Origin of the sequence: Streptomyces sp. LUP47B (assembly GCF_001746295.1) — a bacterium.
GTDB lineage: Bacteria > Actinomycetota > Actinomycetes > Streptomycetales > Streptomycetaceae > Streptomyces.
In genome coordinates, this window is record NZ_MJAH01000010.1 from 1 (window position 1) to 227,850 (window position 227,850).

Annotated in this window: 213 protein-coding genes, 2 pseudogenes and 1 riboswitch (1 of these 216 only partly in view); of the genes and pseudogenes, 79 read left to right on the plus strand and 136 right to left on the minus strand. The window is 70.4% G+C overall.

Annotation, left to right across the window (positions count from 1 at the left end):
• From BFN33_RS53695 to BFN33_RS28030, 3 genes and pseudogenes are all read right to left on the minus strand, one after another.
• A pseudogene (locus BFN33_RS53695) lies at positions 1-209 on the minus strand (hypothetical protein); the annotation flags it as partial.
• 157 nt (positions 210-366) lie between these two features.
• Positions 367-1,542: an alpha/beta hydrolase gene (locus BFN33_RS28025; RefSeq protein WP_069762929.1), complete on the minus strand. Its 1,176-nt coding sequence runs from the start codon at positions 1,540-1,542 to the stop codon at positions 367-369.
• Positions 1,543-2,194: 652 nt separating this feature from the next.
• Positions 2,195-2,893, minus strand: a complete 699-nt coding sequence (locus BFN33_RS28030; protein WP_069762930.1) for a class II aldolase/adducin family protein — start codon at positions 2,891-2,893, stop codon at positions 2,195-2,197.
• Positions 2,894-3,085: 192 nt separating this feature from the next.
• Between BFN33_RS28030 and BFN33_RS28035 the strand changes: the two genes are divergently transcribed.
• The 10 genes from BFN33_RS28035 to cobI all read left to right on the plus strand — a co-directional run bounded on the left by BFN33_RS28035 (position 3,086) and on the right by cobI (position 16,785).
• Positions 3,086-3,841 (plus strand): lysozyme, encoded by a 756-nt coding sequence (locus tag BFN33_RS28035; RefSeq protein ID WP_069762931.1) that lies wholly within the window; start codon positions 3,086-3,088, stop codon positions 3,839-3,841.
• 110 nt (positions 3,842-3,951) lie between these two features.
• Positions 3,952-5,190: an inorganic phosphate transporter gene (locus BFN33_RS28040; RefSeq protein WP_069762932.1), complete on the plus strand. Its 1,239-nt coding sequence runs from the start codon at positions 3,952-3,954 to the stop codon at positions 5,188-5,190.
• A gap of 26 nt (positions 5,191-5,216) precedes the next feature.
• Positions 5,217-5,438 (plus strand): hypothetical protein, encoded by a 222-nt coding sequence (locus tag BFN33_RS28045; RefSeq protein ID WP_069762933.1) that lies wholly within the window; start codon positions 5,217-5,219, stop codon positions 5,436-5,438.
• Between the two features lie 129 nt (positions 5,439-5,567).
• A riboswitch (cobalamin riboswitch) is annotated at positions 5,568-5,711 on the plus strand.
• A gap of 97 nt (positions 5,712-5,808) precedes the next feature.
• Positions 5,809-6,750, plus strand: coding sequence for a cobalamin biosynthesis protein (locus tag BFN33_RS28050; RefSeq protein WP_069762934.1), 942 nt, complete (start codon positions 5,809-5,811; stop codon positions 6,748-6,750).
• Positions 6,747-8,282 carry a cobyric acid synthase gene (locus BFN33_RS28055; RefSeq protein ID WP_069762935.1) on the plus strand — a complete coding sequence of 512 codons (1,536 nt, stop codon included), beginning with the start codon at positions 6,747-6,749 and terminating at the stop codon, positions 8,280-8,282. Before BFN33_RS28050 ends, BFN33_RS28055 begins: the two co-directional genes overlap by 4 nt.
• On the plus strand, positions 8,279-11,935 hold the full coding sequence (gene cobN, locus BFN33_RS28060; protein ID WP_069762936.1) for a cobaltochelatase subunit CobN: 3,657 nt from the start codon (positions 8,279-8,281) through the stop codon (positions 11,933-11,935). Before BFN33_RS28055 ends, cobN begins: the two co-directional genes overlap by 4 nt.
• Positions 11,932-13,932 carry a putative cobaltochelatase gene (locus tag BFN33_RS28065; RefSeq protein WP_069762937.1) on the plus strand — a complete coding sequence of 667 codons (2,001 nt, stop codon included), beginning with the start codon at positions 11,932-11,934 and terminating at the stop codon, positions 13,930-13,932. The genes cobN and BFN33_RS28065 overlap by 4 nt, the downstream gene beginning before the upstream one ends.
• Positions 13,932-14,531 (plus strand): cob(I)yrinic acid a,c-diamide adenosyltransferase, encoded by a 600-nt coding sequence (gene cobO / locus BFN33_RS28070; protein ID WP_069762938.1) that lies wholly within the window; start codon positions 13,932-13,934, stop codon positions 14,529-14,531. Before BFN33_RS28065 ends, cobO begins: the two co-directional genes overlap by 1 nt.
• Positions 14,525-16,054, plus strand: coding sequence for a cobyrinate a,c-diamide synthase (locus BFN33_RS28075; RefSeq protein WP_088245410.1), 1,530 nt, complete (start codon positions 14,525-14,527; stop codon positions 16,052-16,054). The genes cobO and BFN33_RS28075 overlap by 7 nt, the downstream gene beginning before the upstream one ends.
• A complete protein-coding gene (cobI, locus tag BFN33_RS28080) occupies positions 16,039-16,785 on the plus strand; it encodes a precorrin-2 C(20)-methyltransferase (protein ID WP_069762939.1) in 747 nt (248 codons plus the stop codon). The genes BFN33_RS28075 and cobI overlap by 16 nt, the downstream gene beginning before the upstream one ends.
• Before the next feature lie 32 nt (positions 16,786-16,817).
• Here cobI and BFN33_RS28085 read toward each other — a convergent pair whose 3' ends face one another.
• Positions 16,818-17,546, minus strand: coding sequence for a ZIP family metal transporter (locus tag BFN33_RS28085; protein WP_069762940.1), 729 nt, complete (start codon positions 17,544-17,546; stop codon positions 16,818-16,820).
• A 95-nt stretch (positions 17,547-17,641) separates the two neighbouring features.
• Here BFN33_RS28085 and cobM point away from each other — a divergent pair, with 95 nt between their 5' ends.
• From cobM to cobC, 6 genes are read left to right on the plus strand one after another with little or no spacing between them, the layout of a single operon-like run.
• Positions 17,642-18,463, plus strand: a complete 822-nt coding sequence (gene cobM, locus BFN33_RS28090; RefSeq protein WP_069762941.1) for a precorrin-4 C(11)-methyltransferase — start codon at positions 17,642-17,644, stop codon at positions 18,461-18,463.
• Positions 18,460-19,803 (plus strand): bifunctional cobalt-precorrin-7 (C(5))-methyltransferase/cobalt-precorrin-6B (C(15))-methyltransferase, encoded by a 1,344-nt coding sequence (locus BFN33_RS28095; protein ID WP_069762942.1) that lies wholly within the window; start codon positions 18,460-18,462, stop codon positions 19,801-19,803. Before cobM ends, BFN33_RS28095 begins: the two co-directional genes overlap by 4 nt.
• Positions 19,800-21,482, plus strand: a complete 1,683-nt coding sequence (cobJ, locus tag BFN33_RS28100; RefSeq protein ID WP_069762943.1) for a precorrin-3B C(17)-methyltransferase — start codon at positions 19,800-19,802, stop codon at positions 21,480-21,482. Before BFN33_RS28095 ends, cobJ begins: the two co-directional genes overlap by 4 nt.
• Entirely contained in the window at positions 21,479-22,069 is a 591-nt protein-coding gene (locus BFN33_RS28105) for a precorrin-8X methylmutase (protein WP_069762944.1), read from the plus strand. Before cobJ ends, BFN33_RS28105 begins: the two co-directional genes overlap by 4 nt.
• A complete protein-coding gene (locus BFN33_RS28110) occupies positions 22,066-22,992 on the plus strand; it encodes a sirohydrochlorin chelatase (RefSeq protein ID WP_069762945.1) in 927 nt (308 codons plus the stop codon). Before BFN33_RS28105 ends, BFN33_RS28110 begins: the two co-directional genes overlap by 4 nt.
• Positions 22,982-24,052, plus strand: a complete 1,071-nt coding sequence (cobC, locus tag BFN33_RS28115) for an Rv2231c family pyridoxal phosphate-dependent protein CobC (RefSeq protein ID WP_069762946.1) — start codon at positions 22,982-22,984, stop codon at positions 24,050-24,052. The genes BFN33_RS28110 and cobC overlap by 11 nt, the downstream gene beginning before the upstream one ends.
• On the opposite strand, the gene BFN33_RS28120 is transcribed toward cobC, so the two are convergent.
• The 9 genes from BFN33_RS28120 to BFN33_RS28160 form a co-directional block, all read right to left on the minus strand.
• Positions 24,000-25,904, minus strand: coding sequence for a DUF2264 domain-containing protein (locus tag BFN33_RS28120; RefSeq protein ID WP_079141047.1), 1,905 nt, complete (start codon positions 25,902-25,904; stop codon positions 24,000-24,002). The two genes, cobC and BFN33_RS28120, sit on opposite strands and share 53 nt — an antisense overlap.
• A complete protein-coding gene (locus BFN33_RS28125) occupies positions 25,901-26,974 on the minus strand; it encodes a LacI family DNA-binding transcriptional regulator (protein ID WP_088245417.1) in 1,074 nt (357 codons plus the stop codon). The genes BFN33_RS28120 and BFN33_RS28125 overlap by 4 nt, the downstream gene beginning before the upstream one ends.
• Before the next feature lie 43 nt (positions 26,975-27,017).
• Positions 27,018-28,655: an extracellular solute-binding protein gene (locus BFN33_RS28130; protein WP_069762948.1), complete on the minus strand. Its 1,638-nt coding sequence runs from the start codon at positions 28,653-28,655 to the stop codon at positions 27,018-27,020.
• 31 nt (positions 28,656-28,686) lie between these two features.
• Positions 28,687-29,574 carry a carbohydrate ABC transporter permease gene (locus BFN33_RS28135; protein WP_069762949.1) on the minus strand — a complete coding sequence of 296 codons (888 nt, stop codon included), beginning with the start codon at positions 29,572-29,574 and terminating at the stop codon, positions 28,687-28,689.
• Positions 29,571-30,425 carry a sugar ABC transporter permease gene (locus BFN33_RS28140; protein ID WP_069762950.1) on the minus strand — a complete coding sequence of 285 codons (855 nt, stop codon included), beginning with the start codon at positions 30,423-30,425 and terminating at the stop codon, positions 29,571-29,573. Before BFN33_RS28140 ends, BFN33_RS28135 begins: the two co-directional genes overlap by 4 nt.
• 399 nt (positions 30,426-30,824) lie before the next feature.
• Positions 30,825-31,916, minus strand: coding sequence for an amidohydrolase family protein (locus BFN33_RS28145; RefSeq protein ID WP_069762951.1), 1,092 nt, complete (start codon positions 31,914-31,916; stop codon positions 30,825-30,827).
• 253 nt (positions 31,917-32,169) lie between these two features.
• Positions 32,170-32,952: an amino acid ABC transporter ATP-binding protein gene (locus BFN33_RS28150; RefSeq protein ID WP_069762952.1), complete on the minus strand. Its 783-nt coding sequence runs from the start codon at positions 32,950-32,952 to the stop codon at positions 32,170-32,172.
• Positions 32,949-33,782 carry an amino acid ABC transporter permease gene (locus BFN33_RS28155; protein ID WP_057618250.1) on the minus strand — a complete coding sequence of 278 codons (834 nt, stop codon included), beginning with the start codon at positions 33,780-33,782 and terminating at the stop codon, positions 32,949-32,951. The genes BFN33_RS28150 and BFN33_RS28155 overlap by 4 nt, the downstream gene beginning before the upstream one ends.
• The gene (locus BFN33_RS28160) at positions 33,779-34,630 is read right to left on the minus strand and encodes a transporter substrate-binding domain-containing protein (RefSeq protein WP_057618251.1); all 852 of its coding nucleotides are present in this window, start codon (positions 34,628-34,630) and stop codon (positions 33,779-33,781) included. Before BFN33_RS28160 ends, BFN33_RS28155 begins: the two co-directional genes overlap by 4 nt.
• A 175-nt stretch (positions 34,631-34,805) precedes the next feature.
• On the opposite strand from BFN33_RS28160, the gene BFN33_RS28165 reads away from it, so the two are divergent.
• The 5 genes from BFN33_RS28165 to thpD all read left to right on the plus strand — a co-directional run bounded on the left by BFN33_RS28165 (position 34,806) and on the right by thpD (position 39,432).
• Positions 34,806-35,906 carry an alanine--glyoxylate aminotransferase family protein gene (locus BFN33_RS28165; RefSeq protein ID WP_069763272.1) on the plus strand — a complete coding sequence of 367 codons (1,101 nt, stop codon included), beginning with the start codon at positions 34,806-34,808 and terminating at the stop codon, positions 35,904-35,906.
• Positions 35,907-36,246: 340 nt separating this feature from the next.
• Positions 36,247-36,774, plus strand: coding sequence for a diaminobutyrate acetyltransferase (gene ectA, locus BFN33_RS28170; RefSeq protein ID WP_069762953.1), 528 nt, complete (start codon positions 36,247-36,249; stop codon positions 36,772-36,774).
• A 29-nt stretch (positions 36,775-36,803) separates the two neighbouring features.
• Positions 36,804-38,075, plus strand: a complete 1,272-nt coding sequence (gene ectB / locus BFN33_RS28175) for a diaminobutyrate--2-oxoglutarate transaminase (RefSeq protein WP_069762954.1) — start codon at positions 36,804-36,806, stop codon at positions 38,073-38,075.
• Between the two features lie 44 nt (positions 38,076-38,119).
• Positions 38,120-38,530, plus strand: a complete 411-nt coding sequence (locus BFN33_RS28180; RefSeq protein WP_069762955.1) for an ectoine synthase — start codon at positions 38,120-38,122, stop codon at positions 38,528-38,530.
• Between the two features lie 8 nt (positions 38,531-38,538).
• Positions 38,539-39,432 carry an ectoine hydroxylase gene (gene thpD / locus BFN33_RS28185; RefSeq protein WP_069762956.1) on the plus strand — a complete coding sequence of 298 codons (894 nt, stop codon included), beginning with the start codon at positions 38,539-38,541 and terminating at the stop codon, positions 39,430-39,432.
• Positions 39,433-39,449: 17 nt separating this feature from the next.
• Here thpD and BFN33_RS28190 read toward each other — a convergent pair whose 3' ends face one another.
• From BFN33_RS28190 to BFN33_RS28215, 6 genes are all read right to left on the minus strand, one after another.
• Positions 39,450-40,448 (minus strand): maleylpyruvate isomerase family mycothiol-dependent enzyme, encoded by a 999-nt coding sequence (locus BFN33_RS28190; protein ID WP_069762957.1) that lies wholly within the window; start codon positions 40,446-40,448, stop codon positions 39,450-39,452.
• A 34-nt stretch (positions 40,449-40,482) separates the two neighbouring features.
• On the minus strand, positions 40,483-41,091 hold the full coding sequence (locus BFN33_RS28195; protein ID WP_069762958.1) for an RNA polymerase sigma factor: 609 nt from the start codon (positions 41,089-41,091) through the stop codon (positions 40,483-40,485).
• A gap of 58 nt (positions 41,092-41,149) precedes the next feature.
• Positions 41,150-42,202, minus strand: a complete 1,053-nt coding sequence (locus tag BFN33_RS28200; protein ID WP_069762959.1) for an aminotransferase class V-fold PLP-dependent enzyme — start codon at positions 42,200-42,202, stop codon at positions 41,150-41,152.
• Positions 42,203-42,300: 98 nt separating this feature from the next.
• On the minus strand, positions 42,301-43,026 hold the full coding sequence (locus tag BFN33_RS28205) for a DsbA family oxidoreductase (protein WP_069762960.1): 726 nt from the start codon (positions 43,024-43,026) through the stop codon (positions 42,301-42,303).
• A gap of 97 nt (positions 43,027-43,123) precedes the next feature.
• On the minus strand, positions 43,124-43,732 hold the full coding sequence (locus tag BFN33_RS28210) for a DUF1349 domain-containing protein (protein WP_069762961.1): 609 nt from the start codon (positions 43,730-43,732) through the stop codon (positions 43,124-43,126).
• A 168-nt stretch (positions 43,733-43,900) separates the two neighbouring features.
• The gene (locus BFN33_RS28215) at positions 43,901-45,430 is read right to left on the minus strand and encodes an aldehyde dehydrogenase (NADP(+)) (RefSeq protein ID WP_079141048.1); all 1,530 of its coding nucleotides are present in this window, start codon (positions 45,428-45,430) and stop codon (positions 43,901-43,903) included.
• Between the two features lie 129 nt (positions 45,431-45,559).
• On the opposite strand from BFN33_RS28215, the gene BFN33_RS28220 reads away from it, so the two are divergent.
• From BFN33_RS28220 to BFN33_RS28230, 3 genes are all read left to right on the plus strand, one after another.
• Positions 45,560-46,333 (plus strand): IclR family transcriptional regulator, encoded by a 774-nt coding sequence (locus BFN33_RS28220; protein WP_007381154.1) that lies wholly within the window; start codon positions 45,560-45,562, stop codon positions 46,331-46,333.
• A 3-nt stretch (positions 46,334-46,336) separates the two neighbouring features.
• Positions 46,337-46,807: a GNAT family N-acetyltransferase gene (locus BFN33_RS28225; protein ID WP_069762963.1), complete on the plus strand. Its 471-nt coding sequence runs from the start codon at positions 46,337-46,339 to the stop codon at positions 46,805-46,807.
• Positions 46,808-46,887: 80 nt separating this feature from the next.
• Positions 46,888-48,339 (plus strand): penicillin-binding protein 2, encoded by a 1,452-nt coding sequence (locus BFN33_RS28230; protein WP_069762964.1) that lies wholly within the window; start codon positions 46,888-46,890, stop codon positions 48,337-48,339.
• 12 nt (positions 48,340-48,351) lie between these two features.
• Here the strand turns inward: BFN33_RS28230 and BFN33_RS28235 are convergent, their stop codons facing one another.
• Positions 48,352-49,755: an NCS2 family permease gene (locus BFN33_RS28235; RefSeq protein ID WP_069762965.1), complete on the minus strand. Its 1,404-nt coding sequence runs from the start codon at positions 49,753-49,755 to the stop codon at positions 48,352-48,354.
• A gap of 235 nt (positions 49,756-49,990) precedes the next feature.
• On the opposite strand from BFN33_RS28235, the gene BFN33_RS28240 reads away from it, so the two are divergent.
• Both BFN33_RS28240 and BFN33_RS28245 read left to right on the plus strand, forming a co-directional pair.
• Positions 49,991-50,557, plus strand: coding sequence for a SigE family RNA polymerase sigma factor (locus BFN33_RS28240; protein WP_069762966.1), 567 nt, complete (start codon positions 49,991-49,993; stop codon positions 50,555-50,557).
• Positions 50,554-51,408: a hypothetical protein gene (locus BFN33_RS28245; protein WP_069762967.1), complete on the plus strand. Its 855-nt coding sequence runs from the start codon at positions 50,554-50,556 to the stop codon at positions 51,406-51,408. The genes BFN33_RS28240 and BFN33_RS28245 overlap by 4 nt, the downstream gene beginning before the upstream one ends.
• A 246-nt stretch (positions 51,409-51,654) precedes the next feature.
• Here the strand turns inward: BFN33_RS28245 and BFN33_RS28250 are convergent, their stop codons facing one another.
• Complete coding sequence (locus tag BFN33_RS28250; protein ID WP_069762968.1) at positions 51,655-52,809, minus strand: right-handed parallel beta-helix repeat-containing protein; 1,155 nt, start codon at positions 52,807-52,809, stop codon at positions 51,655-51,657.
• 208 nt (positions 52,810-53,017) lie between these two features.
• On the opposite strand from BFN33_RS28250, the gene BFN33_RS28255 reads away from it, so the two are divergent.
• Positions 53,018-55,216 (plus strand): family 43 glycosylhydrolase, encoded by a 2,199-nt coding sequence (locus tag BFN33_RS28255; RefSeq protein WP_069762969.1) that lies wholly within the window; start codon positions 53,018-53,020, stop codon positions 55,214-55,216.
• Here the strand turns inward: BFN33_RS28255 and BFN33_RS28260 are convergent.
• From BFN33_RS28260 to BFN33_RS28355, 21 genes are all read right to left on the minus strand, one after another.
• The gene (locus tag BFN33_RS28260) at positions 55,213-56,010 is read right to left on the minus strand and encodes an HAD family acid phosphatase (protein ID WP_069762970.1); all 798 of its coding nucleotides are present in this window, start codon (positions 56,008-56,010) and stop codon (positions 55,213-55,215) included. The two genes, BFN33_RS28255 and BFN33_RS28260, sit on opposite strands and share 4 nt — an antisense overlap.
• A 95-nt stretch (positions 56,011-56,105) precedes the next feature.
• Complete coding sequence (locus tag BFN33_RS28265; RefSeq protein ID WP_069762971.1) at positions 56,106-57,218, minus strand: chondroitinase-B domain-containing protein; 1,113 nt, start codon at positions 57,216-57,218, stop codon at positions 56,106-56,108.
• A 37-nt stretch (positions 57,219-57,255) separates the two neighbouring features.
• Positions 57,256-58,410, minus strand: a complete 1,155-nt coding sequence (locus BFN33_RS28270) for a dienelactone hydrolase family protein (protein WP_069762972.1) — start codon at positions 58,408-58,410, stop codon at positions 57,256-57,258.
• On the minus strand, positions 58,397-59,428 hold the full coding sequence (locus BFN33_RS28275) for a pectinesterase family protein (protein ID WP_069762973.1): 1,032 nt from the start codon (positions 59,426-59,428) through the stop codon (positions 58,397-58,399). The genes BFN33_RS28270 and BFN33_RS28275 overlap by 14 nt, the downstream gene beginning before the upstream one ends.
• A complete protein-coding gene (locus BFN33_RS28280) occupies positions 59,428-60,555 on the minus strand; it encodes a pectinesterase family protein (protein ID WP_069762974.1) in 1,128 nt (375 codons plus the stop codon). Before BFN33_RS28280 ends, BFN33_RS28275 begins: the two co-directional genes overlap by 1 nt.
• Before the next feature lie 87 nt (positions 60,556-60,642).
• A complete protein-coding gene (locus BFN33_RS28285; protein ID WP_069762975.1) occupies positions 60,643-61,962 on the minus strand; it encodes a polysaccharide lyase family 1 protein in 1,320 nt (439 codons plus the stop codon).
• Between the two features lie 35 nt (positions 61,963-61,997).
• Entirely contained in the window at positions 61,998-62,792 is a 795-nt protein-coding gene (locus BFN33_RS28290) for a rhamnogalacturonan acetylesterase (RefSeq protein ID WP_069762976.1), read from the minus strand.
• 116 nt (positions 62,793-62,908) lie between these two features.
• Positions 62,909-64,252 (minus strand): sugar ABC transporter substrate-binding protein, encoded by a 1,344-nt coding sequence (locus tag BFN33_RS28295; RefSeq protein WP_069762977.1) that lies wholly within the window; start codon positions 64,250-64,252, stop codon positions 62,909-62,911.
• A gap of 73 nt (positions 64,253-64,325) precedes the next feature.
• Complete coding sequence (locus BFN33_RS28300) at positions 64,326-66,299, minus strand: pectinesterase family protein (RefSeq protein ID WP_069762978.1); 1,974 nt, start codon at positions 66,297-66,299, stop codon at positions 64,326-64,328.
• 33 nt (positions 66,300-66,332) lie between these two features.
• Positions 66,333-67,895, minus strand: coding sequence for a glycoside hydrolase 43 family protein (locus BFN33_RS28305; protein WP_069762979.1), 1,563 nt, complete (start codon positions 67,893-67,895; stop codon positions 66,333-66,335).
• The gene (locus BFN33_RS28310) at positions 67,892-68,737 is read right to left on the minus strand and encodes a PmoA family protein (protein ID WP_069762980.1); all 846 of its coding nucleotides are present in this window, start codon (positions 68,735-68,737) and stop codon (positions 67,892-67,894) included. The genes BFN33_RS28305 and BFN33_RS28310 overlap by 4 nt, the downstream gene beginning before the upstream one ends.
• Positions 68,734-69,888: a Gfo/Idh/MocA family protein gene (locus BFN33_RS28315; protein WP_069762981.1), complete on the minus strand. Its 1,155-nt coding sequence runs from the start codon at positions 69,886-69,888 to the stop codon at positions 68,734-68,736. The genes BFN33_RS28310 and BFN33_RS28315 overlap by 4 nt, the downstream gene beginning before the upstream one ends.
• Positions 69,885-70,229, minus strand: a complete 345-nt coding sequence (locus BFN33_RS55605; RefSeq protein WP_370743324.1) for a hypothetical protein — start codon at positions 70,227-70,229, stop codon at positions 69,885-69,887. The genes BFN33_RS28315 and BFN33_RS55605 overlap by 4 nt, the downstream gene beginning before the upstream one ends.
• Positions 70,226-70,444 (minus strand): hypothetical protein, encoded by a 219-nt coding sequence (locus tag BFN33_RS52725; protein WP_141758000.1) that lies wholly within the window; start codon positions 70,442-70,444, stop codon positions 70,226-70,228. Before BFN33_RS52725 ends, BFN33_RS55605 begins: the two co-directional genes overlap by 4 nt.
• Positions 70,441-71,337: a carbohydrate ABC transporter permease gene (locus BFN33_RS28325; RefSeq protein WP_069762983.1), complete on the minus strand. Its 897-nt coding sequence runs from the start codon at positions 71,335-71,337 to the stop codon at positions 70,441-70,443. Before BFN33_RS28325 ends, BFN33_RS52725 begins: the two co-directional genes overlap by 4 nt.
• The gene (locus BFN33_RS28330) at positions 71,334-72,269 is read right to left on the minus strand and encodes a carbohydrate ABC transporter permease (RefSeq protein ID WP_062038551.1); all 936 of its coding nucleotides are present in this window, start codon (positions 72,267-72,269) and stop codon (positions 71,334-71,336) included. Before BFN33_RS28330 ends, BFN33_RS28325 begins: the two co-directional genes overlap by 4 nt.
• Positions 72,270-72,398: 129 nt before the next feature.
• On the minus strand, positions 72,399-74,129 hold the full coding sequence (araD, locus tag BFN33_RS28335; RefSeq protein WP_069762984.1) for an L-arabinonate dehydratase: 1,731 nt from the start codon (positions 74,127-74,129) through the stop codon (positions 72,399-72,401).
• Positions 74,126-75,037, minus strand: coding sequence for a dihydrodipicolinate synthase family protein (locus BFN33_RS28340; protein ID WP_069762985.1), 912 nt, complete (start codon positions 75,035-75,037; stop codon positions 74,126-74,128). The genes araD and BFN33_RS28340 overlap by 4 nt, the downstream gene beginning before the upstream one ends.
• The gene (locus tag BFN33_RS28345) at positions 75,034-75,690 is read right to left on the minus strand and encodes a GntR family transcriptional regulator (protein WP_057618286.1); all 657 of its coding nucleotides are present in this window, start codon (positions 75,688-75,690) and stop codon (positions 75,034-75,036) included. Before BFN33_RS28345 ends, BFN33_RS28340 begins: the two co-directional genes overlap by 4 nt.
• A 161-nt stretch (positions 75,691-75,851) precedes the next feature.
• Entirely contained in the window at positions 75,852-76,607 is a 756-nt protein-coding gene (locus BFN33_RS28350; RefSeq protein WP_069762986.1) for an MBL fold metallo-hydrolase, read from the minus strand.
• Between the two features lie 233 nt (positions 76,608-76,840).
• Entirely contained in the window at positions 76,841-77,425 is a 585-nt protein-coding gene (locus tag BFN33_RS28355) for a TIGR03086 family metal-binding protein (protein ID WP_069762987.1), read from the minus strand.
• A 134-nt stretch (positions 77,426-77,559) separates the two neighbouring features.
• On the opposite strand from BFN33_RS28355, the gene BFN33_RS28360 reads away from it, so the two are divergent.
• The gene (locus tag BFN33_RS28360; RefSeq protein WP_069762988.1) at positions 77,560-79,056 is read left to right on the plus strand and encodes an MFS transporter; all 1,497 of its coding nucleotides are present in this window, start codon (positions 77,560-77,562) and stop codon (positions 79,054-79,056) included.
• On the opposite strand, the gene BFN33_RS28365 is transcribed toward BFN33_RS28360, so the two are convergent.
• Positions 78,993-80,153 (minus strand): hypothetical protein, encoded by a 1,161-nt coding sequence (locus tag BFN33_RS28365; protein ID WP_069762989.1) that lies wholly within the window; start codon positions 80,151-80,153, stop codon positions 78,993-78,995. The genes BFN33_RS28360 and BFN33_RS28365 overlap by 64 nt on opposite strands.
• The gene (locus tag BFN33_RS28370) at positions 80,150-81,091 is read right to left on the minus strand and encodes a 5-dehydro-4-deoxyglucarate dehydratase (RefSeq protein WP_069762990.1); all 942 of its coding nucleotides are present in this window, start codon (positions 81,089-81,091) and stop codon (positions 80,150-80,152) included. Before BFN33_RS28370 ends, BFN33_RS28365 begins: the two co-directional genes overlap by 4 nt.
• A gap of 176 nt (positions 81,092-81,267) precedes the next feature.
• On the opposite strand from BFN33_RS28370, the gene BFN33_RS28375 reads away from it, so the two are divergent.
• The 7 genes from BFN33_RS28375 (at position 81,268) to BFN33_RS28405 (ending at position 88,643) form a co-directional block, all read left to right on the plus strand.
• Positions 81,268-82,077: an NAD(P)-dependent oxidoreductase gene (locus tag BFN33_RS28375; RefSeq protein ID WP_069762991.1), complete on the plus strand. Its 810-nt coding sequence runs from the start codon at positions 81,268-81,270 to the stop codon at positions 82,075-82,077.
• Positions 82,078-82,386: 309 nt separating this feature from the next.
• Positions 82,387-83,154 (plus strand): DeoR/GlpR family DNA-binding transcription regulator, encoded by a 768-nt coding sequence (locus BFN33_RS28380; protein WP_069762992.1) that lies wholly within the window; start codon positions 82,387-82,389, stop codon positions 83,152-83,154.
• A gap of 77 nt (positions 83,155-83,231) precedes the next feature.
• The gene (locus BFN33_RS28385) at positions 83,232-84,605 is read left to right on the plus strand and encodes a sugar ABC transporter substrate-binding protein (RefSeq protein ID WP_069762993.1); all 1,374 of its coding nucleotides are present in this window, start codon (positions 83,232-83,234) and stop codon (positions 84,603-84,605) included.
• Entirely contained in the window at positions 84,602-85,540 is a 939-nt protein-coding gene (locus BFN33_RS28390; RefSeq protein ID WP_069762994.1) for a carbohydrate ABC transporter permease, read from the plus strand. Before BFN33_RS28385 ends, BFN33_RS28390 begins: the two co-directional genes overlap by 4 nt.
• On the plus strand, positions 85,537-86,376 hold the full coding sequence (locus BFN33_RS28395; RefSeq protein WP_069762995.1) for a carbohydrate ABC transporter permease: 840 nt from the start codon (positions 85,537-85,539) through the stop codon (positions 86,374-86,376). The genes BFN33_RS28390 and BFN33_RS28395 overlap by 4 nt, the downstream gene beginning before the upstream one ends.
• The gene (locus BFN33_RS28400; protein WP_069762996.1) at positions 86,373-87,362 is read left to right on the plus strand and encodes a zinc-dependent alcohol dehydrogenase family protein; all 990 of its coding nucleotides are present in this window, start codon (positions 86,373-86,375) and stop codon (positions 87,360-87,362) included. The genes BFN33_RS28395 and BFN33_RS28400 overlap by 4 nt, the downstream gene beginning before the upstream one ends.
• A 72-nt stretch (positions 87,363-87,434) precedes the next feature.
• Entirely contained in the window at positions 87,435-88,643 is a 1,209-nt protein-coding gene (locus BFN33_RS28405; RefSeq protein WP_069762997.1) for a TerD family protein, read from the plus strand.
• A gap of 197 nt (positions 88,644-88,840) precedes the next feature.
• Here BFN33_RS28405 and BFN33_RS28410 read toward each other — a convergent pair whose 3' ends face one another.
• The 14 genes from BFN33_RS28410 to solA all read right to left on the minus strand — a co-directional run bounded on the left by BFN33_RS28410 (position 88,841) and on the right by solA (position 103,018).
• Positions 88,841-89,407: a TetR/AcrR family transcriptional regulator gene (locus BFN33_RS28410; protein WP_069762998.1), complete on the minus strand. Its 567-nt coding sequence runs from the start codon at positions 89,405-89,407 to the stop codon at positions 88,841-88,843.
• Between the two features lie 17 nt (positions 89,408-89,424).
• Positions 89,425-89,832 (minus strand): NUDIX domain-containing protein, encoded by a 408-nt coding sequence (locus BFN33_RS28415; RefSeq protein ID WP_069762999.1) that lies wholly within the window; start codon positions 89,830-89,832, stop codon positions 89,425-89,427.
• Positions 89,833-89,855: 23 nt separating this feature from the next.
• A complete protein-coding gene (locus BFN33_RS28420) occupies positions 89,856-90,725 on the minus strand; it encodes a carbohydrate ABC transporter permease (RefSeq protein ID WP_069763000.1) in 870 nt (289 codons plus the stop codon).
• Positions 90,715-91,716, minus strand: coding sequence for a carbohydrate ABC transporter permease (locus tag BFN33_RS28425; RefSeq protein WP_069763001.1), 1,002 nt, complete (start codon positions 91,714-91,716; stop codon positions 90,715-90,717). Before BFN33_RS28425 ends, BFN33_RS28420 begins: the two co-directional genes overlap by 11 nt.
• Before the next feature lies 1 nt (position 91,717).
• Complete coding sequence (locus tag BFN33_RS28430) at positions 91,718-93,004, minus strand: ABC transporter substrate-binding protein (protein WP_069763002.1); 1,287 nt, start codon at positions 93,002-93,004, stop codon at positions 91,718-91,720.
• Positions 93,005-93,185: 181 nt separating this feature from the next.
• The gene (locus BFN33_RS28435; RefSeq protein ID WP_069763003.1) at positions 93,186-94,169 is read right to left on the minus strand and encodes a D-2-hydroxyacid dehydrogenase; all 984 of its coding nucleotides are present in this window, start codon (positions 94,167-94,169) and stop codon (positions 93,186-93,188) included.
• Position 94,170: 1 nt separating this feature from the next.
• Complete coding sequence (locus BFN33_RS28440) at positions 94,171-95,622, minus strand: NAD-dependent succinate-semialdehyde dehydrogenase (RefSeq protein WP_069763004.1); 1,452 nt, start codon at positions 95,620-95,622, stop codon at positions 94,171-94,173.
• Between the two features lie 43 nt (positions 95,623-95,665).
• Positions 95,666-96,946, minus strand: coding sequence for an FAD-binding oxidoreductase (locus BFN33_RS28445; RefSeq protein ID WP_069763005.1), 1,281 nt, complete (start codon positions 96,944-96,946; stop codon positions 95,666-95,668).
• A gap of 32 nt (positions 96,947-96,978) precedes the next feature.
• Positions 96,979-97,818, minus strand: coding sequence for an ABC transporter permease (locus BFN33_RS28450; protein ID WP_069763006.1), 840 nt, complete (start codon positions 97,816-97,818; stop codon positions 96,979-96,981).
• A complete protein-coding gene (locus BFN33_RS28455) occupies positions 97,815-98,717 on the minus strand; it encodes an ABC transporter permease (protein ID WP_256122891.1) in 903 nt (300 codons plus the stop codon). Before BFN33_RS28455 ends, BFN33_RS28450 begins: the two co-directional genes overlap by 4 nt.
• A gap of 3 nt (positions 98,718-98,720) precedes the next feature.
• The gene (locus BFN33_RS28460; protein ID WP_256122892.1) at positions 98,721-99,887 is read right to left on the minus strand and encodes an ABC transporter ATP-binding protein; all 1,167 of its coding nucleotides are present in this window, start codon (positions 99,885-99,887) and stop codon (positions 98,721-98,723) included.
• On the minus strand, positions 99,880-100,971 hold the full coding sequence (locus BFN33_RS28465; protein ID WP_069763007.1) for an ABC transporter substrate-binding protein: 1,092 nt from the start codon (positions 100,969-100,971) through the stop codon (positions 99,880-99,882). The genes BFN33_RS28460 and BFN33_RS28465 overlap by 8 nt, the downstream gene beginning before the upstream one ends.
• Before the next feature lie 99 nt (positions 100,972-101,070).
• A complete protein-coding gene (locus BFN33_RS28470; protein WP_069763008.1) occupies positions 101,071-101,751 on the minus strand; it encodes a haloacid dehalogenase type II in 681 nt (226 codons plus the stop codon).
• 112 nt (positions 101,752-101,863) lie between these two features.
• Positions 101,864-103,018, minus strand: a complete 1,155-nt coding sequence (gene solA / locus BFN33_RS28475; RefSeq protein ID WP_069763009.1) for an N-methyl-L-tryptophan oxidase — start codon at positions 103,016-103,018, stop codon at positions 101,864-101,866.
• Positions 103,019-103,297: 279 nt separating this feature from the next.
• Between solA and BFN33_RS28480 the strand changes: the two genes are divergently transcribed.
• Complete coding sequence (locus tag BFN33_RS28480; RefSeq protein WP_079141050.1) at positions 103,298-104,920, plus strand: PucR family transcriptional regulator; 1,623 nt, start codon at positions 103,298-103,300, stop codon at positions 104,918-104,920.
• A 47-nt stretch (positions 104,921-104,967) separates the two neighbouring features.
• On the opposite strand, the gene BFN33_RS28485 is transcribed toward BFN33_RS28480, so the two are convergent.
• From BFN33_RS28485 to BFN33_RS28525, 8 genes are all read right to left on the minus strand, one after another.
• Entirely contained in the window at positions 104,968-106,029 is a 1,062-nt protein-coding gene (locus BFN33_RS28485) for a tartrate dehydrogenase (RefSeq protein ID WP_069763010.1), read from the minus strand.
• A gap of 73 nt (positions 106,030-106,102) precedes the next feature.
• A complete protein-coding gene (locus BFN33_RS28490) occupies positions 106,103-106,987 on the minus strand; it encodes a LysR family transcriptional regulator (protein ID WP_069763011.1) in 885 nt (294 codons plus the stop codon).
• A gap of 51 nt (positions 106,988-107,038) precedes the next feature.
• Positions 107,039-108,079, minus strand: a complete 1,041-nt coding sequence (locus BFN33_RS28495; RefSeq protein ID WP_069763012.1) for a LacI family DNA-binding transcriptional regulator — start codon at positions 108,077-108,079, stop codon at positions 107,039-107,041.
• Positions 108,080-108,124: 45 nt separating this feature from the next.
• A complete protein-coding gene (locus BFN33_RS28500; RefSeq protein WP_069763013.1) occupies positions 108,125-109,141 on the minus strand; it encodes a 1-aminocyclopropane-1-carboxylate deaminase in 1,017 nt (338 codons plus the stop codon).
• 29 nt (positions 109,142-109,170) lie between these two features.
• Positions 109,171-109,818, minus strand: a complete 648-nt coding sequence (locus tag BFN33_RS28505) for a GntR family transcriptional regulator (RefSeq protein ID WP_069763014.1) — start codon at positions 109,816-109,818, stop codon at positions 109,171-109,173.
• Positions 109,819-109,913: 95 nt separating this feature from the next.
• A complete protein-coding gene (locus BFN33_RS28510) occupies positions 109,914-111,494 on the minus strand; it encodes a TROVE domain-containing protein (protein ID WP_069763015.1) in 1,581 nt (526 codons plus the stop codon).
• A gap of 452 nt (positions 111,495-111,946) precedes the next feature.
• A complete protein-coding gene (locus BFN33_RS28520; RefSeq protein ID WP_069763016.1) occupies positions 111,947-113,392 on the minus strand; it encodes an alkaline phosphatase PhoX in 1,446 nt (481 codons plus the stop codon).
• A gap of 233 nt (positions 113,393-113,625) precedes the next feature.
• A complete protein-coding gene (locus BFN33_RS28525) occupies positions 113,626-115,059 on the minus strand; it encodes a hypothetical protein (RefSeq protein WP_069763017.1) in 1,434 nt (477 codons plus the stop codon).
• A gap of 276 nt (positions 115,060-115,335) precedes the next feature.
• Here BFN33_RS28525 and BFN33_RS28530 point away from each other — a divergent pair, with 276 nt between their 5' ends.
• Entirely contained in the window at positions 115,336-117,159 is a 1,824-nt protein-coding gene (locus BFN33_RS28530) for an endonuclease/exonuclease/phosphatase family protein (RefSeq protein ID WP_069763018.1), read from the plus strand.
• An 11-nt stretch (positions 117,160-117,170) separates the two neighbouring features.
• Here the strand turns inward: BFN33_RS28530 and BFN33_RS28535 are convergent, their stop codons facing one another.
• The 3 genes from BFN33_RS28535 to BFN33_RS28545 form a co-directional block, all read right to left on the minus strand.
• Positions 117,171-117,905, minus strand: coding sequence for an SRPBCC domain-containing protein (locus BFN33_RS28535; protein WP_069763019.1), 735 nt, complete (start codon positions 117,903-117,905; stop codon positions 117,171-117,173).
• Positions 117,906-117,908: 3 nt separating this feature from the next.
• Positions 117,909-118,505, minus strand: a complete 597-nt coding sequence (locus BFN33_RS28540) for a helix-turn-helix domain-containing protein (RefSeq protein WP_069763020.1) — start codon at positions 118,503-118,505, stop codon at positions 117,909-117,911.
• 61 nt (positions 118,506-118,566) lie between these two features.
• Positions 118,567-119,268, minus strand: a complete 702-nt coding sequence (locus tag BFN33_RS28545) for an antibiotic biosynthesis monooxygenase (protein WP_069763275.1) — start codon at positions 119,266-119,268, stop codon at positions 118,567-118,569.
• Positions 119,269-119,347: 79 nt separating this feature from the next.
• On the opposite strand from BFN33_RS28545, the gene BFN33_RS28550 reads away from it, so the two are divergent.
• Positions 119,348-120,325, plus strand: coding sequence for a YihY/virulence factor BrkB family protein (locus BFN33_RS28550; protein ID WP_069763021.1), 978 nt, complete (start codon positions 119,348-119,350; stop codon positions 120,323-120,325).
• Between the two features lie 58 nt (positions 120,326-120,383).
• Here BFN33_RS28550 and BFN33_RS28555 read toward each other — a convergent pair whose 3' ends face one another.
• Genes BFN33_RS28555 through BFN33_RS54605 form a run of 4 tightly spaced genes read right to left on the minus strand, consistent with a single transcriptional unit; the run spans position 120,384 to position 122,206 of the window.
• Positions 120,384-120,920, minus strand: coding sequence for a DUF3618 domain-containing protein (locus BFN33_RS28555; protein ID WP_069763022.1), 537 nt, complete (start codon positions 120,918-120,920; stop codon positions 120,384-120,386).
• Complete coding sequence (locus BFN33_RS28560; protein ID WP_057618328.1) at positions 120,917-121,336, minus strand: phage holin family protein; 420 nt, start codon at positions 121,334-121,336, stop codon at positions 120,917-120,919. Before BFN33_RS28560 ends, BFN33_RS28555 begins: the two co-directional genes overlap by 4 nt.
• Positions 121,337-121,388: 52 nt before the next feature.
• On the minus strand, positions 121,389-122,081 hold the full coding sequence (locus tag BFN33_RS28565; RefSeq protein ID WP_069763023.1) for a hypothetical protein: 693 nt from the start codon (positions 122,079-122,081) through the stop codon (positions 121,389-121,391).
• Positions 122,078-122,206 (minus strand): hypothetical protein, encoded by a 129-nt coding sequence (locus BFN33_RS54605; RefSeq protein ID WP_256122893.1) that lies wholly within the window; start codon positions 122,204-122,206, stop codon positions 122,078-122,080. The genes BFN33_RS28565 and BFN33_RS54605 overlap by 4 nt, the downstream gene beginning before the upstream one ends.
• 152 nt (positions 122,207-122,358) lie before the next feature.
• On the opposite strand from BFN33_RS54605, the gene dapA reads away from it, so the two are divergent.
• On the plus strand, positions 122,359-123,252 hold the full coding sequence (dapA, locus tag BFN33_RS28570) for a 4-hydroxy-tetrahydrodipicolinate synthase (protein WP_176742487.1): 894 nt from the start codon (positions 122,359-122,361) through the stop codon (positions 123,250-123,252).
• On the opposite strand, the gene BFN33_RS28575 is transcribed toward dapA, so the two are convergent.
• The 6 genes from BFN33_RS28575 to BFN33_RS28600 form a co-directional block, all read right to left on the minus strand.
• Positions 123,253-124,479, minus strand: a complete 1,227-nt coding sequence (locus BFN33_RS28575; RefSeq protein ID WP_069763025.1) for a hypothetical protein — start codon at positions 124,477-124,479, stop codon at positions 123,253-123,255.
• A complete protein-coding gene (locus BFN33_RS28580) occupies positions 124,476-125,045 on the minus strand; it encodes a SigE family RNA polymerase sigma factor (protein WP_069763026.1) in 570 nt (189 codons plus the stop codon). Before BFN33_RS28580 ends, BFN33_RS28575 begins: the two co-directional genes overlap by 4 nt.
• A 149-nt stretch (positions 125,046-125,194) precedes the next feature.
• Positions 125,195-125,410 carry a hypothetical protein gene (locus BFN33_RS28585; RefSeq protein WP_059206192.1) on the minus strand — a complete coding sequence of 72 codons (216 nt, stop codon included), beginning with the start codon at positions 125,408-125,410 and terminating at the stop codon, positions 125,195-125,197.
• A gap of 125 nt (positions 125,411-125,535) precedes the next feature.
• Entirely contained in the window at positions 125,536-126,525 is a 990-nt protein-coding gene (dapD, locus tag BFN33_RS28590) for a 2,3,4,5-tetrahydropyridine-2,6-dicarboxylate N-succinyltransferase (RefSeq protein WP_069763027.1), read from the minus strand.
• A gap of 398 nt (positions 126,526-126,923) precedes the next feature.
• Positions 126,924-127,472 (minus strand): TetR/AcrR family transcriptional regulator, encoded by a 549-nt coding sequence (locus BFN33_RS28595; protein WP_069763028.1) that lies wholly within the window; start codon positions 127,470-127,472, stop codon positions 126,924-126,926.
• Positions 127,472-127,792, minus strand: coding sequence for a multidrug efflux SMR transporter (locus BFN33_RS28600; RefSeq protein ID WP_069763029.1), 321 nt, complete (start codon positions 127,790-127,792; stop codon positions 127,472-127,474). Before BFN33_RS28600 ends, BFN33_RS28595 begins: the two co-directional genes overlap by 1 nt.
• 281 nt (positions 127,793-128,073) lie before the next feature.
• On the opposite strand from BFN33_RS28600, the gene BFN33_RS28605 reads away from it, so the two are divergent.
• Positions 128,074-128,892 (plus strand): AbfB domain-containing protein, encoded by an 819-nt coding sequence (locus BFN33_RS28605; RefSeq protein WP_069763030.1) that lies wholly within the window; start codon positions 128,074-128,076, stop codon positions 128,890-128,892.
• A 68-nt stretch (positions 128,893-128,960) separates the two neighbouring features.
• Here the strand turns inward: BFN33_RS28605 and BFN33_RS28610 are convergent, their stop codons facing one another.
• The 8 genes from BFN33_RS28610 to BFN33_RS28645 all read right to left on the minus strand — a co-directional run bounded on the left by BFN33_RS28610 (position 128,961) and on the right by BFN33_RS28645 (position 135,542).
• On the minus strand, positions 128,961-129,293 hold the full coding sequence (locus BFN33_RS28610) for a metal-sulfur cluster assembly factor (protein ID WP_028809645.1): 333 nt from the start codon (positions 129,291-129,293) through the stop codon (positions 128,961-128,963).
• On the minus strand, positions 129,290-129,760 hold the full coding sequence (sufU, locus tag BFN33_RS28615; RefSeq protein ID WP_057618337.1) for a Fe-S cluster assembly sulfur transfer protein SufU: 471 nt from the start codon (positions 129,758-129,760) through the stop codon (positions 129,290-129,292). Before sufU ends, BFN33_RS28610 begins: the two co-directional genes overlap by 4 nt.
• 16 nt (positions 129,761-129,776) lie before the next feature.
• On the minus strand, positions 129,777-131,051 hold the full coding sequence (locus BFN33_RS28620) for a cysteine desulfurase (protein ID WP_069763031.1): 1,275 nt from the start codon (positions 131,049-131,051) through the stop codon (positions 129,777-129,779).
• The gene (sufC, locus tag BFN33_RS28625) at positions 131,048-131,812 is read right to left on the minus strand and encodes a Fe-S cluster assembly ATPase SufC (protein WP_020121464.1); all 765 of its coding nucleotides are present in this window, start codon (positions 131,810-131,812) and stop codon (positions 131,048-131,050) included. Before sufC ends, BFN33_RS28620 begins: the two co-directional genes overlap by 4 nt.
• 7 nt (positions 131,813-131,819) lie before the next feature.
• Positions 131,820-132,137 carry a bifunctional 3-phenylpropionate/cinnamic acid dioxygenase ferredoxin subunit gene (locus BFN33_RS28630; RefSeq protein ID WP_069763032.1) on the minus strand — a complete coding sequence of 106 codons (318 nt, stop codon included), beginning with the start codon at positions 132,135-132,137 and terminating at the stop codon, positions 131,820-131,822.
• Positions 132,137-133,318, minus strand: coding sequence for a Fe-S cluster assembly protein SufD (gene sufD / locus BFN33_RS28635; protein ID WP_069763033.1), 1,182 nt, complete (start codon positions 133,316-133,318; stop codon positions 132,137-132,139). Before sufD ends, BFN33_RS28630 begins: the two co-directional genes overlap by 1 nt.
• A gap of 62 nt (positions 133,319-133,380) precedes the next feature.
• Positions 133,381-134,802 carry a Fe-S cluster assembly protein SufB gene (sufB, locus tag BFN33_RS28640; protein ID WP_069763034.1) on the minus strand — a complete coding sequence of 474 codons (1,422 nt, stop codon included), beginning with the start codon at positions 134,800-134,802 and terminating at the stop codon, positions 133,381-133,383.
• Positions 134,799-135,542 carry a metalloregulator ArsR/SmtB family transcription factor gene (locus BFN33_RS28645; protein ID WP_069763035.1) on the minus strand — a complete coding sequence of 248 codons (744 nt, stop codon included), beginning with the start codon at positions 135,540-135,542 and terminating at the stop codon, positions 134,799-134,801. The genes sufB and BFN33_RS28645 overlap by 4 nt, the downstream gene beginning before the upstream one ends.
• 161 nt (positions 135,543-135,703) lie before the next feature.
• Here BFN33_RS28645 and BFN33_RS28650 point away from each other — a divergent pair, with 161 nt between their 5' ends.
• The 4 genes from BFN33_RS28650 to BFN33_RS28665 all read left to right on the plus strand — a co-directional run bounded on the left by BFN33_RS28650 (position 135,704) and on the right by BFN33_RS28665 (position 139,427).
• Positions 135,704-136,573 carry an aminoglycoside N(3)-acetyltransferase gene (locus BFN33_RS28650; RefSeq protein WP_069763036.1) on the plus strand — a complete coding sequence of 290 codons (870 nt, stop codon included), beginning with the start codon at positions 135,704-135,706 and terminating at the stop codon, positions 136,571-136,573.
• Positions 136,574-136,583: 10 nt separating this feature from the next.
• Positions 136,584-137,507: an ABC transporter ATP-binding protein gene (locus BFN33_RS28655; RefSeq protein WP_069763276.1), complete on the plus strand. Its 924-nt coding sequence runs from the start codon at positions 136,584-136,586 to the stop codon at positions 137,505-137,507.
• An 88-nt stretch (positions 137,508-137,595) separates the two neighbouring features.
• The gene (locus BFN33_RS28660) at positions 137,596-138,366 is read left to right on the plus strand and encodes an ABC transporter permease (protein ID WP_069763037.1); all 771 of its coding nucleotides are present in this window, start codon (positions 137,596-137,598) and stop codon (positions 138,364-138,366) included.
• A 38-nt stretch (positions 138,367-138,404) separates the two neighbouring features.
• Positions 138,405-139,427: a heme A synthase gene (locus BFN33_RS28665; protein ID WP_069763038.1), complete on the plus strand. Its 1,023-nt coding sequence runs from the start codon at positions 138,405-138,407 to the stop codon at positions 139,425-139,427.
• On the opposite strand, the gene BFN33_RS28670 is transcribed toward BFN33_RS28665, so the two are convergent.
• The 4 genes from BFN33_RS28670 to BFN33_RS28685 form a co-directional block, all read right to left on the minus strand.
• Complete coding sequence (locus BFN33_RS28670; protein ID WP_069763039.1) at positions 139,382-140,098, minus strand: nucleotidyltransferase domain-containing protein; 717 nt, start codon at positions 140,096-140,098, stop codon at positions 139,382-139,384. The genes BFN33_RS28665 and BFN33_RS28670 overlap by 46 nt on opposite strands.
• A gap of 18 nt (positions 140,099-140,116) precedes the next feature.
• Positions 140,117-141,223, minus strand: a complete 1,107-nt coding sequence (locus BFN33_RS28675) for an amidohydrolase family protein (RefSeq protein WP_069763040.1) — start codon at positions 141,221-141,223, stop codon at positions 140,117-140,119.
• A gap of 103 nt (positions 141,224-141,326) precedes the next feature.
• A complete protein-coding gene (locus BFN33_RS28680) occupies positions 141,327-141,659 on the minus strand; it encodes a hypothetical protein (protein WP_069763041.1) in 333 nt (110 codons plus the stop codon).
• A gap of 44 nt (positions 141,660-141,703) precedes the next feature.
• The gene (locus BFN33_RS28685) at positions 141,704-142,657 is read right to left on the minus strand and encodes a heme o synthase (protein WP_069763042.1); all 954 of its coding nucleotides are present in this window, start codon (positions 142,655-142,657) and stop codon (positions 141,704-141,706) included.
• Positions 142,658-143,010: 353 nt separating this feature from the next.
• Between BFN33_RS28685 and tkt the strand changes: the two genes are divergently transcribed.
• Genes tkt through pgl form a run of 5 tightly spaced genes read left to right on the plus strand, consistent with a single transcriptional unit; the run spans position 143,011 to position 149,705 of the window.
• A complete protein-coding gene (gene tkt, locus BFN33_RS28690; protein ID WP_069763043.1) occupies positions 143,011-145,098 on the plus strand; it encodes a transketolase in 2,088 nt (695 codons plus the stop codon).
• A gap of 33 nt (positions 145,099-145,131) precedes the next feature.
• Positions 145,132-146,250, plus strand: a complete 1,119-nt coding sequence (tal, locus tag BFN33_RS28695; protein WP_069763044.1) for a transaldolase — start codon at positions 145,132-145,134, stop codon at positions 146,248-146,250.
• A gap of 4 nt (positions 146,251-146,254) precedes the next feature.
• Entirely contained in the window at positions 146,255-147,778 is a 1,524-nt protein-coding gene (gene zwf / locus BFN33_RS28700) for a glucose-6-phosphate dehydrogenase (protein ID WP_062038381.1), read from the plus strand.
• Positions 147,775-148,926: a glucose-6-phosphate dehydrogenase assembly protein OpcA gene (gene opcA, locus BFN33_RS28705; RefSeq protein ID WP_069763045.1), complete on the plus strand. Its 1,152-nt coding sequence runs from the start codon at positions 147,775-147,777 to the stop codon at positions 148,924-148,926. Before zwf ends, opcA begins: the two co-directional genes overlap by 4 nt.
• Positions 148,923-149,705, plus strand: coding sequence for a 6-phosphogluconolactonase (gene pgl / locus BFN33_RS28710; RefSeq protein ID WP_069763046.1), 783 nt, complete (start codon positions 148,923-148,925; stop codon positions 149,703-149,705). The genes opcA and pgl overlap by 4 nt, the downstream gene beginning before the upstream one ends.
• Positions 149,706-149,771: 66 nt before the next feature.
• Here the strand turns inward: pgl and pgi are convergent.
• The 12 genes and pseudogenes from pgi to uvrC form a co-directional block, all read right to left on the minus strand.
• On the minus strand, positions 149,772-150,792 hold a 1,021-nt coding region (gene pgi / locus BFN33_RS28715; RefSeq protein ID WP_141758001.1), incomplete at its 5' end, for a glucose-6-phosphate isomerase.
• A gap of 1 nt (position 150,793) precedes the next feature.
• A pseudogene (locus BFN33_RS28720) lies at positions 150,794-151,657 on the minus strand (glucose-6-phosphate isomerase); the annotation flags it as partial.
• Between the two features lie 187 nt (positions 151,658-151,844).
• A complete protein-coding gene (locus BFN33_RS28725) occupies positions 151,845-152,180 on the minus strand; it encodes an RNA polymerase-binding protein RbpA (RefSeq protein ID WP_006349936.1) in 336 nt (111 codons plus the stop codon).
• Between the two features lie 214 nt (positions 152,181-152,394).
• The gene (gene secG / locus BFN33_RS28730; RefSeq protein WP_069763047.1) at positions 152,395-152,625 is read right to left on the minus strand and encodes a preprotein translocase subunit SecG; all 231 of its coding nucleotides are present in this window, start codon (positions 152,623-152,625) and stop codon (positions 152,395-152,397) included.
• A 103-nt stretch (positions 152,626-152,728) separates the two neighbouring features.
• Positions 152,729-153,484 (minus strand): triose-phosphate isomerase, encoded by a 756-nt coding sequence (tpiA, locus tag BFN33_RS28735; RefSeq protein WP_069763048.1) that lies wholly within the window; start codon positions 153,482-153,484, stop codon positions 152,729-152,731.
• A 41-nt stretch (positions 153,485-153,525) separates the two neighbouring features.
• Positions 153,526-154,737: a phosphoglycerate kinase gene (gene pgk / locus BFN33_RS28740; RefSeq protein ID WP_069763049.1), complete on the minus strand. Its 1,212-nt coding sequence runs from the start codon at positions 154,735-154,737 to the stop codon at positions 153,526-153,528.
• Between the two features lie 122 nt (positions 154,738-154,859).
• Entirely contained in the window at positions 154,860-155,870 is a 1,011-nt protein-coding gene (gene gap, locus BFN33_RS28745; protein ID WP_069763050.1) for a type I glyceraldehyde-3-phosphate dehydrogenase, read from the minus strand.
• Between the two features lie 213 nt (positions 155,871-156,083).
• On the minus strand, positions 156,084-159,035 hold the full coding sequence (locus BFN33_RS28750) for a M14 family metallopeptidase (RefSeq protein ID WP_069763051.1): 2,952 nt from the start codon (positions 159,033-159,035) through the stop codon (positions 156,084-156,086).
• A 146-nt stretch (positions 159,036-159,181) separates the two neighbouring features.
• Positions 159,182-160,171, minus strand: a complete 990-nt coding sequence (gene whiA, locus BFN33_RS28755) for a DNA-binding protein WhiA (RefSeq protein ID WP_069763052.1) — start codon at positions 160,169-160,171, stop codon at positions 159,182-159,184.
• On the minus strand, positions 160,162-161,229 hold the full coding sequence (gene yvcK, locus BFN33_RS28760; RefSeq protein WP_069763053.1) for a uridine diphosphate-N-acetylglucosamine-binding protein YvcK: 1,068 nt from the start codon (positions 161,227-161,229) through the stop codon (positions 160,162-160,164). The genes whiA and yvcK overlap by 10 nt, the downstream gene beginning before the upstream one ends.
• A complete protein-coding gene (gene rapZ / locus BFN33_RS28765; RefSeq protein ID WP_069763054.1) occupies positions 161,226-162,185 on the minus strand; it encodes an RNase adapter RapZ in 960 nt (319 codons plus the stop codon). Before rapZ ends, yvcK begins: the two co-directional genes overlap by 4 nt.
• Complete coding sequence (gene uvrC / locus BFN33_RS28770) at positions 162,182-164,236, minus strand: excinuclease ABC subunit UvrC (RefSeq protein WP_069763055.1); 2,055 nt, start codon at positions 164,234-164,236, stop codon at positions 162,182-162,184. The genes rapZ and uvrC overlap by 4 nt, the downstream gene beginning before the upstream one ends.
• Between uvrC and BFN33_RS54610 the strand changes: the two genes are divergently transcribed.
• The 4 genes from BFN33_RS54610 (at position 164,235) to BFN33_RS28790 (ending at position 168,157) form a co-directional block, all read left to right on the plus strand.
• A complete protein-coding gene (locus BFN33_RS54610) occupies positions 164,235-164,723 on the plus strand; it encodes a response regulator (RefSeq protein ID WP_256122894.1) in 489 nt (162 codons plus the stop codon). The two genes, uvrC and BFN33_RS54610, sit on opposite strands and share 2 nt — an antisense overlap.
• Positions 164,724-164,936: 213 nt before the next feature.
• Positions 164,937-165,893, plus strand: a complete 957-nt coding sequence (locus BFN33_RS28780) for a hypothetical protein (protein ID WP_069763056.1) — start codon at positions 164,937-164,939, stop codon at positions 165,891-165,893.
• A gap of 135 nt (positions 165,894-166,028) precedes the next feature.
• Positions 166,029-167,249 carry a LacI family DNA-binding transcriptional regulator gene (locus tag BFN33_RS28785; RefSeq protein ID WP_069763057.1) on the plus strand — a complete coding sequence of 407 codons (1,221 nt, stop codon included), beginning with the start codon at positions 166,029-166,031 and terminating at the stop codon, positions 167,247-167,249.
• Positions 167,246-168,157, plus strand: coding sequence for a carbohydrate kinase (locus BFN33_RS28790; protein WP_069763058.1), 912 nt, complete (start codon positions 167,246-167,248; stop codon positions 168,155-168,157). Before BFN33_RS28785 ends, BFN33_RS28790 begins: the two co-directional genes overlap by 4 nt.
• A 185-nt stretch (positions 168,158-168,342) precedes the next feature.
• Here the strand turns inward: BFN33_RS28790 and uvrA are convergent, their stop codons facing one another.
• Positions 168,343-171,360, minus strand: coding sequence for an excinuclease ABC subunit UvrA (gene uvrA, locus BFN33_RS28795; protein WP_069763059.1), 3,018 nt, complete (start codon positions 171,358-171,360; stop codon positions 168,343-168,345).
• Positions 171,361-171,588: 228 nt separating this feature from the next.
• On the opposite strand from uvrA, the gene BFN33_RS28800 reads away from it, so the two are divergent.
• The 5 genes from BFN33_RS28800 to BFN33_RS28820 all read left to right on the plus strand — a co-directional run bounded on the left by BFN33_RS28800 (position 171,589) and on the right by BFN33_RS28820 (position 175,770).
• Entirely contained in the window at positions 171,589-172,275 is a 687-nt protein-coding gene (locus BFN33_RS28800; protein WP_069763060.1) for a maleylpyruvate isomerase family mycothiol-dependent enzyme, read from the plus strand.
• A gap of 10 nt (positions 172,276-172,285) precedes the next feature.
• Positions 172,286-172,942 (plus strand): MBL fold metallo-hydrolase, encoded by a 657-nt coding sequence (locus tag BFN33_RS28805; protein WP_069763061.1) that lies wholly within the window; start codon positions 172,286-172,288, stop codon positions 172,940-172,942.
• A 301-nt stretch (positions 172,943-173,243) separates the two neighbouring features.
• Complete coding sequence (locus BFN33_RS28810) at positions 173,244-174,128, plus strand: ABC transporter substrate-binding protein (RefSeq protein ID WP_069763062.1); 885 nt, start codon at positions 173,244-173,246, stop codon at positions 174,126-174,128.
• Positions 174,125-175,021: an amino acid ABC transporter permease gene (locus tag BFN33_RS28815; RefSeq protein WP_069763063.1), complete on the plus strand. Its 897-nt coding sequence runs from the start codon at positions 174,125-174,127 to the stop codon at positions 175,019-175,021. Before BFN33_RS28810 ends, BFN33_RS28815 begins: the two co-directional genes overlap by 4 nt.
• Entirely contained in the window at positions 175,018-175,770 is a 753-nt protein-coding gene (locus BFN33_RS28820) for an amino acid ABC transporter ATP-binding protein (protein ID WP_305144234.1), read from the plus strand. Before BFN33_RS28815 ends, BFN33_RS28820 begins: the two co-directional genes overlap by 4 nt.
• A gap of 61 nt (positions 175,771-175,831) precedes the next feature.
• Here the strand turns inward: BFN33_RS28820 and aroQ are convergent, their stop codons facing one another.
• Positions 175,832-176,305, minus strand: a complete 474-nt coding sequence (gene aroQ, locus BFN33_RS28825; protein WP_069763064.1) for a type II 3-dehydroquinate dehydratase — start codon at positions 176,303-176,305, stop codon at positions 175,832-175,834.
• Between the two features lie 84 nt (positions 176,306-176,389).
• Between aroQ and BFN33_RS28830 the strand changes: the two genes are divergently transcribed.
• Together BFN33_RS28830 and BFN33_RS28835 are read left to right on the plus strand one after the other, a co-directional pair.
• Entirely contained in the window at positions 176,390-177,436 is a 1,047-nt protein-coding gene (locus BFN33_RS28830; protein WP_069763065.1) for a S66 peptidase family protein, read from the plus strand.
• A gap of 95 nt (positions 177,437-177,531) precedes the next feature.
• The gene (locus tag BFN33_RS28835; RefSeq protein WP_069763066.1) at positions 177,532-178,803 is read left to right on the plus strand and encodes an MFS transporter; all 1,272 of its coding nucleotides are present in this window, start codon (positions 177,532-177,534) and stop codon (positions 178,801-178,803) included.
• On the opposite strand, the gene BFN33_RS28840 is transcribed toward BFN33_RS28835, so the two are convergent.
• The 7 genes from BFN33_RS28840 to BFN33_RS28870 all read right to left on the minus strand — a co-directional run bounded on the left by BFN33_RS28840 (position 178,793) and on the right by BFN33_RS28870 (position 187,544).
• Complete coding sequence (locus BFN33_RS28840; protein ID WP_069763067.1) at positions 178,793-179,893, minus strand: calcium:proton antiporter; 1,101 nt, start codon at positions 179,891-179,893, stop codon at positions 178,793-178,795. The two genes, BFN33_RS28835 and BFN33_RS28840, sit on opposite strands and share 11 nt — an antisense overlap.
• Positions 179,894-179,938: 45 nt before the next feature.
• The gene (locus BFN33_RS28845) at positions 179,939-180,241 is read right to left on the minus strand and encodes a hypothetical protein (RefSeq protein WP_069763068.1); all 303 of its coding nucleotides are present in this window, start codon (positions 180,239-180,241) and stop codon (positions 179,939-179,941) included.
• A gap of 130 nt (positions 180,242-180,371) precedes the next feature.
• Positions 180,372-181,373 (minus strand): TerC/Alx family metal homeostasis membrane protein, encoded by a 1,002-nt coding sequence (locus BFN33_RS28850; RefSeq protein WP_088245411.1) that lies wholly within the window; start codon positions 181,371-181,373, stop codon positions 180,372-180,374.
• A 227-nt stretch (positions 181,374-181,600) separates the two neighbouring features.
• Entirely contained in the window at positions 181,601-183,700 is a 2,100-nt protein-coding gene (locus BFN33_RS28855) for a TerD family protein (RefSeq protein ID WP_069763070.1), read from the minus strand.
• A 52-nt stretch (positions 183,701-183,752) separates the two neighbouring features.
• Positions 183,753-184,331: a TerD family protein gene (locus BFN33_RS28860; RefSeq protein ID WP_069763071.1), complete on the minus strand. Its 579-nt coding sequence runs from the start codon at positions 184,329-184,331 to the stop codon at positions 183,753-183,755.
• A 134-nt stretch (positions 184,332-184,465) separates the two neighbouring features.
• Positions 184,466-186,601, minus strand: coding sequence for an excinuclease ABC subunit UvrB (gene uvrB, locus BFN33_RS28865; RefSeq protein WP_069763278.1), 2,136 nt, complete (start codon positions 186,599-186,601; stop codon positions 184,466-184,468).
• Between the two features lie 73 nt (positions 186,602-186,674).
• Positions 186,675-187,544 (minus strand): MHYT domain-containing protein, encoded by an 870-nt coding sequence (locus BFN33_RS28870; RefSeq protein WP_069763072.1) that lies wholly within the window; start codon positions 187,542-187,544, stop codon positions 186,675-186,677.
• A gap of 279 nt (positions 187,545-187,823) precedes the next feature.
• Here BFN33_RS28870 and BFN33_RS28875 point away from each other — a divergent pair, with 279 nt between their 5' ends.
• Both BFN33_RS28875 and BFN33_RS28880 read left to right on the plus strand, forming a co-directional pair.
• Positions 187,824-188,693: a glycerophosphodiester phosphodiesterase family protein gene (locus BFN33_RS28875; RefSeq protein ID WP_069763073.1), complete on the plus strand. Its 870-nt coding sequence runs from the start codon at positions 187,824-187,826 to the stop codon at positions 188,691-188,693.
• 56 nt (positions 188,694-188,749) lie between these two features.
• Positions 188,750-189,304: a methylated-DNA--[protein]-cysteine S-methyltransferase gene (locus BFN33_RS28880; RefSeq protein ID WP_069763074.1), complete on the plus strand. Its 555-nt coding sequence runs from the start codon at positions 188,750-188,752 to the stop codon at positions 189,302-189,304.
• Between the two features lie 491 nt (positions 189,305-189,795).
• On the opposite strand, the gene BFN33_RS28885 is transcribed toward BFN33_RS28880, so the two are convergent.
• A complete protein-coding gene (locus BFN33_RS28885; RefSeq protein WP_069763279.1) occupies positions 189,796-190,224 on the minus strand; it encodes a VOC family protein in 429 nt (142 codons plus the stop codon).
• Between the two features lie 99 nt (positions 190,225-190,323).
• On the opposite strand from BFN33_RS28885, the gene BFN33_RS28890 reads away from it, so the two are divergent.
• Complete coding sequence (locus tag BFN33_RS28890) at positions 190,324-191,232, plus strand: pseudouridine-5'-phosphate glycosidase (RefSeq protein WP_069763075.1); 909 nt, start codon at positions 190,324-190,326, stop codon at positions 191,230-191,232.
• The gene (locus BFN33_RS28895) at positions 191,229-192,167 is read left to right on the plus strand and encodes a carbohydrate kinase family protein (protein ID WP_069763076.1); all 939 of its coding nucleotides are present in this window, start codon (positions 191,229-191,231) and stop codon (positions 192,165-192,167) included. Before BFN33_RS28890 ends, BFN33_RS28895 begins: the two co-directional genes overlap by 4 nt.
• A 36-nt stretch (positions 192,168-192,203) precedes the next feature.
• On the opposite strand, the gene BFN33_RS28900 is transcribed toward BFN33_RS28895, so the two are convergent.
• Positions 192,204-192,998, minus strand: a complete 795-nt coding sequence (locus tag BFN33_RS28900) for a methyltransferase domain-containing protein (protein WP_069763077.1) — start codon at positions 192,996-192,998, stop codon at positions 192,204-192,206.
• 240 nt (positions 192,999-193,238) lie between these two features.
• Here BFN33_RS28900 and BFN33_RS28905 point away from each other — a divergent pair, with 240 nt between their 5' ends.
• Positions 193,239-194,366 carry a magnesium and cobalt transport protein CorA gene (locus tag BFN33_RS28905; RefSeq protein WP_069763078.1) on the plus strand — a complete coding sequence of 376 codons (1,128 nt, stop codon included), beginning with the start codon at positions 193,239-193,241 and terminating at the stop codon, positions 194,364-194,366.
• 21 nt (positions 194,367-194,387) lie between these two features.
• Here the strand turns inward: BFN33_RS28905 and BFN33_RS28910 are convergent, their stop codons facing one another.
• Both BFN33_RS28910 and BFN33_RS28915 read right to left on the minus strand, forming a co-directional pair.
• Positions 194,388-194,819, minus strand: coding sequence for a CBS domain-containing protein (locus BFN33_RS28910; protein ID WP_069763079.1), 432 nt, complete (start codon positions 194,817-194,819; stop codon positions 194,388-194,390).
• 158 nt (positions 194,820-194,977) lie between these two features.
• Positions 194,978-195,610 (minus strand): uridine kinase, encoded by a 633-nt coding sequence (locus tag BFN33_RS28915; protein ID WP_069763080.1) that lies wholly within the window; start codon positions 195,608-195,610, stop codon positions 194,978-194,980.
• A gap of 132 nt (positions 195,611-195,742) precedes the next feature.
• On the opposite strand from BFN33_RS28915, the gene BFN33_RS28920 reads away from it, so the two are divergent.
• The 3 genes from BFN33_RS28920 (at position 195,743) to BFN33_RS28930 (ending at position 198,794) form a co-directional block, all read left to right on the plus strand.
• Complete coding sequence (locus BFN33_RS28920; RefSeq protein ID WP_079141052.1) at positions 195,743-196,456, plus strand: DUF2293 domain-containing protein; 714 nt, start codon at positions 195,743-195,745, stop codon at positions 196,454-196,456.
• Positions 196,457-196,647: 191 nt separating this feature from the next.
• A complete protein-coding gene (locus tag BFN33_RS28925; RefSeq protein WP_069763280.1) occupies positions 196,648-197,127 on the plus strand; it encodes a DUF1772 domain-containing protein in 480 nt (159 codons plus the stop codon).
• 179 nt (positions 197,128-197,306) lie between these two features.
• Entirely contained in the window at positions 197,307-198,794 is a 1,488-nt protein-coding gene (locus BFN33_RS28930; RefSeq protein WP_069763082.1) for a glutamate synthase subunit beta, read from the plus strand.
• Positions 198,795-198,916: 122 nt separating this feature from the next.
• On the opposite strand, the gene BFN33_RS28935 is transcribed toward BFN33_RS28930, so the two are convergent.
• On the minus strand, positions 198,917-199,396 hold the full coding sequence (locus BFN33_RS28935; protein WP_069763083.1) for a carboxymuconolactone decarboxylase family protein: 480 nt from the start codon (positions 199,394-199,396) through the stop codon (positions 198,917-198,919).
• A gap of 46 nt (positions 199,397-199,442) precedes the next feature.
• On the opposite strand from BFN33_RS28935, the gene BFN33_RS28940 reads away from it, so the two are divergent.
• Positions 199,443-200,897 (plus strand): PLP-dependent aminotransferase family protein, encoded by a 1,455-nt coding sequence (locus BFN33_RS28940; protein WP_069763084.1) that lies wholly within the window; start codon positions 199,443-199,445, stop codon positions 200,895-200,897.
• Between the two features lie 116 nt (positions 200,898-201,013).
• Here the strand turns inward: BFN33_RS28940 and BFN33_RS28945 are convergent, their stop codons facing one another.
• Complete coding sequence (locus tag BFN33_RS28945; protein WP_020120036.1) at positions 201,014-201,268, minus strand: DUF397 domain-containing protein; 255 nt, start codon at positions 201,266-201,268, stop codon at positions 201,014-201,016.
• Positions 201,269-202,129 carry a helix-turn-helix transcriptional regulator gene (locus BFN33_RS28950; RefSeq protein ID WP_069763085.1) on the minus strand — a complete coding sequence of 287 codons (861 nt, stop codon included), beginning with the start codon at positions 202,127-202,129 and terminating at the stop codon, positions 201,269-201,271. It lies immediately after the preceding gene.
• Positions 202,130-202,378: 249 nt separating this feature from the next.
• Between BFN33_RS28950 and BFN33_RS28955 the strand changes: the two genes are divergently transcribed.
• From BFN33_RS28955 to BFN33_RS28965, 3 genes are all read left to right on the plus strand, one after another.
• On the plus strand, positions 202,379-203,041 hold the full coding sequence (locus tag BFN33_RS28955) for an ATP-binding protein (RefSeq protein WP_256122895.1): 663 nt from the start codon (positions 202,379-202,381) through the stop codon (positions 203,039-203,041).
• Positions 203,032-203,478: a hypothetical protein gene (locus tag BFN33_RS28960; RefSeq protein ID WP_069763087.1), complete on the plus strand. Its 447-nt coding sequence runs from the start codon at positions 203,032-203,034 to the stop codon at positions 203,476-203,478. The genes BFN33_RS28955 and BFN33_RS28960 overlap by 10 nt, the downstream gene beginning before the upstream one ends.
• 200 nt (positions 203,479-203,678) lie before the next feature.
• Positions 203,679-205,622, plus strand: a complete 1,944-nt coding sequence (locus tag BFN33_RS28965) for an ABC transporter ATP-binding protein (RefSeq protein WP_069763088.1) — start codon at positions 203,679-203,681, stop codon at positions 205,620-205,622.
• Positions 205,623-205,624: 2 nt separating this feature from the next.
• Here the strand turns inward: BFN33_RS28965 and BFN33_RS54615 are convergent, their stop codons facing one another.
• From BFN33_RS54615 to BFN33_RS28990, 6 genes are all read right to left on the minus strand, one after another.
• A complete protein-coding gene (locus tag BFN33_RS54615) occupies positions 205,625-205,810 on the minus strand; it encodes a hypothetical protein (RefSeq protein ID WP_079141074.1) in 186 nt (61 codons plus the stop codon).
• A gap of 172 nt (positions 205,811-205,982) precedes the next feature.
• Positions 205,983-206,672, minus strand: coding sequence for a DUF899 domain-containing protein (locus BFN33_RS28970; protein WP_069763089.1), 690 nt, complete (start codon positions 206,670-206,672; stop codon positions 205,983-205,985).
• A gap of 92 nt (positions 206,673-206,764) precedes the next feature.
• Complete coding sequence (locus BFN33_RS28975; RefSeq protein WP_069763090.1) at positions 206,765-207,934, minus strand: cytochrome P450; 1,170 nt, start codon at positions 207,932-207,934, stop codon at positions 206,765-206,767.
• 47 nt (positions 207,935-207,981) lie between these two features.
• Complete coding sequence (locus tag BFN33_RS28980) at positions 207,982-209,334, minus strand: amidohydrolase (protein WP_069763091.1); 1,353 nt, start codon at positions 209,332-209,334, stop codon at positions 207,982-207,984.
• A gap of 118 nt (positions 209,335-209,452) precedes the next feature.
• A complete protein-coding gene (locus BFN33_RS28985; RefSeq protein WP_079141053.1) occupies positions 209,453-211,408 on the minus strand; it encodes an FUSC family protein in 1,956 nt (651 codons plus the stop codon).
• Between the two features lie 187 nt (positions 211,409-211,595).
• Positions 211,596-212,360: a nucleotidyltransferase domain-containing protein gene (locus BFN33_RS28990; protein WP_069763093.1), complete on the minus strand. Its 765-nt coding sequence runs from the start codon at positions 212,358-212,360 to the stop codon at positions 211,596-211,598.
• A 150-nt stretch (positions 212,361-212,510) separates the two neighbouring features.
• On the opposite strand from BFN33_RS28990, the gene BFN33_RS28995 reads away from it, so the two are divergent.
• Both BFN33_RS28995 and BFN33_RS29000 read left to right on the plus strand, forming a co-directional pair.
• Complete coding sequence (locus BFN33_RS28995; protein WP_069763094.1) at positions 212,511-212,924, plus strand: RidA family protein; 414 nt, start codon at positions 212,511-212,513, stop codon at positions 212,922-212,924.
• A complete protein-coding gene (locus BFN33_RS29000) occupies positions 212,921-213,370 on the plus strand; it encodes a GNAT family N-acetyltransferase (RefSeq protein ID WP_069763095.1) in 450 nt (149 codons plus the stop codon). Before BFN33_RS28995 ends, BFN33_RS29000 begins: the two co-directional genes overlap by 4 nt.
• A 6-nt stretch (positions 213,371-213,376) precedes the next feature.
• On the opposite strand, the gene BFN33_RS29005 is transcribed toward BFN33_RS29000, so the two are convergent.
• Positions 213,377-214,096, minus strand: coding sequence for an aspartate/glutamate racemase family protein (locus BFN33_RS29005; RefSeq protein ID WP_069763096.1), 720 nt, complete (start codon positions 214,094-214,096; stop codon positions 213,377-213,379).
• A gap of 5 nt (positions 214,097-214,101) precedes the next feature.
• Positions 214,102-215,565, minus strand: coding sequence for an NCS1 family nucleobase:cation symporter-1 (locus tag BFN33_RS29010; RefSeq protein ID WP_069763097.1), 1,464 nt, complete (start codon positions 215,563-215,565; stop codon positions 214,102-214,104).
• 156 nt (positions 215,566-215,721) lie between these two features.
• Between BFN33_RS29010 and BFN33_RS29015 the strand changes: the two genes are divergently transcribed.
• Positions 215,722-216,390 carry a GntR family transcriptional regulator gene (locus BFN33_RS29015; protein WP_069763098.1) on the plus strand — a complete coding sequence of 223 codons (669 nt, stop codon included), beginning with the start codon at positions 215,722-215,724 and terminating at the stop codon, positions 216,388-216,390.
• On the opposite strand, the gene pip is transcribed toward BFN33_RS29015, so the two are convergent.
• Positions 216,387-217,355 carry a prolyl aminopeptidase gene (pip, locus tag BFN33_RS29020; protein ID WP_069763099.1) on the minus strand — a complete coding sequence of 323 codons (969 nt, stop codon included), beginning with the start codon at positions 217,353-217,355 and terminating at the stop codon, positions 216,387-216,389. The genes BFN33_RS29015 and pip overlap by 4 nt on opposite strands.
• A gap of 9 nt (positions 217,356-217,364) precedes the next feature.
• The gene (locus BFN33_RS29025; protein ID WP_069763100.1) at positions 217,365-218,096 is read right to left on the minus strand and encodes a uracil-DNA glycosylase; all 732 of its coding nucleotides are present in this window, start codon (positions 218,094-218,096) and stop codon (positions 217,365-217,367) included.
• Between the two features lie 113 nt (positions 218,097-218,209).
• Here BFN33_RS29025 and BFN33_RS29030 point away from each other — a divergent pair, with 113 nt between their 5' ends.
• Entirely contained in the window at positions 218,210-218,947 is a 738-nt protein-coding gene (locus BFN33_RS29030; RefSeq protein WP_069763101.1) for an RNA-binding S4 domain-containing protein, read from the plus strand.
• A 118-nt stretch (positions 218,948-219,065) separates the two neighbouring features.
• Here the strand turns inward: BFN33_RS29030 and BFN33_RS29035 are convergent, their stop codons facing one another.
• From BFN33_RS29035 to BFN33_RS29045, 3 genes are all read right to left on the minus strand, one after another.
• A complete protein-coding gene (locus BFN33_RS29035) occupies positions 219,066-219,533 on the minus strand; it encodes a DoxX family protein (protein WP_069763102.1) in 468 nt (155 codons plus the stop codon).
• A gap of 92 nt (positions 219,534-219,625) precedes the next feature.
• Positions 219,626-220,342, minus strand: a complete 717-nt coding sequence (locus BFN33_RS29040; RefSeq protein ID WP_069763103.1) for a bifunctional 2-polyprenyl-6-hydroxyphenol methylase/3-demethylubiquinol 3-O-methyltransferase UbiG — start codon at positions 220,340-220,342, stop codon at positions 219,626-219,628.
• Between the two features lie 156 nt (positions 220,343-220,498).
• Positions 220,499-221,398 carry an acyltransferase domain-containing protein gene (locus tag BFN33_RS29045; RefSeq protein WP_069763104.1) on the minus strand — a complete coding sequence of 300 codons (900 nt, stop codon included), beginning with the start codon at positions 221,396-221,398 and terminating at the stop codon, positions 220,499-220,501.
• 76 nt (positions 221,399-221,474) lie between these two features.
• Between BFN33_RS29045 and BFN33_RS29050 the strand changes: the two genes are divergently transcribed.
• Positions 221,475-221,741 carry a DUF6343 family protein gene (locus BFN33_RS29050; protein WP_176742489.1) on the plus strand — a complete coding sequence of 89 codons (267 nt, stop codon included), beginning with the start codon at positions 221,475-221,477 and terminating at the stop codon, positions 221,739-221,741.
• A gap of 10 nt (positions 221,742-221,751) precedes the next feature.
• On the opposite strand, the gene BFN33_RS29055 is transcribed toward BFN33_RS29050, so the two are convergent.
• The 4 genes from BFN33_RS29055 to rpsA form a co-directional block, all read right to left on the minus strand.
• Positions 221,752-222,132, minus strand: coding sequence for a M48 family metallopeptidase (locus tag BFN33_RS29055; protein WP_069763106.1), 381 nt, complete (start codon positions 222,130-222,132; stop codon positions 221,752-221,754).
• A gap of 50 nt (positions 222,133-222,182) precedes the next feature.
• Entirely contained in the window at positions 222,183-222,800 is a 618-nt protein-coding gene (coaE, locus tag BFN33_RS29060; RefSeq protein WP_069763107.1) for a dephospho-CoA kinase, read from the minus strand.
• Positions 222,801-222,869: 69 nt separating this feature from the next.
• Entirely contained in the window at positions 222,870-223,808 is a 939-nt protein-coding gene (locus BFN33_RS29065) for a PAC2 family protein (protein WP_069763108.1), read from the minus strand.
• Positions 223,809-224,047: 239 nt separating this feature from the next.
• Positions 224,048-225,559: a 30S ribosomal protein S1 gene (rpsA, locus tag BFN33_RS29070; protein ID WP_069763109.1), complete on the minus strand. Its 1,512-nt coding sequence runs from the start codon at positions 225,557-225,559 to the stop codon at positions 224,048-224,050.
• 315 nt (positions 225,560-225,874) lie between these two features.
• Between rpsA and BFN33_RS29075 the strand changes: the two genes are divergently transcribed.
• Positions 225,875-226,768, plus strand: coding sequence for a class I SAM-dependent methyltransferase (locus BFN33_RS29075; protein WP_079141054.1), 894 nt, complete (start codon positions 225,875-225,877; stop codon positions 226,766-226,768).
• Positions 226,769-226,799: 31 nt separating this feature from the next.
• Positions 226,800-227,850, plus strand: the 5' portion of a protein-coding gene (gene hrpB / locus BFN33_RS29080; RefSeq protein WP_069763110.1) for an ATP-dependent helicase HrpB. The gene runs 1,427 nt beyond the window's last position; the window shows 1,051 of its 2,478 coding nt (coding positions 1-1,051); its start codon is at positions 226,800-226,802; the stop codon falls past the right edge of the window.

Below are 227,850 nucleotides of genomic sequence, written 5' to 3' on the forward strand. Positions count from 1 at the left end.
AGGGCGCCGTCGGCCCAGCGCGCGACGCGGGCCGCGTCGGCGAGACCGGAGCGCGCCATTCTGGCCAGTTCCGCGGGGGCCGGTGTGCCTTCCGGCGGGCGGGGCGCGGGGCGGCGCGGGCGCCGTTGGTTCACGGCTGAGGGGGCGGCGGCCAGGGGTCGCGGGCGGACGAGTCGAAGCCTGGAGTCGCGCGGGATACGGGACGTCACGGGTGCAGTCTTCCGGTTGACGGTCCGAAAACCCAAACGGAATGCCACCGCGCACGACGGGGCGGGTCGACACGGGGGCCGCACGGAGGGGCATACGCCGAGATCAGGCCAGTAGTACGGGCTTAAACGGAACCTGTGGGACCGGGGCGCACGCAGGTCACATCAGGGGGGTGAGGAAACGGCGCAGTGCTTCTTCGTAGCCGCTCGGGTCGGCGTTCCACATCGCCGCGTGCGGGGCTTGACGGACCGTGTGGAGGGCGATCCGGTCGGGGTGGGTGCCGGCGAGACGGCGGGAGAGGTCCCAGGGAGCGATCGTGTCGTCCGGGCCGTGGAAGATCAGGGTCGGCGGCGGGGGCCGGTCGGGGCCCATGTCGTCGGTCCGGTTCTCGTGGTCGGCGTAGGGCACGGTGCGGTCCGCGTACAGGCCGAAGTGGTCGCTGGGCAGTCCGGTGCGGCCCTGTGCCGCGCGCACCGCGAGGGGCAGGAGGACGCCGGGGGTGTGGCGGGCCGCGGCGAGGGCGCGCAGGGTCCGCTCCCAGCTGAGGACCGGGGAGTCGAGGACCAGCCCCCTGACGCGGTCGCGCAGGTCCGAGTGGGCGGCGGCGCGCAGGGCCATCGTGGCGCCGGTGGACCAGCCGTGCAGGACGAGTCGGCGGGCGCCGTGGCCGACGGCGAAGGCCATGGCCGCGTCCAGGTCGCGCCACTCGGTGTCGCCGAAGTGGTTCAGGCCGTCGGGCGGGCGGGGGGCGCCGGCGTCGCCGCGGTGGGTGGGGGCGAGGACCGGGAAGCCGAGGCGATGCAGGAACTCCATGAGGTTCATGGCGTGTTCGCGGGTCGTGCCGAGGCCGTGGACGGCGATGACCCAGGTGTCGCGTGTGCCGGGGACGAACCAGGCGGGCAGGGTGCCGAGTTCGCCCGGGATCTCGACGTCGGTGTGGTCGAGGCCGAGGACCGACTTCGGGTTGCCGACGTACGTGTTCGGGGTGAGCCAGACCTTGTCGCCGGGTTCCAGGGTGCCGTGGGTGACGCGTTCCAGGCGGCGGACGACGGTGTCGGCGGAGTGCGGTTCCGCGGCGAGGACGGGGCCCACGACGGCGTGGGAGGCGTCGCCTGCGAGGCCGTAGGTGCCGGGGCGGAGGGCGGCGAGGTCGCGGGTGAGGGTGATGCGGCCGGCGGCGGTGGAGTGAACGGTGAGCCGGGGTTCGCCGGGCAGCGGGCGGCCCGGCGACGCCTTCAGTCCGGCGTCGCTGGCGATCCTCCCGGCGATGATTCCGGCCGTGCCGGCGGCCAGGGCTGCGGTGACGGCTGCGGCCGTCGCTTTGACAGTACGCACGCCTTTCAGTGTCCTGTCGGACTCGGTTGACGGCCAGTGGGCGGGGTGCCTGCGGCGGCTTGTGCGGGTTCGGGTGCGGGTTCGGGTGCGGGTGCGGGTGCGGGTGCGGGTGCGGGTGCGGGTGCGGGTGCGGGTGCGGGTGCGGGTGCGGGTGCGGGTGCGGGTGCGGGTGCGGGTGCGGGTGCGGGTGCGGGCGTTTTTGCGCAGTTCCCCGCGCCCCTGTGTGCCTGCGGCGGCCTGTTTCTGTCCGGTGGGGGCCTTTGTAGCGCGTGCGGGTGTGTTGTGGGTCGGGGCCGGGGTGGGGGGTGTCCGTCCTCGGTCCGGCGGCTCGGTTCCTTGAGCAGTGCTCGGTAACGGACGCCGGCCGCTGCGGGCGGACACCCCCCACCCCGGCCCCTTCGCGCCGTACGCGGCTACCGGCCCGTCGTGGCCCACGGTACGGCGAACGGTCCGTCGTGGTGCGCGGTGCGGTGAGCGGTTTGTCGTGGCGCGCGGTGCGGCCAACGGCCCGTCGTGGCGCGCGAGGTGGTCGACGGTCCGTCCTGGCGCGGGTGAGTGCAACTCCTTAGGGGCGCGGGGAACTGCGCGACCAGCCCCCACCGGGCCGCAGTCGCCCGGCAACCTCAACCGGCACCCCCATGAGGCGCCCCGCTCAAGCCCGGCGCAGTCCCCGCTGGCCGTATCCGCGCAAGCGCTCGCCCGCCTCCGTCAGTTGTTCCTGCGTCAGGAGGTTCGGGGTCAGGCCCGGTACCGCGCGGGCCGTGAGCCACAGGTGGCACATCCATTCCAGTTGGGCTGTGCGGTCGTAGGCCTGGGAGAGGGTGCTGCCGTAGGCGATCGTGCCGTGGTTCTGGAGGAGGCAGGCGGAGCGGTCGGCGAGGGCGTGGAGCATGTTCTCGGCCAACTCGTCGGTGCCGTAGGTGGCATAGGGGGCGACCCGGACGGTGCCGCCGAGTGCGCCGGTCATGTAGTGGATCGCGGGGAGCTCGGGCACCAGTGTCGAGACGGCCGTGGCGTGCACCGCGTGGGTGTGGACGACCGCGCGGGCGTCGGTGCTGCGGTAGACGGCGAGGTGCATGGGGAGTTCGCTCGTCGGGACCAGGCTGCCGAGGACCTGCCGGCCGTCGAGGTCGACGCCCGTCACGTCGTCCGGCGTGAGGCGGTCGTAGGGGACGCCCGAGGGCGTGACCAGGACCGTGTCCGCGACGCGGACCGAGACGTTGCCGGAGGTTCCCACGACCAGTCCGTCGGAGACGGTCCGGCGGGCGGTGTCGACCAACTCCTCCCAGGCGTCCGCCTCCTCGGCTCCGACACCCCGTACGTCCCGTGGATCCCGTCGTTCCTCAGTCATGCCGCGATCCTGCCAGCCCAGGCACCGGATCGCCTCGGGCCGGGCACTGTAGGGCGCGCATCCGAGCTCCGAAAGGGCGCAAATGCGGATACGCGCCCTTCTCTCGTGTCTTGGCCGGAGATCGCCTGTAATTCGATTATCTTCCAGTAATCTCTGGGCTTTGTCGTGCACGACGCCATTCCGGGGGGACACATGGCCCGTGATCGCAAGCCTGCCCGTCATCGAGTTCGCGCCCTGGCCGTATTCGTGTCCGTGGCCATGCTCGCCGTGGGGGGCACGGCGCTGACCGGGACATCTGCGTCGGCGGCGGGCCCGCCCAAGGGGCACGATGTCTCTTCGCACCAGAAGAACGTCGACTGGCAGAAGGCCAGGGCCAAGGGCGCCAGGTTCGTCTACGTCAAGGCGACCGAGGCCACCGACTACCGCAATCCGCACTTCGGTCAGCAGTACGACGGCGCGCGCGACGCTGGCATCATCCGCGGGGCGTACCACTTCGCGCTGCCGGACAAGTCGTCGGGCAGGACGCAGGCCGCGTACTTCGTACGCAACGGCGGCGCCTGGTCCGCGGACGGCTGGACCCTGCCGCCCGCGCTGGACATCGAGTACAACCCGTACGACAGGAAGCACAAGTGCTACCGCATGACCAAGGCGCAGCTGGTCGGCTGGATCAAGTCGTTCAGCGATGAGGTGAAACGGCTCACCGGGCGCCGTCCGGTGATCTACACGACCGCTCACTGGTGGAACAGGTGCACGGGCGGCAGCGGGGCCTTCGCCTCCGACCACGCGCTGTGGGTGGCCCGCTACCACTCGGCGGACGCGGGAGCGCTGCCCATCGGATGGTCGTACTGGACGATCTGGCAGTACGACAACAGCGGCAGCCTGCCGGGTGACCAGAATCTCTTCAACGGGTCGGCGAATCAGCTGAGGCGGTTCGCGATGGGGTCATAGCCGTGAGCCGCAAGGTTTCGGTCACCGTGCGGCCCGCCTCAGTTCATCTTCCGTTCATCCAGGTTACCTACGTTCAACGGGCCAATGACCTCGAACGATTGCCTGGGTAAATGGAAAACTTCTCGCTGATCCTCGCGATTGTGGTGGTAACCGCACTCGCGTTCGATTTCACGAACGGTTTTCACGACACCGCCAACGCGATGGCCACCACCATCTCGACCGGTGCGCTCAAGCCCAAGGTCGCGGTGGCCATGTCCGCCGTGCTGAACCTTGTGGGCGCCTTCCTCTCGGTGGAGGTCGCCAACACGATCTCCAAGGGTCTCGTCGACGAGACCGGCATCCGTCCCGAGGTCATCTTCGCCGCCCTCGTCGGCGCGATCCTCTGGAACCTGCTGACCTGGCTGGTGGGCCTGCCCTCCAGTTCCTCGCACGCCCTCATGGGCGGTCTGATCGGCGCCACCATCGCCTCGGCGGGCACGGGCGCGGTCCACGGTGACGCGCTCGTCACCAAGGTCCTGATCCCGGCGATCGCCGCGCCGATCGTCGCGGGCGTCGCCGCCATGCTGGCCACCCGGCTCTCCTACACGCTGGGCAAGAAGGCCGACGGCAAGGCCGCCGCGAAGGGCTACCGCACCGGCCAGATCGCCTCGGCCGGCCTGGTCTCGCTGGCCCACGGCACCAACGACGCGCAGAAGACGATGGGCATCATCACCCTCGCCCTGGTCGCCGGCGGTGTCGTCGCGCCCGACTCCGACCCGCCCACCTGGGTCATCCTCTCGGCGGGCCTCGCCATCGCGCTCGGCACCTATCTCGGCGGCTGGCGCATCATCCGCACCATGGGCAAGGGCCTGACCGACCTCCAGCCGCAGCAGGGCTTCGCCGCCCAGACCAGCGCGGCCACCGTCATCCTGGCCTCGTCCCACCTCGGCTTCTCCCTCTCCACCACGCACTCCGTCTCCGGTTCGGTGATGGGCGCCGGCCTCGGCCGCAAGGGCGGCGTCGTCCGCTGGTCCACGGCCACCCGCATGTTCGTCGCCTGGGGCCTGACGCTCCCGGCGGCGGCCCTGGTGGGCGCCCTTGCCGAGTCGGTCACCGATCTCGGCGACTGGGGTACGGCGGTCGTGGCGGTCTTCCTCGTCGCCTCCAGCGCGGCGATCTGGAAGATCTCGCGGCGCGAGGTCGTCGACGCGTCCAACGTCAACCACACCGACGAGCCGGCCGGCGTGGTGACCACGGCGATCGCCGCCGTGACCCCGCCGCCCGCGGGCACGGTGACCGAGACCCTCACCGCCACGGTCCCGGCCCCGCCCGCCACGACGGAACCGGCAGCCCCGCCGGCCGCCGTCTGAGCCCGCAGTACTAAGGAAGCCTCACCATGAAGATCGACTGGGAAGCACTCGGCTCCGTCTTCGGCGTCAGCCTCGTCGTCACCGTGGGCCTCGTGGCCCTGTTCACCCTCGGCATCATGGGCCTGTCCCGCCAGGAACGGGCCACCGCCCAGGGCGACTCGGCCGCCCTCGCGGTCACCGGCGCCTACGCCTGCTTCGCGGCGTGCGCGGCGGCGGTGGCGTACGGCATTTCTCTGATCGTGGCCTGACGGCACTCGTCACTCGACGGCCGGGTGGGCACGGAACTGCGAGTTCCGTGCCCACCCGGCCGTCCTTGCGTGACCGGCGATGTGGGGTTCTGCACACTCCCCCGCCGCAGGTCAGCAGCAAGTTGACGGCTCTCGAAGGGCCATGGTGGACTGCCGGAGCCATATACGGCGGCAGAAGAGGAAGCCGGTGCGAATCCGGCGCGGTCCCGCCACTGTCACCGGGGTAGGTAGCCCCGGGAGCCAGGAACTCTCGCCGCCGGACTCGTCGAACCAGGGCGTGGACACCCTGAGTGAGGACATGACGCGATGCTCGCCTGCCGATCCACCCGCAGTTCCAGGCACTTGAACGACCCCGCGATCGGCTGAGCCGGTGCGTGCCGATCGCGTCTTCGCGTACGGCGCCGCCGCCGGTCTGATCGGTGACCTTCTGCTCGGTGACCCCCGTCGGGGGCATCCGGTCGCCGCGTTCGGACGGGCCGCGGGCGCCGTGGAGCGGGTGTTGTGGCGGGACCACCGGGGCTGGGGCACGCTGCACACCGCCGTGTGTGTGGGCGGTGCGGTGGGGCTCGGTGCCGTGGCGGAGAACGTCGTACGTCCGTCCCGTACCGCTTCCGTCGCACTCACCGCCGCCGCCACCTGGGCCGTCGTGGGCGGGACTTCACTCGTGCGGGAGGCCAAGGTCATCGGGCGGGCGCTGGAGGCCGGGGACGTCGAGGCGGCCCGGGAGCGGCTGCCGCATCTGTGTGGGCGCGATCCCCAGGCACTCGACGCCGACGGGATCGCGCGGGCCGTTGTGGAGTCCGTCGCCGAGAACACCTCCGACGCCGTCGTGGGGGCGCTCGTGTGGGGGGCCGTCGCCGGGGTGCCGGGGCTGCTCGGGTTCCGGGCCGTGAACACGCTCGACGCCATGGTGGGGCACCGGTCGGTCACCTACCGCCGCTTCGGGTGGGCTTCGGCCCGGCTGGACGACCTCGCCGGGTGGCCGGGGGCGCGGCTGACCGCCGTACTCGCCGCCCTGGCCGGTGACAGCCCGCGGGGTGCCGTGCGGGCCTGGCGGGAGGACGCACCGAAGCATCCGAGTCCCAACGCCGGTCCCGTCGAAGCCTCGTTCGCGGGGGCGCTGGGGGTCCGGCTCGGGGGGACCCTCTCGTACGCGGGGCGGGTCGAGCACCGTCCGGTGCTGCATCGGCGAGGGCGCGCCGTCGCCACGTACGACATCGAGCGCGCCGTACGGCTGTCACGGCGCGTCGGGCTGCTCGCGCTCGGCGTCGGTGTCGCCGCGCGGGCCTTCGTGAAGGGGCGTACGGCATGAGTGGCGGGGGTCTTCTCGTCGCCGGAACCACCTCGGACGCCGGCAAGAGTGTCGTCACCGCCGGGATCTGCCGGTGGCTGGTGCGGCAGGGGGTGAAGGTCGCGCCGTTCAAGGCGCAGAACATGTCTCTCAACTCGTTCGTGACGAGGGAGGGCGCGGAGATCGGGCGGGCCCAGGCCATGCAGGCTCAGGCCTGCCGCGTCGAGCCCACCGCGCTCATGAATCCCGTGCTGCTCAAGCCCGGTGGTGAGCAGAGCAGTCAGGTCGTGCTGCTCGGGAAGCCCGTCGGGGAGTTGAGCGCACGCGGTTATCACGGCGGGCGGCAGCAGCAGCTTCTCGGGACCGTGCTCGACTGTCTCGGCGAGTTGCGGGGCACGTATGACGCGGTGATCTGTGAGGGGGCCGGCAGCCCGGCCGAGATCAACCTGCGGCGTACCGACATCGTCAACATGGGGATCGCCCGGAACGCCGGGCTGCCCGTCCTTGTCGTGGGCGACATCGACCGCGGGGGCGTCTTCGCCTCCTTCTTCGGGACCGTCGCGCTGCTCTCCCCCGAGGACCAGGCGCTCGTCGCGGGGTTCCTCGTCAACAAGTTCCGGGGGGACGTCTCGCTGCTCGAACCCGGGCTCGACATGCTCCAGGGGCTCACCGGGCGGTCCACGTACGGCGTTCTGCCCTTCCGGCACGGCCTCGGGATCGACGAGGAGGACGGGCTGAGGGTGTCCCTGCGGGGGACCGTCCGGGAGTCCGCGGTGAGCCCTCCGGTGGGCGAGGACGTGCTGCGGGTCGCCGTCTGCGCGATCCCCCTGATGTCCAACTTCACCGACGTCGACGCCCTGGCCGCCGAACCCGGCGTGGTGGTGCGGTTCGTGGACCGGGCGGAGGAGCTGGCGGACGCCGACCTCGTCGTGATCCCGGGAACCCGTGGGACCGTACGGGCGCTTGAGTGGCTGCGGCAGCGCGGACTGGCCGACGCACTGGTCAGAAGGGCCGCGGAAGGCCGTCCGATCCTCGGCGTCTGCGGTGGCTTCCAGATCCTCGGCGAGCACATCGAGGACGAGGTCGAGAGCCGGCAGGGACATGTCGAGGGGCTCGGAGTCCTTCCCGTGCGGGTGCGGTTCGCGCGGGAGAAGACCCTGACCCGGCCGGAGGGCGAAGCCCTCGGCGAGCACGTCGCGGGGTACGAGATCCATCACGGGGTCGCCGACATCCACGGGGGCCAAGCGTTCCTCTCTGATGACAAGGGACACAGCCTGGACGGCTGCCGCGTCGGCCAGACCTGGGGGACCCACTGGCACGGCTCGCTGGAGTCGGACGGGTTCCGGCGGGCCTTCCTGCGGGAGGTGGCGGCCGCCGCGGGCCGCCGGTTCGTGCCGGCCCCCGACACCTCGTTCGCCGCGCTGCGCGAGGAGCAGCTCGACCGGCTCGGCGACCTGATCGAACAGCACGCGGACACGGACGCGCTGTGGCGGCTCATCGAGTCCGGTGCGCCGCAAGGACTGCCTTTCATTCCACCGGGAGCGCCCGCATGAGCACAGTGTTGTTGTTGTCCACCGCCGACACGGATCTGCTGGCGGCCCGGGCCGCCACGGGTGCCTCGTATCGGATCGGGAATCCGACCCGGGTCGAGGTCGCGCAGGAGCTGCCGGCGCTGATCGAGGGCGCGGACATCGCCGTCGTACGTCTGCTCGGCGGCAAGCGGGCCTGGGAGGACGGGCTCGCCGCGCTGAAGGCTTCCGGCGTCCCGACCGTGCTGCTCGGCGGAGAGACGGTGCCGGACGCCGAGTTGATGGCCGAGTCGTCCGTCCCGGCCGGTGTCGTGGCCGAGGCGCTCAGGTACCTCGTCGAGGGCGGGCCCGCGAACCTGGAGGAACTCGCCCGGTTCCTGTCCGACACCGTGCTGCTGACCGGCGAGGGGTTCGCCGAGCCGCGGAAGATGCCGGAGTACGGCGTCCATGGCTCGCTCGCGCCGGACAACGGCCGCCCGACCGTCGGTGTGCTCTTCTACCGGGCCCATGAACTCAGCGGCAACACCGCCTTCGTGGACACCCTGTGCGAGGCGATCGAGGCACGGGGCGCCAATGCCCTTCCCGTGTACTGCGGTTCACTTCGCGGTGCCGACGCCGGGCTCTACGAGCTCCTCGCCCGCGCCGACTCCCTCGTCGCCACCGTCCTCGCCGCCGGCGGCACCCACGCCTCGCAGGCCTCGGCGGGCGGTGACGAGGAGGCGTGGGACATCGGGGCCCTGGCCGACCTCGACGTGCCGGTGCTGCAAGGGCTCTGCCTCACGTCGTCCAGGGCCGCGTGGGAGGAGTCGGACGCCGCCCTGTCCCCCATGGACGCGGCCATGCAGGTCGCGATCCCGGAGTTCGACGGACGGCTCATCACTGTGCCGTTCTCCTTCAAGGAGCAGGGGCCCGACGATGTCCCGGTGTACGTGGCGGACCCCGAGCGGGCCGCGCGGGTCGCCGGGATCGCCGTACGGCACGCGGAGTTGAGGCACAAGCCGAACGCCGAGAAGAAGCTCGCGCTGATCTTCACCGCCTATCCGACCAAGCACTCACGGGTCGGGAACGCGGTGGGCCTGGACACGCCCGCCTCGGCGGTGCGGGTGCTGGACGCGCTCAGGGACGCCGGGTACGTCGCCGAGGGGTACCCCGACAACGGCGACGAGCTCATCCACCGGCTGATCGAGGCCGGCGGACACGACGTCGAGTGGCTGACCGAGGACCAGCTGGCGTCGGCTCCCGCGCGGGTGCCGCTCGCCGACTACCGGGCCTGGTTCGACCAGCTGGAGCCGGGGCTTCGTCAGGCCATGGTGGACGCGTGGGGTGAGCCGCCGGGCTCGCTGTACGTCGACGGGGACGACATCGTGCTGGCCTCGCTCCAGTTCGGGAACGTCGTCGTGATGATCCAGCCGCCGCGCGGCTTCGGGGAGAACCCGATCGCGATCTACCACGACCCGGACATGCCGCCGTCCCACCACTACATGGCCGCGTACCGGTGGCTCGAGAACTCTTTCGGCGCCGACGCGATCGTCCACATGGGCAAGCACGGCACGATGGAGTGGCTGCCGGGCAAGGGCCTCGGCCTCAGCGGGGGTTGTGCGCCCGATGCCGTGCTCGGTGAACTGCCGCTGATCTACCCCTTCATCGTCAACGACCCCGGCGAGGGCACCCAGGCCAAGCGGCGCGGACACGCCACCGTGGTCGACCACCTCGTGCCGCCGATGGCGCGGGCCGACACCTACGGCGACCTGGCCAAGCTGGAGCAGCTCCTGGACGAGTACGCGCTCGTCTCCGACCTGGACCCGACCAAGGCCCCGGCCGTGCGCGCCCAGATCTGGACGCTGGTCAAGGCGGCCGAGCTCCACCACGACCTGCATGTGGACGAGCAGCCGGACGACGCGGCGTTCGACGAGTTCGTCATGCACATCGACGGCTATCTGTGCGAGATCAAGGACGTGCAGATCCGGGACGGGCTGCACATCCTCGGCGGCGGTCCCGTCGACGAGGCCCGGGTCAACCTCGTGCTCGCCGTGCTGCGCGCCTCGCAGGTGTGGGGCGGACAGGCGAACGCCCTGCCGGGGCTGCGTGCTTCGTTGGCGGAGCATTTCGGGCTGGTCGAGAAGGAGTTGCTGGCCGAGCCCGGTACGCCGGTGAAGGTCCCGGTCGAGCTCTCCGACCTGGTCGACGGTCCTGCGCGCAGCGCCGCCGACGCGATCGATCTGCTGGAGCAGCTGTGCCGGCGGGTCGCGGAGGGCATGGAGGCCGTGGCCTGGGACGTGACGGCCGTTCCCGCTCTCGTGCGTGACGTCCTCGGCGCCGAACTCCCCGAGGCCGTCGCGGTGCTGGAGTTCGCCTGCACCGAGGTCGTGCCCCGGCTGGCCCGTACGACGGACGAGATCGGGCACATCCTCAAGGCCCTGGACGGGGGTTACGTCCCGGCGGGGCCTTCCGGTTCGCCCACCCGCGGACTCGTCAACGTGCTGCCGACCGGCCGGAACTTCTACTCCGTAGACCCCAAGGCCATTCCGTCCAGGCTGAGTTGGGAGGTCGGGCAGTCGCTCGCCGACTCGCTCGTGCAGCGGTACCTGGCCGACACCGGCGAGTACCCGAAGTCCGTGGGGCTCACGGTCTGGGGTACGTCCGCGATGCGTACGCAGGGCGACGACATCGCCGAGATCCTCGCGCTGCTGGGCTGCCGTCCGGTGTGGGACGACGCCTCGCGGCGGGTCACCGGCTTCGAGGTCGTTCCCCTGACCGAGCTCGGCCGTCCCCGCATCGACGTCACGGTCCGTATCTCCGGCTTCTTCCGGGACGCGTTCCCGCACGTCGTCGGCCTGATCGACGACGCCGTCCGCGCGGTCGCCGAGCTGGACGAGCCGGCCGACGGGAACTTCGTGAAGGCGCACGCCGACGAGGACACCGTCGAGCACGGTGACCGGCGACGCGCGACCGCCCGGATCTTCGGGTCCAAGCCGGGGGCGTACGGTGCCGGTCTGCTGCCGCTGATCGACGCCCGCAACTGGCGCTCGGACGCCGACCTCGCCGAGGTGTACGCGGTGTGGGGCGGCTACGCCTACGGGCGCGGGCTGGACGGCCGGGCGGCGCGCGGGGACATGGAGACGGCGTTCAAGCGGATCAACGTCGCCGCGAAGAACGTCGACACCCGCGAGCACGACCTGGTCGACGCCGACGACTACTTCCAGTACCACGGCGGCATGGTCGCCATGGTGCGCCACCTCACGGGCGCCAACCCCGAGGCGTACGTGGGCGATTCGGCCACCCCGGACCAGGTGCGGACGCGGACGCTCGGCGAGGAGACCCACCGGGTCTTCCGGGCCCGGGTCGTCAACCCGCGCTGGATGGCGGCCATGCGCCGGCACGGCTACAAGGGCGCCTTCGAGATGGCGGCGACCGTCGACTACCTCTTCGGCTACGACGCCACGGCCGGCGTGGTCGACGACTGGATGTACGAGAAGCTCAGCGCGGAGTACGTCTTCGATGCGGAGAACCGGGACTTCATGAAGAAGTCCAACCCCTGGGCCCTGCGGGGCATCACGGAGCGGCTCCTGGAGGCCGCCGACCGTGGACTGTGGGCCGAGCCGGACGCGGACACGCTGGAGCGGCTGCGGGCCACGTACCTGGAGCTCGAGGGCGACTTGGAGGGTGACGACAAGTGAGTACCCCGTTTCCGTTCACGGCCGTCGTCGGCCAGGAGGACCTGCGGCTCGCGCTGCTGCTGAACGCCGTGTCGCCGGCGGTCGGCGGTGTGCTGGTGCGCGGCGAGAAGGGCACCGCCAAGTCGACTGCGGTGCGCGCCCTTTCGGCACTGTTGCCCGAGGTCGCGGTCGTCCCCGGCTGCCGTTTCTCCTGTGACCCCGCCGCCCCGGACCCGTCCTGCCCGGACGGTCCGCACGAGGCGGGCAACGGCGGCACGCGCCCCTCCCGCATGGTCGAACTCCCCGTCGGCGCCTCCGAGGACCGGCTCGTCGGCGCCCTCGACATCGAGCGGGCGCTCGCGGAGGGAGTGAAGGCCTTCGAGCCGGGACTCCTCGCCGACGCGCACCGCGGGATCCTCTACGTCGACGAGGTCAACCTCCTCCACGATCACCTGGTCGACCTGCTGCTCGACGCCGCCGCGATGGGGGCGTCGTACGTCGAGCGGGAGGGCGTCTCGGTACGGCACGCCTCGAAGTTCCTGCTCGTCGGCACCATGAACCCCGAGGAGGGCGAGCTGCGGCCGCAGTTGCTCGACCGGTTCGGGCTGACCGTCGAGGTCGCGGCCTCGCGGGAGCCGGACCAGCGGGTGGAGGTCGTGCGGCGGCGGCTCGCCTACGACGACGATCCGGCCGGGTTCGCGGCGCGTTGGGCGGACGAGGAGCGTGCCGTACGGCAACGGATCGTCGGCGCAAGGGAGTTGCTGCCGTCGGTGCGGCTGGGCGACGGGGCGCTCAGGCAGATCGCGGCGACCTGTGCCGCGTTCGAGGTGGACGGCATGCGGGCCGACATCGTGATGGCGCGCACCGCGACCGCGCTGGCGGCGTGGGCCGGGCGGACCGATGTGCTCGCGGAGGACGTGCGGCAGGCCGCGCTCCTCGCGCTGCCGCACCGCCGACGCCGTAATCCCTTTGACGCGCCGGGTCTTGACGAGGACAAGCTCGACGAGACGCTGGAGGAGTTCAGCGGGGAGGGCGACGAGGATCCCGACCCGGACGGGCCCGGCGGGGGTGGCGGGCAGCCGCCGTCCGGGCCACAGGACGACGGGCCGCAGGCCGACGGGGGTTCCGGTGCGCAGCCGGAGGCGGGCGACGACGGCGAGCCGCAGGCGTCCGGTGCCGGTTCCGGGGAGCAGTCCGCCGCACGGGCTTCCGAGCCCTTCCGTACCAAGGTGCTCAGCGTGCCCGGGCTCGGCGACGGAGCTGCCGGGCGGCGGTCCCGTGCGCGGACCGAGCACGGGCGGACGACCGGCGCCCGGCGGCCCCAGGGAGCCCTGACGAAGCTACACCTGGCGGCCACCGTGCAGGCGGCCGCCCCGCATCAGCGGGCGCGGGGGCGGACGGGGCGTGGTCTCGTCGTCCGGCGTGACGATCTGCGGCAGGCGACGCGGGAGGGACGCGAGGGAAATCTCGTGCTGTTCGTCGTCGACGCCTCGGGGTCGATGGCGGCGCGGCAGCGGATGAGCGCGGTGAAGGGGGCCGTGCTGTCGCTGCTGCTGGACGCGTATCAGCGTCGGGACAAGGTGGGTCTGGTGACGTTCCGGGGGTCGGCGGCGGAGGTCGCCCTGCCGCCCACGTCGTCGGTGGACGCCGCGGCCGCCCGCCTTGAGACCTTGCCGACCGGTGGGCGTACCCCGCTCGCGGCCGGGCTGCTGCGGGCGCACGAGGTGCTGCGGGTGGAGCGGCTGCGGGATCCCGCGCGGCGCGCACTGGTGGTCGTGGTGACGGACGGGCGGGCCACCGGTGGGCCCGAGCCGGTCGCGCTCGCGGGGCGGGCGGCCCGGCTGTTCGCCGCGGACGGCGTCGCCTCCGTCGTCGTCGACTGCGAGTCCGGGCCGGTGCGGCTGGGGCTGGCCGGGCAGCTCGCGGGTGAACTGGACGGTACCGCGGTGACGTTGGACGAGTTGCGGGCCGACTCGATCGCCGGACTGGTGAAGGACGTACAGAGGAGGGCCGCGTAATGCCTCAGGGACAGCCGAGTGTGGTGCCGGAGGACGGACTGACGACTCGTCAGCGTCGTAACCGGCCGTTGGTGGTGGTGCACACGGGCATCGGCAAGGGGAAGTCGACCGCCGCTTTCGGGCTTGCCCTGCGGGCCTGGAATCAGGGGTGGCCCATCGGGGTGTTCCAGTTCGTCAAGTCGGCGAAGTGGAAGGTCGGCGAGGAGAACGCGCTGCGGGTGCTGGGGGCGTCCGGGGAGGGCGGGTCCGTCGACTGGCACAAGATGGGTGAGGGCTGGTCCTGGGTGCAGCGCGATGCCCAGATGGACAATGAGGAGAAGGCCCGGGAGGGCTGGGAGCAGGTCAAGCGGGACCTCGCCGCGGAGACGTACCAGCTGTACGTGCTCGACGAGTTCGCCTACCCGATGCACTGGGGGTGGGTGGACACGGATGAGGTTCTTGACGTGCTCAGGAATCGGCCCGGGACCCAGCACGTGGTCATCACCGGCCGCAACGCGCCCGAGAAGCTGGTCGACTTCGCCGATCTCGTGACCGACATGTCCAAGGTGAAGCACCCCATGGACGCCGGGCAGAAGGGGCAGAGGGGCATCGAGTGGTGACTTCTTCCGTCCCTCGGCTGGTCATCGCCGCGCCGTCCTCCGGCAGCGGCAAGACCACCGTTGCCACGGGGTTGATGGCCGCGTTCGCCGCGCGGGGGCTCGCCGTGTCTCCGCACAAGGTGGGTCCTGACTACATCGATCCCGGGTATCACGCGCTCGCGAGCGGGCGGGTGGGGCGGAATCTCGACGCGTATCTGTGCGGTCCGGAGCTGGTGGCTCCGCTGTTCCTGCACGGGGCGCGCGGGTGTGACATCGCCGTCGTGGAGGGGGTGATGGGGATGTTCGACGGGGCCGCGGGGGAAGGGGAGCTGGCGTCCACGGCTCATGTGGCGAAGCTGTTGCGGGCGCCCGTGGTGCTGGTCGTCGACGCCTCGTCGCAGTCCCGGTCGGTTGCCGCGCTGGTGCACGGGTTCGCGTCGTGGGATCCCGAGGTGCGGGTGGGGGGCGTGATCCTCAACAAGGTCGCCTCCGACCGTCATGAGGCGTTGTTGCGGGAGGCGTTGGAGTCGGCCGGGGTGCCGGTGTTCGGGGTGCTGCGGCGGGTGGCCCAGGTGGACACGCCGTCCCGGCATCTGGGGTTGGTGCCGGTCGCCGAGCGGCGGGGGGCGGCAGTGTCCGCTGTCGCGGCGATGGCGGCGCAGGTTCGTGCCGGGTGTGATCTCGATGGGCTGGTTGCGCTGGCGCGGGGTGCGGGGGCGTTGTCGTGTGCGGCTTGGGATGCGGCTGAGGTGTTGGCTTCCTCGCCCCCGCCGCCCCTACCCGTCCCTCCCCCAGAGGGGGGACCCCCACCAGGGGGCTCCGCCCCCTGGACCCCCGCTCCTCAAACGCCGGAGGGGCTGGATTTGGCTCAGGTCGCCCACCCAGGGGCGCGGGGAACTGCGCGACCAGCCCCCACTCAGCCGCACCCGGCTTCCGACGGACCGGTACGAGTCGCTGTCGCCGGCGGGCCTGCCTTCACCTTCTCCTACGCCGAGCACTCCGAGCTGCTCGCCGCCGCCGGTGCCGAGGTCATCGTCTTTGACCCCCTACGCGATGAGCAATTGCCTGCCGGGGCAAACGGGTTGGTCATCGGCGGCGGTTTCCCCGAGGTCTACGCCGCCGAGCTCTCCGCCAACGAACCGCTGCGCAAGGCCGTTTCAGCCCTCGCAGAGACCGGCGCTCCCGTCGCCGCCGAGTGTGCCGGTCTGCTCTATCTGTGCCGTGAGCTCGACGGGCAGCCCATGTGCGGGGTGCTCGACGCCTCGGCCCGGATGGAGGACAGGCTCACCCTCGGGTATCGGGACGCCGTCGCCGTCAGCGACAGTTCGCTGGCTGTCGCCGGGACGCGGATGCGGGGGCACGAGTTCCACCGGACCGTCGTGGAGCCGGGGGCCGGGGACGCGGCCGCGTGGGGTGTGCGGGTGCCCCGGCGGCGGCTCGAGGGTTTTGTACAGCGTGGTGTGCACGCGAGTTATCTGCACACGCACTGGGCCTCGCAGCCCGGTGTCGCCCGTCGGTTCGTGGAGAGGTGCCGGACGTCATGAGCAGCAGCAGGTTGATCGGGGTCGGGGTCGGTCCCGGCGATCCGGAGCTGGTGACCGTCAAGGGTGTCAACACCCTGCGCGCCGCCGACGTGGTCGTCGTGCCGGTCATGGACACGGGTGAGAGGGGGCGGGCCGAGGCGACCGTTCTGCACTACGTGCCCCAGGAGAGGATCGTCCGGGTCGTCTTCGCTCTCAACGAGCGCAGTGATCACGCCCGGCGCGAGGCCGCCTGGGACGCGGCCGGGGAGCGGGTCGCCGAGTTGCTCGCCGCCCACTCGTGCGTCGCCTTCGCCACCATCGGCGACCCCAACGTCTACTCCACCTTCACCTATCTCGCCCAGACCATCGGCGAGCTCGTGCCCGACGCCGTCGTGGAGACCGTGCCCGGGATCACCGCCATGCAGGATCTCGCCGCGCGCTCCGGGGCCGTACTGACCGAGGGCACCGAGCCGCTCACCCTCGTGCCCGTCACCGCCGGGTCCGCCGTCCTCAAGGATGCGCTCAACGGGCCCGGGACCGTCGTCGCGTACAAGTTCGGGCGCCTGGCGGGTGAGGTGGCCGAGGCGCTCAGGGAGACCGGGCGGATCGAGGACGCCGTATGGGGATCGGCGCTCGGGATGGAGGCCGAGTCCATCCGGCCCGCCGGTGAGCTCGACGGGGCTCCCCTGCCGTATCTCTCCACCCTCATCGCGCCCGCGCGGCGGGACGGCACCCGGGGCGGCAAGTTGTGACACCCCCCGCGAGCCCCTCCAGAGCCGCCGGATCAGCCGGCCAGGCCCACCACCAGCCAGATGAAACCCACCCCCGCGACGGTGCACAGCAGGGTCGAGCGGGCGGGGTGTTCGTGGTGGGCCTCGGGGAGGATCTCGGCCGCCGCGAGATAGAGGAGCGCGCCGCCGAAGAGACCGAGATAGCCACCGAGCAGACCTTCCGGGATGGTCACGAACGACGTCGACGCGGCGCCCAACACCGGGGCCGCCGCGTCCGCGAACAGCATCCCCAGCGCTCTGCGGCGGTCGTTCCCGTACAGGCTCGTGATCGTGTACGTGTTGAAGCCGTCCGCGAAGTCATGGGCCACGACGGCGAGCGCGACGGCCGTACCCATACCGCCGCCCACCTGGAAGGCCGCGCCGATCGCCACGCCGTCCATGGCGCTGTGGCCGACCATCGCGGCCGCTGCCGTGAGGCCCACCTCGGGCACCCGGCCGTCCCTCTCCTCGCCGCCGTGCGCCGCCTGACGGGCGGCCAGCAGACGTTCCACCAGATGGGCCAGCAGGAAGCCGGCCACGAAGAGGAGCAGGGCCGCGGGGACACCGAAGACCTCGTCGCCGGCCGCGCGCAGCGCCTCCGGCAGCAGGTCCAGGCCGACCACGCCGAGCATCAGGCCGCCGGCCAGTCCGAGGACCAGATGACGGCGGTCGGTCACCCGCTGTGCCGTCCAGCCGCCGGCCAGCGTCATCAGGAACGCGCCGAGCGCGACGAAGACCGCCATAGGGCCTTCGTATCCGATCAGCCCCCGTTCGCGCACATCCGGCCACCGCACCGGCGACACCCTTGACACCTTTTGCAACGAGAGGACCGATTCCCATGGCCGATGCCCCCACCGGCAAGGTGACCTTCGTCGGTGCCGGCCCCGGCGCCGCCGATCTGCTGACGTTCCGGGCCGCGCGCGCCATCGCCGAGGCCGACGTCGTGATCTGGGCCGCGAGCCTGGTGCAGGCGGAGGTCCTCGAGCACGCGCGCGAGGACGCGGAGATCCTCGACTCGGCGACCATGTCGCTCGAGGACGTCGTCGCGGTGTACGAGCGGGCGCGCGACGAGGACTTGAAGGTCGCCCGGATCCACTCCGGCGACCCCGCTCTGTGGGGCGGTACGCAGGAGCAGCTCGACCGGTGTGCGCGGATCGGCATCGAGACCGAGGTCGTGCCCGGTGTCTCGGCGTTCTCCGCGGTCGCCGCGCTCGCGCGGCGCGAGCTGACCATCCCCGAGGTCGCGCAGTCCGTCGTGCTCACCCGGCTCGGCGGCGGCAAGACGCCCATGCCGCCCGGCGAGGAGGTGCGGGAGTTCGCCAAGCACGGCACCACCATGGCGATCTTCCTGTCCGCGGCACGCAGCGGGCAGCTGGTGCGGGAGCTGCTGGAGGGCGGCTATCCGACCTCTACGCCGGTCGTCGTCGCCTACCAGGCGACCTGGCCGGAGGAGCTGGTCGTGCGGTGCACGATCGAGACGCTGGAGCAGACCGTCAAGGAGCACAAGCTCTGGAAGCACACGCTCTTCCTGGTCGGCCCGGCGCTGGACTCCGAGGGCACCCGGTCGCACCTCTACCACCCCGGTCACTTCCACGGCTACCGCAAGGCCGACCCGGAGGCCCGGCGGGCCCTGCGCGCGGCGCGGGGTGCCGGCACGTGATCACGGTCGTGGGTACGGGGACGGGGGCGCCGCCCCAGGAGTGCCTGGCCGGCGCCGAGCTGGTGGTGGGCGGGCGGCGGCACCTGGATGCCGTACGGCTGCCGGAGGCGGCGGAGCGGATCGTGCTCGGGCCGCTGGCTCCCGCCCTCGACACCATGGCGGAGTACCTGGACAAGGAACGGCGGGTGGTCGTGCTGGCCTCCGGCGACCCCGGGTTCTTCGGGATCGTGCGGGTGCTGGCCGAGCGGTTCGGGCCCGCCGCGCTGGACGTGCGGCCCGGAGTCTCCTCCGTCGCCGCCGCCTTCGCGCGGGTCGGACTGCCGTGGGAGGACGCGGTGGTGGTCAGCGCGCACGGGCGTGATCTGCGTACGGCGGTGAACGTGTGCCGCGCGCGCCCGAAGGTGGCGGTGCTGACGGGGCCGGGGGCGGGCCCCGCCGAGCTGGGAGCCGCGTTGGCGTTGCCCGGGGACGCGGGCGCCGCAGGAAGTGCCACGAGCGGCTGTCGGGCGACTGCGGCTGCTTCGTGGTCGGCCGCGCCCCGCGGCGGAGCCGCACATCGATACGGCCCCGCGCCCCTTGAGCGCGTTCTCGTCGTCGCCTCCGCTCTGGGCAGCGACGACGAACGCGTCGAGCGGGTCACCCCCGCCGAGGCCGCCGCCCGGGACTGGGGCACGGCGGTGAGTGTCGTGCTGTGTCTCGACGAGTCCCGAGCTCTCGGTGCCGTGCGCACGGTCGCCGGGCCTTCCGCAGCTCCCTCCCAATGGGCCCTGGACGAGGGTGAGTTCACCCACCGGGACTCGATGATCACCAAGTTCGAGGTGCGGGCGCTGGCGCTGGCGCGGCTCGGGCCTCGGCTCGGGGATCTGGTGTGGGACGTCGGCGCGGGCTCGGGGTCCGTGGCCGTGGAGTGCGCGCGGCTCGGTGCGGCCGTCGTCGCGGTCGAGAAGGCACCCGACGGCGTCGAACGGATCCGCGCCAACGCGGCCGCCCACGGAGTCGACGTACGGACCGTGCACGGGTCCGCGCCGGACGCGCTCGCGGAACTCGACGACCCGGACGCCGTGTTCGTGGGCGGTGGTGGACGCGAACTGCCGGACATCGTCGCCGTGTGCGCGCGGCGGGCCCGGCGCAGCGTCGTCGTCGCCATGGCCGCGCTCGACCGGGTGCCGGCCGTACGCGCGGCACTCACCGGCGCCGGGTTCGGCTGCGACGGCGTACTGCTCCAGTCGTCCCGTCTCGCACCGCTGCCCGGGGACGTGACCCGGCTCGCGGCGACCAATCCGGTCTTTCTGCTGTGGGGTGCCAGAAACCCCGTCTCTGATGAAGGAGTTGCCCAGTGATCGGCCTCATTTCCGCCACCGCGGCGGGGGCGGCGGCACGCGACCGGCTGGCCGCGGCATGGCCGGACCGTACGCGCGTGTACGACGGGCCCGTGGGCGACGCCGTACGGCGGGCGTTCGCGGAGTGCGAGCAGCTCGTGTGTTTCCTGGCCACGGGGGCGGTCGTACGGCTGATCGCGCCGCTGCTCCGCGACAAGGCCGCCGACCCGGGTGTGGTGTGTGTCGACGAGGGTGGCCGGTTCGCCGTGTCCCTGGTCGGCGGACACGGCGGCGGCGCCAATGAACTCGCCCGGGAGATCGGCGAGTTGCTGGGTGCCGAGCCCGTGGTGACGACGGCGACCGACGCGGTGGGGGTGCCGGGGCTCGACACGCTCGGGCTGCCGGTGGAGGGCGCGGTGGCCGCCGTCTCACGGGCGCTGCTTGACGGGGAACCCGTCGCCCTGCACAACGAGTCGCTCTGGCCGCTGCCGCCGCTGCCGGTCGCCGCGGAGGGGGCGTACGGCATCCGGGTCACGGACCGGCTCGTCGAGCCCTCCGAGCGGGAGGTCGTGCTGCGTCCGCCCACGCTCGTGGTCGGCGTCGGCGCCTCCAAGGGCGCGCCCGCCGAAGAGGTGCTGGAGTTGATCGGCAGTTCCTTGCGTGAGGCCGGGCTGTCCCCGAAGTCGATCGCCGAACTCGCCACCGTGGACGCCAAGGCCGAGGAGCCGGGGATCGTGGCGGCGGCCGAGCGGCTCGGCGTGCCCCTGGTCACCCATTCCGCCGAGGAGTTGGCCGCCGTCGAGGTGCCCAACCCGTCGGACGCGCCCCTGGCCGCCGTGGGCACGCCGTCGGTCGCGGAGGCCGCGGCCCTCGTACGGGGCGGTGAACTCCTCGTCCCCAAGCGGAAATCGGCCGCGACGCCCGCCATGGCGACCTGTGCGGTCGTACGGCGTCCCGTGCGCGGCCGGCTCGCGGTCGTCGGGCTCGGTCCCGGCGCCCGGGACCTGCTCACGCCCCGCGCGAAGGCGGAGCTCCGGCGTGCTTCCGTGCTCGTCGGGCTCGATCAGTACGTCGACCAGATCCGCGATCTGCTGCGGCCCGGCACCCGGGTCCTGGAGTCGGGCCTGGGGGCCGAGGAGGAGCGGGCGCGCACGGCCGTCGAAGAGGCCCGCAAGGGCCAGGCGGTCGCGCTCATCGGCAGCGGGGACGCCGGCGTGTACGCCATGGCCTCCCCCGCGCTCGCCGAGGCCTCCGACGACATCGACGTGATCGGGGTGCCGGGGGTCACGGCCGCGCTCGCGGCGGCCGCGCTCCTCGGTGCCCCGCTGGGCCACGACCACGTGTCCATCAGCCTGTCCGACCTGCACACGCCGTGGGAGGTCATCGAGCGGCGGGTGCGGGCGGCGGCCGAGGCGGACATCGTGGTCACCTTCTACAACCCCCGTTCCCGGGGCCGCGACTGGCAGCTGCCCAAGGCGCTGGCGATCCTCGCCGAGCACCGGGAGCCGGCCACGCCGGTCGGTGTCGTACGAAACGCGTCGCGGCCGGACGAGTCCGCCCGGCTGACGACCCTGGCCGCTCTCGACCCGGCCACGGTCGACATGATGACGGTCGTGACGGTGGGCAACACGGCGACCCGCGACATCGCGGGGCGTATGGTGACGCCGCGCGGCTACCGCTGGCAGGAGGGCGCCAAGTGAACCGTGTCGTCCACCCGATCGAGGTGGAGTCCTACCGGCGGCTGCGCGCCCGCCTGGACACCTCCCACTTCCCGCCGCTGACCCGGGCGGTGGTGGAGAGGGTCATCCACTCCGCCGCCGATCTGGGGTACGCCACCGATCTCGTCATGGACGAGGGCGACCTGGAGAAGGCGCACACCGCGTTGCACTCCGGCGCGCCCGTGGTCACGGACGTGGAGATGGTCGCGGCCGGCATCACCCGGCGGGAGACCGTCTGCCGGCTGAGGGACGCCAAGTCGGGGCCCGGGCTGACCCGTTCGGCCCACGCCATCCGCCTCGCCCACGAGCAGGTCGGCCCCGGGGCGATCTGGGTGATCGGCAACGCCCCCACCGCGCTGGAGGAGTTGCTGACCCTGGACGCGGCCCCGGCGCTCGTCATCGGGCTGCCCGTCGGCTTCGTCGGCGCGGTCGAGTCCAAGGCCGCGTTGCGCGAGAGCGGGCTGCCCGCCGTGTCCAACGTGTCCGAGAAGGGCGGTTCGGCGGTCGCCTCCGCGGCGCTCAACGCCCTGCTGTACCACCCCATTCACCCTTCCGAGGAGACATCGTGACCACCCCGCCGCCCGCCCTGCTCATCGCCGGTCACGGCACCCGGGACGAGGCCGGAGCCGAGGCGTTCCGTGACTTCGTCCGGCAGCTGGGGGCCCGCCACCCCGAACTGCCCGTCGCGGGCGGCTTCATCGAGCTCTCCCCGCCGCCGCTGGGCGACGCGGTGGCCGAGCTGGTGGAGCGCGGGGTCCGCCGGTTCGCCGCCGTGCCGCTGATGCTGGTGTCCGCCGGACACGCCAAGGGCGACATCCCGGCGGCGCTGTCCCGCGAGAAGGAGCGGCACCCCGGGATCTCGTACACCTACGGGCGTCCACTGGGCCCGCACCCGGCGCTGCTGAACGTCCTGGAGCGGCGCCTCGACGAGGCGCTGGGCGCCACCGGCGGGCGCACCCCGATGGACCGGGCGGACGTGACCGTGCTGCTCGTCGGGCGGGGTTCCACGGATCCCGACGCCAACGCCGAGGTGTACAAGGCGGCCCGGCTGCTGTGGGAGGGGCGCGGATACGCGGGCGTGGAGACCGCGTTCGTGTCGCTGGCCGCGCCGGACGTGCCGAGCGGGCTCGACCGGTGTGTGGCGCTGGGGGCGCGCAGGATCGTCGTGCTGCCATACTTCCTGTTCACCGGGATCCTGCCGGACCGGGTGCAGCAGCAGACCGAGGGCTGGGCGGCCGCGCATCCGGAGGTCGAGGTGCGCTCCGCGGAGGTCATCGGTCCGGAGCCGGAGCTGCTCGACCTGGTGATGGAGCGCTACGAGGAGGCCGTCAAAGGCGATCTTCGGATGAACTGCGACTCGTGCGTGTACCGCATCGCGCTGCCGGGCTTCGAGGACAAGGTGGGTCTGCCCCAGCAGCCGCACTTCCATCCGGACGACGACGGCCACCATCACCACGGCCACCACCACGGCGCCCACAGCCATGCGCACTGACCGAGCCGGCGGGCACGACCTGCGGCACCACGGCGACGCCGAGGTGCGGGACGACGGGGCGCGGCTCACCGACCTCGCCGTGAACGTCCGCGCGGACACTCCCCCGGTATGGCTGCGGGAGCGGATCGCCGGATCGCTGACGGGGCTCGCCGCCTATCCCGACGGGCGGGCGGCGCGGGCGGCGGTGGCGGCCCGGCACGAGGTGCCCGTGGAGCGGGTGCTGCTGACGGCGGGGGCCGCCGAGGCGTTCGTGCTGCTCGCGCGCGGCCTGACGATCCGTCACCCGGTGGTGGTGCATCCGCAGTTCACCGAGCCGGAGGCGGCGCTGCGGGATGCCGGGCACACCGTCGACCGGGTGCTGCTGCGGGAGGAGGACGGTTTCCGGCTCGACCCGGCGGCCGTCCCCGAGGACGCCGACCTGGTGATCGTCGGCAATCCGACCAACCCCACCTCGGTCCTGCATCCGGCCGGCACGATCGCCGAACTGGCCCGTCCGGGGCGGACGTTGGTGGTGGACGAGGCGTTCCTGGACGCGGTGCCGGGCGAGCGCGAGGCGCTGGCCGGGCGGACGGACGTGCCCGGACTCGTCGTCCTGCGCAGCCTGACGAAGACCTGGGGCCTGGCCGGGCTCCGGATCGGCTACGTCCTCGCCGACCCGGAGACGATCACCGCCCTGGAGCGCGCCCAGCCGCTGTGGCCGGTCTCCACACCGGCCCTCGCGGCGGCCCTGGCGTGCATGGAGCCACGCGCCCTGGCGGAGGCCGCCCACGCGGCGCACCGCGTGGCCACCGACCGGGCCCATCTCGTCGCCGGGCTGCGGGAGTTCGCCTCGGACGGGCTCCGGGTGGTCGAACCGGCACAGGGCCCCTTCGTCCTCGTACGCCTGCCGCAGGCGGCTGTCGTACGACGGCATCTGCGCGATCTCGGTTTCGCGGTGCGGCGCGGGGACACGTTCCCGGGGCTCGGCGAGGAGTGGCTGCGGCTCGCGGTGCGGGACCGGGCGACGGTCAACTCCTTTCTGCAGGCCCTGGACCAGGCCGTGACGCTGGCCCAGCACTGAGGCGGGTGCCGTCGGGGAAACGGATCTCCACAGTGCCGCCGGGGGTGAGCGTGGCGGCCGCGCCCGTGACGGGCACGTCGGCGCCGAGGGCCACGAGGGTGACCAGAAGCGTGCCGGTGCCTTCGAGGACGGGGGTCGCCGAGTACCGGCCGCAGGCGTTGGTGTCCTCGGCCGCCACGACCGTGCCGTCGGCCTCGCCCCAGCCGTACAGTCCGACGACGGCGCTCGTCAGTCCGTCGGCGGCCCGGCGGACCCGCGCCCAGCCGGGCCCGGACTCGGTGATCGGCGGCCCGCTGTCGTCGGCGAGGGCCCAGCCCCCTTCCCGCACCGGGACGTCGTCCACCGGGATGCGGTGCACGCGTACCTCCCACGGCCCGTGCACCACGCTCACCGTCTCGACACGGTGCCCGCGTGCGAGATGCCAGGAGGCGGCCGTACGGCCTTCGCAGTGCAGCGGGTGGATACGGCCGCGGGGGGACGGCGTGCCGTCGGGGGCGAGCAGGGCGAGGTGGTTGTCGGGGCCGAGGGGGGTCTCGGGGGCGGTGGCGGTGGAGTAGGCGAGCTTGGCGTAGTGCGGACTGTCGTCGTCGGCCGCAGGTGGGGGCGGAAGGCGGTCGGTGCCGTGGTTGACGAGGCGGACGATGCCGTCGGAGGCGGTCGAGTGGATCAGCCAGCCGGGGGCGGGGAGCGCGAGGACGGTGTCGGTGGTGTCGACGGGGCCGGGCTCCTCGGGGGCCGTCCACACCGGGTGGTCCGCCGGCAGCAGCAGGCCGAGGAACGCCTTGCTCGCCCAGTACGGGGAGGCGGGGCCCGAGTAGCGCTGGAGCACTCCCTCGAACGGCCGGTACCAGCCGAGGGTGAGCAGGCCGCGTTCGTCGGGGGCGCCCCGCTCGGTGAAGTGCTTGAGGGTGCCGGAGGCCAGGCGGCGGGTGACGCCGGGCGGCAGCGGGGTGGCGTCGGCGAGGGCGCCCGCCCAGAGCGGGGCGGCGGCCGCGAACCGGTAGGTGAGGGAGCGGCCCTGGTGGACAGGGGCGCCGTCGGAGCCGAAGAAGTACTGGTGGACGCCGAGGAACTCCCGCAGCCGGTCGCGGTGCCGGGCCACGGTCCCCGGGTCGGCGCGCGGTCCCGCGATCCGGGCCCACAGCACCGGGTACAGGTGCAGCGCCCAGGCGTTGTAGTAGTCGAACTTCTTCCCGTCGCCGTCGGTGTACCAGCCGCCGCCCCGGTACCAGTCGTCCAGCCGGGCGAGGCCCGCGTCGATCTCCGCCCGGCTGTGCGGGGCGCCGACGGAGGCCAGGAACTCCTCCGTGATCACCTGGAAGAGCCGCCAGTTGGAGTCGTTGGCCCTCGCCCCCACGAACCGGCCGAGCCACTCGGCCACTCGGCCCCGCACCCGGTCGTCGAGCCGGTCCCACAGCCAGGGCCGGGACTCGTGCAGCGCGAGGGCGATCGAGGCCGCCTCCACCATCGGCTGGGCACGGTCGGCGATCGGCGGCCAGTGCTCGGGATGGTGCGGATCGGTGCCGGCGTCGAGTCCGGCGGCGTACCGCTCGATGAGCGCGGGGGCGACCCGCCCCGCCGACCCGGCGATCCGGAAGGCGGCGAGCAGGAAGGACCGCGCGAACCCCTCGAGGCCGTCGGACCAGGCCCCGGAGTGGCTGGGCGGGCCGGGCAGCCGGTACTGGGCGAAGCCCGGGGTGGCGTAGGGCAGCAGCCCGTCGAGCAGCCGGTCGGCGACCGCTTCCCAGTGGGCCCGGGTCCAGCCGGTGAGGGGGGAGAGGAGGGGGTCGGTGGGCGGGAGGTCGGGGTGGTGCGTCGGGTCGTCGGTCGGCGACACATGCGGCGCGGTCATACGGGGGTGAGTCCTCCGTCGGTCGGTGGTGGGGCGACGCTTTTGCGTACGACGATGTGGGTGCCCAGCAGATGACGGCTCCCGGCGGCGTGTTCGGGGTCGCGCAGGGCGATGCGGACGGCGGCGCGGCCGAGTTCCTCGGCGGGCGTGCGCACCGTCGTCAGCGGTGGGTTGAAGTCCTCGGCGAGCGGGATGTCGTTGTAGCCGACGACGGAGATGTCCGCGGGCACGCCGAGCCCGGCGTCGGCGATGGCACGCAACGCCCCCGCCGCGACCATGTCGTCCCCGGCGACCACCGCCGTGAACTCCCTGGTCTCCTTCAGCAGTTCGGTCATCGCCCGCAACCCCGCCGCCCGACCGAGGCCGCAGTCGACGACCCGCGCGGCAGCCGGGGGCAGCCCGTGCTCGGCGAGCGCGGCCCGGTATCCCGCGACGCGGGCGTCGAGGGCGGTGTTCCCGGGCAGCCCGCCGAGAAAGACGATCCGCCGGTGCCCCGCGGACAGCAGGTGCCCGGTGATGGCCCGGGCCCCCGCCTCGTTGTCGAACTCGACGACCAGCGCCGGGATGTCGGGGTCCGGGGCGGGACGGCCGCACAGCACCAGCCGGGCCCCGGAGGAGTCGAGGGCCTGCGCGTAGTGGGCCACGCGTGAGCGGTACGCCTCGTCCTCGACGACCCCGCCGACGAGGATCACCAGCCGGGCCCCTTCCTCCCGCATGAGCTGTACGAACTCCATCTCCCGCTGCGGTTCCCCGCCGGTCGCCCCGACCACGCACAGCCATCCACGGTCGGCGGCCTCGGCCTCCACTCCCTCGGCGACCTGGGCGTAGAAGGGGCTGGTGACCTGCCGGACGACGACGGCGGCCATCTTGCGGCCGCCGCCGACCAGCGCCCTGGCATGCGCGTTGGCGACGTAGTCGAGATCGCGGGCGGCACGCAGGACACGGGCCCGGGTCGCGGCCGGCACCGGATGGTTGCCGCTGAGCGCGCGCGAGGCAGTCGCCATCGACACCCCCGCGCGCTCGGCGACCTCACGGATCGTGACCCGCCGCCTGGACCCCGTGTCCGTCATGTCGTTCTCCATCCCCCGCGTCTCCTGTTCCACCGGCGGCGCCTCACGTATTGGCCGCGTAGTCCTTCGCGAACTCCCCGGCCATTCTGTCGCCGCCCTGGGCACGCCACTTCTTGACCACCGCGTCCCACTCCGACAGCGGCAGCCGTCCGGCCACGATCCCGGTGACGGCGTCGTCGAGCATCGCCTTGAGCGTGGTGCCCTGGGCGTTCTTGGTGCGGGACTGCAGGCCGTTGGAGGCGTTGCGGATGGCGTACGGCACTACCTTTCGCTGCCAGGAGTGCAGGGCCCGTACGGCATCGGGCATGCCCGGCACGAACAGCACCTGCGGGCCTTCGGCGAGGTACTTCAGCGGCAGGTTGGTGTTGTTCTCGACCTCGCCGAGCTTGGTGGGCTCGGGCGAGCCGTCCTTGGCGCGGGTGAAGTGGGTGCCCTCGACGCCGTAGTGGACGAGCTCCCACTCCTGGCTGCCGAAGGGGGCGGCGAGGTAGTCGAGGATGCGCAGGAGGAGCTCGACCCGCTCCTTGTTGGCCTTCTTCAGGACGGTGTAGCCGAAGGAGCGGCGGGCGGCGACGATTCCGCCGGGCTCACCGTCCACGCTGTACGGGAGGGCCGCGGCCGGGGTCAGCTTGCCCTGCGACTCGCGGTACTTGGGGAGGTAGGCGCCGAAGCCGTCCTGCATGGAGCCGACGGTGCCGTTGTAGTAGAGCGTGGTGAGGTCGATCTGGGAGACGGACGTCGAGTCCGGGTAGTAGGAGCCGCTCTTGCGGAGCCGGGCCTGGTAGGCGATGGCCGCCTTGTAGCGTTCGTCGGCGGCACAGTGCCGGAAGGTGCCGTCCTTGGTGACGGCCCACTCGTTCGGCGCGCGGTGGGCGGCGGCGTGCACGGCGTTGCCGAACAGGGAGCCGTTGGCGGCCCCGAGCCCGTAGGTGCGGCCGCTGGTGGCCCGCTGGGCGACGGCGGCGAAGTCCTCGGAGGTCCAGCCCTCCTTCATGCCGGCGTCGGTGAACATGCCCTGGTTGAGCCAGAGGGTGGAGCCGGGCAGCGGGCGTTCGAGCGGGATGCCGTAGATGCGGCCGCCGACGCGGCCCATGTCCTGCCAGGCGTGGGTGGGGATCCCGGCCAGGTTCGGGTAGGCGCTGATCGCCTCGCCGGAGAGATACGGCGTGAGGTCCTCGGCCCGGCGCTGCACGAACTCCGCCTCGCGGGGCAGGACGAAGCCGGAGAACAGGTTGATGATGTCGGGCAGGGTGTCGGGGTCGCCCGCCATCACCGTGGCCATCTTCTTCTGGTAGTCGGCCTGGGAGACGATCGTGTACTCGATCTTCACGCCCAGCGCCTTCTCGACGGCCGCCCAGAAGCGGTTGGCCGAGGCCGGCTTGGGCGGGGTGCCGAAGGACACCGACATGACCTTGACGGTCGAGCCGTCGCCGGGGGTGCGGGAGACGGACTTGACGAGGTCGGCGGGATAGGCGGTGTATCCGGCCTGGACGCCCGCCTCGGTGGGGGCGAGGTCCGGCTTGGGCCCGCTCGCGGCCTTGTACGCGGGCCAGGGGGCCAGCTTCTTGCCCGCGTTGGAGACGTCGCTGTCGCCGGAGCCGGTGGAGCAGGCGGTCAGCGCACCGGAGACGGAGACCGCCGCCGCGGACAGCAGCAGGGTGCGTCGGGACAGGCTGGGCATGGGTGAATCACCTCGTGTCGGCTTGGGTCGGTCAGCTCTTGATGGCGCCGGTGAGCACGCCCTTGGTGAAGTACTTCTGGAGGAAGGGGTAGATCAGCAGGATCGGCACGGTGGCGATCACGAGGACCGCCATCTGCACGGTCTGCGGGGCGGTGACGGTGCCCTCGCCGGTGGTGGCGTCGGTGAGCCCGGAACCGGCCACCACGTAGGTGCGCAGCACCTGTTGGAGGGGCCAGTGGTCGCTCTCCAGGTAGAGGGAGGCGTAGAACCAGGAGTTCCAGTAGGCCACCGCGTAGAAGAGCCCCACGACGGCCAACGCGGCCTTGGACAGCGGCAGTACGACGGAGACCAGCACCCGCAGGTCCCCCGCCCCGTCGAGGCGCGCGGCCTCGTAGAGCTCGTCCGGGATGCCCTGGAAGAAGCCGCGCAGGACGACCAGGTTGAAGACGTTGACCAGGACGGGCAGGACCAGCGAGGCGTAACTGTCCAGCAGGCCCAGCTCCTTGACCAGCAGGAAGCTCGGGATCATGCCGGGTGGGAAGAGGAAGGTGAACAGGACCAGGAGGAGTACCGGCCGGCCGCCGAAGACCCCGGGGCGGGCGAGGGCGTAGGCGAGGGTGACCGTGCACAGCAGACTCAGCAGGGTTCCCACGACCGTGACGCCGACGCTGACGCCCAGTGCGTGGGTGACGATGCCGCCGTCGAGGATGTCGCGATAGGCCCTGAGCGAGGGATCGGTGGGCCACAGCACCCAGCCCCCGTTGTCGACGACCTCCTCGGTGGAGGCGAGCGAGGTCGACACGATGACGAGGAACGGCACGCAGACCAGCAGCACGACGACGGCGAGGGCCACCGCCTTCGCGGCCTGCGTCACCGGCTTCGGTTTCTCCATCCATCCCGGACGGGCCTGGGCACTCACTTGTAGACCCCCTGTTCACCGAGGCGGTGGGCGACCTTGTTGGCGGCGTAGACGAGGAGGGCGCCGATGACGCCCTTGAACAGGCCCGCGGCGGCGGCGAATCCGTAGTCGCCGCCGACGATGCCCTGGTAGTAGACGAAGGTGTCGATGATCTCGGAGGCCTCGGGGCCCACCGCGTCGCGCTGGAGCAGCATCTGCTCGAAGCCGACCGAGAGGATGTCGCCGAGCCGCATGATGAGCAGCAGCACGATCACCGGGCGGATGGCGGGCAGGGTGACGTGCCAGAAGCGCCGCCAGGGGCCCGCTCCGTCGATCGCGGCGGCCTCGTACTGCTGCTCGTCGACCTGGGCGAGGGCGGCGAGGAAGATGATCGTGCCCCAGCCGGCGTCCTTCCAGATGACCTGGGCGACGACGAGCGGCTTGAAGGCGTCGGGGTTGCCGATGATGTCGACGGTGTGCAACCCCATGCCGTCCAGGCCTGAGTTGAGCAGTCCGGTGTCGCCGAGCAGCTGCTGGAACAGCGCGACGACGATCACCCACGAGATGAAGTGCGGGAGATAGGCGACCGACTGCACGAACCGGCGGACGCTGCTCCGGGTGAGGCTGTGCAGCAGCAGGGCGAGGCCGAGCGGGACCGGGAAGTAGAACACCAGCTGGAGGACGGCGATCCAGACGGTGTTGAGCACCGCGTCCCAGAACGCGGTGTCCTCGAACATCCGCCGGAAGTTGCCGAGTCCGGTCCAGGGGCTGCCCCACAGGCCGTCGAAGGGGACGTACTCCTTGAACGCGATGACGTTGCCGACCAGCGCGCCGTAGTGGAACAGCAGGAAGTAGGCGAGGCCGGGCAGCATCAGCAGGAAAAGGGCTCGGCTCTGAAAGCGTTTTCGTCGGACGACTGCCAAGGCTCTCCCTCTTCCTGGTGGCTCAGACCGAAGAGGAAGTTAAAGCGCTTTCATGCATGGGTCAACAGTTCTGACAAAGCTGGGAAGTTTACGCAGGTCAGAGCGATGTACTGAGCGTGACCGCGAATGAAAACGCTCTCATTCGGCTACGGGCGGCGGGCCAGGAGGACGCTCACGACGGCCACATGGCGAGGGACGCCGGATGTCGGATCCGCCGCAGGCATTCAGGGGCGCGGGGAACTGCGCACAACGGCCGCCCCCACCGGCCCGCACCCGAACCCGGTCAGCCCCCGCCCTGAACTTCGGGTGCCCGGTGCCAAAGGTGACGCGTCGGATGTCGGCCGGGGCCTACTGCACCACCCGGCCGTTCAGCACGACCTGGAGCGGGTTCGCCAGCACGCGTACGTCCGTGCGCGGGTCCTGTTCGTAGACCACCAGGTCCGCGGCGGCGCCCTCGTCAAGGCCGGGGCGTCCCAGCCACTTCCGGGCACCCCATGTCGTCGCCGACAGGGCCTGGAGCGGGGGGATGCCGGCCGTCACCAGTTCCGCGACCTCCGCCGCCACCAGGCCGTGCGGGAGGGTGCCGCCCGCGTCCGTGCCGACGTAGACCGGGATGCCGGCGTCGTAGGCGTTCCGTACGGTGTCGTAGCGGCGTTCGTGGAGTCGGCGCATATGGGCGGACCAGCGGGGGAACTTGGACTCGCCGCCGTCCGCGAGCTTCGGGAAGGTCGCGATGTTGACCAGGGTCGGCACGATCGCGACGCCCCGGGAGACGAACAGCGGGATCAGGTCGTCCGTGAGGCCCGTCGCGTGTTCGACGCAGTCGATGCCCGACTCGACCAGGTCCGTCAGGGAGTTCTCGGCGAAGCAGTGCGCGGTGACCCGGGCGCCCAGGCGGTGGGCCTCCGCGATCGCCGCCTCGATGGCCTCCCGGGGCCAGCTGGGGGCCAGGTCGCCCACCTCGCGGTCGATCCAGTCGCCGACCAGCTTGACCCAGCCGTCACCCCGCCGGGCCTCCTGGGCGACGTACGCGACGAGGTCCGCGGGCTCGATCTCCCAGGCGAAGTTCCTGATGTAGCGGCGGGTGCGGGCGATGTGCCGGCCGGCCCTGATGATCTTCGGCAGGTCCTCGCGGTCGTCCACCCAACGGGTGTCGGAGGGCGACCCGGCGTCGCGGATCAGCAGGGTGCCGGCCTCCCGGTCGGCCAGCGCCTGCTTCTCGGCCACGTCCTGGTCGACCGGGCCGTGCGGGCCCAGGCCCACATGGCAGTGGGCGTCCACCAGACCGGGCAGCGCCCAGCCCGACACCGTACGGATGTCACGGGCGGCGACGGGGCGGTCGTAGGAGATCCGCCCGTCGACCACCCACAGCTCGTCCCGGACGTCCTCGGGCCCGGCCAGGACCCGGCCCTTCACGTGCAGCACCGCGCGATCGTTCATGCACCGCACCCTAGCCAGCGGGGGGTCACTGCTCCCAGGGTGGTGGTCCCTCGAAGGCGAGCTGGTGGACGTCGAAGAGGACCGCCGCCCCGACGCCGAGGGCGGGTCCGCCCCGGCGGACCGTCCAGGTCAGGAAGGGACGCGGCTCGAAGGCGTCAAGCCCCCCAGGCCCTTGCGTCGGCGTGCGCGGCCAGGGAGGCGATGCCGCTCCAGGGTCGTCCGGCGTGGCGGGACAGGCGATGGCAGGCCCTTTTCAGTCGCCGTCCTCCTCCACGTCGGCCATCGCGGGGTCGAGGAGCCGGGAGAGGAAGTGGCGGGTGCGTTCATGGCGCGGGGCGCCGATCACCTGGGCCGGGGTGCCGTCCTCGACGATCATGCCGTCGTCCATGAAGACGACCCGGTCGGCGACCTCACGGGCGAAGGTCATCTCGTGGGTGACGACCATCATCGTCATGCCCTCCCGGGCGAGCATCCGCATGACCGCGAGGACGTCGCCCACCAGTTCCGGGTCCAGGGCCGAGGTCGGCTCGTCGAAGAGCATCACCTCGGGCCCCATGGACAGCGAGCGGGCGATCGCGACCCGCTGCTGCTGTCCGCCGGAGAGGGAGGCGGGGTAGGCGTCCGCCTTCTCCGCCAGGCCCACGCGCTCCAGGTTCTCGGCGGCCACCTTCGCCGCCCGCGCCTTGTCCCGTCTCAGGACCCTGCGCTGCGGCAGTGTGAGGTTCTCGGTCACCGTGAGGTGCGGGAACAGGTTGAACTGCTGGAAGACCATGCCGATACGACGGCGTACGGCGTCGATGTCGACGTCGGGGTCGGTGAGTTGGGTGCCGCCGACGAAGACCTGGCCCTTCGTGGGCTCCTCCAGGAGGTTCACGCACCGCAGCAGCGTCGACTTGCCCGAGCCGGACGGCCCGATCACACAGACGACCTCGCCCTGGCCGATCTCCAGGTCGATGCCCTTGAGGACCTCGTTGGTGCCGAACGACTTGTGCAGGCCGCGTACTTCGATCTCCGGCCGGCTCGTCCCAACGGTCATTTCACGGCCTCCTGGGCCTTGGCCTCCATACGGCGGACCACGAACCCGAGCGGGATCGTCACCAGCAGATAGCACAGCCCCGCGACGAGGATCGGCGTGGAATTGGCGGTCGTACTGGCCAGGTCGCGGCCGTACTTGGACAGTTCGCGCTCCTCCAGGGTGACGCCGAGGAACAGCACGAGGGAGGAGTCCTTGAACAGGAGCACCAACTCGTTGGTCAGCGGCGGGAGGATGATCCGGAACGCCTGCGGAATGATGATCGAGACCATCGCGCGGGCCGGTGAGAAGCCCAGCGAACGGGCCGCCTCCATCTGCCCCTTGGGCACCGCCTGGATGCCCGCGCGGATCGTCTCCGCCATGTACGCCGCCGCGACCAGACCGAGCGCCAGGGCGACCTTGCCGTACGTGCCGCCGATGATCTCCGTACCGGGAAACGCGAGCGGTACGGCCACGCCGATGAAGATGAAGATCAGCAGCGCGGGCAGACCGCGGAAGATCTCGATGTAGACACCGGCGAACCAGCGGTACGGGCCCACCGACGACAGCCGCATCAGCGCGATGACCATGCCGAGGACGAGTCCGACGACGAAGCCGGACAGCGTGTAGAGCACGGTGTTCTTCAGCGCCAGGGTGATGACGTCCGGGAACATCTGGTCGGCGATGTCCGCCTGCGCGAACTGGTTCTTCAGCCGCCCCCAGTCCGCCGACACCGCGAAGGCGACCACGACGCCGACGAAGACGACGTACTGGACGCCACGGGACAGGCTGCGCTTCTGACGTCGGGTCAGGCCCTTTTTGCGAGGCTGGAGTTGCGTGTCGGTCGCGGTCATGAGGCGGAGGGAGACGCGGCCGACTCGTCGTACGGGCCGATCCACTTCTCGTAGAGCTTCTTGTACGTGCCGTCGGCCTTGGCGTCCGCGAGCGCCTTGTTGACGGCGGCCAGCAGCTTGGTGTTGCCCTTCTTCACCGTGAAGCCGTACTGCTCACCGGTGTTGATGTTGTCGGCGACCTGGAAGGCGTCGGCGTTGGCCTTGTTCTTGAGCCAGCCCTGGACGACCGGGTAGTCGATGACGACGGCCTTGACCTGGCCGGAGCGCAGACCGCTCAGGACGGCGTCGGAGGACTCGAAGGAGACCGGGTCGAAGCCCTGGCTCTTGACGTAGTCCTCGCCGGTGGTCTGCGCCTGGGCGCCGAGCTGCACCTTCTTCGCCTTGGCGTCGGCGAGCGAGGAGATCCCGCTGCCCTTGGCGACCAGGAGTGCCTGGGTGGCGTCGAAGTAGGGGTCGGAGAAGTCGACGTTCTTCTTGCGCTCCTCGGTGATGGTCATGCCGGCCGCGGCCAGGTCGCACGAACCGGAGTTGAGGAAGGCGCCGGTCTTGAAGTTCTCGAAGGGGGTGTCGAGGATCTCCTGCTTCACGCCCAGGTCCTTGGCGACCAGGTCGATGAGCGAGACGTCGAAGCCCTGGACCTTGCCGTCGATCTCCGACTGGAAGGGCGGGTAGGGCAGGTGGGTGCAGGTGGTGAGCTGTCCGCCCTTGACCAGTTCGACCCCGCCCGCGGCGGTCTTGGAACCGCTGCCGCCGTCGTCGCTGGAGGTACAGGCGGCGACGAGCAGGAGCCCGGCCGTCGCGGTGGTGGCGGCCAGGACGCGGGTCCGGCGCCCGGAGAGGGTGTTCACGGAAGGCCTCCTGTGGGGGAACTGTGGGTTCCGATTATAAGGAAAGGTTTGAGTCTCTCAAACCAAACCGATGGTTTCGAGGCCGTTGAGCCTAGGAAGTCGCCGGTCGTCGGGGGGTGGTGGGGAACGGTTACGCTCGTTCACGTCTACCCCAGTGAGCGAAGAGAGCACCGTCGTGACGCACCCCTTCCTGGATCTGGCCCCGCTCGGCGCGGCACAGTTCGCCTCGATCGAGGACCGCGTGGCGCGGCTGCTGCGCACCGAGCAGGACGTCGTGATCATGCAGGGCGAGGCGCTGCTGCCACTGGAGGGGGCGATCCGCTCCACCGCAGGTCCGGGTACGACCGCGCTGAACGTCATCACCGGTCCGTACGGGCAGACCTTCGGGAACTGGCTGCGGGACTGCGGTGCGACGGTGATCGACCTGGCGGTGCCGTTCCACACGGCGGTGACGGCCGAGCAGATCTCCGCGGCGTTCGAGGAGCACCCGGCGATCGACTTCGTGTCGCTGGTGCACGCGGAGGCCGCGACCGGCAACACCAATCCGGTCGCGGAGATCGGTGAGGTCGTACGGCGGCAGGGTGCTCTCTTCTATCTGGACGCGGTCGCCTCCGTGGGGGCCGAGCCGGTGCTGCCGGACGCGTGGGGTGTGGACCTGTGCGTGATCGGGGCGCAGAAGGCGATGGGCGGACCGGCCGGCGTGTCGGCGGTGTCGGTGAGCGAGCGGGCGTGGGCCCGGATGGCCGCGAATCCGGCGGCGCCGCGGCGGTCGTATCTCTCGCTGCTCGACTGGAAGGAGCGCTGGATCGACGGCGGCCGGAAGGTCCTGCTGCACGCTCCGGCGCAGCTGGAGATGCTGGCGCTGGAGGCGTGCGTGGAGCGGATCGAGGCGGACGGGCTGGAGGCGGTGATGGGCCGGCACCGGGCCGCCGCCGCGGCGACGCGGGCGGGGGTGCGGGCGCTGGGCGCCGGCCTGGAGCCCTATGTACACGAGAACCGCGAGGCCGCACCCGTCGCCACGACACTGCGGTCCACCTCCGGCCTGGTGGCGTCGGAACTCGTCGCCCGGGCACTGGCGTCCGACCCCGCGCTGCCGCTGGCCGCGGGGGGCGGCGCGCTGGCCAAGGAGATGATCCGGGTCAACCACTACGGGGTGGACGCGACCCGGGGGGCCGTGCGGGCGAGTCTGGCGGCACTGGGCGCGGCACTGCGGGAGAAGGGGCTCGCGGTGGACGTGGAAGCCGCGCTGCGCGCGGCGGAAGACGCGTGGCGGTAACCCTCGGCCGGCTTTTCCATTAACGGGTGCATAATTGGCGGAGTAATTCCGGGGTTTATCAGAGAATAGCTTCCCGTCTTCTTCTGCCCGCTTTCCCTCAACCTAAACGCAAAGATTCTGCGAACGCGAAGCGGTTGAATTCGGGTAGATCTCGTGGGGGTTACATGCTTGTGACGCGTTACACATCGTGATCAATTTGCCCCTTATTTGCCGGGCGTAATCGTACATACCGGTCACTTCTTGCGCGTCGGCGCGCGCCCGCGTGATAACACATGGAGCGCTCGCACGTAACCCCGCCCGGCGATGCAATTTTAAATTTCCCTCGGTAAATTCAATTCGCATGACTGCCGCACAAGCAGACCTGCAAATCGACCGGCCGACGGTCGCGGACGGAGCCGCACTGTGGCGGATCGCCCGCGACTCCGAGGTTCTCGACCTGAACTCGTCGTACAGCTATCTGCTGTGGTGCCGCGACTTCGCCGCCACGTCGGCCGTCGCACGCAACGACAGCGGGGAGCCGATCGGCTTCGTCACCGGGTACGTCCGCCCGGAGCGGCCCGGCACCCTGCTCGTCTGGCAGGTGGCGGTGGACTCGGCGTACCGCGGCCGCGGACTCGCCGCCGCCCTGCTCGACGGACTGACCGCCCGGCTTACCGCCGAGCGCGGGCTGACCACCGTCGAGACCACCATCACACCGGGCAACACCGCCTCCGAGCGGCTCTTCACGGCGTTCGCCGAACGCCGTGGCGCCGGCCTGGAGCGCGAGGTGCTGTTCGACACGAGCCTGTTCCCCGACGGGCCGCACGACCCCGAGGTCCTCTACCGCATCGGTCCCCTCTCCCCCGCTTCCGCCACTCCCTCCGCCTGACCCCCCACGCACCCGAGGAGCGATTCGTCGTGACCATCACCCAGCCCGACCTCAGCGTCTTCGAGACCCTCGAGTCCGAGGTGCGCAGCTACTGCCGCGGCTGGCCCACCGTCTTCGACCGCGCGCAGGGCAGCCGCATGTACGACGAGGACGGCCACGCGTACCTGGACTTCTTCGCCGGCGCCGGTTCACTGAACTACGGCCACAACAACCCCGTGCTGAAACGGGCGTTGATCGACTACCTGGAGCGCGACGGCGTCACGCACGGGCTCGACATGTCGACCACCGCCAAGCGCGCCTTCCTCCAGACCTTCCAGGACCTCGTGCTGCGACCGCGCGACCTGCCGTACAAGGTCATGTTCCCGGGCCCGACGGGGACCAACGCCGTGGAGGCGGCGCTCAAACTCGCCCGGAAGGTCAAGGGGCGCGAGGCCATCGTGTCCTTCACCAACGCCTTCCACGGGATGTCGCTGGGCTCCCTTGCCGTCACCGGCAACGCCTTCAAGCGGGCGGGCGCCGGTATCCCGCTGGTGCACGGCACGCCGATGCCGTTCGACAACTACTTCGACGGCACCGTCGAGGACTTCCTGTGGTTCGAGCGGCTCCTGGAGGACCAGGGCTCGGGCCTCAACAAGCCGGCCGCCGTGATCGTCGAGACCGTGCAGGGCGAGGGCGGCATCAACGTGGCCCGCCGGGAGTGGCTGCAGGCGCTCGCCGCGCTGTGCGAGCGGCAGGACATGCTGCTCATCGTCGACGACATCCAGATGGGCTGCGGGCGTACCGGTGCCTTCTTCTCCTTCGAGGAGGCGGGCATCACGCCGGACATCGTCACCGTGTCCAAGTCCATCAGCGGCTACGGCCTTCCGATGTCGCTCTGCCTGTTCAAGCCGGAGCTGGACATCTGGGAGCCCGGCGAGCACAACGGCACCTTCCGCGGCAACAACCCCGCCTTCGTCACGGCCACCGCCACCCTGGAGCAGTACTGGGCGGACGGGTCCGCGATGGAGAAGCAGACCCGCAAGCGCGGCGAACAGGTCGAGCAGGGGCTCATCTCCATCACCGAGGAGAACCTGGCCGACGTGAAGGAGTACCGCGGGCGCGGGCTCGTGTGGGGCATGGAGTTCCACGACAAGGAGCGCGCCGGACGGGTGGCGCACCGCGCCTTCGAACTCGGGCTGCTCATCGAGACGTCGGGCCCCGAGAGCGAGGTCGTGAAGCTGCTTCCGGCACTCACGATCACCCCCGAGGAACTGGACGAGGGACTCAGCATCCTCGCCCGTTCCGTACGCGAAACCGTCTGAACCACCGTCTGAACCACCGTCTACGTAGGAGGCATCGCAGCACCGTGATCGTCCGTTCTTTCAAGGACATCGAAGGCACCGACCGGCATGTGAGGGCAGCGTCCGGCACCTGGGAGAGCAAGCGCATCGTGCTCGCCAAGGAGCGGGTCGGCTTCTCACTGCACGAGACGATCCTGTACGCGGGTACGGAGACGTCGATGTGGTACGCGAACCACATCGAGGCCGTCGTCTGCGTCGAGGGCGAGGCCGAGCTGACCGACCACGAGAGCGGGCTGACGCACTCGATCACGCCCGGGACCATGTACCTGCTGGACGGTCACGAGCGGCACACACTGCGGGTCAAGGAGGACTTCCGCTGCATCTGTGTGTTCAACCCGCCCGTGACCGGCCGGGAGGACCACGACGAGAACGGCGTCTACCCGCTGCTCACCGAACCCGAATCCGAGGAGGTGTGACCGCACCCATGACCACCACCACCGTCACCGATCTCTATCCCAGCCGCGGCGCCACCGAGGTGTCGACGCCCCGCAAGGACCCGGTCGTCTGGTCGGCCCCCGGCGCGCCGGGACCGATCGCCACGGGCGAGCTGGAGGCGTTCGAGCGCGACGGCTTCCTCGCCGTCGACCAGATCATCGGCCCGGACGAAGTCCCCGTCTACCGGCGTGAGTTGGAGCGGCTCGTCACCGACCCGCACATCCGCGCGGACGAACGCTCGATCATCGAGCCGAAGTCCAAGGAGATCCGCTCGGTCTTCGAGGTGCACAAGATCAGCGAGGTGTTCGCGAAGCTGGTGCGTGACGAGCGGGTCGTCGGCCGGGCCCGGCAGATCCTCGGCTCCGACGTCTACGTCCACCAGTCGCGGATCAACGTCAAGCCCGGTTTCGGGGCCAGTGGCTTCTACTGGCACTCCGACTTCGAGACCTGGCACGCCGAGGACGGCCTGCCGAACATGCGGACGGTGTCCGTCTCGATCGCGCTGACCGAGAACTACGACACCAACGGCGGCCTCATGATCATGCCGGGGTCCCACCGCACCTTCCTCGGATGCGCGGGGGCCACCCCGAAGGACAACTACAAGCAGTCGCTGCAGATGCAGGACGCCGGCACGCCCTCGGACGAGGCGCTGACCGCGATGGCCTCGGAGTACGGCATCAAGCTGTTCACGGGCAAGGCCGGTTCGGCGACCTGGTTCGACTGCAACTGCATGCACGGCTCCGGCGACAACATCACGCCGTTCCCGCGCAGCAACGTGTTCATCGTGTTCAACAGCGTGGAGAACCAGGCCGTGGAGCCGTTCGCGGCGCCCATCCGGCGGCCGGAGTTCATTGGCGCGCGGGACTTCACGCCGGTGAAGTGACCCCTACGGGTTGATCTTCACAGCCACGACAGCGACGCGGCCCGCTCCAGTACGTTCCGTACGGCGGCCGCGTCGCCCGTGCTGTCCCGGGGAACCGTGTCCGGCGCGTACCGCCCGCCGACCAGCAGACAGAAGTCCACGGCATCCAGGGTGAGTTCGGCGGCCACGGGATCGCTGTGCGAACCCAGGACCCACTCCTCGCCGCCCCTGACGGCGAACAGCACCGGGGGCGCCTCGGCCCCGAGGACGGTGCCGAGAACGCGGACGGCCAGCCCGACCAGCTGCCCCAGGTGCTCCTCGGGCGGCGGCGGCACGGCCAGGCCCAGGGCGCGGCCGATGTCGTCGGTGTGGATCCACGCCTCGAAGGCCCGCGCCAGGAAGTGCGCGGTGACGGGCAGCCTCAGGCCCATCAACAGGGTTGTTCCGGCGGCGAGTTCGGGATCGCGGGCATAGGGGGTGCCGAGGAGCGCGGCGGTTTGGGCGGACCAGGCGGCGACGGTCTCCTCGGGCGTACGGCCGTGCTCATGGGCGATCACCTCGGCGGTACGCCTCTCCCAGGCGTCCGCCCAGTCCGCGTCCTCGTCGATCCGCGCGCCCGGCACCCGGGCGTCGATCCCGAGCCGCAGGGCCAGATGTTCGTCGGCGGCCAGCAGATGGGCGACCGTCGCGTGCACGTCCCAGTCGTGCACGACGGGCGTCGACCAGCGCCCCGGCAGTTCGGGCAGCAGCGCCTCGAGCCCGGCGACGGCGGCCGCGTAGGGGGCGGCGTGCCGGGCCACTCGGGGCGGCGCGGGGCGGACGCGGAGGGCGCCGGTGAGAAGGGTGTCGAGGGGGGACGGCGGCTCGTCGAGCGGCGGGCCGTCCAGCAGCCGTACGGTCGCGCGGAGCCGTTCCGCCTCCGTCGCGCAGCTCTCGCACTCGGCCAGATGCGTTGGGACCAGCCGCTCCTCGGCCGGTTCCAGGGCGCCGAAGGCCCAGGCGGCCAGCAGGTGGCGTACGTCGTCGTGATCGGTCACCGCTCGCCCCCTTCCCTGTCTTTCCCTGCCGCCATCATGCGCCCTCTTCACACGCCGGGTCGGGTGGGTCGGCCAAAGTCTCCGCGAGGGCGCGCAGGGCGGTGCGCAGCCGGGTCTTCGCGGTGCCCTCGGGGATGCCGAGCTCGACGGCGGCCTGCCGGTAGGTGCGGCCCGCGAAGTAGGCGAGGTGAACCACCTCCCTTTGTGGCTGCGGGAGTTCGGCGAGGGCGGTGTGCAACAGGAGGGCTCGCTCCCGGTCGACGACCGCGTCGGCGGGGCCGGGAGAGGCGTCCGGGATGCCGTGCAGGGCCAGGTCGTCGGCGCGGGCGTCCTTGCGGTGCCGGGCCTCGCTGCGCACCCAGTCCACGGCCCGCCGGTGCGCCAGCAGCGACAGCCAGGTACGCAGGCTGCCCCGGCGCGCGTCGAAGGCGTACGGTCTGCTCCACAGCTGCGCGAAGACCTCCTGTGCCACGTCCTCGGCCGCGGCCCCGCTGCGGGTCACGCGCACCGCGACCGCCCGCACCAGCCCGCCGTACGCTCCGTACGCCTCGGCCAGCGCGGACTCGTCGCCGTACACCAGCCGCCGGTGCAGCTCCGCGTCTGCGGGTTGCTGTACGGACGTCGTCCCGTCCGTGGACTCCACGGCACCACCACCCCTTGACGCCCCTTCCTAGCGTCCCGGGCGGCGCGGCGCCAGCGGTTCAGGCAGACAGGGCGTCCAGGAGGCGGTCGACATCGGCGGCGGTGTTGTAGAGGTGGAAGGAGGCGCGCAGGTTACCGGCACGGTTGGACACTTCGATGCCCGCCGCGCTCAGTTCGGGCTGGCGTCCGCCGAGTCCGGGCACGGACACGATCGGCGAGCCGGGGGCCGGCAGCGGTGCGTGGCCGAGGGTGGCGAGTCCCGTACGGAAGCGGTCCGCGAGGGCGAGGTCGTGGGCGCGTACGGCGTCCACGCCGAGCTCCTCCAGGAGTTCGAGGGAGCGGCGGGTGCCCGTGTAGGTGAACAGGGCCGGGCTGACGTCGAACCGCCGGGCGGAGTGGGCCAGTTCGGCGACGGGGCCGTAGCAGCTGTCCCACGGGATCTCCCCCGCGACCCAGCCGGCGAGGACCGGCTTCAGGTCGCCGAAGTCCTCCGGCACGGCGAGGAAGGCCGCGCCGTGCGGGCCGAGCAGCCACTTGAAGGTGGTGGAGACGGTGTAGTCGTACGACCGCGCGTCCACCGGGAGCCAGCCCGCGGCCTGCGAGAAGTCGACGTAGGTGCGGGCTCCGTGATTCCCGGCCGCTTCCCGCAGGGCGGGCAGGTCGGCGATCCGGCCGTCGGCGGACTGGGCGGCGCTGACCGCGACGAGGGCGGTGCCGGGGCGGACGGAGTCGGCGAGCCGTTCCAGCGGCACGATGCGCACCTTCAGGTCACCGCGGGTGTGGAAGGGGTTCACGACGGAGGTGAAGTCGTCCTCGGCGGTGAGGACTTCGGCGCCCGGGGGCAGCGAGGCGGCGACCAGGCCCGAGAAGGTGGAGACGGACGGTCCCGCCGCGACCCGGGTGACCGGGACGCCGGCGAGCCTGGCGAACGCGGCGCGGGACAGCTCCACGTCCTGGAACAGCGGGTCCAGCGGCCTGCCCTCGGCGCGGATCAGCGCGGCCTCCTGGAGGGCGGTCACGGTGCGTGCGGGGAGCAGGCCGCTGCTCGCGGTGTTGAGGAAGGTGTTCTTCGGGGCGAACTCGGCGCGGACGAGGCTCTCGAAGGTCTCCATGGGTCCACTGTGGGGCCGGGAGACCTCTCGGTCCATTGCGATTTTCTACGTGGTTTCGCCAAGGAACGCTTATACGTCCGCGCCGGCCTGCGCGTTTGTCAGCCCTGCTGGGGCACGGCGCATCCGTCGGGACCGCAGGCCTCGGCGGAGGTGTCGCCCTGGTCGATCAGCTTCAGTGGGGAGCGGTTGCCCCAGGCCTGGGTGAGGGCCTGGGTGAAGACCTCGGCGGGCTGGGCCCCGGAGACGCCGTACGTGCGGTCCAGGACGAAGAAGGGCACGCCGTTGGCGCCGAGCTCGGCGGCCTCGCGCTCGTCGGCGCGGACGTCGTCGGCGTAGGCGGTGGGGTCGGCGAGGACCTTGCGGACCTCGTCGGCGTCCAGGCCGGCCTCCACAGCGAGCTCCACGAGGCGCTCGTCGCCCTCGGTGTACAAGGACCTCTCCTCGGCGAAGTTGGCCCGGTAGAAGATCTGGACGAGCTCGTCCTGCCGGCCCTGTTCCTTGGCGAGGTGGAGAAGCCGGTGCAGGTCGAAGGTGTTGCCGTGGTCGCGGTCCCGGGTCCGGTAGGCGAGGCCTTCGGCGGCGGCCTGGGCGCCGAGGTTCTCCTCGCCGGCCTGGGCCTGGGCCTCGCTCATGCCGTACTTCTTGCTGAGCATCGCGAGGACGGGCTGCACGTCGGCCTTGTCCCGCCCGGGATCCAACTCGAACGACCGGTGGACGACCTCGACGCCGTCACGGTGCGGGAAGGCCGCCAGCGCCTTCTCGAAGCGGGCCTTGCCCACGTAGCACCAGGGGCAGGCGATGTCGCTCCAGATCTCGACGCGCATGTACGGCTCTCTCCAGGTCGGACGGCTGCGGAGACTCCCTCCGCCGGTTGGGTGAACGTTCAAGCAGCGGGTTCCATTCCCCCCGCCCCCTCTTCGCTCAGCGTCCGTCGCGCAGGTCGGCGGGCCACTCGGGCCGGTACTCGATGTGGTCGTACGTCACCACACACCCCTCCCCCATCGGTGACTGCGCCATGAAGCCGATCAGGGCCGCGTCGGTCTCCTTCTCGTCGCCCAGGGTGAAGAGGCGGACGAAGGTCCAGTGCTTGCCGTCGCGGGAGGCGTGGAAGGCGAAGGCGCGGCCGGTGCGGCTGACCCGCAGCCACACCGAACTGCCGTCCACGGTGAAGGAGTTGCAGTCGTCGGAGTGCCCGCGGGTGACGACCGTGCAGACGGTGGGCACGTCCGGGGAGTTCTCCAGGCAGAGTTTGGCCCAGGCCCGCTCGCCGACATGGACGTAGAGCACGCCCGCGTCGAACGAACCGTTGAAGCCCACGGTGACGCGGGCTATCAGCTGGAAGTCCCCCTCGGGGGCACCGAGCAGCCGCGGCGCGTCGGCGGCGGGGTCCAGGGACTCCCCGGTGGGCGGCACGAACCGGTCCTGCCGGGGGCCGGCCCACCCGGAGAGGATGCCGTCCTCGTGGGCCCAGTGCCCGTCGGGACCGTAGGTGCGGAGAGAGAAAGGGAGTTCGGGAAGTTCGACGTCCATCCTCAGAGTTTTCCAGCTCCCTCTCCGCGCCCGGGCCTCGGGTGCCAGGGCCTGGCCGGCAGATCATGCCGACGTCGCGGGGCCTGGCACACACATCTGCGGGCCAGACCCCTTCACCCGCACTGATCAGGCACCGTCGCGTGAAGTCGGCCTGATCCGCCGGAGGCCCTAGCGCTCCAGACGGTTGTTGAAACGGCGGGGCAGGCCCAGCGGGTTGTCGTCCCTCAGCTCCGGCGGGAGCAGGGCCTCCGGCGTGTTCTGGTACGCCACCGGGCGCAGCCAGCGCTCGATCGCGGTACCGCCCACCGACGTCGACGTGGACGTCGTCGCCGGGTACGGGCCGCCGTGCTGCTGGGCCGGGGCCACGGCCACGCCCGTCGGCCAGGCGTTCACCAGGACCCGGCCGGCCAGCGGCGTCAGCTCCGCCAGGATCTCGGCGCCCCGCCCCTCGCCCGCGGCCTCCTGCGCCGACAGGTGGACCGTCGCGGTGAGGTTGCCCGGGAGCCGGGACAGCACGGCCCGCGCCTCGTCGTCGTCCTCGTAGCGGGCCACCACGGTCACCGGACCGAAGCACTCCTCCAGGAGCAGGTCGTACGCCCCCTCGGTGGTCAGCTTCTCCGCCGCCACCGTGAGGAAGCCCGCGCTCACCGTGTGCTCTCCGCCCGCTCCGGGCGTCACCGGCGACTCGACCTCGGGAAGCTCCCCGCGCTCGGCGACCCCGGCGACGAAGTTGTCCCGCATGCGGTGGTCGAGAAGGACACCCGCGTCGGTGTCGCTGACGGCGTCGGTCAGGGACTTCAGCAGGCCGTCGCCCGCCGCGCCGGACGGCACCAGGACCAGGCCCGGCTTCACGCAGAACTGGCCGACGCCGAGGGTCATGGAGCCCGCGAGCCCGGCGCCGATGGCCTCCGCGCGCTCGGCCGCCGCCTCCTCGGTGATCACGACGGGGTTCAGGGAGCCCAGCTCGCCGTGGAACGGGATCGGCACCGGCCGCGCGGCCGCCGCGTCGAACAGGGCACGGCCGCCCTTCACGGAACCGGTGAAGCCCGCGGCCGCGACCAGCGGGTGCTTGATCAGCTCGAGGCCGGCCTCGAAGCCGTGGACGAGACCGACCACGCCCGCGGGGATGCCGTGCTCGGCGGCGGCCCGGCGCAGCACGGACGCGACCAGCTCGGACAGGCCCGGGTGGTCGGGGTGGGCCTTGACGACGACGGGGTTGCCGGCCGCGAGCGCGCTCGCGGTGTCGCCGCCGGCGACCGAGAAGGCGAAGGGGAAGTTGGAGGCCGAGTAGACGGCGACGACGCCGAGGGGCACCTTGTAGCGGCGCAGGTCCGGGATCGGCGGGGTGGCGGTGTCGTCGGGGTGGTTGATCACCACGCCGAGGAACTCGCCCTCGTCGACGATGTCGGCGAAGGCCCGCAGCTGGTAGCTGGTGCGGGCGAGCTCGCCGGTCAGCCGGACCGGGCCCAGCGCGGTCTCGGCGTCGGCGGCTTCGACAAGGTGGTCCTTGGAGTCCTGGAGCCGGTCGGCGGCGGTGCGCAGGAAGGCCGCGCGGACGGTGCGGTCGGCAAGGGACGCCCGCGCGTCGTGCGCGGCGCGGACGGCGGTGTCCACCTCCTGGGCCGTGGCCTCCACCGCAACCTGCTCGCGCTGCTTCCCGGTTCGGGGGTCGACACTCCAGACTGGTGCTGCTGCCACCGCGGGTCCCTCCACGTGTATCTGGGTCAGCCACCAGGACCGTTCGATATGCTGAACGCTGTCCCTGATGGTGAATATGCTGTTGGAGACTATATATCTGGGTTCCCGTCGAACGAAGGGTCAAGGGCGATGTCGGCTGGCGAGACGGGCGGCGGGTCACAGGTCAAGTCCGCGGTACGGACGGTTGAACTGCTCGAATACTTCGCCGGACGTCCCGGCATGCACTCCCTCGCGGCGGTCCAGGAGGCCGTCGGGTACCCCAAGTCCAGTCTCTACATGTTGCTGCGCACGCTGGTCGAGCTGGGCTGGGTGGAGACCGACGCGACGGGCACGCGGTACGGCATCGGGGTGCGGGCACTGCTCGTCGGCACCTCCTACATCGACGGCGACGAGGTGGTCGCGGCGGCCCGGCCGACGCTGGACCGGCTCTCCGACGACACCACCGAGACCATCCACCTCGCACGTCTGGACGGCACGAACGTCGTCTACCTCGCCACCCGGCAGTCGCAGCACTACCTGCGGCCCTTCACGAGAGTGGGCCGCCGGCTCCCGGCGCACTCCACCTCCCTCGGCAAGGCGCTGCTGAGCACGTACTCCGACGAGCAGGTCCGCAAGATGTTGCCCGAGACCCTGCCCGCTCTCACCGAGCACACGATCACCGACCGCGAGAAGCTCATCGAGGAGCTGCACCAGATCCGGGAGCAGGGCTTCTCCGTGGACCGCGAGGAGAACACGCTGGGGCTGCGCTGCTTCGGCGTCGCCATCCCGTACCGCACGCCCGCGCGGGACGCGATCAGCTGCTCGGTACCGGTGGCGCGGCTGACCCCGGCCCATGAACAGATGGTGAAGGACGCGCTGTTCGACGCGCGGGACCGGCTGACACTGGCCACCCGTAGGCTCTGAGGCATGCAGATCGTTCTCCGCGAAGTCCATGACAGCGATCTGCCGGTGTTCTTCCGGCAGATGAACGACCCAGAGGCCCTGCACATGGCGGCCTTCACCCCGAAGGACCCGGCCGACCGGGACGCCTTCGACGCCCACTGGAAACGGATCCGGGCCTCGGCGGACGTGCAGCGCACGATCCTGGCCGACGGGGACGTGGTGGGCAGCGCCGCCGTGTACGGCGAACCGGGCGAGCGCGAGGTGACGTACTGGATCGACCGCGCCTACTGGGGGCGCGGCATCGCCACGGCGGCGCTGCGGGAGCTGATCGTCCAGGTGCCCGAGCGGCCCCTGTACGCCCGCGCGGCCGCCGACAACACCGGCTCCCTGCGCGTCCTGGAGAAGTGCGGATTCCGGGTGGCCGCTCAGGCGTCCGGGTACGCCCAGGCGCGCGGGGCGGAGATCGACGAGTTCGTGCTCACGCTGGACGCGTGACACCGCCGTAGATGAACGTCCGATGAGAAACGCGGACGTTCGGGAACGATTCGTCCGCCGTTGATCGTCTTCTGAGTGGGATGAACAAGACGATCAGGCGCGCATCGGTCTTCGCGCTGCTCCTGGTGTTCGCTCTGCTGATCCGAGCGACCTGGGTGCAGTTCTACGAGGGCCAGGCACTCGCGGACGACAACGACAACCGGCGGAACGCGATCGAGACGTACTCCTCGCCGCTCGGGAACATCATCGTGGCCGGAAAAGCGGTCACGGGTTCCGAGAGGGTGACGGACAGCGACCTCACGTACAAGCGGACGTACACGAACGGCAAGCTGTACGCGGCGGTGACGGGCTACGCCTCGCAGGCCTACGCCCCGACCCAGCTGGAGGGCATCTACGCCGACCTACTCAACGGCACGGACAGCCGGCTGAAGACCGTCATGGACACGGTCACCAACCAGCGGGCCGAGCCCGGTGATGTGATCACGACGATCGACCCCGCCGTGCAGAAGGCGGCGTACGACGCGCTCGGCGACAAGAAGGGCGCGGCCGTCGCGATCGACCCGGCGACGGGCAAGATCCTGGCGGTCGTGTCGACGCCGTCGTACGACCCGTCCTCGCTGACGGACGCCAACACCGCTGGCAGTGCCTGGAAGCAGCTCAACGCGGACTCCGACAAGCCGCTGACCAACCGTGCGCTGCGCCAGCCGCTGCCGCCCGGCTCGACGTTCAAGCTGGTCGTGGCCTCGGCCGCGCTGGAGGACGGCCTCTACTCCTCGGTGGACGAGAAGACCGTGAGCCCGGACCCGTACACCCTGCCGGGCACGACCAGGGAACTGGCGAACGAGAACACCTCCGCGCCCTGCGAGAACGCCACGATCCGCACCGCGCTGCAGTACTCCTGCAACAACGTCTTCGCGAAGATGGCCGTCGACCTCGGCCAGGACAAGGTGAAGGCGATGGCCGAGAAGTTCGGCTTCAACGACGCCACGCAGGACGTCCCGGTGCGGGCCTACGAGAGCGTCTACCCGTCCGGCATGGACAGGTCCTCGACGGCCCTGACCGGTATCGGCCAGTACGACGTCACGGCCACCCCCCTCCAGATGGCCATGGTCTCCGCTGCCATAGCCAACGGCGGCAAGCTGGTGACGCCCCACATGGTCTCGACGATCACCGACAGCGGCGGCGACGTCCTGAAGAACTACGACGACGAGGCGGGCACCGAGCGGATCGTCAGCTCCGACACTGCGGAACAACTCCAGTCGGCGATGCAGACGGTGGTGGAGAAGGGCACCGGCACCAACGCCCTGATCGACGGCGTCACCGTGGGAGGCAAGACGGGCACGGCCCAGCACGGCGAGAACAACAGCCAGACGCCGTACGCCTGGTTCACGTCCTACGGAAAGGCCGACGGCAAGGAGGTCGCCGTGGCGGTGGTCGTGGAGCAGTCGAACGCGGCCCGCTCGGAGGTGAGCGGCAACGGGCTGGCCGCCCCCGTGGCCAAGGCCGTGATGGAGGCGGCTCTCAAGAACTGAGGCGTCCGGTGGCTACTTGGCGCCGAGGATCTGCTCGATCGGGTCGATCGCGAAGTACACGAGGAACAGCGCCGAGGTGGCCCACAACAGCCAGTGGATCTCCTTGGCCTTCCCCAGCACCACCTTGATCACGACGTACGCCAGGAAGCCGGCCCCGATGCCGTTGGTGATCGAGTAGGTGAACGGCATCACGGCGATGGTCAGGAACGCCGGGATCGCGATGTCGTACCTGTCCCAGTCGATGTGCTTGACCTGCGTCATCATCAGGAAGCCCACGGCGACCAGGGCGGGAGCGGCGGCCTGAAGCGGGACGATGGTCAGCAGCGGCGTCAGGAACAGCGCCAGGCCGAACAGCCCACCGGTGACCAGGTTCGAGAACCCGGTGCGCGAGCCCTCGCCGACCCCCGCTGCCGACTCGATGTACGACGTGGCGGAGGACGCGGACGCCGCGCCACCGGCCACCGCCGCCGCCCCGTCGATCAGCAGCACCCGGCCGAGGTTGGGCACCTTGCCCTCCTCGTCCAGCAGCCCCGCCTCCGCGGTGATTCCGACGACCGTGCCCATCGTGTCGAAGAAGTCGGACAGGATCAGCGTGAAGATGAGCAGGACGACGGTGACGATCCCCACGCCGGGCGCACTGAAGGAACCGAACAGGCTGAAGTGACCGATCAGTCCGAAGTCGGGGGTGTCGACGACCTTGTCGGGCCACGCCGGTGTCGTGAGCCCCCAGGCCTTGATGTCGGCGACGGAGTTGATGATCATCGCGAGGACCGTCATGGTCACGATGCTGATCAGGATCGCGCCCTTGACCTTGCGCGCGAGCAGCCCGATCGTCAGCAGCACCCCGAGACAGAAGACCAGGATCGGCCACCCGGTGAGGGCGCCGGTGCCCCCGAGCTGCACCGGCACGGTGGTGTTCGCGGCGTCGGGGATACGGCTAACGAACCCGGCGTCCACGAAGCCGATGAACGCGATGAACAGCCCGATCCCGACACTGATCGCCTGCTTGAGCGGTTGCGGAATGGCGTGCATGACGGCCTCCCGCAGTCCGGTGACCACCAGCACACAGATGAGCAGACCTTCCAGGACGACCAGGCCCATCGCGTCGTCCCAGCTCATCAGCGGGGCGATCTGGAAGGCGACGACCGCGTTCAGCCCCAGCCCGGCGGCGAGCGCGAGCGGCAGGTTGCCGCCCACGCCCATGATGATCGTCATGACCGCGGCCACCAGAGCCGTCGCGGTGGTCAACTGCACCGCATCCAACTGGTGTCCGAACTTGTCCTTCGCGCTGCCGAGAATGATGGGATTCAGGACAAGGATGTAGGCCATCGTGAAGAACGTGGCGAAGCCGCCGCGTATCTCACGGGCGAAGGTGGATCCCCTCTCGGAGATCCTGAAGTACCGGTCGACGGACATGCTCGATGCTCCCTGGTGCCTGAATGATCGTCTGCGGATGCTGGCTGGATTGTTCCTGCGTTGAACGCGCTTCGGGTTTTCCCCGTGTTACGGAATCGGGGGCCGCCCCGTCATACATCGTTCGAAGGACCGTACGAAAACACGTACTCGATCACTGCTACGCTTCCGGATCTCCGCCCGGCCACCCCCGGACGATCACATGTCATTCACATGACACGCAAAGGAGAGGGAGCCCGTGGGCACAGTCGTCGACGACGCCGCCTCCGTGGAGTTCCACGCCTTCTTCGAACGCCACTATGCCGAACTGTCCCGCCTCGCACATCTGTTGACCGGCGAGTCGGACGCCGCCGACGATCTGGCGGCGGACGCCCTGCTGGCGCTGTGGCACCGTTGGGACCGGGTGCGCGCGGCCGACCACCCGGCCGCGTACGCGCGCGGAGTGGTCGCCAACCTGGCCCGCACCCGTATCCGCAGCGCGGTCCGTGAGCGCCGGCGCATCGCCCTGTTCTGGTCCCAGCGCGAGGAGAAGGTCGACAACCCCGACGTGGCGGGCGTGGTCGACGTCCAGGAGGCGCTGCGCAGGCTGCCGTTCCGCAAGCGGGCGTGTGTCGTGCTGCGGCACGCGTTCGACCTCTCGGAGAAGGACACCGCACTGGCCCTGGGGGTGTCGGTCGGTACGGTGAAGAGCCAGACCTCGAAGGGGATGGCCGAGTTGCAGCGGCTGCTCGGCCCTCAGAACGCTCCGCTGAAGGTGCACGCCGCGATGGCGCGCACCAGTGAGGCCGGAGGAAGGGACCGATGACCATGCGGCGGGACGTGCACGGCGAACTGCGCGCCCGGCTGCAGGACGCGGCCAAGGCGCACGAGCCGAACCGCGAGCAGATCCTCGCCCGGATCGAGCGCGGCATGTCGGAACAGCGACGCCCCGACCACCGGGCGACCCGGCCACCGGTCTACGGCTGGGTGCGGGTGGTGAGCGCCACGGCCGCGGTCGCCTGTGTGCTGGGCCTCGGCGGTTACGCGGTGGCGTCCGCGGTCAAGGACGAGACACCCGCGCAGACGTCGGTCGCGGCCACGGGCACGCCCACCCCGTCGCCCGACGCGACCAACCGGCCGCCCGCCCCGCCGGCGGATCCGACGCCGAGCACCACTACCCCGACGCAGAAGGCCGGGAAGCCGAGCGGTACGCCTTCGCACTCGCCGAGCGCCTCCACCGGGGTGCAGGCTTCCGGCGTCGAGGACGGCCCGCTGTGGTCGGACGGCTCGGTGGACCCGCACAGCAACGAGTTCTGGGCGCAGAGCGATCTGACCTTCAAGACCTCCGAGCAACTCACCGCGCTCACGGTCGAGTTGAGGATCGAACAGACCGGCGGTGTCACCAACACCGGCGCCTGGCGCTCACTGCCCGAGAACGACTTCACCCTGACGGTCGCCGAGAAGGACGGCTTCCTCGTCTACACCTGGGTGCTCAAGGACGGCCGAACGGTCCCCAAGGGCGAGTGGGTGTTCGCCGGGCAGTACAACCACGAACGCGGCGGCCGGGACGCGAAGGGCGACGGCTACACCGCGACGGCGACCGCGAAGTCCGGGGACCTCGCCGTGAAGGGCGACTTCGCGGCCCAGGACGACGGGGCGGACGAAGGGGACTCCTAGCCTAGCTCAGTCGCCGGCTTCGGCCATTCCCCACGGCCCCCACGCGGCCCGGCACGCGCTCATTCACCACGAGTTCATGCCGGGGGAACAACCATTCGGTCATCTTCAACGTCCCTAGTAGTGCGACTGCATGGACCTGCCGGCCTGAGCCCCCCTCGGCCGGCAGCTGCCGGCTGGAGCCCCCCTCGGGCCGGCACGAGGAACGCCCCGCCCGTGACGACAGGCGGGGCGTTCCGACGTTCCCGCTCAGTTCATCGTGGTGCCGAGGGTGGTGGAGCCGGTGGTCAGGAAGGCCGTCGAGGGCAGCGAACCACCCGGCCCGCGGGTGCCGTACGCCGTGCCGGCATCCGTCGACCCGAACGCCGGAGTCGGCACCCCGCGGTCCCAGTTGTTCGCCGCGGACACCGTGGCCGAACCCCGCTTCGACAAGCCGCCCTTGTCGCCCACCGCCAGATTCCGCGCCAACCGGGCCTTGCCCGTGGCGAAGTAGAACCCGGCCTCGCCGTTGGAGTACGCCGTGTTGCGGTTCAGCACGATCGCCCCGGTGTTGGAGTTCTCGGTGAACCCGTTCAGCGTGTTGTCCCAGGCCGCGTTGTAGTTGACGAGGTGCGCCACCGTGACGCCCCCGCCGCCCAGCTTGAACCCGTTGCCGTTGCCCTCGAAGGCGCCGTCCCCCCACCGGTTCCTGCCGTTCCCGAAGGCCCAGCTGTGCTCGACGGTGACCGGTGAGGAGAACTGCCACAGGTCGAGCCCGTCGTCCGAGTTGTCGTAGAGCCGCGCCCCCGTGATCCGGTTGCCGGTGCCGGACCCGAACTTCACGGCGATCCCGTCGGCGTTCTGCCCGTGCCCGGCCGGGTCGTAGTTGCCGTGACTGTCCAGGTTCTGCACGAGGTTGTCGCTGGTCCCGTCGCCGCGCAGGGTGAACCCGGAGTCCCCGTTGTTCGCGGTGACGAGGTTCTTGAAGACGCCACCGACGGAGGAGGTGACGACGAAGCCCTGGGCCGGGGAGTTCTGGAAGGTGAGGTTCTGGACGGTCCAGTAGTCGCCGTAGATGCCGGCCAGCCAGGACCCCGCGGGCAGCCTGGACCCGTCGATCCGCACCTTCTCGCTGCTGTGTGCCCGCAAGGTGATCCGTGCCGAACTCGTGCCGTCGGCCGTGGACTTGAGGGTGGCCGACGGGGTGTACGTACCGGCGCGGACCTCGATGACCGTCCCCGCGGTGGCGTTCTTCACGGCCGCTTCCAACTGCGCCGTGCCGGACACGGTGACCGTCGTCGACGCGGCCTCGGCCCCGCCGCCCGACAGGCCGAGATGGACGCCGCCCGCGCCCGCGGCGACGGCGACGGCCGCGCCGATGGAGAGCGTGCGGGTCCGCCGGTGGCGTCCGGTGCTGTGACGCACGGGGGCGTTCCTTTCCTCGGGAATGGGGACGCCCTGCAGTCGCCGCCATGGCCGACGAGGTTGCCGCGGCTCAACGAAAACAGTCGAAACTTTCGCTGCTCCTCCGCGCGCACTCATCGATTGACGTGCTGTTTCCCACTCGTAACACTCCGAAGGCGCGCACAGCCCCCAACAGAATCCCCCACACCCCCACACTCACAGGAGCGACATGCGCCCACGTATCCTCCTCGTCGCCTGTCTCTCGCTACTGCTGGCCCTTCTCACCGCACCGCCCGGTTCCGCCCACTCAGGAGCACCACCCGTGAACCACCCCAAGTACGCCGGCTATCTCTTCGCCTACTTCACCGGTGAGGGCACCGCCGACGGCGAGCAGATCCGCTACGCCCTCAGCCGTGGCAACGACCCCCTGCACTGGCGCGAGCTGAACCAGGGCAAGCCGGTCCTGACGTCGACGATCGGTGAGAAGGGTCTGCGCGACCCCTTCGTGATCCGCTCCCCGAAGGGCGACAAGTTCTATCTGATCGCCACCGACCTGCGCATGTACAAGAACAGCAGCGGCAGTTGGGACGACGTCCAGCGGCACGGCAGCAAGTCGATCATGATCTGGGAGTCCACCGACCTGGTCCACTGGACCGACCAGCGCCTGGTGAAGGTCGCCCCGGACTCCGCGGGCAACACCTGGGCGCCTGAGGCCTATTGGGACGACAGCCTCGGTGAGTACGTCGTCTTCTGGGCGTCGAAGCTGTACGCCGACGACGACCCCGGGCACACCGGATCGACGTACAACAAGATGCTGTACGCGACCACGAAGGACTTCCGCACCTTCAGCGCGCCCAAGGTCTGGGACGACCCCGGCTACTCGGTCATCGACTCGACGGTCGTGAAGTACAGGGGCACCTACTACCGCTACACCAAGGACGAGCGGGACCCCACCTCCAGCTCGCCCTGCGCCAAGTTCATCACCGGCGAGAAGTCGACAAGCCTGACCTCGACGAAGTACGACCTGGTCGCGGACTGCATCGGCAGCGGGGCGATGGACCGGGGTGAGGGGCCGACGGTGTTCAAGTCGAACAACGAGAAGAAGTGGTACCTGTTCATCGACGAGTACGGCGGTCGCGGATACGTCCCCTTCGAGACCACCGACCTCGACTCGGGCAGGTGGACCCCGTCCACGAACTACCAGCTGCCCGCCAGCCCCCGGCACGGCACGGTACTTCCGGTGACGCAGAACGAGTACGACCGGCTGCTGACCGCGTATCCGTCGACGCCCGCCTCGGTCGTGGACGCGACGGCCAAGGGTCAGAAGGGCTACGCGATCGTCACGGAGGCCGCGTCGAAGGTCGTGCTCCCGGTGCAGACCGACACCGACCTCACGCACCTCGCTCCGAAGATCGCCGTGGGTGAGGGCGCGAGCATCGCCCCCAGGTCCGGTACCCGGCGCGACTTCCGCAGGCCGCAGTCGTACACCGTGACAGCCGCCGACGGCACCACCCGCAGCTGGACGGTCGAGGCGGTGCGGACCGGCAGCCCCGTCCTGCCCGGCCTCAACGCCGACCCCGATGTGCACTATCTGAACGGCGAGTACTGGATCTACCCGACCACCGACGGCTTCAACGGCTGGAGCGGGACGCGGTTCAAGGCGTACTCGTCGAAGGACCTGGTCCACGGGAAGGACCACGGGGTCGTCCTCGACCTCGGCGCTGACGTGTCGTGGGCCGACAAGTACGCGTGGGCGCCGGCCATCGCGGAGAAGAACGGCAAGTACTACTTCTACTTCTGCGCCGAGCAGCAGATCGGCGTGGCGGTGGCGGACTCCCCCGCCGGTCCCTTCAAGGACGCGCTGGGCAGGCCGCTGGTGGCGAAGGGCGGCTCGCTGCAGGGACAGATGATCGACCCGGCCGTCTTCACGGACGACGACGGGACGTCGTACCTCTACTGGGGCAACGGGCACGGCTATGTGGTCCCGCTGAACGACGACATGACGTCCTACGACGCCGCCGCGGTGAAGGACATCACCCCGGACAACTTCCGCGAGGGTTCCTTCGTGATCAAGCGGAACGGCACGTACTACTTCATGTGGTCCGAGGACGACACCCGCAGCGAGAACTACCACGTCGCCTATGCGACGGGACCGTCCCCGCTCGGCCCGTGGACCAAGAAGGGGACGATCCTGTCCAAGCGTCCCGAGTACGGCATCCTCGCCACCGGCCACCACTCCGTGGTGAACGTCCCCGGCACCGACGACTGGTACATCGTCTATCACCGGTTCGCCCTGAACGGGCCGGGGAAGCCCGGCGGCGACGGAATGCACCGCGAAACCACCGTGGACCGAATGGAGTTCGCGGCGGACGGCTCGATCAAGCCCGTGGTGCCGACCCTCGAGGGGATCCGGCCGGTGAAGAACTAGCTCACGAAGTACGTCGGGTTCGGGAGCTTGTACGTCCTGTCGGCGTAACCGCCGTCGAGGTCGGAGTACTGGTCGCCGAAGTTGGCGATGATCTCGTACCCGAGGTCCTTCTCGATGTGCGCGCGGGTGCCGGACTTGTACTGCACGGTGGTGCAGGTCCAGGTGCCCGGCGTGGCGCAGGCGCTCAGGTAGGACGGCGGGTTCGCCTTGTCCTTGAGGAACACGTGGTCGGTGTCGAGGTTCACGTCGGCGCCGATCTTCTTCAGGTTCTCGACCGCGGCGGAGCGCTGCGCCTCGCTGAGGCCCGAGTTGTAGAAGACCTCGACGCCCTTCTTCTCGGCGTACTGCACGAGCTCGGGGCTGCCGAAGACGGCCGGGCGGTCGGCCCGGTTCACGTAGTCGGCCCACGTGGTCGCGTTGTACGTGTAGTTGTACCGCTTCTCGTAGTCGAGGCTGAGCAGCAGCGTGTCGTCGATGTCGAAGACGACGGCGGGCTTCTCGCCCCTGTGGTGTGCCTTGCGGGCGGCCTGGTCGATGTACTTCCTGGCCGCCTTGTCGACGGACGCGAGGTCCTTGGCGTACGGGCTGGTGGGGGACGCCTGGTAGACACCGTTCGCGTCGGCCGCGGTGCCGTAGTAGGTGTCGATGTCCTTGACCAGGAGCCCGATGTTGTAGGGCTCGTGCGTGGAGTTCGCCGTGGACTGACCGGCGGTGGCCGCGCCGGCGCCGTACAGGGCGCCGCCGGCGACCGCACAGACGGTGGCGACGGCTGCGATACGCAGTGACTTATGCATGACAGAGGTTCTACGCGCGTAACCATGTCGGGCGCGAGACCCGCCCGGTAAAAAACGGGTCAAGCGCCCTGAGCCGGGGGTTTCCAGAGGCGGCGTCAGTTCATGGTCGCGCCGATGGTGGTGCTGCCCGTCGTCAGGAACGTGGTGGCGGGCAGAGTGCCGCTGGAACTACGGGCGTTGTACGTCGTCGAGGCGTCCGTCGACTTGAAGGCGGGGGTGCTGATCCCGCTGTCCCAGTTGTTGCCGGACGAGGAGACCTTGGAGCCCTTGCTGACCGAGCCGCCGCCGTTGCTCACCGCGAGGTTCTTGCCGAGCTTCGCGGAGCTGGTGGCGAAGTAGTAGCCCCACTTGCTGTTGGCGTAGGCGGTGGTGCGGTTGATGACGATGGCGCCGGTGTTGGAGTTCTCGGTGAACCCGTTGCCGGCGTTGCCCCAGGCGGCGGAGTTGTTGATGACGTGCGCGACGACCTCGCCGTCGCCGCCCAGCTTGTAGCCGTTGCCGTCGCCCGCGAAGGCGGAGTCGGACCAGCGGTTGACTCCGTTGCCCATGGACCAGGTGTGCTCCACGGTGACGGGCGAGGAGAAGGACCAGAAGTCGATCCCGTCGTCCGAGTTGTTGTAGAGGCGGGCGCCGGTGATGAGGTTGCCGGTGCCGGAACCGAACTTCACGGCGATACCGTCGGCGTTCTCGCCGTGGTTCGCGGCGTCGTAGTTGCCGTAGGAGTCGATGTTCTTGACCGTGTTGTTGACGGTGCCGTCGCCGGTGAGCGTGAAGCCGGAGTCGCCGCCGTTGATGGTCTTGATGTTGTTCCAGACCGTCCCGGTGCAGGACTGGCAGACGACCGCGCTGTCCGGGGAGTTCTGGAAGGTGATGTTGGAGACGTTCCAGTAGTCGGCGGTCAGCTTGAAGATCCAGTCACCGTCGGGGAGCGACGAGCCGTCGATCTTCACGGTCTCCGAGCCGTACGCGGTGAGCGTGACCGGCGCGGAGGAGCTGCCGTTGGCCGTGGACTGGAGGGTGGCCGTCGGGTAGTAGGTGCCGCCTCGGACCTGGATGACGGTGCCGGCGGTGGCGTTCTTGATGGCGTTGGACAGGTCGGTCGAGTTGCTGACGACGACCGTCGCGGCCTGGGCCTGCGTGGGGAGAACGGCGATGCCGGAGCCGAGGGCCAGGGCGGCCGTGGCGATGAGAGCGGTACGACGAGACATGGAGTGCGGGTCCCTTCTCGTGCGGGTGGGGGATGGTTCAGAGGACGGCGTCGAGCCAGCCGAAAACCTCGTCCTGCATGCGGTCGACGAAGACATGGCCGAGGTCGGGCCAGGTCTTCAGGTGCAACCGCTCCTCGGCGTGGCGGGAGTGCCAGACGGCGCGCAGCTTGTCGTACGCGACCTGAACGCCGTCGGCGGGGAACAGCGGGTCGAGCCCGCCGTTGAAGAAGAGCATCGGCCTGGGGGCGGCGATGCTCGCCACGTCGGGGAAGTCGAGGAACCGGGGCAGCCCCGGGTGGAGCATGTAGTAACTGGACTGCCCGCGCAGGGTGTTGTTGCCGGGCACCATCATTTCCTTGAGGCCGGTCATCCAGCAGACGGCTGCCGTGGCCGTGACGGCGTCGGTCAGCGCGGCGGTCTGCCAGGCGCGGTAGGCGCCCATGGAGAAGCCGACGGCGGCGACCCTTCTGGCGTCCACCCTCTTCAGGCCGGCCAGGAACCCGGCGGCGCGGGCGTCCTCGCGGGCCATGAGACCTGCGAGCGAGGAGCCGAGGTTGTAGAAGTTGCTTGCCAGGGCCTGCTGTTGGTCGTAGTTGATCGGTCCGCGGTCGCCCCAGCCGAGGGCGTCCGCGCACAGGACGACATAGCCGCGCCGGGCCAGCTCGTCGCCGACGAACCGGCCGCTGAAGTACTTGTCCGCCCAGGTCTGCGCGGAGGCGAGCCGGGTGTCGTCGTACCAGGGCCGGACCAGTTTCTCCTTGCCGATGTCGAACTTCGCCCCGTGATCGTGGAGAAGCAGCACGGCGGGGAAGGGGCCGCGGCCGTGCGGGGTGAGCAGGGCGGCGCGGACCCGTTCGTGACGGGTGAGGGAGAGGGTGACCAGCTCTCTCGTGTATCCGTCGGACGGGGACCGATCGGTGAACTCGGGCGCGTACGGTGTCCTGTCCTCGCGGTCGACGAGGAGGTGCTCCTCGACCGTGGCACGAGCGGTCCGGCGCCAGGCGCGGAAGTCACGGACCGGCGAAGTACCCCAGGCCAGCGGGAAGTCCAGCTCGGCCTTGAGCGCCGGGTGGAAGTCGGGCAGCGGGCCGGCCACGACCCCGGCTGCCGCGGGGCTCACCGCTCCCCCGGCCAGCATGGCCGCTCCGGCGCCCACCACGAACGCCCGTCGGCCCACCTCACCGGCGTTCATAGGGCCTCCAGTCCCCGAGACAGGTCCGCCGGGTGTGCACGGCGGCCTCGTCGGCGGTCAGCTGGGGCCGGTTGCCGGGGACGGAAATCACCGCGCCGGGGCCGGAGTTGGCGTACTCCCGAAAGCGCATGGTCTGCCAGGGGTAGGCCTCGCGCATGTTGGTGTAGGGCGCGACCGGGTCGATCCCGGGGCCGATGTGGGTGTCCCGCACGACGAGCGACGGCCAGGCGGTCGTCTCGTACGACGGCACCCAGGGCCGTGCCAGCTTGTACGCCGCGTCCTCGGCCCCGGAGGTGATACGGGAGCGGACGGCGAGGATGCCGTAGGGGTTGGCGCGGGCGGTGGAGGGGGCGAAGACCATGCCCTTGGGGGTGAAGTCGACGTCCCGCCGGAGGGTGTGGAAGTGGCACTCCTCGAAGACGGCGGTGGCCCGGCCGAAGACGAAGTCGACGTCGCCCTCGATGTAGCAGCGGCGGAAGTACTGCCGGTCGAAGGCGGTGAGCGCGGTCGTCTCGACGAAGAGGGTGTCCTGGTGGGCCAGGAGGCGGACGTTCTCGAAGTGGGTGCGGTCACCGTAGGTGTAGGCGGCGACCGCCTGGGTGCCGGTGATGTCGGGGTGGTCGGCGCGCAGCCAGTCGTTGGCGAGGGTGAGGTCGCGGACGGTGACGCCAGGGGCGGCGGAGGTGAAGGTGGCGGAGCCCGCGGTGCCGTAGGTGCCCGAACCGTCGGGTTTGGGGGTGCCGTTGGCGTTGTCGTAGATGATGACGGCGGCGCGTGGGTCGCGGACGGCGCCGCGCACGGTCAACTCCGCTTTGTCCGCGGGGATGTTGACGACCTCGCGATAGGTGCCCGGGTGCACGACGATCGTCCAGCCGGGGCCGGTGACCGCGTCGACGGCCGCCTGGACGGAGTCGCCGGGGCGGACGTGGAGGACGCGGTGACCTCCGGTGGCGAAAGCGGGGGCCGCTCCCGCCACTGCGAGCCCGAGACCGGCCCCGAGGAGAATGCGCCTGCGCATCAGCACGTCTCCTTCCACGGGCGCCAGTCGCCGAGGTAGGCCTCCCTGGTCGCCGACTCGGCCTGTTCCCGGGTGAGTTGGGGCCGGTTCTCCGGGACGGTGATCCTGGCTCCGGGACCGGTGTCGCGGTACTCGGCGAAACGCTGGTTCTGCCAGGGGAAGGCGTCCGACATGTTGGTGTAGGGGGCGGCCGCGTCGATTCCGGGGCCCAGCCAGGTGTCCCGCACCACGAGCGAGGGCCGGGCGGTGGTGTCGGAGCTCGGCACCCACGGGCGGGCCAGCTTGTAGAAGGCGTCGGGCGCTTCGCTGCTGACGCGGCTCCTGGTGACGAGGTAGCCGCGCGGGTTGGCGCCCGCCGTGGAGGGCGCGAAGACGAAGCCGTACGGCGCCGCCGCCAGGTCGGTCCGGTTCAGGGTCCGGAAGTGGCAGTGCTCGTAGACGGCCGTGGCCCGCCCGAAGACGAAGTCGACGTCGCCTTCGGCATGGCAGTGCGAGAAGTACTGGCGGGCGAAGGAGGTGAGGGCGATCGAGTCGGCGTAGAGGGTGTCCTGGTGGCCGAGGAAGCGGCAGTGGTGGAAGGCGGAGCGGTCACCCTGGACCTTGATGGCGACGGCCTGGGTGCCGGTGATGTCGGGGTGGTCGGCGCGCAGCCAGTCGTTGGCGAAGGTGATCCAGCGGGCGGTGAAGCCGTCGGCCTGCACGGTCGTGGTGGCCGACCCCGTGGTGCCGTAGGTGCCGCCGCCGGGCTTGGGGGTGCCGGCCGCGTTGTCGTACACGATCACGACGTCCCGCGGGTCCTCGGAGGCGCCGATCCAGGTCGTCTCGGTGCGGGTGACGTCGACGGCGACGGTCTCCCGGTAGGTGCCGGGCGCGAGAACCAGGGTCCAGCCGCTGCCGGTGGCCGCGGCGACGGCGTCCTTGACGGTGGTGTGGTCGCCACGGCCCTTCGGGTCGACGTACAGGGTCTGCGGGGTGAGCCGGGCGGCCGGTGATCCGAAGCGGCCGAACGGGCGCCGGGCGCCGGCGTGCGCGGGCGCCGCCGCGAGGGCGAGCGCGGCCGCCGCTCCGGTGCTCGCGAGCAGGAATCCCCTTCTGGCCAGGGGAAGTCGGGTGTCGTGCGAGGGCATGCGGGTGCTCCTTGGACATGCGACACAAGTTGAGGTGGGTGGCCGGGGCGGCCGCTGGATTCCGCCCCGGCCGGTCAGGGGGTGGTGTCAGCAGACGCGCCCGGCGCCCGCACCGCGGTCGACGATCCCGGGCACCTTCTTGGCCGGGTCGACCTTGGTGCGCAGGGTGGGCGTCCAGCCCGCGCCGGACTCCAGGGTCTCGGCGGGGATCTCGGCGTTGTGGACGGCGATCAGGTCGGTGAGGCTGCCGTTGACGTAGTTGTCGGCGGCGGTGAGCGGTGAGACGTTCCACCGCTTGAGCACCTTGGCTGCGCTGATCCCCTGCGGCAGCGTGAACGCGTTGTGTTCGGCGACGAGTTGGGACTCCTTGCCGATGCCGAAGCTGTAGGAGTAGTCGTCGTTCGCCACGAAGTGGTTGTTGTAGGAGTCCACCTGGCCGAAGCGGACCCGGGGCGCGCGCTCGACGAGGTCGGAGAACAGGTTGTGGTGGAAGGTGACCTTGAGCTTGCCCCGGTCCCCCGCCGCCGTGGACTCGCTGTCGCTGTTGCCGATCAGGATCGTCTTGTCGTGCTCGGTGAAGACGTTCCAGGACGCGGTGACGTAGTTCGCGCCGCGCACGATGTCCAGCTCGCCGTCGTGCTGCTGGTAGAGCATGCCGAAGTAGGTCGGCGCGGCACTGTCGGGGTGGCTGCCGTCGGTGAAGGTGTTGTGGTCCAGCCACACATGGGTGGACCCGTAGACGACGGCGGTGTCGTACTCGGAGTTCCAGTTGCCCTTGTCACCGTCGGTCGGGTCCCACTGCGGGAAGCAGTCGATCGGGCTCTCGAAGGTGAGGTTGCGGACGATGACGTTGTCGACGGCCTTGATCTGGAGGCTCGCGCCCCTGAACCCGGCGTTCTTGCCGACCCCGATGATCGTGGTGTTGGCGGGCACGTTCGCCTTGATGGTCTGGTCCTGGTTGGCGGCGGAGACGCGGCGCAGCCCCTCGGGACTGTCGTCGGGCTCGGCGCTCAGGTCGGTGTCCAGGCCCCAGGCCTCGGGCGAGTACTTCGCCAGGTAGGCGTCGAAGTCGTACCCGGGCGCCGCGAGGGAGTCACAGCCCTCGGACACCGCGTCGATGGTCCCCTTCACCTTGATGATCTTCGGAGCGGTGCCCCCGGCGGCGAGGGCGGCCTTGAAGCCGGCCCAGTCGGTGACGGTGTAGACGTGGGCGGCGTCGGCGGCCGCGCCTCCGGTGGTGCCGGTGCCCTCGGAGGCCCAGCCGTCGCCGGTGGCGAGGGTGTCGCGGGCGGCGTCATGGCCCTTGGCCTGGGCGGTGGGGCCGGTGACCGCGAGGACCAGGGCGGCACAACCCGCCACGGCCATCGCCTTTGTAATGACATGCTCATGCCATGTCTGTGCGTTCATTGTGCGGCTCTCTTTCGGCAACGAAGAAGGAGTGGTCAGGCAGTGGCCGGCGAGGGCCAGGTGATCCAGGACTCCGGGATCTCGGCATCGAGCCGGCGCACGTCCCGGGGCGCCAGCACGCGGTGCCGCAGCAGCTCACGGGCGACCAGGCGCGCTATTGCAATGGCACCGGGCGGGTTGAAATGCGTGTTGTCCTGCTCGGTGTCGGTCCAGTTGAAGTACTTCTTGGTCTCCTCGACCCCGAGCTCCTGCCACAACGCGAGCGACAGGGCCTGGATGTCGAGCAGCGTCACGCCCTCTTCCTTGGCAAGCGCGCGCATGGCCGCCGGGTACTCGCCATGGGTCGGCACGGCGTTGCCGCTCGCGTCGAACTTCCGCCGTTCGACGGGCGTGACGAGCACGGGCCGGGCGCCCTTGGCCCGGGCGCCGTCGAGGTACAGGCGCAGATAGTCCTGGTACGTCGTCCAGGGCTCGGTGTACCGGGTCGGATCGGCTGTCTTCTCGTCGTTGTGCGCGAACTGGATGAGAAGAAGGTCGCCGGGCCGAATGAGGGCGAGGATCGCGTCGAGCCGTCCCTCGTCGACGAAGCTCTTGGAACTCCGCCCGTTCACCGCGTGATTGGCGACGGCCAGATCCTTGCGCAGAAAGAAGGGGAGCGCCATGCCCCACCCGGTCTCGGGCGAGGCGTCGGCGTATTTCTGGGCGGCGGTGGAGTCGCCGGCGATGTAGAGGGTGCGCTGTTCTCTGGCTTGAGCAGTACCGGTTGCGCTGAAAGCGACGGGCACGGCGGCGATCGCCGCCACGGTGACCTGTCTGCGTGTGAGTGACACTTTGGGCAGCCTCTCTTCCCTCAGGGGCGCGGGACTGTGTCGATTTGCGGCTCCGCCGCGGGGCGCGACCGGCCACGACGAACCTGCGGCCGGCCGCACAGCGAACCCCCGAGCTGTCAGCCGTTCTGTTCCTTCCACTCGGCCTGAGCCTTGTTCAGCTGGTCGGCCATGGTGTCCAGGAAGTCCTTCGCACTCATGTCACCCAGCAGCACCTTCTGGAAGTTCGGCTCGTTGTCCGCCTTGGAGATGGTGTTCCAGTCGGGCAGGTAGTACGGCAGCTGGACGATGGTCGTGGAACCGTCGGTCAGCGCGGCGGCGGCCAGCTTCGTGGGCTCGGCCTCCGAGATCCAGGCGTCCTTGGCGGCGTCGTTGTTCGACGGCACCTGCCCGGCGGCCTTGTTGAACTTCGAGTTCTCCGCGGCCGAGGTCGCGAACTCGATGAACTTCCACGCGGCGTCCTTGTTCTTCGAGCTCTTGAACACCCCCATCCCGTCGACGGGGTTGGACACCTGGACCCGCTTGCCGGAGGCGCCGATCGGCTGCGGAATGCCCCGGAACTTGTCGACCCCGAGCGCCTTCACGTGGTCCTGGTAGGACCCCAGGTTGTGGTTCAGCATCCCGATCGTGCCGGAGTCCCACTGGGCGACCATCTTGGTGAAGTCGTTGTTGAGGTCGGCCGCCGGAGTGACCTTCTTGTACAGCGCCGCGTACTTCTCCAGCCCGGCCACGTTCTTCGGGTCGTTGACGGTGGTCTTGTCGCCGTTCCAGAACGAGGTGATCCCGCTCTGCCCGTACATCGCGTCCAGGGCCTGGGCGATGGACCCGGCACCACCGCGGATGGTGTAACCGAACTCGTTCTCCTTGGCGTCGGTGAGCTTGTCCGCGGCCTCGTAGAACTTGTCCCAGGTGGTCGGCTCGTCGAGGCCCGCCTTCTTGAACAGGTCGGTCCGGTAGTACAGCACGCCGTTGTTGGCGGAGGTCGGGATCGAGTACAGCGTCCCGTCCCCGCCCCCCGCCGCCTTCAGCACGCCGACCATGTCCTCGTTGAGCTTGCCGTTCAGGGAGGACTTGGAGAGCCGGCTGTCCAGCGGCTCCAACGCGTTCTGCGCGGAGAACCCGGCGAGCATGGCCGCGCCGACACCGCCGACGTCCGGCAGACCGCCGCCCTGGATGGCGGTGTCGACCTTGGACTGGTACTCGGTGGAGGCGATGCCGACGTACTCGACCTTGATGTCCGGGTTCGCCTTCTGGAAGTCGGCGATGATCTCCTTCCAGATGTCGGTGCGCACACCGCCGTTGTTGTCCCAGAAGACGATCTTGCCCTTGCCGCTGCCCTCGTCTCCCTTGTCACCGCCGGACCCGCTGCCGTCGTCACCGCAGGCGGTGGCGGTCAGCGCCAGGACGGACCCGAGGGCGACGGCTATGGCAGCACGCCTGCTTCTGCGGATACTGATCTTCATTGATCGGCTCTCTTCTTCTTCTGATTCCAGCGGAGATATGAAGCTGTGGGGGGAAGTCGGTGGCGCCCGGAGGTCAGTGGCCGGCGTACGGCGCCCAGCCGTCGGTGCCCTTGAGGTAGTTCGCGACGGTGTACGTCCTCGCGTCGGCCGCACCGAGCTGTGGGCGGTCGGCGCTCGGGGCGGCGCCCGGTCCGGAGTTGCGGTACTCGGCGAACCGCGCGTCCTTCCACGAGAAGCCGCTCATGTCGGTCCACGGTGCGGACTTCACGGCGGCCGGCAGCTCGGTGTCGCGGATCAACACCTGTGCCACGGCAGCGGGTTCACCGCCCGGATGCCAGGGCCGGCCCAGATGGAAGGACTGGTCCGGCGCGTCGCTCACGACCTTCGACCGGGTGATCAGGAACCCGTACGGGTTGCCCGTCCAGGTCGAAGCGGCCGTGATGTAGCCGTTGTTGGTGTCCGAGCCCCGGCTCAGTGCCCGGATCACGGACCGTTCGATCACCGTCGTCGCCCGGCCGTAGACGAAGTCGACATCGCCCTCGATGTACGAGTCGCGGATGTAGACCCGGCTGATCACGTCCAGCTTGGGGCTGTCGGTCATCAGGGTGTCCTGGTTGCCCAGGAAGGCGGTGTCCTCGAAGACGATGCGGTCGCCGGTCGTCTTCATCGCGAGGGCCTGCTCGCCCTTCAGCTCGACCGCGGCCTCGTCGAAGTCGTTGCTGAAGGTGAGGTGGCGGGCGGTGACGTCGTTCGCGGCGATCCGGACCGTCGCGCTGCCCGTCGAACCGCCGTACTCGGCGGGGGTGTCGTAGACGATGACGGTGTCCGACCGGTCGTGTCCAGTCCCCTGGAGCACGATCCTGGGCTTGGTCGCCGGGATGAAGACCTTGGCACGATAGGTGCCCGGCGCGACGGCGATCGTCACCGGCACGGCGTTGCCGTCGGGCACGGCGTCCACCGCGGCCTGCACGGTCGGGTAGTCAGCGGGGACGTGCAGGGTCACCCCGATCCGCTTCTGCGGTCCGGAGAACCTCGACACCAGCGAGGGCACGGCGGCGGCCGGGTCCAGACGGTAGTCGTAGAAGGACCGCGGATCGAAGGCCGTACCCCACGCGTCCGTTCGCCCGGTCGTGTTCTTCAGGATCGAGCCGCGCTGCACCAACTCGGCGGTGGCATCGGCCTGATAGGGATGCTGGACGCCGTCGTAGTAGCTGTTCTCGATCACCATCTTTGTCCGGCCGCGCGCCCAGTTCCCGTACGTCCACACCGGGTCGCCGTCGGCGACCTGCGAGGACAGGTAGTTGTCGTACAGGTGGGCGTAGGCGAGGTTGTCCGCCGAGGGATTGCGCTGCTTGGTGCCGCGGAACCAGTTGTGGTCGATCGTCATCTCGGTGAGGACATTGGTGGTCCAGCCGATCCCGAACGCCTTGTTGTGGTTCGTGAACTGGTTGTACGAGACGGTGATGTACCGGCTGTCCTTGCGGATGTCGAGCAAGCCGTCGCCCATGTGCGTGAAGCGGTTGTGGTCGATCCAGACGTGGTCGACGGTGTCCATCTGGATCGCGTCGAAGTCGGTCGTCTTGCCGTCCCAGTCGCCCTCGACGTACGAGTCGCGGATCGTCAGGTTGCGGATGATCACGTTGTGCGTGCCGGGGTTGAGATGGAGCTCGCCGTGGACGATCTCGCCGGTGTCACCGACGCCGATGATCGTCTTGTTCGAGGCCACGACGATGTCCGAGCCGAAGGGCTCGACGGCTATCGCGACCGAGACCCGTATGACGTACGGCTCCTCGGCGGCCGCGTAGGTGGCCAGCGCGGCCTGGTCGGTGACGGTGACGACCTTGCCGCCGGCCCCTCCGGTGGTACCGCCCGCGAGGGAGGCGAAGCCGTGGGCCCGGTCGCTCCAGCGGTCGACCGGAGTCTTCTCGGCAGCCTCGGCCTGCCCGATCGCCCCGAGGCTCAGCGCGGCCACCAGGCCGAGGACAGCGGCCAGGACCGTGCCGTATCCCGGTCTCTGCAAGCGCTTGCTATGAAGGTGCTGCGTCATTGCGGCTCCCAACAGGCTTACGGGTTCGGTGCGTTACAGGTGGTCGATCCTGAAGTGCGAGAAGGTTGCCGCCCCGGCGTGTCCTCCTCCGACGGGCGCGAGGGCGAACAGTCCGAGCAGGGCTCCGACCCAGCGCCAGGGGGTGGCGGCGAAGACGGGTCCACTGGGGCGCAGGCCCTCGCCGACGTCGTGGAAGAACCGGCAGCGCGCCCCCGCGCCGATCTCGATCCGCAACCGTGCCCGTCCCGTGGGCGCCGGCCGCGGATGGTCGGCGTCCCGCTCCTGCTCGGCGACGCCCTCGGCGAAGCGGTGCACGAGATGGACGCTCCCGTCGGCCCCGCGCTGGAGCCCGATCCAGCTGAAGGCATCGCCCAGGACGGTGAGTCCGGCGCGTGCGCCAGGCTCCTCGCTGTGCAGTTGCAGTTCCACCTCGACCGCCGAGGGTGTGCCGGGCAGCCGCTGGGTGAGGACGTTCGGCAGTCTGCGCAGGTCGTGCGCGTCGGCCGAACGGACGCAGGTGAGCCGTAGCCCGTCGCCCGAGTGATGGGTGGCCCAGCCGGGCTGCGGGTTCGCGGTCCACTGCCACTGGCGGCCGAAGCGTCCGCCGGGGAAGTCGTCGTCGGTGGCGGGCGCCGCGTCCGGCTGCGGCGGCAGGTCGGGCTTGACGTGTACGGCGACGGGGGCCCCGTCGTCGCCGAGCACCGGCCAGCTTCCCCCACTCTCGGCTTCGCTCGAGCGGGAGGTGCCCCCATGGCCCCAGCTCATGGGCTGGAGGTGGACGACCCTGCCGTAGGCGCCCTTCTGCTGGAAGTGCAGGAACCAGTCCTGGCCGGACGGGGTGCGCACCCAGCCGCCCTGGTGCGGACCGTTGACGTCGGTGTCCCGCTGTTCCAGGACGATCTTCTCCTCGTACGGGCCGAAGAACCCGCGCGAGCGGAAGACGCCCTGCCAGCCGGTCTCCACTCCCCCTGCGGGAGCGAAGATCCAGAACCAGCCGTCGTGCCGGTAGAGCTTGGGACCTTCGAGCGTGAACCAGCCGGGGATCCGGTCGCCGTCGACGATCACCTTGCCCTCGTCGAGGAGTTCACGGCCGTCGAGGTCCATGCGGTGGCCGGTGAGGCGGTTCTTCACCCCCGAACGGGACTTGGCCCAGGCGTGCACCAGATAGGCCTCGCCGGTCTCCTCGTCCCACAGGGGGCAGGGGTCGATCAGGCCCTTGCCCGACTTGACGAGGTGCGGGCGGGTCCAAGGGCCCCTGATCCCGGGGGCGTTGATCTGGAAGATGCCCTGATCCGGGTCGCCCCAGAAGATCCAGAACCGTTCGTCGTGGTAGCGGAGGGAAGGTGCCCAGACCCCGCAGTCGTGCCGGGGCTTGGTGAACTCCCCCGCCGGTTCCAGGCGCGGCAGGGCGTGGCCGATCAGCGTCCAGTTGACCAGGTCGCGGGAGTGCAGCAGCGGCAGACCGGGGACCCGGCCGAAGCTGGAGGCGGTGAGGTAGAAGTCGTCTCCGACGCGGAGCACGTCCGGGTCGGACCAGTCCGCGTTCAGGATCGGATTCGTGTACGTCGCCGGCCGGTTCGGGTTCGTGTGGGTCACTGGCTGACCGCCTTCCGTACCAGGGCCGCCGCTTCGAGACGGGGCAGGCGTCCGTCGGCCACGACGGTGACGATCCGGCGTACGACGGTCTCGCCGGGCGGCACGGCCAGCCGCTCCTCGGACGTCAACGAGGAGCCCACGCCCGGGTATTCGCCGGCGCGCACGAACCACGGGTCGCGGCGGGTCCGGTCGGTGGCCCCGGCGAAGACGAGCGTCCAGGTGGCGCCGGTGAGGGCGATCCAGTCGGCGGTGGTGCCGTGGATCACGTCCTCGCCCTCGCGGTCGACGGTGAAGACGTCCGGCGCGTCCTGTTCCTTACGGGCCCGCCAGAAGAATCCGCCGTAGGCCGCGCCCGGGCGGCCGTTGGTCGCGGGGCTGCCGATCGACAGGGGGTCCGAGGTGACGTTGGTGAGGGAGAAGGTGAAGTCCAACGCCCAGGCGGCAGCGGTCAGTTCGGTGGCCGCGACGGTGCGGCGCTCGCGCAGCAGCTCGGTTCCGGAGGCGACCCAGCGCAGCTCCTCCACGAAGCCGTCCGGGTCGCGGAGCTGGAAGGAGTGGTGGCGCTGGGCGCCGTGGTTGTCGAGCTCGGTCGGGCCCTGGTCGCGGACGTAGGTGCGCCCGCCCCAGAAGTTGTGCCCCTCGACGTCGGGAACGGCGACACCGACGCCGAGGTGGTGGATGTGGTCGGCGGGGGCGAGTTCGGTGACCGCCGTGCCGGCCAGGGTGGTGACGGGGTGCAGGTAGGGGCGCGGGGAGAGCCGGGCGGGCAGCGCGGGCCGGGTGACGTAGCGGCCGACCGGGCGGCCCGCGACACGCAGGACCGGGCAATCGGGGATCGTCATGTGCTCACCTCGTTCGCGACGTGTGGCCGGGCCCAGTCGGCGCCCAGCTCGGAGTACAGGGCGAGACTGTCGGCGGCGGCCGCGACGAGTCCGTCGATGCCGGGGACGACCCGGCGGTCCTCGTCGGGGAGCAGGTGCCAGGCCGTCGCCGGGAGCGGGGCCGGGTCGGGGGCCAGCCGAATGGCTTCGACGACCTTCATGAAGGCGCCGGTCGCGTCCGGGACGACCAGCAGGGCGTCGCCGTCGGTGACGTGGTCGACCAGGTTCTCCAGCAGGTCGGTGCGGCCGTACTGGTACTCCTCGGGGCCGTGGCCGGCCCGCTGGAGCAGCACGCGGTCCTGCTTGTACCAGTAGGTGATCCGGCCGCGGTCGCCGTGCACGACGACGTACGGCTCGTCGGGGTCCTCCGCGCACAGGGTCACGGCGACGGTCACCTGGAGGCCGCCGGCGGTGGTGACGCGGACGCAGGAGGTGTCGTCGGACTCGATGTCGTTCGCGCGCAGCAGCTCGGTCTCGATACGGGTGACGTCCTCGGCGCGGCTCGCGTCGCCCAGGGCGAGCGCGGTGGCGACGGCGTGCGCGAGCGGGTTGGTCAGTGCTCCGTCGATCACGTCGACGCCGTTCATCCGCCGTTTGCCCGCCCAGGGCGCACGCCGGTAGTACGCCTCGGCACGCGCCCAGGCACCGGCCCCGCCGATCCCGGTCACCTCGCCGATCGCTCCCTCCTCGACCAGCTCGCGGATCGCGGGCACGGCGTGCGAGCCCAGCGACTGGAAGCCGATCTGGCAGGCGACACCGGCCGCGGCGACGCCGTCGGCCATGCGGCGGAACTCGGCGTACGACGGGGCGGGGGGCTTCTCCAGGAGGATGTGCACTCCTCGGGAGGCCGCCGCCAGCGCCAGGTCGGTGTGGGTCGGGATCGGCGTGCAGATCACCGCGATCCGGGCGCCGGTCGAGTCGAGGAGCGCGCCGAAGTCGGCGGACTGCTCGGGCGTCCCCAGGCCTTCGGGGATCTCGTCGCCGGTCAGCGGGGTCAGCTCGCAGATCCCCGCCAGTCGTACGATCCCCTTGTCCTGCAGCCGGCGGATGTTCTCCAGGTGCCAGCGGCCGTGGCCGCGCGCGCCCGCCAGGACGATGTCTACGGTGCTCATGGGATCCTCCCTGCGTCCGCGCCGCGGGCCACCTCTCGGTCGGCCGTCTCGGCGCTGTCGATCTTTGTGTGCAGGGTAGGCGGCCGGCCGGCGTCCGCCGTGAGGTCACGCTCGCTGCCCGGGTTGCAGGCCGCCTCGGTGTGGCCGGGGATGTGGATGGCGTGGATCCCGGACTCGGTGGGGACGCCGAGGGAGCAGCGGTGGTCGTCCTCGCCGGTGCCGAAGACCGACTGATCCCGAACGCCCCCGGTCCGGCCCACGGCCGTCCCAGCACGACCGCGAGCGGCGGCCACACGGAGTGCCACCACACTCGCAGCGGGCTCGATATGGCGAGACATCATGCCCGCACCTCCGAGCGGGAGACGCACACCGACCGCTGCCGCACACCCACGGCCGCCCCGGCCCGACCACGACCGGCCGCCACACCCACCGCCTCGGACACCCGGGCGTCACTCACCCCGAGCAGAACCCGGCCAACGGCACGGCCCTCCGCGCGGACTGCGACTCCCAGCAGGCCCAGCAGCACGCCACCCATCGCGATCCGGCGGAGTCTCATCCCTTCACCGCCCCCGCGCTGAAGCCCGTGATCAGCCACTTCTGGATGAAGGCGAACACGATCACCACGGGTACGGCCGCGATGATGCCGCCGGCGGCCAGCGCGCCGAGGTCGACGCTGTCGGCGCTCATCAGGGTGTTGAGGCCGACCGGGATCGTCTGCTTGTCCTGGTTGTTGAGGAACATCAGGGCGAACAGGAAGTGGTTCCAGGAGTGCACGAAGGCGAAGGAACCGACGGCGATCAGACCGGGCCGCAGGAGCGGCAGGACGACGATCCGGAAGGCCGTCATCCTGTTGCAGCCGTCGACCCAGGCCGCCTCCTCGAGGGAGTACGGCACGTTCTTGATGAAGTTGCTGATCAGGATCATCGACAGCGGCAGCTGGAACACCGTCTCGGCGATGATGACACTGCCCAGCGAGTTGATCATCTTCAGTTCGGCGAAGATCTCGAACAGCGGCACCAGAAGCAGCGCACCCGGCACGAACTGCGAGCACAGCAGGGCCAGCATGAACGCGTTCTTGACCTTGAAGTCGAACCGGGCGAGGGCGTATCCGCCGGCCAGGGCGACGAGTGTCGTCATCACCAGGGTGGCGAGGCCGACGTACACGCTGTTCTCGAAGTAGGTGCCGAAGGCCCGCTCCGTCCACACCTTCTTGAAGTGGTCGAAGGTGATCGGCCAGGGGACGAGCGAGGTCGAGCCGGCCGGGCGCAGAGCGAAGAGCACGATCCAGTAGAAGGGGATGATCGTGAAGACGAGGTAGATCGACAGCGGGGTGTAGATCTGCCAGCGCGGGACCTCGTCCCAGGACCGGCGGTGCTTGACCGAGCGCGGCGGTTCGGGTGTCTCGCGCACGGGCGCGGGTGCGACCTCCGTGGCCTCCTTGGTGATCACTTGGAACCGCCTCCGAACTTGCTCAGCCGCAGATAGACCATCGAGCAGAAGAGCAGGATCACGAACGCGACCGTGGTCAGGGCGGACGCGTAGCCGAAGTTGTGGGCGTCGACCGAGGTGTTGGCGATGTAGAGCGGCAACGTGGTGGTCTCGCCCGCCGGGCCGCCGCCGGTCAACGTGTAGAGCAGGTCGACGTTGTTGAACTCCCACACCGCGCGCAGCAGCGTGGACAGGATGATCGCGTCCTTCAGGTGGGGCAGCGTGATGTGCCAGAACTGCTTGAAGCGGCTGGCCCCGTCGACCTCGGCGGCCTCGTACAGGTCCTTCGAGACGGACTGGAGGTCGGCGAGGATCAGGATCGCGAAGAAGGGCACACCGCGCCACAGGTCGGCGACGACCGCCGCCGAGAAGACGGTGGAGGTGTCCGACAGCCAGCTGGTGCCGTAGGAGCCGATGCCCATGTCGGCGAGGTAACGGGTGATGCCCGTCTGGGAGTTGTAGAGCAGCACCCAGATCGCGGAGGTCAGCACTCCGGAGACGGCCCACGGTGAGAAGACCATCGCGCGCCCCAGCCCCCGGCCCACGAAGCTCTGGTTGACGATCAGCGCGAGCGCCAGGCCGAACAGCAGCTGGAGTCCGACCTCGACGAAGACCCACTTGGCGCTGAAGGTCAGCGTGTCCCAGAACTGCGGGTCCTTGGTGAAGATCTGGACGAAGTTGTCGAAGCCCGCGTACCCGTTCCGCCACGGCTTGGTGGGGTTGTAGTTCTGCAGGCTGTAGTAGAAGACGCTGATGACCGGGTAGGCGATGAAGCCCAGCATCAGCAGGGCCGCCGGCGCAATCAGCAGGTACGGCAGTCTGCGCGGCGTGGCGGAGGCACGGCGCCGCCGGGGTGGCGCGGGCGGTTTCGCCACGGCTGCGGCTTGGGCCATGACTGTTCTCCGTTCTCAGTACGTCGGACGTGCGACGTGCGTTCGTGGTGCGGGAAGCGCTTTCTCTCTGCACATGGATGTGCCAGGTCGTGCTGTGCGATGGTGCGGCCCGCCCGAGCGGGTCGTGGTTCAGCTCGCGTACGGGTCGGCGACCTTGCCCGGGCGGGCGAGGAACTCGAAGTCGCAGCCGGTGTCGGCCTGGGTGATCTGTTCGTTGTAGAGCGCGCCGTAGCCGCGCTCGTAACGCGCGGGCGGCGGTGTCCACTCCGCCCGGCGACGCTCCAACTCCTCGTCGTCCACGTTGAGTTGGAGAACCCGTGCCTCGACGTCGAGGGTGATGTCGTCCCCCGTCCGCACGAGGGCGAGCGGTCCGCCGACGTACGACTCGGGCGCCACGTGCAGCACACACGCGCCGTAACTCGTCCCGCTCATCCGGGCGTCGGAGATCCGGACCATGTCCCGCACGCCCTGCTTGAGCAGCTGGTCCGGGATCGGCAGCATCCCGTACTCGGGCATGCCCGGACCGCCCTTGGGACCGGCGTTGCGCAGCACCAGCACGCTGTCGGCGGTGATGTTCAGCGCCGGGTCGTTGATGGTGCGCTGCATGGTCCGGTAGTCGTCGAAGACGACCGCGGTGCCGGTGTGCTTGAGCAGGTGCCGTTCGGCGGAGATGTGCTTGATGACGGCGCCGTCCGGGCAGAGGTTGCCGCGCAGGACGGCCACTCCGCCCTCGCTCGCGACCGGGTTGTCCCGGGTGCGGATGACGTCGTCGTTGTGGACTTCGGCGCCCTCGATCTGCTCCCCGAGGGTGCCGTTCACGGTGGGCCGGTCCAGGTGGAGCAGGTCGGTGATCCGTGAGAGGAAGGCGGGCAGACCGCCTGCGAAGTAGAAGTCCTCCATGAGGTACGTCTGTCCGCCGGGCCGGACGTTCGCCAGCACCGGCACGGTACGCGCGATGCGGTCGAAGTCGTCCAGGGTGAGCTTGATGCCGGCCCGGCCGGCCATGGCGATCAGATGGATGACCGCGTTGGTGGAGCCGCCGAGCCCGAGCACCGTGGTGACGGCGTCCTCGAAGGCCTCGCGGGTGAGGATCTCGGACGGCCTGAGGCCGGTCCAGGCGAGTTCCACGGCGCGGCGCCCGGAGGCCGCGGCCATCCGCTCGTGCGCGGAGTCGACGGCCGGGATCGAGGACGCACCCGGCAGGGTCATGCCAAGGGTTTCCGCCGCCGCGGTCATCGTGGACGCGGTCCCCATGGTCATGCAGTGGCCCGGAGAGCGCGCCAACCCGCCCTGCAGCTCGCGCAGTTCACAGTCCGTCAGGTTGCCCGCGCGGTGCTCGTCCCAGTACTTCCACATGTCGGTGCCGGACCCGAGGGTCTCGCCCCGCCAGTGCCCCGGCAGCATCGGGCCCGCGGGCACGAAGATCGAGGTGACGTCGGCCGAGGCCGCGCCCATGAGCAGCGCCGGCGTCGACTTGTCGCAGCCGCCGAGCAGCACCGCCGCGTCGATCGGATACGACCGCAGCAGCTCCTCGGTCTCCATCGCGAGGAGGTTGCGGTAGAGCATCGGGGTGGGCTTCTGGTACGTCTCCGACAGGGTGGAGACCGGGAATTCGAGCGGGAAGCCCCCGGCCTGCCACACCCCCCGCTTGACCGCCTCGGCGCGCTCGCGCAGATGGACGTGACAGGGGTTGATGTCCGACCAGGTGTTGAGGACGGCGATCACCGGACGGCCCCGGTACTCCTCGGCCTCGTAACCGAGCTGGCGCATACGGGCGTTGTGCGACCAGGTCCGCAGCTGGCCCTCGGTGCCGTACCACTGATGGCTTCTGAGCTCTTCGGGACGCTTCCTGTCGGTCATATCGACCACCCGGCGGCTATCGCGGCGACCTCGGCGCGCTCGTTCTCGGGCAGCTCGCGGCTCGGCGGGCGCACCTCGCGGCGGCACAGCCCGAGGGAGGCGAGGGCCTCCTTGACGACGGTGACGTTGTTGGCGGAGCCGTTCGCCGCGCGGAGTTCCTCGAAGCGGCGGATCTGCTCCCAGACCTTCATGGCAGCGGGGTAGTCACCGGAGCGGAGCGCCTCGATCATGTTCAGCGAGACGGCGGGGGCGACGTTCACCAGCCCCGAGGTGAAGCCGGTGGCTCCCGCCGAGAAGTAGGAGGGCGCGTAGGGCTCGGCGAGCCCGGCGACCCACACGAAGCGTTCGAGTCCCGCGTCCCGTGCGAAGGCGCCGAACTTGGCCGCGTCCGGGACGGCGTACTTCACGCCGATCACGTTCGGGCACGCGTCGGCGAGTTCGGCGAGGCGGTCGCCGCTGAGCTGGGCGTTGCGGATGTACGGAACGACTCCGAGCTCCGGGACGGCCGAGGCGATCGCGCGGTGGTAGTCGACCCAGCCGCCCTGCGAGACATAGGGGTGGACGGGCTGGTGGACCATGACCATCCCGGCGCCGAGCTCGCGGGCGTGGCGGGCGCAGGCGACGGCGGTCGGGACGTCGTGACCGACGCCGACGAGGATGTTCGCCCGGTCCCCGGCCTCCTCGACGGTCAGCTCGGTGACCAGGCGGCGCTCCTCGGGGGTGAGGGCGTAGAACTCGCCGGTGTTCCCGTTGGGGGTGAGGGTGGTGATCCCTCCGTCGAGCAGCCGACGCAGCAGGGCCCGGTGGGTGTCCTGGTCGACGGTGCCGTCCTCGGCGAACGGGGTCACCGGGATCGCCACCACGTCGGCCAGGGCCGCCCGGCGGGTCTCGAACGTCTCGCTGCTCATTCCTGACCTTCCTCGTCCAGCACTCCGGGGAACGCTCGTTCCACGAAGGACGCGATGTGGGCGTGCAGGGCGCGGGCCGCTCCGTCCGCGTCGCCCTCCAGGGCGAGCCGCAGGATCTCCCGGTGCTCACCCGCCTCCCGTTCCCAGGAGGGCGAGGCCGCCCAGGCGACGGCGGAGACGAGGGCGGCCTGGTCGCGGACCTCGTCGAGCATTCGGCCGAGCAGCGGGTTGCCGCAGGGCAGGTAGAGCGAGCGGTGGAACTCCCGGTTGGCGAGGGAGCGTTCCGCGGTGTCGGTGGCGTCGTCGGCCCGGGTCAGCGCGTCCCGTGCGGCGTCCAGGGAGGCCCCGCGGCGTACGGCCCGCTTGAGCGCCTCGGGTTCGAGGAGCAGCCGGACGTCGTAGACCTCGCGCGCCATGTCCGCGTCCACCATGCGCACCGTGACGCCCTTGTACTGGCTCATCACGACGAGCCCGGTCCCGGCCAGGGTCTTGAGCGCCTCGCGCACCGGGGTCTTGGACACCCCGAACTGTGCGGCGAGTTCGGTCTCCACCAGGGCCTGACCAGGCGTCAGGCGCCCGGTGAGGATGCGGCGTTTGATCTCCTCCAGCACGTACTGCGTGCGGGAGGGGATCGGCGTGGGCACAGAGGTCATGCGCGCCTCTCGGATCTCGCGTATCGGATCTTGCGTATCTGATCTCGCGTATCGCGTCTCATATATGACGTACGAAGTACGACGCGTTGAAGGTAGGGAGGGGCGCGATGTTTCGTCAATGCTTCTGGCAAAGGAAGTTGAAGTTGCGGTGAAGACGAGGGTCAGACGAGCCGGGTGGCGCCCTCGAAGGCCGTACTGGCGCGCCCGGCGAAGGCGACGGCCGCGCGTGCGGTGGCCGCTTCCCTGGTGAGCGTGGGTCCGACGTGGGTGACGAGCAGTTCGCGCGTCCCGGCCTTACGGGCGATACCGCCGGCGTCCTCGGGCGTCAGGTGGACCTGTTCGCCTTCGCGATGACGGTCGATGTCCGCCTCGCACAGGAACACGTCCGATTCCGCGGCGAGTTCGACGAGGGCGGCGCAGGGCCCGCTGTCCCCGGAGTACGCGAGGACGCGTCCGGCGCACTCGGCGCGCAACCCGTACGCCTCGGTGTCGTGCGCGACGGCCCGGGCGGCGAGCCGGAGGTTCCAGTGCCGGACGGCGTGGCCGTCGTACAGGGGATGGAAGGCGAGGATGCCCTCGAGGAACCGGATGTCGGACCGCCCGAAGAACCCGGCGAGCCGGTGGGCGCAGCCGGGCGGCGCGTACACCGGGATCGGGGCGGGCGGGGTGAGTCCGCCGTACGCGAAGGCGTAGACGGCGGACAGCAGATCCGCCGTGTGGTCGGCGTGCAGATGGGAGATCCAGATCGCCGTCAGCCGGGAGGGATCCGTGTGCCGCTGCAATTCCGCGAAGGTGCCGGGCCCGGCGTCCACCCACACCTCGGCGCCCCCGCCGCGCAGCAGATAGCCGGAGCAGGGGCGGCCCGGCGCCGGGTACGGGGAGGCGGTGCCGAGGACGGTGAGGCTGAGGGGCGGCATGGTGGGGAGCGTACGGTCCGGGTCTGCCGCCCGCCGCCGGTTTCCGTTCCTCTACGGCAGGGTCGTACCGGTGTCTACGGCAGCCGGGCACGGCGCGTCGGACGCGGGGGCGGTCCTGGCCCGATGGCCGCCCGGGCGCGGCGAAGCGGACAGGGCAGGCCGGTGTCGCGGGCAGCGAAGGGGACGCCGACGGGGACGCCCCCCGTGACGGCGTCCCCGAGAGCCGGTCCCTGTTACGTCGTCCAGCCCGGGTTCCGACCGCTGAGCCCGATCGCCCGGTCCAGCAGCGACGCGTCCTGGGGCACGGGGACGATCGGGCCGAAGATGGCGTCCCGGCTCGGGTCCTCCGCGGAGGCCTGAAGGAAGTCGGAGCAGGCCTGGAGCGCGGCGGGGTCCGGGTCGTACGCCTGGCCGGTGGAGCGGGCCAGATCCCAGCCGTGGACGACCAGTTCGTCGACGGCGACGGCGGCGGCGATCTCTCCGGGCAGGTCCACGCCGCCCGCACGGGTCATGCCGGTCCAGGCGGCCGGGTCGCGCCAGGCCTCGGCGAGTTCGTCGAGGATTTTGGGGAGATCCTCGCGCCAGCCGGGGCCGATGTCCGGGACGGAGTCGGTCGGCGGGGTGTCGGTCGTGGCGCCGAGGTCCTTGCGGGCGGCGTCACGGAAGGCCGCGGAGAGGCCGAGCAGGTGCCCGAGCAGGTGGTGCACCGCGTACTTCGGACACGGCGTGGCGTTCCCCAGCTGATCATCGGTGACGCCCTCGGCCAGAAGGGCGATGACGCGTGTCTGTGGTCCGAGGTCCAGGGGCGGGACGGTCATGCGGAACTCCTCATGGTCACGGTGTCGTACGTGGTAGACCGCCCCCGCCCCGAGAACTCATCGCTCGCACGTCCGCGGATGTAGGGCACCTGCCCCATCCCGGACCCGGGGCCTTAGACCCACGATGTCCAGGCATGACGAGGACATGGGCGGTTCTCCACGACCGCAACGCCAGGCTCTTTCTCATCGCGGTGACCGTCTCGGGCTTCGGCACCTCGGCCCTGTGGCTGGTGTCCGGCGTCTGGGTCAAGGACCTCACCGGCTCGGACGGACTGGCCGCGCTGTGCATGCTCGCGATGTGGGCACCGACCCTGGCGGGCCCGCTGCTCGGCACACTGGCCGACCGGGTCCCCCGCAAACCCTTGCTGATCGCCGGCAGCCTCCTGCTCGCGGCCCTGCTTCCGGTCCTCTTCGCCGTCGACGGCCGCGACCGGGTGTGGCTCGTCCTCACGGTCCTTTTCGTGTACGGCGCCGCAGGCGTCGTACACGACTCGGCGGAGTCGGCCCTGGTCGCCGGCGCCGTCGCCCCGCCGCTGCTCGGCGACTTCAACGGACTGCGGATGGCGGTCACGGAGGGAATGAAGCTGGTGGCGCCGCCGGCGGGAGCAGGGCTCTACGCACTCCAGGGCGGACCGGGCGTGGCACTCCTGGACGCGATCACGTTCGTACTGGCGGCGCTGTTGTACACCGGGCTGCGGGTCCGCGAGAACCGACGGGGTCCCCTCGCGCCGCCGACGAGCAGGGACGCCGGGGACGAGCCGTCCGGGCGAGGGGCGACCGCGGCGGAGGCACCGGGGCGACGCCCGACCACCCCCGGCCGCCCCAGGCTGTTCAAGCGCAAGGCCACCGCACCCGAAGCACCCGGCCTCAGCCCGACAGCCACCGACCGCCGCACCCTGTTCAGGCGCGCATCGGCGGCGTCGAACGCACCCGACCCCGGGCGGCTCACCGAGACCGACCCACAGCCGCCCCGGCGCCCCTCACCCGGCAGCCGTCCGACGCCGTCCAGGCGCACCCCCACCGGCGCCGGAACCCGCCACATATGGGTCCACCCCATACTCCGTCCCCTGATCCTGGCCGGCGGCACCACCATGCTCTTCGCCGGGCTCAATGGCGCGCTGATCTACGCCGTGATCGACGGGCTCGGCCACTCCCCCGGGTACGCCGGAGCGCTGTACGCCGCCCAGGGCGCCGGTTCCGTGGCGGTGGGGCTGCTCTCCGGGCCCGCTCTGCGGCGGCTGGGCGAGCGTCGGTTCGCGGCGTACGGCATCGCCCTGACCGCCGTCGCCGCCGGCCTGCGGGCGATCCCGTCCGACCCGCTGGCCCTGGCGTGCAGCGCGGCCATCGGCGCGGGTCTCCCCTGTGTGCTGATCGCCGCGCTCACCGCCGTCCAGCGCGAGACCCCGGACGCGCTCCTGGGCCGTGCCGTCGCCACGGCGCACACGCTGGTGTACGCCCCGAACGTGATCGGCCTCGCGGCCGGTGCGGCCCTGGTCGAACTGGTCGACCAGGGGCCGCTGTCGGCCCTCCTGGGCATGGTCTGGCTGGCCACGGCGGTGCCGTTGTTTCAGAGGCCGGCCAGTGCCTCACGGATCGCGTCCAGGTCGCCGTCCGACGCCAACCCCGCGTGATACAGCCGGATCTCGGTCGCGCCCAGCTCCCGTGCCCGCGCCACGTCCGCCGCGAGCGTGCCCGGGCTGCCGCCCATCTGGGAGACGACGGGGAAGTTGGCGGCGATCACCGCGTCCTCGCGGGCCCGGGCGAAGGGCGTGAGCAGGCCCGGTCCGCCCGCGCAGGGCACGACGACACCGTCCGCGACGGACAGGATGTGCTCCGGGTCGACACCTGCGTTGGCGCCGACGTGGTACGTCACGGGGTCGGCGTGCAGCAGGATCTGGAAGCCCTCGGGAGCGGCCGCGCGGACCGCGCGGACCGTCGTCTCCTGGAGCGTACGGGCCGTTTCGTCACGCCACGCGCGCGTGGCCGCCGCCGTACCGGCGCCCAGCAGCTTCTCGACCCCGGCCCAGCCCCCGTCGTCCGGCGCGCCCCGCCACAGCGGTTCCAGGGCGACCCGTACGGAGGCGGCCAGCGAGTCGGCGTCCAGACCCTGCTCGCCGTACCCCTCGCGGCACGTCCCGCAGAAGCAGAGCGCCATGAGGTACATCCCGGCGTCGCCGAGCGGCACCCCGCCGGTCTTGTCGTGGGCGTGCAGGTGCTGGAGGCCGTACCAGCCGAGGGACTCCAGTTCGGTGCCGGCCGCGCCGGGGCGCAGTGCCGCCTCGACGGCGAGGTCGGTCAGGTACGCGCGCGTGGCGGGCTGTGCGATGCACGGGGCCCACGGGTAGCGGTCGCCGTAGGCGTTGACGACCGAGGTGTCCGGATGTTCGGCGCCCAGGCGGGAGTTGTGCGCGAGGACGACCCAGGTGTGCACGTCGAGGCCGGCCTCGGAGAGCTGCGCGGCCGCTTCGCCGAAGGCGTCGCCGGGGGCCCAGTCGCCGGCCGCGTAGGGACGCAGTTCACGCCCTTCCCAGCGTGCGTCCGTCGGATACAGCACGGACGCGTGCTCGGCGGTGACGATGCGGTGGTGCGGGTGGCGGGGGGTCAGGGCGCGCGTGGAGTGGTAGGCGGCGGCGAGGGTCGCCTGCTGTACGCCGAGCCCGACGATACGGGTCGCGGCCTCCGGGTCCCCGTTGACGTCCCAGGGGTAGACGAACGTCGACGCCTTCACTGTGCCTCCTCCAGGAGCGCGTACCCGCGCTCGATGATCTCCGCGAGCTGCTTCACATGATCCCCGCCCGGCTCGTGCAGCGGCGGGCGGACCTCTCCCACGTCGAGGCCCCGCATCCGGACCCCGGCCTTCACGAGGGAGACCGCGTATCCGCGGCCACGCGCGCGTAGTTCGACGAAGGGGCGGTAGAAGCCGTCGAGGAGGCGGTCGACGGTGGCCCGGTCGCCGTCGATGAGCGCGCGGTGGAAGGCGAGGGCGATCTCCGGGGCGAAGCAGAAGACGGCCGAGGAGTACAGGGGGACGCCGATGGCGTGGTAGGCGAGCTGGGTCTGCTCGGCGGTCGGCAGCCCGTTGAAGTAGAGGAAGTCGCCGGGTACCTCGGTGCGCACGGCGCTGACGATCCGCTGCATCAGGTCGAGGTCGCCGAGACCGTCCTTGAGGCCGATGATCCCGTCGGTGCGGGCCAGTTCGACGACGCTCTCCGGGGTGAAGACCGCGTTGTCGCGCTGGTAGACGATCACCGGGAGCGCGGTCGCGGCGGCGACCTCCCGGTAGTGCCGCAGCAGCCCCTCCTGCCCGGCGACGACGAGGTAGGGCGGCATGGCGAGCAGCCCGTCGGCCCCGGCCGCCTCGGCGAGCCGCGCGTACCGTACGGCGAGCGCGGTGCCGTATCCGGCGCCCGCCACCACCGGAACCCGCCCCGCCGTCTCCTCGACGGCCGCGCGGACGCACGTCTCGAACTCCTCGGGCGTGAGCGCGTGGAACTCCCCGGTGCCACAGCACGCGAAGACGGCCGCGGCCCCTGCCGCCACACCCTGGCGCACGTGCGCGCGGTAGGTGTCGAGATCGACGGAGCCGTCGGCGCCGTAGGCCGTGACGGGGAAGAACAGCGGCCCGCTGGGGATGCCGAGTCGATGGGCGAGGTCGGCAGACGTCACAGGCTCTCCCTAGAACGAGTGGACGAGAAGAAACAGGCGTACGCGATTCTGATCGAAGTTTATATTTATGAACATGGGTCGCGCCACCCTTGACGGAGTGGCGCAATGATCCTTAGCTTGTCCACGAATGTGAATACCGTGCACTCATACGGCCGTCGCCCCAAGGAGACCCGAGGATGCCCGCTCCCCGTACCGTTCTGCTCACCGGTGCCGCCGGCGGGCTCGGCACCCTGATGCGGGATCTGCTCCCGGCCTACGGCTACGACCTGCGCCTGCTCGATCTGCGGCCCGTCGAGGGCGAGCCGGACGCGGTCGTCGCCGACCTCGCCGACAAGGACGCGGTGCGCGAAGCCGTACGCGGCGTCGACGCGATCATCCACCTCGCGGGCATCTCCCTGGAAGCCCCCTTCGAGAAGATCCTCAAGGCGAACATCGAGGGCACCTACAACCTGTACGAGGCCGCTCACGCCGAGGGTGTGGGGCGGATCGTCTTCGCCTCCTCCAACCACGCCGTCGGCTACACCCCCCGCCCCCAGGGCGCCGATCCGCTCATCCCGATCGACACCCCGCGCCGCCCGGACACCTTCTACGGCCTGTCCAAGGCCTTCGGTGAGGACCTCGCGCAGTTCTACTGGGACAAGCACGGCCTGGAGACCGTCTCCGTGCGGATCGGCTCCTGCTTCCCCGAGCCGACCAGCGTGCGCATGCTCTCGCTGTGGATGAGCCCGGCCGACGGCGCCCGCCTCTTCCACGCGGCCCTGACCGCCGAGCAGGTCGGCCACACCGTGGTCTACGGCTCCTCCGCCAACACCCGCCTGTGGTGGGCCCTCACCACCGCGCGGGCGCTCGGCTACGACCCGCAGGACGACTCCGAACCGTACGCGGAGAAGCTGATCGCCGAGCAGGGCGAGCTCCAGGACGGCAACGAGGGTCACGCCTACCTGGGCGGCCAGTTCGTGACGGACCCGCCGATCTGGCCGTACTGACACCCACGAGACAGCCGGGCGGGCACCGAACGGGCCCGCCCGCACCCATATCCGGGCACGGGCAGCCGTCCCGGGCGCAGCCGCGACAGCGCCACGCCGAGGGGCGCGGGGAACTGCGCGACCAGCCACATCGGACCCGCAGCCGCCGCACAACCGTCCCACCCGAGCTGGTGGGCCCGCCCCGCCCGAACGGGCACACGCGGTCACTATCACCCCCGCAACAGACCTGGTCACCACACCCCACCCGCTGTAGAACTTCCCCCTAGAGCCCGAACGGGCAGACAGCACAGCAGCAAGGCGGGTGAGCCCATGACCAACAGCGCGGAAGACCGCCAGCGGCACATCGTGCGGACCGCCCGCACCACAGGCGCCGTCGACGTCAACACCCTCGCCACCCAACTCGGCGTGGCCAAGGAAACCGTGCGCCGAGACCTCCGCGCCCTGGAGGACCACGGCCTGGTCCGCCGTACGCACGGCGGGGCCTATCCCGTCGAGAGCGCCGGGTTCGAGACCACGCTCGCCTTCCGGGCCACCAGCCATGTTCCCGAGAAGCGCCGGGTCGCGGCCGCCGCGGCCGAGCTGCTCGGGGACGCCGAGACCGTCTTCGTCGACGAGGGCTTCACCCCGCAGCTCATCGCCGAGGCCCTGCCCAGGGACCGGCCGCTGACCGTGGTCACCGCGTCCCTGCCGGTCGCGGGAGCCCTCGCCGAGGCCGAGAACACCTCCGTCCTGCTGCTCGGCGGCCGGGTCCGCCCCGGCACCCTGGCGACCGTCGACCACTGGACGACCAAGATGCTGGCCGGTTTCGTCCTCGACCTGGCCTTCATCGGCGCCAACGGCATCTCCCGCGAACACGGCCTCACCACCCCCGACCCCGCGGTCAGCGAGGTCAAGGCACAGGCGATCCGCGCCGCGCGCCGCACGGTGTTCGCCGGCGTGCACACCAAGTTCGGCGCGGTCAGCTTCTGCCGCTTCGCGGAGATCGGCGCGCTGGAGGCGATCGTGACGAGCACGCTGCTGCCCTCGTCCGAGGCCCATCGGTACTCACTGCTGGGACCACAGGTCATCAGGGTCTGAACGTCGAACTGACGTGACCAGCGGGCCTTCCGCGTCATGAAGTGCCCTATATATCCCTCTATGTCCAGGAGCGATCCATGCGAACCCAGAGCCGACGACGGCCGCCGCGAGCCACGCTCGCCATGGCCGCCGCAGGGACGCTGCTCGCCCCGCTGCTCTCCGGCTGCTGGGTCGGAGCCGGCGGGGCGGGGTCGGGCGGCGACGCCATCAACGTCCTGATGGTCAACAACCCCCAGATGACCGAGCTGCAGAAGCTGACCAAGGCCCACTTCACCAAGGAGACCGGGATCAAGGTCAACTTCACGGTCCTGCCCGAGAACGACGTCCGCGACAAGATCAGCCAGGACTTCGCCAACCAGGCAGGGCAGTACGACGTGGCGACCCTGTCCAACTACGAGATCCCGATCTACGCCCGCAACGGCTGGCTGCACGACATGAACTCCTACGTGGCCAAGGACCCGTCGTACGACGAGAAGGACGTCCTGGCGCCCATGCGCCAGTCGCTGACCGGCGACGACGGCAAGCTCTACGGCCAGCCCTTCTACGGCGAGTCGTCCTTCCTCATGTACCGCAAGGACGTCTTCGAGCAGAAGGGACTGACGATGCCGGCCCGTCCCACCTGGCAGCAGGTGGCCGACCTGGCCGCGAAGGCGGACGGCGCCGAGTCCGGCATGAAGGGCATCTGTCTGCGCGGCCTGCCCGGCTGGGGCGAGGTGATGGCCCCGCTCACCACGGTCGTGAACACCTTCGGCGGCACCTGGTTCGACAAGGGCTGGAAGGCCCGCCTGGACTCCCCCGAGTTCGAGAAGGCGGTGAAGTTCTATGTCGACCTGGTCCGCGACCACGGCGAATCCGGCGCCGCCCAGTCCGGCTTCGCCGAGTGCCTCAACAACATGACCCAGGGCAAGGTCGCCATGTGGTACGACGCCACCTCCGCGGCGGGTTCCCTGGAGGCGAAGGGCTCCCCGGTCAAGGGCAAGATGGGTTACGCCCCCGCCCCCGTCGAGGAGACGAAGTCCTCCGGCTGGCTCTACACCTGGGCCTGGGGCATCCAGGACGCCTCCCGCAATCCCGACAAGGCCTGGAAGTTCGTCTCCTGGGCCTCCGGCAAGCAGTACGAGCAGCTGGTCGGCGACCAGATCGGCTGGTCCAACGTGCCGGCCGGCAAACGCGCGTCGACGTACACCAACCCCGCCTACGTCAAAGAGGCCGCAGCCTTCCAGGAGATGACCAAGGAGGCCATCGAGCAGGCACGGCCGAACGACCCGGGGGTGCAGCCGCGCCCCGCGCCCGGCATCCAGTTCGTCGGCATCCCCGAGTTCACCGATCTCGGCACCCGGGTCTCCCAGGAGATCAGCGCGGCCATCGCCGGACGCCAGTCCGTCGATTCCGCCCTGAAGAAGTCCCAGCAGCTCGCCGAGAAGATCTCCGAGGAGTACGAGGGACGATGACCGCGACAACCATGGCCCCGCCGGCCACCGAGACCGTACGCACCGCGGACCCGTCGAAGGCCCGCCTCCGTGCCTGGGCCACCCGCGGCCCGCTGCTCCCCGCCCTGATCTTCATGATCGTGGTCACCCAGCTGCCGTTCGTGGCCACGGTGGTGATCTCGTTCTTCGACTGGAACTCCCTCTACCCCAAAGCCCGTCACTTCACCGGCGTCGACAACTACAAGGACGTCCTCACCGACGCGGACCTGCGCCACTCCGTATGGACGACGGTCCTGCTGACGGTGACGGTGGTCCTGGTCAGCCTCGTCCTCGGACTGCTCCTGGCCCTGCTCCTGGACCGTCGCTTCAAGGGCCGGGGCGTGGTCCGCACCCTGCTGATCGCGCCCTTCCTGGTGGTGCCGGTGGCAGCCGCACTGCTCTGGAAACATGTGCTCTACAACCCTGAATACGGCCTGCTCAATGGGTTGTTGCACTATGTGGGCGGCCCACAGCCGGACTGGATCTCCAACACCCCGCTGCTCGCCGTCGAGGCCTCCCTGGTCTGGCAGTGGACCCCGTTCATGATGCTCATCCTGCTGGCCGGCCTGCAGAGCCGCGACCAGCAGCAGATGGAGGCCGCGCGGGTGGACGGCGCGAGCGACTGGCAGATCTTCCGCTATCTGACCCTTCCGCATCTGCGCAGGTATCTGGAGCTGGGCGCCCTGCTGGGCTCGATCTACATCGTCCAGAACTTCGACGCGGTCTTCACGATCACCTCCGGCGGCCTCGGGACCGCCAACCTGCCCTACACCGTCTACCAGAGCTTCTACCAGGCCCACGAGAACGGCCTCGCCTCGGCGGCCGGCGTCCTGGTCGTCATCGGCTCCATCATCATCGCGACCTTCGCCCTGCGCGTGGTGTCGTCCCTGTTCCGTGAGGAGGCGGGCCGGGCATGAGCAACACAATCGCCGTGAAACGCAAGGGACTTGGCCTGGGTCTGGTGGCCTGGCTGCTGGGGATCGTCTTCTTCCTGCCGATCGCTTGGATGGCCCTGACGTCCTTCCACTCGGAGTCGGACGCAGCCACCAACCCGCCCTCCTTCGGCGCCGCCCTCACCCTGGACGGCTACCGCGAGTTCTTCGGCACGGGCGGCGGCGCGAGCCCCTGGCCGGCGCTGATCAACTCGACGGTCGCCTCGCTGGCCTCGACACTCTTCGTCCTGATCCTGGCACTCCCGGCGGCGTACGCGCTGTCGATCCGCCCGGTGAAGAAGTGGACGGACGTCCTGTTCTTCTTCCTGTCGACGAAGATGCTGCCGGTGGTGGCGGGCCTGCTCCCCATCTACCTGTTCGCGAAGAACACCGACATGCTCGACAACATCTGGCTGCTGGTCATCCTCTACACGTCGATGAACCTGCCGATCGCCGTCTGGATGATGCAGTCCTTCCTCGCCGAGGTCCCGGTGGCCGTGATCGAGGCCGCGCGCGTGGACGGCGCCCGCCTTCCGACGATCCTCGCGCGCGTGGTGGCCCCGATCGCCCTGCCCGGCATCGCGGCGACGGCCCTGATCTGCTTCATCTTCAGCTGGAACGAACTGCTGTTCGCGAGGGTGCTGACCGGCGTGGTGGCCGAGACCGCCCCCGTGTTCCTGACCGGCTTCATCACCAGCCAGGGCCTGTTCCTGGCCAAGGTGTGCGCCGCGTCGCTCGTCATCTCCCTGCCGGTACTCGCCGCGGGGTTCGCCGCCCAGGACAAACTGGTCCAGGGCCTGTCGCTGGGAGCCGTGAAATGAAGGCCGCCGTCATCGAGTCCGTGGGCCGTGCCGTCGTCGCCGAGGTCCCGGACCCGACGCCGGGCCCGCGCGAGGTCGTCGTCGAGGTCGCCGCGTGCGGTCTGTGCGGCACCGACCTGCACATCCTCCAGGGCGAGTTCGCCCCCAAGCTGCCGATCGTGCCGGGCCACGAGTTCGCCGGCCAGGTGGTCGGCGTCGGTACCCAGGTCACCGAGCTCGCGGTCGGCGACCGGGTGGCGGTGGACCCGTCCCTGTACTGCTACGAGTGCCGGTACTGCCGTACGGGCCACAACAACCTCTGCGAACGCTGGGCCGCGATCGGCGTCACGACGGCGGGTGGCGCGGCGCAGTACGCGGTCGCGCCGGTGGCCAACTGCGTACGGCTGCCCGAACACGTCCGTACCCAGGACGCGGCACTGGTGGAGCCGTTGTCCTGCGCGGTCCGGGGTTACGACGTCCTGCAGTCCCGCCTGGGCGCCCATGTCCTGATCTACGGCTCGGGGACGATGGGCCTGATGATGCTGGAGCTGGCCAAACGGACCGGCGCGGCGAGCGTGGACATGGTGGACGTCAACCCCACCCGCCTGGAGACGGCCCGCCGGCTCGGCGTCTCGGCGTCCGCCGCGAACCCGGACGAGCTGGACCGTCCGCAGGGCTGGGACCTGGTCATCGACGCGACGGGCAACGCGGCGGCGATCCAGGACGGCCTGGAGCGGGTGGCCAAGGCGGGCACCTTCCTCCAATTCGGGGTGGCCGACTACGCGACCCGGGTGACGATCGACCCGTACCGCATCTACAACCAGGAGATCACCATCACCGGCTCCATGGCCGTCCTGCACAGCTTCGAACGCGCGGCGGAACTCTTCGCGACCGGTGTCCTGGACCCGGAGATCTTCATCAGCGACCGGCTGCCCCTGGACCGGTATCCGGAGGCGCTGGAGCAGTTCGCGGCGGGGGTCGGACGGAAGATCGTGGTGGTGCCGTAGCCCGCTCGGCCATTTGGCCGTCGGGTAAGGGAACGGCAAAGTGGGCCCGATCGTTCACGGGGCATGACAGCTATGACCCCCGGCTCGAACATCCCCCTGTCCGCCGCCCGCGTGACGGTGGACGTCGCCGCGCCCGTGCGGCTCGACGTATCGGGCCTGCTGCTCACCGCCGACGGCAAGGTGCGCTCCGACGACGACTTCATCTTCTACAACCAGCCCTCCGGCCCGGGGGTGACGTACCGCTCGGGCGGCGGTACGGCCCCCGACGCGATCACCGTCGACACGTCGGCCGTACCGCCCGGCATCGAGAAGATCGTCGTCACCGCCAGCCCGGACGCCGCGGGCCAGACCTTCCAGGGCATCGAACCCACGGCCACGATCCGCAACGCGGACGACAACAGCGTGCTGGCCACGTTCACGCCGCCGCAGCTCGGCACCGAGACGGCGCTGGTGATCGTGGAGGTCTACCTGCGCAACGGCGCCTGGAAGGCCCGGGCGGTGGGACAGGGGTACGCCAACGGGCTGGCCGGGATCGCGACGGACTTCGGCGTGACGGTGGAGGAGCCCGCGCCGACGCCGGTGGCCCCGCCGGTCGCGCCGACCGTACAGGCCCCGGTGGCCCCGCCCGCCCCGGCCGTCGACCCGCGGCTCGCCGCCCCGCCGGCGCCCGCCGCTCCCCCGGCTCCGCCCGCTCCCGGCGCCGGGAAGATCAACCTCGACAAGGGCCGGGTCAGCCTCCAGAAGAACCAGACGGTGTCCCTGGTCAAGGGCGGGCGTCCGCTTCTCTCCCAGGTCAAGATGGGCCTCGGCTGGGAGCCCGCGTACCGGGGCAAGGACATCGACCTCGACGCGTCCGTCATCGCCTACGGGCCGCAGCGCAACCACATCGACAGCTGCTACTTCGGCAAGCTGTCCATCGTCGGCGGCGCGATCAAGCACTCCGGGGACAACCTCACGGGTGAGGGCGGCGGTGACGACGAGGTGATCGTCGTCGACCTCGGCCGGCTCCCCCAGGAGGTCACCGGCCTCGTCTTCACGGTCAACTCGTTCTCCGGCCAGAAGTTCACGGAGGTCGCCAAGGCGTACTGCCGTCTCATCGACGCCGCGAGCGGAGAGGAACTGGTCCGCTTCGACCTCACGAACGCCGAGGCGCAGACGGGCGTGATGATGGCCAAGCTGATCAAGCAGTTCTCCGGCGAGTGGGAGATGACGGCGATCGGCGACTTCGTGAAGTCCCGCACGGTGAGGGGGATGGTGAAGCCGGCGGCACAGGCGCTCTAGCAGGTCCCTGCGCCCCCTGGGTGGGCACAGCCAGACAGGCGTTGACTTGCACCCACCCATGGGGGCGGGACTGTGACATCAGCGGCTCCGCCGCGGGCCGCGACCAGCCACGACGCACCCGCACCCGCACCCGCACCCGCACCCGCACCCGCACCCGCAAAATCACAAGCGAGGCACATCCCTAGGCGCTGGGCGCCCTACGCCCGCAGCCCCTCCGTGAGCAGTGACAGGTACCGCCGGAGGGACTCGCCCCCGCCGTCCGCCAACTCCGCCGCACCGGCGACCCCGTGCGCCAGCCGAAGCAGTTCGATCGGCTCGACATCCGGCCGCAGCGTCCCCTCCGCCCGCGCCGCCGCCACAAGCCGCGCGGCCGCCCCCCGCACATGTGTCCCGCACACCGTGAGCACCGCATCGCTCCCGTCCACCATCGCGGACCCGAGCAGCGTCTTCAGCCCCCGCACCTGGATCGTCCCGACGCACAGCTCGTACAGCCACTCCGCCAGTGCCTCTCCCGGCGGCAACTCCTTCGCCAGCTCGTCGGCCCGCCGTGCGAACCCCTCGACGCGGTCGAGGTACGCCGCCTCCAGCAGAGCCTGCCGCGTCGGGAAGTGCCGGTACAGCGTCCCGGACCCCACACCGGCCCGCTTGGCGATGTCGTCCAGCGACGCGCCCTCCCCATGCTCGGCGAACGCCTCCGCGGCCACCTTCAGCAGCCGCTCGTAGTTGCGCCGGGCGTCCGCGCGCATGGGCCTGACCTGCGTCATCCGGGTACTCCTTCCCCTCAGGGCAGTTGGCCGGAGGCGTGCAGCGCGTCGAACACCAGCTGATCCACCGCCGAGACCCGCGCACGATCGCCGTAGCCGAACCAGTCCGACTCCTCGATCTCGCTCGAGGCAACCAGCGGACCGGTGTACTCGGCGGTGTAGCAGATCATCCGGAACTCGGTGCCTCCGTCGCCGTCCCTCCGCGTCTCGAAGGTACCGACGTGCACCATCGTGGCCGTATCGACCCGGGACCGGAGCTCTTCGACGATCTCCCGCGACAGGGTCTCCGCATCGGACTCGCCCGGCTCCCGTTTCCCGCCCGGGAAGTAGAAGACATCCAGACCGCGGCAGCGGGTCACCAGCACCCGCCCGTCACGGACCAGAACCCAGGCCACCTTCTCCGGAACGCCCTCGCTCTTCCCCATCCCGGGACCCTACCCACCCACGTTCACATCTTCGTCGCCCCCGCCGCCAGATCCCGCAGAAAGTGCCGTGCGCCGATCAGGAAGACGACGATCAGCGGCAGGACGCTCATCAGCGCGCCGGCCATCACCACCGCGTAGTCGGTGTTGTAGGCGATGTTGAGGTTGGCGAGGGCGACCTGGAGGGTCACCTTGTCGGGGTTGACCATCACCACCAGGGGCCAGATGTAGTCGTTCCAGAGGCTGATGAAGGTGAAGATGCCGAGGAAGGCGAGCGCGGGCCGGAACAGCGGCAGCGCGACCTGCGCGTAGAGCCGGAAGAAGCCGGCGCCGTCGATCCGGCCGGCGTCGAGGAGTTCGTCCGGCAGCGAGTTCTGGGCGTACTGACGCATCCAGAAGATGCCGAACGCATTGGCCGCCCCCGGGATGATCAGCGCTTTCAGCGTGCCCGCCCAGCCGAACTCGGCCATGGTGACGAACTGCGGCACCAGCGCCAGCTGCGACGGGATCATGTACGTCGCCATCAGGACGCCGAAGAGAATCCTCTTGCCCGGGAACTCGTACTTGGCGAAGGCGAAAGCCGCCAAGGAGTCGAAGAACAGCACCAGCAGCGTGCCGACCGTGGCCACCACGACCGTGTTGAAGAGGGAGGTGAAGAAATCGATGCGGTCGATCACCTCCCGCATGTTGTGCAGGAGTTGGGTGCCGGGCACCAGCCGGGGCGGGTAGGCCAGGATGTCCTGGGTGGTGACGGAGGCCATCACCACCAGCCAGTAGAAGGGGAAGAGGGAGACCACCACCCCCAAGAGCAGGGCAGCCCGTACCAGGACCCGGGTCCGCCTGCTGCCGGCGCCGATCGCGAGGCCCGCGTTGGAGCTCGTGTGTTCAGCGGCCATTGCGGCCTCCCTTGCGCAGCAGCGGGATGCCGCGGCGGTCGTCGCGGTCGCCCCCGGACACCAGCCGCCAGTTGATGACGGCGAAGACGGCGATCAGCGCGAAGAGGATCCAGCCCATCGCGGCGCCGTAGCCGAACTGGAGGTCGTTGAAGGACTTCTGCCACAGATAGAGCACGATCGTCATGCCTTCCTGGCCGGGGCCGCCCGCGGTGCCCGGGTCGTCCGAGTAGAACAGCACCTGTGACTCGGTGAAGATCTGGAGGCCGCCGATGGTGGAGGTGATGATGGCGAACAGGATCACCGGCCTGAGCTGCGGCACGACGACCCGGAACAGCACTTGGCGGCTGCTCGCCCCGTCGACCCGGGCGGCCTCGAAGAGCTCGTTCGGGATGGCCTGGAGACCGGCCAGGAAGATCAGGGTGTTGTAGCCGACCCACCGCCAGATGACCATGAGGGAGATCGCCGACTTGATCCCGAGGGAGGAGGTCAGCCAGCCGATGCCGTCCACCCCGACCGCCTTGAGCAGCGAGTTGGCGAGCCCGGCCTGCGCGAAGACCGACCCGAACACGATGGTCATGGCGACCATGGAGGTGACGTTCGGAATGAAGTACGCCACCCGCCAGGCGGCCGAGTACCGCACCTGCGAGTGCAGCAGGAACGCCAGCACCAGCGCCAGGAACAGCATCGGCACCGTGGACATGAACCAGATCTCGAAGGTGTTGACGATCGAGTGCCAGAACACCGAGTCGTGCAGCAGCCAGTAGTACTGCCTGAGCCCGACGAACTTCATGCTCCCGATGCCGTCCCAGTCGTGGAAGGACAGGTAGAACGAGAAGAACACCGGGAAGGCGCCGAAGAGGGCGAAGAGGATGTAGTACGGCGAGATGGCGACGTACGGCGGCAGATGACGCCGCCACCTGCCCCGCGGTGCCTCCGTACGGACCGGCTCCTCGGTGCTGTCGGACGCGGGTGCCTGTGCCAGGGTGGCCATGTCAGCTCACCCCCCGCTGGGCGAGTGCCCGTTCGGCGGCGTTCATGGCGTCACGCCAGGCCTTGTCGGGGTTCTTGCCGAGCGTCTCCACGTTCGTCAGCTCCTGGTAGACCGGGGTGTTCGCGGTGTTCTCGTAGGCGCTGAAGAAGATCACCGGGGCCTTCTTCGCCGCCGGTCCGAAGACGTCGACGGGGATCTGCCCGCCGAAGAACGGGTCCGGTTCGCGCATCGCCGGCTGGGAGTAGACGGCCGGGGTGGTGGGGAACAGCGACATCTCCTGATAGCTCTTCAGCTGGTTCGCGGGGCCGAGCATCCACTTCAGGAAGGCGAACGCCCCTTCCGGATCACGGCAGTAGCGGGTGATGCCGACATAGGACCCGCCGTAGTTCGCCGGGCCGTCCGGCATGGTGGTCAACCGCCACTGACCCGAGGTCCTGGGCGCGGTGTCCTTGAGGCCGCCGATGTACCAGACCGCGTTGTTGATCGTGCCGATACGGCCGCCACTGAGAGCCGAGTTGAAGTCGGGCGTGCCGTCCAGGGTCCGGGCGCTCAGCCCCTGCCGGTAGGTCTCGACGGCCAGGTCCCAGGCGCGCTTCACATGTTCCTGGTCGCCGATGAAGCGGTTGTCGGCGTCGACGAACTGCTTGGGGCTCTGGTAGAGCGCCATCCGGAACACATAGGCGATCTGCGAGACCAGATACGGGTGGCTCGGCGCCTTCGCCTTGAGGGTCTTGCCGACCTGGAGGTACTTCTCCCAGGTCGAGGTGGCCTCGGCGACCTCCTCCGGTTCGGTGGGCAGACCGGCCTGCTCGAACAGGTCACGTCGGTAGTAGAGCGCGGTGGGACCGGCGTCCAGCGGGAAGCCGATCATCCGGCCGGCCGGGCTGATGCAGCTCTTCCACTTCCAGGCGAGGTAGTCGTCCTCGACGGCGTCCGCGCCCAGGTCCTTCAGGTCCACGAACTCGTTCTCGTCCGGGAAGTAGTCCCCGATCGGGGAGTTGAGACAGGCCAGGTCCGGGACATAGGCGCGGGCCGCCATAACAGTCCGCAGCTTGCCCCGGTAGTCACCCGCGATCGAGGCGCCCTTGACCTTCAGCCCGCTCGCCCCCGGCACGCCGCGTGCGGAGGTGGTGAGCAGCTTGTCGCTCAGCGAGCCGTTCCAGTACCAGATCGTCAGGTGGTCGGTGCCCGCGGAGATCGAGCTGCTCGCGCTCCCGCACCCCGACAGGCCCAGCAGAGCGGCACCCGCCCCGCCGAGAGAGGCGCCGAGCAGGCGCCTGCGGGACATCGTTCGGTGTGGCATGGGCGCGCACTCGCTTTCCGGGACAAGTTAGGACAACGATGTCAAGCTCCCGTGAACGTTCACGTGAACGTTGCCGACGAGTATTGGGGTGGCTGAAAACAGGAGTCAAGACGTGTGCGGGCGCGATGTGTTGAGTGCTTGTAATTTGCTGCCGACAGTGCCGCCCTCAGGAGGGGTGCGTCTCGTCGACCACGTATCCGCGCCGCTTGTCCACCACGTTGCGCAGCGGTCGGCCCTCGATGTGCCGGTTGAGGTTGTCGAGGAACACCTCGACGAGCGCCTCCCGCTCGCTGGTGGTCTCGCCCGCCGTGTGCGGGGAGATCATCACGCCGGGCATGTCCCACAGGGGTGATGCGGCAGGCAGCGGTTCCTGGGCGAACACGTCCAGGGCTGCGCCGCCGAGCCGTCCGGCGGCGAGGTGGTCGACGAGCGCCTCCTCGTCGACGAGTCCGCCCCGGCCCACGTTGATCAGCCGTGCCCCCGGCTTCATGGCGGCGAGCACGGGGGCGTCGACCATGCCTCGGGTGCCCTGGGTGAGGGGTGCGGCCAGGACGACGTAGTCCGCTTCCGTCAGGGCGGAGCGCAAGGTCGACGCACCGTGGACCGTGCCGAAGTCGGGGTCGTCCGTGCGGGCCTTGCGGCCCGCGCCGGACACCCGCATCCCGACGGCGCGCAGCAGCCGGGCGGTGGCCCGGCCGATCGGACCCGTCCCCCAGACCAGCACGGTGCGTCCGGTGATGCCGTCGCTGGGGCGCGGGCGCCACTCGCGGCGCCGCTGGTGCTCCCAGGTGCCGGGGAAGTCCTTGGCGAGGGCGAGGATCAGGCCGAGGACGTACTCGGCGGTCGGCTGGTCGTAGACCCCGCGGGCGTTGGTCAGGACAACGCCCGGATCGTCCACCAGGGCGGGGAACAGGAAGGAGTCCACGCCCGCTGAGGCCGCGTGGACCCAGCGGGGTGCCTTGTCCGGGTTGTCGGGCCAGGCCTCGCGGATGGCCGGGGTGATGGTGACCCAGGCCAGGAGGGCGTCGGCACCGGGGAGGAGGTAGGGCAGTTCCTCCTCGGTGGCGTAGACGGTGTCCGCGAGGCGTTCGATGAGTTCGGTGGCGGGGGGCCGGTTGCCGCGGTAGAGGACGACGAGTCGCTCGGGCATGTCAGGCTCCGACGGGGACGGCTATGTACTTGTACTCCAGGAACTCGTCGATGCCGACGCGTCCGCCTTCGCGGCCCAGGCCTGACTGCTTGACGCCGCCGAAGGGCGCGGCGGGGTTGGAGACCAGTCCGGTGTTGAGGCCGATCATGCCGCTTTCGAGGCGTTCGCTGACGCGCAGGGCGCGGTCCAGGTTCTGGGTGAACAGGTAGGCCGCCAGGCCGAATTCGGTGTCGTTGGCGGTGGTGACGGCCTCGTCCTCGGTCTCGAAGGTACGGATCGCGGCGACCGGACCGAAGATCTCGGTGTCGATGATCGCCGACTCAGGGGCGATGCCGGTGAGGACGGTGGGCGGGTAGAAGCAGCCCGGCCCCTCGGGGAGTTCGGCGCCGGTCAGGACGGTGGCGCCGCGCTTGACGGCGTCCCGCACCAGGTCGTGGGCCTTGCTGCGGCCGGCGTTGTCGATGAGGGGGCCGACGTCGGTGCCGGGTTCGGTGCCGTCGCCGACCTTCAGTGCGGCCATGCGGGCGGCGAGGCGGGAGGCGAACTCCTCGGCGACGGAGGTGTGGACGTAGATGCGGTTGGCGGCGCAGCAGGACTCGCCCATGTTGCGCATCTTGGCGACCATGGTGCCTTCGACGGCGACGTCGAGGTCGGCGTCGTCGAAGACGATGAGGGGGGCGTTGCCGCCCAGTTCCATCGAGGTGCGGATGACGGTGTCGGCGCACTGGGCCAGCAGGATCCGGCCGACCTGGGTGGAGCCGGTGAAGGAGAGTTTGCGGATCTTCCCGCCGCGCAGGAGGGGTTCGACGACGCCCGCGGCGTCGGTGGTGACGACGACGTTGAGGACGCCGTCGGGCAGACCGGCTTCCTTCAGGATCGCGGCGAGGGCGAGGCTGGTCAGGGGAGTCTGGGGGGCGGGTTTGAGGACGATGGTGCAGCCGGCGGCGAGGGCCGGGCCGATCTTGCGGGTGCCCATGGCCAGGGGGAAGTTCCAGGGGGTGATGAGCAGGCAGGGGCCGACGGGCTGGCGGGTGACCAGCAGGCGGTTCCTGCCGTCGGGGGCGGTGGTCAGCCCGCCGTCGATACGGACGGCCTCCTCGGAGAACCAGCGGAAGAACTCCGCGCCGTAGGCGACTTCGGCACGCGCCTCGGCCAGGGGCTTGCCCATCTCCAGGGTCATCAGCAGCGCGAGGTCCTCGGTGCGCGCGATGATGTTGTCGTAGGCGCGGCGCAGGATCTCGCTGCGTACCCGGGGCGGAGTGGCGGCCCAGGCGGCCTGCGCGGCGACCGCCGCCTCGACGGCACGCCGGCCGTCCGCGGGAGAGGCGTCGGCGACCTGACACAGCTCCTCACCGGTGGCCGGGTTGTCGACGGACAGGGTCCGGCCGGACTCGGCGTCCTGCCAGCCACCGCCGATGAACAACTGCTTGGGAACATCACGGACGACAGTCATCGTAGGTATCTCCTTGGATGTGTGGTGAGGGGCTGCCGACCGGTCAGCGGATGCGGTCCAGCGTCTTGTAGTAGGCGCCCGCGAAGGGCAGGAACCAGGCGGTGCCGTTGTAGAGGGGGATGCGGGGCGGGGCCAGGTCGCGGACCGGGCTGGCCCCGGGATGGCCGTCCATCACCTCGGCCATGACCTGCCCCATGTGCGTGGCCATCTGCACGCCGTGGCCCGCGTATCCCATGGAGTAGTGGACGCCGTCCTCGGTCTGCCCGGCGTGCACGATGCGGTCCATCGCGAATCCGACGGAGCCGCCCCACACGTACTCGACCTTCGTGCGGGCGAGTTGGGGGAAGATCTCGCACATCTCACGGAACAGGACGGCCCCGCTCTTCTTGTCCGAGGTCGGGTCGGAGGGCGCGAAGCGGGCGCGGCCGCCGAACAGCAGCCGGTTGTCCGGGGTGAGCCGGAAGTAGTGGCAGACCTGGTTGGAGTCGACGATGAGGCGGGCCTTGGGGATGATGTCCCGGGCGAGGTCCTCGCCGAGCGGCTCGGTCACGATGATGAAGCTGCCCAGGCAGACCTGCCGGCGGCGCAGCCACGGGAAGTTCTTGTCGGTGTAGGCGTCGGTGGCCATCATGACCTGCCCGGCGCGGATCACACCGCGCTCGGTGCTGACCTCGAACCGGCCCGCGGCGGTTCGCCGCACGCCGATGGCCGCGTTGCGCTCGTGGATCTCGACACCGGTGCGCTCGCACGCCTCGGCCATGCCGCGCACGAATCGGCCGACGTGCAGTGCGGCGCTGAACGGGTCGAGCAGGCCGCCGTGGTAGGCGTCGGATCCGATCTCGGACCGCAGCTCGGACTTGCTGACCAGAGTGGTCTCGTGTCCGAAGTACTTGGCCAGGTCGCGCTGTTGGACCTTCTTACTCTCGAAGTGCGCGGGGCGCGACGCGACGCCCAGGCGTCCGACGCGACGGAACTGGCAGTCGATGGACTCCTCGTTCACGAGCCGCTCGATGGTGTCCACGGCCTCGCCGTAGGAGTTGTAGATCTCGCGGGCCCGCTCGAGTCCGTACCGGCGGATGGCCTGGCCCACGCCGATGGTGAAGCCCAGGTTGGCCATGCCGCCATTGCGCGCGGAGGCCCCCGAGCCGATCTGGCCCTTCTCGACGAGGGTGACGCGGGCGCCCTTGCGGGCGGAGTGGAGGGCGGTGGACAGACCCGTCAGGCCGGCGCCGACGACCACCAGGTCGGCGTCCTCGGTCAGCGGCTTGCCGGACCGGTCGGGAAACACCCCAGCGGTTTCGATCCAGTAGGGAATCGTCTTCATTTCGGGTCCTCTGCGGGGAGTTTCGACGTGGCTCAGGTGAGCGGTTCGACGGGGAGGGCGTTCTGGCCGTCGCTGTGGCCGCCGAGTCTGCGGACGAGGACGACCAGGGCGAGGGCCAGGACGGCCAGGGCGATGAGGACGGCGCTGACGGCGGTGACGGTCGGGTCGACGTCGAACTGCAGGGCGTTGAAGACCAGGACCGGCAGAGTGCGGGTGTCGGGGGTCGACATGAACTGGGCGATGAAGAACTCGTCGAAGCTGGTGATGAACGAGAACACCGCGGCGGCGATCAACCCGGGGGTGGCCAGGGGGAAGGTGATGCGCCGGGCGATGGTCATCCGGTTGGCGCCCATGCTGGCGGCGGCGTCTTCGAGCCGTTCGTCGATGCCCCTCAGCGTGGAGATCATGATGAGGATCGCGATGGGCGCGGCGAGCACGGTGTGGCCAAGAGCGATGGCCAGGGGGCTGCCGAGCATGCCGGCCGGTTCGAAGAACAGGAACAGGCCGAGCGCGATGACCACTTGGGGGATGAGCAGCGGAGCCAGGACCAGCCCGTAGACCGCCGTGTGCAGGGGCAACCGGCCGCGGGCCAGGGCGGTGGCCGCGGTGGCCCCCAGGATGAGGGAGAACACGGTGGTGAGGGAGGCGATGAGGCTGGACAGGGCTATGGAGGTGGCCCAGTTGCCGCCGGGCGCGGCCATCTGCTCGTACCAGTGGGTGCTGTACTCCTTCGGCGGGAAGGTGCCGATGCCGTCGGCGCCGAAGGAGGTGACCAGGATGATGACGATGGGCATCGCCAGGAACAGCAGGATCGCGGTGGCGCTCAGGGCGCGGCCGATGTGTCCGGCCCGGGTGGCGGGCAGTTCCATCATGAGCTGCTCCTTCGTGCGGCCGCCTTCTTGTGGCGGAGCTTGGCCAGGCCGAGCCCGCCCAGGCCGGCGAAGGTGAGCAGGAGCAGGATGACGCCGAAGGCGGCGGCCGAGTTCCACTGGTCCTGCTGCATCACCTGCTGGTCGATGAGCGCGGCGACGACGGTCTGCTTGCCGCCGCCCATCAGGGCCGGGGTGATGTAGTAGCCCAGGCACAGGATGAAGCTGAGCAGTCCCGCGGTGCCGATCCCGGGCGCGACCAACGGCAGGTAGATCCTGCGGAAGATGGTGAACCGGCTCGCCCCGAAGCCTGCCGCCGCGGCCAGGAGCCGGCCGTCGACGCCGCGCATCACACCCTGCAGGACCAGGACGGTGTAGGGCAGCATCACCGAGGTGGTGCCGATGACCACACCGGTCTCGTTGTAGAGCAGCGAGAACGGGGCTCCGGGCACATGCAGGGAGATCAACAGTGTGTTGATCAGGCCGTGTTCACCGAGCATGATGATCCACCCGTAGGTGCGTACCAGGGCACTGATGAAGTGCGGCACCACCACGATCAGCATGGCCAGCGCGGCGAATGCGGGCCGCATCCGGGCGATGGCGTGGGCCAGGACGAAACCCACCAGGAGACTGAGCACGGCGGTCTCCGCGGAGATCCGCAGGGTGGAGAGCAGCACGGACAGGTTCACGCCGCTGAGAGCGTCGGCGTACCAGTGCAGGGTGAATGCGCCACTGTCGCCCTTGAGGCTCAGCGAGAGCACCCCGATGATCGGGTAGACGAACAGCACCAGCAGGAACACCGTGACGGGGACGGCGTTGACCAGGGCGAGCCGGGAGCGGTGCCCGCGCATCGCGGACGTCTTCACACGCACCTTGCCGGGTGCGAGAGCGGTGCCGGCCACGGTTCACCCCCCGTCCGTGGCGTCGAAGACGCTGACGTCGTCCCGGTCGGCGGTGACACACACCCGCTCGCCGGGGCGCGGCGGGACGGCGGCGGTCTCGATCCGCAGCGGCTGCGTCCCCGGAGCGCCACCGTCCAGGCGGACGGTGATCCGGGTCAGCGAGCCGACGTAGACGGCCGTCTCGACCGTGCCGGAACAGCAGCTCTCCTCGGCACCGACCAGGCGCAGCTTGCCCGGCCGCACCGCGGCACGCACGCTCTGTCCGGGCATGCAGGGGTGGGCGCGGGCCGTGAGGACACCGCCGGTGTCCAGCCGCACGCGGGTGCAGTCGTCTGCTCCACCCTCCTCGACGTTGCCAGTGAGGAAATTGGCGGCGCCCAGAAAGTCGGCGACGAACGGGGTGCGGGGGCGTTCGAACAGGCCGCGGGGGGTGTCGAACTGCTCGATGCGGCCGTCCTTCATGATGGCGATCCGGTCCGAGAGAACCAGCGCCTCCTCCTGATCGTGCGTCACGTAGACGACGGTCAGGCCGAGTTCGCGCTGGATGGACTTGATCTCGGTCTGCATCTGGTCGCGGAGCCTCTTGTCCAGCGCACCCAGCGGTTCGTCCATCAGCACGATCGGCGGGCGGTAGACCAGCACCCGGCACAGGGCGACGCGCTGCTGCTGACCACCGGAGAGCTCACGGGGCTTGCGGCCGGCGAACTTCGACAGTCCCGCCGCCTCCAGTGTCTCCCCGACCCGGCGGCGGATCTCCGCCTTCGGCACACCGCGCAGGGTGAGCGGGAAGGCGACGTTCTCGGCGACCGTCATGTGCGGGAAAAGCAGGTACTGCTGGAAGACGAAACCGAAGTCCCGCTTGCCCGGGTTGAGTTTGGTGATGTCCCGGCCGTCCACTGCGATGGCGCCGGAGTCGGGCTCGGTGAACCCGGCCAGCATCATCAGCGTGGTCGTCTTGCCGGAACCGGAGGAGCCGAGGAAGGTGACGAACTCACCCGCCGCTATGTCCATGTCCACGCCGTCGACCACCGTCGTCCCGCCGTAGGACTTGCACAGCCCCGTCACCGACAACGACTTGCCCGTCGGTGAGGAGGAGCGAGGGGCCAAGGCGGTGGCCAGGTGGTCGGCGGACAGCTTTGCGGCGGTCAGACTCCGGGTCCGCTCATGCATCGGCCCACTCCTGCCAGCGCTTGGTGACGGCGTCACGGTTCTTGTCCCACCAGGCCACATCCGCGTCGAACCCGGTCTTGAGGTTCGTCGGCGAGGTCGGCAGGGTGGCCAGCACGTCCTCCGAGAGCAGTTTGGTGGCGCCGGGGACGACCGGGCCGTGCGGGAAGAGCTTGGAGAACGCCGCCTGTACCTCGGGACGCAGCGAGAAGTCGATCAGCTGGTAGGCCGCGTCCATGTTGCCCGCGCCCTTCGGGATGCCCCAGCCGTTGGTCATCCTGCGGGCGCCGTTCCACTGGTAGGCGACCGGCTGACCCTGCTTGATCAGCTCGTCCGCGCGGCCGCCCCACAGGCTGGTCGCGACGACCTCCTTGCGGCCGAGCAGGACGGCCGGCAGGGCGCCGGTGTTCCAGAACTTCTTCACATCGCGGCGGATCCGCGACATCGACGCGAACGCCCGGTCCACATCCAGCGGGTACAGCTTGTCCAGCGGCACACCGTCGGCCAGCAGCGCGAACTCCAGCTCCGGCAGGTCGGCCTCCGCGCTCTGCAGCGAGCGGGGGCCGCTGAAGGAATGCGTGTTCCAGAAGTCGGCCCAGCTCTTCGGGGTGCGCTTGAGGCTGTCCGTGCGGTAGGCCATCACGCTCGCCCACACGTTCTTGCCGACCGCGTGCTCCGGCAGGTTGTGCTCCGCGATCCCGGCGCCCTTGACACTCTTCAGCCGGTCCTGGTCCACCGGCTCCAGGCACTCCAGCCCCGCCATTTTCTGGAAGTTCAGCAGGGTGTTGTCCATCAGGTCGACCTGCGGACGGCCCTGCTTGACCTGGGCGATGATCTGCGCCGACTGATAGTTGACCGTGGTGACCGTGATGCCGGTCTCCTTGGCGAACGGCTCGTAGATCGCCTTCGTCAGGGCGTCGTTGTAGGTGCCACCGCTGTTGCTGACGACGAGCCGCTTCTTGGAGCTGCCCGAGCCGCGGCTTTCGCTGCTGCCCATGAGGGTGCCGCAGCCGGTCACCACGGTGGCGGCGGCCAGCGCGCCTGCGGTGCTGAGTACGGTTCTGCGTCCTATCCGGTTGGCTTCCATCGGGCGCCTCCTGGTGCTGGGTGTGGATTCGGGGGAACGGAAAACACTGGGGTGGGGGGTCCTTCTGGGCTGTCCGTGCGGGACGGTGTGCGTGGAGATTCAGATGCCGAGCATGGTGTTGAGCTCGTCCAGGGACTTCACCGGCACGTAGTCGTAGCCGTGGGTGACCGGGTCGTAGCCCCGGTCCAGGAGGATCAGGTTGCGGAAGCCCAAGTCGTGCATCGGCATCAGGTCGTAGCGGGTGTGCGAGGAGACGTGCACGAAGTCCTCGGGGGACGCGTCGAGCTGGTCGAGCATGTACTCGAACGCTGCGTACCGGGGCTTGTAGTAGCCGGCCTGCTCCGCGGTGAAGACCGCGTGGAAGTCCGCCCCGAGCCGGGGCACGCTCTCCTTCAGGAAAGAGTCCTCAGCGTTGGAGAAGATCACCAGCTTGTAGTGCTCGCCCATCTTCTTCAGCGGCTCGGGCACGTCGGCGTGCGGGCCCCAACTGCGCACGCCGTCGGCGAACCGCTTGCCCGCGTCCGGCGCCGCCTTCACACCCCACTTGCGGCAGACCCGCTCGAAGGAGTCCTGCAGCACCTGCTCGTAGGGGTAGTACTCGCCGCGGACCTGGTCGTAGCGGTAGCCGCGGAACTCCCGGAGGAACTGGTCCCAGTGCTCCGCGGGGATCTGGTCGCCGACGAGCTCACGCGTGATGGGCGTCATCGGCCACTCGATCAACGTGCCGTAGCAGTCGAACGAGACGTACTTCGGCCGGAACTGAAACGACGGAATGGGCATGGAAGAACTCCAGTTCTTTGCTGCAGGAACAGGTATCGACTCAGCATTTGTCGCTTTTTGTCCGGCACATCGGTGACGGACTGCCCCATGAGGGAGGCGAGGTGACTTCAGGTCAGACGGCGTCGGCTCCGGCCGGTGCCAGGAAGCCGACGGAATGGTCGGTGGTGCCGTCCAGGGCGAGGTCGGCGGCGATCTCGCCCATGGCGGGCGACAGTTTGAAGCCGCTGCCGGAGAAGCCGGCCATGACGATGATGTCGTCCTCGCCGGGGAGGCGGCCGACGAGCGGGTCGCCGGAGTCGGTGTAGCCCTCCATGTAGGCCGACATCCTGATGGGATCGGGGTTCAGGTCGGGCATCAGCTCGCTGATGAACTCACGCATGGTGGCGAGTTCCTCCGGACGGACCGTCCGGTCGAGCCGTTCGGGGTCGGATACCGGCAGATGGCGCGCGGAGTGGAGGCCCAGCTTGAAGGAGAGGCCCAGCTTGACGGACATGCCGTCGGGCGACGGGAGCCCGTAGCAGTCGTGGGGTGTGCTGCGTACGAAGGCGGGGGCGCCGCCCGTGAACCAGTCGTGGCGAGTGGGGATGTGCCAGGAGCTGATCAGCCGGCGGACGTCGACCGCGCGCGGCAGGTCCGGGAGCAGGGTGTTGATCCAGGGGCCCACTGTCACCACCGCGGTGTCCACGTGATCCGTGCCCTGGTCGGTGACGATGTGCACCCCGCCGCCGGTCGCGGGCGCGATCTCCCGCACCGGGGTGTAGCGGTGCAGCCGGGCGCCCAGTTGCTCGGCACGGGCGGCGGCGGCCTGGATCGACGCCTCGGGCCTGATGACGGCGCCCATCCGGTCGAGGACGGCGGTGTGCCCGTCCGGGAGGCGGTGCTGCGGGTAGCGGCGGGCGAGTTCCTCCCGGTCCAGTACCTCGTGATCCAGCCGGTGGGTGGAGCCGGCGGCGAGGAGGAGGCCCATGGAGGGCGACGCGGTTTCGCCCATCACCAGGCATCCGCTGCGGCGTCGCAGTGAGAATCCGGTCTCCTCCTGGAGGTGGTCCCACATCCGGTCGGCGAGCCGCAGCAGCGGGATGTAGCGGGGTTCGCCGAGGTGGACGGCTCGGAAGATGCGGGTCTCGCCCCCGGCCGCACCGCGGTCATGACCCGGCGCGTACCGGTCGTAGCCGATGACCTCGGCTCCGCGGGCGGCCAGTCGCCACATGGCCTGGCTGCCCATGCTGCCGGCACCGATCACGGCGACGCGCTTCGGGTTGCGCATGAGGTCGCTCCTTTCGATGGTGTGGTCCGGGTGGCAGTCGGGCCCCAGCACGGTGAAGACATCGCGGGGACTCTTCCGGTTCGGGTCCCGCTGGGGATGGCGTTCACTCTCGGCCCGGGGGAACCTGCAGGTCAACCCACACTGTGTTCCACCTGGGGGCCTTCTCGAGACGGTCTGTCACCGCGGACGGCCGGGCCGTACAAAATGTCTGCCCCCTCTTGTCACGGTGAGTGGCCGGTGCGAGGGTGTGCCCGATCCCCTCGGACGAAAGCACCCCCCATGCCGCCCAGACGGCCCGTAAACGGGCACTTCCCCACGATCGCGGAGGTACTGCGGCTGCCCGTGCTCACCGAGGGGATGCCGCGCGTGCTGGCCGGTGAGTCACAGCTGGACAGGGCGGTGCGCTGGGTGCATGTCACCGAGCTGCTCAATCCCGCCGATTTCCTGGAGGGCGGCGAGCTGGTGCTGACGACCGGCATGCCGCATCCCGAGGACGCCTCCGAGCTGCGAGGCTATGTCGACCAGTTGGCCGACGTCGGCGCGGCCGGTCTCATCGTGGAGCTCGGTTACCGGTACCGGAAGGTGCCCGGCGAGCTGGTGGCGGCGTGCCGTGCCCGTGAAGTGCCGCTGGTCGAGCTGGCCCGGGGCGTCCGGTTCATCGACGTCACGCAGACGGTGCACGCGCTCATCCTCGACGCCCAGGGCGCCCTGCTGCGGCGCGGGAGGGACATCCAGGACGTCTTCACCGCCCTGACGCTGCGGGGCGCGGACCCCGAGGAACTGGTGCACACCACCGCGGAGCTCACCGGAGCCCCGGTGGTGCTGGAGGATCTCACCCACCGGGTCCTGATGTGCGAGCTGCTCGGCCGGCCGTACGAGCCGGTGGTGTCGGCCTGGTCGCGGCGTTCGCGGGCCGCCCCGACGCCGGAGAGGATCACGCCGAGCGGCCCGGAGGGGTGGCTGATCGCCCCGGTGCAGGACCACCTGGGGCTGTGGGGGCGGCTGGTCCTGCTGGAGGGCCGGCTGAACGCCGAGCCCGACCCGGAACACGTCCTGGTGCTGGAGCGTGCGGCGATCGCGCTGACCATGGCGCGTCTGGCCGGGCCGGCCTGGTGGGAGCGCCGGGCCCACCGCTCCGTACTGCGGGACCTGTACGAACGGCGGTTCCGCTCCCCTGCGGATGCGCGCGCCCGCGCCGAGGCACTGGGGCTCCCGGCCCTCGGGCACCGGCTGTTCGCCGTGGTCATCCGCCACACGTACACCGGCACCGAGAGTGAGCACCTCGACGAACAGATCGCGAAGGCGCTGGCGCATACCGGCGTCCGCGCCCTGGTCGGCGAGACGGCACCGGGCCGGATCGGCGTGCTTCTGGCACTGGCACAGGCGAGCGCCTGGCAGCCGGTCGCCGAGCGGATCGGCCGTCTGGCCCGGGAGGAGCTGGGACCGGAGGCCGTCGTCGCCGTTGGCCCCGGGGTGACCGACCTCGCCGGGATCGCCCGGTCGTGGCAGGAGGCGGAGCAGACGGCCGAGGCCATCACACCGGCCTCCCCGGAGCGGTGGTTCTACGTCCCCGCCGACGTCCGGCTGCCGGAGTTGCTGGGCGTCCTGCGGGAGGACACCCGTCTTCAGCGGTTCGCGGAACGGCAGCTGACCCGCCTCATCGAGCACGACGACCGCAACAGCGGCGATCTGCTCCCGGCACTGCGCGCCTATCTGGCGGCGGCCGGGAACAAGTCAGTCGCGGCGAAACGCCTCGGCATGTCCCGGCAGGCGTACTACCAGCGCCTCCACACCATCGAACGGCTCCTCGGCTGCGACCTGGAATCAGGCCTGCAGTGCACGTCCCTGCACGTCGCGGTGCTGGTCCTGGACGCCGGGGAAGCAGCTGTTCCCGGCCCATGACGGGCAGCCGGCCGTCACGCTGAGTACCTTTACGGTCGGCGGAAGGCTCAGAGGAGCTCGATCAGCCTGTCGGTGAACTCGGCGGTGGTCGCGGTTCCACCCAGGTCACGGGTGCGGATATCGCTCTTGGCCAGGACCGAGGCGATCGCGTCCGTGATCTCCCTGGCCGCGGCGGGATGGCCGAGGTGGTCGAGCATCATGCCCGCGGACCAGATCGCGCCCAGCGGGTTGGCGATGCCCTGGCCCGCGATGTCGGGCGCGGAGCCGTGCACCGGCTCGAACATCGAGGGGAAGTCCCGCTCGGGGTTGAGGTTGGCCGCCGGGGCGATGCCGATGGATCCGGCGACCGCGGCCGCGAGGTCGCTGAGGATGTCGCCGAAGAGGTTGGAGGCGACGACGACGTCGAAGCGGGCCGGCTCGAGGACGAACTTGGCCGCGAGCGCGTCGATGTGCTCCTGGTCCCAGGCGACCCGCGGGAACGAGGCGGCCCGCTCGGTGACGAGCTGGTCCCAGAACGGCATGGTGTGCACGATGCCGTTCGACTTGGTCGCGGAGGTCAGGCGGCCGCCGCGCTGGGCGGCGAGCGTGAAGGCATAGTCCAGCACACGTGTGACGCCGGCCCGGGTGAACACGGCCTCCTGCACGGCGATCTCGTCCGGGAAGCCCCTGTTGAGCCGGCCGCCGACCTCGCTGTACTCGCCTTCCATGTTCTCGCGCACGACGACGAAATCGACCTCGCCCGTCCGTGCGCCGCGCACCGGACTGTCGATGCCTTCGAAGACACGGATGGGCCGGAGGTTGACGTACTGGCGGAAGCTGCGCCGGATCGGGATCAGCAGCCCCCACAGCGAGACGTGGTCGGGCACCCCCGGATATCCCACAGCGCCCAGCAGGATCGCGTCCTTGTCGCGCAGCTGGTCGATCCCGTCGGCGGGCATCATGGCGCCCTCCCGCAGGTACCGCTCGCACGACCAGTCGTCGTACGACGTGTAGGTCAGGCCGAAGCCGTGGCGGCGGCCGAGAACATCGAGCACCTGCTGTGCCGGGGGCAGTACCTCGGCACCGATGCCGTCGCCGGGGATCAGGGCAATGCGGTGGTTCGTCGTCATGCCGTCGATTGCAGCAAGGCGGTCCGTGCGGCGTCCAAGACGCAAAGCGGATCTCCCTTATAAGCGGTACCTATCAGCTGTCGGTGACCGAGGTCGCGCTCGTGACGAACGCGGCGGCCGCGGGCGACAGGCTGCCGCGGCGGCTGACGAGGGCGATGTCCAAGCCGGTTTCCGGCTCGATGTCCAGGACCCGGGCGCCCAGTCGCCGGGCGACGTCCCGCCAGGCATCCGTGACGACCATGAGCCCGACCCCGGCCAGTACCAGGGGCATGAGCGACACGCGGTGCTCGCTCTCGGCGGCGACGGTGAACTCGATCCCCTGCTCGCGCAGCGCGTCGACGTAGGCGCGCATCCCGGTACCTGGCTGCCCGACGATCAGCCGCTGTCCCGCGAGCTCCCGGCACTCCACCGCCGTCCGATCGGCGAACGGGCCGTCGGCCGGCACCACCAGCACAAAACGCTGCCGCCCCAGTTCGTGGAAGACGACCTCCTTGCCGGAGACGGGCCCGGCGGACGCCAGGAGCCCCAACTCCACGGCACCCGTGCGCACCATGTCGATCACATCACGCGCGGTGAACGCCGCTTTGATGGCCACGGAGACGCCGGGATACCGTCGGCTGAAGGCACTCACCAAGGTCGTCAGCGGCTCCACCGCCTGTGTCGGCGTCGACGCCACATCCAGGCGCCCCTCACGCAGCTCATGCACCGCCGCGACACTCGCTCGCGCCGTCTCCAGACTCCGTACGGCCTCCCGGGCAGGCTCGATCAGGGCCCTTCCGGCCTCCGTCAGGACCGCCCCACGCCCGATGCGATGGAACAGCTCGGAGCCGAGATCACGCTCCAGTGCCCGCACGGCCTGCGACAGCGCCGGCTGCGACACGTACAGAGCCGCGGCCGCACGGTTGAACCCCCCACGATCAACAATCGCGAGGAAGTACTGCAACTGCCGGATGTCCATACGCGCCCTCTGCCCTCAGTAAATCAAGCGCCGGCTCGGATACGGCAGGTCTCAGGCCGAGGCGCGTACCACCAGTTCAGGTGCCACCCAGGCATCCGCACCGGTCAGCGGCTTCTCGCCGGCCCGCAGCCGTGCGACCTGCTCGACGGCAAGCCGCCCCAGCCGGCGCTTGTCGAGCCGCAGGGTGGTGAGGGCGGGTTCCACCAGTTCGCCCAGGGCGAGCCCGTCGAAGCCCAGCACGGCCAGATCCTCCGGCACCCGCCGGCCCCGGCGCCGGGCGGCTCGTATCGCGCCGACGGCGATCAGGTCGTTGAAGCCGAACACCGCGGTCAACTGGGGCCGGGCATCGAGGAGTTGCTCCATCGCCGCCTCGCCGCCCGCGACGCCGTGGCCGTCGGACATCGCGATCCAGCCGTCGTCGACCGGCAGCCCGTGCCGCCGTACCTCGGCCAGGAACGCCTCCCGTCGGGGCCCGGGGGTGAGCCGGTCACCGTCCAGCATGCCGATCCGCCGGTGACCTGCCCGGACCAGGTGGGCGATGCCCTGTTCGAGACCCGCCGCGGCATCGATCCCGACGGCCGCGAACCGGGTCTGCTGCGGGCCGCGCTCCAGCAGGACGAGCGGCAGACCGCCGAGGTACCGGGCGAGGACCTCGTCGTCGTTCTTGAAGTAGCCCATCACGGCGTCCGCCTGGTGGGACAGTACGCCGAGCGCCTCCCGCTCCTTGGCACCGTCGGTGCGGGTGTCCCACACCACGACCTGCCAGCCACGCTCCTCGGCGGCCTCCAGCACCCCGGCCGCGACCTCGGGAAAGAACGGATTCATCAGATCCGGGATGACCAGCCCCGCGGTCACCGTCCCCTTCCGCACCAGCCCGCGCGCGAACCGGCTGGGCCGGTAGTCCAGCATCCGCACGGCTTCGAGCACCCGCGCCTTGGTGTCCGGGTCGATCTCGCCCTTGTCGTTCACCGCCCGCGAGACCGTCTGGCGTGACACTCCCGCGAGCTGCGCCACGTCGTGAATCGTCGCCCGGCGACGAGGACCGTCGGACGCGTGACCACCGGGCTCCCGCTGCTGCTCGTCGGTCCACATGCAGTGCACTGTATCCAGCCCTCACGGGAACGGGCCCGGCCCGGGCTAGAACAGCGCGCTGTACCCGTTGAGGGCCGGCTGCCCGCCGAGGTGGGCGTAGAGCACCGTGGAGTCCGCGCCGATCTCGCCCCGCCCGACCAGGTCGATCATCCCGGCCATCGACTTGCCCTCGTACACGGGGTCGGTGACCATTCCCTCGGTGCGGGCGGCGAGGCGCATCGCCTCCAGCGTGGTGTCGTCGGGGATGCCGTAGACACCCGCGTGGTACCGCTCGTCCAGCTCCACGTCCTCCTCGGTCAACTCCTTCCGTACGCCGATGAGTTGACCGGTGCCATGGGCGATCCGCGCGATCTGTTCCCGGGTGGCGACGGGCTTGGCGGAGGCGTCGATGCCGAGGACGCGCCGGGGCCGGCCGCCCGCCTCCTCCAGCGCCCGGAACCCGGCGACCATGCCGGCCTGGGTGGAGCCGGTCACCGAGCAGACCACGACCGTGTCGAAGAAGACGCCCAACTCGCGTTCCTGATCAGCGACTTCATAGGCCCACGCGGCGAAGCCGAGGCCGCCGAGCGGGTGGTCGGAGGCGCCGGCGGGGATGGCGTACGGCTTGCCGCCCCCTTCCTCGACGTCCCTGAGCGCCTGCTCCCAGCTCTCCTTGAACCCGATCCCGAACCCGGCCTTCACCAGCCGTACGTCGGCCCCGGCGAGCCGGCTGATCAGGATGTTGCCGACCTTGTCGTACACGGCGTCCGGCCAGTCCACCCAACTCTCCTGCACCAGGACGCACTTGAGCCCGGCCCGGGCGGCGCAGGCGGCGACCTGACGGGTGTGGTTGGACTGGACGCCGCCGATCGAGACGAGGGTGTCGCAGCCCTTGGCGAGGGCGTCCGCGACCAGGTACTCCAGCTTGCGGGTCTTGTTGCCGCCGTACGCGATCCCGGAGTTGCAGTCCTCGCGCTTGGCCCACAGCGCGGCGCCGCCGAGGTGCTCGGTGAGGCGCTCCAGGCGGTGGACGGGGGACGGTCCGAAGAGGAGGGGGTAACGGTCGTAGGACGAAAGGGGCATGGGGACCTCCCGGGTCGGTCGCTGTGGGCTCAGTCGCTGTCGGCCAGTTCGGCCAGGCCCCGCCAGATCTCCGCCGTGACCCGGACCGCCTCGTCCACGTCACCGGCCGCGCAGGCCTCGATCAGCCGGTCGTGCAGTCCCGCCGAGCGGCAGTTGCCGCCCTCGGCGAAGCGCCGGCGCTCCAGTCGGCGGATGAGCGGGGTGTAGCGGGCGGCGGTGGCGGCCGCCGCGCGGTTGCCGCTGACGCGGACGAGGACGTCGTGCAGGGCGTCGTCCGCGTGCAGTGCTTCGTCCACGTCACCGGCGGTGACCGCGGCCGCGAACCGTTCGTTGGCCGCGCGCATCGTCTCGATGTCGGCGGCGAACAGCCGGGGCACGGCGACCCGCGTGACCAGTTCGTGCATGGCCCCGACCACGGCGGCGGCGTCCCGCACCTCGGCGGCGACGACCTGGGTCACCCGCGTGTAGCTCTGCGGCTTGCTCTCCAGCAGCCCGTCGTCGACGAGCCGCGCGAAGGCCTCCCGCACGGGCGCCCGCGACAGCCCTAGCCGCTCGGCGAGATCGGCGTCCCGCACCACCGCCCCGGGCTCGATCTCGCCGGCCACGATGGCGTCCCGGATGGATGCGTAGGCCCGGTCCCGGAGAAGGGTGCGGGCGAGTGGTCGTATGGCCTCCATGAACTGAAATGTTAGATGTCAATCAGGACCGCGCACAAGGGTGCGGACATGCGAGTGGCCCGCACCCCCCGTGAGGTGCGGGCCACGCTCGGGGCTCAGGCAGCCCAGGGCCAGTCGGCGTCCTGGGCCGCCTCGAGCAGCGGAACCATCCGGAAGGCCGCGTCCGAGAGGCCTCCGAAGGTGTGGCGGTTGCCGGTGCCGGAGGGGCCGTGGCCCGCCCGGTAGCCGGCGAGGTTCCAGGTGTAGACGGGTACCTCGGCCGGGATCTGCTCGGTCGGGCCGCCGTGCCGGTTGTACGTGTACTGCTCGTCGGTGACGATCAGCACCCGGTCCTGGCCCCGGTAGTGCGCGCGGACGGCCGAGGTGGTGTCGGTGCCGCCCAGGTCGCCGAAGCGGCCGAGGATCTTCAGCACCGACTCGCCCCTGCCGTACGTCAGACGCCGGCTCGTGGTGCCGAACTCGACGAGATCCGCGTCCGCCGCCCGCAGCGCGAGCGCCGTGCCGAAGATCGCCGCCGCGTCGGCCCGGTTGAGCCGCGAGCGGTCGGACAGCCGCGTCCACATCGAGCCGGAGCGGTCGACGAGCACCAGGGTCCGGCCGGGCAGTGCGGGCACGTTGGCCAGCGAGTGGCCGAGCGCCTGCTCCAGCGGGTGGGACCAGCGCAGCGACGGCGCGTGCTGGTACGCGGCGAGGTACCGGAAGGGGAACTGCCGGGACCGCGCCACCTCCGCCGGGTCGCTGATCTTCGCCGCGACCCGGGCGGCGACCTCGTCCGAGACACCGGCCTCGTCGAAATTCCTCAGGTTGCGAACGAGCGCCATCGCTCCCATGGACGGGATCACGCTCTCCCAGGCCGCCTTGTCCATCGGCCCCTGCAGCCAGCCGGCCAGCGCCTCCCACGTCATCCCGGCCGCGGCCAGTCGCTCGGCACCGCCCTCGGACGTGACCAGCGCGCGCCGGCGGCCGACCGGCACCGCCATCAGCTCGCGGTGCGCGGTGAGCACCCGGCTCGACGCGGGCGGCACAGCCGTGTCCGGGTTGTGCCGCCGGTCGAGGGCGTACTGGAACAGCTCGCCCTGCCACGGCTTGTCCGGGTCCGGGGCCGCGTGCACGAGGTTGAGGATGTCGCCGAACCGGTAACCCTTGGACGCGGTGTCGTACTTCAGCAGCGACTTGCCGCTGTACAGACGGCGTACGGCGTCGGCGATCCCGCGCTTGACGGGCTTCGGGACGCTACGGCCGTACTGCGCCGTCCAGTAACCGAGGAACTCGCCGGGCTCGTCGGGCCGCTGGAGTACGGAGGCCACGACCTGGCGGTTGGAGGGGCCGTCGGTGGCGCCCGCGTCGAGGCGCGCCTTGACGTACTCGGCGGCGCCCACGATCGAGGCGGTACGGAGGTTGCCCTCGCCGCGCAGCCAGCCGAGCAGGCCGGCGGTCCAGGCCGGGTCGGTGACGGCGAGCTGCCGTACGAGCGTGGCGAACCGGTCGTCGCGGTCCGCGCCGGACTCGTAGTGGGTCTGCTGGGAGACGAAGTTGGCGACCGCGAGCAGAAACAGCTCGGAGCGTGCGTCACGCTCGCGGCCCCGGCCGCCCTCGTACGTCCGCAGGATGCGTCCCGTCGACGTCACGCGCGAGGTGGGACGGGCCCGCGCGGCCTTCTTGTTGAATCGCGCCATGGCGAATTCCCCCGAATTCGTTTCCGTTTCGGAGGGAGACGCGGCAAATGGAGGGTGCCCGAGGTCGAAGTCGACTGCGGTGCTTATAAACTGGCGCGTCTTCCGTTCCGCCACACCGACCCTGAGTCGATGACGGGAATCGAACCCGCACGAGGGCTTTCCCCCACCAGTTCCCGAAGTATCCGCTGCCTGCGCACCGGGCACCCACCATGAGCTGCGCCTCCCGAGATCAAAATGCTCGCACCGGGAGGTGCGTGAAGTTGTGGTGTCCAGAGTTCAGATCGGCGGAACCGACATTAGGTGCTCTGCCTCTGAGCTACACCGGCACGTGGTACCGGTGGCGGGATTCGAACCCGCGGCCGCCCCATTATGAGTGGAAGTAGGTCCTGCCTTCGCACCTGGACGTTCATCACTCTAGGAGGCGTGCCGCGGGCCGGGCGAGCGAATTAAATTCAGCCGCGCTTCTGCCGCTTCCACGGCCCCGTGATCGCCAGCATGATCCCCGGCGTCTGGATGTTCGCGTACAGCGTCTTTCCGTCGGGTGAGAAGGTGACGCCGGTGAACTCGCTGTACTCGGGCTCCGCTTCGGTGCCCTGGTTCAGTTCGTTGCGGGCGATCGGGTAGGTGCGGCCGCTCTCCGTGGCGCCGAACAGGTGCTGGACGCCCTCGCCGTCCTCGGCGATGACGAGTCCGCCGTAGGGGGAGACGGTGATGTTGTCGGGGCCGTCGAACGCGCCGTCCTTGGACGGGTCGGGGTTCACGCCGAGCAGGACCTTCAGCGTGAGGGTGCGGCGCTTGGGGTCGTAGAACCAGACCGCGCCGTCGTGCTGGACGGGGCTCTCCTCACGGGCGTACGAGGAGACGATGTACGCGCCGCCGTCGCCCCACCACATGCCCTCGAGCTTGCGGGCACGGGTGACCTGGCCGTCGGTGAACTGCTTGCGGACGGAGACCGTCTTGGCGTCGCGGTCGGGCACGTCGACCCAGTCGACGCCGTACACCGTGCCGATCCTGGTGGCGCGGGAGAGGTCGTCGACGAACTTGCCACCGGAGTCGAAGCACTTGAAGGCCTGCAGGACCCCCGCGTTGTCGGCGAGGGTGCGCAGCTTGCCGCGGCCGTGGTGGAAGCCCGCCGGCGGTGTCCAGCGGAAGAGCAGGCCGTTGGGGCCGGAGGCGTCCTCGGTCAGGTAGGCGTGGCCGCGCTTGGGGTCGATGACGACCGCCTCGTGGGCGTACCGGCCGAACGCCTTGACGGGCTTGGGGTCGCGGTTGGCGCGGCGGTCCTCGGGGTCGACCTCGAAGATGTAGCCGTGGTCCTTGGTCATGCCGTTCTGGCCGGCCTTGTCCTCGGTCTCCTCGCCGGTGAGCCAGGTGCCCCACGGGGTGGTGCCGCCCGCGCAGTTGGTGGAGGTGCCGGCGATGCCTACCCACTCGGCGACATGCCCGTGGCGGACCTCGACGACCGTGCAGCCACCGGAGGCGGCGGGGTCGTAGACAAGGCCCTCGGTGAGCGGCACGGGGTGGGGCCAGTTGGCACGCGGGCCCTTGAGCTCGTGGTTGTTGACCAGGAGGGTCGCGCCGCGGGGGCCGCAGAAGGTGGCCGTACCGTCATGGTTGGACGGGGTGAACTCGCCGGACTCCAGCTTGGTCCTGCCGCTGTAGGTGATGACCTCGTACGCGAACCCGGCGGGCAGCGCGAGCAGGCCGTCGGGGTCGGGGATCAGCGGCCCGTAGCCGACTCCGTGGTGGGCGCCCGCGATCTCCGCGCCCTCGCTCTCGACGTCGGTGGCCGCGAGCGCGTTGGGTGCGGTGGCGAGGGCGCCGACACTGCCCGCCAGCGCGACACCGGCTCCGGTGATCGCGGATTTCGCGGCAAAGTCCCTGCGGGTGAGCGACATGGTGTCTCCTGAGACGGTGGATATGCCGTGGAGGGTGGGGGACCTCGGGTCGGCGCTACGTTCCCGCCCACATCTGAACACCGGTTGAACGCCAGGGGACTTCAGTGCACCCGGTTCCATGAATCAACAAAGGGAAGGGAATGGGCCCCTATAGGGGCCCAGGGCTGTGTCGATCTGCGGCTCCGCCGCGCGGGCGCGCTCAGCCACAACGGACCCGCACCCGCAAACCGGGATCAACCCCCTTGCTGCGACCGCGCCTTGAACGCCGCCTTCCGCGCCTCCTTCGCCACCCGCTTGTCCGGATGCAACCGCCCCATCGCCTCCAGCACATCCGCGGTGGCGGGGTGGTCGACGCGCCAGGCCGCCGCGAAGAACCCACCGTGCTGCTGGGCCAGTCCTTCCACCAGCCCCTGCAGTTCCTCGGAGTTCCCCTCCGCGGCGAGCTGCGCGGCGATCGTGTCGACGGTCAGCCAGAACACCATGTCCTGGGAGGGCGCGGGCACGTCCCCGAACCCCCGCTCGGTCAGCCAGACCCGGGCCAGCCCGCCCAGCTCGGCGTCGTCGAGGACCTCCCGCAACGCGGGTTCGGCGACCGCGCCGACCAAGGACAACGCCTGCTGGCACCGCAGCCTGCGCAGGGGCGCGCCCGCGTCGCTCCCCCGAGCGGCCGTCAGCAGTTCCCGAACGGCCGCGAGAGGTTCACGCCGGTCCAGCCACTGCTCGGTCTCGGCCTGCGCGGCGGAGGGCGGGAACGTCGAGGTCCCGTCGAGCAGCGCGTCCGCCCCCTTGTCGGCGAGGTCGCCGACGGCCGGTGCCGGGATGCCCGCCTCCAGCAGCCGCGACCGCAGCCCGTACAGCCCGAGCGGGGTGAGCCGGACCATGCCGTACCGGGAGACGTCGGTCTCGTCGACGACCGCGGCGGGCTCGTCGTCGGCGTCCGCCATCAGCGCCTCGTCGACGGGCTGGTACTCGACGATCCCCACCGGTTCCAGGGCCCGGAACTGGTCGTCCAGCCGCATCATCGCGTCGGACACCTGCTCCAGGACGTCGTTGGTCGGCTCACCCATGTCGCTCGGCACGATCATCGATGCGGCGAGGGCCGGCAGCGGCACGGGTGCGTCGCCGGGACCGTCCTCGCTGACCGTGAGCAGGTAGAGGTTCCCGAGCACACCGTCGAGGAACTCCTGCTCGGCCTGCGGGTCCCAGTCCAGGGAGGCGAAGTCGATCTCCCCGCCGGCGTCCGCGGAGGACATCGCGTCGACGAGGTCGTCCAGGTCCGGCACGCTCGCGTCGGCCAGCGCCGTCTCCAGCGCCGTCAGCCACACGCCGAGCACGTCCTGCGGCGACCCGGACAGCAGGGCCAGGTCCTCGCCGGCGGCGACCGTGCCCTCCTCCTCGTCGAGGATCTCGACGAGTCCGGTGTCGACGGCCACCCGCCAGGCCTCGCTCGCCGAGGCCGCCGCCTCGTCCCCGGTCAGTCCGAGGTGCGCGGCCGCCGCGGGCAGTTGCTCCTCGACGAGTCCGCCCCCGGCGTCGACCCGCGTGTCCTCGCCGGCCCAGCGGGCGAGCCGGGCGGCCCGGGCGAGCAGCGGCGTGGACAGGGCGTCCCGCGCCAGCTCCGCTTCGGGATGCAGCCGCACCGGCGGCAGGGGGGAGCTGTCTGACATCGGCTGGTTCTCCTCGGACGCGTCGTGCCACTCAGCCGCTCAGCGTAGACGGATATCCACCTATGCCGCCCGGTTCATGTCCCCGACAGGGTTCGTACATGGCTGAAACCTTGACAACTGGCCTGACCAGGCAGGAGATTGACGCGCGTAGAAATCCGGCGGACATCTGTTCACTGTATTTTCTACGCGCGTCGCCTCCGCCCCACAGGTCGCGGCTCCCACCGTTCCACGTTCACCCTCGTCCCGGCGCCTACGTTCGTCCCCGGAGGGATCCCGTTGCCGAGCAAGAAGTCCGCGCGTCTCGCCGCGCTCACCGTCGCCGCCCTGTCGGCGGCCTCCACCGTCGTCCTCGTCTCCCCCGCCCACGCGGCCGGTGTGAGCATCCATGACATCCAGGGCGCGACCCGGATATCCCCATACGCCGGTCAGAAGGTCGCGGATGTGGCCGGAATCGTCACCGGTGTGCGCACCTACGGCTCCTCCAAGGGGTTCTGGATCCAGGATCCGAACCCGGACGCCGACCCGGCCACCAGTGAGGGCGTGTTCGTCTTCACCAGCTCGACCCCGAAGGTCGCCGTCGGTGACGCCGTCACGGTCGCCGGCACGGTCTCGGAGTACGTCCCGGGCGGCACGTCGACCGGGAACCAGTCGCTGACCGAGATCACCAAGCCGACCGTCACGGTCGTCTCCAGCGGCAACGCGGTGCCCGCCGCCACGGTGATCGACGCGAGGTCGGTGCCGGCCGCGTACGCCCCGGCGGGCGACCCCGCCGCGGGCAACTCGATCAACGGCCCGACCCTGGAGCCGAAGAAGTACGCCCTGGACTTCTACGAGTCCCTTGAGGGCATGAACGTCAAGGTCGCCGACACCCGCGTGGTCGGGGCGAGCGACCCGTACACCGAGCTGTGGGTGACGGTGAAGCCGCGCGAGAACACCACCCGTCGCGGCGGCACCCTCTACGGCTCCTACACCTCGCAGAACACCGGACGGCTGCAGATCCAGTCGCTGGGCCCGACCTCGGCCTTCCCCGTCGCGAACGTCGGTGACGTCCTCACCGGCTCCACCGCGGGCCCGCTGGACTACAACCAGTTCGGCGGCTACACCCTGGTGGCGAACGAGCTCGGCACGCTGAAGAGCGCCGGTCTCGAGCGGGAGACCACGCAGAAGCAGAAGAACGGCGAGCTGGCGGTCGCGACCTACAACGTCGAGAACCTCGACCCGACCGACGCCACCTTCGAGGAGCACGCCTCCGCGATCGTGAACAACCTGAAGTCGCCCGACATCGTGTCCCTGGAGGAGATCCAGGACAACAACGGCGCGAAGGACGACGGCACGACCGCCGCCGACGTGACGGTGAACAAGCTGATCGACGCGATCGTCGCGGCGGGCGGCCCGAGGTACGAGTCGCGCTCGATCGACCCGACCAACGACACCGACGGCGGAGAGCCGGGCGGCAACATCCGCCAGGTGTTCCTCTTCAACCCGGAGCGGGTCTCCTTCACCGACCGCGCGGGCGGCGACGCCACCACGGCCGTCGGCGTGACGAGGACCCATGGGAAGGCCGCGCTGACGGTCTCCCCGGGCCGCGTCGACCCGACGAACACGGCCTGGAACAGCAGCCGCAAGCCGCTGGCCGGCGAGTTCGTCTTCCGTGGCCGCACGGTCTTCGTGATCGCCAACCACCTCAACTCCAAGGGCGGCGACTACGGTCTGACCTCGGCGACCCAGCCGGTCCCACGCAGCTCGGAGATCCAGCGCCACCAGCAGGCGACGCTGGTCAACGCCTTCGTCAAGGACATCCTCGACGTCCAGAAGAACGCGGATGTCATCGCCCTCGGCGACATCAACGACTTCGAGTTCTCCGACACCGCGAAGATCCTGGAGGGCGACGGCGAGCTCTGGTCGGCGATCAAGTCGCTGCCGAAGAGCGAGCGTTACACCTACGACTACCAGGGCAACCAGCAGGTCCTGGACCAGATCCTGGTCAGTCCGTCGATCCGGCGCGGCTGCGACTTCGAGTACGACAGCGTGCACATCAACTCGGAGTTCCACGACCAGATCAGCGACCACGACCCGCAGGTGCTGCGCTTCAAGCCGTAGCTCCCCGAGTGTCAGGCCTGGTTGAACACCCCGTTCAGCCAGGCCTGCCACTCGCTCTCGCACTCCTTGATGTCGGTGTCCGGTGCGAAGTCGTGCAGGGAGATCCCGACCGGGTGACCCCAGTGGTTGCGGCCGAAGACGCGGGTGAGGCCCCTCTCGGTGCGCAGTCCGATGAAGTACGGGTTGCGGAAGTCGACCACGGCGTCGAAGGTGTCCGGCCCGTGGACCGTCACGCGGGTACCGGCGGCCACGTCCTCGCCGACGCCGAGCGCCCGCCCCACTGCGGCGAGGGCGTCCGGGGCCTTGGACGCCTCGGGTCCGTCGAAGGTCGCGAAGGCGGCCGGGCGGGGCGCGAAGTGGGTCAGGTACTCGCGCAGCGTGTGCAGATAGAAGTCGGTGTGCTTGGCGGCGCCGTCGTACTGGTTGTCCCAGTCGTCGACGAAGATCCCGCTGTGCACGTACCGCACCCAGGCCCGCCGGCCCTCGTCGCGGGGTTCGACGGTGTAGTCGAGCTGGTTGAGGGTCTGCTCGGAGATGCCGTCGACGTTCTCGACGCGGTTGGTGTAGTGGTGCGGCGGGTCCCAGGCGACGACCTTGGAGCCGAAGGGGCCGGTGCCGCCGACGCGGGGCTCGGGCGGTTCCATCGGCCACAGATAGCCGCCGGTTCCGGTGGTGATCGCCTCCCACACCTGCTCGGGGGTGGCGTCGACCTCGAACTCGCGCGCGATCTCGAACTCTTTGGACATGATCTACTCCAACTCGGTCTGTTTCAACGTGGGATGGACGGCCACCACGATGCGGTGGTCTCGGCCCCCCTCGGCGTCCGGGGCGTCGTACTTGCGGATCAGGCCGGTGACTCCGGCCGTCAACTCCTCGATGAACGCGGCCCGTTCGGCGGCGGAGGCGAAGCGCACCTCGCCGTCCAGCGCGTACGTCGCCAGCCGCTGGCGGGCCTTCGCCGCGCCGGTGATCAGCGAGCCGACGTCCCGCACCAGCCGGGCGCCCAGCGCCAGCAGCCAGCGCGAGGAGAGCTGGTCGCGGAAGCGGTCCGGGTCGGGCTGCACGGCGGCGAGGGCGAGCGGTGAGATCACGTACGACGCCGCGGTCGCCTGCATCAGCCGCTCGGTGACATTGCCCTTGCGGCGCTCCCCGGCGAGCTCGACCAGGCCGTGCCGCTCCAGCGCCTTCAGGTGGTAGTTCACCTTCTGTCTGGGCAGCCCGACCTTGCCTGCCAGCATGGCGGCCGACGCGGGGCCGGCCGCCAGCTCGGCGAGCAGCCTCGCCCGTATGGGGTCCAGGGAGACGGCTGCGGCCTCGGGGTCCTCGATCACGGTGACGTCCAGCATGGGTCCACCGTCTCACCGAACACTTTTTTTGTCCAGACGGTTCGAGTTTTCGGCTGGCGGCCTAGCCGGGAACCAGCCCGAGAGCGTGGTCGTACCTGCTGACCGTGGTGCTCTTCAACCCCGGCCAGGTCTGCACGCGCTCCCACCGGTCCGAGGCCGAGCCGATCCCCTCTCCCGGCGCGGCGAGCGCGTCGAGATGGGCCTGGGCGCTCTCCCACTCGGCGTAGTTGAGGACGCGGGTGCCGTCGGTGCTGAGGTGGAAGTGGGCGCTGATACCGCCGGGGTGCGGGTTCGGCTCGTTCTCCAGCGCGTCGAGGACGGCGTCCACCCAGGCGCGCTGCCGGCCGGGGTCGGGTCCGTCGAACTCGACGTCGACGATCACGATGCAGCCGGGGACGCGCGGATCACCATCCCGGGCGGCGCTGCGGTAGCGCCGGTAGCGGCCGAGGCCGAGGCGCTCGATGTCCGGAACGGCGGTGTCGATCTCGTCCACCCGCTCCTGCCGGTGCGTCTTGACGAAGGCCTCGTAGGCCTGCTCGCTCGCCCACTGCGAGTAGTGCATCAGGGTGGCGGTGTCGTGCCCCCTGTAGAGGTGATGGCCGAGCAGGCCGTCGGCGGGCCAGGGCCGCCGCTCCCAGACGGCGGCGACGGCCTCGACGGTCTGCCGCTGGCGCAGGGGGGTGCCCACCCGCCAGTGACTGAAGAAGGGGGCACCGACGCGAGGGTCGGTCAGGTCGGGGTGGGTGTCGGTACGACGTGTCATACCGACCACCCTTCGACCTCAACCAGGATTGAGGTCAAGTCGGCGATTCGGGGGGTGGTTTCGGGAGACCCGCCACGGCATGGACGAGCAGGCCGACGACCAGCCGAAAAGCCCCTCCAAGTTGCCCGCGCGATCCTGGCGTGCGGTGCTGCGGCGCACCGGGAAGGAGTTGCTGGACGACGAACTCGCGGACCGCGCGGCGGCGTTGACGTACTACGGCGTCCTGTCGCTGTTCCCCGCCCTGCTGGTGATGGTCTCCCTGCTGGGCGTGGTGGGACAGCGTGCCACGGACAAGATCCTGGACAACATCGGGGATCTCGCGCCGGGTCCGGCCCGGGACATCCTGCGGGACGCGGTGGTCCAGCTCGGCGACAGCGGCGGCACGGGCAGCGTGCTCGCGATCGTCGGCCTGCTCGCCGCGCTGTGGTCGGCGTCCGGGTACGTCGCCGCGTTCATCCGTACGTCCAACGCGGTGTACGACCTTCCCGAGGGGCGTCCGGTGTGGAAGCTGACGCCGCTGCGGCTGGCGCTGACCGTGACCTTGATGCTGATGCTGGCGGCGAGCGCGCTGATCGTGGTGTTCACGGGTCCGCTGGCCGAACGGGCGGGCAGGGCGGTGGGGTTGGGCGACGCGGCGATCGCGCTCTGGGGCGTGGCCAAGTGGCCGGTGCTGCTGCTCCTGGTCGTCCTGATGATCGGGCTGCTGTACTGGGCGGCCCCCAACGTCCGCGGCCGCGGCTTCCTCTGGGTCTCGCCGGGCAGTGTCCTCGCCACCCTGGTCTGGCTCGCTGCCTCCGCGGGCTTCGCGCTCTACGCGGCCAACTTCGGTTCCTACAACAAGACGTACGGCACCCTCGCCGGCGCCATCGTCTTCCTGGTGTGGCTCTGGCTGACGAACCTGGCAATCCTGCTGGGCCTGGAGTTCGACGCGGAACTGACCCGGGAGCGGGCGATCGTCTCCGGCGAGGCCGAGCCGACTCAGGAGCCGTACGTGGAGCCCCGGGACACCCGGAAGTGGCCGCCGAGGCTGCGGGCGCGGGCGAACCGCGGGCGGTGACGGCACGCACAAGGCTGGGCGCGGGCCACCACCGCCCGCGCCCAGCCGTACGCACCGCTCACTTCTTGGGATACCGCCACGACACCACGACGACCGCGGCCAGGGCCGCGCCGACGATCAGCGCCGGCCCCGGATGCCGTACCGCGGCCATGACCAGGGGCCGGGCCGGCTGGGGCACGCTGCGCTCCGCCCTCCGCTCCAGCGCGGCACTCGTCTGTGAGGCCTTGCCCTGGGTGGCATGGCCCGCCTGCAGCGTGCGGTCCTGGACCTTGTGGCCGGACTTCACGGCCTTGTCCTGGACCTTGTGGCCGGACTTCACCGCTTTGTCCTGGACCTTGTGACCGGCTTGCGTGGCACGGTCGTGCACGGTGTGACCGGCCTGCGCGGCGCTGCTGCGCAGCTGCACGGTCATCGCGCCCGCCTTGTCCCTGAGGTCTGCCGCACGGGCCCGCGCGCGGCCCTTCACGTCCATCTTCCCTGCCAACTCCTCTACGGTGTCGCCGAGTTCGCTGCGGGTGCGCTCGATCTGGCGCCGCAGCTCGTCGGGTCCCTTGGCCCCCGTCACGGGGGGCTCGCTGCCCGTCCTGTCCGTCATCGGTGCGCCCTTTCCCTGATCTCCTCGACATCCGCCTTGACGCTGCCGAGGGCTTCCTCGGGCGTCGGAGGTGTGGCACGGCGCAGCTGAGCGCGGCCGGTGGCGGCGAGCACCCCCGCGATCACGAACAGCACAGCCGTCACTATCAGCGCCGAGGCCCACACCGACAGCACCAGGGAGAGGGCGGCGGTGGCCGTTCCGGCCAGGGCGAGCAGTCCTGCGTAGGCGAAGGCACCGGCGGCACCGAGCAGCCCACCGCCCTTGCCGGCCCGCCGGCCCTTCTCGGCCAGCTCTTCTTTCGCGAGGGCGACTTCCTGCCGTACCAGCCGGGAGACCTGTTCGGTGGCCTGGCCGACGAGTTCGCCCACCGAGTGATGTTCGTCGTGCACCGGCCTGGGGGCCGTGGTTCCGGTCACGGTGTTCCGCCTCCTCTCGGTCGGAACTCCCGGGTACCCGGCCCGGCCCCCACTACCCCTGCGGACCGCCGTCCGGGCCACGCTGTCCGAGCCGGGCCAGCTGGGTCTGGAACCAGTCGAGCCTGGCCTGCAGCAGGGCCGCCTCGGCGGCGAGTTCGGGCACCCCGAGACCCTCGGGCAGGCCGGGATCACCTTGCGTGAGCACGGTGGCCGGCCGTGCCACCACCCGCAGCCGCTCTCCGGCCAGCCGCGCGAACCCGGCGAGCGAGACGGCCGTACGACCGCGCAGGCAGCCCGCGCACGAGGGCGCCAGGGCCCGCCAGCCGGGTCTGCCCCAGTCGGCGTCGGCGAGGGCCGCCGCGACCGTGCCGCAGGCGCAGGGTCCGACGGTGGCGGTCCGCACCCGCTGGCGGGCGTAGCGGAAGCCGCGCTCGAAGCGGAGGTAGCGGCCGAGGACCAGGACGTCGAGGAGGACGGCCGTACGGTGCTCGGCCGTGCACAGCAGCGCCTCGGCCGCCGCGCGGTCGTGCACGCAGTGGAAGCCGCAGTCGCAGCGACGGTTCGGTGCCCGGTGCCGCAGGCCGTAGACGCAGGACGCGTCGGCCAGGACTCCGTACGGCAGCGCGCCGCCGAGCGACACACCGGTGAACCCGGCCCGGGTGCCGTCCTGGGACAGCACCGGGTGGGCGATCTTGTATCCGGTCGGCGGCTCCGTCGGGCGTTCCTCCGGAAGCCGCAGTCTCATCGGGCCGCCGGAACCTCTTCGGGAGCCTTCAGCTCCTTGATCTCCTCGGGGAGCTCGAGCTCCTCTTCGTGGATCTCCGGCCGCTCTTCCGCGACTCCGGTGGCGAGTGCCTTGCCGAGCTTCATGACGCCTCCAGGACCAGGGGTCGTGCACCGTCCTGACCATGGTGACCCATCCGGGCCCGATTTGGACATAGGGCCTTTTCGCAGCATCGCTTACCGGTACACCGTAGAAGAATTAAGTGGAGCTTCACGGTTGGTCTGCCGAGACTACGCGTATGACGACAACCGCCCCGCCCTTCGGCCGCGCCCTCTGCGCCATGATCACCCCCTTCACCGAGGAGGGCTCGCTCGATCTCGACGGCGCTCAGGAGCTGGCCGCGCGGCTGGTGGCCCAGGGCTGTGACGGTCTCGTGCTGTCCGGCACGACGGGCGAGTCGCCGACCACGACGGACGCCGAGAAGGCGGCACTGGTGACGGCGGTGCGCGAGGCGGTGGGCGAGCGGGCGTCGGTCGTGGCGGGGGTGGGCACCTTCGACACCCGGCACACCGTGGAGCTGACCCACTCGGCCGAAAAGGCGGGCGCGGACGGGGTGTTGGTGGTCAGCCCCTACTACAGCAGGCCGCCGCAGGACGCGCTGGAGGCGCACTTCCGGGAGATCGCGGACGCCTCCGGGCTGCCCGTCATGCTCTACGACATCCCGGGCCGCACCGGCACCCGCATCGAGCCGGAGACGATGATCCGGCTCGCCGGGCATCCCCGGATCGTCGCGGTCAAGGACTGCTCCTACGATTTTCTCGGCACCCAAAAGGTCCTGAACCGCACGGAGTTGGCGTACTACGCGGGCTGCGACGAGCACATCCTCGCCCTGTACGCGGTGGGTGCGGCGGGCTACGTCAGCACGGTGGCCAACGTGGTCCCGGCCCAACTCCGCGCGATCCTGGACACGTTCGAGGCGGGCGACACCCCCGTGTCCGCCCGCCTCCAACAACGGGCCACGCCGCTGATCGAGGCGATGATGTCGGCGGGCCTGCCCGGCACGGTCACTGCCAAGGCCCTCCTGCACGCGCTCGGTCTGCCCGCGGGCCCGGTCCGCGCCCCGCTGCGGCCCGCCGGCCGGGAGGCGGCCGACGGGCTGCTGGCGGAGTACGAACGACTCGTGGCCGCCTGATCAGGGCTGCGCGAAGATCGGCTCCCAGCGTCCGGCGTCCCCGTCGTTGCCCGCACGGAAGCCGCTGAGCGGGACTTCCTTCTCGCCGCCGATGGTGACGAGCACGAGCCGCTGATGGAACTCGTTCTTGTCGTTCTTGCCGATGTCCCAGGCGATGAGCTGCTTGTTGCCCACCCAGGCGAGCAACTGCTGACCGCGCACCTCGGTCGTGTCACCGCTGGCGGCGTCGACGATCCAGGAGGAGGTCTTCCACTTCTTGCCCGCGAACTCACCGGCGACGAGGCTGCCGTCCGGCGACTTCCCCGCGTCCACGTACCACTCCAGGTGCTTGTCCTTCGCCGGTGTGGGGACCTTGTTGCCCCTGAGGTCCCAGAACTCCTTGCCGATGTCCCCCATGGGGTTCCCGGACCAGACGTGCAGGCCGTCGTCGGTGAGGGCGAAGTCCTGGCGGGAGTTGAGGACGGAACCCCCGAGCTTGCCGTCGTCGGAGGCGAGTTTCACCTCGTTCCAGTCACCCTTCCCGGAGGCCACGTCGAGGACGTAGAAGCCGGTGCGGCTGGACGTCCACTCCGCGCTCCATTCGATGTCGCCCTGCGTCCTGACCCGCAGATCGGGGTTCTTGGTGTACGTAGTCGCGACCAGCTTGCGGCCGTCTCGGGAGAAGGCGAGCCCGCCGACCCCGTGCTCGACCGGGATCCACCGCTCGACCTTGCCGGTGGTCAGGTCGAGCAGGCCGATCCGCGAGGCGGGCAGGTCCGGTTCGAGGACGGCGGCGGTCTTCCCGCCGGGCGCGACGGCGACCCAGGACCAGTCCACGGTCTTGGCGTACCTGCCGGTCTTCGGGTTCAGCAGGTGGTAGGTGCGCTGGTAGACGGCGGTCTCCGCGGTCTTCTTGACCGTCTCCGGGACGAAGTACCCGGCCAGGGTCGTGCCTCCGACGGAGATCTCCTCGCGCGGTGGCGACTGGTCGGGGTGGGCCCTGGTCTTCTTCTCCACCACGACGCCACCGCCACCCGAGGGCCGTACGTCGTGCTTTCCGGAGTCCAGCAGCGGCACCCCGACCCCGACGGCGACCACGGCCACCGTGACGACCGCGGCGGCCGTGATCCTGTGGGTACGGCGGCGGCGCCTGACGGCGAGCACCCGGTCGGCGAACCCCGCTGCCACCGGGGGCTGCTCGGCGGCCTGCTCGCGCAGTGCGTCGCGCACGATGTCGTCGACGTTCACTGACGCACCTCCACGGGCGAGTAGTCACGGGACTCGAGCAGCTCGGCCTGGGCGGGCCCGAGGGCGGCCAGTTCGGGCGCGAGCTGACGCAGCCGGGCCAGCGAACGGTGGGTGGTGGACCGTACGGTGCCGACGGAGCAGCCGAGCAGCCGGGCCACGTCGGCCTCCGGCAGGTCCTCGAAGTAGCGCAACACCAGCACGGTGCGCTGGCGGGCGGTGAGCCGGGACAGGGCCTCGCGCATCACCAGGCGCAGTTCGGCCGCGGCGGCGGTGTCGGCGCCGGGCTCGCCGGTGCCCGCTGGTTCGGGCGGCTCGGCGACACTGACCTCCCGGCGGGGCCACTTCAGCCGCCAGCGGCTGACCTGCTGGCGGTAGAGGACCTGCCGTACATAGGCCTCGGGTTCGTCGATCTTCTGCCACCGTCCGGCCGTCTTGACCAGGGCGTTCTGCAACAGGTCCTCACCGGCGTGCTGGTCTCCCCCGCACAGCAGCACAGCGGTCTTCAGCAGGGCGGACGACCTGCTGTCCACGAAGTCCCGGAAACTCTCCAGCCCTTCGGCATTCATCGTCACCTTCTCTTCCCCGGCGACGCCTGTGCGCCACCCCTCCGACCCTTGTGACGCGTGCCGCGGCCCGCCGCTATGCCACCACCACGAAAAAAGTCGCCGCAGCGGAATCGGATTCCGCTACGGCGACTTCCGCACAGGGTCGCGGGTCAGTTCCAGGAGTACCCGTCGCCGATCAGCAGCAGGTGCTCCAGCACGTCCTCCATCGGATCGTCCACCTGGCCGACGTTGACCAGGCCGACCCGGGGGCCGTTGTGCGAGGCGGTGTTGGTCTCGTCGGCGTGCGCGCTGCCGACGGGCACGAGACATACCGTCGCCAGGACCGTCAGCCCGCGCGCGACGGCCCTCTTCCGCACATTCCTCATCGCTCGACCCCTCGTTCGTCGTTTCGGTGTCTGATCGGACTCTGCGTCCATCCGTTCATCTGCCGAAACGCCTCCGAGGTCACGCGCAGTAACCCGTAAGTGATCTTCGTCTGTGCCGGGGCGGCTCAGTTGTGGCTGTGCAGGATGTCGTTCAGGCCGCCCCAGACCGCGTTGTTCGGGCGGGCCTCGACCGTGCCGGTGACCGAGTTGCGGCGGTAGAGGATGTTCGAGGCGCCGCTCAGCTCACGGGCCTTGACGATCTGGCCGTCGGGCATGGTGACCCGGGTGCCGGCGGTGACGTAGAGACCGGCCTCGACGACGCACTCGTCGCCGAGCGCGATGCCGACGCCCGCCTCGGCGCCGATCAGGCAGCGCTCACCGATGGTGATGCGGACGTTGCCGCCGCCGGAGAGCGTGCCCATGGTGGAGGCGCCGCCGCCGATGTCCGAGCCGTCGCCGACCACGACACCGGCGGAGATGCGGCCCTCGACCATCGACGTGCCGAGCGTGCCCGCGTTGAAGTTGACGAAGCCCTCGTGCATGACGGTGGTGCCCGCGGCGAGGTGCGCGCCGAGGCGGACCCGGTCGGCGTCGGCGATCCGGACGCCCTTGGGGGCCACGTAGTCCGTCATGCGGGGGAACTTGTCGACGGACGTCACCTGGAGGTGCAGCCCCTCGGCGCGGGCGTTGAGCCGCACCTTCTCGATGTCGTCCACGGCGACCGGGCCGAGCGAGGTCCAGGCGACGTTCGCGAGGAAGCCGAACTGGCCCTCCAGGGAGAGGCCGTGCGGCTGCACCAGGCGGTGCGAGAGGAGGTGCAGGCGCAGGTAGACGTCGTGCGCGTCGGTCGGCTTCTCGTCGAGCGAGGCGATGACCGTACGGACCGCGATCACCTCGACGCCACGGCGGGCGTCCGGGCCGATCGCCTTGGCGGCGCCTTCGCCGAGCAGTTCGACGGCCTTCTCGGCCGACAGCCGCTCGGTGCCGGCGGGGCCGGGCTCGGCCGAGAGCTCGGGGGCGGGGAACCAGGTGTCGAGTACGGTGCCGTCGGCGGCGACGGTGGCGAGGCCTGCGGCGATGGCGCCGGTGGTGCGAGGAGCAGTCGTGTCGGTCATGAGGGCAACCTAACCGGCACAGGGCACGGGACGCGAACCCTGCGCGGGACGTCTCAGGGGTCGAGCGCCCCGACCACCGGACACCACCATCCGGGGCGGCGGGAACCACCGGCGGTCGATGGGGATCACCTGGGCCGGCGGGGACCACCGGCGGTCGATGGGGATCACCCCGGCCGACGGGATCTCCTGTGGTGGATGGAGTCACCCGGGTCGACGGCACCCCGCAGTCGTAAGGACCGGTGAGGCATCACCGGGGCCGGGCCGGGATCGCCCACGGTCGTGGAATGACCCCGGTCGCCGGGAACCACCCGCGGTCGTGGGGTCACCGGGGCCGACAAGTTCTCCTGCAGTCGGTGGAGATCACCCGAGCCCGCGGGGATCATCCGCACTCCTGGCAGTCACCCGCCGTCAGCCGGGATCACCCGTCCCAGTACCTCCCGCGCATAGCCCTCGTCGTACGGCGCACCGGTCAGCAGTACCTGTAGGCAGATTCCGTCGGACAGGGCGACCAGCGCGCGTGCCGTGACCGGGTCCGTGCGGTGGGCGAGGCGTTCGGCGAGGTCGTCGGCCCATTCGGCGGCGACGGGGCGCAGGGCGGGGCGGCGCAGGGCGGCGAGGTAGAGCTCGTACTCCAGCTCGACGCCCGTACGGTCGCCGCCGAGCCAGTCGCCGAGCACGCGGGCGAGGTCGGCCGCCAGGTCACCGCCGGGGTCGTCGAGGGCGCCGTGCGCGGCGACCGCCTTGGCGAAACCCTCGCTGGCCTGGCGCAACGCGGCGACCATCAGCTCGTCGAGGCTCTTGAAGTGGTAGGTCGTCGAACCGAGCGGCACATCGGCCTCGGCCGCGGCGCTGCGGTGACTGAGCCCCGCGAGCCCCTTCTCCCCCACGACCCGGATGGCCGCGTCGATGATCCGCTGCCGGCGCTCGGGATCGTGCCGCCGGGCCATCAGTGCGCCCCGCCCAGGTTCAGCACCACGACCCCCAGGATGATCAGCGCGATCCCGGCTGCCTTGGTGGCCGTCAGACCCTCCCCGAGGAAGACCATCCCGATGCCGACGATGGCCGCGGTGCCCACCCCGGCCCAGATCGCGTAGGCGGTGCCGACCGACACCGTCTTGAGCGTCTGGGCGAGCAGCGCGAAGGACAGGACGTACCCCAGCACGGTCAGCAGTGAGGGCCCGAGCCGGCTGAAGCCCTCGGTGTACTTCATGGCCGTGGTCGCTCCGACCTCGGCGGCGATGGCTCCGGCGAGCAGCAGGTATCCCATGTGTACAAGCGTACATAACGGAGGCCGAAAGCGGGCTCGCAGCCATCGCTCCGCAGCCGTTCTCCCAACAGGGCTGCGCCCCGTCGTATCTGATCGACCATCAGCCAGGAGCCCGCCGAGAGGGGAATGGCGAGGAATGTGGAAACCAGCCGGTTCAAAAGGCTGCTCGGGACCGCCGGTTACCACTAGTGTTCCCCCGGAACCACTTGTGTTTCACCATTCACATACCGCGCCACCACAGCAGCGGCACGTCGCCTCGCGCCGCGCCGGAGGAACAGCGCATGCCCGAAGACAAGTCCCGGCCGCCCCAGGAACGCCCCTGGGAGAACGGCTGGACGTTGGACACCTCCCGCACGCCCGGCACCCGACGGCTCTATCTCGCCGGGGCGTTGGCGGTGGTCACGATCATCGCCTGTGTGGCGGCGATAGCCGCCACGGACAACGAATCCGGCGAACCGTCGAAAACCGCGCGGGACGAGGGATCCGGCCTGATCTCCTTCTCCTCCCAGCCCCCCGCGGGGACCATGCCCCCGGCGGGCGACAGCGGCCTCTCGTCGGTGTCCCCCACTCCCCGGGGCCCCCAGCAGCAGGGAGCCGAGCCCACCGCCACGGTCACGGCCACCCCGAAGCCGCCCAAGTCAACGGCGTCCAAGGCCAGTTCCTCGAAGCCGCAGCCGTCCGTGACCTACCGCTCGGTCCGCTCGGTCAACTACCCGGCCCGGTACTGGCACGTGGACAACGGCTATGTGGGCCTGGACTCGGTCGGCGGCTCGGAGTTCCGCGAGGACGCCACCTTCACCCTGGTCAAGGGCCTGGCGAACAGCTCCTGTTACTCCTTCACCACACACGACGGCAAGTACCTGCGCCACCGCGACTTCGTCCTGCGGGCCGACCGCAACGACGGCTCCTCCCTCTTCAAGCAGGACGCCACGTTCTGCCCCCGGGACTCCTCCTACTCCGGGGCGAAAATGCTGGAGTCGGTCAACTACCCCGGCTACTTCCTCCGCCACCAGAACTTCGTGGTCCGCCTCGAACGCTTCGAGTACAGCTCCCAGTACCTGTCGGACTCCTCGTTCCAGCTGGTGGGCGGGCTGGCCTGAGCCGCGTATGAGCACAGCGAAGCGGCGGCACCCGGCAGGTGCCGCCGCTTTCCCGCGAACGGGGTCGCTCAGACGTTGAACCCGAGCGCCCGAAGCTGCTCCCGGCCGTCGTCCGTGATCTTGTCCGGCCCCCACGGCGGCATCCACACCCAGTTGATGCGGAGCTCGCTCACGAGGCCGTCCGTGGCGGACTTGGCCTGGTCCTCGATGACGTCCGTCAGCGGACAGGCCGCCGAGGTCAGGGTCATGTCGAGGGTCGCGATGTTCGCGTCGTCGATGTGGATGCCGTAGATCAGGCCGAGGTTGACGACGTCGATGCCCAGTTCGGGGTCGACGACGTCGTACAGCGCCTCGCGGACCTCTTCCTCCGAGGCCGGCTTCATCTCAACGGTCTCGCTCATGCCGTCTTCCTTTCGGCGTCGGCGTCGGCGCCGAGCGCCTGGGCCGTCGCGTCCTTCCATGCCATCCAGCTGAGGAGGGCGCACTTGACCCGGGCCGGGTACTTGGAGACACCGGCGAACGCGACCGCGTCCTCCAGCACCTCTTCCATCGCGTCGTCGGGCTCGATCCTGCCCTTCGACTGCATCAGTTCCAGGAAGGTCTCCTGGATCTTCTGCGCCTCCGCCAGGTCCTTGCCGACCAGCAGATCGTTCAGGACGGACGCGCTGGCCTGGCTGATCGAGCAGCCCTGGCCCTCGTACGAGACGTCCTCGATCGTCTTGCCGTCGTACTTCACACGGAGGGTGATCTCGTCGCCGCACGTCGGGTTCACATGGTGCACCTCGGCGTCGCCATCCCTCAGACCACGCCCGTGCGGGTGCTTGTAGTGGTCCAGGATGACTTCCTGGTACATCGAGTCCAGCTTCACGGTTTCAGCACGCCCTTCAGCCGAAGAAGTTCCGTACGTGCTCCAGCCCCTCGACCAGTGCGTCGATCTCGGCCGGCGTGGAGTACAGATAGAACGACGCTCGCGTGGTCGCGGGAATTCCGTACCGGAGGCAGACGGGCCGCGCGCAGTGGTGACCGACACGGACCGCGATGCCCTGTTCGTCGAGGACCTGGCCCACGTCGTGCGGGTGGATGTCGCCGAGCGTGAAGGAGATCGCCGCGCCCCGGTCCTCGGCCGTGGCCGGCCCGATGATCCTGAGGTCCGGGACCTCGGCGAGGCGCTTCACCGCGTACTCGGTGATCGCGTGCTCGTGGGCGAGGATCTTGTCCATGCCGATCGAGTTCAGATAGTCGATCGCGGCGCCCAGACCGACCGCCTGCGCGATCGGCGGCGTGCCCGCCTCGAACTTGTGCGGCGCCGGGGCGTACGTCGATGAGTGCATCGACACGGTCTCGATCATCTCGCCGCCGCCGAGGAACGGCGGCAGGTCCTCCAGGAGCTCCTGACGGCCCCAGAGCACGCCGATGCCGGTCGGACCGCACATCTTGTGACCAGTGAAGGCCACGAAGTCGGCCTGCAGAGCCTGTACGTCCAGCGGCATGTGCGGCGCGGCCTGCGAGGCGTCGATGCAGACCAGCGCGCCGACCTCCTGCGCGCGGCGCACTATCGCCTCGACCGGGTTGACGGTGCCCAGGATGTTGGACACCAGCACGAAGGAGACGATCTTCGTCTTCTCGGTGATGATCTCGTCGATGTTGGACAGGTCGAGCCGGCCGTCGTCGGTCAGGCCGAACCACTTCAGCTTCGCGCCCGTGCGCTGCGCGAGCAGCTGCCACGGCACGATGTTGGAGTGGTGCTCCATCTCCGTGATGACGATCTCGGTCTCGTGGTCCACGCGGTAGGGCTCGTCGGCCCAGCCCAGCATGTTCGCCACGAGGTTGAGCGACTCGGAGGCGTTCTTGGTGAAGATCACCTCGTCGCGGCTCGGCGCGTTGATGAAGGCGGCGACCTTGTCGCGCGCACCCTCGTACAGCGCCGTGGCCTCCTCGGCGAGCACATGCACACCGCGGTGGACGTTGGCGTTGTAGCGCTCGTAGTACTCGTTCAGGGCGTCGAGCACCTGGCGCGGCTTCTGCGAGGTCGCCGCGTTGTCCAGGTACACGAGCTTCCGGCCGTCGTGGACCTGGCGGTCCAGGATGGGGAAGTCCTTGCGGATCGCCTCGTCAAGTAGTTGAGATGTACTCGTGAGGAGGCCCGGCAGCTGTGTCACGCGGATACGCCACCCTTCGTGTATGCCTCGTAGCCCTCGTTCTCCAGCTTGTCGGCGAGCTCGGCGCCGCCGGACTCGACGATGCGACCGCCGGAGAAGACGTGGACGAAGTCGGGCTTGATGTAGCGCAGGATGCGCGTGTAGTGCGTGATCAGCAGGGTGCCGACCTCGCCGGTCTCACGGACGCGGTTGACGCCCTCGGAGACGACCCGCAGGGCGTCGACGTCGAGGCCGGAGTCCGTCTCGTCGAGGATCGCGATCTTCGGCTTGAGCAGCTCCAGCTGGAGGATCTCGTGGCGCTTCTTCTCACCGCCGGAGAAGCCCTCGTTGACGTTGCGCTCGGCGAAGGACGGGTCCATGGAGAGGCGCTCCATGGTCTCCTTGACCTCCTTCACCCAGGTGCGCAGCTTGGGGGCCTCGCCGCGGATGGCGGTGGCGGACGTACGGAGGAAGTTCGACACGGACACGCCGGGAACCTCGACCGGGTACTGCATCGCCAGGAACAGGCCCGCGCGGGCGCGCTCGTCGACGGACATCTCCAGGACGTCCTCGCCGTCGAGGGTGACGGTGCCGCCGGTGATGGTGTACTTCGGGTGACCCGCGAGCGAGTAGGCGAGCGTCGACTTGCCGGAGCCGTTGGGGCCCATGATGGCGTGCGTCTCGCCCTGCTTCACGGTCAGGTCGACGCCCTTGAGGATCTCCTTCGTGGCGTTGTCGGCCTCGACGGTGACGTGCAGGTCTCGGATTTCAAGCGTTGCCATGGATGCCTCAGGACTCCTGGGAAAGGGAGACGAACACGTCGTCCCCTTCGATCTTTACGGGGTATACGGGGACGGGGCGCGTCGCGGGAAGGCCGGACGGTTTGCCGGTGCGCAGGTCGAAGCTGGAACCGTGCAGCCAGCACTCGATCTGGCAGTCCTCCACCTCGCCCTCGGAGAGCGAGACGTTCGCGTGCGAGCAGATGTCGTGGATCGCGAAGACCTCGCCCGCGGTCTGCACGACCGAGACCGGCGTGCCGTCGAGTTCCACCCGCTTGGGGGTGTCCTCCTCCAGCTCGCTCAGTGCACAGGCGCGTACGAAGGCCATCAGACGGTGGCCTCCAGCTCCTCGTCGATCTTCACGAGAAGGCGCTCTTCGATGTCGTCGACGCCGATCTGCTGGACCAGCTCGGCGAAGAAGCCGCGGACGACGAGGCGCCGGGCCTCGTCGGCCGGGATGCCGCGGGCCATCAGATAGAAGAGCTGCTCGTCGTCGAAGCGGCCGGTCGCGCTCGCGTGGCCCGCTCCGACGATCTCGCCGGTCTCGATCTCGAGGTTCGGCACGGAGTCGACCCGGGCGCCGTCGGTGAGGACGAGGTTGCGGTTCATCTCGTACGTGTCCGTGCCCTCGGCCTTGGCCTCGATGAGCACGTCACCGATCCACACCGCGTGGGCGCCCTCGCCCTGGAGCGCGCCCTTGTAGGCGACGTTCGACTTGCAGTGCGGGGTGTTGTGGTCGACCAGGAGACGGTGCTCCTGGTGCTGACCGGCGTCCGTGAAGTACAGGCCGAACAGCTCGGCCTCGCCGCCGGAGCCGGCGTAGGCGACGCGCGGGTGCAGCCGCACGAGGTCGCCGCCGAAGGTGACCACGAACGACTTGAAGGTGGCGTCCCGGCCGATCAGCGCGTTGTGCTGCGCCACGTGCACGGCCTTGTCGTCCCAGTCCTGGACGGAGACGACGGTCAGCTTGGCGCCGTCACCGAGGACGTAGTCGACGTTGGCGGCGAGCACGGCGTCACCGGTGTGGTCGAGGACGACGACGGCCTCGGCGAAGGCTTCCAGCTCCACGACCTGGTGGGCGTAGGCGGTCCCGCCCTCGCCGTGCACGGCGATCCGGATCGGCTCGGTGAGCACCGTCTCCTTGGGGACGGTGATCACGCCGGCCTTCTCGAACGCCGAGTACGCCTGGGCGGCGATGCGGTCCACCGGGGTGCCGGCCCTGCCGAGCCGGGCGTCGTCGCGGCCGACGGTCTCGATCACGACGCCCTCGGGTGCCGTGATGTCGACCTTCACGCCGTCGCCGGTGGCGACCGCGGTGCCGTCGTGCAGCCCGCGCAGGCGCTCCAGCGGGGTAAACCGCCACTCCTCCTCGCGGCCGTGGGGGACCGGGAAGTCCGCCACGTCGAAGGACGGGGGCGCGCTCATGCGCGTGGCGACGGTCGACTCGGCGGCCACCGCGATCTGGCCCGCGGTGGTTGACCCCACCGGGATATTCGTAGCCTCAGCCATGGCTGTCGGTCTGCTCTCTTTCCTACGTCGGAATTCGCTAGCTGGTCGTGGTGGGGCGGGTCTTAACCGACCGCGCCTTCCATCTGCAGCTCGATCAGCCGGTTGAGTTCCAGCGCGTACTCCATCGGCAGCTCCTTCGCGATGGGCTCGACGAAGCCGCGCACGATCATCGCCATCGCCTCGAACTCGGAGAGACCACGGCTCATCAGGTAGAAGAGCTGGTCCTCGGAGACCTTGGAGACGGTCGCCTCGTGGCCCATGGACACGTCGTCCTCGCGGACGTCCACGTAGGGGTACGTGTCGGAGCGGGAGATGGTGTCGACGAGCAGCGCGTCGCACAGCACGTTGGACTTCGAGCCGTGCGCGCCCTCGCCGATCTCGACGAGACCGCGGTAGGACGTACGGCCGCCACCGCGCGCCACCGACTTGGAGACGATGTTGGAGGACGTGTTCGGCGCCATGTGGACCATCTTGGAGCCGGCGTCCTGGTGCTGGCCCTCGCCCGCGAAGGCGATGGACAGGGTCTCGCCCTTGGCGTGCTCGCCCATCAGGTAGACGGCCGGGTACTTCATCGTCACCTTGGAGCCGATGTTGCCGTCGATCCACTCCATGGTCGCGCCCTCGTACGCCACGGCGCGCTTGGTGACCAGGTTGTAGACGTTGTTCGACCAGTTCTGGATGGTCGTGTAACGGCAGCGGGCGTTCTTCTTGACGATGATCTCGACGACCGCGGAGTGCAGGGAGTCCGACTTGTAGATCGGGGCCGTACAACCCTCGACGTAGTGCACGTAGGCACCCTCGTCGACGATGATCAGCGTCCGCTCGAACTGGCCCATGTTCTCCGTGTTGATACGGAAGTAGGCCTGGAGCGGGATCTCCACGTGCACGCCCTTCGGCACGTAGATGAAGGAGCCGCCGGACCACACCGCGGTGTTCAGCGACGCGAACTTGTTGTCGCCGACCGGGATGACCGTGCCGAAGTACTCCTTGAAGAGCTCCGGGTGCTCCTTCAGGGCCGTGTCGGTGTCCAGGAAGATGACGCCCTGCTCCTCCAGGTCCTCGCGGATCTGGTGGTAGACGACCTCGGACTCGTACTGGGCCGCGACACCGGCGACGAGGCGCTGCTTCTCCGCCTCGGGGATGCCGAGCTTGTCGTACGTGTTCTTGATGTCCTCGGGCAGGTCCTCCCAGGACTCCGCCTGCTTCTCCGTGGAACGCACGAAGTACTTGATGTTGTCGAAGTCGATGCCGGAGAGGTCCGAGCCCCAGTTCGGCATGGGCTTCTTGCCGAACAGGCGCAGACCCTTGAGGCGGAGCTTGGTCATCCACTCCGGCTCGTTCTTCTTCGCGGAGATGTCGCGGACGACGTCCTCGTTGATACCGCGGCGCGCGGAAGCGCCGGCCGTGTCGGAGTCGGCCCAGCCGTATTCGTAGTTGCCCAGGCCCTCGAGCTCGGGGTGGGCAGTCTCCGTGGGGAGAGTCATGCGGGGTTCCTCCCGGCCGTGCTTGCAGATGCGTTATGAGACATGTGGGAAATCTTGGGGATGAACGTCGTGCAGACGCCGTCGCCGTGCGCGATGGTCGCCAGTCGCTGGACGTGCGTTCCGAGCAGCTGGGAGAAGATCTCGGTCTCCGCGTCACAGAGCTGGGGGAACTTCTCAGCGACATGGGCCACCGGGCAGTGGTGCTGGCAGAGCTGCTCGCCGACCGGTGCGCTCCGCGCCGTAGCAGCGTACCCGTCCGCGCTCAGGGCCTTGGCCAGGGCTTCGGTGCGCTCCTCGGGGGCGGCGGACTCGACGGCCTTGCGGTACTCCTCAGCCTGCGCTGCGATCCTCGCGCGTGCGAAGGCGACGATCGCCTCGTCCCCGCCGAACCGCTCCTGGATCCAGCTCAGGGCGTCCGCGGCGAGCTTGTCGTACGACTGGTCGAAGGCGTCCCGGCCGCAGTCGGTGAGCGCGAAGACCTTGGCGGGGCGGCCGCGTGTCCGCGCGCCGTACACCCGCTGCTCCCGCGCCTCGACGACCTCGTCGGCCGCCAGGGCGTCCAGATGGCGTCGTACGGCCGCATGGGTGAGTCCCAGCCGTCCGGCCAGCTCGGCGACGGTCGACGGGCCGTGGTCCAGGATGGATCGCGCGACGCGGTTGCGGGTGGACCGCTCACCGGTCGCGAGCTCCTCCTGAGGGGCCCCCGTGGGGGTCTCCCGAGCCTCGCCGACGTTTTTCACAACGCCATTGTTGCGTAATTCCTCAGGACCGGGCAAGCCGTGTCCCATCCGGTGGACGGTGCCCTGCATCACTTAGGTACTCCTAACCTGACCTGGGAGAACGATCTTTGATCGATCAAACCGGTGGCATCTCGCGGTCCTGTCAGGGACACTCCGGAACCATGCCGAAACCACCTCCCACCGGCCCACTTGTCACCCGCAGCACCCTCGCGGGGCAGCTGCGTGAGCTGGGTGTCCGCAGCGGCGAGATCCTCCTCGTGCACTCCTCACTGAGCGCCCTCGGCTGGGTCTGCGGAGGCCCGGTCGCGGTGGTCCAGGCACTGCTGGACGCCCTCGGCCCGGACGGCACCCTCGTGGTCCCCACCCAGACCGGCGATCTCTCCGACCCGGCGGTGTGGAGCAACCCGCCGGTGCCCGAGGAGTGGTGGCCCACGATCCGGGCGACCATGCCCGCCTACGACCCCCTCGTCACGCCCTCGCGCGGGGTCGGCGTGATCCCGGAGACGGTGCGCACCTGGCCGGGCGCCCGGCGCAGCGCGCACCCGCAGACCTCCTTCGCGGCGATAGGCCCCCGCGCGCACGCGGTCCTGGACGGCCACGCCCCAGACTGCCGCCTCGGCGAGCACAGCCCGCTGGCCCGCCTCGAGGCCCTCCACGCGCGCGTGCTGCTCCTCGGCGCGGGCTACGACACCTGCACGAGCTTCCATCTCGCCGAGTACCGCGTCCCGGCCCCACTGGTGCGGGTCGGCCGCCCGGGACCGGACGGATGGGAGGTGGTGACGGAGGTCTCGATCACTTCGGACCGCTTCGACGAACTGGGGTACGACTTCGAGCGGGACAGCGGCGTCGTCGTACGGGGAAAGGCGGGCGCGGCCGACACTCGGCTGTTCCCGGTGGCGGACGCCGTGCGGTACGCGCAGCGGTGGCTGACGCTGCATCGGTCACGCGAAGACATCCCCCGGAACGCCCTGAGCGGGGATCCGGGTGGAGATCCTGCACCCGCCCGTCTGCGGCGTGGGCGGCGAACCTAGACTCGGGCGCATGCGAAGTGAGCCCGTGGTCCAGGTCCACGCCCTGGTGAAGCGGTACGGCACGAAGACCGCTGTGGACGGCCTCGACCTGGTGACCCGGGCGGGCGTGACCGCCGTACTCGGGCCCAACGGCGCGGGAAAGACGACGACGGTCGAGACCTGCGAGGGATACCGGAAGCCGGACTCCGGCACGGTACGGGTCCTGGGCCTCGACCCGGTGCGGCAGGCCCGTGAGCTGCACCCGAGGATCGGCGTGATGCTGCAGTCCGGGGGCGTGTACTCGGGCGCCCGGGCCGACGAGATGCTGCGGCACGTGGCCAGGCTCCACGCACACCCGCTCGACGTGGACACGCTGATCGAGCGCCTGGGCCTCGGCGGCTGCGGCAGGACGACGTACCGGCGCCTGTCCGGAGGCCAGCAGCAGCGGCTGGCGCTCGCCATGGCCGTGGTCGGCCGCCCGGAGCTGGTGTTCCTGGACGAGCCGACCGCCGGCCTGGACCCACAGGCCCGCCGCTCGACCTGGGACCTGGTCCGCGACCTGCGCGCGGACGGCGTCTCGGTCATCCTCACCACGCACTACATGGACGAGGCGGAGCAGCTCGCCGACGACGTGGCGATCATCGACGGCGGCCGGGTCATCGCCCAGGGCAGCCCGGAGGAGCTGTGCCGGGGCGGCGCCGAGAACACCCTGCGCTTCATGGGCCGCCCCGGGCTCGACGTGGGCTCTCTCCTCAAGGCCCTCCCCGCCGACTGCTCAGCGGCGGAGCTGACCCCCGGCTCCTACCGGGTGGTCGGCAAGGTCAACCCGCAACTGCTGGCGACGGTGACGTCCTGGTGCGCCCAGCACGGCGTGATGCCGGAGAAGATCTCGGTGGAACGGCACACCCTGGAAGACGTGTTTCTGGAGCTCACGGGCAAGGAGTTGCGCTCATGACGTCGGCCCGCACAAGGATCTGCCGGGGGTCCGGGGGTCGTCCCCCGGGAAGACACAGCCTGGAACTGACGGGCAAGGAGCTGCGCGCGTGACGGCCACCGGTATGTACACCCCGAAGCCGGGCGCGGCACCGCTGGGGCGCATGATCGCGACCCAGGCGGTCCTGGAGACGAAGATGCTCCTGCGCAACGGCGAACAGCTCCTGCTGACGGTGGTGATCCCGACCCTGGTCCTGGTGCTGTTCAGCTCGGTGGACATCATCGACACCGACGAGGGCAAGGCGGTGGACTTCCTCACCCCCGGCGTCCTGGCCCTGGCGGTCATGTCGACGGCCTTCACGGGCCAGGCGATCGCGACCGGCTTCGAACGCCGATACGGCGTCCTGAAGCGCCTGGCCTCCTCCCCGCTCCCCCGCTGGGGCCTGATGACGGCGAAAACGGCGTCGGTCCTGGTGACGGAGATCCTCCAGGTGATCCTGCTGACGGTGATCGCCTTCACGCTGGGCTGGTCCCCGCACGGCAACCCGTTGTCCGTGCTGCTCCTGCTGATCCTGGGCACGGCGGCGTTCTCGGGTCTCGGCCTCCTGATGGCAGGCACCCTGAAGGCGGAGGCGACCCTGGCCGCGGCGAACCTGGTCTTTCTCCTGCTGCTGGTGGGCGGCGGAGTGATGGTCCCCCTGTCCAAGTTCCCTTCAGGCGCCCAGGACGTACTGGCCCTGCTGCCGATCACGGCCCTGTCGGACGGCCTGCGGGACGTGCTGCAGCACGGGGCCGGGATGCCGTGGGGCGACCTGGGGATTCTGGCGGTGTGGGCCGTGGCGGGCCTGGCCCTGGCCGGACGTTTCTTCCGCTGGGAGTAGGGGGCCCTCGTGAAAGCGTGCACAAGCGGCCCCCTACGATGGAAAGCGTGCCGAACCTGACCCGCGCCGACGCCGTAGCGGCCGTCCGCAACCCGCTCGCCTTCATCGCCGCACGCTGGACCCCGACTCCCCGGACGGTTCAGCGGGCGGCTCTCTCCGCGCTCGTCATGGCGGTGGTCATCGTGGTCACCGGCGGGGCGGTGCGGCTGACCGGGTCGGGGCTCGGGTGCCCGACCTGGCCCAAGTGCACGGACGACTCGCTGACCGCGACCAGCGCGATGGGCTTCCACGGCGCGATCGAGTTCGGCAACCGGATGCTGACGTATGTGCTGTGCGCCGCCGTCGGGTGGGCGATCATCGCCGCGCGGTCCGAGAAGCCGTACCGGCGCAGCCTGACCCGGCTGGGCTGGGCGCAGTTCTGGATCGTGATGAGCAACGCGATCCTCGGCGGCATCGTCGTCCTCGTGGGGCTCAACCCGTACACCGTCGCGGCCCACTTCGTGGCGACGACGGCCCTGATCACGGTCGCCGCGGTGATGTGGCAGCGCACCCGCGAGGGCGACACGGCACCCCGTCCGCTGGTCGGCAAGCCCGTGCAGCAGCTGGTGTGGTTCCTGGTCGCGGCCGCCGCCCTGCTGATCCTGGTCGGCACGGTCGTGACCGGCGCCGGACCGCACGCCGGTGACTCCAGCGAGGTCGACCGGATGCCGCTGGACTGGGAGACGGTGGCCAAGGTGCACGCCGTCCTGGCCTGGATCGTGGTGTCGCTGACCTTTGCCCTGTGGTTCATCCTCAAGGCGGTCGACGCCCCCAAGGGGCCCCTGCACCGCACCCGCGACCTCTTCCTGGTCCTCCTCTCCCAGGGCGTGATCGGCTACGTCCAGTACTTCACCGATCTGCCAGAGTTCCTGGTCGGCCTGCACATGCTCGGCTCGGCCCTGGTGTGGATCGCGGTCCTGCGTGTCCTGCTGGCCCTGCGGGAGCGGTCCGAGGGTGATTCGGCCGAGGTCCCGGCTCAGTCGTACGCCGCCACCAGTCCGTCGATCGCCGGGCCCAGGTAGCCGCGGGTCAGCGCTGCCCTGTTCTCGACGGCGGGTCCGGGCTCGCCGTAGCGCCGCCCCCGGATGTCCTCGACGACCTCCACGGGCGCCCCGAGTCCCGGCAGCCGTTCCAGCGCCTCGCGCTTGCTGATCAGTCGCCCCTCCCGCAGGGTGACGCTCGCGCGGGCGAAGGTCAGCAGCCCCAGGTCGACCCACACGTCCCTGGTCCACAGCGGCGCGTTGTCGAGGGCCGGGCGCCAGAAGTCGCGCTGGTCACGGACGACGAAGTCGGCGAGCTCGCGGTCCGACACCGGCGGCAGCAGTTCCGCGGGCTGTCTCCCCAGCAAGACCCGCCCGAAGCTGTGCAGTTCACGCCGGGTCACCGGGGTGACCGGCCGCTTGAACAGCTCCTCGTGCGCCCAGGTGAGGTGGCGGCGGTCCATGTCGGCCGAGGGCGTCAGGTAGGTGCAGTGCAGGTACCCGGACAGTGGCTCGGCCCGCAGCCGGGCGTGTGCCTTCGCCAGCCGCCAGACCGTGCGGGGTGTCAGCGAGGGCAGGATGGCGATCAGGTCCAGGTCGCTGCGGCCCTCCTGGTAGTCGCCGCCCGCGAGGGAACCGTGGGCCCAGACGGCGACGGGCGTGAGCGGGGCGAGTCCGGTCAGGAAGCGGTCGAGTAACACCTCGGTCTGCATGCACCCATCCTGTACAGCTCACTCCAGCCCGTACACCCTGCGCGCGTTCCCCGCCGCGATGAGGCCCGCCACCCGCTGCGCGTCCGCCAGTGACCAGGCCCCCTCCGCGACCCAGCCGCCCAGCACCCGGGCCAGCGCCTCGCGGAACAGGTGGGCGCCCACGACATGCAGTTCGGGCAGGCTGTGGGCCCCGCTGGAGAAGACGATCTTGCCGAAGGGGGCCAGTTCCAGGATCTCCGCGAGGACGGTCGCCGCGCGGGCGCCGGTGCGGACGAGGGCGGCTCCGGAGTCGGCGTAGACGTGCGGGAAGACGCCGGCGAGATGGGCGGCGTGCCGGTGGTAGGGGTAGCTGTGCAGCAGGACCAGGTCGGTGCCCAGACCCGCGGTGGCCCGGACGAAGTCGGTGAGCAGGACGGGATCGGTGCGGTCGATACGCAGACCCGGTTCGCCGAGCCCGGCGTGCAGCTGGAGGGGCAGGCCCGAGGCGGCCGCGATCCACAGCAGGTGCCGTAGGAGAACCGGGTCGGACAGCTCGCCGCCCACCCGGCGGCCCGCCAGCCATCGGCCCGCCGCGCCCCGCACCTCTCCCGGACCCGGCGGCTCGGGCGCGAGCGCCAGGCCGTGTCGTACCCCCGCCACCGACGTGAAGGCGACCGCGCTCGCGGCGGCTCCGTGCACCGACTCGGCGAGGTTGGCGAGGAAGGACTCGACGGTGCCGGAGGTGTCGGCGACCTGTTCGGCGAGGAGCTCCAGGCGCACGATCTCGCGGGCCTCGGCGGCCGCGGCGGAGGCCAGCTCGGTGGGTCCGGTGAGGTCACCGGGCAGCCCGGTGTCGACCAGATACGTAGTGATTCCGCTGCCGCGCAGCAGCCTGCGACCCGCTTCCAGTACGCCGAGTTCCCGGCGCCGGGCCAGATAGCGGGCGGGCGGACAGTGCGGTTCCAGACCGAGCAGGGGCGGGCACCATCGCCGTACGGCGAAACCGGTCTGGGTGTCGAACAGCGTGGTCCCGGCGGCGGGCGGGCCCTCGGTGCGGGCCAGCTGGGTCTCGAAGGTGCCGAGACCCAGCTCCGTCCTCAGCACGCCGTGGCAGTACTGGTCCACGAGGGACGGCGTTTCGATCATCCGGGCTCCCCGATGCTGGACCGTGTCGCTGCTCACAGGTCCTAACGGGTGAACCGGGCATCAGGTGCTGCTGTCGCACACCCCGTACGAAAACCGGCAGACCTCAGCCGTTCGACGGGCCGCCGACCTGGATGCCCGCCATCCGGGTCCACTCGTACGGCCCCGTCCTCACCTTCGCGGCGAACTCGCCGTCGAACTCCTCGTGAACGGTGATGCCGGACTTCTCGACGGCCTTCTCGGCGATCCCGTACGTGGGGGCCATCAGGTCGCCCCAGCCGCCGTCCTCGCCGACGAGGACGATCCGGGCGCCGCGCTCGCCGACGTAGGCCAGCTGGCCCTCGGCGCCGCCGTGCTCCTTGGAGAAGGCGCTGATCTGCTTGGCGAGGCGGGCGGCCTTGCGCTCGGCCTTCGCGTCAACCTGCTGCGTGTCTGCCATGACCAGGATGCTACCGACGGGTAGAGGCAACGGCGACGTGACCCTTACCTCAGGAAGGGGTCGACCGCCACCGCGAGGAAGAGGATCGACACATAGGTGATCGACCAGTGGAACAGCCGCATCTCCTTGAGCTTCGCGCCCGTCACCTCGGCCCTGGCGCGGTTCTGCAGTCCGTGCGCCTCCCACAGCCAGAAGCCGCCGGCGAGCAGCGCGACCGCCGTGTAGAACCAGCCGGTGTAGCCGAGCGGCTGAAGCAGCAGCGACACCCCGACCATCACCCAGCTGTAGAGGACGATCTGCTTGGCGACCACCTTGTTGGAGGCGACCACCGGCAGCATCGGTACGCCCACGCGCGCGTAGTCCTCGCGCACCTTCATGGACAGCGGCCAGTAGTGCGGCGGCGTCCAGAAGAACATGACCAGGAAGAGGATGATCGGCGCCCACGCCATGGAGTTCGTGACGGACGACCAGCCGATGAGGACCGGGAGGCAGCCGGCGATGCCGCCCCACACGATGTTCTGCGAGGTACGGCGCTTGAGGATCATCGTGTAGACGACGACGTAGAAGAGGAGCGCTCCGAGGGAGAGCCAGGCGCTCAGCCAGTTGACGGTGAGCCCGAACAGGAGCGTCGAGACGACCGCCAGCGTGATGCCGAAGGCCAGACACTCGCGCGGCGACACCATGCCGGTCACCAGTGGACGCTGCGAGGTGCGGTCCATGAGCGCGTCGATGTCGCGGTCGATGTACATGTTGAGCGCGTTGGCGCCGCCCGCCGAGAGGTAGCCGCCGACACAGGTGAGCAGGACCAGCTTCAGGTCCGGCACCCCCTGCTGCGCCAGGAACATCACCGGAACGGTGGTGATGAGCAGCAGCTCGATGATCCGAGGCTTGGTCAGCGCCACGAACGCCTTGACACGGGCCCCGAACGGCCGGTGAACCGGGCTCTGGCTCGCACCGAGCACACCCGCTGGACGGGATTCGACGGCCGTCACGCACACCCCTACAGAGACATCCCAGCAAGCCTCGCCCGTGTGAAGTCGCGGTAAAGGCTCGCGCGTACCACGCCACTGTAGACGTTGCCCATACCCCGGTATTCGCGGGGGTCGGGTCGTGTCCGGGGACGCCCCCGGAAGAGCTCGGGCGCACTCGGTTGAGCACTCTTACGAGCGGCTGCGTATTCAGTTGCCGAATGCGGTACGGGCCAGTCGGGAGGCGGATGTCCGCACGGCCCGGCAGTCTGGAATGACTCGAAAAAACGCACGTACTTACGGGGGTAGGCTCGACAACGGCCGGGCGTCCCGTGCACCGGCATTCGACATGCGTGACATGTGGAGAGGAGCCCTGACCCAGGGTGAGCACCAAGCCGACCACCACAGACCTCGAGTGGACCGAGTTGGACCAGCGGGCCGTCGACACCGCCCGCGTCCTGGCCGCCGACGCCGTACAGAAGGTCGGAAACGGCCATCCGGGTACGGCGATGAGCCTGGCGCCCGCCGCCTACACCCTCTTCCAGAAGGTGATGCGGCACGACCCGGCCGACCCCGACTGGGTCGGACGCGACCGCTTCGTGCTGTCCGCCGGCCACTCGTCCCTGACCCTCTACACCCAGCTGTACCTGGCCGGTTTCGGCCTGGAGCTGGATGACCTGAAGGCGTTCCGCACCTGGGGCTCGAAGACCCCGGGCCACCCGGAGTACGGCCACACCAAGGGCGTCGAGACGACCACCGGTCCGCTCGGCCAGGGTGTCGCCAACGCCGTCGGCATGGCGATGGCCGCCCGCTACGAGCGCGGTCTGTTCGACCCGGAGGCCCCCGAGGGCACCTCCCCCTTCGACCACTTCGTCTTCGCCATCGCCGGTGACGGCTGCCTCCAGGAGGGCATCTCCGCCGAGGCGTCCTCGATGGCCGGCCACCAGAAGCTCGGCAACCTCGTCCTGCTGTGGGACGACAACCACATCTCGATCGAGGGCGACACCGAGACGGCCGTCTCCGAGGACACCGTCAAGCGCTACGAGGCGTACGGCTGGCACGTCCAGCGTGTCGCGCCGCAGGCCAACGGTGACCTCGACCCGGTCGCGATCTTCGAGGCGATCCAGAAGGCGAAGGCGGTCACCGACCGGCCGTCCTTCATCGCGATGCGCTCGATCATCGCCTGGCCCGCCCCGAACGCCCAGAACACCGAGGCCGCACACGGCTCGGCGCTCGGCGACGACGAGGTCGCGGCGACCAAGCGGGTGCTGGGCTTCGACCCGGAGCAGTCCTTCGAGGTCGCGGACGAGGTCATCGAGCACACCCGCCAGGCGCTGGAGCGCGGCCGTCAGGCCAGGGCCGAGTGGGAGAAGTCCTTCCAGGAGTGGCGGAGCAACAACACCGAGCGCGCGGCCGAGTTCGACCGCATCGCCGCGGGTGAGCTGCCCAAGGACTGGGAGTCCTCGATTCCGGTCTTCGAGCCCGGCAAGGGTGTCGCCACCCGTGCCGCGTCCGGCAAGGTCCTCCAGGCCCTCGGCGCGGTCATCCCCGAGCTGTGGGGCGGCTCGGCCGACCTCGCGGGCTCGAACAACACCACGATCGACAAGAACAGTTCGTTCCTCCCGGCGGACAACCCGCTGCCGGAGGCGGACCCGTACGGCCGCACGATCCACTTCGGTATCCGCGAGCACTCCATGGCCGCGGAGATGAACGGCATCGCGCTGCACGGCAACACCCGTATCTACGGCGGTACGTTCCTCGTCTTCTCCGACTACATGCGCAACGCCGTCCGGCTCTCGGCGTTGATGCACCTGCCGGTGACGTACGTGTGGACGCACGACTCCATCGGTCTCGGCGAGGACGGCCCGACGCACCAGCCGGTCGAGCACGTCGCCGCGCTGCGCGCCATCCCCGGCCTGAACGTGGTCCGCCCGGCCGACGCCAACGAGACCGCGATCGCCTGGCGCGAGATCCTCAAGCGCTGGACCAAGGAGTTCGGCAAGGGTGCCCCGCACGGTCTGGCGCTGACCCGTCAGGGCGTGCCGACGTACGAGCCCAACGAGGACGCTGTCAAGGGCGGTTACGTCCTGTTCGAGGCCTCCACCGGGACTCCCGAGGTCATTCTCATCGCCACCGGTTCCGAGGTGCACGTCGCCGTCGAGGCACGCGAGCAGCTGGAAGCCGACGGGGTGCCGACGCGCGTCGTGTCCATGCCGTCCGTGGAGTGGTTCGAGGAGCAGGACCAGGGGTACCGGGACAGCGTCCTGCCCCCGGCCGTGAGGGCTCGTGTCGCGGTCGAGGCGGGTATCGGTCTCAGCTGGCACAAGTACGTCGGGGACGCCGGTCGCATCGTTTCCCTGGAGCACTTCGGTGCTTCCGCGGACGGCAAGGTCCTCTTCCAGGAATTCGGCTTCACTGGCGAGAACGTGGCCGCGAAGGCGCGGGAATCTCTCGCCGCCGCCCAGCGCTGACGCTCACATACGACACGTAGGAGATGTAATTCCATGACAGACGCACTCAAGCGCCTCTCCGAGGAAGGCGTGGCGATCTGGCTGGACGACCTGTCGCGCAAGCGGATCACGTCCGGCAACCTCGCCGAGCTGATCGACCAGCAGCACGTCGTGGGCGTCACCACCAACCCGTCGATCTTCCAGAAGGCGATCTCCGAGGGCGACGGCTACGACCTGCAGCTGTCCGACCTCGCTGCCCGCAAGGTCACGGTCGAAGAGGCCATCCGCATGATCACCACGGCGGATGTCCGGGACGCGGCCGACATCCTGCGCCCGGTCTTCGACGCCACGGGCGGCCAGGACGGTCGCGTGTCGATCGAGGTCGACCCGCGCCTGGCGCACAACGAGAAGGCGACGGTCGCCGAGGCCAAGCAGCTCGCCTGGCTGGTGGACCGCCCCAACACCCTCATCAAGATCCCGGCCACCCGCGCCGGCATCCCGGCGATCACCGACGTGATCGGCCTCGGGATCAGCGTCAACGTCACGCTGATCTTCTCGCTCGAGCGGTACCGCGAGGTCATGGAGGCCTTCCTGGCGGGCCTGGAGAAGGCCAAGGAGCGGGGTCTCGACCTGTCGAAGATCCACTCCGTGGCGTCCTTCTTCGTGTCCCGTGTGGACACCGAGATCGACAAGCGCCTCGACGCGCTCGGCACCGACGAGGCCAAGGCCGCCCGCGGCAAGGCCGGCGTCGCCAACGCGCGCCTCGCCTACCAGGCGTACGAGGAGGTCTTCTCGGGCGACCGCTGGTCGAAGCTGGAGAACGCCGGCGCGAACAAGCAGCGCCCGCTGTGGGCCTCGACCGGCGTCAAGGACCCGGCGTACAAGAAGACCATGTACGTCGAGGAACTGGTCGCGCCGAACACGGTGAACACCATGCCGGAGGCGACCCTGTTCGCCACCGAGGAGCAGGGCGAGATCCGCGGCAACGCGATCACCGGTACGTACGAGCAGGCCCGTGCGGAACTCGACGCGGTCGAGAAGCTCGGGATCTCGTACGACGAGGTGGTACAGCTCCTCGAGGACGAGGGCGTCGACAAGTTCGAGGCCTCCTGGAACGACCTGCTCAAGTCGACCGAGGCGGAGCTTCAGCGCCTCGCCCCATCGGAGGGCTGAACCCTTGTCGAGCAGCAACCCGCTGCGTGACCCCGCCGACCGACGGCTCCCGCGTATCGCGGGGCCGTCGGGCCTGGTCATCTTCGGCGTCACGGGCGATTTGTCACGAAAGAAGCTCATGCCCGCCGTGTACGACCTCGCGAACCGGGGTCTGCTGCCACCGGGCTTCTCGCTGGTCGGCTTCGCCCGGCGGGACTGGGAGAACGAGGACTTCGCGGAAGTCGTCCACGACGCCGTCAAGGAGCACGCGAGGACGCCGTTCCGTGAGGAGGTCTGGCAGCAGCTCATCCAGGGGATGCGCTTCGTCCAGGGCACTTTCGACGACGACGACTCGTTCGAGCGGCTGCGCGACACCATCGACGAACTCGACAAGGCACAGGGCACCGGCGGCAACTTCGCCTTCTACCTGTCCGTGCCGCCGTCGGCCTTCCCCGTGGTCATCCAGCAGCTGAAGAAGCACCGGCTGGCCGACCAGTCGAGCGGCTCGTGGCGGCGCGCGGTCATCGAGAAGCCCTTCGGCCACGACCTCAAGTCGGCCGAGGAGCTCAACGCGACCGTGGAGGAGGTCTTCGCCCCGGACCAGGTCTTCCGCATCGACCACTACCTGGGCAAGGAGACGGTCCAGAACATCCTGGCGCTGCGCTTCGCCAACACGATGTTCGAGCCGATCTGGAACCGGTCCTTCGTGGATCATGTGCAGATCACGATGGCCGAGGACATCGGCATCGGCGGCCGGGCCGGCTACTACGACGGCATCGGCGCGGCCCGTGACGTCATCCAGAACCACCTCCTCCAGCTCATGGCGCTCACCGCCATGGAGGAGCCGGCCTCCTTCGACGCGGACGCGCTGGCCGCCGAGAAGACCAAGGTGCTCGGCGCGGTGAGGCTGCCGAAGGACCTGGGCCGCAACACCGTGCGCGGTCAGTACGCGGCGGGCTGGCAGGGCGGCGCGAAGGCGGTCGGCTACCTCCAGGAGGACGGCATCGACCCCCAGTCCAAGACCGACACCTACGCGGCCATCAAGGTGGAGATCGACAACCGCCGCTGGGCGGGTGTCCCCTTCTACCTGCGCACCGGCAAGCGTCTGGGCCGCCGGGTCACCGAGATCGCGGTGGTCTTCCAGCGCGCGCCCCACTCCCCCTTCGACACGACGGCCACCGAGGAGCTCGGCTCCAACGCGATCGTCATCCGCGTCCAGCCCGACGAGGGCGTCACCGTCCGCTTCGGCTCCAAGGTGCCGGGCACCTCGATGGAGATCCGGGACGTGTCCATGGACTTCGCCTACGGCGAGTCGTTCACGGAGTCCTCTCCCGAGGCGTACGAACGCCTGATCCTCGACGTCCTGCTCGGCGACTCGAACCTCTTCCCGCGCACGGAGGAGGTCGAGCTGTCCTGGAAGATCCTCGACCCGATCGAGGAGTACTGGGACACGCACGGCAAGCCCGCCCAGTACCCCTCCGGTACCTGGGGTCCGGTCGAGGCCGACGAAATGCTCGCACGAGAGGGACGGAGCTGGCGCCGGCCATGAAGACAGACCTCACGGACACCACCGCCAGCAAGATCAACAAGGCCCTGGTCAAGGGCCGCCGGGACATCGGCACGCCGGCCGTCGGCATGGTGCTCACGCTGGTCATCGTCACGGACGAGGAGAACGCCTACGACGCCCTCAAGGCCGCCAACGACGCGTCCCGCGAGCACCCCTCGCGCACGCTGGTGGTCATCAAGCGGGTGTCGAGGAGTCCTCGTGACCGCACCCAGTCCCGCCTCGACGCCGAGGTGCGGGTGGGTGCCGACGCCGGCACCGGCGAGACGGTGGTGCTGCGGCTGTACGGCGAAGTCGCCGAGCACGCCCAGTCGGTCGTCCTTCCGCTGCTGCTGCCGGACGCGCCGGTCGTCGTGTGGTGGCCGGTGGACGCACCGCTCGACCCGGCCGGGGACCCGCTCGGGGCGCTCGCCCAGCGGCGGGTCACCGACACCTACTCCTCCGAGCAGCCGGTGCGCGAGCTGACGGCACGCGCCGACACCTACACCCCGGGCGACACAGACCTCTCCTGGACCCGGATCACGCCGTGGCGCTCGATGCTGGCCGCCGCGCTCGACCAGGTCACCTGCGAGGTGGACGCCGTCGAGGTGGAGGGCGAGGAGTTCAACCCGAGCTGCGAGCTGCTGGCGATGTGGCTGGCGGACCGGCTGGACGTGCCGGTGAAGCGGTCACTGTCGGGCGGTCCGGGCCTTACGGCCGTACGTCTGCACACGGACAGCGGTCCGATCGTCCTGGACCGCGCGGACGGCTCGCTCGCCACGCTCTCCATCCAGGGCCAGCCGGACCGTGCGGTGGCGCTCAAGCGCCGGGACACCGCCGAGCTGATCGCGGAGGAGCTGCGCCGGCTCGACCCGGACGACACATACGCCTCCGCACTGCGGTTCGGGGTGGAACGGCTGAACCCGTCGGCGCCCTTTCCGGAACCGGCTGCCAAAGGAGAACCCGGCTCCGTCGCCGGCGAGCCCGACTCCGGAGATTCCCTCTCCGCGGAGCCGGCCGGAACCGGAGCCTCCGCGGAAGTCGCCGTCAAAGCCCCTGTCGAGAGCCCTGCGAAAGCTTCCGGGCCGCAAGCGGCGCCGTCGGCATCGCTGAAGCCGGTCCCTTCGGGCCTGTCCGGGAAGGCGGCGAAGTGAGCACGCCGCAGCTGGTCGTGCACCACGACAAGGAGCTGATGGCGCAGGCCGCCGCGGCCCGTCTGATCACGAAGATCGTGGACGCGCAGGCCTCCCGGGGCTCGGCGTCGGTGGTCCTCACGGGCGGCCGCAACGGCAACGGCCTGCTCGCCGCGCTGGCCGCGGCGCCCGCCCGGGACGCCGTCGACTGGAGCCGCCTGGACCTGTGGTGGGGCGACGAGCGCTTCCTGCCCGAGGGCGACCCGGAGCGCAATGTCACGCAGGCCCGCGAGGCCCTGCTGGACGCCGTACCCCTGGACCCGAAGCGTGTGCATGCCATGCCCGCGTCGGACGGTCCGCACGGGCACGACGTCGAGGCCGCGGCGGCGGCCTACGCCGAGGAGCTGGCCCGGGCGGCCGGTCCCGAGAACCACGGCGCGGTCCCGACGTTCGACGTCCTGATGCTGGGCGTGGGCCCGGACACCCACGTGGCGTCCCTGTTCCCGGAGCTCCCCGCGGTACGGGAGACCGAGCGCACGGTCGTCGGCGTCCACGGCGCCCCGAAGCCACCGCCGACCCGGGTCACCCTCACGCTGCCCGCCATCCGCGCGGCCCGTGAGGTCTGGCTCCTGGCGGCCGGCGAGGACAAGGCGCAGGCCGCGGCGATCGCCCTGTCCGGCGCGGGCGAGATCCAGGCGCCGGCCGCCGGGGCCCGTGGCCGGGCCCGCACCCTGTGGCTGCTGGACTCGGCGGCGGCTTCCCAGCTGCCGAGGTCGCTGTATCCGCCGGCTTCGTCGTAACACCCGCCTCAGAGAAGGCGGTTCGGACGCCGGGTCCCTCCCAGGAGGGGCCCGGCGTCCGCGTTCTCACCGCCGTCCGCGCAGCTCCCGGTACGTCGTCACGAGGGCCTTCGTGGACGCGTCCAGGCCAGGCACCTCGGCGCCCTCCGTGAGCGCCGGCTCGACGCGCTTGGCGAGGACCTTGCCGAGCTCGACGCCCCACTGGTCGAAGGAGTCGATGTTCCAGATCGCGCCCTGGACGAACACCTTGTGCTCGTAGAGCGCGATGAGCTGGCCGAGGACCGACGGGGTCAGCTCGCGGGCCAGGATCGTCGTGGTGGGGTGGTTGCCCTTGAACGTCTTGTGCGGGACCAGCTCCTCGGCCACCCCCTCCGCACGCACCTCGTCCGGGGTCTTGCCGAAGGCCAGCGCCTGCGTCTGGGCGAAGAAGTTCGCCATCAGCAGGTCGTGCTGCGCCCTGAGCGCGTCGGACAGCTCGGCGACCGGCCGGGCGAAGCCGATGAAGTCCGCCGGGATCAGCTTCGTGCCCTGGTGGATGAGCTGGTAGTAGGCGTGCTGCCCGTTGGTGCCGGGCGTGCCCCACACGACCGGGCCGGTCTGCCACTCCACGGGGTTGCCGTCACGGTCCACCGACTTGCCGTTGGACTCCATGTCCAGCTGCTGGAGATACGCGGTGAACTTCGACAAGTAGTGGGAATACGGCAGTACCGCGTGCGACTGGGCGTCGTGGAAGTTGCCGTACCAGATGCCCAACAGGCCAAGGAGCAAAGGTACGTTGGACTCGGCCGGGGCGGTGCGGAAGTGCTCGTCGACGAGGTGGAAGCCGTCGAGCATCTCACGGAAGTGGTCCGGGCCGATGGCGATCATCAGCGACAGGCCGATCGCCGAGTCGAAGGAGTAGCGGCCGCCGACCCAGTCCCAGAACTCGAACATGTTGTCCGGGTCGATGCCGAAGTCCGTGACCTTCTCGGCGTTCGTCGACAGGGCGACGAAGTGCTTGGCGACGGCCTTGTCGTCGTGGAGTCCGGCCGGGCCTTCGAGCAGCCAGGTGCGGGCCGAGGTGGCGTTGGTGATCGTCTCGATCGTGNCATCAGCGACAGGCCGATCGCCGAGTCGAAGGAGTAGCGGCCGCCGACCCAGTCCCAGAACTCGAACATGTTGTCCGGGTCGATGCCGAAGTCCGTGACCTTCTCGGCGTTCGTCGACAGGGCGACGAAGTGCTTGGCGACGGCCTTGTCGTCGTGGAGTCCGGCCGGGCCTTCGAGCAGCCAGGTGCGGGCCGAGGTGGCGTTGGTGATCGTCTCGATCGTGGTGAAGGTCTTGGACGCGACGATGAACAGGGTCTCCGCCGGGTCCAGGTCCCGCACCGCCTCGTGCAGGTCGGCGCCGTCCACGTTGGACACGAAACGGAAGGTCAACTCCCGTGCCGTGTAGGCCCGCAGGGCCTCGTACGCCATCGCGGGACCGAGGTCGGAGCCGCCGATGCCGATGTTGACGACGTTCTTGATGCGCCTGCCGGTGTGACCGGTCCACTCGCCGGAGCGGACCCGGTTCGCGAAGTCGCTCATCCTGTCGAGCACGGCGTGCACGCCCGGTACGACGTTCTCCCCGTCGACCTCGATCACGGCGTCCCGCGGGGCGCGCAGCGCGGTGTGCAGCACGGCCCGGTTCTCGGTGACGTTGATCTTCTCGCCGCGGAACATGGCGTCCCGCAGGCCGAAGACGTCGGTCGCGGCGGCGAGTTCGCGCAGCAGCCGCAGCGTCTCGTCGGTGACCAGGTGCTTGGAGTAGTCGACGTGCAGGTCACCGACCCGCAGTGTGTACCCGGTGCCGCGTCCGGCATCGGCGGCGAACAGCTCCCTCAACTGCACTTCGCCGAGCTCTTCGCGGTGCTCGGCCAGCGCGGTCCACTCGGGCGTCCGGTTGAGCCTGGTACGGCCGTCTGCGTTCATGTCCGACTTCAGCCTTCTTTCGTGCCTGTCCCAGCTGTTCCAACCTGGTTGATCAGCGCATCGGCTGGGCGATGGACAGTACGAAGAAGCCCGTCGCGAACAGGGCAGGGCGGAACCGCGCAGCGCGTCGGCCGAGGCTGAAACCGCTCCGGCCAGGCACCTCTCGGTGTCCGGCCGGCTGTCGACTCTAGATCTCGCCCCTCAGTTTGGCGAGCGCCTCGGCGAGGATCGCCTCGCCGTCGGCGTCGCTGCGCCGCTCCCGTACGTACGCGAGGTGCGTTTTGTACGGCTCGGTGCGCGGTGGGTCCGGCGGGTTGTCCTGGTCCTGTCCGGCGGGAAAGCCGCAGCGCGGGCAGTCCCAGGTATCGGGGACCTGCGCGTCGCTGGCGAAGCTGGGCTGCGTCTCGTGCCCGTTGGAGCACCAGAAGGAGATGCGCAGACGGGGCGCGGACTCGCCCCGCTCGGCTTCGCCCATCGGCCCCGCCCCGACCCGGCTACCTCGGATCGCGTTGCCACTTGCCACGGTCGTAACTCCCTGCGTGATGGTGCCGCGAAGCGAGTCGGCGTGTCGCTTCGTTGCGAGCGCCTCAGTCTACGTAAGGCCCAACGCGCGTCCAGTGATTGGAGTTACAGCCCCCACACCTAGACGCAAGCCCCATGATAGGCCGCGCTCAGCTGCGCGTACCGAACATGGGGCCTTACGTGCGGAATGTACGTGCTGTGTGTGGTGTCGCCGCTCAGCTGTTCGTCTTGATGAGGAGACCGAGCACGATGACGCACGCGAACCACAGCAGACCGACCACGATGGTGATCCGGTCGAGGTTGCGCTCGGCGACCGAGGAGCCGCCGACGGAGGACTGCATACCGCCACCGAACATGTCGGAGAGGCCGCCGCCCTTGCCCTTGTGCATGAGCACCAGCAGCATCATCAGGCCGCTGAAGATGATCAGGGCGATCGAGAACCCCATAACCACGGCTGGACCAACTCTCTCGGATTCGGATGAACGACGGGGGCACGGCCTTCAGGGCCATGCCCCCGCAAGGGTACGACGGATCCTCGCCAGGTCCTACTCACTGGTCCCGGAAGCGCACGATCTTGACGAACTCCTCGGCGTCGAGGGACGCACCGCCCACCAGCGCACCGTCGATGTCGGCCTGCGCCATGATCTCGGCGACGTTGCCGGCCTTGACGGAGCCGCCGTACTGGATGCGGACCTGGTCGGCCAGCTCCTGCGAGTACAGCTCGGCGATCTTGCCGCGGATGGCGGCGCAGACCTCCTGGGCGTCCTCCGCGCCGCAGACCTTGCCGGTGCCGATGGCCCAGACCGGCTCGTAGGCGATGACGACGGACTCGGCCTGCTCGGCCGGGAGGTCCCTGAGGCCGCCCTCGACCTGGGTGAGGGTGTGCGAGACGTGGTTGCCCGCCTCACGGACGTCCAGCTCCTCGCCGACGCACAGGATCGGGGTGAGGCCGTGCTTGTAGGCCGCCTTGACCTTGGCGTTGACGATCTCGTCGGTCTCCGCGTGGTACTGACGGCGCTCGGAGTGGCCGATCGCCACGTACGTGCACTTCAGCTTGGCCAGCATCGAGCCGGAGATCTCGCCGGTGTAGGCGCCGGAGTCGTGCGCCGAGAGGTCCTGGGCACCGTACTTGATCTTGAGCTTGTCGCCGTCGACCAGGGTCTGCACGGAGCGCAGGTCGGTGAAGGGCGGCAGGACGGCGACCTCGACGGCCTCGTAGTCCTTGTCCGCGAGGGCGAAGGCGAGCTTCTGGACGTGGGCGATGGCCTCGAGGTGGTTGAGGTTCATCTTCCAGTTGCCCGCCATGATCGGCGTGCGCCCAGACGAAACAGATGGAGCCATGTAGGTCAGTCCTCCAGTGCGGCGAGGCCGGGGAGCGTCTTGCCCTCGAGGTATTCGAGGGAGGCGCCGCCACCGGTCGAGATGTGGCCGAATGCGTTCTCGTCGAAGCCCAGGGTGCGGACGGCAGCGGCGGAGTCGCCACCGCCGACCACCGTGAAGGCCGAGGAGTCGAGGAGAGCCCGGGCGACCGCCTTGGTGCCCTCGGCGAATTCGGGGTGTTCGAAGACGCCCATGGGGCCGTTCCAGAAGACGGTGGCGGCGTCGGTGATCTTCGAGGCGTACAGCTTGCCGGACGCCGGGCCGATGTCCAGGCCCATCCGGTCGGCGGGGATGGCGTCGGCGGCGACCGTGGTGGCGTCGGCCGGGGCCTTGGTCTTCAGGTCCGGGAACGCGGGCGCGACCACCGCGTCGACCGGCAGGACCAGCTCGACGCCGGTCTTCTCGGCGCGCTCGATGTACTCCAGAACCGCCGGGATCTGGTCCTCCTGGAGGAGGGACGCGCCGACCTCGTGGCCCTTGGCCTTGAGGAAGGTGAAGGCCATGCCCCCGCCGATGAGAATGCGGTCGGCCTTGCCGAGCAGCTCGTCGATGACGGCGAGCTTGTCGGAGACCTTGGCGCCGCCGAGCACGACCACGTAGGGGCGCTTGACGTCGTCGGTGAGCTTCTTCAGGACGCCGACCTCGGTGGCGATGAGGTGGCCCGCGTAGTGCGGCAGCCGGGCCGGGAGGTCGAACACCGAGGCGTGCTTGCGGTGGACCGCGCCGAAGCCGTCACCGACGTAGACATCGGCGAGGGCGGCGAGCTGGTCCGCGAAGGCACCGCGCTCGGCGTCGTCCTTGGAGGTCTCGCCGGCGTTGAAGCGGAGGTTCTCGACGACCGCGACCTGGCCGTCGGCGAGGCCCGCGACCGTGGCGGTGGCCGACTCGCCCACCGTGTCGGTCGCGAACTCCACGGGGGCGTCCAGGAGTTCACCGAGGCGGGCGGCCGCCGGGGCGAGGGAGAAGGCCGGGTCCGGAACGCCCTTGGGGCGGCCCAGGTGCGAGGCGACGACCACGCGGGCGCCCGCGTCGGCGAGGGCCTTCACGGTCGGCAGAACGGCTCGGATACGGCCGTCGTCGGTGATGGTGGTGCCGGACAGCGGCACGTTGAGGTCGGCGCGGACGAAGACCCGCTTGCCGGCCACGCCGTCGGCGAGGAGTTCGTCGATCGTCTTCATGAAGGGGACTCCTGAGGAGGGCTCTGGATCGTACGAAAGCTGATCACGTGAGTGAGGGCTCGGGCAACGCGTCCTCGCGCTGCCCGAGCCCTGCTCACACACCTAGGTGCCTGATCGGTCGATCAGAGCTGGTTGCCGACGAAGACCGTGAGGTCGACGAGGCGGTTGGAGTAGCCCCACTCGTTGTCGTACCAGCCGAGGATCTTCACCGTGTTGCCCTCCTGGACCATGGTCAGGGAGGAGTCGAAGGTGCAGGACGACGGGTCGCCGACGATGTCCGAGGAGACGATCGGGTCCTCGGTGTAGGTCAGGAAGCCCTTGAGGTCGCCGTCGTCGGAGGCCTTCTTGAACGCGGCGTTGACCTCGTCCTTGGTGACCTCGCGCTGGAGCGTCACGACCAGGTCGGTGGCCGAGCCGGTCGGGACCGGGACGCGCATCGCGATGCCGTCCAGCTTGCCCTTGAGCTGCGGCAGGACCAGGGCGGTGGCCTTCGCGGCACCCGTCGTGGTCGGGATGATGTTCTCGGCGGCGGCGCGGGCGCGGCGCAGGTCCGAGTGCGGGAAGTCCAGGATGCGCTGGTCGTTCGTGTACGCGTGGACCGTCGTCATCAGGCCCTTGACGATGCCGAAGTTCTCGTCCAGAACCTTGGCCATCGGCGCCACACAGTTGGTGGTGCAGGACGCGTTGGAGATGACGTGGTGGTTCGCCGCCTCGTACTTGTCCTGGTTGACGCCCATCACGATGGTGATGTCCTCGTCCTTGGCCGGAGCCGAGATGAGGACCTTCTTGGCGCCGCCCGCGATGTGCTTCTCGGCGTCGGCCTTCTTCGTGAAGATGCCGGTCGACTCGACGACGATGTCGACGCCCAGCTCTCCCCACGGGATGTCGGCCGGGTTGCGCTCGGACAGCACCTTGATGGTGTGACCGTCGACGGTGATCGTGTCGGCGGTGTGCGACACCTCGGCCTTGAGGCGGCCCAGGATGGTGTCGTACTTCAGCAGGTGCGCGGTGGTCGCGGTGTCACCCAGGTCGTTGACAGCCACGATCTCGATGTCAGCACCCTGCTCCAGCAGCGCGCGGAAGTAGTTACGACCGATGCGGCCAAAGCCGTTGATGCCTACGCGGATCGTCACGAACCGATCTCCTCGTTGGTACGCCGGTTGTGAGACCGGCGAGCTGTATGGGATGTCCCCGACCAACCCCGACCCTACCTCCCTGAGCCCGGCGTGGTGACATCGAGATGCCCCATACACGGCAGGGCGGTCCGTACCCGTCAGTAGGGGTACGGACCGCCCCGGACCGAAAGCTCCGGTCACCCGGAATGACTACGGCGGATCACGTCGGGTTCACCCCCCGATGGCGGCGAGGGCCTTCTTGACGAGAGCGCCACGGTCGGCCGCCGCGGTGACGTGCTCCAGGCCGAAGCCCAGCAGCACGGTGTCGTTCGTGGTGACCGCGCCGTACGTCTTGAACAGCTCTCCGGCGCGCCCCCAGTCCTTGACGACCGCGGGGCTGCCCGCGGGTGGCCCGGGCACGCTCCACGCGCCGAGCGAGGTCTCGAAGCCCTCCGTCTCGACGGCCTGGCCGCCGACGACGACGGAGGTGTTGTCGAGGAGGACACCGCGACCGCCGGACCCGGGGTCGGTGATGTAGCTGAAGGACAGCTCGACCTTCTTGCCCGCGTACGCGGAGAGGTCGAAGGAGACCTCCTGCCAGCCGGCCGACGCCCCGGTGAGACTGTTCCACTGGCCGCTGGTGCCGGAGGCCGTGCAGCCGCCGGTGCCCTGCGTCAGATACCGCTTGAGCGCGGGGTGGGCCGCGATGAAGAACCCGGCCTCGCACTCGGCGGGTACGGCGTTGGTGGTCGCACCGTTCTTCTCCGGGAGGGTGGTCCAGTCGTCGGCCCCGGCGGTGTGCGCCTCCAGGACGGCGTGGTCGTAGCCCTCCTCGGTGTCCCACAGCATCCGGGTGCGCAGCGTGGGCGCCTGCGCGGCGGTCACCTGGGTGAGGTCGACGGTGCGGGTGAGGCGGTTCCAGGCGTAGTCGCTGTGTGTGACGGCCGCCATGGACGTGCCCTCGTACGGTCCGTACGGGTTGGGCGTGCCGGGGTATGTGCCGGCTCCCGCGCTCGCGAACTGCGGGAAGGTCGCCGCGGGCAGGTTGTCCGAGGTGACGCTGAAGGATCCGGCCGCGTCCAGCGGGTTGCCGGGGGCGGCGCCGAGGCTCGCGCCGGCTCCGGCGAGTTTGCCGGTGCCCTGGAAGGCCGTGGCGCTCGGCAGGGTCGTACGCGTGTAGGCGCCCAGGTAGTACTGGCTGAAGTCGTTCGACAGGGTGCCGCCGCCCAGGTCGACGTTGCCGCCGGCCCGCTCGCCGGCCTCGATCAGCTTGCCGCCCTCGTTCAGGAAGGCGCGCAGCTGAAGCTGGGTGGGGTTGCCCGGGACGGTCGCGCCCGTGTAGTGGACCACGGTCCTGAAGTGGTCCAGCACGCCGAGCGCGTCGGGCGCGCCCTGCGTGGCGACGTTCCAGACGATCGCCCTGCGGCCGGCCGCCTTGAGGGCGTCCACGTAGGTCTGCGCCTGTGTGGCGGTCGCGCCCTCCTCGGCGACCACGAGCACGTCCGCGCGCGGCCGCTCGGCCACCGTGTAGGTGAAGTGCGCGCTGGAGCCGGTCTTTCCGCTCTTCGTCCGGCCGGTGAACCAGACCTCGACCTTGTCGCCCGGGTCGGCGTCCTCGACCTTGGCCCGGTACTCGTCGAAGTAGAGGTTGTCCTCACCGCCGTACGTCTCGCCGCCCTTCCAGGCCCGGAGCGTCTCGTCCTTCGTACGGCCGCCGTTGACGCGGTACTTGAGCTCCTTGTCGCGCACCGCCTTGCGTACGACGACGGAGACCTCCTGGTCCGCGCCGCGCGCGTAGGACGTGGTGAACGGCTTCGGGGTGAAGTCGGCGGCCTTCAGACCGAGCGACGACTTCGGCTGGTCGGGCCCCGCCGCGGACTCGGCGACGGAGAGCGCGAACGGGATGTTCTTCTCGAACTCCTGCTGGATCAGCTTCTCGTCGTCCGGGAAGTTGAAGACCGACTGGCAGTCCGCCGCGTTCCACTGGTCGTTCGGGTCGAGATCCGAGGCGGTCTGGCAGGTCGACATCTCGGGGGTGAACATCGCCAGGCCGTTGACGTTCGACGCGTGGCCGTCCGCCTCGCCGTTGGTGGTGTACAGCTCCGAGGAGACCTGCGGACGGTAGCCGGGTATCGCGGAGTTGTCCGGGGTGCCGGCGAGCGCCTTGTACATGATGTCGTCGGGCGTGTCGGTGGCCACCTGCCAGCCGACGCCGTAGAGGAGGAGTTCGGCGGCGGAGTGGTAGTTGATGCCGTAGGTGAAGCCGATCCGCTTCTCGAAGGCGTCCAGGGCCTTGGTCTCGGGCTCCGAGGAGGGGGCCGCGCCGCGGTAGGTCTCGCTGGTGGGGTTGGGGGACGAACCCTCGTTGTCGTAGCCCCACTTGTAGGAGAAGTTGCGGTTGAGGTCGACGCCGTCGCCGACGCCTATGGTGCCGTCGGCGTTGTTGTCGTGCAGGTTCTTGCGCCACAGGCGGTTGTCGTCGCTCTGGAAGGTGTAGTCGTAGCCGTCGGGGTTGGCCGACAGGACGAACCACAGCTCGGTGGAGTCGACGATCTTCTTGAGGCGCTTGTCGGTCTTGTAACCGTCCACGTAGTAGTGGAGCAGCCGCCTGGTCATCTCCGGCGTGATCCACTCGCGCGCGTGCTGGTTGGACATGTAGAGGACGGAGGGTTTGGCGCCGTCCTTGGACTTCTTCGCGTTCTTGGTCAGTTTGAGCGCGAGGATGTCCTTGCCGTTCACGGTCTTGCCGATGGAGACGACCTTGGTGAGGCCGGGGTTGGCCCGGGCCGTCGCGAGGATCTCCTCCTGGAGGCCGCCGCTTCCGCTGTACGGCCGGAACACGCCCTCCGCGGCCTTGTCCACACGGGCCTCGGCCTTGGCGGTCAGGGTGTGCTCGGTGAGCTCGACGCCCTGCCCTTCGAGCTTCTCGGCCTCCTGGTCGGTGAGGTAGACCTCGACGGTCGCGGTGCCCTTCGCGGGCACCTGCTCGCTCAGTTCGCGGCCGTCCTGCCCGGCCGCCAGCAGCAGGGGTACCTGCCCGCTGGTCACCTCGGCGCGGAAGACCTTGACTTCGTTCGGATCAGGAGAACTGGCGCTCTCAGCGGCCTGGGCGACGGGCGCGATGCCCGCGCCGCCGAGCAGGAGCGCGCCAATGGCGAGGATCGGTCTCGCTCTTCGTCTCATGAGCCCCCCTTGCGGTGGTCCGCCACAGCAGCGAACAGATGCCAGGCTCATGACAGTTGACGCTCCAGTCAAGGGCGCCTCACGAATACGCAAACGCCGGTGCCGACGCCCCAAGTGGGCGTCGGCACCGGCGTGGTGAGGGACGGTCAGCCGACCAGGTTGTCGGCCATCTCCTCGGTGATGCTGGACTCCGTGCCCGGAATGCCGAGATCGGAGGCGCGCTTGTCGGCCATGGCCAGCAGGCGGCGGATACGGCCGGCGACGGCGTCCTTGGTCAGCGGCGGGTCGGCGAGCGCGCCCAGCTCCTCCAGGGAGGCCTGCTTGTGCTCCATGCGCAGCCGCCCGGCGGCGGCGAGGTGCTCGGGCACGTCGTCGGCGAGGATCTCCAGGGCCCGCTGGACCCGGGCTCCGGCGGCCACCGCCGCGCGCGCGGAGCGGCGCAGGTTGGCGTCGTCGAAGTTGGCGAGACGGTTCGCCGTGGCCCGCACCTCGCGGCGCATCCGGCGCTCCTCCCAGGCGAGCACCGACTCGTGGGCGCCCAGCCGGGTGAGCAGGGCACCGATCGCGTCCCCGTCCCTGACGACCACGCGGTCCACGCCGCGGACCTCGCGGGCCTTGGCGGCGATCGAGAGGCGGCGGGCGGCGCCGACCAGGGCGAGCGCGGCCTCGGGGCCCGGGCAGGTCACCTCCAGGGAGGAGGAGCGGCCGGGCTCGGTGAGCGAGCCGTGCGCCAGGAAGGCTCCGCGCCAGGCGGCCTCGGCGTCACAGGTGGCGCCGGAGACGACCTGCGGGGGGAGCCCCCGGATCGGGCGGCCCCGGCCGTCGACCAGGCCGGTCTGGCGGGCCAGCTGGTCACCGCCGGCCACGACCCGGACGACGTAACGCGAGCCGCGGCGCAGTCCGCCCGGTGCCATCACGATCAGTTCGGAGGTGTGGCCGAAGATCTCCAGGATGTCCCGCTTGAGTCTGCGGGCCGCCATCGCGGTGTCCAGCTCCGCCTCGATCACAATGCGCCCGCTCACCAGGTGGAGGCCGCCGGCGAACCGCAGGACGGCGGAGACCTCCGCCTTTCTGCAGCAGGTCCGGGTGACGGGGAGCCGGGAGATCTCGTCCTTCACCGCTGCCGTCATCGCCATGGGCCGATCCTTCCATGCATCCGAAAAATACGGTCGTACGCGGCGGCCAACAGCTCCGGGTCGTGCCTCGGGGTCCCGTCGGGCCGGGCCACCGGCGCCAGCTCGACCGCGGCGCCGAACCGCTTGGCGGCATCGGTCAGGGAATCGCGGTCGGGCACGGCGGCCTGGTCGGCCAGCACCACGTCCAGGGCGAGTTTAGGGGCGTGTCGTCCCAAAACCTCCAAATGACGCTGCGGGGAGAAGCCATCGGTTTCTCCCGGCTGCGGTGCGAGGTTCAGGGAGAGTACCCGGCGCGCCTTCGTCTCGGTGAGGGCGTCCAGGAGTTCGGGCACCAGCAGATGCGGGATGACCGAGGAGAACCACGAGCCCGGTCCGAGGACCACCCAGTCCGCGTCCCGGACCGCCTCCACCGCCTCGGGGACCGCGGGCGGGTCGGGCGGCACGACGTGCACCGACTGCACCTCGCCCGGGGTCAGGGCCACGGTCGCCTGTCCCCGTACGGTCTCCACGTCCTCGGGCCGGTCCGGGTCGTGCCCCTTGACCAGGGCCTGGAGCTCCAGGGGTACGGCGGACATGGGCAGCACGCGTCCGTGTGCGCCGAGGAGTCTGCCGACCAGGTCGAGGGCCTGGACATGGTCGCCGAGCTGCTCCCACAGGGCGACGATGAGCAGGTTGCCGACCGCGTGTTCGTGCAGGTCGCCCTTGGACTGGAAGCGGTGCTGGATGACCCGGGCCCAGGTCTGGCCCCAGTCGTCGTCGCCGCACAGCGCGGCCAGCGCCTTGCGCAGGTCGCCGGGCGGCAGGACGCCCAGCTCGTCGCGCAGGCGCCCACTGGAGCCGCCGTCGTCGGCCACGGTGACGACGGCGGTGAGGTCGCCGGTGATCCGGCGCAGTGCGGCGAGTGAGGCGGACAGGCCCATGCCGCCGCCGAGCGCGACCACCTTGGGCTGGGCGCCGCGCCGACGGGGTCTTGCCCCCCTGGCCTCGACGGGCCGGGTCGCGCGCCCTTCGGGAACGACCCTGCGCAGCCTGCTCAGCCGCGGACTACGTGCGGTCATTCCCGTCCCATGTCCCGGTGTACGACCACCGTCTCCACACCCTCGGCCGCGAGGCGCGCGGCGAGCTTCTCCGACGTGGCGACCGAGCGGTGCTTGCCGCCGGTGCAGCCGATGGCGATGGTCACGTACCGCTTGCCCTCGCGGCGGTAGCCGGCCGCGATGAGGCGCAGCAGCTCGGCGTAGCGGTCGAGGAACTCCTTGGCGCCGGGCTGGTTGAAGACGTACGCCGACACCTCCTCGTTGAGGCCGGTGAAGGGGCGCAGCTCCGGGACCCAGTGCGGGTTGGGCAGGAACCGCATGTCCGCGACCAGGTCGGCGTCGACCGGGAGACCGTACTTGAAGCCGAAGGACATGACGGTGGCCCTGAGCTCGGGCTCCTCCTCGCCGGCGAACTGGGCGTCCATCTTGGCGCGCAGCTCGTGCACATTGAGGCTGGAGGTGTCGATGACCAGGTCGGCGTCGCCGCGCAGCTCGCGCAGAAGCTCGCGCTCGGCGTCGATGCCGTCGACGATGCGGCCGTCACCCTGGAGCGGGTGCGGGCGGCGCACGGACTCGAAGCGGCGCACCAGGGCCTCGTCGGAGGACTCCAGGAAGACGATCCGCCGGGTGACGTGCTTGGCCGCCAGGTCGGCGAGGGATTCGCGGAGGTTGTCGAAGAAGCGCCGGCCGCGGACGTCGACGACCACGGCGATCCGCGCGACGTTGCCCTGGGAGCGGGCGCCGAGCTCCACCATGGTGGGGATCAGCGCGGGCGGGAGGTTGTCGACGACGAACCAGCCGAGGTCCTCGAGACACTTCGCGGCGGTCGAGCGCCCGGCGCCGGACATCCCGGAGATGATCACCAGCTCGGGGATGGCCGCCTCGGGAACTCCGGCCGCGTCGGCGGGCGCGCCCGCACTCGCCTGTGCGTCCTCTGCGCCCTGGTCCTGTTGTTCTTCGTGCTCGTTCACATTCATGTCTCCTGCCCCCGTCGTTCGTCCGGGGCACCCGCCGTCACGGGTTCCCCACCGGAACCCGTGGTGCCGGGTTCCTCCTCATCCATGATCTCTCCAGTCGCCGTGTTGACGGCGGGCGCGGCCGGGGCCGCCTGGGCGAGGGCCACGGCGATCGTCTCGGCCGTCTTGCGGCCTATGCCGGGGACCTCGCAGATCTGGTCGATGGTGGCGGATCGTAGTTTCTTCAAGGACCCGAAATGTTTCAGCAGGGCCTGCTTGCGCGTGTCCCCGAGCCCGGGGACGTCGTCGAGCGGGCTCGACCGGAAGCGCTGGGCCCGCTTGGTGCGCTGGTAGGTGATCGCGAAGCGGTGGGCCTCGTCACGGACCCGCTGCAGAAGGTACAGGCCTTCGCTGGTGCGGGGCAGCACGACCGGGTCGTCGTCGTCCGGCAGCCAGACCTCCTCCAGGCGCTTGGCGAGGCCGCAGACGGCGATGTCGTCGATGCCGAGCTCGTCCAGGGCCTTCTTGGCGGCGGCGACCTGGGGCTGTCCGCCGTCGACGACGACGAGCTGGGGCGGGTAGGCGAACTTCTTGGGGCGGCCGTCGTCGTCCTTGAGGCCGCTCTCGGTGGTGCCCTCCTCAGGAAGGTCGTCCACCCACTCGCCCGTCTTCTCCTTCTCGGCGAGATAGCGCCGGAACCGGCGGGAGATCACCTCGTGCATGGACCGGACGTCGTCCTGCCCGGCGAAGCCCTTGATCTGGAAACGGCGGTACTCGCTCTTGCGCTGGAGTCCGTCCTCGAAGACGACCATGGAGGCGACCACGTCGTCGCCCTGGAGGTGGGAGATGTCGTAGCACTCGATCCGCAGGGGCGCGCTGTCCAGGTCGAGGGCCTCGGCGATCTCCTCCAGGGCACGCGAGCGCGTGGTCAGGTCGGAGGCGCGCTTGGTCTTGTGCAGGCCGAGCGCCTGGAGGGCGTTGCGCTGCACGGTCTCCATGAGGGCCTTCTTGTCGCCGCGCTGCGGGATGCGCAGGGAGACAGCCGAGCCGCGGCGCTCGGTCAGCCACTCCTGGACCGGCTCGACCGGGTCGGGCAGGGCCGGGACGAGGACCTCCTTGGGGACCGAGTCGCCCTTCTCCTCGCCGTAGAGCTGCTGCAGGGCATGCTCGACGAGGGCGCCGGTGGTGATCTCCTCGACCTTGTCGGTGACCCAGCCGCGCTGGCCCCGGACCCGTCCGCCGCGCACGTGGAAGATCTGGACAGCGGCCTCCAGCTCGTCCTCGGCGACCGCGATCAGGTCGGCGTCGGTCGCGTCGGCGAGCACCACCGCGCTCTTTTCCATGGCCTTCTTCAGGGCCCCGATGTCGTCGCGCAGGCGAGCCGCCCGCTCGTACTCCATCTCCTCGGCCGCGTCCTTCATCTGCTGCTCGAGACGGCGGATGTAGGTGCCGGTACGGCCGGCCATGAAGTCGCAGAAGTCCTCGGCCAGGTCGCGGTGTTCGTCGGCGGAGACGCGGTCGACACAGGGCGCCGAGCACTTGCCGATGTAGCCGAGGAGGCAGGGGCGGCCGGTGCGGGCGGCGTTCTTGAAGACGCCGGCGGAGCAGGTGCGGACCGGGAAGACGCGCAGGAGGAGGTCGACGGTGTCGCGGATCGCCCACGCGTGCCCGTACGGCCCGAAGTACCTGACGCCCTTGCGCTTCTGGCCGCGCATCACCTGCACGCGCGGGAATTCCTCGTTCATCGTCACCGCGAGGTACGGGTAGCTCTTGTCGTCGCGGTACTTGACGTTGAACCGGGGGTCGAACTCCTTGATCCAGGAGTACTCCAGCTGGAGGGCCTCGACCTCCGTGGACACCACCGTCCACTCCACGGACGCGGCCGTGGTCACCATGGTGCGGGTGCGGGGGTGCAGGCTCGCCAGGTCCTGGAAGTAGTTCGCCAGGCGCTGGCGCAGGCTTTTCGCCTTTCCGACGTAGATCACCCGGCGGTGCTCGTCGCGGAACCTGTACACCCCGGGAGTGTCCGGGATCTCCCCTGGTTTGGGGCGGTAGCTGGAGGGGTCGGCCATGTCTCACACCCTACTGGCGAGGGCTGACACTCCGGTGAGCCTGTGGACAACGGGCAGGGTCTGTCGGGCGGATCCTGACGGAGAGGCCGGGTCAGCGGCCTGTCCGGACGCGGGCGTACCCGGCGGGGGTGCCGGCCTCGACGATCACGCTGGACCTGACCGACCGCGCGGAGTCTGCTGGAACGCGACGGGATATGTCGTCCGCGTCGCACTGTCGGGTACCGAGGCTCTCGCACGGGCCGCGGAGCTGACCACGGACGTCGTCCTGGTCGATCTCGACCTCGACGGCGAGAGCGGATTCGACGTCGGGGTGGAGCTGGCCCGCAGTGTCTCCTGCGTCATCATCCTGATCTCCACGCACGCGCTGGACGATGTCCAGGAGCTGGTCGCCGGCAGTCCGGCGCGCGGCTTTCTGCCCAAGTCGGCGCTGTCGGCGCGGGCGATCAGGGAGTTGCTGGGCGGCGACGGGGAGGCCCTGCCGACCTGAAACGGAGGGGCCGCCGTCCGGCCGGGAGTGCGCCATCGTTCGGCGACAGGTGTTGTCGGGACTTGGTCAACACGCTTCAATGCGGAGGAACTCGGGGCCGGGAACGACGGCGTACGGATGTGAAGCCTCCTTTCGGCACTGCCGCGGACAGCCCCGACGCACCCTCACGAACGGCCTGACCAGCCGCCCGGACCTGTACAGAAAGGCCCCTGCATGCCGCACGCCACACAGCACGCGGACGTCGCGACCGTCGCCGACGCGGAACTGGACACGGCCCTGCGAGGCGGCCCCTTCCACGTCGCACTGCGCGCCGCGATCGCCGCCCGGGGGCTGCCGCTGCAGCGCGTCCAGCACCATCTGACGCGGTACGGGGTCAGGGTGGGCGTCACCAGCCTGAGTTACTGGCAGCAGGGTGCCCGGCGCCCGCAGCGTCCCGAGTCGCTGCGGGCCGTACGGGCGCTGGAGGAGATCCTGCAGCTGCCGGAGGAGTCGCTGATCCGGCTGCTCGCCGAGCACGACGACCGGTCGGGCGCCGTGCAGCCCGCGGCCCGTTCCTACCGCTCCCTCCTCGCGGCCTCGGACGTCCTCGTACAGCTGCTGGGCGAGCTGGACTCGCCGCCCGACGGGGGGCTGCACACTCTCGGCCACCACGAGCGAATAGACATAGGGGCGCGCCGCGAGCTGCGCGGCCGCGAGTCGCACCACATCGTGCGCGCCCACCGTGACGGCGTAGACCGTTTCATGGCCGTCCACCACGGCGACCCGGGGTGCAGGCCGGAGCTCATGACCGTGCACGCCCTGGAGAACTGCCGTACGGGACGCGTCCGTTCGCACCACGACACGGGGGTGCTCGTCGCCGAGCTGCTCCTCGACGCCAGGCTGCGCGCGGGTGACACCTTCCTGTTCCGCTACGGCGTCGAGGACGGCACGGCCGGAGTGTCCCGCGAGTACGTCCGCGGCTTCGGCTCACCGGGCGGCCAGTACGCGCTCCAGGTCCGCTTCGACGCGAACGCCCTGCCCCTGCGCTGCCACCGCTTCGCCCAGCACTCCCCCGCAGCCCCCCGCAGCGGCCGCCAGGAACTGGCCCTCACCGGCCACCACCACTCGGTGCACCTCGTCGAGCAGCGGGTGCGATCGGGGGTCGTGGGGATCGGGTGGGACTGGGAGTGAGCGGGGCGCCGTCAGGTCGGTGACTGCACGTAAACGCTTGCGCAATCGTTTACGTCCGCTGTCGAATGGGATACCTTCCGGGCCGTGGGCCGCCGTTCCGGTGCCCCCTGGGCGTCCTTGTGGGAGGGGAACCCGATGCCGACCATGGCCGACGTGGCACGCAGCGCGGGTGTGTCCGTGGCGACCGTCTCGCACGTCCTCAACGGCACCCGGCCGGTCCTGCCCCACACCCGCCAGGCCGTGCTGGACGCCGTCGACGAGCTCGGCTACACCCCCAACACCCTCGCCCGCTCCCTGGTGACCTCCCGCACCCGCTCCATCGGGCTCGCGGTGTCGGCGATCAGCAACCCGTACTTCACGGAGATTCTCCAGGGCGTCGAGGCGGGTGCGCTGGAACACGGCTACAGCCTGCTCATCGCCGATCCGCACGACGACCCCGACCACGAGTGCAAGGTCGTCCAGCTGCTGCACGAGAGGCGCGTGGACGGCATGATCGTCGCGCCGTCGGCGGACCCGCGCGAGCTCGTCTCCTATCTCGGGCGCCACCGGGTCCCGACGGTGTTCCTCGACCGGGTGATCGACGGAGTGATCGACGGTGTGACCGGTACGGTCGGCGGTGCGGTCGGCGGAGTGACCGAAGGTGTGGTCGGCGGAGTGACCGAGGGTGTGGTCGAGGACCCGGCGGGCGGCCCGCAGCGGTTCGACCAGGTCTGCGCCGAGAACACCGGGCCGATGGCGCGGCTGGTCACCCATCTCGCCGGACTCGGCCACCGGCGCATCGGCCTGGTGGCGGGCCGGCCCGGGCTGAGCACCACCGCCGAACGGATCACCGGATACCGCCAGGGCCTCACCACCACCCGTCTCCCCTACGACGACGACCTCGTCGTCCACGGCGACTCCGAGTCGGCCGGAGCCGAACGGGCCACCGCCGCCCTGCTCTCCCTCGCCGCACCGCCCACCGCCCTCGTCACCGCCAACAACGCCATGACCATCGGCGCGCTGCGCGCCCTGCGGGACCGCGGTCTGTCGGTACCGGACGACCTCGCCCTGTGCTGCTTCGACGACTTCGCCTGGGCCGACCTGTTCTCGCCCCGGCTCACCGCGATCGCCCAGCCCAGCAGGGAGATCGGCGCACAGGCGGTCCGTGTGCTCCTGGAACGCCTCGCCGCGCCGGACCGGCCCGCCCGGACCGTGCGCCTCGACTGCACGTTCGTCCACCGCACGTCGTGCGGTTGTCCCGACTCCGGGGAGCGGGGGCGGTCATCGCGGTCGTCCCAGTCCTTCCAGACCTCCCAGACCTCCCATCCCTCTCAGCCTTCCCAGCCCTCGCAGTTCGAGAAAGGAAACGTCTCGTGATCGTCGTCGCCGGTGAGGCCCTGATCGACCTGGTACCGCAGGGCAGGGGCGCCCTCGCGAGCCTCACGCCGGCGCTCGGCGGTGGTCCCTACAACACCGCCGTGGCCCTGGGCCGGCTCGGCTCCCCCACCGCCTTCTGCTCCCGCACCTCGCTCGACGCCTTCGGGGAGGCCCTGCTCGACGGGCTGCGGGAGGCCGGGGTGGACGTGTCCCCCGTGCAGCGCGGTGCGGAACCCACCACGCTCGCCGTCGCCACGATCGACACCAAGGGCTCAGCCGCCTACTCCTTCTACGTCGACGGCACCGCCGACCGCCTCTTCGCCGCCCCCGCCGCACTCCCCGCCGACACGCGTGCGGTGTCCTTCGGCACCTGCTCGCTCGTCCTGGAACCGGGGGCGAGCGCCTACGAGGAACTGCTGCGGACCGCGGCGGCGCAGGGTGTGTTCACCGCCCTCGACCCGAACATCCGTGCCGGGCTGATCCCCGACGCGGACGCCTACCGGGCCCGCTTCAAGAGCTGGCTGCCGTCGGTCTCGCTGCTCAAGCTCTCCGAGGAGGACGCGCTGTGGCTGGGCGGCACCCCTCGCGAGTGGCTGGCCTCGGGGCCCTCGGCCGTCGTGGTCACCCATGGCGGTGACGGGCTGACCGTGTTCACGCGGGACGGGGCGGTGCTTGCCGTGCCGGGCGAGAAGGTCGACGTCGTGGACACCATCGGCGCCGGCGACACCGTGAACGCGGCCCTGCTGCACGGCCTGGGCGCCCTCGACGCGCTGTCCCCGGCGGCGCTCGCGGATTTGGGCGTCGAGGACTGGACCCGGCTGCTGCGGTTCGCGGCACGCGCGGCCGCGATCACCTGCTCACGGGCGGGGGCGCAGCCGCCGTACGCGTCCGAACTCGGCGGACTGTAGGCACTGACGAGACCCGTATCGGTCGGCGCGGGGCGGTACGTCGGCCCAGGGGCTGGCGACGGAGTAGCGCCCGCAGCTCGACGAACTGGGCGCGCCGGAACGAGCGGTGCCCCGCGGGGAGTTCCCGCGGGGCACCGCTCGCTGCGTGTCTTCTCCGGATGTGCTCGGCCCGCCGGTCCGGTGTCTCAGGCCTTGCGGGCCCGGGTCGCCTTCTTGGCGGGCGCGGCCTTCTCGGTTGTCGTCGTCCTGGCCGTCGCCGTCTTCTTCGCCGTCGACTTGGCGGCGACCGTCTTCTTCGCCGCCGCCGTCTTCCTGGCCGGTGCCTTGCGCGGGGCCTTCACCGCGGCCCCGTCGCTGATCCGGTCGGCGCCGAGGATCTCCCTGAGGAACTTGCCGGTGTGGCTGGCCGGGACTCCGGCGACCTCCTCCGGGGTGCCCTCGGCGACGACGAGTCCGCCGCCCGCGCCGCCCTCGGGGCCCATGTCGACGACCCAGTCGGCCGTCTTGATCACATCGAGGTTGTGCTCGATGACGATGACGGTGTTGCCCTTGTCGACCAGGCCGGACAGGACCTTCAGCAGCTTGCTGATGTCCTCGAAGTGCAGACCGGTGGTCGGCTCGTCCAGGACGTAGACCGTACGGCCGGTGGACCGCTTCTGGAGCTCGCTGGCGAGCTTCACGCGCTGGGCCTCGCCGCCGGACAGGGTGGTCGCGGCCTGGCCGAGACGGACGTAGCCGAGACCGACGTCCTTGAGAGTGTTGAGGTGGCGGGCGATCGCGGGGACGGCCTCGAAGAACTCCGTCGCCTCCTCGATCGGCATGTTCAGGACGTCGGCGATGGACTTGCCCTTGTAGTGGACCTCCAGGGTCTCCCGGTTGTAGCGGGCGCCGTGGCAGACCTCGCACGGGACGTAGACGTCCGGGAGGAAGTTCATCTCGATCTTGATGGTGCCGTCGCCCGCGCAGTTCTCGCAGCGGCCGCCCTTGACGTTGAAGGAGAAGCGGCCGGGCATGTAGCCGCGGACCTTCGCCTCGGTGGTCTCGGCGAACAGCTTGCGGACGTGGTCGAAGACGCCGGTGTACGTCGCCGGGTTCGATCGCGGGGTGCGGCCGATGGGCGACTGGTCGACGTGCACAACCTTGTCGACGAGGTCGTCGCCGTCCACGCGCGTGTGCCGGCCCGGGACGCTCCTGGCGCCGTTGAGCTCGCGCGCCAGGTGCGTGTACAGGATGTCGTTGACCAGGGTCGACTTGCCGGAGCCCGAGACGCCGGTGACCGCGGTGAACACGCCCAGCGGGAAGGACACGTCGATGTCCTGGAGGTTGTTCTCGCGGGCTCCGTGCACCGTGAGCTTCCGGGACGGGTCCAGGGGGCGACGGATGTCGGGCAGCGGGATGGCCTTCTTGCCCGACAGGTACTGGCCCGTCTCCGACTCGGCGTTGGCGAGCAACTCCTTCAGGGAGCCGCTGTGCACGACCTTGCCGCCGTGCTCGCCCGCGCCGGGGCCGATGTCGACGATCCAGTCGGCGACCTTGATGGTGTCCTCGTCGTGCTCGACGACGATGAGCGTGTTGCCCATGTCGCGCAGCCGGACCAGGGTCTCGATCAGCCGGTGGTTGTCGCGCTGGTGCAGGCCGATGGACGGCTCGTCGAGGACGTACAGGACGCCGACGAGTCCGGAGCCGATCTGGGTGGCCAGACGGATGCGCTGGGCCTCGCCGCCGGACAGGGTGCCGGCCGCGCGGTTCAGCGAGAGGTAGTCCAGGCCTACGTCGACCAGGAACTTCAGCCGTTCGTTGACCTCCTTGAGCACCCGCTCGGCGATCTTCTTGTCACGGGCGCTGAGCTTCAGCTCACCCAGGAATTCCGCGCAGTCGCTGATGGACATGCCGGAGACCTCGGCGATCGACTTGCCCATGACGGTGACCGCGAGGACGAGCGGCTTGAGACGGGTGCCCTCACAGGTGGGGCAGGGCACCTCGCGCATGTAGCCCTCGAAGCGCTCGCGGCTGGCGTCGCTCTCGGACTCGCTGTGCCGGCGCTTGACGAAGGGCACGGCACCCTCGAAGGGCGTCGTGTAGACCCGCTCGCGGCCGTACCGGTTGCGGTAGCGGACCTCGATCTGGGTCTTGTGGCCGTACAGCAGGGCCTTCCTGGCACGCTGCGGCAGCCCGGCGAAGGGGATGTCCGTCCGGAAGCCCAGCGCGTCCGCGAGGGCGCCGATCAGACGGCCGAAGTAGTCCTTGGTGTGGCCGTGCGACCAGGGGTGGATGGCGCCCTCGTCGAGGGACTTGTCCTCGTCGGGGACGATCAGCTCGGGGTCGACCTCCATGCGCGTGCCGATGCCGGAGCAGTCGGGGCAGGCGCCGAAGGGCGAGTTGAAGGAGAAGGAGCGGGGCTCCAGCTCCTCGAAGGACAGGTCGTCGTACGTGCAGTACAGGTGCTCCGAGAACATGCGCTCACGCTCGGGGTCGTCCTCGGGGAGGTCGACGAAGTCGAGCACGACCATGCCGCCGGCGAGGCCGAGGGCGGTCTCCACCGAGTCGGTGAGACGGCGCTTGGCGGACTCCTTCACCGTGAGGCGGTCGATGACCACCTCGATGGTGTGCTTCTCCTGCTTCTTCAGCGTGGGCGGGTTGGAGAGCTGGATGGTCTCGCCATCCACGCGCGCACGGCTGTAACCCTTGGTCTGGAGGTCCGCGAAGAGATCGACGAACTCTCCCTTGCGCTCGCGCACCAGCGGCGAGAGCACCTGGAAGCGGCTCCCCTCCGGCAGCTCCAGGACCTTGTCGACGATGGCCTGCGGCGACTGGCGCGAGATCGGGCGGCCGCACTCAGGGCAGTGCGGCTTGCCGATGCGCGCGAAGAGCAGGCGCAGGTAGTCGTAGACCTCGGTGATGGTGCCGACCGTCGAGCGCGGGTTGCGCGAGGTCGACTTCTGGTCGATGGAGACCGCGGGCGAGAGGCCCTCGATGAAGTCGACATCGGGCTTGTCCATCTGGCCGAGGAACTGGCGGGCGTACGAGGAGAGCGACTCCACGTAGCGACGCTGGCCCTCGGCGAAGATGGTGTCGAAGGCCAGGGAGGACTTGCCCGACCCGGACAGGCCCGTGAAGACGATGAGCGAGTCGCGAGGCAGGTCGAGCGAGACGTTCTTCAGGTTGTGCTCGCGCGCGCCACGGACGATGAGACGGTCGGCCACGCCGGTCCGCACCTTTCTTGGCTTGAGAGGAGTGACAGGGGCGGGGCCCCCGTATTTCTCAGACTAGGGGGAGCCACTGACAACGCCGGTCGGATTCCCCGGAGGCATAACAATCCCCGACCATCCAGCATGCCCGACGCCGCACCCGACCATATAGCACGTGCTTTCGATTTACGGCACTGCTTCACCACCTTCACCCAAAGGGGTGGCGCGGCTAGGGTCAGCAGCATGATTGATCACGCTCATGACCTGGTGTCTGTACGTGGTGCGACCGAGCGGCTCCTGACCGCAGCCGCCAAGCTGGACAACGCGTCCGTGACCGAGTCGTCACGGCTGCCGGGCTGGAGCCGCGGCCATGTCCTCGCACACCTGTCCCGCAATGCCGACGCCCTCGTGAACGTTCTGCGGGGGCAGCCCATGTACCCCTCCGCGGAAGCACGCGACGCCGACATCGAGCGCGACGCCCCGCGCCCCCTCGACGTCCAGCTCGCCGACCTCCGCGACAGCGCCGAGCTCTTCCAGGAGGCGGGGGCCGCACCGGCAGACTGGTCGCGCACGGTGGAGCTGCGCAACGGGGTCACCGACTCGGCGTCCCGGGTGCCGTTCCGGCGATGGGCCGAGGTGGAGCTGCACCACGTGGATCTCGGGATCGGGTACGAGCTGGAGGATCTTTCCGAGGAGTTCACGCAGCGCGAGATCAACTTCCTGACGGAGCGGTTCCGCGGCAGTGCCGACGTGCCTTCCCTCGTGATCGAGGAGGACGACGGCCGCCGGATCCCGACGGGCGGCCGCGGGGACGTCACGCTCGTCGTCGCAGGGCGCCAGGCCGATCTGCTCGGCTGGCTGGCCGGCCGCCGCGACGGCTCGGCACTGACGGTCCACGGCGGCACGCTCCCCCCACTACCCCCGCTATAGGCTGACCGCCATGACGTACAGCGGACAGGTGACGGTCGGCGGACCCGCCGACGTGCACGAGCTCAAGGACCTGATGATCACCAAGATCGCGGTCGGCCCGATGGACAACAACGCCTATCTGCTGCGCTGCCGGGCCACCGACGAGCAACTGCTGATCGACGCGGCCAACGACGCGGACACCCTGCTGGGCATGATCGGTGACGACGGCATCGCCTCCGTCGTCACCACGCATCAGCACGGCGACCACTGGCAGGCGCTCGCCGCGGTCGTCGCGGCCACGCACGCGCGTACGTACGCCGGCCGGGACGACGCCGAAGGCATCCCCGTACCCACCGACGTCCTGGTCGACGACGGCGACGTCATCCGCGTGGGGCTCGTGGAGCTGACCGCGCGCCACCTGGTCGGGCACACACCGGGCTCAATCGCCCTCGTCTACGACGACCCGCACGGGCATCCCCATGTGTTCACCGGGGACTGTCTGTTCCCGGGAGGTGTGGGCAACACCCGCAAGGATCCCAAGGCGTTCGCCAGCCTGATCCACGACGTCGAGACGAAGATCTTCGACGCGCTGCCGGACGAGACCTGGGTGTACCCCGGACACGGGAACGACACGTCGCTGGGCGCGGAGCGGCCGCAACTGCCGGAGTGGCGCGCGCGGGGGTGGTGAACTCCGGGGCGTGCGCCCCGCGCATACCCCTCACACGCGCCCCGTGTGAACTCTTCACACACGCCGGTGCCACGCACGCGCTCCCGGCGCACATGGTTGCGCAGTCAACTGGGAGCAGCCCCGCACAGGATGACGGCTCCTGCGCGGTACGGGCCGCCGGTCTTTCTATCCCCGCCCTCGACCGGCGGCCCCGGCGTCCTGTCCGAAAAGCGTTCACAAGAATGCAACACACGTTCCCAATATGCGGACAATTGCCGTTGTGACCTCGACAAACGGGACTTTGGACTGTCACTCTCCCGCCATGCACCTTGCCCCGCGCGCTCTGCGCCGCGCCGCCGTCGCGGCATCCATAGCCCTGCTCGCCACCGCCGTCGGCTGTGCTCCGCAGTCGGAGGACGACGCGAACGCCAAGGCCTCGGGCTCGACGGGAACCACCTGCGCCAAGGGCAAGTTGGCCACCAAGAGCTCCGGAAAGCTGACCGTCGCGACCGACGAGCCCGCGTACGAGCCGTGGTTCAAGGACGACAAGCCCGCGAGCGGCAAGGGCTTCGAGTCGGCCGTCGCCTACGCCGTGGCGAAGCAGCTCGGCTACGACAAGAGCGCCGTCGTCTGGCAGAGCGTCCCCTTCAACAAGGCGTTCGCACCGGGTGAGAAGACCTTCGACTTCGACATCAACCAGGTGTCGATCAGCGCCGAGCGCAAGAAGGCCGTGGACTTCTCGTCCGGCTACTACGACGTGCGGCAGGCCGTCATCGCCCTCAAGGGCACCAAGGCCGCCAAGGCGAAGAGCATCGCGGACCTGAAGGGCCTCAAGCTGGGCGCCCAGGTCGGCACGACCAGCCTCAACTACATCGAGGACGTGGTGAAGCCGACGCGGGAGGCCGCCGCGTACGCCAAGAACGACCAGGCCAAGTCCGCGCTCAAGAACGGCCAGGTGGACGCCATCGTCGTCGACCTGCCGACCGCCTTCTACATCACGGCGGCCGAGGTGACGGACGGCACGATCGTCGGGCAGTTCGAGAACCAGGCCGGCACGCCGGAGCAGTTCGGTCTCGTCCTCGACAAGGGCAGCGCGCTCACCTCCTGCGTGACGGCCGCCGTGGACGCCCTGCGCAAGGACGGCACGCTCGCCAAGCTGGAGCAGGAGTGGCTGTCGGACGCGGTCGACGCCCCGGTGCTCAAGTGACGCTCACGAAGGACGAGTCCGGCGCCGGGACACCGGAAGCGGACGACTCGTACACACCGTCGCAGCGGCGGATCGAGCGGGAGCGTCTCAAGCGTGCCCGCGCCCGCCGCGCGACGGCGATCGCCGCGGTCTCGACCCTGGTCACCGCCGTCGTCCTCTATCTGGTCGTCGTCAGCGCTCCCGGCTGGCCGCGCACCAAGGAGACGTTCTTCAACGGGCAGTACGCGCGCGAGGCGTTCCCGAAGGTCCTCGAAGGGCTGTGGCTGAACGTCCGGTTGCTGCTGATCTGCGGTGTCGCCGTGCTGGTGCTCGGCATGCTGATCGCCATCGCCCGCACACTGCGCGGCCCGGTGTTCTTTCCGCTGCGCTTCCTGGCCGCCGCCTACACGGACTTCTTCCGCGGGCTTCCGCTCATCATCAACCTCATGATCGTCGTGCTGGGCGTCCCGGCGCTGCGGCTCGAGGGCGTGACGGTCGACCCGGTGCTGCTGGGCGGTACGGCCCTCACGCTGACGTATTCGGCGTACGTGGCCGAGGTGTTCCGCGCCGGCATCGAGTCCGTGCACCCCTCGCAGCGTGCCGCGGCCCGCTCGCTCGGTCTCTCCAACCGGCAGGCGCTGCGTCATGTGGTGCTGCCGCAGGCGGTGCGCCGCCAGGTGCCGCCCCTGCTGAACGACCTGGTGTCCCTCCAGAAGGACACCGGTCTCGTGTCGATCGGCGGCGCGATCGACGCCGTACGGGCCGCCGACATCATCGTCGGCCGCAGCCTCAACTACACGCCGTACATCGTCGCGGGTCTGGTGTTCGTGGCGCTGACCATCCCGATGACCCGCTTCACGGACTGGGTGACGGCACGGATGGACCGCAGGCGGGCCCAGGGAGGGACCACATGAGCGACGGACCGGTGCTGCGGATGGAGTCCGTCCGCAAGACCTTCGGCGGCTCGGTCGTGCTGCGGGACGTCGACCTGCAGGTCGCCCCGCACACGGTGACCGCGCTGATCGGTGCCTCCGGCTCCGGCAAGTCGACCCTGCTGCGCTGCGCCAACCTCCTGGAGGAGATCGACGACGGCGCCATCTGGCTGGACGGCGAGGAGATCACCGATCCGCGCGTCGACCAGGACGCGGTACGGCGTCGTATCGGCGTGGTGTTCCAGGCGTACAACCTCTTTCCGCACATGACGGTGCTGGAGAACATCACGCTGGCCCCGCGCCGGGTGCACGGAGTGGCCCGCGCGGAGGCCGAGGAACACGCCCGCGAGCTCCTGGAGCGGCTCGGGTTGGCCGACAAGGCCGGCGAGTACCCCGACCGGCTCAGCGGTGGTCAGCAGCAGCGCGTGGCGATCGTTCGGGCGCTCGCCGTACGCCCCCGCCTGCTGCTGCTCGACGAGATCACCGCGGCCCTCGACCCGGAGCTGGTGGGCGAGGTCCTGAACGTCGTGCGCGACCTGAAGGGCGACGGCATGACCATGGTGCTGGCCACGCACGAGATGGGCTTCGCGCGCGAGGTCGCCGACCAGGTGTGTTTTCTGGACGCGGGTGTGGTGCTCGAGCACGGGACCGCCGGGCAGATCTTCGGCGACCCGCAGCAGGAGCGCACGCAGCGCTTTCTGAAGCGGATCGTGGAGGCGGGACGGCTGTAGTAGGGAGTTGTAAGGGGTGGCTGTAAGGGACGCCCGCCCATTGCCTGCGGCCCTTACAGATCTATGCCTCGGCCTGGGCCGGCCCCGCGAGCGCCGCGACCCGCTCCACGCCGAAGACGTACCCCTGCACCCCGCAGCCGGCGATGACTCCGTCCGCGCGCAACGAGACGTAGGAGTGGTGCCGGAAGGACTCGCGCCGGTGGATGTTGGAGACGTGCACCTCCAGCACCGGCAGCCCGTCACAGGTGTTGAGTGCGTCCAGGATCGCGACCGACGTGTGCGAGTAGGCACCGGGGTTGATGACGATCCCGCAGTGCCGGAGCCTCGCCTCGTGGATCCAGTCGACCAGTTCGCCCTCGTGGTTCGACTGCCGGAAGTCCACCGTGCCGCCGTGCGCGGCGGCCGCCTTGGCGCACAGGGCCTCGACGTCGGCCAGGGTTTCCTTGCCGTAGATCTCCGGCTGACGCTGACCCAGCAGGTTCAGGTTGGGGCCGTTGAGAATCATGATCGGGGCGTTGGCCAGGGTGCGGGGCACGGTTCCTCCGGTCGGTGAAGACGGGCTGCTCGGACCCGGTTTATCACGGTGCGGCACGCGCGGTGCGGCCCGTACCCTCCGGGCATGACGACGATCTCGTACCCGCCCAAGCCCGTACCCGGCGACCGCATAGCCGTCATCTCCCCCGGCGCCGGTCTGCCGGGACTCTTCCCGCGGCCATACGAGTTGGGGCTCGATCGGCTGCGCAAGGAGTACGGGCTGGAGCCGGTCGAGTACCCGTCGACCCGCAGGATGGGCTCGACGCCCCAGGAGCGCGCAGACGACATCCATGCCGCGTTCGCCGACCCGGCCGTCAAGGCGGTCATGGCGTCCATCGGCGGAGACGACCAGATCACCGTGCTGCCGTTCCTGGACCGGGAGTTGATCCGGGCGAACCCGAAGCCGTTCTTCGGGATGAGCGACAACACCAACCTGCTCGCGTTCCTGTACAGCACCGGCATCGTCGGCTACCACGGCGCGACCGTGATGACCTCCCTCGGACGGCCGGTCGCCATGAGCGCGCTGACCGCCGACTCCCTGCGGGCGGCCCTGTTCACCTCGGGCGAGTACGAACTGACGCCGGCCACCCGCTGGCGGGACGTCGACCGTGACTGGGCGGACCCCACCACCTTCGACTCCGAACCGGAGACCCGTCCCGGCAACGGCTGGACCTGGGTGAACGCCGACCGGACGGTGGAGGGCCGGGCCTGGGGCGGCTGTCTGGAGATCGTGGGCTGGCTGCTCATGGCCGACCGCGAGATCGCGCGTGACCTGAGTCGGTACGACGGCGGAGTGCTGCTCCTGGAGACCTCGGAGGAGATGCCGAGCGACGTCGAGGTCTTCCGCACCCTGCGCAACATGGGCGAGCGCGGCCTCCTTCAGCGCTTCTCCGCACTGCTCTGGGGTCGCCCCAAGACCTGGGCCTTCGAACGTCCCAACAGCCCCGAGGAGGCGGATCGTTACGCCGCCGACCAGCGCGAGGCCGTACTGCGGGCCATGCGCGTATATGCCCCGCACACCACCATCGTCTTCGATGTGGACTTCGGACACACCGATCCACAACTCGTCATCCCCTACGGCGGTCTCGTCCGTGTCGACGGGCCCGCCCGGCGCATCACCGTCACATACTGATCATGCCCGAGTGCGCCCACGCGCCCCCGTAACCGCTGATCACCGTGGGTAGTTGACGCGGCATGCACGACGTACGCACCGTAAGGGCGCCCTCCATGCCGCGGCTCGCGGCCGCCTCCCTCGCCGGGACGGCCATCGAGTTCTACGACTTCTTCGTCTACGGGACTGCCGCGGCACTGGTCCTGGGGCCGCTGTTCTTCCCGACCTTCTCACCGGTGGCGGGGACCCTGGCCGCCTTCGGGACGTTCGGCGTGGGGTTCGTCGCACGGCCGCTCGGGTCGGTGCTGTTCGGGCACATCGGGGACCGGTACGGACGGCGGCCGGTGCTCGTGGCCTCACTGCTGCTGACCGGCGCCGCCACGGTCGCGGTCGGCTGTGTGCCGACGTACGCCACGCTCGGGGTGGCCGCGCCGGTGCTGCTTCTGGTGCTGCGCTTTCTTCAGGGGCTGGGGCTCGGCGGGGAGTGGGGCGGGGCCGTGCTGCTGACCGCGGAGCACGCGCCCGCCGAGCGGCGCGGGCTGTGGACGAGCTTCCCGCAGGTAGGGCCGGCGCTGGGGTTCCTGCTCGCCAACGGGGTGGTGCTGGCGCTGTCGACCGCGCTGTCCGAGACGCAGTTCGCCGCGTGGGGCTGGCGCGTGCCGTTCTGGGCGGCCGGGGTGCTGGCGGCGGCGGGGCTGTGGCTGCGCTCCTCGCTCCCGGAGAGCCCCGGGTTCCTGGAGATCGACGACCACGCACGCGTGCCGCTCGCCGAGGTGGTGCGCGACCATGGGCGGCTCGTACTGCTGACCGCCGGGGCGCTCGCGACCGGATACGCGCTCTTCTACGCCGTGACGACGTGGTCCCTCGCCTACGGGACGGAGCGGCTCGGGGTGAGCCGTACCGTCATGCTGACCTGCATCATGGCCGCGGTGTTGGTGAAGGGCTCGCTCACGCCCGTGGCGGCGCTGCTCGGGGACCGGTACGGGCGGCGGCCGTTGTGTCTGACCGGGTGCGCGGCGGCAGCGCTGTGGATGTTCCCGATGGTGGCGCTGCTCGCGACCGGGGAGCCCTTGCTGATGTTCCTCGGTTTCCTGGGCGCGATGATCGCCTTCATCACGATGTTCGCGGTGGTCGCCGCGTATCTGCCGGAGCTGTACGAGCCGCGGGTGCGCTGCACGGGCGCCGCGGTCGGTTACAACCTCGGCGGGGTCGTCGGTGGCGCGCTCACACCGATCGTGGCGACGGCGCTGGTGGAGCAGGGCGGGCGGGTGCCGTGGGGCGTGGGCGCGTATCTGACCGGGATTGCGCTGCTCAGCCTGGGGTGCTTCGCGTTGCTGCCGGAGACGCGGCCGATGCCCGTGGTGGTGGCGGAGCCCGCTATGGATTGACCGCCAGTTCCAGGTAGGCCGCGAACAGCACCAGATGGACACCGCCCTGGAGCGGTGTGGCCCGGCCGGGAACCACCGTCAGCGAGCTCACCACCACGGTCAGGGCCAGCAGCACCATGTCGGTGGAGCCGAGGCCGAGGACGAGCGGGCCGGAGAGCCAGACGGAGGCCAGAGCGACCGCGGGGATGGTCAGTCCGATGCTGGCCATGGCCGAGCCGAGAGCGAGGTTGAGGCTGGTCTGCACCCGGTCGCGGCGAGCGGAGCGGAGTGCGGCGATGGTCTCGGGGAGCAGCACCAGCAGGGCGATGACCACGCCGACGACGGCCTGGGGAAGACCTGCCTTGGCGACGCCGGACTCGATGGTGGGCGACACTCCCTTGGACAGACCGACCACCCCGATCAATGCCAGGCCCAGCAGGCCCAGGCTGGTCAGCGCGGTACGGGCGGTGGGCGCGTCGGCGTGGTCGCCGGAGGCGATCACCTCGCCCTGACGGGTGATCGGGAGGAAGTAGTCACGGTGCCGTACGGTCTGGGTCGCCACGAACAGGCCGTACAGGACCAGCGAGGACAGCGCGGCGAAGGTCAACTGGGTGGCGGAGAACTCCGGGCCCGGCTTGCTCGTCGTGAACGTCGGCAGCACCAGGCTCAGTGTGGCCAGGGTGGCGACCGTGGCGAGGGCGGCGCCGGTGCCCTCGGGGTTGAAGACCGCGGTGCCGTGGCGCAGTGAGGCCACGAGGAGGCTGATGCCGACGATGCCGTTGCAGGTGATCATCACGGCCGCGAAGACTGTGTCCCTGGCCAGGGTCGAACTCTTGTCGCCGCCGTCCACCATCAGGGTGACGATCAGGGCGACCTCGATGATCGTGACGGCGACGGCGAGGACGAGGGAGCCGAACGGTTCACCCACCCGGTGCGCGATCACCTCGGCGTGGTGCACGGCGGCCAGCACGGCCCCCGCGAGGACCAGGCTCACGAGCACGACGATCACGGCGGGCAGATCGCGTCCCCAGGTGAACACCAGCAGGACGACCGCGAGCACCGGCACGGCGAACGTCCAGCTCGTGGTGAGCGTCCTGAGCCGGGCGATCATGGTGCGATCGTCGCAGAGGCCGAGCGGCTCCGCAGCACGGCGGCGCTACTTGATGTCGCCCGACTCCAGGACGTCGCAGTTGGTGTAGACGCGCTCGCCGATGCTCAGCGCGCCGAGCTGCTCCGCGAGTTTGCCCGTCTCGGGGTCGTCACTGTTGCGCATGGCCTCGTCGTAGGAGTCGAACTCGATCAGCGCCAGATAGTGGTTGGGCTTGTCCCGGTCCTTCAGGAGCATGCGGTGGGTCGGGCCGCCGGTCCTGCCCGCGTTGCGCTGCCCCGCCTCCTGCAGCAGCTGCTGCATCTCTTCCATGCGCTCGGTCTCGAAGCCGATGATCTGCACGAACTTCATGGGTGTCTCCAGCCGGCCACGGCGCCCCCGGGCCGGGGAACGCGCTCTGAACCAAACAAGCACCGGGAGCGGTACCCGGCAATTCGCCGCGCTCCGCTCCCGGTGGTGGTTCTTCCTACGTCTGCCGTGGTCAGGCCTCGATGCTGTCCTTCGGAGCGCCTTCGCCCTCCGCCTGCGCCGCCTCGGCCGCCGCCTGCTTCCTGGTGGCCATCAGACTGGTGATCGTGGTGACGATCAGAACCGCGCAGATCACGCCGAGCGAGACCGGAATGCTGATCTCGGGGACGTGGACCCCGGACTCGTGCAGGGCGTGCAGCACCAGCTTGACGCCGATGAAGCCCAGGATGATCGACAGGCCGTAGCTGAGGTGGACCAGCTTCTTCAGCAGCCCGCCGATGAGGAAGTACAGCTGACGCAGACCCATCAGGGCGAACGCGTTGGCCGTGAAGACGATGTACGGGTCCTGGGTCAGGCCGAAGATCGCGGGGATCGAGTCGAGCGCGAAGAGCACGTCGGTGGAGCCGATCGCGAGCATCACGACGAGCATCGGGGTCATGACCCGCTTGCCGTTCTCCACGATCCACAGCTTGGTGCCGTGGTAGCGGTCGGCCACGCCGAACCTGCGCTCGGCGGCCTTGAGCAGCTTGTTCTCCTCGAACTCCTCTTCCTCCTCGTCCGCACGGGCCTCCTGGATGAGCTTCCAGGCGGTCCAGATGAGGAAGGCGCCGAAGATGTAGAACACCCAGGCGAAGCTGGCGATGATCGCGGCACCGGCGGCGATGAAGATCGCGCGCAGCACCAGGGCTATGAGGACACCGACGAGGAGCACCCGCTGCTGGTACTGCGAGGGCACCGCGAACTTCGCCATGATCAGGACGAAGACGAAGAGGTTGTCGACGCTCAGGGACTTCTCGGTGATGAAGCCCGCGAAGAACTCTCCGCCGGCCTGGCCACCGCCGAAGAGGAGCAGACCGAGCCCGAAGAGGCCGGCCAGGGCGATCCAGACCACCGTCCAGATGCCCGCTTCCTTGATGGACACGTCGTGCGGCTTGCGGCCGATGAAGAAGTCGACCGCGATGAGGGCGGCGAGGCCCACGATCGTCAGGACCCACAGGGTCACGGAAACATCCACAGTTCCTCCGGCAATACGTAACGGCAAGTAACCAGCGTCGTCGCGCTGCCGGAGGTCTCTTCCACCCACGGTGGGCCGACGCCCCGGGATCAGGCCTGATCCGTATTGACGGGTACGCCGCGGTCGACAGGGAGTACTCCCCTCCGTGCCACCAACCGTACCCCAATCACCAAGTAAAGGTAAAGCGATTGGCAAAAGAAGGGTCAAAATCCCTGGTGGTAGTGCCTTTACGTGTACTTGGTACGAGCCTCCGCCACCTGGTTCAGGACCTGTTGGACGACCTGGCTGCCGGGCGGGACGAGCGCGGGCTCGTAGGTCCAGGCATGCCCGACCCAGGGGTCGGCGAGGTGGTCGTCGGGCACCGGGGTCAGTCGCATGAGCGAGCGCCACAGGGGGTCGAGGAGGGGGCCGTAGGCGGCGGCCTCCTCACGGTCCGCGACCATCATCAGATGGACGCCGACGGACGGTCCCTCGTCCGCGAGGTAGCGCAGTTGGGTCACGGCCCGGTCGTCGAAGCCGTGCGGGAAGTCGTTGACGATCAGGAGTTGCTCGGAGGTGTCGAGGCCGGGCGGGAGCGAGTCGGCCGCACCGCCGCGCACCGCCATCTGCACGAGGTCGACACGCTCGGTGAGGCGGGCCAGGACGTCCGCCACGCCCGCGGCGCCGACGGCGGGCGGGGCCGCGAGCACGCCGGTCCACACCAGCGGGGCGAGCGCCTGCGCCCCCGCGCCGGCCGGGTCGATGACGTGCAGGGTGTAGTCCCCGGCGGGGTGGACGGCGAGGAGGCGGGCCGCGAGCGCCACGGCCGTGTCCATGGCCAGGCGGTGCAGTTCGTGGGAGTCGAGGAACGAGCCGTCGAGGGATCCGGCGGCCCCGCTGTCGATCCACAGGCCGCGCTCCAGCGGCAGCCGGATCAGCATCGGGATACGCAGCTCGGGGCACTCGGGCAGATGCAGATCGCCCAGGCGCACGGCCATGGGCGCCTCGAACGGCACCCGGTAGCCGTGCCAGACGGGGTTGTCCCAGCGGGCGAACGCCGGCGGCAGGGCGGGTTCGACCACCTCGGACTCCGCCGTGAGCTGGCCGAGATCCCGGTCGTAGACCGCCCGGGCCTGTTCGACGAGCTGGGCGTACCTGGCGCGGGCCGCCTCACGTGCGGCGTCGCCCTGCCCGCCGATCCGGTTGCGCGGGTCGGCGAGGGCCGCGTCGAGCTCCTTCTCCATGCGCGAGTCGGCGAAGTCGACGGCGCTGCGGTAAGCGGCCGTGGAGCGGGCCAGGTCCTCGAACATGCCCCACACCTGGTTGTAGAGCCGCTCGTCCATGGACCAGCCGGTCGCGTCCCCGGCGACGGGTCGCGCGGGCTGTCCCGGCTGAACCGGGGGCGCGGCGGGCGGAGGCGGAGGCGGGGCGGCGTTCTGCCGTCGAGGGTGGCTGTAGTCGATCGGGCCGCCGACGGTGGGCGCGGAGGGCTGAGCGGAGGACGCGTCCGCGGGCATCTGGGTGGGTCCGGGCTGCGGTCCGCCGGTTGCCGGGGCTCCCTGTGCGCCGTAGGGAGAGGCGGGCTGCGATGTACCGGCGGCCGAGCCGCCGTTCGGGCTCGTCGGCTGCGGCGGTGTGCCCGGAGGCTGTGTGCCGTACGGCGACAACGGCTGCGGGGGTACGGCACCGGAGGCGCCCTGGGCCACGGAGGAGCCCTGCTCCGGGCCCGGTGCCGGCGTGGCCGTCTGCCGGGCATGGTCGCCGTCCGCCGTGCGGGCCGGGGGCGTCACCGCTCGGGCCAGGCCCTGGGCCACCGCCTCATGGATGGTGTTCGCGAGCTGGTGGGCCTGGGGAAGGCCCTGGTCGGTGAGGAGTTCGGTGAGACCGCCCGCGTAGCCCTGGCCGACGGCGCGTACCTTCCAGGCGCCCTGGCGGCGGTACAGCTCCAGCGCGACGACCGCCGACTCTGCGTCCAGGCCGGTGATGGTGTAGCTGGCGAGCTCGGTGCCGTCGAGGCCGGTGACCGCGACGAAGGGGGCGGCGACGGCGCCGAAGCGCACGGGGCCGCCCGCCGAGGGCAGGGCGAGCAGCACATGGACCCGGTGGACGGCTTCGGGCACGGCGCCGAGATCGACCGCTAGGCGGTGGTCGGCGGCCGCCTGCCGGGAGACCTCAAGACCCGGCAGGGCCGGCGCACCCGGGTGGAGGACCCACTCGACGCCGTGCACCGTGCCGTGCTCGTCGCCGAGCGTGGCTCCGGCCACGATCGGCGTACCGGCCGCGATCCGGATCTCGAGTCGGGCCTGGGAGAGCGGGTGGTTCTGCCCCCGCACCAGCTCGGCCGTCATCGCCTTCTCCCCCTGTGTCGTGGTGTCGGTCGGGTGCCGCTCGGCGGGCCGGTTACAGGTGCGGCAGGATCGCCGGCATCAGGTCCTGGAAGGTACGGCCGTTGGCCGGGGTGCCGAGGGCCGTCATGGTCCAGCCCGGACCCGTCCGGTGCACCTTCGCCATGATCTGGGCGGTGTAGGCGCCGCCGCCGGCGAGCGTGTAGCGGGCCAGCTCGTCGCCGTTGGTCTCGTCGACCAGTCGGCAGAAGGCGTTCTGCACCTCCTGGAAGGTCTGGCCCGTGAAGGAGTTCACGGTGAAGACGATCTGGTCGATGTGAACGGGGACGCGGGACAGGTCGACGAGGATCGCCTCGTCGTCCCCGCCCTGGCCGACGCCGCCGACGAGGTTGTCACCGGTGTGCTTGACCGAGCCGTCGTCGCTCACCAGGTGACGGAAGAAGACGACGTCGACGGGCTGCTTGTCCGCGAACAGGACGGCGGAGGCGTCGAGGTCGATCTCCCGCGTGCGCGTGCCGAACAGGCCGCGCCGGGGAGCCGCCTGCCAGCCGAGGCCCATGCGCACCGCGGTCAGGCTGCCTCCGTCGTTCTTCTGCAGACTGATGGCCTGACCCTTGGTCATGTTGACGGTCACGCGCCGAACCCCTCTCGCTGCTGTCCCCTGTTGCCGCGGTGCCCGCGGTTGTCCAGAACCCTACGCAGGGGCATCGACGGTGACGCACCCCGAAGCGCACTTTGTGTCGGTCTTGCAACACAGCGCGATGGAGGTCAGGCCAGGCCGGCCTCCTTCATCTGCCGGAGCTCCTTCTTCATCTCGGAGACCTCGTCGCGCAGCCGGGCCGCGATCTCGAACTGGAGGTCGGCGGCGGCGGCACGCATGCGTGCCGTCATCTCCTCGATCTGCCCGGCGAGCTCGGCCGCGGGGCGGTCGGTCGGGACGGTCTCCTTGGCCTTGCCCTTGGCGGCCTTGGTGCCGGCCGCGGCCTTGCCGAGGGAGGGCACGGGGGCCTTGGCTCCCTTGCCGTCCTTGCCCTGACGGTAGCCGGAGCCGAGCAGCTGCTCGGTGTCGATGTCCTCGCGGGCGATCTGCGCGACGATGTCGTTGATCTTCTTGCGCAGCGGCTGGGGGTCGATGCCCCGCTCCGTGTTGTACGCGACCTGCTTCTCCCGGCGCCGGTTGGTCTCGTCGATGGCCTTCTCCATCGCCGGGGTGATCTTGTCGGCGTACATGTGGACCTGGCCGGAGACATTGCGCGCGGCGCGGCCGATGGTCTGGATCAGGGAGGTGCCGGAGCGCAGGAAGCCCTCCTTGTCGGCGTCGAGGATGGCCACCAGGGACACCTCGGGCAGGTCGAGGCCCTCGCGCAGGAGGTTGATGCCGACGAGGACGTCGAACTCGCCGGAGCGCAGCTCACGCAGCAGCTCCACGCGGCGCAGGGTGTCGACGTCGCTGTGCAGATAGCGGACCTGGATGCCGAGCTCCAGGAAGTAGTCGGTGAGGTCCTCGGCCATCTTCTTGGTGAGCGTGGTGACCAGGACGCGCTCGTCCTTCTCGGTGCGGGTGCGGATCTCGTGCACCAGGTCGTCGATCTGGCCCTCGGTGGGCTTGACGACGACCTCGGGGTCGATCAGGCCGGTGGGGCGGATGATCTGCTCGACGACGCCGTCCCCGCGCGAGAGCTCGTACTTGCCGGGCGTCGCCGACAGATAGACGGTCTGGCCGATGCGCTCCGTGAACTCCTCCCACTTGAGGGGACGGTTGTCCAGGGCCGAGGGCAGGCGGAAGCCGTGGTCGACGAGGGTGCGCTTGCGGGAGGCGTCGCCCTCGTACATCGCGCCGATCTGGGGCACGGTCACGTGCGACTCGTCGATGACGAGGAGGAAGTCGTCCGGGAAGTAGTCGATCAGGGTGTGCGGCGGGGAACCGGGCGAGCGGCCGTCGAAGTGCATCGAGTAGTTCTCGACGCCCGAGCAGGAGCCGATCTGGCGGAGCATCTCCAGGTCGTACGTCGTGCGCATCCTCAGCCGCTGGGCCTCCAGGAGCTTGCCCTGCTTCTCGAGCTCGGACAGGCGCTCCCCGAGCTCCTTCTCGATGTCGTTGACGGCCCGCTCCATGCGCTCGGGTCCCGCGACGTAGTGCGAGGCAGGGAAGACGTACAGATGGTCGTCGTCGCTGATGATCTCGCCGGTGAGCGGGTGGAGCGTGGACAGTGCCTCGATCTCGTCGCCGAACATCTCGATGCGGACGGCGAGTTCCTCGTAGACCGGGAAGATCTCGATGGTGTCGCCGCGGACCCGGAAGGTGCCCCGGGTGAAGGCCAGGTCGTTGCGCGTGTACTGGATGTCGACGAAACGGCGCAGCAACTGGTCACGGTCGATCTCGTCCCCGACCTTGAGCGCGACCATGCGGTCCACGTACTCCTGCGGGGTACCGAGACCGTAGATGCAGGAGACCGAGGCGACCACGATGACGTCCCGGCGGGTGAGCAGCGAGTTGGTCGCGGAGTGGCGCAGGCGCTCCACCTCCTCGTTGATCGAGGAGTCCTTCTCGATGTAGGTGTCCGACTGCGGGACGTAGGCCTCGGGCTGGTAGTAGTCGTAGTACGAGACGAAGTACTCGACGGCGTTGTTCGGCAGCAGCTCGCGGAACTCGTTCGCCAGCTGGGCGGCCAGCGTCTTGTTCGGGGCCATCACGAGGGTGGGGCGCTGGAGCTTCTCGATCATCCACGCCGTGGTGGCGGACTTTCCGGTGCCGGTCGCGCCGAGCAGCACGACGTCCTTCTCACCTGCCTCGATGCGCTTGGCCAGCTCGGCGATGGCCGCCGGTTGATCGCCGCTGGGCTGGTAGGAGCTGACGACCTCGAAGGGCGCCACCGTACGTTCGATGTGAGAAACGGGCCGCATGGAGTCCACCGTACGACTCCCCACTGACAACGCGGTCCGACCAGGGGCTTCGGACGGAGGAGGGGCCGGTGGGTCAGCGGTTCTGCGAGGTGCCGGAGTCGCTGTGGGCCAGGTTCCGGCGGGGGCGGATCGAGGGGCGGCGGGAGGCCCCGTGGTGCGCGAGTTCGCGCGCGGGGATGCCGGGCTTGTTCTCGGCGGGCGACCACACGGGTTTGCCCATGACCATCAGCGGATCGAACATCACGACGACCGCCGCGATCAGCAGGAAGGCGAGCGGGCCGATCATCATCGGCGCGAGCAGGGAGGCGGGCGAGTCACCGGCGAGGGGGGCGGACGTGCGGTGCACATGGACGCTTAGGGCGGCCATGCCGGTGTAGTGCATGCCCGTCACGGCGAGGCCCATGACCAGGCTCGCGCCCACGCTCCACAGGAATCCCCTGACCTGCCCGGCGGCCCAGAGTGCGGCGGTGGCGGCGACGACGGCTATGACCACGGAGATGGCGACGGTGACGGTGTTGTACTCCAGCTGCCCGTTCAGGCGCATCCCCGCCATGCCCAGGTAGTGCATCGAGGCGATGCCCAGGCCGGTGACGGCACCACCGGTCATCAAGGGTGTTCCGGTCGCGCCCCGGTAGCCGACGATGAAGACCCCGACGCCCACCATGACGATGGCGACGGCCAGGCTCGCGAAGGTGATGGCCCGGTCGTAGTGGATGGGTGCCTGGTCGACCTTGAACCCCATCATCGCGACGAAGTGCATGGTCCAGATGCCGGAGCCGATCGCCGCCGAGCCGAGGGCCAGCCAGCCGGGTCGCCAGGACCGGTTGACCAGCATGGATCTTGTGGTGCAGCGCAGGCCGAGGGCGCCGCCGAGGCAGGCCATGAGGTAGGCCACCAGCGGTGTGACGAGTCCGTAGCTGAATCCGTCGACCGTGCCTTGCATGCGCGGCTACCTTCCGCCCTCTTACGTCCTGGAATTCCCTGAAATGCGCCCGTTCCCAGCACCGCTCGAGCGGTCGGGGTCGAGGCAGAGAGTATGACTCTCACCAGAATGGTCGAACGATTTTCCGGCAAAGAAACACGCCCTTGCCGCAGTTGTGCGGCACCGGTGAGCGGACTTGGAACACGACCACTCAGGATGTGGCCATTCTGTACCCCAGTGCCGTTGACCCGGTGCTGTCAAAGTGGTGCTGTACGTGATTGCTCGACGCGAGGAGTACGTATGCACGCGCGCGCTGCGACCGCCATGACCACCGCGCTTCTGGGGACCGCCGCCCTCCTGCTTCCCGCAACCGACGTCCGAGCCGTCGAGGACGGCACACCGCCCGCGATCATCGCCCACCGGGGCGCCTCCGCGTACGCCCCCGAGAACACCCTGGCCGCCGTCGACAAGGCCGCGCGGCTCGGCGCCGTCTGGGTCGAGAACGACGTCCAGCGCACCAGGGACGGCGAACTCGTCGTCCTCCACGACGACAGTCTCCGGCGCACCACCGACGTGGAGCAGGTGTTCCCCGGTCGGGCGCCCTGGAAGGTGAAGGACTTCACCGCCGCCGAGATCGCGCGTCTGGACGCGGGAAGCTGGTTCGGCGCCGCCTACGCGGGCACGCGCGTGCCGACGCTCAAGCAGTATGTGCACCGCGTCGATCTTCACCATCAGAAGCTGCTCCTCGAACTCAAGAACCCGGCGCTGTATCCGGGCATCGAGCGGGAGACCCTCAAGCTTCTCGGCAACGAGGGGTGGCTCGACCGGAAGCACGGGAGCCGACTGGTCGTGCAGAGCTTCAGCGCGGCCAGTCTGCGGACCGTCCACGATCTCAAGCCCGCTGTGAAGACCGGCTTCCTCGGAGCGCCGCCCGTGGCGGACCTGCACGCGTACGCGGTCTTCGCCGACCAGATCAACCCGTCGCACGCCGCCGTCTCCAGGGCGTACGTCTCCGCGGTCCAGGCCTTCACGGGTCCGCACGGCAGGCCGCTCGAGGTCTCCGCCTGGACCGTCGACACCGCGGACGCAGCGCGGCTGGTCGCCGGGTACGGCGTCGACGGCGTCATCACCAACAAGCCGGACGTGGTGCGGGACGCGCTGCGCGAGTAGCGGACCGTTCACGCGGACCTCCGGGTGTTGTCAGTGCCGGCTCGTACGGTGGACGCATGAACAGCCAAGGGCAGGACGAGCAGCGGGTCGTGTGGACCGTCGTCGGCACGGACATCGGGCCGCTGCTGCTGGCCGCGACCGACGAGGGCCTGGTCAACGTGGTCTTTCACGCCACCGAACCGGTCCGCGACAAAGCACTGGAGCGGCTCGCTTCCCGGCTGGGCACCGAGCCCGTCGAGGCGCCCGGCTCCGCGCTGCTGGCCGAGGCGATACGCCAGGTCGAGGCGTACTTCGCAGGCAAGCGGCACGACTTCGAGCTGTCCCTGGACTGGTCGCTGATCTCGGGCTTCAACCGGCAGGTGCTGCGTGAGCTGGCGTCCGGTGTGCGATACGGCCAGGTCGTCGGGTACGGCGATCTGGCCGGGCGGGTCGGCCAGCCGGGTGCCGCGCAGGCCGTGGGGGTGGCGATGGGCTCCAATCCGCTGCCGGTCGTCGTGCCCTGCCATCGGGTCGTGGAGAGCGACGGCGGAATCGGCGGGTTCGGCGGCGGTCTGGAGACCAAGCGGAAGCTGCTCGCGCTGGAGGGCGTGCTGCCCGAGCCGCTGTTCTGACGCGCGACGGACATCTCTGCGTGACGGCCCCTGCGCGACGGCCCGAGGTGGACGCCGCGGTCGACGCGGTGGGCTTCGAGGCCCGTGCCCACGGCAAGGACGCCCTGAGGCACCCGCGAGGGTCCTCGACTCGCTGATGGGGATCAAACGCGCCAGCGGTGCGCCGGCCATCCCGGGCCTGTACATCACCGATGACCCCGGGGGTCGAGGACGACGCCAGGAGCGGGACGATGAAGGTACGGCTCGGGCTCGGCTCGGCCAAGAGCCACCGCTTCACCACTGGACAGTGCCCGGTGATGACGTACCACCGGAGTCTGATGACAGCGATCCTGCACGACCGTGTACACATCGCCAAGGCGGTCAACACGACCGTCGTCGGGCTGGACGACGCACCGCGCGGCTACGGAGCGCTGACCGGCGTACGACCGGCTGGCAGGTCGCAGCAGAGGACCACGCCCGTGGCGGGTGGCCCCCTCGCGCGTCGGTCCGCGTCAGTCGTAGTGGCGCGCCTCGAAAACGTTCCCGTCCGGGTCGCGGAAGTAGAAGCTGCGCCGGGCCATTCCGCGGGCGCCGAAGGAGTCGTGGGAGACGTCCGAAACAGGTACCGAGCGCTCCTCCAGCCGGGCGCGGAGTGTCTCGAAATCGTCGGCGGGCAGGGCCAGGCAGACATGATTGACGGGGTGTCCCGCGCTCTCGGCCGCGCCAGGGACCATTTTCATGTCGTCCGCCATGGCGAGCGGCATGAGGTCGAGGATGGTCTCGTCGTTGAGCCGTACGGAGGGGAAGGACACGGCCCCCGCGGCGAAGTCGGTGAGCCGCACGGGTTCCAAGCCCAGGTTCTTCTCGTAGAAGTCGGCCGAGGCCACCGGGTCACGGACCCAGAGGACTACATGGTCGAGACGTGTCGAGTTGTCCTTCATGCACTCCAGGCTGGTGTCGTCCTCCACAGCCCGCAAGGGTTTGACCGGACGTGCCGCCCGCCAGAGATGAGGGAAGACCGAACGACAGGAGGCAGGCCCGTGGTGCTGGTGGTGTCCGAAGAGGTGCGCGAAGCGATCGACGCGCGTCGACCCGTGGTGGCCCTGGAGTCCACGATCATCGCGCACGGGCTGCCGCGCCCGCGCAATCTGCAGGTGGCGCTGGAGCTGGAGGACGTCGTACGGCGGCAAGGCGCCGTACCGGCGACGATCGCCGTCCTGGACGGGCGGCCCTTGGTCGGCCTGGACAAGGAGCAGTTGGAGCGGGTCGCCAACGAGGACGGGATCCGCAAGCTGGGGCACCGGGATCTGCCGCTCGCGGTGGCCGCGGGTGTGAGCGGGGCGACCACCGTGTCGGCCACGGCGCAGCTGGCGGCCCTGGCCGGGGTGGAGGTGTTCGCGACGGGCGGGCTCGGCGGGGTGCACCGGGAGTGGACGACGACCCAGGACGAGTCGGCCGACCTCGGCCTGCTGGCGCGCACACCGATCACCGTGGTGTGCGCGGGCGTGAAGTCCATCCTGGACGTGCCCGCAACGCTCCAGCGACTGGAGACGCTGGGGGTCGCGGTCGCCGGGTACGGGACGGACCGTTTCCCCGGCTTCTATCTGTCGGACTCCGGCTACCCCGTGGAGTGGCGGCTGGACTCCCCGCAGCAGGTCGCGGAGGTCATGCGGGCGCGGGAAGCGCTGGACGCGCCCGGCTCCGCGCTGATCGTCGCCAACCCCGTGCCCGAGGAGGAGCAGCTGGATCCCGACTTGCACGCGCGTGTGCTCGCGGCCGCGCTGCAGGCGTGCGAGGAGGCGGGGGTCACCGGTCAACGGGTCACACCGTTTCTGCTGGACTACCTGGTGCGGCACACCGACGGCGCCTCGCTGAGCGCCAACCTGGCGGCGGTGCGCGGCAACGTGCGGCTGGCGGGGCGGATCGCGGCGGCCCGGGCCGGGGCGTGACGACGGAGGTGCTCGGTACCGCTACGGCAGGCCGGGGTGGCGCACTGCTGGTCGTCGGGGACGTCATCACGGACGTCGTCGCCCGGCACCGGGGGCCGCTCGCCGCGGGCACGGACACCGCCGCCGCGATCCGTACGGTGCCGGGCGGGGCGGGGGCCAACGTGGCCTGCTGGGCCGCCCGCGGTGGCGGTGCCGAGGTACGGCTGCTGGGGCGGGTGGGTGCGGACGCGGCCGCGTGGCACGAGCGGGAGCTGGCCGCGTGCGGGGTACGGCCGCGGCTCGTCGTCGATCCGCAGGCGCCGACCGGGACGGTGATCTGCCTCGTGGACACGGGTGAGGCCGCCGAGCGGACGTTCCTCACGGACAGCGGCGCCTCGCTGCGGCTGGAGCCGGACGACTGGTCGGACGCGCTGCTCGACGGCGTGGCACGGCTGCACCTGTCGGGCTATCTGCTGTTCTCGGAGCCGAGCCGGGCGCTGGTGGCGGTGGCCCTGGAGTCGGCACGCGCGCGTGGTGTTCCGGTGAGCCTTGATCCGGCGTCGGCGGGCTTCCTCCGGGAGTTGGGGGTGCACCGCTGCCTCTCGCTGATCGAGGGGGTGGACGTCCTGCTGCCGAGCCGGGACGAGGCGTGCCTGCTCACCGGGCTGCCCGACGCGGCGGACGCGGCGGCCAAGCTGAGCCGCCACGTCCCGCTGGTGGTCGTCAAGCAGGGAGCGGAGGGTGCGGTGCTTGCCCGCTCCGGCACCGTGTACGCCCGTGTGCCCGCCGTAGCGGCGACGCCCCGGGACACGACCGGGGCGGGCGACGCCTTCACGGGCGGGTTCCTCGCCGCCCTGCTGGCGGGGGCCGCACCCGAGGACGCGGCGGCGGACGGATGCCGGGCGGGTGCGCTGGCGGTGGAGCGGGTGGGCGGGAGGCCTCCGATGCCGGACTGACGACCGACGGCCGGCGCCCCGGCTGCTGCTCCCGTGCTACGCCTTGCGGCCCCACGCCGAGATCAACGGGGCCGTGGCCAGGTCCATCGTGCCGGTGGCGACGTTGGCGAGGTGGCGGTCGATGTCCTCGTCCGTGGCGAGGCCCGCCGTGACCAGCTGCTCGCGGATCTGGCGGATCGTGGCGGACTCCAGGGCGGCACAGGCCGGCGAGGCGAGCGGGAAGTAGGCGTCGGCCGCCACCTGGCGCAGACCGGCCTCACGCAGCAGACGCGGAAGGGTGCGGCCGTAGGAGAGGTCGGCGCCGCGGTCGGCGAGCAGCCGGCGGAACCCCTGGCGCAGCCGGTTCGCCAGTTGCTGCTCGGGGCCACGCTCGTCGGGGCAGGTCAGGGGTTGCAGGGCGGGGTCGGCGTCCTCCAGCAGGAGCCGTCCGCCGGGGCGCAGGGACTTGATCATCGACCGCAACGCCCGTTCCCGGTCGGGCACATGGACGAGGACGAGCCGGGCGTGCACCAGGTCGAAGTCCTCCCCCGGCGGATCCTCGGCGCTCACGTCGTGAACGCGTACGTCCACCGGCGGGCGGGCCGCCGCGGCCAGGAGCGTGGTGTCGATGTCGGTCGCGACGACCTTCCCGGTGGGACCGACCTTCTTGGCCAGCCAGGACACCACGGACGTGCCACCCGCGCCGACCTCCCAGCAGCGCCAGCCGGCTCCGATGCCGAATCCTTCGATATGCCGGAAGGTCGTGGGGTCGAAGAGGGTGGCGAAGGCGTCGAAGCGCTCGCCCGCCTCCGTCTGCCGGTTGTCGAGGAGATATCGGTCGGTTCGTGTCATGCCGCGATGATCCCAGTAGCCGTGCTTGTCCGAAACGGGCGACGCGGTCCTACGACGAGATGGCCGGCCTCTATGCGGCGAGGCGACTGCACCGAGGCGGGCGCGGGCGGTTGTCCACAGGCGGGAACCAAGCGGAACCTCCCCTGTCCACAGGCTCACCCGACGCTTACGTCGGCCTGGCAAACTGGCCCGCCAGGACGCAGACACGCGTCGCTGGGAGATCCACGCGAGGAGATCCAGATGTCCATGGCAGGGAATCTGCGAAAGGTCACGAGCCTCGGCAGGGTCGGCGGCCTGCGCAAGGTGGCCCGGCTGGCCCGGCGGCGCCCGCGCGTCGACCTGAGCCACCACGCCCGCTCCCCGCTGGGTACCTCGGTCGTCAACTGCGTGACCTACAAGGAGGGAGCCCGTATCCCGGTCGGCGGCGATCTGGTCGACACCGTGGAGCGGGTGCGCGACAGCCGTGACGGTTTCGTCTGGCTCGGCCTGCACGAGCCGTCGGACCATGAGTTCGAGGGCATCGCGGACCTGTTCGACCTGCATCCGCTGGCCGTCGAGGACGCGGTCGAGGCCCATCAGCGCCCCAAGGTGGAGCGCTACGGCGAGACGCTGTTCGCCGTGTTCAAGACGGTCTGCTACGTCGAGCACGAGGAGCTCACGGCGACGAGCGAGGTGGTCAACACCGGAGAGATCATGGTGTTCGCCGGCGAGGACTTCGTGATCACGGTGCGGCACGGCAGTCATGGATCGCTGGGTCCGCTGCGCGAAGAGCTGGAGTCGGATCCCCAGCAGCTCGCCAAGGGGCCGGCCGCGGTGCTGCACGCGATCGCGGACCACGTGGTCGACGACTACCTGCACGTCACCGACTCGATGCAGTCGGACATCGACCTGGTCGAGACGGCGGTCTTCGCGGACAACGGCGCCCGGGTCGACCCGGGCCGCATCTACCAGCTCAAGCGCGAACTCCTGGAGCTGAAGCGGGCGGTGGTCCCGCTCAGCCGCCCGCTCGAGGAGCTCTCCACGCGGCCGATCCATGTCATCGCCCCGGAGATACAGGCGTACTTCCGCGACGTCTCCGACCATCTGCTGCGCGCCAAGGAGCAGATCGCCGCGTTCGACGAACTGCTCAACTCGATCCTGCAGGCCCACCTCGCGCAGGTGACGGTCTCGCAGAACGAGGACATGCGGAAGATCACGGCCTGGGCCGCGGTGATCGCCGTCCCGACGATGGTGTGCGGTGTGTACGGCATGAACTTCGACCACATGCCGGAGCTGCACTGGACGTTCGGCTACCCGTTGGTCATGGGCGTGATAGCCGTCGCCTGTGGCGTGCTGTACCGCGGCTTCCGGCGCAACGGCTGGCTGTGACCGGGCTCGTCCGCGGGACGGTCAGTGGGTGCTGGAGCTGCGTGCGTAGACGCTCTCGGCCCAGCCGGCGATCTGCTCGTCCGTCAGGTGCCGGGCCAGGTCGGCCTCGCTGATCATGCCCACCAGGCGCTTGTTCTCGATGCCGGGAAGCCTGCGGATCCGGTGCTCCTCCATCTCGTGCAGGACGTCCGAGACGTCGGCGCCCGCGTCGATCCAGCGGGGTGTGCCCTGGGCCATCTCGCCCGCGGTGACCTTGGCCGGGTCGTGGCCCACGGCCACACAGCCGATGACGATGTCGCGGTCGGTGAGGATGCCGCACAGCCGTTCGTTCTCGTCACTGATGGGCAGGGCTCCGACGCCGAGTTCACGCATCAGCTGGGCGGCGCGGTCGAGGGTCTCGTGAGCGGGGATCCACTGGGCGCCCCGGTGCATGATGTCTCCGGCGGTGGTCATGAGTACCTCCCGGTGCCGGACGGCCGGCGCGGCGCGGACGGCACCGCAAGTCCCGGCGCCCTTCATTCTCGCCGTGCCACCGGGGGCCCGCACCCGGAACCTGTCGGTAGCGGCGGCCGGTCCCGGGCAGCGTCGCCACAGTCCTCGGACGGTCCGGGTCAGCCGCTCCACGCCGGGTGGCGGGGGTCGTCGGCGCGGACCAGGACGTCGGCCGTTCCGGCCGGGTCGGTCTCGTCGGCGTAGCGCTCGTAGGCGGGGAGGGTCCAGTGGTCGGGCTCGGGAGTACGGCGGCGCAGGGCACCCTCGGAGAGGAGGACGTGGACGGTCAGGTCGAAGGGGAACCAGTGGTGCAGCAGGAGGGGGCCGTGAAGCAACAGGACGCCGCCGGGCGGGAGATGGACGTAGGGACTGCGGGTGGCGCGGTCGGTGACCGGGTCCCACAGGTCGGGCAGGACTCGGCCGTCGCCGCCGGGTTCGAGGGGGCCGAAGACCTCGCGCCAGAGAGCGCCGGTGTCGAACCAGCCGCTGTAGTAGGCCTCCAGGTCGTGGTGGCCGTATTCGAGACGGAGCGAGGCGGGGCGCAGGAAGCCCTCCATGCCGACGACGAGCGAAGGGCGGCCACGTATGCGGAGAGCCTCGGAGACACGCTCGGCGAGTTCGCCGGGGCGGGCTGCCGGGGCGCCGTCGAGGGCGACGCGGGGCCAGGGGCTGCCGTCGGCCGGCTTCAGGTCGAGGAGTCGGTCGGCCAGCTGCTCGCCGAGCCGGTCCCAGGTGATCGCTTCGAGTCGCACACGGCCATGATGCGTCAGCCGGTGTTGGGAAGGCGTCCCGCTCGTCGGTCCCGTGGGCGGCGGGCCGGGGTCGCCACGCCGGTTGGTCGGGGTCGGTGTCGGTAATGCGCGTGGCTGGGGAATGAACCCCTCATGACAGGCCTCGCGACTCCCCCGACCCCTGGCGGACCTCTTGTCGTCCAGCCGTTGCGGAGACGGCACTGTGCGGAGTGCCGGGGCGGGCCGTTGCCGATGCTCGTCGTCGAGGGCGGGACGCCGCGGTGTCTCGACTGCGCCGACCTCGGGCATCTGGTGTTCCTGCCGCGCGGCAACACCGCGCTCACGCGCCGCTCGCGGGAGGAGAGCGCGCTGTCGGCGGTCGTCGTGCGGTTCAACCGGCGCAAGGGGCGTTACGAACGGCAGGGCGTCCTCGTCGAGGAGGCGGGGCTGGCGCGGGCCGAGGAGCGGTGCCTGGCCGACGCGGAGGCACGGCGGCGGCGCCGGGTGCGGGACGCGCGCCGGCGGGCGGTGGAGGACGTGCGGTTCGCCGAGGCGTTCGCGGCGGAGATACGGCGGTTGTTTCCGGGGTGTCCTGACGAGCGGGCTCGGGCCATCGCCTCGCATGCGTCCCTGCGCGGCAGCGGGCGGGTGGGGCGGAGCGCGGCGGGACGAGCCCTGTCGGAGGGCGCGGTGGTGTCGGCGGTGGGTGCTTCCGTGCGGCATGTGGACACGCCGTATGACGCGCTGCTGATGAGCGGGGTGACGCGGCATGAGGCGCGGGGACGGATCTTGGGGGATGTGGAGGCGGTGCTCAGGGGGTGGCGGGTGCTGGAGATGGTGAAGGAGGTGACTCAGGCGTCGGGCTGAGGACCCCTGACCGGCCCGCTGGACCCCGGCCCGGAACAACCGCGCGCCGGAACTCAGGAGTTCAGGGGGTGGACGTTGGGTTATGCAGGTGCGCGCCATGGCCATGGTTCGGGGGGTGGGGGCGGGATTCACTGGTGGGGACGGGTGGTGCCGGGCCTGGGGCTCGGCCGGAGGCTGGAGCTGGTGTGGTGATGATCGAGGGACCTTACTTCGGGCTGGTCGTGCTGGGGGTGCTCGGGACCGGGCTGGTGGCCGGGGTCTTCTGTGCGTTCTCGACCTTTGTGATGAAGGGGCTCGCCGAGTTGCCGCCCGCGCAGGGCGTCGCCGCGATGAACGCGATCAACGTGACCGCGGTGCGGCCGCCGTTCATGGCCGTGTTCGCGGGCTCCGCGGTGCTGTGCGCGGTGATCGCGGTGGTGACGTTCGTGCTGTGGCCGGACGAGGGGACGGTCGAGCTGCTGGTGGGCAGCGCGCTGTATCTGTTCGGCTCGTTCGGGCTGACGATGGTGGCGAACGTGCCCCGCAACGACGCCCTGCTCAAGCTGGACCCGGGTACCCCGGAGGCGGCGGCGTACTGGCCGACGTATGTGCGCGAGTGGACCATGTGGAACCACGTCCGCGCGGTCGCCTCGGGCGCGGCGGCGCTGGCGTACGTGCTGGCCCTCACATGAGCGTCGCCACACCGGCCTCCGAACCCGGAGAAAGCGCTGTCCCAGCGGCTGACAGGCACTCTGCGCCAGGGGCCGATCAGCCGTATCGTGGCCGAAAGGAGTTCCGCAGGAGTGCCGCCCGATGACGCACGGCCACGGCGGACGCGTCGGCGTCACCAGCGCGAGCAAGGAAGACGGCCATGGCCGATCCCAAGGGATTCATGACCACACCTCGCCAGGACTGGCCCCGCAGGCCGGTCGAGGAACGGGTCCGGGACTGGGACGAGGTGTACGTCCCCGGGGCCCTGCTGCCCATCATCAGCAAACAGGCGGACCGGTGCATGGACTGCGGCATCCCGTTCTGCCACGACGCCTGTCCGCTGGGGAATCTCATCCCCGAGTGGAACGACCTTGTCTCACGGGACGACTGGCGGCAGGCCGCCGACCGGCTGCACGCGACGAACAACTTCCCCGAGTTCACGGGGAAGTTGTGTCCGGCACCGTGCGAGGCGGGATGTGTGCTCGCCATCAACCAGCCGGCGGTCACCATCAAGAACGTCGAGGCAGCCGTCGCCGACCGGGCCTGGGAGCTCGGGTTCACTCCGCCGCGACCACCGGACCGGTTGTCCGGGCGGACCGTCGCGGTGATCGGATCGGGGCCCACCGGGCTCGCCGCGGCACAGCAGTTGACCCGGGCAGGGCACACGGTCGCCGTCTACGAGAAGGACGACCGGCTCGGCGGGCTCATGCGGTACGGCATCCCCGAGTTCAAGATGGAGAAGCACCATCTGGAGCGGCGGATCGAGCAGATGCGGGCCGAGGGGACGAAGTTCCGTACGTCCACGGTGGTCGGGCGCGACGTCGGGGCGGCGGAACTCAGGTCACGGTACGACGCGGTGGTGATCGCCACGGGGGCCACGGCATGGCGTGAACTGGAGGTGCCGGGACGGGAGTTGGCCGGGGTTCAGCAGGCCATGGAGTATCTGCCGTTGGCCAACCGGGTGCGCGAGGGGGATCTGGCGGTGTCCCCGATGTCGGCCGCCGGGAAGCATGTCGTGATCGTGGGCGGAGGTGACACGGGGGCCGACTGTCTGGGGACCGCGGTGCGTGAAAGGGCCGCGTCCGTGACCCAGTTGGACATCTATGCGCAGCCCGGGGGTGAGCGGGACGAGGACGCGGAGCCGTGGCCCACGTATCCGAAGATCTACCGGTTGTCGGCGGCGCACGAGGAGGCCCGGGAGCTGGAGACCGCGCCCGCGGCCGACGCGGACGCGCGGTTGTTCGCGGCGTCCACACTGCGCTTCACCGGGGACGGGGACGGGCATGTGCGGTCGCTGCACCTTGTCGCGGTGGACGCGGCGCGGCGGCCGGTGGCGGGGACGGGGCGGACGATTCCCGCCGACCTCGTGCTGCTGGCGCTCGGGTTCTCCGGGCCGGATCGGGGGGACGGGCTCGTGGAGCAGTTGGGGCTGGGGATGGAGCCCCGGGGGACGGTCGCACGGGATGCCGGGTTCGGTACGAATGTGCCGGGGGTGTTCGCTGCGGGCGACGCCGCTCGGGGACAGTCGTTGATCGTGTGGGCGATCGCCGAGGGGCGGGCGGTCGCGGCGGCGGTCGACCGGTATCTGACGGGGAGTTCACGACTGCCGGCGCCCATCGGACCGTACGACCGGCCGATGACGGTGTAGGGCGGCGGACGGGCCTAGGGGCGCGGCGAGTTCAGCTGTCGGTGGCGGTGCCCGCCACCGACACGGACCAGAAGCCGCAGGACACCACCGCCCCACTCCCCCACCCAAGCCCGCCCCCTACCTCACCCCCGCTCATCCGTCCCCGCCACCTTCGCCGTCGACAGCGCCACCCTGTTCCATGTGTTGATCGTGAGGATCAGGGACAGCACGTGGGCCAGTTCCTGTTCGTCGAAGCAGGCCGCGGCCTGCGCGTAGACCATGCCGGGGACTCCGCCGTCGGCCACCAGCGTCACCGCCTCCGTAAGGGCCAGGGCGGCCTGTTCCTTCTCCGTGAAGAAATGGCGGGCCTCTCGCCAGACCGGGACCATGTGGAGGCGGTCCTCCGTCTCGCCGGCCTTGCGGGCGTCGTTGGTGTGCATGTGGAGGCAGTACGCGCAGCGGTTGAGGTGGGAGGCGCGGATCTGGATCAGTTCGACGAGGGTGGGTTCGAGGCCCTCGCGGGCGGCCGCGTCGAAACCGATCAGCGCTCGGAACACCTTCGGGGCGGCCTTCGCGAAGTCCAGCCGAGCCGTACCTGTCACGTTCGTGTGCGTCGTCGTCATGTGATCAACCTACGGGGCGCAAAGACCGGCTGTAGGGTGCATTTCCATGGTGGAATCGTGGGTCAATTACGCGGAGCGGATCGGCTCCGACCTGCACCTCGAACTCTCCGGTCCGGGGAGCAAGCGGGCCGCGCTGATCCGGGCGTTGCGGGAGGCCGTACACAGTGGGCGGCTCGCACCCGGCACCCGGCTGCCGCCCTACCGCTCACTCGCCGCCGACCTCGGCGTCGCCCGCAACACGGTGGCCGACGCCTACGCCGAACTCGTCGCCGAGGGCTGGCTCACCGCCCGCCAGGGCTCCGGCACTCGCGTCGCCGAACGGTCCCGGCCGCTCCACGCCGCCGTACGCACGAGAAGGCCGGCCACCTACCGCGCGCGTGCCACCCGCCACGACCTCCGCCAAGGCACCCCCGATGCCTCCGGCTTCCCCCGGAGCGCCTGGCTCGCCTCCTACCGCCGGGCCCTCCACCAGGCCCCCAACGAGGTCTTCGGTCCCGGTGACCCCGCCGGGCGGCCGGAGCTCAGAGCGGCCCTCGCCGCATACCTCGCACGCGCGCGTGGCGTGCGCACGCAGCCGGACCGGATCGTCATCTGCTCCGGGTTCGCGCACGCCCTGCGGCTGCTCTTCGGGGGCGGAGGCGGGGGCGGAGGCGGAGGCGGGCAGCCCCTGCGCGGCCCGCTGGCCGTGGAGGCGTACGGACTGCCCTTTCACCGGGAGCTGCTCGCGGCCGAGGGCGTACGGACCGTGCCGCTGCCCCTGGACGAACACGGCGCGCGCGTGGACCGTTTGACCCGCGAGCGGGCCGTACTGCTCACGCCCGCGCATCAGTTCCCCACCGGCGGTCCGCTGCACGCCGAGCGCCGGGCGGCGGTGGTCGACTGGGCACGCGCGCGTGGCGCGGTGGTGCTGGAGGACGACTACGACGGGGAGTTCCGCTACGACCGCAAGCCCGTCGGCGCCCTGCAGAGCCTCGACCCCGAGCGGGTGATCCTGATCGGCTCGGTCAGCAAGAGCCTGTCGCCCGCGGTGCGGCTGGGATGGATGGTGCTGCCCGAGCGGTACGTCGGTGACGTACTCGCGGCCAAGGGCGAGCGGGAGGCCTGGGCAAGCGTGCTCGACCAGCTGGCCCTCGCCGACCTCATCGTCTCGGGGTCCTACGACCGTCACGTACGGCAGATGCGGCAGCGCTACCGGCGCCGCCGGGACCTGCTCGTCGCCGCGCTGGCCGAGCACGCGCCGCACATCGAGGTCACCGGGGTCGCGGCGGGGCTGCACGCGGTGCTGCGGCTGCCGCCGGGCACCGAGCGATCCGCCGTCAAGGCCGCGATCTGGCAGGGCGTCGCGCTGGACGGACTCGCGGAGTTCCGTCACCCGGACACGGACATGCCGGCCCACGACGGTCTGGTCGTGGGGTACGCGACACCTTCCGAGCATGCGTACGCGGCGGCGCTGGAGACACTGTGCGGGGCGCTGCCGCCGGGTGAGACGCAGGCGTCGTAGGAGACAACGGCGTCCACTGATCCCCCGGGCCCTGCCCCGGGGGTGGGCCGGCAGCGGCCCACCCCCCTTGGTCGATCTCAATCATTCAGCGATTACTCATCAAGGGAGCACTGAGTTCAGGAGAGCAGGAAGTCGGCCACCCCCGCCTTGGCGCCCTCGATGAACGCGGTCATCTCGTCGGTGGTGTAGATCAGCGCCGGTCCGTCCGGGTCGGTGGACTGACGGACGGCGATCCGGCCGTCGGCGAGCTTCATCGCCTCCAGGCAGTTGCCGCCGTTGCCGCCGCTCCACGGCTTGTGCCAGCCTTCGCTCCCCAGCTCCCGGGCGGGCATGCCGTTGTAGACGGACAGGCGCGGCTTGATGCGATTCATTCACAGCTCCTTGCGGAGATCCCGGAGGATCTCCTTCGTGCGATGTGCCGTAGCGGCCTGCGCCGCCATGCGGTCCATGACCTCGAGATGGGTCGCCACCTCGACGCGCGCGTCCAGATAGATCGCGCCGGTCAGGTACTCGCTGTAGACCATGTCCGGAAGTTCGGGCACGGCGAATCGGAAGAGCACGAAGGGCCCGTACGTGCCGGGGTGCGGCCCGTTGGCGAACGGGGCGACCTGGAGCGTCACGTTGGGCAGCTTCGTTGCCTCGAGCAGTTTGTCGATCTGGGCACGCATCACCTCCGGGCCGCCGACGGGGCGGCGCAGCACGGTCTCGTCCATGACGACCCACAACCGGGGCGCGTCCTGACGGGTGAGCAGTCCCTGCCGTTCCATGCGCAGGGCGACATGGCGCTCGATGTCGTCGGGGCTGGTCTGGCCGATGGCGCCCGAGCGCAGGACGCCACGCGCGTAGTCCTCCGTCTGCAGCAGACCGGGGACGAAGTGCGGCTCGTACTCGCGGATGAGCGCGGCCGCGCCCTCCAGGCTGACGTGCATGGAGAACCAGCCGGGCAGCACGTCGTGGAAGCGCTGCCACCAGCCGGGGCGGTTGGCGTCCTCGGCGAGCTGGACGAAGTCCTCGGCCTCCTGGTCACCGACGCCGTAGGCCTTCAGCAGGAGCTGGAGGTACGGGATCTTGAGCCCCACCTCGGCCATCTCCATGCGACGGACGGTGGCGGGGGCGACGCGGAGGATACGGGCGGCTTCCTCGCGCTTGAGCCCGGCGCGTTCCCGCAGGTCCAGCAGGCGCCGGCCGAGGACGACCTGACCGACCGTCGGCGCGGACCGCGGTTCGCTCACGCTCCACCTCCACGAAGTCATTACGGGCGTCACAGCCACCAGCATGCTGACAGCCCAGCGGCGCCATTCGAAGACCTGGTTCGAAGATCTGTACGAATACGGAATACCGCTGCGTACGGATCTCCGGTGATCCCAACTGGCGCCGCTCAAGATGCTGTTGCGAGCAGTGTGCCACGGCCTCCCACCGCGTCACACAGCACTCTGCATTTTTCAGAGTGACACTTGCCAAGTGTTCACGACGGGGCGATAGTGGCAAGCGTGATTCCGTCCCCGCCCTTAGGAACAGACGCTGCCGTAGGCCACCCCCAGGGTCTCGGTGCTGTCCCGGCAGAAGGGCCCGACAGGGCCGCTGTCCGGCGCCGGTTCCGTTTCGAGCTGGCCGCGCATCCGGGTTCTCCCGCGCAGGCCAGACGCCTGACGAGGGCGCGGCTGACCCATTGGTCGGTCTGCGAGGACACCTGCGACTCGGCCGCCCTGGTCGTCTCCGAGCTGGTCACCAACGCCATCGTGCACACCGCGAGCAGCCGTGTGGTCTGCGAGCTGCACGACGATGACGACCTGGTGCGAATAGCCGTGCGCGACGAGGGCTGCGCCCCGGGTGAACCGCACCCGTCCCCGCAGCGCGGCGAGGAGGAGCACGGGAGGGGACTGCTTCTCGTCGACTCCCTCTGTCACGCGTGGGGCGCTCATGAGCACGGCCCCGGGCTGCTGGTCTGGGCGGAGCTGCCGCGCAAGGCGGACGAGCCCCGCGTGGACACCGGCCCGCGCAACGATCTGGGCTGGGGAGCCCGCCCCAAGCCGGTTCCCTCCGGGGGATCGGGCCAGGAGGACGAGGTCGAGGAGCACCACAGAGCGGCGCCCGTGGGGGAGGCGCGCGATCACGGAGCGGGGGGCGCGGGCGCATGGGCGTGAGCGGCGGACCCGGCGGCCAGGTGCTGACCATGGACACGCTGGTCCGCCTCGGACGCGGGCTGCGGGCGCCGGGGACGCCGCGCAGGCTGGCCGTTCCGGAGGGAATGACGGTGCCGCTTGGCTGCGACGCGGTCGGGGTGCCGGTGCAGTTGAGCAGGGAACTGGTGTCCCGGTTGCCGCGGGTCGGGTGTGTGTACGCCGATGACACGCACTGGTGGTGGATCGTTCCTGCCGACTCCGACTACGCGCTCGAGTGGCCCAGGCCTGCCCAGTACGCCACCGGGGCGGTTGTTCCGGACGCCCCGGTGGTGCCGTCCCTTGTCCATCGGGGCGAGGGGACGTTGCCGTACACGCCCCCCATCCCTCTCTACCTGGCCTTGTGCCAGCTGACCGGGACCACTCCCAGCTGGTCCCGGCCGGTCAGCTCAGCGGGTTAGCTCGGCCGGAAGACCATCCCTCGGTGCGGGTCCGTGAGGGCCGGCCGCGCCCGCGCGGCGCAGTCGCATGGTGACGCAGCCCCGCGCTCCTTTGCGGCCCGTTGTACGCCCGCGCGTTTTCTCTGCCCCCTTTCGCGCTCTCCCTCCCTGCGGCCCGCCGCCGCCATAGTTGCCCCGTCCAGGATCGGGGGAGGTCTGCGGTGGGAAAACGGCGTGGCACTGAGCAGCCCGGAGTCTCCGAGTCGGAGCGGCTGCTCTTCGGGGGACCGCTGAGGTACGACACGGGCTGGAACTCGCACTCCGACGCGTTTCTGGAGCTGGGGTTCCGGGCCATGGTGGTGCGGCTGCCGTCGCTGTTGTCGGCGAGTCTCCGGCTGGCCTGGCAGGCGGACCGGCGGGCCGCGCGGACCGTGCTGGCCGCCGAGGTGACCCGGGGTCTCGCACAGGCGGTGAGTCTGCTCGCGGTCAACAGTGTGCTGGGGCGGCTGATCGGCGGGGGCGCGCTGGAGGACCGGCTGCGCGGGGCCGTGCCCGCGTTGGTCACCATGGCCGCCGTGATGCTCCTGGGGGCGTTGCTGCGGGCCGCGTCGACGCATGCCACCGGCCGCCTCGAGCCCAAGGTGGAGCGGGTGGCGACCGAGCGGTATCTGGAGCGGGCGGCCACCGTCGAGCTGTCTGCGATCGAGGATCACGCCTTCCACAAGCTGCTGGACACCGCGCAGTACGGCGCCACCTCGGCCCGCCGGATGATCTCGTTCGCGACGCGGGTGGTGAACGCGATGATCTCGCTGATCGCGGCGGCGGGCGTGCTGACCGTGCTGCACCCGGCGCTGCTGCCGCTGCTGGTCACGATGACGATCCCGAGCGGCTGGGGCGCGCTGACCATCGCGCGCCGCCAGTACGAGTCCTTCCACACCTGGGTGCAGCACGTGCGGGCGGGCCGCCTCCTCGGGGCCCTGCTGATCGAGCCGGAGGCGGCGCCGGAGATCCGCGTCCACGGCGTGGGGCCGTTCCTGCTCCGGCACTACCGTGCGATGGCGGAGACGGCGGAGGCCGAGCAGGCCCGACTGGCCCGGCTCGCGGCCCGGACGGGGCTGATAGCGGCGACCTGGACGGGCCTGGCGACGGTGGCGACGTACGCGACACTGGGCGCGCTGCTGCTGGCGGGCGCGATGGCGCTGTCGGTGGCGGGTACGGCCGTGATCGCCGTGCGCACCGGCTCGCAGAGTCTGAACACCCTGGTCATCGAGATGAACGCGCTGCACGAGGAGGCCCTGTTCGTCGGCGACCTGCAGCGGCTCTACACGGAGGCCGCCGAGCGGGCGATCCCGGAGGGCGGGTCCGCGCTGCCGGACGACCCGCGCGAGATCCGCTTCGAGAACGTCTCCTTCACCTACCCGGGAGACGCGACCCGCCCCGCGCTCGACGACGTGACCCTCACCCTGCCGCTCGGCAAGATCGTCGCCCTGGTCGGGGAGAACGGTTCCGGCAAGACCACCCTGGTCAAGCTGCTCGCGGGGTTGTACGCCCCCGACCGCGGCCGGATCCTGTGGGACAACCTGGACGCGGCGCACGCGGACCGCCAGCTGCTCGCCGAGCGGGTCGCGATGGTCGCCCAGGACTTCAAGCGGTGGCCGTTCACCGCCCGCGTCAATGTGGCGGTGGGCCGCTCGTCGGTGCCGCTCACCGAGGAGCGGGTGTCCGGCGCGGTCGCCGAGGCCGGCGCCGGGGAGGTGCTGGCCGATCTGCCGCGCGGCCTGGACACGCTGCTGGCCCGCAACTTCAGCGGCGGGCACGAGCTGTCCGGCGGGCAGTGGCAGCGGCTCGGGATCGCTCGGGCCGCCTACCGGCGCGGTCGCATCCTGATCGTGGACGAGCCGACGGCCGCCCTGGACGCACGGGCCGAGCTGGAGGTCTTCGAGAAGATCCGCGCGCTGTCCGGCACCGGTCAGACGGTCGTCCTGATCACCCATCGGCTGGCGTCCGTGCGCCACGCGGACCTGGTGCACGTCCTGGAGCAGGGCCGGCTCGTGGAGTCGGGCACGCCCGACGAGCTCCTGGCCTCCGGTGGTGTGTACGCGGAGCTGTACTCGCTCCAGGCCGAGCAGTTCACGGCAAAGGTGCCCGCCAAGGAGGCGGGCTGACCTCACGCGACAGCGTCTATCGCTGCCTCTCCACTGCGGACGATCACCAGGAACGTGTCCGTCGCGAGGTCCATCACGACCTCCGCCGGCAGTCCCTCAAGACGCCTCGCCTGCGCGAACTCCTCCGCCGGCCACGATCCGCGCGGCCCGCCAGCGGGAAAGCGTTCGAGCACTGTTCGCCCGTTCACCACCCTGCACCTCCAGAAAGCGTTGCACTCCCCGTAGGAGCGCTTGTAGGAGTTAACGCCTTCCAGGGCCGGAAAGCCTCGGTGAGTTGCCGTACTGAGACGTAGCCGACACAGATTCACCCCGGAGTGTGAGGATCCCGTCACGGTGTGACGACATCATTCACCCTCCGTGTCAGTCCTCGTACTCGTCGTGATACCGCATGCGTACGCTGCCTGCGGGCGCCCCGAGAGCGGACGCGCGCCCCTTGGGTTCCTCCCATTCCTCCTGCCGTCCCAGTGCGGTGAGGTCGAGGAAGCTGGTGGTCGAGCCGAGTCCGTCGAGGCCGCGTTCATAGGTGGAATAGGTGTGGAAGACCTGGTCACGGTCGCGCAGGAAGCAGCTGATGCCGGGCCGCTCGGCCGGCTCGTCGTCGATCTCCAAGGTGGCTTGGAAGTCGTGGTTGAAGTCGCCGCCGTACGACGAGTACCAGGGCACGGTCCATCCCATCCGCGCCTTGAACGGCAGGATCTTCGTATACGGCGCTCTCGACACGGCCGCGAACGTCGTCCCCCGCGCCTTCAGATGGGCCAGGTGTCCGATCTGGTCCAGGAAGGCGGAGCAGCTGCGGCAGCCCGCGTCCCACTCGGGCGCGAACATGAAGTGGTGGACGACGAGCTGGCCGCGCCCCTCGAAGAGGTCGAGCAGGGTGGCCTTGCCGTCACCGCCTTCGAAGACGTACTCCTCCTCGACCTCGACCATGGGAAGCCTGCGCCGCTCGGCGTTCAGGGCGTCCCGCGCGCGCGTGGCCGCCTTCTCCCTGACCAGCAGTTCCGCGCGCGCCGCGCGCCATTCGTCCCGAGAGACGATCTCCGGAAGCGCCATGGGGTCCCTCCTGTGCGACGGTCCGTCGGAGTGGTGACCGTGGGGAGGGGCGGAACTCATCGCTGTCGCGGGAAAATCCTGGACGGGTTGGTTCAGTACGACACCTGGAGCGCGAGCAGGCCCCGGGCGCGCAGGGAGTTGCGCCACCTCGGGGTCGGCTCGGCGAGCGCGAGATCCGGGAACCGTTCCAGGAGCGCGGCCAGGGCGATCTCGGTCTCGGCACGGGCCAGCGGGGCGCCGAGGCAGTAGTGGATGCCGTGGCCGAGAGCGAGATGGCCGGAGGCGTCGCGGGCGAGGTCCAGGCGGTCGGGGTCGGGAAAGCGGTCGGGATCGCGGTTGGCCGCGGACGGGGAGACCCAGACCGTCTCGCCCGCCGGGACGGTGACCCCGCCGATGGTGACGTCCTCGAGGGGAAAGCGGCGGATGGCCAGCAGGGCAGGGCCCTCGTAGCGGAGGAACTCCTCGACGGCCGCGGGGAGTCTGGCGGGGTCCTCGCGCAGGGCGTCGAGCTGTCCGGGATGTTGGAACAGCGCGAGCACCGCGTTCCCGATCAGCTGCACGGTGTTCTCGTACCCGGCGAAGAGGATGAGGAAGGCCAGCGACATCAGCTCGTCCTCGCTGAGCCGGTCGCCCTCGTCGCGGACGGCGATCAGATCGGAGAGCAGGTCGTCGGCGGGTTCCCGGCGCTTGTCGGCGAGGAGCCGCGTGAAGAAGCCGAGCATCGCCACGATCGCCTCCTTGGCCGCCGCGGGTCCGGCCGCCGGGTCCGGCGCGACGAGGGTGTCGGTCCACACCCGGAAGTCCAGCCGGTGCTCGTCCGGGATGCCGAGCAGGTCACAGATGACCGTGATCGGCAGGGGCGCGGCGTAGGAGGCGATGAGGTCGGTGGTCCCGTGGGAACCGAGCGCGTCGAGGAGCCGGTCGGCGGTGCGCCGGATCGGCTCGCGCAACTGCTCGATCCGACGCGGGGTGAAGGCCCGTCCGACCAGTCGGCGGATCCGGGTGTGGTGCGGCGGATCCATGTTGAGCAGGTTGGCGTCGAGCGCGGGCGGCAACGAGAACCCCTTGTAGGCCCCCGCCGTGGCGTGCCGCTTGTCCAACGCCAATCGCGGATCGGCGAGAGCCGCCCGCACGTCGTCGTACCGCGTGACGATCCAGGCGGGCGTCCCGTCGGGCCCGGCGATCCGATGCACGGGCGCGGTGTCGCGCAGGCGCCGGTACACGTCGTACGGATGGTCGAGGAGGCCGTCGGCGGGATCCATGGGCGTCAGCCTAGCGGCGCGGAGATCACGGGCTGCCGGGCCGGATGTCAGGTGCTGTAGTTCTGGATGCGCCTGCCATGGCTCAGGTCCAGCAGCGCGGGCATCCGCTCCTCCAACTCCCCCACGACGGCGCCGACATCAATGGACAGCAGCTCGCGGTCCCGCATCAGCACGCGGCCGTCGACGATCGTCGTGCGGACGTCGGAGGAGCGGGCGCTGTGGACCAGGGTCGCGGCGAGGTCGTGGACGGGCTGGGTGTGCGGGCCGGTGAGGTCGACCAGGATGATGTCGGCACGCCGACCGGGTGCGATACTGCCGACGATCTCACCGAGGCCGACCGCGCGAGCGCTCTGGAGGGTGGCGTGGTGCAGGGCTTGACGGGACGTCAGCCAGCGCGGGTCACCGGTCGTCGACTTCTGGATCAGCGCGGTGAGCGCCATCGACTCCCATACGTCGAGGGAGTTGTTGGAGGCGGCCCCGTCCGTGGCGAGTCCGACGGGGATTCCGATGTCGTGCAGGGCGCGCACGGGCGTGGTGGTGGGCCAGGCGAACTTGAGGTAGCCGCGCGGGGCGGTCGCGACTGCCGTGCGACCGGCGGCACTTGAGAGAATCGGCAGGTCGCTGTCGAGGATGCCGGAGCCGTGCGCGATCAGCACGTCCGTGTCGAGGATCCCGGTGCGCCGCAGCACCTCGATGGGCGTCACCCCGTGCCTGGCGAGGCTCGCCTCGGCCTGGCCGCGGTTCTCGGCGGCGTGGAGATGGACGGGCAGGCTGTGCTCCCGGGCGAGCGCGGCGGTCGCGGTGAGGTCGCCGTCGTCCACGGTGTAGGGCGCGTGCGGGGCGAGTGCCGTGGTGATGCGGCCACCGGCGCCGCCGCGGTGTCGTAGCGCGAACTCCAGGGACTTCTCCCGCCCTTGGGGCCCCTGCGAGGAGAAGTACGCCTCCCCGAGGTGCGCGCGGATGCCGCACTCCTCGACCACCGCGGCGACGGCGTCCATCGAGAAGTAGTGGTCGGCGAAGCAGGTGACACCGCCCCGGATCATCTCGGCGCAGGCCAGCCGCGCCCCCAACTCCACGTCTTTCTCGGTGAGGTTGGACTCGATGGGCCAGACGACGTCGTTGAACCACTCCTCGGTCGGCAGATCCTCCGCGATCCCGCGCAGGGCGACCATGGGCGCGTGGGTATGGCAGTTGACGAGCCCGGGAAGGGCGATCTGCCCCCGCCCGTCGATGCGCTCCGCCGCGGGCAGTTCCTCGGCCCGCGCGCTGCTGGTCACCGACTCGACGACACCCTCCCGTACGACGATCGCCGCGTCGTCCACGAACCCGACCTGCTCTTGATCGTCGTGCGTGAGCACCGTGCACGGGGTGATGATGAGACCTGCGGGAGAAGGCGTCATACAGGCACCGTACGACGCGGTCGTGCCCTCGCTGTGAGTGAACCGCGCATCCCGTCGTCGCCCTCGTGTACGAGGCGAAAGTGGCGGCCCGCACCGGTGTGGGGTAGGGGTGTGACCCCTAACCGGCGAGGTGAACTCCGGGCAGCCGGACCTCCACTCGACCTCGCCCGTCGTCAAGTCGGCCGAGTTCGTCGAGGAGTTCGGTGAGCCGTCGGACCTGTTCGGGGGCGAGCCGCCCGGAGTCGTCGAGGTGGACGGCGCTCGCGGTGGTCGTGTCGACGATCCCTTCGAGCACGGCGACGATCTCGTCGGCGCCCTCCGAGTGCCGGGCGAGCGCGGGGAGTTCGGCGGCGGCGAGGGCGATGGCGGTACGGGCCTCGGCGAGCGCGCGGTAGGCCTCGCGGCGGAGGGTCCAGCGCCGGGCGCGGGTGTCGTCGGTGGCGATGTCCCGTACGACGGACCCGGCGCCTCGCGGGACGGGCCGCGCGGTCCGCCGTGGAAGAGGCCGCGCCATCTCCCGTGGAAGGGGCCGTTCGGTCTCCCGCAGCACGTGCGTGAGGTACGCCTCGGCCGCGCCGCTCGCCGCGGCCAGCCGGGACCGCACTCCCCCGCCGCGCTGCCCCGGCATCGGCAGATGCCCCACGATCAGCACGATGCCGCAGGCGAGCAGGGTTTCGGTGATCCGGCCGGCGGAGGCCTGCGGCTCACCGCCCACCATCACGAGCGCCAGGACGAGGACGGTGACGACGGCGGTCTGCGCGGCGAAGTGCCGGGTGGCCACGGGAATGAGCGCCCCGCTGACGGCGACGAGCACGATGAGTCCTTCGGGCCGCGGCAGTACGAGCGCGAACCCGGCGAAGACCAGCGCTCCGAGGACGGTCCCGGCGGCCCGGCACAGCACACGGGAGGCGAGCGGTCCGAGGTCGGGCTTGACGAGGAAGACGGTGGTGGCGGGCAGCCAGTACCAGTGCTGGTGCTCCCCGTACCAGTGGGAGTGGTGCAGCGCCTGTGCCACGGCGACGCCGGCCCCGAAGCAGAGGGCGACCCGCAGCCCGTACTCCCGCCCGCCGGCCCCGAAAACGGACCGCAGCGCGCCCCTGACGGTGAGCCGACGCTTGTGCAGATCCCCGCCCCGGCCCCCGTCGAAGGCGTCGGCGGCCCGCAGCAGCGCGTCGTCGAGTGCCCGCAGCGCGGGCCCCGACCGGGCGGGCGCGGGCAACGGCCCGGTGTGTGTGTTCTCCCGTACGGCGACGGCGAGCCGTCGGGGCCCCGCGGAGGCCCGCCCGGGCACCGCTTCCTCCGCCCAGGCGAGCGCGGTGGCGGCCTCGGCGAGCGGCAGCGCGGCGGCGTACTGCGCGTGCAGCCGCCGCTCGGCGGCCGAGCTGGCGTACCGCCGCAGCCGCGGCCCGGTGAGCGCGTCCTGCGCGTGATCGAGGGCGGCGGTGAGCGCGACGCGCCGTGCGGTGGCGTTCGCACTCCCCACGGCGTCCAGGAGAGCGGCGACGGCGTCATACACCTCAGCGACGGCCTCCCGCTCGCCGTCGAACCGGAAGTCCCCGGCGAGACCGCCGGGGGTGGGCAGCACGAGCCGCAGCGCGAGCAGCCAGCAGGCACCGCCGAGATAGGCGACGGCCCTCAGCCACCCTTCCTCCGGCAACGGCATGCCCGCCCCGATCGCCGAAGCGACCAGCAGCTGCGTACCGGCCCCGGAGGCGACGGGCCCGACGGCGCTGATGCCGCCGGCGATCAGCCCGACGAGGGTCAGCAGCACGGTCAGTGGGACCGCCCCGATGTGCTCCCCCGCGGTGGTCCCCAGGAACATCCCGACGGCTCCCGCGAGCGCCGGCATCCCGATCCGCTTGACGGAGACCCGCCGGCTCCCGGGCCGGTCGTTGATCCCGGCGAGCATGGCGGCGATGGCGGCGACGACACCGAGTGAGGTGCGGCCGGTGAGGACGGCGACGAGGAGGATGGGCCCGGCGGACAGTGCACCCCGCACCACGGCGTTCCAGGGAATCGGTCCGCGCTGAGCACGCAGGGCGTGAGCGAGCCAGGGCGGTGGGGCGAGTGACACGGGGCTCCTGTCGTCGGGGGGAGGCGGGGGTGTGCCTTCGGGCGACGGTGGCCGGGCGTTGGGCTGTGGGGTCCACGGTAGATCGCGTTCTTGGACGGTCCGGGACGCTCGTGTTACTCACGTGTGACGATGTCTGTAAGAGCCACGTTCTTTATGAACGCAACCCGGGAAGGTGAGCCGGGGCCGCTCAGTTCGCTCTGTCGAGCAACTCCCGCACCTCCGTGACCGCGCGGACGGCCGCCCCGGGTGATGCCGTCAAGGACTCGACGATCAAGTCGACGTCCCGCAGTCCGGCCCGCTCCAGCAGCCGCTTCTCGTTCGTCACCCACTCCCCCCGCGCCGCCAGTACGGAGTGCCCCATCTGCACGGCGGCTGTGGCGAGCGCGCCGGCGGTCTCGGTGAGGCGGCCGGCCGGGGCGTGGTGAGCCTTGGCGTAGGCGAGGGTGGCGTGGGCGGTGTCGCGCCAGCGGGCGGCGGCCGAGGCACGGAGTTTCGGCGGGTAGGCCGCAGGGCGCGGGAGGTCGCCCCTCAGGACCTGGTTGATCGCGAGTTCGGCCACGATCAGGTAGGTGGGGATGCCCGCGAGGTGGAACAGCAACGGCTCCACCCGGAACCGCCCCTGCTCCGCCTCCGCCAACTCCCGTTCCACGACGTCGAGGTCCCGGTAGTGGACGTCGACCCGCCGCCCGTCGATCGTCAGCCAGGCACCCCCGTTGAACACCCCGCCACCCCAGCCGCCGATCTCGGACACCTCGCCCTCCCAGCCGACGGCACGCAGATCGGCCGGGTCGAAGGCTCCCCGGTAGTAGACCGCCAGGTCCCAGTCGCTGTCCGGCCGCGCGGTCCCCTCGGCACGGGAGCCGCCGAGGGCGACGGCCCGGACGGCGGGGAGGGCGGCGAGACGGTCGGCGGTGGTGTCGAGGAAGGCGGCGTCGGAGAGTGTGGGGGGCATGGGCGCAGCGTACGAAGCCCGGGGGCGGCCCTCCACGGAATTACGCGGCGGCGAGGCAACCCGTTTCCCCGGTCCCGGAAATTCAGGTGCGGTCCCGTCCCCCGCCCCCGATGATCGGAAAGTTGTCCGCCGTTCACCCCAGGAGTCCACGTGATCCAGCGCGTCATCGCCCCGGCTCTGTTCCCGCCGCCGACCTACTCCCACGCCTCCGTCGTCGAGGCCGGCACGAAGCTCGCGTTTCTGGCCGGGTCCGTGCCGCTGGACGCGAAGGGGAACGTCGTCGGGGAGGGGGATCCCGCGCGGCAGGCCGAGCAGGTGATCGCGAACCTTCGGGAGCAACTGCACGCGGTGGGAAGCGACTTGGAGCATGTGCTGGCCACCGACGTGCACGTCGTGAGCAGCGAGCCGGCGGTGCTGTCCGCCGTGTGGGAGGTCGTGGAGGCGTCCGGTTTGAGCAGCGGCCCGCACTCGTCGACGCTGATCGGGGTCGCCTGCCTCGGCTACACGGGCCAGTTGGTGGAGATCACGGCCACGGCCGTGGTGCCGGAGAGGGCCTCGCGATGAGCGCGGTCGTCATCCGCCGGGCCACCGCCTCCGACGCGTCCGGCACGGCCGACGTCTATCTGCGTTCCTTCGCCGCCGCGTTGCCGACGGTCGTGCGGCCCCGGTCCGACGACGAGGTGCGCGCCTACATCCGGGACGTCGTGGTGCCGTCGCGGGAGACGTGGGTGGCGGTGGCGGAGGAACAGGTCGTGGGCCTCATGGTCCTCGCCGGCGATCTGCTGTCCCAGCTGTATCTCGACCCGGACTGGCGGGGGCGCGGCCTCGGCGACCGGTTCGTCGCGCTCGCCAAGGAACGCGCTCCGCGGGGGCTGAGCCTGTGGACCTTCCAGGTCAACAGGCCGGCCCACCGCTTCTACGAACGTCACGGCTTCGTCGAGGCCGAGCGCACCGACGGCAGCGGCAACGAGGAGCGGGAGCCGGACGTGCGGTATGTGTGGCGGCCCTGAGAGGGGTCAATCGGCCCGCCCTCCCCACACCCGCCTCTTCGGCACCGGCTTCGCGTACCCGCCCGCCCGACTGGTGTTCAGGCCCAGCCCCACCAGCGACTCCGCGAGCTTCACCGCCGCCCCCACCCCGTCGACGACGGGAAGCCCCAGCTTCTCCCCCACCGTCCGCTGCAGCCCGGTCATGCCCGCGCACCCCAGCACCAGGACCTCGGCGCCCGCATCCCGCACCCGCTCGGCGGCCGCCAGGAACGCGGCCTCCGTGCGGTCGGCGTCGCCCAGGTCGAGAACCCCCAGTCCGGTCCCGACGACGGCGGCGCAATTGCGCCCCACCCCCGCCAGTTCCAGGCTGTCCTCGATCTGGCCGCACGACCGCTCCAGCGTGGTCACCACGCCGTAGCGCCGGCCGAGCAGACAGGCCAGATGGGCGGCGGCCTCGGTGATGTCGACGACCGGTACGTCCACCAACTCCCGGACGCCCTCCCGGCCGTGCTCGCCGAAACCGGCCATGACGACGGCGTCGTAGGGAGGACCCTCGTAGGTGCGCAGCAGGTCGATGACGGCCGCCGCGGAGAGATAGCTGTCGAGCCAGCCCTCCGCGGACTCGGGTCCCCACCGCGGGGTGAGCCCGAGCACGGCGGTGCCCGGGCCTGCGGCGGCCCGGGCACCTCGTACGATCTCCTCGGTCATCTCCTGCGTGGTGTTGCAGTTGGTGACGACGATCCGCACGTCTCTCAGACCTCCACAGCCTCAGCGGGAGCCGCCCGCTCACTCCGGCACAGCAGCGCGTACAGGCCGGCCGCGAGGGCCGTACCGATGAACCACGAGTACGGGGCCACGTCGCTGAACGTCTTCACCAGGGCGAGGACGCCCGCGACCGCGGCCGCCGGCAGGAACGCCCACAGGGCCTTGGGGTTGACCCCCTTGCGGTAGTAGTAGCGGGAGCCGGGCTCGGCCTTGAACAGCTCGTCGACGTCCACGCGGCCCTTCTTGACCCAGTAGTAGTCGAGCATGATCACGCCGAACAGCGGGCCGAGGAAGGCGCCGAGGCCGCCGAGGAAGTAGTTGACGACCGTGGGGTTGGAGAAGAGGTTCCACGGGGTCACGAGCAGCGCGGCGACCGTGCTGATCATGCCGCCGACTCTGAAGGTGATCTTCTGCGGCCAGACGTTGGCGAGGTCGTACGCCGGTGAGACGAAGTTGGCGACGATGTTGACGCCCATGGTGGCGATGGCGAAGGTGAGCGCGCCCAGGACCATCACCCAGGTGTTGCCGACCTTGGCGACGAGCTCCGCCGGGTCGGTGATGGCCTGGCCCCAGACCTCCAGCGAGCCCGCGGTGACGATCACGGAGACGACCACGAAGGCCGTGGAGTTGATGGGCAGGCCCCAGAAGTTGCCGCGGCGGACGGTCTTGTAGTCCGGTGCGAAGCGGGAGAAGTCGCAGAAGTTGAGCATCAGCGTGCCGTACGTGGCGAGGATCAGGCCGATCGCGCCGAACCACTGCCGCCACTGCTCACCGAAGGAGACCGGGTGCGGGGTGGTGGTGAGCGAGATGCTCCAGCCGGCCTTGGCCAGCACCCAGATCGCCAGCGCGATCATGACCAGCCAGATCGCTGGTCCGCAGAAGTCCTGGAACTTCCTGACCGACTCCATGCCCTGGCTGATGATCAGCGCCTGGATCAGCCACAGGGAGAGGAAGGAGACCCAGCCGAGCGCGTCGAGGCCGAGGAAGGAGCTGTGCGTCCAGGACTCCAGGCCCGGCCAGGCGGCCAGCAGCATCACGTTGACGGCGACGGAGGCCAGATAGGTCTGGATGCCGTACCACATGATGGCGATCACGGCCCGGATGAGGGCGGGGATGTTGGCGCCCCACACACCGAAGCTGATGCGGCTGACGACGGGGAACGGCACGCCGTGGCGCTGGCCGATCTTTCCCATCCAGTTCATGCCGACGTAGATCAGCACGAAGCCGACGAGCAGGGACGTGAAGACCTGCCACACGTTCATGCCGAGAACGAGCAGACCGGCCGCGAAGGTGTAGTTGCCGAGGTTGTGGACGTCGGACATCCACATGGCGAAGAGGTCGAAGACCTTCCAGTTGCGCTTGCCTGCCGGGGCCAGGTCTTCGTTGGTGAGCCGGGGATCGGGGACGAACGCTGGTGCGCCGGTGACTTCGGCACGGTCGGCGAGGGACACAGGGCCTCCAGGGACGGGGACAGGAGGAGGGCGGCCGCCTGGCATCCAGTTTTGGTATACCAAACTGGGGACATGGTCCCGCCGTCAAGAGTTCCGACCGATGTCGCGTCCGTTAACGCTTCGTAAAACAGCTCCGGAGTCGGAGAAGATGGCTTCATGAGCTCCACGACGAACATCGAGCCCCTCGGCGCCGTCCGCGAACGCGTCCTGGCCACCCTGCGGCAGGAGATCATCGCGGGCGGGCTGCGGCCGGGCGACCGGCTGGTCGAGCGGGAGCTCGCGGAGCGCTTCGGGGTTTCCCGGGTGCCGGTCCGCGAGGCGATCCGGGCGCTGGTCGCCGAGGGCTTCGTCCACTTCGAGACGCCCCGCCGGACGGTGGTACGGCGACTGACCCCGAACGACGTCAAGGAACTCTTCGAGCTGCGCGAGGCACTGGAGGTGTACGCCGCCGGCCTCGCCGCGGCGCGCGCGACCCCTCAGGACCTCGCCGAGGTCGAGCGGCTCCTCGCCCTCGCGGCGACCGCGACCGAGGCGGGCGACGCGGAGGCGATCACGGACGTCAACAGCCGTCTGCACGACAGCATCGTGGCCATGGCCCGCAACAGCCTGCTGGTCAACGCTCTGGAACCGGTTGCCGGGCGGCTGCGCTGGATGACGCGGCGGAACGAGGAGTGGCCCCAACTCCTCGTCGAGCACCGGGAGTTGTACGAGGCGATCGCGTCCGGCGACCCGGACCGGGCCCGCGCGCACGCCCTCGCGCATGTGCGGACCAACTACGAGTCGACGGTACGGCAGCTGTTCGGGGACACGGCCGAGATGATCTAACGGGTCCGGTCGCGCGCGTACTTGTCCGTCGCCGCCACCATCACGTCCACACCGCGCTCCCCCGCGAAGTGCGCGCCGTCGTCGATCACCGTCAACTCGCTGCCGGGCCAGGCGTGATGGAGCCGCCAGACGGTGCCGAGGAGGTTGCCGAAGTCGAGGCTGCCCTGGACAAGGGTGCCGGGGATGCCTTTGAGGAGGGGCGCGTCGCGCAGGACGACGCCCTCGTCGTTGCCCTCGCCCAGGAAGTGGTCGTTGCCCCAGTAGTGGGTGACGGTACGCGCGAAGCCCTGCCGGAACTCCGGGTCCTCGTAGCGCGGCACCGACCGTGGCGGCGCTGACTCGATCGCGGTCTCCCAGTCGGTCCACGCCCGCGCCGCCCGCTCGCGCACCTCCGGATCGGGCGACTCCAGCAACCGGTTGTACGCGGCGGGGATGTTCCCGGTCCGCTCCTCGGCCGGCAACTCGCCGACGAACCGTTCGAACGCCGCCGGGAAGATCTTCCCGACTCCCCTGGTAAGCAGGGCGACTTCGGGATTCGCGCCGGTCGCGATCCCGGTCAGCACCAGCTCCGTCACGGCCTCAGGATGCGTCTGCGCGTACCGCAGCCCGAGCATCGAGCCGAAGGAAATGCCCCACACCAGCCACCGCTCGATCCCGAGATGCCGTCGCAGCACCTCCAGGTCCGCGATGAGATGCGGGGTCGTGTTGACGCTCATGTCGGTGTCGTACGCGCTCGCGTGCGGCGTCGACCGCCCGGCGCCGCGCTGATCGAAGAGCACGATCCGGTACGCGGCCGGGTCGAACAGCCGACGCGCCCACGGCGTGCAGCCCGACCCCGGCCCACCGTGCAGCACCACCGCCGGCTTGCCGTCCGGATTCCCGCAGGTCTCCCAGTACACGTGGTTGCCGTCGCCGACGTCGAGCATGCCGTGGTCGTACGGTTCGATCTCCGGGTAGAGGGGCATCCGGCGACCCTAACCGTCGTACGGCGCCCTCGTCGCCTCGTTTTCGCCGCTACGACCACGCACTCCCGCCGCTTCCGCGGCCGTGCCCAGCACGTCCCGCAGCATGGCGGGCGTGAGCTTGCCGGTGAAGGTGTTGCGCTGGCTGACGTGGAAACAGCCGAAGAGTTCGAGGCCGTCGAGGGGGACGCGCGCCCCGTGTCCGAAGACGGGCCGCGGCCGGGGCACGCTCCAGCCCGCCTCCGTGAACGCGGGCAGTGCGGCCTGCCAGCCGAAGGCACCCAGCACGACCACACTCCGCAGCGTGGGCCGCAGCAGGTTCAGCTCCTGGACCAGCCAGGGCCGACAGGTGTCGCGCTCCCCGGGGGTGGGCTTGTTGGCGGGCGGGGCACAGTGCACGGGTGAGGTGATCCGCACGCCGTACAGCTCCAGGCCGTCGTCCGCGGTCACGGCGGTCGGCTGCGAGGCGAGCCCGACGTCGTACAGCGCCTGGTACAGCACGTCCCCGGAACGGTCACCGGTGAACATCCGCCCGGTACGGTTCCCGCCGTGCGCGGCCGGCGCGAGCCCGACGATCAGCATCCGCGCGTCCGCCGGCCCGAAGCCGGGCACCGGCCGTCCCCAGTACGTCCAGTCGGCGAACGCGGCCCGTTTGGTCCGGGCCACCTCCTCCCGCCAGTCGACCAGCCGCGGGCAGGCGCGACAGCCGGCGATCCGGCGGTCGAGTTCGGCGAGGGCGTTCACGGTCCCACGGTACGGGCACGTCCGAGCCGTGAGGACGGGGGTGGGCCACCACTCCGGGCACCCCCCGGAAAACCCACCTGGCGCACACGGCCCGGGGTACTAAGGTCGGAGCCATGGCTGTGGAACGTACGGACGACAACGAGACCGGTGGGACGGGCCGGGCCGGAACGACGGCCGAGGGCTCCGACGCGAAGGTCGCCGGTCCCGGCCTCAGCGCCGCCGAGGCACCGGACCCGAAGATCGCCGCCGCGGTCGCCGCCGCGGAGGCCGCCGGGCCGCAGAACGGCGAGACCGTACGGATCGACAGCTGGATCTGGTCCGTACGGCTGGCCAAGACCCGTTCCGCGGGAGCCACCGCCTGCCGGGGCGGGCATGTGCACGTGAACGGCGAGCGCGTGAAGCCCGCCCACTCCTTGCGCGTCGGCGACGAGGTGCGCGTCCGCCAGGAGGGCTGGGAGCGGATCGTCATCGTCAAGCGTCTGATCCGCAAGCGGGTCGGCGCCCCCGTGGCCGTCCAGTGCTACGTCGACAACTCTCCCCCGCCCCCGCCCCGCACGGCCGTCGCCCCCGCCGGCATCCGCGATCGCGGCACCGGCCGCCCGACCAAGCGCGACCGCCGCGAGCTGGAACGCCTGCGCGGCCTCACGGAAGGCAACCGCCGCAGCCGCTTCAGCGGCCCGGGTGGCCCGGGCGGCCCCAGTGGCTCGGAGGGATTCGGCGACGCGGACGCGATCGGCGGCTCCGGTGGACCGGACGGCTCGGGCAGCCCCGACAGTCCGGACGGGGCACGCCGCTCCGACAGGGGCAGACGCTCGAACCGGGGCGGCCACTCGGGCAGGACCGGACGCTGAGGCGAGGACGCTGCTCCGGGGTCGGCGGAGAAGCAACCGTCGGCCACCACCGTGAGGCCGGTCCCCTCCCGAAGGGCAGGGCACCGGCCTCACGGTGGTGGCCGTGGGGCGGCTCTCCTCACGCCCGTCGCCGCACCAGGCGCAGCAGGTCCGCGTTGTGCCGACGCCGGGCCCAGGCGATCAGGGCGAGCGGCACGATCAGGATGAGCGGAGTGGCCGCGTTCTCCCCGTCGAAGTAGGTGAGCTGGACGACGAACGCGCCGACCATCAGCCCGCTCAGCGCCACCGCCGCCACCGACTGCAGCACCGGGATCAACAGGGCGATCCCACCGGCCAGTTCGAGCACGCCGATGATGTACATCCCCGCGCTGCCCCAGCCCATCTTGTCGAAGCCCTCGACGGCCGAGGGGTGCGCGATCAGCTTGGGGAGGGCGCTCGCGATGACGTAGAAGAGGGCGAGCACGACCTGCAGGGTGCGCAGGGCGATCCGGGCCCGGCGGCCGCGTGCCGTCGAGGACTCGGCGATGACAGGGGAGACGGCGGAGGAAGCGGCGGTACGGGTGACGGGGACGGTGGTCTCGGACATCGGGGTCTCCTGCGGGAAGCGGTCTGTGTTGCTGTCAGAGAGATAGACCCGCGCCCGAACCCGAACTCATCGCCGCTCCACGACCTTTTCCCTCAGGCCGCCACCGCCCGCACCCATGTCCGGTCCTCCGTCAGATACCGGTCCACCTTCAGCCCCGCCTCCGCCAGCGCCTCCTCGAACTGCTCCTTCGTCAGCGGGCGGGCCTGGAACGTCTGGGTCCAGGTCGCGTCCGGGAACTCGTACTCCGCGTGCACCGAGTTCACGCCCTCTGCCACCGGCTCCGAGGAGACGATCCGCACGGTGTAACCACTGGGGTCGATGCTCCCCCAGCCTTCGGCCGGGGGGACCCCCATTTCGCTACGCTCGCGCGGCAGATCGGAGTGGTAGTCCTCGCCCTCGCGCTGGATCAGCACACTGCCGCCCTGCGCCACGTGCCGGGCGCAGGTACGCAGCATCCCGCGTCGCACCTCCAGGTCGCCGTGGTGCACGAGGAACGACGCGAGCATCACCACGTCGAACGTCTCGCCCAGGTCGAGGTCCTCGATGGTGCCGCATATCGTCCGTGCCCCGCGCACGCGCTCCAGCATGTCGGGGGACTCGTCCACCGCCGTGATCGCGAAACCCCGCTCCAGCAGCGGATGGGTCATGCGCCCCACACCGCAGCCCAGCTCCAGGATGTGCGCTCCCGCGGGCACCGCCCCGGCGATGATGTCCGGCTCCGGCCCGATCCGCAGCCGCGAGTAGAGCTCGACCGCGCACCCGTCCGGGGTGATCGCCCCGGGTCCCGTCCCCTGATGTCCAGCTCGCATCCTCAGCTCCATACCCGTCCAACGGCCCGTGTCCGCACGGCCGTTCCCGACTCGCACAGATTCACCCGTCCGAGTTACAGAGGGAACCACCGCGACCTGAAGGGCCCGCGCTGCAGAAAACCGAGCAGCAGAGGACCGAGCGGCAAAGGATCTGGACTACAGGGGAAACCAGCCGTGCCCGATGTACCAGTGCCCGCCGGCCCGCAGATGATCACCGACGGCCCGCTCCAGCGCCGTCCGCCGCGGCAGGCTCTCCACCGACAGCTCCGGATCCCCGAACACGAACTGCACCGGTTCGGCGTCCTCCGGCTCCCGGTCCTCGGGGGCCAGCCGGAAGCGCTCCTGGAACCGGACGATGTTGGAGTCCGCGGGCAGATACCCCTTCAACTGCGGGTCGAGCAGCCAGGAGTTGCACAGCGCGGCACCGTACGGCTCCTCCGCGAAGTGCCGGGCGAAGAACTCGGCGGCCAGGGCGAGCGAGCGATCGCAGGCCTCCGGTGACAGCGGGCCGAGGAAGTCGGGGATGTGCAGGCTCAGACAGGGCGTGCCGGGGGCGATGTCGAGTCCGGCGGCCGCGAGCGTCCGGCTGTTCCACGGCCCGTACCGCGTCCGCTCGAACTGGAGTCGCCCCAGCTGGTACAGCTCGCCCCGGGAGTGCCGGGTCAGCCAGCGCGGTGACGCCACGCCCGTCCTGCCGTACCGCCTGCGGTGCACGGCCATGTTCCGGCCGAGGTCGGCGAGGGTGCGCCGGGACACCTCGGCCGGGATGCCGCGTGAGCGGTGGTACGCGCGCGTGTGGGGCAGCGCGGCCACGAGCACGTAGACGGGGAAGCAGCGCTGGAGGGCGCCGGCCGGCCAGTCGAGCTCGGGCAGGACGACCGGGTCGTCGGCCCTGCCCATGTCCCGGACGAGTTCGTCGACGGAGTGTTCCAGGAACCGCCGCAGCTCCGGATCGTCCATGACCCGTCGGCCCATCCGTACGAGTTCGCCCACGTCCTCGTGCGGCACAGCGAGTTCCACCAGCACCTCGGCCAGTTCGTCGGCGTCCGGAAGCACGCGGTGACCCCCTCTTTCGCCCTTTGGTCAACGTCCGATCCGAAGAGTACGTTGCAGGAAAGGAGTGGTGATCCCGATGCGTACGGGCAGTGAGCCGACGACCGCGCGCAGTGCACTGCGGATGCGGTTCTGGCTGAGTGTGTGGGGACTGATCTGGGCGGTCTTCGGTACGGTCGCGTTCGCGCTGGCGGGCCGGCCCGGGTGGGCGATCGCCTGCGGAGTGCTGTGGCTGGTGATCACCGCGGACACGGCGATGATCCTCCGGCACATCCGGCAGGGCCCGCACTACCAGCCGGGCCCCGACATCCCGCCGTACCGCCCGCCGGAGAGCCGGCCCAGGTAGCGGGCCACGCTCAGCTGTCGAACCGTGCCGCCTTCAGGAACTCCGGCTTCGGGTCCAGCGCGGCCGCCAGCCGGAAGTGACGCCTGGCCTGGTCGGGCCGGCCCTGTCGCTCATAGGTGCGGGCGAGTGCGAAGTGGGCGAAGGCGTTGTCCGGCTCGCGCTCCAGGACGATGGTGAACTCCAGCTCGGCGGGCCGCAGTTGCGCGGCGGCGAAGAAGGCCCGCGCGCGCAGCAGCCGGGCCGCGGTGTTCTCCGGGTGGGCGGCGATGACGGAGTCGAGCAGCTTCACCGCGCCCCGCGGGTCCCGCGCGGAGAGCAACTGCTCCGCTGCGCGGAAGTCGATGACATGGGTCTCCGGAGTACGTCCGGTCGATCCGCTGGTCTCGGGCACGGCAAAGTCCTTCCCTCACTGGGAGGGTTCAACGCCCGGACAGGGGGGCGCTATTCCTGGGACGTCCGGGAGGCGCCTGCCCGGCGTACGAGATCGCCCCATACCTCCTGTACGCGTCGCCGCAGGTCTTCCAGGGGTACGTCGTTGTCGATCACGACGTCCGCGATCTCCAGTCGCTTCTCGCGCGTCGCCTGGGCGGCCATCCGCGCGCGGGCGTCCTGCTCGGTCATGCCGCGCAGCCTGACGAGCCGGTCTAGCTGGGTCTCGGGGCTCGCGTCGACGACGACCACGAGGTCGTAGAGCGGCGCGAGGGCGTTCTCCGCGAGGAGCGGGACGTCGTGGACGACGACGGCGTCCTCGGCCGCGGCGGATTCGAGCTCCCGGGAGCGGGCGCCCACCAGCGGATGCACGATCGAGTTCAGTACGGCCAGCCGGTCCGGGTCGGAGAAGACGATGGAGCCCAGCTTGGGGCGGTCGAGGGTTCCGTCCTCGGCGAGTACGTCCTCGCCGAAGGCCCGCACGACCGCGGCGAGGCCGGGCGTGCCCGGCGCGACGACCTCGCGCGCGATGCGGTCCGCGTCGATCAGGACGGCGCCGTGCTCCACGAGGAGCCTCGACACCTCACTCTTGCCGGCGCCGATACCGCCGGTCAGGCCCACCTTCAGCATGACCGGAAGCCTAGACGCTCCGCTCGGGGGCGGTGCGGGTGGTACGGAAGGAGACCTGGGGCGCGTGCCTCAGTTGTCGCCTTCCCGTTCCGCCAGGAAGCGCTCGAACTCCAGGCCGATCTCGTCCGCCGACGGAATGTCCACCGGCTCGGCCAGCATGTTGCCCCTGGTCTCCGCGCCCGCCGCCGCGTCGAACTGGTGCTCGAGACCCTGGACGAGGGCCACGAGCTCCTCGTCGCCCTCCTGGATCTGGCGGTCGATCTCGGTCTGGGTGCGGTGGGCGTCGGTACGCAGGGCGTGGGCGATGCCGGGCAGCACCATGCCGGTGGCGGCCGTGATGGACTCCAGGACGGTCAGGGCCGCGTCGGGGTAGGGCGAGCGCGCGATGTAGTGCGGGACGTGCGCCGCGACGCCCAGGACGTCGTGGCCGGCCTCCATCAGCCGGTACTCGACCAGGGCCTCGGCACTGCCGGGCACCTGCGCCTCGTCGAAGGGGCTGCGGTGACCGGGGACGAGGTCGTGACGGTTGCCGTGCGGGGTGAGACCGACGGGCCGGGTGTGCGGGACGCCCATCGGGATGCCGTGGAAATTCACGGACAGCCGGACGCCGAGCCGCTCCACGATCTGCTGGACGGCCGCCGCGAAGCGTTCCCACTCCACGTCCGGCTCCGGGCCCGACAACAGCAGGAAGGGCGCTCCGGTGGCGTCCTGCACGAGCCGCACGTCGATCGTGGGCTCCTCGTACTCCGTCCAGCGGTCGCGCTTGAAGGTGAGCAGCGGACGGCGGGCGCGGTAGTCGACGAGCCGGTCGTGGTCGAAACGGGCCACGACCTGGTTCGGCAGCGAGTCGAGCAGCCGGTCGACGATCTGGTCGCCGGTCTCGCCCGCGTCGATGTATCCGTCGAAGTGGTAGAGCATGACCAAGCCGGCCGACTCCTGGGCGAGCGCCATGTCTACGACGGCGAGGCCCTTGGGCTCCCATGCGTACAAACCCTGCGGATCAAGCACTGTGACCGCTCCTCCTCGTGTTCATACGCTTCAACGCGCCCTGGAACAGCGGCATTCCCACCCGAGCGCTTGATCAGGCCATCTCTTACGCCCTTTTCATGACAGGGGGCAGGAACAACGCGCCCCGTCAGGGGCGCGGGAACCGCGCCACAAGCCCCCACCGGCCGTCGGACAAACACTGAGGGACCGCACCCCGAAAGGTACGGTCCCTCAGTCAAGAGCTACTGCTCAGTGGGCGTTCAGCTCTGCCCACCGGCCAGCTTCTCGCGCAGCGCGGCAAGCGCCTCGTCCGAAGCCAGCGCGCCGGAGGTGTCCGCACCCTCGGAGGAGTACGAACCGCCACCGCCACCGCCGCCACCGGCGGCCGGAGCCGCACCCGCGGCGTCCCCGCCCTCGGCGGCAGCAGCCGCGTCGGCCTCGCGGGACTTGATGACCTGCTGCTGGTGCTGCTCGAAGCGGGTCTGCGCCTCGGCGTACTGGTGCTCCCACGCCTCGCGCTGGGTCTCGTAGCCCTCGAGCCAGTCGTTGGTCTCGGGGTCGAAGCCCTCGGGGTAGATGTAGTTGCCCTGGTCGTCGTACGACGCGGCCATGCCGTACAGGGTCGGGTCGAACTCGACCGAGGCCGGGTCGGCACCGAAGGCCTCGTTGGCCTGCTTCAGCGAGAGGCTGATGCGACGGCGCTCGAGGTCGATGTCGATGACCTTGACGAAGATCTCGTCGTTGACCTGGACGACCTGCTCCGGGATCTCCACGTGGCGCTCGGCCAGCTCGGAGATGTGGACCAGACCCTCGATGCCCTCGTCCACGCGGACGAACGCACCGAACGGAACCAGCTTCGTGACCTTGCCGGGCACGACCTGGCCGATCTGGTGGGTGCGGGCGAACTGCTGCCACGGGTCTTCCTGGGTCGCCTTCAGCGACAGGGAGACACGCTCGCGGTCCATGTCGACGTCGAGAACCTCGACGGTGACTTCCTGGCCGACCTCGACAACCTCGGACGGGTGGTCGATGTGCTTCCAGGAGAGCTCGGAGACGTGGACCAGTCCGTCGACGCCACCCAGGTCCACGAAGGCACCGAAGTTGACGATCGAGGAGACCACACCGGAGCGGACCTGACCCTTCTGGAGGGTCGTGAGGAACGTCTGGCGAACCTCGGACTGGGTCTGCTCGAGCCAGGCACGGCGGGACAGGACCACGTTGTTGCGGTTCTTGTCCAGCTCGATGATCTTGGCCTCGAGCTCCTTGCCCACGTAAGGCTGGAGGTCGCGAACGCGGCGCATCTCGACGAGGGAGGCCGGCAGGAAGCCACGGAGGCCGATGTCGAGGATGAGACCACCCTTGACGACCTCGATGACGGTACCGGTGACGATGCCGTCTTCTTCCTTGATCTTCTCGATGGTGCCCCAGGCACGCTCGTACTGGGCGCGCTTCTTCGAGAGGATCAGGCGGCCTTCCTTGTCCTCCTTCTGGAGAACAAGGGCCTCGATCTCATCGCCCACGGCGACGACCTCGTTGGGGTCGACGTCGTGCTTGATGGAGAGCTCGCGGCTCGGGATAACGCCTTCGGTCTTGTAACCGATGTCGAGCAGGACCTCGTCCCGGTCGACCTTCACGATGACGCCGTCGACGATGTCGCCGTCGTTGAAGTACTTGATCGTCTCGTCGATCGCGGCGAGGAAGGCTTCCTCGTTACCGATGTCGTTGACCGCTACCTGCGGAGTGGTAGAGGTGGTCTCGGTGCTGCTCGTCATGTGGGAAAGGGCTCCGGTACGGACAGTGAGTCGTAGGTACTGCTTACGCCGGGAGCCTGTTTCGCTCTGAAGAAGCCGGACAGCCAAGGAAGCGCCACACAATCACTTGGTGGCGCCTCGACAACCGAGGGGACATACAACAGATGCGAGCGCAGCCTGCTACGTCTGAGGAGCGCAGGCCCGCAGCGCAACTTGTAGCATACGGGGGCAGCCGGACAGGGTCAATGCGCGAAGGCGCACACCCGGGGCGGATCGCCGCATTCCCGGCAGAAAACCAGTCTCACGAGGCCACGCGGACCTGACGACGTCCCATTCGTGACGTCGTCACGACGGTCGGGACGGAAGAGCCCGCACACTAATACGAGGGAGCCGATCATCCAAGAGCCCGCATCACACCAGCAGGAGACGGGTCCGGACGCGGAGTCGCAGGCCACCCGGCGTGACGCGGACGTCACCGAGAGCTCCCGGGCCAACCGGGGCTGGTGGGACCGCAACGCGGACGAGTACCAGGTCGAGCACGGCACGTTCCTCGGCGACGACCGCTTCGTGTGGGGCCCCGAGGGCCTCGACGAGGTGGAGGCCGAGCTGCTGGGCCCGGCCGAGGACCTCAAGGGCCGGGACGTCCTGGAGATCGGCGCCGGTGCCGCCCAGTGCGCGCGCTGGCTGGCGGCACAGGGCGCCCGCCCGGTCGCCCTCGACATCTCTCACCGCCAGCTCCAGCACGCCCTGCGCATCGGTACGTCCTTCCCCCTGGTGTGCGCCGACGCGGGCGCGCTGCCCTTCGCGGACGCCTCGTTCGACCTGGCGTGCTCGGCGTACGGCGCGCTGCCGTTCGTCGCCGACCCGGTACTGGTCCTGAAGGAGGTGCGGCGCGTCCTGCGTCCGGGCGGCCGCTTCGTCTTCTCGGTCACCCACCCCATCCGCTGGGCCTTCCCGGACGAGCCCGGCCCCGAGGGCCTTTCCGTCTCCGCCTCCTACTTCGACCGCACGCCCTACGTCGAACAGGACGAGCAGGGCCGCGCGGTGTACGTCGAGCACCACCGCACGATCGGCGACCGGGTGCGTGACGTGGTCGCCGGCGGCTTCCGTCTGGTCGACCTGGTCGAGCCGGAGTGGCCGGTCTGGAACACCTCGGAGTGGGGCGGCTGGTCTCCCCTGCGCGGGAATCTGATCCCCGGGAGCGCGATCTTCGTGTGCGAGCGCGACTGAGGCGTACCGGCAGTCGTACGACACTGGGGGCGTGATCCGTTACGACGCCCTGGACCCGCTTCCCGTGCGCGGTGCCCTGCCCGCGCTGCGCGACGCCCTGGAAGGCCACGGAACGGCCGTCCTCGTCGCGCCGCCCGGCACGGGCAAGACGACCCTCGTGCCGCTGGCCCTCGCCGGCCTGCTGGACTCGGACGCACCCGCGCGGAAGATCGTCGTCGCCGAGCCCCGCCGGATCGCCGCCCGCGCGGCGGCCCGGCGGATGGCGTGGCTGCTGGGCGAGAAGGTCGGCGGGAGCGTCGGCTACAGCGTGCGCGGCGAGCGGGTGGTCGGACGGCACGCGCGCGTGGAGGTCGTCACGACAGGGGTGCTGCTCCAGCGGCTCCAGCGCGACCCGGAGCTGGCGGGCGTAGACGTCGTGGTGCTCGACGAGTGCCACGAACGGCACCTGGACGCGGACACGACGGCGGCCTTTCTGTGGGACGTACGGCAGGCCCTGCGGCCGGAGCTGCGGCTGGTGGCCGCGTCCGCGACGACCGACGCGCAGGGGTGGGCCCGGTTGCTGGGGGACGCGCCCGTGGTCGAGGCGGCGGGTGTCCCGCATCCGGTCGAGGTCGTGTGGGCGCCACCGGCCCGTCCGGTACGGCCGCCGCACGGCATGCGCGTCGATCCCGCACTGCTCACGCACGTGGCGTCGGTCGTACGGCGGGCGCTGTCCGAACGGCAGGGGGACGTGCTGTGCTTCCTGCCGGGGGTGGGCGAGATCGCGCGCGTGGCCGGCCAGTTGGGCGGTCTCGGTGACGTGGAGGTGCTCCAGGTGCACGGCCGGGCTCCGGCGGCCGTGCAGGACGCGGTGCTGACGGGCGGGGAGCGGCGGCGGGTGGTCCTGGCGACCTCCGTGGCCGAGTCGTCCCTGACCGTGCCCGGAGTGCGGGTGGTCGTCGACTCGGGGCTCGCCCGGGAGCCGCGCGTCGACCACGCGCGCGGGCTGAGCGCACTGGCGACGGTACGGGCCTCGCAGGCGGCCGGGCGCCAGCGGGCGGGCCGCGCCGGACGTGAGGCGCCGGGTGCGGTGTACCGGTGCT

Coding starts and splice junctions, on each gene's coding strand:
- BFN33_RS28030 (WP_069762930.1), bottom strand. CDS start 2,893: ATGACTGAGGAACGACGGGATCCACGGGACGTACGGGGTGTCGGAGCC.
- BFN33_RS28035 (WP_069762931.1), top strand. CDS start 3,086: ATGGCCCGTGATCGCAAGCCTGCCCGTCATCGAGTTCGCGCCCTGGCC.
- BFN33_RS28040 (WP_069762932.1), top strand. CDS start 3,952: ATGGAAAACTTCTCGCTGATCCTCGCGATTGTGGTGGTAACCGCACTC.
- BFN33_RS28045 (WP_069762933.1), top strand. CDS start 5,217: ATGAAGATCGACTGGGAAGCACTCGGCTCCGTCTTCGGCGTCAGCCTC.
- BFN33_RS28055 (WP_069762935.1), top strand. CDS start 6,747: ATGAGTGGCGGGGGTCTTCTCGTCGCCGGAACCACCTCGGACGCCGGC.
- cobN (WP_069762936.1), top strand. CDS start 8,279: ATGAGCACAGTGTTGTTGTTGTCCACCGCCGACACGGATCTGCTGGCG.
- cobO (WP_069762938.1), top strand. CDS start 13,932: ATGCCTCAGGGACAGCCGAGTGTGGTGCCGGAGGACGGACTGACGACT.
- BFN33_RS28085 (WP_069762940.1), bottom strand. CDS start 17,546: ATGGCGGTCTTCGTCGCGCTCGGCGCGTTCCTGATGACGCTGGCCGGC.
- cobM (WP_069762941.1), top strand. CDS start 17,642: ATGGCCGATGCCCCCACCGGCAAGGTGACCTTCGTCGGTGCCGGCCCC.
- cobC (WP_069762946.1), top strand. CDS start 22,982: ATGCGCACTGACCGAGCCGGCGGGCACGACCTGCGGCACCACGGCGAC.
- BFN33_RS28120 (WP_079141047.1), bottom strand. CDS start 25,904: ATGACCGCGCCGCATGTGTCGCCGACCGACGACCCGACGCACCACCCC.
- BFN33_RS28125 (WP_088245417.1), bottom strand. CDS start 26,974: ATGACGGACACGGGGTCCAGGCGGCGGGTCACGATCCGTGAGGTCGCC.
- BFN33_RS28130 (WP_069762948.1), bottom strand. CDS start 28,655: ATGCCCAGCCTGTCCCGACGCACCCTGCTGCTGTCCGCGGCGGCGGTC.
- BFN33_RS28140 (WP_069762950.1), bottom strand. CDS start 30,425: ATGCTGCCCGGCCTCGCCTACTTCCTGCTGTTCCACTACGGCGCGCTG.
- BFN33_RS28145 (WP_069762951.1), bottom strand. CDS start 31,916: ATGAACGATCGCGCGGTGCTGCACGTGAAGGGCCGGGTCCTGGCCGGG.
- BFN33_RS28150 (WP_069762952.1), bottom strand. CDS start 32,952: ATGACCGTTGGGACGAGCCGGCCGGAGATCGAAGTACGCGGCCTGCAC.
- BFN33_RS28155 (WP_057618250.1), bottom strand. CDS start 33,782: ATGACCGCGACCGACACGCAACTCCAGCCTCGCAAAAAGGGCCTGACC.
- ectA (WP_069762953.1), top strand. CDS start 36,247: ATGACTGCCGCACAAGCAGACCTGCAAATCGACCGGCCGACGGTCGCG.
- thpD (WP_069762956.1), top strand. CDS start 38,539: ATGACCACCACCACCGTCACCGATCTCTATCCCAGCCGCGGCGCCACC.
- BFN33_RS28200 (WP_069762959.1), bottom strand. CDS start 42,202: ATGGAGACCTTCGAGAGCCTCGTCCGCGCCGAGTTCGCCCCGAAGAAC.
- BFN33_RS28205 (WP_069762960.1), bottom strand. CDS start 43,026: ATGCGCGTCGAGATCTGGAGCGACATCGCCTGCCCCTGGTGCTACGTG.
- BFN33_RS28210 (WP_069762961.1), bottom strand. CDS start 43,732: ATGGACGTCGAACTTCCCGAACTCCCTTTCTCTCTCCGCACCTACGGT.
- BFN33_RS28220 (WP_007381154.1), top strand. CDS start 45,560: ATGTCGGCTGGCGAGACGGGCGGCGGGTCACAGGTCAAGTCCGCGGTA.
- BFN33_RS28225 (WP_069762963.1), top strand. CDS start 46,337: ATGCAGATCGTTCTCCGCGAAGTCCATGACAGCGATCTGCCGGTGTTC.
- BFN33_RS28230 (WP_069762964.1), top strand. CDS start 46,888: ATGAACAAGACGATCAGGCGCGCATCGGTCTTCGCGCTGCTCCTGGTG.
- BFN33_RS28235 (WP_069762965.1), bottom strand. CDS start 49,755: ATGTCCGTCGACCGGTACTTCAGGATCTCCGAGAGGGGATCCACCTTC.
- BFN33_RS28245 (WP_069762967.1), top strand. CDS start 50,554: ATGACCATGCGGCGGGACGTGCACGGCGAACTGCGCGCCCGGCTGCAG.
- BFN33_RS28255 (WP_069762969.1), top strand. CDS start 53,018: ATGCGCCCACGTATCCTCCTCGTCGCCTGTCTCTCGCTACTGCTGGCC.
- BFN33_RS28260 (WP_069762970.1), bottom strand. CDS start 56,010: ATGCATAAGTCACTGCGTATCGCAGCCGTCGCCACCGTCTGTGCGGTC.
- BFN33_RS28265 (WP_069762971.1), bottom strand. CDS start 57,218: ATGTCTCGTCGTACCGCTCTCATCGCCACGGCCGCCCTGGCCCTCGGC.
- BFN33_RS28270 (WP_069762972.1), bottom strand. CDS start 58,410: ATGAACGCCGGTGAGGTGGGCCGACGGGCGTTCGTGGTGGGCGCCGGA.
- BFN33_RS28275 (WP_069762973.1), bottom strand. CDS start 59,428: ATGCGCAGGCGCATTCTCCTCGGGGCCGGTCTCGGGCTCGCAGTGGCG.
- BFN33_RS28280 (WP_069762974.1), bottom strand. CDS start 60,555: ATGCCCTCGCACGACACCCGACTTCCCCTGGCCAGAAGGGGATTCCTG.
- BFN33_RS28285 (WP_069762975.1), bottom strand. CDS start 61,962: ATGAACGCACAGACATGGCATGAGCATGTCATTACAAAGGCGATGGCC.
- BFN33_RS28295 (WP_069762977.1), bottom strand. CDS start 64,252: ATGAAGATCAGTATCCGCAGAAGCAGGCGTGCTGCCATAGCCGTCGCC.
- BFN33_RS28300 (WP_069762978.1), bottom strand. CDS start 66,299: ATGACGCAGCACCTTCATAGCAAGCGCTTGCAGAGACCGGGATACGGC.
- BFN33_RS28310 (WP_069762980.1), bottom strand. CDS start 68,737: ATGACGATCCCCGATTGCCCGGTCCTGCGTGTCGCGGGCCGCCCGGTC.
- BFN33_RS28315 (WP_069762981.1), bottom strand. CDS start 69,888: ATGAGCACCGTAGACATCGTCCTGGCGGGCGCGCGCGGCCACGGCCGC.
- BFN33_RS55605 (WP_370743324.1), bottom strand. CDS start 70,229: ATGATGTCTCGCCATATCGAGCCCGCTGCGAGTGTGGTGGCACTCCGT.
- BFN33_RS52725 (WP_141758000.1), bottom strand. CDS start 70,444: ATGAGACTCCGCCGGATCGCGATGGGTGGCGTGCTGCTGGGCCTGCTG.
- BFN33_RS28330 (WP_062038551.1), bottom strand. CDS start 72,269: ATGGCCCAAGCCGCAGCCGTGGCGAAACCGCCCGCGCCACCCCGGCGG.
- araD (WP_069762984.1), bottom strand. CDS start 74,129: ATGACCGACAGGAAGCGTCCCGAAGAGCTCAGAAGCCATCAGTGGTAC.
- BFN33_RS28340 (WP_069762985.1), bottom strand. CDS start 75,037: ATGAGCAGCGAGACGTTCGAGACCCGCCGGGCGGCCCTGGCCGACGTG.
- BFN33_RS28345 (WP_057618286.1), bottom strand. CDS start 75,690: ATGACCTCTGTGCCCACGCCGATCCCCTCCCGCACGCAGTACGTGCTG.
- BFN33_RS28350 (WP_069762986.1), bottom strand. CDS start 76,607: ATGCCGCCCCTCAGCCTCACCGTCCTCGGCACCGCCTCCCCGTACCCG.
- BFN33_RS28355 (WP_069762987.1), bottom strand. CDS start 77,425: ATGACCGTCCCGCCCCTGGACCTCGGACCACAGACACGCGTCATCGCC.
- BFN33_RS28360 (WP_069762988.1), top strand. CDS start 77,560: ATGACGAGGACATGGGCGGTTCTCCACGACCGCAACGCCAGGCTCTTT.
- BFN33_RS28375 (WP_069762991.1), top strand. CDS start 81,268: ATGCCCGCTCCCCGTACCGTTCTGCTCACCGGTGCCGCCGGCGGGCTC.
- BFN33_RS28380 (WP_069762992.1), top strand. CDS start 82,387: ATGACCAACAGCGCGGAAGACCGCCAGCGGCACATCGTGCGGACCGCC.
- BFN33_RS28385 (WP_069762993.1), top strand. CDS start 83,232: ATGCGAACCCAGAGCCGACGACGGCCGCCGCGAGCCACGCTCGCCATG.
- BFN33_RS28390 (WP_069762994.1), top strand. CDS start 84,602: ATGACCGCGACAACCATGGCCCCGCCGGCCACCGAGACCGTACGCACC.
- BFN33_RS28395 (WP_069762995.1), top strand. CDS start 85,537: ATGAGCAACACAATCGCCGTGAAACGCAAGGGACTTGGCCTGGGTCTG.
- BFN33_RS28400 (WP_069762996.1), top strand. CDS start 86,373: ATGAAGGCCGCCGTCATCGAGTCCGTGGGCCGTGCCGTCGTCGCCGAG.
- BFN33_RS28405 (WP_069762997.1), top strand. CDS start 87,435: ATGACCCCCGGCTCGAACATCCCCCTGTCCGCCGCCCGCGTGACGGTG.
- BFN33_RS28410 (WP_069762998.1), bottom strand. CDS start 89,407: ATGACGCAGGTCAGGCCCATGCGCGCGGACGCCCGGCGCAACTACGAG.
- BFN33_RS28415 (WP_069762999.1), bottom strand. CDS start 89,832: ATGGGGAAGAGCGAGGGCGTTCCGGAGAAGGTGGCCTGGGTTCTGGTC.
- BFN33_RS28420 (WP_069763000.1), bottom strand. CDS start 90,725: ATGGCCGCTGAACACACGAGCTCCAACGCGGGCCTCGCGATCGGCGCC.
- BFN33_RS28425 (WP_069763001.1), bottom strand. CDS start 91,716: ATGGCCACCCTGGCACAGGCACCCGCGTCCGACAGCACCGAGGAGCCG.
- BFN33_RS28430 (WP_069763002.1), bottom strand. CDS start 93,004: ATGTCCCGCAGGCGCCTGCTCGGCGCCTCTCTCGGCGGGGCGGGTGCC.
- BFN33_RS28435 (WP_069763003.1), bottom strand. CDS start 94,169: ATGCCCGAGCGACTCGTCGTCCTCTACCGCGGCAACCGGCCCCCCGCC.
- BFN33_RS28440 (WP_069763004.1), bottom strand. CDS start 95,622: ATGACTGTCGTCCGTGATGTTCCCAAGCAGTTGTTCATCGGCGGTGGC.
- BFN33_RS28445 (WP_069763005.1), bottom strand. CDS start 96,946: ATGAAGACGATTCCCTACTGGATCGAAACCGCTGGGGTGTTTCCCGAC.
- BFN33_RS28450 (WP_069763006.1), bottom strand. CDS start 97,818: ATGATGGAACTGCCCGCCACCCGGGCCGGACACATCGGCCGCGCCCTG.
- BFN33_RS28460 (WP_256122892.1), bottom strand. CDS start 99,887: ATGCATGAGCGGACCCGGAGTCTGACCGCCGCAAAGCTGTCCGCCGAC.
- BFN33_RS28465 (WP_069763007.1), bottom strand. CDS start 100,971: ATGGAAGCCAACCGGATAGGACGCAGAACCGTACTCAGCACCGCAGGC.
- BFN33_RS28470 (WP_069763008.1), bottom strand. CDS start 101,751: ATGCCCATTCCGTCGTTTCAGTTCCGGCCGAAGTACGTCTCGTTCGAC.
- solA (WP_069763009.1), bottom strand. CDS start 103,018: ATGCGCAACCCGAAGCGCGTCGCCGTGATCGGTGCCGGCAGCATGGGC.
- BFN33_RS28480 (WP_079141050.1), top strand. CDS start 103,298: ATGCCGCCCAGACGGCCCGTAAACGGGCACTTCCCCACGATCGCGGAG.
- BFN33_RS28485 (WP_069763010.1), bottom strand. CDS start 106,029: ATGACGACGAACCACCGCATTGCCCTGATCCCCGGCGACGGCATCGGT.
- BFN33_RS28490 (WP_069763011.1), bottom strand. CDS start 106,987: ATGGACATCCGGCAGTTGCAGTACTTCCTCGCGATTGTTGATCGTGGG.
- BFN33_RS28495 (WP_069763012.1), bottom strand. CDS start 108,079: ATGTGGACCGACGAGCAGCAGCGGGAGCCCGGTGGTCACGCGTCCGAC.
- BFN33_RS28500 (WP_069763013.1), bottom strand. CDS start 109,141: ATGCCCCTTTCGTCCTACGACCGTTACCCCCTCCTCTTCGGACCGTCC.
- BFN33_RS28505 (WP_069763014.1), bottom strand. CDS start 109,818: ATGGAGGCCATACGACCACTCGCCCGCACCCTTCTCCGGGACCGGGCC.
- BFN33_RS28510 (WP_069763015.1), bottom strand. CDS start 111,494: ATGGCGCGATTCAACAAGAAGGCCGCGCGGGCCCGTCCCACCTCGCGC.
- BFN33_RS28520 (WP_069763016.1), bottom strand. CDS start 113,392: ATGTCGCTCACCCGCAGGGACTTTGCCGCGAAATCCGCGATCACCGGA.
- BFN33_RS28525 (WP_069763017.1), bottom strand. CDS start 115,059: ATGTCAGACAGCTCCCCCCTGCCGCCGGTGCGGCTGCATCCCGAAGCG.
- BFN33_RS28535 (WP_069763019.1), bottom strand. CDS start 117,905: ATGTCCAAAGAGTTCGAGATCGCGCGCGAGTTCGAGGTCGACGCCACC.
- BFN33_RS28540 (WP_069763020.1), bottom strand. CDS start 118,505: ATGCTGGACGTCACCGTGATCGAGGACCCCGAGGCCGCAGCCGTCTCC.
- BFN33_RS28545 (WP_069763275.1), bottom strand. CDS start 119,268: ATGACACGTCGTACCGACACCCACCCCGACCTGACCGACCCTCGCGTC.
- BFN33_RS28550 (WP_069763021.1), top strand. CDS start 119,348: ATGGACGAGCAGGCCGACGACCAGCCGAAAAGCCCCTCCAAGTTGCCC.
- BFN33_RS28555 (WP_069763022.1), bottom strand. CDS start 120,920: ATGACGGACAGGACGGGCAGCGAGCCCCCCGTGACGGGGGCCAAGGGA.
- BFN33_RS28565 (WP_069763023.1), bottom strand. CDS start 122,081: ATGAGACTGCGGCTTCCGGAGGAACGCCCGACGGAGCCGCCGACCGGA.
- BFN33_RS54605 (WP_256122893.1), bottom strand. CDS start 122,206: ATGAAGCTCGGCAAGGCACTCGCCACCGGAGTCGCGGAAGAGCGGCCG.
- dapA (WP_176742487.1), top strand. CDS start 122,359: ATGACGACAACCGCCCCGCCCTTCGGCCGCGCCCTCTGCGCCATGATC.
- BFN33_RS28580 (WP_069763026.1), bottom strand. CDS start 125,045: ATGAATGCCGAAGGGCTGGAGAGTTTCCGGGACTTCGTGGACAGCAGG.
- BFN33_RS28585 (WP_059206192.1), bottom strand. CDS start 125,410: ATGAGGAATGTGCGGAAGAGGGCCGTCGCGCGCGGGCTGACGGTCCTG.
- dapD (WP_069763027.1), bottom strand. CDS start 126,525: ATGACCGACACGACTGCTCCTCGCACCACCGGCGCCATCGCCGCAGGC.
- BFN33_RS28595 (WP_069763028.1), bottom strand. CDS start 127,472: ATGGCCCGGCGGCACGATCCCGAGCGCCGGCAGCGGATCATCGACGCG.
- BFN33_RS28600 (WP_069763029.1), bottom strand. CDS start 127,792: ATGGGATACCTGCTGCTCGCCGGAGCCATCGCCGCCGAGGTCGGAGCG.
- BFN33_RS28605 (WP_069763030.1), top strand. CDS start 128,074: ATGCCCGAAGACAAGTCCCGGCCGCCCCAGGAACGCCCCTGGGAGAAC.
- BFN33_RS28610 (WP_028809645.1), bottom strand. CDS start 129,293: ATGAGCGAGACCGTTGAGATGAAGCCGGCCTCGGAGGAAGAGGTCCGC.
- sufC (WP_020121464.1), bottom strand. CDS start 131,812: ATGGCAACGCTTGAAATCCGAGACCTGCACGTCACCGTCGAGGCCGAC.
- BFN33_RS28630 (WP_069763032.1), bottom strand. CDS start 132,137: ATGGCCTTCGTACGCGCCTGTGCACTGAGCGAGCTGGAGGAGGACACC.
- sufD (WP_069763033.1), bottom strand. CDS start 133,318: ATGGCTGAGGCTACGAATATCCCGGTGGGGTCAACCACCGCGGGCCAG.
- sufB (WP_069763034.1), bottom strand. CDS start 134,802: ATGACTCTCCCCACGGAGACTGCCCACCCCGAGCTCGAGGGCCTGGGC.
- BFN33_RS28650 (WP_069763036.1), top strand. CDS start 135,704: ATGCCGAAACCACCTCCCACCGGCCCACTTGTCACCCGCAGCACCCTC.
- BFN33_RS28655 (WP_069763276.1), top strand. CDS start 136,584: ATGCGAAGTGAGCCCGTGGTCCAGGTCCACGCCCTGGTGAAGCGGTAC.
- BFN33_RS28665 (WP_069763038.1), top strand. CDS start 138,405: ATGGAAAGCGTGCCGAACCTGACCCGCGCCGACGCCGTAGCGGCCGTC.
- BFN33_RS28670 (WP_069763039.1), bottom strand. CDS start 140,098: ATGCAGACCGAGGTGTTACTCGACCGCTTCCTGACCGGACTCGCCCCG.
- BFN33_RS28675 (WP_069763040.1), bottom strand. CDS start 141,223: ATGATCGAAACGCCGTCCCTCGTGGACCAGTACTGCCACGGCGTGCTG.
- BFN33_RS28680 (WP_069763041.1), bottom strand. CDS start 141,659: ATGGCAGACACGCAGCAGGTTGACGCGAAGGCCGAGCGCAAGGCCGCC.
- tal (WP_069763044.1), top strand. CDS start 145,132: ATGACAGACGCACTCAAGCGCCTCTCCGAGGAAGGCGTGGCGATCTGG.
- opcA (WP_069763045.1), top strand. CDS start 147,775: ATGAAGACAGACCTCACGGACACCACCGCCAGCAAGATCAACAAGGCC.
- secG (WP_069763047.1), bottom strand. CDS start 152,625: ATGGGGTTCTCGATCGCCCTGATCATCTTCAGCGGCCTGATGATGCTG.
- tpiA (WP_069763048.1), bottom strand. CDS start 153,484: ATGGCGGGCAACTGGAAGATGAACCTCAACCACCTCGAGGCCATCGCC.
- pgk (WP_069763049.1), bottom strand. CDS start 154,737: ATGAAGACGATCGACGAACTCCTCGCCGACGGCGTGGCCGGCAAGCGG.
- BFN33_RS28750 (WP_069763051.1), bottom strand. CDS start 159,035: ATGAGACGAAGAGCGAGACCGATCCTCGCCATTGGCGCGCTCCTGCTC.
- whiA (WP_069763052.1), bottom strand. CDS start 160,171: ATGGCGATGACGGCAGCGGTGAAGGACGAGATCTCCCGGCTCCCCGTC.
- yvcK (WP_069763053.1), bottom strand. CDS start 161,229: ATGACCGCACGTAGTCCGCGGCTGAGCAGGCTGCGCAGGGTCGTTCCC.
- rapZ (WP_069763054.1), bottom strand. CDS start 162,185: ATGAATGTGAACGAGCACGAAGAACAACAGGACCAGGGCGCAGAGGAC.
- BFN33_RS54610 (WP_256122894.1), top strand. CDS start 164,235: ATGTCTCACACCCTACTGGCGAGGGCTGACACTCCGGTGAGCCTGTGG.
- uvrC (WP_069763055.1), bottom strand. CDS start 164,236: ATGGCCGACCCCTCCAGCTACCGCCCCAAACCAGGGGAGATCCCGGAC.
- BFN33_RS28780 (WP_069763056.1), top strand. CDS start 164,937: ATGCCGCACGCCACACAGCACGCGGACGTCGCGACCGTCGCCGACGCG.
- BFN33_RS28785 (WP_069763057.1), top strand. CDS start 166,029: ATGCCGACCATGGCCGACGTGGCACGCAGCGCGGGTGTGTCCGTGGCG.
- BFN33_RS28800 (WP_069763060.1), top strand. CDS start 171,589: ATGATTGATCACGCTCATGACCTGGTGTCTGTACGTGGTGCGACCGAG.
- BFN33_RS28805 (WP_069763061.1), top strand. CDS start 172,286: ATGACGTACAGCGGACAGGTGACGGTCGGCGGACCCGCCGACGTGCAC.
- BFN33_RS28810 (WP_069763062.1), top strand. CDS start 173,244: ATGCACCTTGCCCCGCGCGCTCTGCGCCGCGCCGCCGTCGCGGCATCC.
- BFN33_RS28820 (WP_305144234.1), top strand. CDS start 175,018: ATGAGCGACGGACCGGTGCTGCGGATGGAGTCCGTCCGCAAGACCTTC.
- BFN33_RS28830 (WP_069763065.1), top strand. CDS start 176,390: ATGACGACGATCTCGTACCCGCCCAAGCCCGTACCCGGCGACCGCATA.
- BFN33_RS28835 (WP_069763066.1), top strand. CDS start 177,532: ATGCCGCGGCTCGCGGCCGCCTCCCTCGCCGGGACGGCCATCGAGTTC.
- BFN33_RS28840 (WP_069763067.1), bottom strand. CDS start 179,893: ATGATCGCCCGGCTCAGGACGCTCACCACGAGCTGGACGTTCGCCGTG.
- BFN33_RS28845 (WP_069763068.1), bottom strand. CDS start 180,241: ATGAAGTTCGTGCAGATCATCGGCTTCGAGACCGAGCGCATGGAAGAG.
- BFN33_RS28855 (WP_069763070.1), bottom strand. CDS start 183,700: ATGACGGCCGAGCTGGTGCGGGGGCAGAACCACCCGCTCTCCCAGGCC.
- uvrB (WP_069763278.1), bottom strand. CDS start 186,601: ATGCGGCCCGTTTCTCACATCGAACGTACGGTGGCGCCCTTCGAGGTC.
- BFN33_RS28870 (WP_069763072.1), bottom strand. CDS start 187,544: ATGCAAGGCACGGTCGACGGATTCAGCTACGGACTCGTCACACCGCTG.
- BFN33_RS28875 (WP_069763073.1), top strand. CDS start 187,824: ATGCACGCGCGCGCTGCGACCGCCATGACCACCGCGCTTCTGGGGACC.
- BFN33_RS28880 (WP_069763074.1), top strand. CDS start 188,750: ATGAACAGCCAAGGGCAGGACGAGCAGCGGGTCGTGTGGACCGTCGTC.
- BFN33_RS28885 (WP_069763279.1), bottom strand. CDS start 190,224: ATGAAGGACAACTCGACACGTCTCGACCATGTAGTCCTCTGGGTCCGT.
- BFN33_RS28900 (WP_069763077.1), bottom strand. CDS start 192,998: ATGACACGAACCGACCGATATCTCCTCGACAACCGGCAGACGGAGGCG.
- BFN33_RS28905 (WP_069763078.1), top strand. CDS start 193,239: ATGTCCATGGCAGGGAATCTGCGAAAGGTCACGAGCCTCGGCAGGGTC.
- BFN33_RS28910 (WP_069763079.1), bottom strand. CDS start 194,819: ATGACCACCGCCGGAGACATCATGCACCGGGGCGCCCAGTGGATCCCC.
- BFN33_RS28920 (WP_079141052.1), top strand. CDS start 195,743: ATGACAGGCCTCGCGACTCCCCCGACCCCTGGCGGACCTCTTGTCGTC.
- BFN33_RS28925 (WP_069763280.1), top strand. CDS start 196,648: ATGATCGAGGGACCTTACTTCGGGCTGGTCGTGCTGGGGGTGCTCGGG.
- BFN33_RS28930 (WP_069763082.1), top strand. CDS start 197,307: ATGGCCGATCCCAAGGGATTCATGACCACACCTCGCCAGGACTGGCCC.
- BFN33_RS28935 (WP_069763083.1), bottom strand. CDS start 199,396: ATGACGACGACGCACACGAACGTGACAGGTACGGCTCGGCTGGACTTC.
- BFN33_RS28940 (WP_069763084.1), top strand. CDS start 199,443: ATGGTGGAATCGTGGGTCAATTACGCGGAGCGGATCGGCTCCGACCTG.
- BFN33_RS28945 (WP_020120036.1), bottom strand. CDS start 201,268: ATGAATCGCATCAAGCCGCGCCTGTCCGTCTACAACGGCATGCCCGCC.
- BFN33_RS28960 (WP_069763087.1), top strand. CDS start 203,032: ATGGGCGTGAGCGGCGGACCCGGCGGCCAGGTGCTGACCATGGACACG.
- BFN33_RS28970 (WP_069763089.1), bottom strand. CDS start 206,672: ATGGCGCTTCCGGAGATCGTCTCTCGGGACGAATGGCGCGCGGCGCGC.
- BFN33_RS28975 (WP_069763090.1), bottom strand. CDS start 207,934: ATGGATCCCGCCGACGGCCTCCTCGACCATCCGTACGACGTGTACCGG.
- BFN33_RS28980 (WP_069763091.1), bottom strand. CDS start 209,334: ATGACGCCTTCTCCCGCAGGTCTCATCATCACCCCGTGCACGGTGCTC.
- BFN33_RS28990 (WP_069763093.1), bottom strand. CDS start 212,360: ATGCCCCCCACACTCTCCGACGCCGCCTTCCTCGACACCACCGCCGAC.
- BFN33_RS29000 (WP_069763095.1), top strand. CDS start 212,921: ATGAGCGCGGTCGTCATCCGCCGGGCCACCGCCTCCGACGCGTCCGGC.
- BFN33_RS29015 (WP_069763098.1), top strand. CDS start 215,722: ATGAGCTCCACGACGAACATCGAGCCCCTCGGCGCCGTCCGCGAACGC.
- pip (WP_069763099.1), bottom strand. CDS start 217,355: ATGCCCCTCTACCCGGAGATCGAACCGTACGACCACGGCATGCTCGAC.
- BFN33_RS29030 (WP_069763101.1), top strand. CDS start 218,210: ATGGCTGTGGAACGTACGGACGACAACGAGACCGGTGGGACGGGCCGG.
- BFN33_RS29035 (WP_069763102.1), bottom strand. CDS start 219,533: ATGTCCGAGACCACCGTCCCCGTCACCCGTACCGCCGCTTCCTCCGCC.
- BFN33_RS29040 (WP_069763103.1), bottom strand. CDS start 220,342: ATGCGAGCTGGACATCAGGGGACGGGACCCGGGGCGATCACCCCGGAC.
- BFN33_RS29050 (WP_176742489.1), top strand. CDS start 221,475: ATGCGTACGGGCAGTGAGCCGACGACCGCGCGCAGTGCACTGCGGATG.
- coaE (WP_069763107.1), bottom strand. CDS start 222,800: ATGCTGAAGGTGGGCCTGACCGGCGGTATCGGCGCCGGCAAGAGTGAG.
- rpsA (WP_069763109.1), bottom strand. CDS start 225,559: ATGACGAGCAGCACCGAGACCACCTCTACCACTCCGCAGGTAGCGGTC.